The organism is Mesorhizobium sp. STM 4661 (assembly GCF_000359125.1).
Taxonomy (GTDB): Bacteria; Pseudomonadota; Alphaproteobacteria; order Rhizobiales; family Rhizobiaceae; genus Mesorhizobium.
Genome location: NZ_CAAF010000028.1, coordinates 1 through 209,828, shown reverse-complemented (window position 1 = coordinate 209,828; position 209,828 = coordinate 1). Strand labels below are relative to the sequence as shown.

General features: G+C 62.0%; 180 protein-coding genes, 3 tRNA genes and 8 pseudogenes. 86 read left to right on the top strand and 105 right to left on the bottom strand.

The genetic code is table 11. The features are described 5' to 3' along the window. Positions 1-122 precede the first annotated feature (122 nt). From MESS4_RS09875 to MESS4_RS09840, 7 genes and pseudogenes are all read right to left on the bottom strand, one after another. On the bottom strand, positions 123-515 hold the full coding sequence (locus tag MESS4_RS09875; protein WP_006329479.1) for a DUF5615 family PIN-like protein: 393 nt from the start codon (positions 513-515) through the stop codon (positions 123-125). A 4-nt stretch (positions 516-519) separates the two neighbouring features. Beyond that, positions 520-1,170 (bottom strand): DUF433 domain-containing protein, encoded by a 651-nt coding sequence (locus MESS4_RS09870; protein ID WP_006329477.1) that lies wholly within the window; start codon positions 1,168-1,170, stop codon positions 520-522. Between the two features lie 717 nt (positions 1,171-1,887). After that, positions 1,888-3,450 (bottom strand): glutamine-hydrolyzing GMP synthase, encoded by a 1,563-nt coding sequence (gene guaA, locus MESS4_RS09860; protein WP_006329473.1) that lies wholly within the window; start codon positions 3,448-3,450, stop codon positions 1,888-1,890. Positions 3,451-3,505: 55 nt separating this feature from the next. Then, a complete protein-coding gene (locus MESS4_RS09855; RefSeq protein WP_006329467.1) occupies positions 3,506-4,171 on the bottom strand; it encodes a 5'-methylthioadenosine/S-adenosylhomocysteine nucleosidase in 666 nt (221 codons plus the stop codon). Positions 4,172-4,175: 4 nt separating this feature from the next. After that, the gene (locus MESS4_RS09850; protein ID WP_036240997.1) at positions 4,176-4,634 is read right to left on the bottom strand and encodes a PaaI family thioesterase; all 459 of its coding nucleotides are present in this window, start codon (positions 4,632-4,634) and stop codon (positions 4,176-4,178) included. A gap of 130 nt (positions 4,635-4,764) precedes the next feature. Next, the gene (locus MESS4_RS09845; protein WP_006329464.1) at positions 4,765-6,054 is read right to left on the bottom strand and encodes an RsmB/NOP family class I SAM-dependent RNA methyltransferase; all 1,290 of its coding nucleotides are present in this window, start codon (positions 6,052-6,054) and stop codon (positions 4,765-4,767) included. A gap of 149 nt (positions 6,055-6,203) precedes the next feature. Beyond that, positions 6,204-6,982: pseudogene (locus MESS4_RS09840) on the bottom strand (alpha/beta hydrolase). A gap of 242 nt (positions 6,983-7,224) precedes the next feature. Here MESS4_RS09840 and MESS4_RS09835 point away from each other — a divergent pair. Further along, on the top strand, positions 7,225-7,902 hold the full coding sequence (locus tag MESS4_RS09835; RefSeq protein ID WP_006329458.1) for an MIP family channel protein: 678 nt from the start codon (positions 7,225-7,227) through the stop codon (positions 7,900-7,902). Between the two features lie 70 nt (positions 7,903-7,972). Here the strand turns inward: MESS4_RS09835 and katG are convergent, their stop codons facing one another. Continuing rightward, positions 7,973-10,171 carry a catalase/peroxidase HPI gene (katG, locus tag MESS4_RS09830; protein ID WP_006329453.1) on the bottom strand — a complete coding sequence of 733 codons (2,199 nt, stop codon included), beginning with the start codon at positions 10,169-10,171 and terminating at the stop codon, positions 7,973-7,975. A gap of 129 nt (positions 10,172-10,300) precedes the next feature. Here katG and MESS4_RS09825 point away from each other — a divergent pair, with 129 nt between their 5' ends. Then, a complete protein-coding gene (locus MESS4_RS09825; RefSeq protein WP_006329451.1) occupies positions 10,301-11,209 on the top strand; it encodes a hydrogen peroxide-inducible genes activator in 909 nt (302 codons plus the stop codon). Between the two features lie 119 nt (positions 11,210-11,328). On the opposite strand, the gene MESS4_RS09820 is transcribed toward MESS4_RS09825, so the two are convergent. Further along, positions 11,329-12,888 (bottom strand): winged helix-turn-helix domain-containing tetratricopeptide repeat protein, encoded by a 1,560-nt coding sequence (locus tag MESS4_RS09820; RefSeq protein ID WP_006329450.1) that lies wholly within the window; start codon positions 12,886-12,888, stop codon positions 11,329-11,331. Positions 12,889-13,075: 187 nt separating this feature from the next. On the opposite strand from MESS4_RS09820, the gene MESS4_RS09815 reads away from it, so the two are divergent. Continuing rightward, on the top strand, positions 13,076-13,771 hold the full coding sequence (locus tag MESS4_RS09815; RefSeq protein WP_006329448.1) for an alpha/beta hydrolase: 696 nt from the start codon (positions 13,076-13,078) through the stop codon (positions 13,769-13,771). A 136-nt stretch (positions 13,772-13,907) separates the two neighbouring features. Here MESS4_RS09815 and MESS4_RS09810 read toward each other — a convergent pair whose 3' ends face one another. Further along, a complete protein-coding gene (locus MESS4_RS09810; protein WP_036240996.1) occupies positions 13,908-14,879 on the bottom strand; it encodes a LysR family transcriptional regulator in 972 nt (323 codons plus the stop codon). A 114-nt stretch (positions 14,880-14,993) separates the two neighbouring features. Between MESS4_RS09810 and MESS4_RS09805 the strand changes: the two genes are divergently transcribed. Then, a complete protein-coding gene (locus MESS4_RS09805) occupies positions 14,994-15,905 on the top strand; it encodes an NmrA family NAD(P)-binding protein (protein WP_006329446.1) in 912 nt (303 codons plus the stop codon). A 2-nt stretch (positions 15,906-15,907) separates the two neighbouring features. Then, on the top strand, positions 15,908-16,498 hold the full coding sequence (locus MESS4_RS09800; protein WP_244441098.1) for a DUF924 family protein: 591 nt from the start codon (positions 15,908-15,910) through the stop codon (positions 16,496-16,498). A gap of 44 nt (positions 16,499-16,542) precedes the next feature. Here the strand turns inward: MESS4_RS09800 and MESS4_RS09795 are convergent, their stop codons facing one another. Then, a complete protein-coding gene (locus MESS4_RS09795; protein WP_006329443.1) occupies positions 16,543-17,646 on the bottom strand; it encodes a calcium:proton antiporter in 1,104 nt (367 codons plus the stop codon). Positions 17,647-17,794: 148 nt separating this feature from the next. Continuing rightward, entirely contained in the window at positions 17,795-18,016 is a 222-nt protein-coding gene (locus tag MESS4_RS09790; RefSeq protein WP_006329441.1) for a cysteine rich repeat-containing protein, read from the bottom strand. Positions 18,017-18,095: 79 nt separating this feature from the next. Here MESS4_RS09790 and MESS4_RS09785 point away from each other — a divergent pair, with 79 nt between their 5' ends. The 3 genes from MESS4_RS09785 (at position 18,096) to MESS4_RS09775 (ending at position 22,974) form a co-directional block, all read left to right on the top strand. Then, positions 18,096-19,262, top strand: coding sequence for an efflux RND transporter periplasmic adaptor subunit (locus MESS4_RS09785; protein WP_006329439.1), 1,167 nt, complete (start codon positions 18,096-18,098; stop codon positions 19,260-19,262). Next, positions 19,259-22,408 carry a multidrug efflux RND transporter permease subunit gene (locus MESS4_RS09780; RefSeq protein ID WP_006329438.1) on the top strand — a complete coding sequence of 1,050 codons (3,150 nt, stop codon included), beginning with the start codon at positions 19,259-19,261 and terminating at the stop codon, positions 22,406-22,408. The genes MESS4_RS09785 and MESS4_RS09780 overlap by 4 nt, the downstream gene beginning before the upstream one ends. Before the next feature lie 89 nt (positions 22,409-22,497). Continuing rightward, positions 22,498-22,974: a DUF992 domain-containing protein gene (locus MESS4_RS09775; RefSeq protein WP_006329437.1), complete on the top strand. Its 477-nt coding sequence runs from the start codon at positions 22,498-22,500 to the stop codon at positions 22,972-22,974. Positions 22,975-22,993: 19 nt separating this feature from the next. On the opposite strand, the gene MESS4_RS09770 is transcribed toward MESS4_RS09775, so the two are convergent. The 4 genes from MESS4_RS09770 to hisS form a co-directional block, all read right to left on the bottom strand. Continuing rightward, on the bottom strand, positions 22,994-24,766 hold the full coding sequence (locus MESS4_RS09770; RefSeq protein WP_006329436.1) for an AMP-binding protein: 1,773 nt from the start codon (positions 24,764-24,766) through the stop codon (positions 22,994-22,996). A gap of 132 nt (positions 24,767-24,898) precedes the next feature. After that, positions 24,899-25,597, bottom strand: a complete 699-nt coding sequence (hisG, locus tag MESS4_RS09765; protein ID WP_006329435.1) for an ATP phosphoribosyltransferase — start codon at positions 25,595-25,597, stop codon at positions 24,899-24,901. Continuing rightward, entirely contained in the window at positions 25,594-26,715 is a 1,122-nt protein-coding gene (locus tag MESS4_RS09760) for an ATP phosphoribosyltransferase regulatory subunit (protein ID WP_006329433.1), read from the bottom strand. Before MESS4_RS09760 ends, hisG begins: the two co-directional genes overlap by 4 nt. A 178-nt stretch (positions 26,716-26,893) precedes the next feature. Then, complete coding sequence (gene hisS, locus MESS4_RS09755) at positions 26,894-28,453, bottom strand: histidine--tRNA ligase (protein WP_006329431.1); 1,560 nt, start codon at positions 28,451-28,453, stop codon at positions 26,894-26,896. 205 nt (positions 28,454-28,658) lie between these two features. On the opposite strand from hisS, the gene MESS4_RS09750 reads away from it, so the two are divergent. Further along, positions 28,659-28,910 (top strand): hypothetical protein, encoded by a 252-nt coding sequence (locus tag MESS4_RS09750; RefSeq protein ID WP_006329429.1) that lies wholly within the window; start codon positions 28,659-28,661, stop codon positions 28,908-28,910. Positions 28,911-29,046: 136 nt separating this feature from the next. On the opposite strand, the gene MESS4_RS09745 is transcribed toward MESS4_RS09750, so the two are convergent. Further along, positions 29,047-29,685 carry a DNA-3-methyladenine glycosylase I gene (locus MESS4_RS09745; protein ID WP_006329428.1) on the bottom strand — a complete coding sequence of 213 codons (639 nt, stop codon included), beginning with the start codon at positions 29,683-29,685 and terminating at the stop codon, positions 29,047-29,049. 207 nt (positions 29,686-29,892) lie between these two features. On the opposite strand from MESS4_RS09745, the gene MESS4_RS09740 reads away from it, so the two are divergent. Further along, complete coding sequence (locus MESS4_RS09740) at positions 29,893-30,642, top strand: L,D-transpeptidase (protein WP_006329427.1); 750 nt, start codon at positions 29,893-29,895, stop codon at positions 30,640-30,642. A gap of 258 nt (positions 30,643-30,900) precedes the next feature. Then, positions 30,901-31,821 carry a bifunctional 5,10-methylenetetrahydrofolate dehydrogenase/5,10-methenyltetrahydrofolate cyclohydrolase gene (locus tag MESS4_RS09735; protein WP_006329426.1) on the top strand — a complete coding sequence of 307 codons (921 nt, stop codon included), beginning with the start codon at positions 30,901-30,903 and terminating at the stop codon, positions 31,819-31,821. 22 nt (positions 31,822-31,843) lie between these two features. Here the strand turns inward: MESS4_RS09735 and glcF are convergent, their stop codons facing one another. The 6 genes from glcF to MESS4_RS09705 form a co-directional block, all read right to left on the bottom strand. After that, positions 31,844-33,172 (bottom strand): glycolate oxidase subunit GlcF, encoded by a 1,329-nt coding sequence (gene glcF / locus MESS4_RS09730; protein ID WP_006329424.1) that lies wholly within the window; start codon positions 33,170-33,172, stop codon positions 31,844-31,846. Between the two features lie 88 nt (positions 33,173-33,260). Then, positions 33,261-33,656 carry a DUF4870 domain-containing protein gene (locus MESS4_RS09725; protein ID WP_006329421.1) on the bottom strand — a complete coding sequence of 132 codons (396 nt, stop codon included), beginning with the start codon at positions 33,654-33,656 and terminating at the stop codon, positions 33,261-33,263. Further along, positions 33,653-34,912 (bottom strand): FAD-binding protein, encoded by a 1,260-nt coding sequence (locus tag MESS4_RS09720; protein WP_006329419.1) that lies wholly within the window; start codon positions 34,910-34,912, stop codon positions 33,653-33,655. Before MESS4_RS09720 ends, MESS4_RS09725 begins: the two co-directional genes overlap by 4 nt. Before the next feature lie 79 nt (positions 34,913-34,991). After that, on the bottom strand, positions 34,992-35,459 hold the full coding sequence (locus MESS4_RS09715; protein ID WP_006329418.1) for a DUF559 domain-containing protein: 468 nt from the start codon (positions 35,457-35,459) through the stop codon (positions 34,992-34,994). Between the two features lie 50 nt (positions 35,460-35,509). After that, the gene (locus tag MESS4_RS09710) at positions 35,510-37,006 is read right to left on the bottom strand and encodes an FAD-linked oxidase C-terminal domain-containing protein (protein ID WP_006329414.1); all 1,497 of its coding nucleotides are present in this window, start codon (positions 37,004-37,006) and stop codon (positions 35,510-35,512) included. A 267-nt stretch (positions 37,007-37,273) separates the two neighbouring features. Continuing rightward, positions 37,274-38,596 (bottom strand): DUF3422 family protein, encoded by a 1,323-nt coding sequence (locus MESS4_RS09705; protein ID WP_006329409.1) that lies wholly within the window; start codon positions 38,594-38,596, stop codon positions 37,274-37,276. 207 nt (positions 38,597-38,803) lie between these two features. On the opposite strand from MESS4_RS09705, the gene MESS4_RS09700 reads away from it, so the two are divergent. The 3 genes from MESS4_RS09700 (at position 38,804) to MESS4_RS09690 (ending at position 41,687) form a co-directional block, all read left to right on the top strand. Next, complete coding sequence (locus tag MESS4_RS09700) at positions 38,804-39,607, top strand: FCD domain-containing protein (protein WP_006329406.1); 804 nt, start codon at positions 38,804-38,806, stop codon at positions 39,605-39,607. A 24-nt stretch (positions 39,608-39,631) separates the two neighbouring features. Further along, on the top strand, positions 39,632-40,768 hold the full coding sequence (locus MESS4_RS09695; protein WP_006329405.1) for an alpha-hydroxy acid oxidase: 1,137 nt from the start codon (positions 39,632-39,634) through the stop codon (positions 40,766-40,768). A gap of 124 nt (positions 40,769-40,892) precedes the next feature. Continuing rightward, on the top strand, positions 40,893-41,687 hold the full coding sequence (locus MESS4_RS09690) for a metallophosphoesterase (RefSeq protein ID WP_244441096.1): 795 nt from the start codon (positions 40,893-40,895) through the stop codon (positions 41,685-41,687). 75 nt (positions 41,688-41,762) lie between these two features. On the opposite strand, the gene MESS4_RS34970 is transcribed toward MESS4_RS09690, so the two are convergent. Both MESS4_RS34970 and MESS4_RS09685 read right to left on the bottom strand, forming a co-directional pair. Next, entirely contained in the window at positions 41,763-41,894 is a 132-nt protein-coding gene (locus MESS4_RS34970; protein ID WP_006329401.1) for a hypothetical protein, read from the bottom strand. 317 nt (positions 41,895-42,211) lie between these two features. Further along, positions 42,212-42,910 carry a GMP synthase gene (locus MESS4_RS09685; RefSeq protein ID WP_006329398.1) on the bottom strand — a complete coding sequence of 233 codons (699 nt, stop codon included), beginning with the start codon at positions 42,908-42,910 and terminating at the stop codon, positions 42,212-42,214. A gap of 88 nt (positions 42,911-42,998) precedes the next feature. Here MESS4_RS09685 and MESS4_RS09680 point away from each other — a divergent pair, with 88 nt between their 5' ends. From MESS4_RS09680 to MESS4_RS32000, 5 genes are all read left to right on the top strand, one after another. Continuing rightward, positions 42,999-43,640: a hypothetical protein gene (locus MESS4_RS09680; protein ID WP_006329397.1), complete on the top strand. Its 642-nt coding sequence runs from the start codon at positions 42,999-43,001 to the stop codon at positions 43,638-43,640. A 31-nt stretch (positions 43,641-43,671) separates the two neighbouring features. Further along, complete coding sequence (locus MESS4_RS09675; protein ID WP_006329396.1) at positions 43,672-44,406, top strand: 16S rRNA (uracil(1498)-N(3))-methyltransferase; 735 nt, start codon at positions 43,672-43,674, stop codon at positions 44,404-44,406. Between the two features lie 219 nt (positions 44,407-44,625). Beyond that, positions 44,626-45,999: a glutamate--cysteine ligase gene (locus tag MESS4_RS09670; RefSeq protein WP_006329395.1), complete on the top strand. Its 1,374-nt coding sequence runs from the start codon at positions 44,626-44,628 to the stop codon at positions 45,997-45,999. A gap of 102 nt (positions 46,000-46,101) precedes the next feature. Then, the gene (locus MESS4_RS09665; protein ID WP_006329394.1) at positions 46,102-47,187 is read left to right on the top strand and encodes a DUF937 domain-containing protein; all 1,086 of its coding nucleotides are present in this window, start codon (positions 46,102-46,104) and stop codon (positions 47,185-47,187) included. Positions 47,188-47,449: 262 nt separating this feature from the next. Then, complete coding sequence (locus tag MESS4_RS32000) at positions 47,450-47,674, top strand: type II toxin-antitoxin system HicB family antitoxin (RefSeq protein ID WP_006329392.1); 225 nt, start codon at positions 47,450-47,452, stop codon at positions 47,672-47,674. A gap of 143 nt (positions 47,675-47,817) precedes the next feature. Here the strand turns inward: MESS4_RS32000 and MESS4_RS09655 are convergent, their stop codons facing one another. Next, on the bottom strand, positions 47,818-48,105 hold the full coding sequence (locus tag MESS4_RS09655) for a DUF1127 domain-containing protein (protein ID WP_006329391.1): 288 nt from the start codon (positions 48,103-48,105) through the stop codon (positions 47,818-47,820). A 233-nt stretch (positions 48,106-48,338) separates the two neighbouring features. Here MESS4_RS09655 and MESS4_RS09650 point away from each other — a divergent pair, with 233 nt between their 5' ends. Genes MESS4_RS09650 through MESS4_RS09640 form a run of 3 tightly spaced genes read left to right on the top strand, consistent with a single transcriptional unit; the run spans position 48,339 to position 52,120 of the window. Then, entirely contained in the window at positions 48,339-49,295 is a 957-nt protein-coding gene (locus MESS4_RS09650) for a LysR substrate-binding domain-containing protein (protein ID WP_006329390.1), read from the top strand. A gap of 58 nt (positions 49,296-49,353) precedes the next feature. Continuing rightward, positions 49,354-50,949, top strand: coding sequence for an exodeoxyribonuclease VII large subunit (gene xseA / locus MESS4_RS09645; protein ID WP_006329389.1), 1,596 nt, complete (start codon positions 49,354-49,356; stop codon positions 50,947-50,949). A gap of 40 nt (positions 50,950-50,989) precedes the next feature. Continuing rightward, positions 50,990-52,120, top strand: a complete 1,131-nt coding sequence (locus MESS4_RS09640) for a P1 family peptidase (RefSeq protein WP_006329388.1) — start codon at positions 50,990-50,992, stop codon at positions 52,118-52,120. A gap of 70 nt (positions 52,121-52,190) precedes the next feature. On the opposite strand, the gene MESS4_RS09635 is transcribed toward MESS4_RS09640, so the two are convergent. From MESS4_RS09635 to uxuA, 3 genes are all read right to left on the bottom strand, one after another. Beyond that, positions 52,191-52,445 carry a DUF768 domain-containing protein gene (locus MESS4_RS09635; protein WP_006329387.1) on the bottom strand — a complete coding sequence of 85 codons (255 nt, stop codon included), beginning with the start codon at positions 52,443-52,445 and terminating at the stop codon, positions 52,191-52,193. A 415-nt stretch (positions 52,446-52,860) separates the two neighbouring features. Then, positions 52,861-53,040, bottom strand: a complete 180-nt coding sequence (locus MESS4_RS09630; protein ID WP_244441095.1) for a hypothetical protein — start codon at positions 53,038-53,040, stop codon at positions 52,861-52,863. 35 nt (positions 53,041-53,075) lie between these two features. Further along, positions 53,076-54,260 (bottom strand): mannonate dehydratase, encoded by a 1,185-nt coding sequence (gene uxuA, locus MESS4_RS09625; RefSeq protein ID WP_006329384.1) that lies wholly within the window; start codon positions 54,258-54,260, stop codon positions 53,076-53,078. Positions 54,261-54,478: 218 nt separating this feature from the next. On the opposite strand from uxuA, the gene MESS4_RS09620 reads away from it, so the two are divergent. Both MESS4_RS09620 and MESS4_RS09615 read left to right on the top strand, forming a co-directional pair. After that, positions 54,479-55,195: an FCD domain-containing protein gene (locus MESS4_RS09620; RefSeq protein ID WP_006329383.1), complete on the top strand. Its 717-nt coding sequence runs from the start codon at positions 54,479-54,481 to the stop codon at positions 55,193-55,195. Positions 55,196-55,208: 13 nt separating this feature from the next. Further along, positions 55,209-55,994 (top strand): glucose 1-dehydrogenase, encoded by a 786-nt coding sequence (locus MESS4_RS09615; protein WP_006329381.1) that lies wholly within the window; start codon positions 55,209-55,211, stop codon positions 55,992-55,994. Positions 55,995-56,042: 48 nt separating this feature from the next. Here the strand turns inward: MESS4_RS09615 and MESS4_RS09610 are convergent, their stop codons facing one another. Further along, the gene (locus tag MESS4_RS09610; RefSeq protein WP_006329379.1) at positions 56,043-56,780 is read right to left on the bottom strand and encodes an FCD domain-containing protein; all 738 of its coding nucleotides are present in this window, start codon (positions 56,778-56,780) and stop codon (positions 56,043-56,045) included. A gap of 199 nt (positions 56,781-56,979) precedes the next feature. Between MESS4_RS09610 and MESS4_RS09605 the strand changes: the two genes are divergently transcribed. From MESS4_RS09605 to MESS4_RS09560, 10 genes are all read left to right on the top strand, one after another. Continuing rightward, positions 56,980-57,918, top strand: coding sequence for a 2-dehydropantoate 2-reductase (locus MESS4_RS09605; RefSeq protein WP_006329377.1), 939 nt, complete (start codon positions 56,980-56,982; stop codon positions 57,916-57,918). 4 nt (positions 57,919-57,922) lie between these two features. Then, positions 57,923-59,455: a sugar ABC transporter ATP-binding protein gene (locus tag MESS4_RS09600; RefSeq protein ID WP_006329375.1), complete on the top strand. Its 1,533-nt coding sequence runs from the start codon at positions 57,923-57,925 to the stop codon at positions 59,453-59,455. Continuing rightward, on the top strand, positions 59,455-60,471 hold the full coding sequence (locus MESS4_RS09595; RefSeq protein WP_244441094.1) for an ABC transporter permease: 1,017 nt from the start codon (positions 59,455-59,457) through the stop codon (positions 60,469-60,471). The genes MESS4_RS09600 and MESS4_RS09595 overlap by 1 nt, the downstream gene beginning before the upstream one ends. A gap of 85 nt (positions 60,472-60,556) precedes the next feature. After that, entirely contained in the window at positions 60,557-61,576 is a 1,020-nt protein-coding gene (locus MESS4_RS09590; protein ID WP_006329373.1) for a substrate-binding domain-containing protein, read from the top strand. Positions 61,577-61,704: 128 nt separating this feature from the next. Next, positions 61,705-62,523: an MBL fold metallo-hydrolase gene (locus tag MESS4_RS09585; protein WP_006329372.1), complete on the top strand. Its 819-nt coding sequence runs from the start codon at positions 61,705-61,707 to the stop codon at positions 62,521-62,523. Between the two features lie 4 nt (positions 62,524-62,527). After that, the gene (locus MESS4_RS09580) at positions 62,528-63,544 is read left to right on the top strand and encodes an alcohol dehydrogenase catalytic domain-containing protein (RefSeq protein WP_006329371.1); all 1,017 of its coding nucleotides are present in this window, start codon (positions 62,528-62,530) and stop codon (positions 63,542-63,544) included. Further along, on the top strand, positions 63,545-64,399 hold the full coding sequence (locus MESS4_RS09575; protein WP_006329370.1) for a fumarylacetoacetate hydrolase family protein: 855 nt from the start codon (positions 63,545-63,547) through the stop codon (positions 64,397-64,399). Positions 64,400-64,402: 3 nt separating this feature from the next. After that, entirely contained in the window at positions 64,403-65,482 is a 1,080-nt protein-coding gene (locus MESS4_RS09570) for a Gfo/Idh/MocA family oxidoreductase (RefSeq protein WP_006329369.1), read from the top strand. Continuing rightward, positions 65,479-65,853: an antibiotic biosynthesis monooxygenase gene (locus tag MESS4_RS09565; RefSeq protein ID WP_006329368.1), complete on the top strand. Its 375-nt coding sequence runs from the start codon at positions 65,479-65,481 to the stop codon at positions 65,851-65,853. The genes MESS4_RS09570 and MESS4_RS09565 overlap by 4 nt, the downstream gene beginning before the upstream one ends. After that, entirely contained in the window at positions 65,850-67,721 is a 1,872-nt protein-coding gene (locus MESS4_RS09560; protein WP_006329367.1) for a hypothetical protein, read from the top strand. The genes MESS4_RS09565 and MESS4_RS09560 overlap by 4 nt, the downstream gene beginning before the upstream one ends. 40 nt (positions 67,722-67,761) lie before the next feature. Here the strand turns inward: MESS4_RS09560 and MESS4_RS09555 are convergent. Together MESS4_RS09555 and MESS4_RS09550 are read right to left on the bottom strand one after the other, a co-directional pair. After that, positions 67,762-67,838, bottom strand: a tRNA-His gene (locus MESS4_RS09555). 432 nt (positions 67,839-68,270) lie between these two features. Then, positions 68,271-68,729 carry a phasin gene (locus MESS4_RS09550; protein WP_006329365.1) on the bottom strand — a complete coding sequence of 153 codons (459 nt, stop codon included), beginning with the start codon at positions 68,727-68,729 and terminating at the stop codon, positions 68,271-68,273. A 263-nt stretch (positions 68,730-68,992) separates the two neighbouring features. Here MESS4_RS09550 and MESS4_RS09545 point away from each other — a divergent pair, with 263 nt between their 5' ends. After that, complete coding sequence (locus tag MESS4_RS09545) at positions 68,993-72,685, top strand: PAS domain S-box protein (protein WP_006329364.1); 3,693 nt, start codon at positions 68,993-68,995, stop codon at positions 72,683-72,685. Positions 72,686-72,921: 236 nt separating this feature from the next. On the opposite strand, the gene MESS4_RS09540 is transcribed toward MESS4_RS09545, so the two are convergent. After that, positions 72,922-74,904 (bottom strand): acetoacetate--CoA ligase, encoded by a 1,983-nt coding sequence (locus MESS4_RS09540; RefSeq protein ID WP_006329363.1) that lies wholly within the window; start codon positions 74,902-74,904, stop codon positions 72,922-72,924. Between the two features lie 181 nt (positions 74,905-75,085). On the opposite strand from MESS4_RS09540, the gene MESS4_RS09535 reads away from it, so the two are divergent. Then, complete coding sequence (locus MESS4_RS09535) at positions 75,086-76,936, top strand: AsmA family protein (protein ID WP_006329362.1); 1,851 nt, start codon at positions 75,086-75,088, stop codon at positions 76,934-76,936. A 26-nt stretch (positions 76,937-76,962) separates the two neighbouring features. On the opposite strand, the gene MESS4_RS09530 is transcribed toward MESS4_RS09535, so the two are convergent. The 6 genes from MESS4_RS09530 to MESS4_RS09505 all read right to left on the bottom strand — a co-directional run bounded on the left by MESS4_RS09530 (position 76,963) and on the right by MESS4_RS09505 (position 84,018). Then, a complete protein-coding gene (locus MESS4_RS09530) occupies positions 76,963-77,781 on the bottom strand; it encodes an ABC transporter permease subunit (RefSeq protein ID WP_006329361.1) in 819 nt (272 codons plus the stop codon). 4 nt (positions 77,782-77,785) lie between these two features. Next, positions 77,786-78,760, bottom strand: a complete 975-nt coding sequence (locus MESS4_RS09525) for an ABC transporter permease subunit (protein WP_006329359.1) — start codon at positions 78,758-78,760, stop codon at positions 77,786-77,788. Between the two features lie 9 nt (positions 78,761-78,769). After that, positions 78,770-79,909, bottom strand: a complete 1,140-nt coding sequence (locus tag MESS4_RS09520; protein WP_006329358.1) for an ABC transporter ATP-binding protein — start codon at positions 79,907-79,909, stop codon at positions 78,770-78,772. Between the two features lie 74 nt (positions 79,910-79,983). After that, positions 79,984-81,084 carry a polyamine ABC transporter substrate-binding protein gene (locus tag MESS4_RS09515; RefSeq protein WP_006329357.1) on the bottom strand — a complete coding sequence of 367 codons (1,101 nt, stop codon included), beginning with the start codon at positions 81,082-81,084 and terminating at the stop codon, positions 79,984-79,986. 273 nt (positions 81,085-81,357) lie between these two features. Further along, positions 81,358-82,311, bottom strand: coding sequence for a DMT family transporter (locus MESS4_RS09510; protein WP_006329356.1), 954 nt, complete (start codon positions 82,309-82,311; stop codon positions 81,358-81,360). Positions 82,312-82,563: 252 nt separating this feature from the next. Next, entirely contained in the window at positions 82,564-84,018 is a 1,455-nt protein-coding gene (locus MESS4_RS09505; protein ID WP_006329355.1) for an XRE family transcriptional regulator, read from the bottom strand. A gap of 243 nt (positions 84,019-84,261) precedes the next feature. Here MESS4_RS09505 and aceA point away from each other — a divergent pair, with 243 nt between their 5' ends. From aceA to MESS4_RS09490, 3 genes are all read left to right on the top strand, one after another. Next, complete coding sequence (gene aceA, locus MESS4_RS09500; protein ID WP_006329352.1) at positions 84,262-85,551, top strand: isocitrate lyase; 1,290 nt, start codon at positions 84,262-84,264, stop codon at positions 85,549-85,551. 63 nt (positions 85,552-85,614) lie between these two features. Continuing rightward, positions 85,615-85,857, top strand: coding sequence for a hypothetical protein (locus MESS4_RS09495; protein ID WP_006329350.1), 243 nt, complete (start codon positions 85,615-85,617; stop codon positions 85,855-85,857). Positions 85,858-86,088: 231 nt separating this feature from the next. Next, on the top strand, positions 86,089-86,550 hold the full coding sequence (locus tag MESS4_RS09490; RefSeq protein WP_036240986.1) for a response regulator: 462 nt from the start codon (positions 86,089-86,091) through the stop codon (positions 86,548-86,550). Positions 86,551-86,563: 13 nt separating this feature from the next. Here the strand turns inward: MESS4_RS09490 and MESS4_RS09485 are convergent, their stop codons facing one another. After that, the gene (locus MESS4_RS09485; RefSeq protein WP_006329346.1) at positions 86,564-87,280 is read right to left on the bottom strand and encodes an HAD family hydrolase; all 717 of its coding nucleotides are present in this window, start codon (positions 87,278-87,280) and stop codon (positions 86,564-86,566) included. A 153-nt stretch (positions 87,281-87,433) separates the two neighbouring features. On the opposite strand from MESS4_RS09485, the gene MESS4_RS09480 reads away from it, so the two are divergent. The 4 genes from MESS4_RS09480 to MESS4_RS09465 all read left to right on the top strand — a co-directional run bounded on the left by MESS4_RS09480 (position 87,434) and on the right by MESS4_RS09465 (position 91,752). Continuing rightward, positions 87,434-88,870 carry a glutamine synthetase family protein gene (locus MESS4_RS09480; protein WP_036240985.1) on the top strand — a complete coding sequence of 479 codons (1,437 nt, stop codon included), beginning with the start codon at positions 87,434-87,436 and terminating at the stop codon, positions 88,868-88,870. Between the two features lie 44 nt (positions 88,871-88,914). Further along, positions 88,915-89,280, top strand: a complete 366-nt coding sequence (locus MESS4_RS09475; RefSeq protein ID WP_006329342.1) for a four helix bundle protein — start codon at positions 88,915-88,917, stop codon at positions 89,278-89,280. A gap of 134 nt (positions 89,281-89,414) precedes the next feature. Beyond that, entirely contained in the window at positions 89,415-90,701 is a 1,287-nt protein-coding gene (locus MESS4_RS09470; protein ID WP_006329336.1) for an FAD-binding oxidoreductase, read from the top strand. A 223-nt stretch (positions 90,702-90,924) separates the two neighbouring features. Further along, entirely contained in the window at positions 90,925-91,752 is an 828-nt protein-coding gene (locus MESS4_RS09465; protein WP_006329335.1) for an SH3 domain-containing protein, read from the top strand. A 90-nt stretch (positions 91,753-91,842) separates the two neighbouring features. Here the strand turns inward: MESS4_RS09465 and murF are convergent, their stop codons facing one another. Then, positions 91,843-93,138 carry a UDP-N-acetylmuramoyl-tripeptide--D-alanyl-D-alanine ligase gene (gene murF, locus MESS4_RS09460; RefSeq protein ID WP_006329334.1) on the bottom strand — a complete coding sequence of 432 codons (1,296 nt, stop codon included), beginning with the start codon at positions 93,136-93,138 and terminating at the stop codon, positions 91,843-91,845. Positions 93,139-93,227: 89 nt separating this feature from the next. Next, on the bottom strand, positions 93,228-93,974 hold the full coding sequence (locus tag MESS4_RS09455; protein WP_006329333.1) for an SDR family oxidoreductase: 747 nt from the start codon (positions 93,972-93,974) through the stop codon (positions 93,228-93,230). A 222-nt stretch (positions 93,975-94,196) separates the two neighbouring features. Between MESS4_RS09455 and zwf the strand changes: the two genes are divergently transcribed. The 3 genes from zwf to edd all read left to right on the top strand — a co-directional run bounded on the left by zwf (position 94,197) and on the right by edd (position 98,255). Further along, positions 94,197-95,666, top strand: coding sequence for a glucose-6-phosphate dehydrogenase (gene zwf, locus MESS4_RS09450; protein ID WP_006329332.1), 1,470 nt, complete (start codon positions 94,197-94,199; stop codon positions 95,664-95,666). Further along, positions 95,648-96,361 (top strand): 6-phosphogluconolactonase, encoded by a 714-nt coding sequence (gene pgl, locus MESS4_RS09445; RefSeq protein ID WP_036240983.1) that lies wholly within the window; start codon positions 95,648-95,650, stop codon positions 96,359-96,361. The genes zwf and pgl overlap by 19 nt, the downstream gene beginning before the upstream one ends. A gap of 70 nt (positions 96,362-96,431) precedes the next feature. Further along, positions 96,432-98,255 carry a phosphogluconate dehydratase gene (gene edd / locus MESS4_RS09440; protein WP_006329330.1) on the top strand — a complete coding sequence of 608 codons (1,824 nt, stop codon included), beginning with the start codon at positions 96,432-96,434 and terminating at the stop codon, positions 98,253-98,255. A gap of 90 nt (positions 98,256-98,345) precedes the next feature. On the opposite strand, the gene MESS4_RS09435 is transcribed toward edd, so the two are convergent. The 4 genes from MESS4_RS09435 to MESS4_RS09420 form a co-directional block, all read right to left on the bottom strand. Next, a complete protein-coding gene (locus MESS4_RS09435; RefSeq protein WP_006329329.1) occupies positions 98,346-100,010 on the bottom strand; it encodes a VWA domain-containing protein in 1,665 nt (554 codons plus the stop codon). A 143-nt stretch (positions 100,011-100,153) separates the two neighbouring features. Continuing rightward, positions 100,154-101,152, bottom strand: a complete 999-nt coding sequence (locus MESS4_RS09430) for a GlxA family transcriptional regulator (protein WP_006329325.1) — start codon at positions 101,150-101,152, stop codon at positions 100,154-100,156. A 33-nt stretch (positions 101,153-101,185) separates the two neighbouring features. After that, positions 101,186-102,085 carry a bifunctional methylenetetrahydrofolate dehydrogenase/methenyltetrahydrofolate cyclohydrolase FolD gene (gene folD / locus MESS4_RS09425; RefSeq protein ID WP_006329324.1) on the bottom strand — a complete coding sequence of 300 codons (900 nt, stop codon included), beginning with the start codon at positions 102,083-102,085 and terminating at the stop codon, positions 101,186-101,188. Positions 102,086-102,317: 232 nt separating this feature from the next. Continuing rightward, a complete protein-coding gene (locus tag MESS4_RS09420; RefSeq protein ID WP_006329323.1) occupies positions 102,318-104,930 on the bottom strand; it encodes a Wzz/FepE/Etk N-terminal domain-containing protein in 2,613 nt (870 codons plus the stop codon). A gap of 192 nt (positions 104,931-105,122) precedes the next feature. On the opposite strand from MESS4_RS09420, the gene MESS4_RS09415 reads away from it, so the two are divergent. After that, complete coding sequence (locus MESS4_RS09415; protein WP_006329322.1) at positions 105,123-106,418, top strand: hypothetical protein; 1,296 nt, start codon at positions 105,123-105,125, stop codon at positions 106,416-106,418. A gap of 527 nt (positions 106,419-106,945) precedes the next feature. Then, on the top strand, positions 106,946-108,721 hold the full coding sequence (locus MESS4_RS09410; protein ID WP_006329313.1) for a retron Ec67 family RNA-directed DNA polymerase/endonuclease: 1,776 nt from the start codon (positions 106,946-106,948) through the stop codon (positions 108,719-108,721). A 53-nt stretch (positions 108,722-108,774) separates the two neighbouring features. Here MESS4_RS09410 and MESS4_RS09405 read toward each other — a convergent pair whose 3' ends face one another. From MESS4_RS09405 to MESS4_RS09395, 3 genes are read right to left on the bottom strand one after another with little or no spacing between them, the layout of a single operon-like run. Next, positions 108,775-109,698: a DUF6492 family protein gene (locus MESS4_RS09405; RefSeq protein WP_006329312.1), complete on the bottom strand. Its 924-nt coding sequence runs from the start codon at positions 109,696-109,698 to the stop codon at positions 108,775-108,777. Beyond that, positions 109,695-110,501, bottom strand: a complete 807-nt coding sequence (locus MESS4_RS09400; RefSeq protein ID WP_006329311.1) for a WecB/TagA/CpsF family glycosyltransferase — start codon at positions 110,499-110,501, stop codon at positions 109,695-109,697. Before MESS4_RS09400 ends, MESS4_RS09405 begins: the two co-directional genes overlap by 4 nt. Continuing rightward, complete coding sequence (locus tag MESS4_RS09395) at positions 110,498-111,670, bottom strand: glycosyltransferase family 4 protein (RefSeq protein ID WP_006329310.1); 1,173 nt, start codon at positions 111,668-111,670, stop codon at positions 110,498-110,500. Before MESS4_RS09395 ends, MESS4_RS09400 begins: the two co-directional genes overlap by 4 nt. Before the next feature lie 173 nt (positions 111,671-111,843). On the opposite strand from MESS4_RS09395, the gene MESS4_RS09390 reads away from it, so the two are divergent. From MESS4_RS09390 to proC, 3 genes are all read left to right on the top strand, one after another. Next, a complete protein-coding gene (locus MESS4_RS09390; protein WP_006329308.1) occupies positions 111,844-112,842 on the top strand; it encodes a glycosyltransferase in 999 nt (332 codons plus the stop codon). Further along, the gene (locus MESS4_RS09385) at positions 112,811-114,130 is read left to right on the top strand and encodes an O-antigen ligase (RefSeq protein WP_006329306.1); all 1,320 of its coding nucleotides are present in this window, start codon (positions 112,811-112,813) and stop codon (positions 114,128-114,130) included. Before MESS4_RS09390 ends, MESS4_RS09385 begins: the two co-directional genes overlap by 32 nt. 109 nt (positions 114,131-114,239) lie before the next feature. Further along, positions 114,240-115,055 (top strand): pyrroline-5-carboxylate reductase, encoded by an 816-nt coding sequence (gene proC / locus MESS4_RS09380; protein WP_006329304.1) that lies wholly within the window; start codon positions 114,240-114,242, stop codon positions 115,053-115,055. 21 nt (positions 115,056-115,076) lie between these two features. Here the strand turns inward: proC and MESS4_RS31995 are convergent, their stop codons facing one another. The 3 genes from MESS4_RS31995 to MESS4_RS33405 all read right to left on the bottom strand — a co-directional run bounded on the left by MESS4_RS31995 (position 115,077) and on the right by MESS4_RS33405 (position 116,790). Beyond that, complete coding sequence (locus tag MESS4_RS31995; protein ID WP_006329302.1) at positions 115,077-115,250, bottom strand: hypothetical protein; 174 nt, start codon at positions 115,248-115,250, stop codon at positions 115,077-115,079. Further along, a complete protein-coding gene (locus tag MESS4_RS09375) occupies positions 115,219-116,553 on the bottom strand; it encodes an NAD(P)H-dependent oxidoreductase (protein ID WP_006329300.1) in 1,335 nt (444 codons plus the stop codon). The genes MESS4_RS31995 and MESS4_RS09375 overlap by 32 nt, the downstream gene beginning before the upstream one ends. Positions 116,554-116,637: 84 nt before the next feature. Continuing rightward, positions 116,638-116,790 carry a hypothetical protein gene (locus MESS4_RS33405; RefSeq protein ID WP_157385545.1) on the bottom strand — a complete coding sequence of 51 codons (153 nt, stop codon included), beginning with the start codon at positions 116,788-116,790 and terminating at the stop codon, positions 116,638-116,640. A gap of 476 nt (positions 116,791-117,266) precedes the next feature. Here MESS4_RS33405 and MESS4_RS09365 point away from each other — a divergent pair, with 476 nt between their 5' ends. Continuing rightward, the gene (locus MESS4_RS09365; RefSeq protein WP_006329298.1) at positions 117,267-118,040 is read left to right on the top strand and encodes a glucose 1-dehydrogenase; all 774 of its coding nucleotides are present in this window, start codon (positions 117,267-117,269) and stop codon (positions 118,038-118,040) included. 37 nt (positions 118,041-118,077) lie between these two features. On the opposite strand, the gene MESS4_RS09360 is transcribed toward MESS4_RS09365, so the two are convergent. Beyond that, positions 118,078-118,152 (bottom strand) — tRNA-Thr (locus MESS4_RS09360). 160 nt (positions 118,153-118,312) lie between these two features. Here MESS4_RS09360 and MESS4_RS09355 point away from each other — a divergent pair. From MESS4_RS09355 to MESS4_RS09305, 11 genes are all read left to right on the top strand, one after another. After that, positions 118,313-118,507: a hypothetical protein gene (locus MESS4_RS09355; protein WP_006329296.1), complete on the top strand. Its 195-nt coding sequence runs from the start codon at positions 118,313-118,315 to the stop codon at positions 118,505-118,507. Positions 118,508-118,665: 158 nt separating this feature from the next. Then, positions 118,666-119,958: a UDP-N-acetylglucosamine 1-carboxyvinyltransferase gene (gene murA / locus MESS4_RS09350; RefSeq protein ID WP_006329294.1), complete on the top strand. Its 1,293-nt coding sequence runs from the start codon at positions 118,666-118,668 to the stop codon at positions 119,956-119,958. 353 nt (positions 119,959-120,311) lie between these two features. Next, positions 120,312-120,743 carry a DUF2948 family protein gene (locus MESS4_RS09345; RefSeq protein WP_006329292.1) on the top strand — a complete coding sequence of 144 codons (432 nt, stop codon included), beginning with the start codon at positions 120,312-120,314 and terminating at the stop codon, positions 120,741-120,743. A 9-nt stretch (positions 120,744-120,752) separates the two neighbouring features. Continuing rightward, a complete protein-coding gene (gene hisD, locus MESS4_RS09340; RefSeq protein ID WP_006329290.1) occupies positions 120,753-122,045 on the top strand; it encodes a histidinol dehydrogenase in 1,293 nt (430 codons plus the stop codon). 6 nt (positions 122,046-122,051) lie between these two features. Continuing rightward, positions 122,052-122,537: a UPF0262 family protein gene (locus tag MESS4_RS09335; protein ID WP_006329285.1), complete on the top strand. Its 486-nt coding sequence runs from the start codon at positions 122,052-122,054 to the stop codon at positions 122,535-122,537. Positions 122,538-122,585: 48 nt separating this feature from the next. Next, positions 122,586-122,996: a low molecular weight phosphatase family protein gene (locus MESS4_RS09330; protein ID WP_006329284.1), complete on the top strand. Its 411-nt coding sequence runs from the start codon at positions 122,586-122,588 to the stop codon at positions 122,994-122,996. Positions 122,997-123,083: 87 nt separating this feature from the next. After that, complete coding sequence (infA, locus tag MESS4_RS09325) at positions 123,084-123,302, top strand: translation initiation factor IF-1 (protein ID WP_006329283.1); 219 nt, start codon at positions 123,084-123,086, stop codon at positions 123,300-123,302. 90 nt (positions 123,303-123,392) lie between these two features. Continuing rightward, positions 123,393-124,019 (top strand): Maf-like protein, encoded by a 627-nt coding sequence (locus MESS4_RS09320; RefSeq protein ID WP_006329282.1) that lies wholly within the window; start codon positions 123,393-123,395, stop codon positions 124,017-124,019. A gap of 48 nt (positions 124,020-124,067) precedes the next feature. Next, positions 124,068-124,259, top strand: coding sequence for a DNA gyrase inhibitor YacG (gene yacG / locus MESS4_RS09315; protein WP_006329278.1), 192 nt, complete (start codon positions 124,068-124,070; stop codon positions 124,257-124,259). A gap of 227 nt (positions 124,260-124,486) precedes the next feature. Continuing rightward, a tRNA-Phe gene (locus tag MESS4_RS09310) sits at positions 124,487-124,562 on the top strand. Positions 124,563-124,774: 212 nt separating this feature from the next. After that, entirely contained in the window at positions 124,775-126,085 is a 1,311-nt protein-coding gene (locus MESS4_RS09305; protein WP_006329277.1) for an integrase arm-type DNA-binding domain-containing protein, read from the top strand. Between the two features lie 337 nt (positions 126,086-126,422). Here MESS4_RS09305 and MESS4_RS09300 read toward each other — a convergent pair whose 3' ends face one another. Both MESS4_RS09300 and MESS4_RS09295 read right to left on the bottom strand, forming a co-directional pair. Next, positions 126,423-126,899: a PIN domain-containing protein gene (locus MESS4_RS09300; protein ID WP_348259589.1), complete on the bottom strand. Its 477-nt coding sequence runs from the start codon at positions 126,897-126,899 to the stop codon at positions 126,423-126,425. A 12-nt stretch (positions 126,900-126,911) separates the two neighbouring features. Further along, on the bottom strand, positions 126,912-127,973 hold the full coding sequence (locus MESS4_RS09295) for an XRE family transcriptional regulator (protein WP_006329275.1): 1,062 nt from the start codon (positions 127,971-127,973) through the stop codon (positions 126,912-126,914). A gap of 196 nt (positions 127,974-128,169) precedes the next feature. Here MESS4_RS09295 and MESS4_RS09290 point away from each other — a divergent pair, with 196 nt between their 5' ends. The 5 genes from MESS4_RS09290 to MESS4_RS09270 are packed head-to-tail and all read left to right on the top strand — an operon-like array spanning position 128,170 to position 132,227. Next, on the top strand, positions 128,170-129,120 hold the full coding sequence (locus MESS4_RS09290; protein WP_006329274.1) for a CBASS oligonucleotide cyclase: 951 nt from the start codon (positions 128,170-128,172) through the stop codon (positions 129,118-129,120). Then, positions 129,120-129,620, top strand: a complete 501-nt coding sequence (locus tag MESS4_RS09285; RefSeq protein WP_006329273.1) for a hypothetical protein — start codon at positions 129,120-129,122, stop codon at positions 129,618-129,620. Before MESS4_RS09290 ends, MESS4_RS09285 begins: the two co-directional genes overlap by 1 nt. Further along, positions 129,617-130,513, top strand: coding sequence for an ATP-binding protein (locus MESS4_RS09280; RefSeq protein WP_006329272.1), 897 nt, complete (start codon positions 129,617-129,619; stop codon positions 130,511-130,513). The genes MESS4_RS09285 and MESS4_RS09280 overlap by 4 nt, the downstream gene beginning before the upstream one ends. Positions 130,514-130,515: 2 nt before the next feature. Then, complete coding sequence (locus MESS4_RS09275; RefSeq protein ID WP_006329271.1) at positions 130,516-131,682, top strand: hypothetical protein; 1,167 nt, start codon at positions 130,516-130,518, stop codon at positions 131,680-131,682. Next, complete coding sequence (locus MESS4_RS09270; protein ID WP_006329270.1) at positions 131,679-132,227, top strand: 3'-5' exonuclease; 549 nt, start codon at positions 131,679-131,681, stop codon at positions 132,225-132,227. The genes MESS4_RS09275 and MESS4_RS09270 overlap by 4 nt, the downstream gene beginning before the upstream one ends. Positions 132,228-132,232: 5 nt before the next feature. On the opposite strand, the pseudogene MESS4_RS33400 reads toward MESS4_RS09270, so the two are convergent. The 3 genes and pseudogenes from MESS4_RS33400 to MESS4_RS09260 all read right to left on the bottom strand — a co-directional run. Beyond that, positions 132,233-132,346: pseudogene (locus tag MESS4_RS33400) on the bottom strand (IS481 family transposase); the annotation flags it as partial. 91 nt (positions 132,347-132,437) lie between these two features. Further along, the gene (locus MESS4_RS09265; RefSeq protein WP_006329269.1) at positions 132,438-133,859 is read right to left on the bottom strand and encodes a hypothetical protein; all 1,422 of its coding nucleotides are present in this window, start codon (positions 133,857-133,859) and stop codon (positions 132,438-132,440) included. 3 nt (positions 133,860-133,862) lie between these two features. Further along, a complete protein-coding gene (locus MESS4_RS09260) occupies positions 133,863-134,378 on the bottom strand; it encodes a hypothetical protein (RefSeq protein WP_006329262.1) in 516 nt (171 codons plus the stop codon). A gap of 291 nt (positions 134,379-134,669) precedes the next feature. Here MESS4_RS09260 and MESS4_RS09255 point away from each other — a divergent pair, with 291 nt between their 5' ends. From MESS4_RS09255 to MESS4_RS09245, 4 genes and pseudogenes are all read left to right on the top strand, one after another. Beyond that, a complete protein-coding gene (locus tag MESS4_RS09255; RefSeq protein ID WP_244441093.1) occupies positions 134,670-135,944 on the top strand; it encodes a DUF4238 domain-containing protein in 1,275 nt (424 codons plus the stop codon). Between the two features lie 153 nt (positions 135,945-136,097). After that, complete coding sequence (locus MESS4_RS33395) at positions 136,098-136,259, top strand: hypothetical protein (RefSeq protein ID WP_157385544.1); 162 nt, start codon at positions 136,098-136,100, stop codon at positions 136,257-136,259. A gap of 995 nt (positions 136,260-137,254) precedes the next feature. After that, the gene (locus MESS4_RS09250) at positions 137,255-138,442 is read left to right on the top strand and encodes a Fic family protein (protein ID WP_006329252.1); all 1,188 of its coding nucleotides are present in this window, start codon (positions 137,255-137,257) and stop codon (positions 138,440-138,442) included. Beyond that, a pseudogene (locus tag MESS4_RS09245) lies at positions 138,441-138,960 on the top strand (site-specific integrase); the annotation flags it as partial. The gene MESS4_RS09250 and the pseudogene MESS4_RS09245, both read left to right, overlap by 2 nt. A gap of 225 nt (positions 138,961-139,185) precedes the next feature. Here MESS4_RS09245 and ccoS read toward each other — a convergent pair. The 8 genes from ccoS to ccoN all read right to left on the bottom strand — a co-directional run bounded on the left by ccoS (position 139,186) and on the right by ccoN (position 147,256). Beyond that, positions 139,186-139,335 carry a cbb3-type cytochrome oxidase assembly protein CcoS gene (ccoS, locus tag MESS4_RS09240; RefSeq protein ID WP_006329249.1) on the bottom strand — a complete coding sequence of 50 codons (150 nt, stop codon included), beginning with the start codon at positions 139,333-139,335 and terminating at the stop codon, positions 139,186-139,188. Next, on the bottom strand, positions 139,332-141,617 hold the full coding sequence (locus MESS4_RS09235; RefSeq protein ID WP_006329247.1) for a cation-translocating P-type ATPase: 2,286 nt from the start codon (positions 141,615-141,617) through the stop codon (positions 139,332-139,334). Before MESS4_RS09235 ends, ccoS begins: the two co-directional genes overlap by 4 nt. Next, on the bottom strand, positions 141,614-142,111 hold the full coding sequence (locus tag MESS4_RS09230) for a FixH family protein (RefSeq protein WP_006329246.1): 498 nt from the start codon (positions 142,109-142,111) through the stop codon (positions 141,614-141,616). The genes MESS4_RS09235 and MESS4_RS09230 overlap by 4 nt, the downstream gene beginning before the upstream one ends. Next, entirely contained in the window at positions 142,108-143,667 is a 1,560-nt protein-coding gene (gene ccoG, locus MESS4_RS09225) for a cytochrome c oxidase accessory protein CcoG (protein ID WP_006329245.1), read from the bottom strand. Before ccoG ends, MESS4_RS09230 begins: the two co-directional genes overlap by 4 nt. 209 nt (positions 143,668-143,876) lie before the next feature. Next, the gene (gene ccoP, locus MESS4_RS09220; RefSeq protein WP_006329244.1) at positions 143,877-144,740 is read right to left on the bottom strand and encodes a cytochrome-c oxidase, cbb3-type subunit III; all 864 of its coding nucleotides are present in this window, start codon (positions 144,738-144,740) and stop codon (positions 143,877-143,879) included. Positions 144,741-144,742: 2 nt separating this feature from the next. Beyond that, positions 144,743-144,892: a CcoQ/FixQ family Cbb3-type cytochrome c oxidase assembly chaperone gene (locus tag MESS4_RS09215; RefSeq protein WP_006329243.1), complete on the bottom strand. Its 150-nt coding sequence runs from the start codon at positions 144,890-144,892 to the stop codon at positions 144,743-144,745. Positions 144,893-144,902: 10 nt separating this feature from the next. After that, entirely contained in the window at positions 144,903-145,634 is a 732-nt protein-coding gene (ccoO, locus tag MESS4_RS09210; protein WP_006329238.1) for a cytochrome-c oxidase, cbb3-type subunit II, read from the bottom strand. A gap of 11 nt (positions 145,635-145,645) precedes the next feature. Further along, the gene (ccoN, locus tag MESS4_RS09205; RefSeq protein WP_006329235.1) at positions 145,646-147,256 is read right to left on the bottom strand and encodes a cytochrome-c oxidase, cbb3-type subunit I; all 1,611 of its coding nucleotides are present in this window, start codon (positions 147,254-147,256) and stop codon (positions 145,646-145,648) included. Positions 147,257-147,406: 150 nt separating this feature from the next. On the opposite strand from ccoN, the gene MESS4_RS09200 reads away from it, so the two are divergent. Beyond that, entirely contained in the window at positions 147,407-147,925 is a 519-nt protein-coding gene (locus MESS4_RS09200; protein WP_006329234.1) for a hemerythrin domain-containing protein, read from the top strand. Between the two features lie 3 nt (positions 147,926-147,928). Here the strand turns inward: MESS4_RS09200 and MESS4_RS09195 are convergent, their stop codons facing one another. Further along, positions 147,929-148,684 (bottom strand): Crp/Fnr family transcriptional regulator, encoded by a 756-nt coding sequence (locus MESS4_RS09195; protein ID WP_036240979.1) that lies wholly within the window; start codon positions 148,682-148,684, stop codon positions 147,929-147,931. 157 nt (positions 148,685-148,841) lie between these two features. On the opposite strand from MESS4_RS09195, the gene hemN (MESS4_RS09190) reads away from it, so the two are divergent. Beyond that, entirely contained in the window at positions 148,842-150,191 is a 1,350-nt protein-coding gene (hemN, locus tag MESS4_RS09190) for an oxygen-independent coproporphyrinogen III oxidase (protein WP_006329232.1), read from the top strand. A gap of 532 nt (positions 150,192-150,723) precedes the next feature. On the opposite strand, the gene MESS4_RS09185 is transcribed toward hemN (MESS4_RS09190), so the two are convergent. The 14 genes from MESS4_RS09185 to MESS4_RS31985 all read right to left on the bottom strand — a co-directional run bounded on the left by MESS4_RS09185 (position 150,724) and on the right by MESS4_RS31985 (position 164,065). Then, positions 150,724-150,996: a DUF2274 domain-containing protein gene (locus MESS4_RS09185; RefSeq protein ID WP_006329231.1), complete on the bottom strand. Its 273-nt coding sequence runs from the start codon at positions 150,994-150,996 to the stop codon at positions 150,724-150,726. Between the two features lie 12 nt (positions 150,997-151,008). Continuing rightward, positions 151,009-152,223, bottom strand: coding sequence for a TrbI/VirB10 family protein (locus MESS4_RS09180; RefSeq protein WP_036240991.1), 1,215 nt, complete (start codon positions 152,221-152,223; stop codon positions 151,009-151,011). Between the two features lie 11 nt (positions 152,224-152,234). Next, positions 152,235-153,263: a P-type conjugative transfer protein TrbG gene (gene trbG, locus MESS4_RS09175; RefSeq protein ID WP_036240977.1), complete on the bottom strand. Its 1,029-nt coding sequence runs from the start codon at positions 153,261-153,263 to the stop codon at positions 152,235-152,237. Continuing rightward, positions 153,260-153,985: a conjugal transfer protein TrbF gene (gene trbF / locus MESS4_RS09170; RefSeq protein ID WP_006329228.1), complete on the bottom strand. Its 726-nt coding sequence runs from the start codon at positions 153,983-153,985 to the stop codon at positions 153,260-153,262. The genes trbG and trbF overlap by 4 nt, the downstream gene beginning before the upstream one ends. Then, positions 153,986-155,308, bottom strand: coding sequence for a P-type conjugative transfer protein TrbL (gene trbL / locus MESS4_RS09165; RefSeq protein ID WP_006329225.1), 1,323 nt, complete (start codon positions 155,306-155,308; stop codon positions 153,986-153,988). A 31-nt stretch (positions 155,309-155,339) separates the two neighbouring features. Next, a complete protein-coding gene (gene trbJ / locus MESS4_RS09160; protein ID WP_006329222.1) occupies positions 155,340-156,065 on the bottom strand; it encodes a P-type conjugative transfer protein TrbJ in 726 nt (241 codons plus the stop codon). Next, a complete protein-coding gene (gene trbE / locus MESS4_RS09155) occupies positions 156,062-158,512 on the bottom strand; it encodes a conjugal transfer protein TrbE (protein ID WP_006329220.1) in 2,451 nt (816 codons plus the stop codon). Before trbE ends, trbJ begins: the two co-directional genes overlap by 4 nt. Continuing rightward, complete coding sequence (locus tag MESS4_RS09150) at positions 158,506-158,778, bottom strand: VirB3 family type IV secretion system protein (RefSeq protein WP_006329217.1); 273 nt, start codon at positions 158,776-158,778, stop codon at positions 158,506-158,508. The genes trbE and MESS4_RS09150 overlap by 7 nt, the downstream gene beginning before the upstream one ends. Continuing rightward, positions 158,778-159,086 (bottom strand): TrbC/VirB2 family protein, encoded by a 309-nt coding sequence (locus MESS4_RS09145; protein ID WP_006329212.1) that lies wholly within the window; start codon positions 159,084-159,086, stop codon positions 158,778-158,780. The genes MESS4_RS09150 and MESS4_RS09145 overlap by 1 nt, the downstream gene beginning before the upstream one ends. An 11-nt stretch (positions 159,087-159,097) precedes the next feature. Continuing rightward, complete coding sequence (gene trbB / locus MESS4_RS09140) at positions 159,098-160,066, bottom strand: P-type conjugative transfer ATPase TrbB (protein WP_006329211.1); 969 nt, start codon at positions 160,064-160,066, stop codon at positions 159,098-159,100. Beyond that, a complete protein-coding gene (locus MESS4_RS09135) occupies positions 160,063-160,476 on the bottom strand; it encodes a hypothetical protein (protein WP_006329210.1) in 414 nt (137 codons plus the stop codon). Before MESS4_RS09135 ends, trbB begins: the two co-directional genes overlap by 4 nt. Positions 160,477-160,594: 118 nt before the next feature. Beyond that, a complete protein-coding gene (locus MESS4_RS09130; RefSeq protein WP_006329207.1) occupies positions 160,595-162,625 on the bottom strand; it encodes a conjugal transfer protein TraG in 2,031 nt (676 codons plus the stop codon). Between the two features lie 661 nt (positions 162,626-163,286). Further along, positions 163,287-163,676 carry a hypothetical protein gene (locus MESS4_RS09125; RefSeq protein ID WP_027033449.1) on the bottom strand — a complete coding sequence of 130 codons (390 nt, stop codon included), beginning with the start codon at positions 163,674-163,676 and terminating at the stop codon, positions 163,287-163,289. Then, entirely contained in the window at positions 163,667-164,065 is a 399-nt protein-coding gene (locus MESS4_RS31985) for a hypothetical protein (protein WP_006329204.1), read from the bottom strand. The genes MESS4_RS09125 and MESS4_RS31985 overlap by 10 nt, the downstream gene beginning before the upstream one ends. A 302-nt stretch (positions 164,066-164,367) precedes the next feature. Here MESS4_RS31985 and MESS4_RS31980 point away from each other — a divergent pair, with 302 nt between their 5' ends. Then, on the top strand, positions 164,368-164,658 hold the full coding sequence (locus MESS4_RS31980) for a ZinT/AdcA family metal-binding protein (protein ID WP_081609675.1): 291 nt from the start codon (positions 164,368-164,370) through the stop codon (positions 164,656-164,658). 1 nt (position 164,659) lies between these two features. On the opposite strand, the gene hemN (MESS4_RS09110) is transcribed toward MESS4_RS31980, so the two are convergent. Further along, positions 164,660-165,985 (bottom strand): oxygen-independent coproporphyrinogen III oxidase, encoded by a 1,326-nt coding sequence (gene hemN, locus MESS4_RS09110; RefSeq protein ID WP_006329200.1) that lies wholly within the window; start codon positions 165,983-165,985, stop codon positions 164,660-164,662. Between the two features lie 1,346 nt (positions 165,986-167,331). Here hemN (MESS4_RS09110) and MESS4_RS09105 point away from each other — a divergent pair. The 3 genes and pseudogenes from MESS4_RS09105 to MESS4_RS33390 all read left to right on the top strand — a co-directional run bounded on the left by MESS4_RS09105 (position 167,332) and on the right by MESS4_RS33390 (position 169,091). Further along, entirely contained in the window at positions 167,332-168,495 is a 1,164-nt protein-coding gene (locus MESS4_RS09105; RefSeq protein WP_006329196.1) for a porin, read from the top strand. A 35-nt stretch (positions 168,496-168,530) separates the two neighbouring features. Continuing rightward, positions 168,531-168,726: pseudogene (locus MESS4_RS34465) on the top strand (dihydrodipicolinate synthase family protein); the annotation flags it as partial. 101 nt (positions 168,727-168,827) lie between these two features. Continuing rightward, positions 168,828-169,091 carry a hypothetical protein gene (locus tag MESS4_RS33390; RefSeq protein WP_006329192.1) on the top strand — a complete coding sequence of 88 codons (264 nt, stop codon included), beginning with the start codon at positions 168,828-168,830 and terminating at the stop codon, positions 169,089-169,091. Between the two features lie 394 nt (positions 169,092-169,485). On the opposite strand, the gene glmS is transcribed toward MESS4_RS33390, so the two are convergent. Continuing rightward, complete coding sequence (gene glmS, locus MESS4_RS09095) at positions 169,486-171,309, bottom strand: glutamine--fructose-6-phosphate transaminase (isomerizing) (RefSeq protein ID WP_006329189.1); 1,824 nt, start codon at positions 171,307-171,309, stop codon at positions 169,486-169,488. Between the two features lie 453 nt (positions 171,310-171,762). Further along, a complete protein-coding gene (locus MESS4_RS09090; protein ID WP_006329186.1) occupies positions 171,763-172,407 on the bottom strand; it encodes an acyl-homoserine-lactone synthase in 645 nt (214 codons plus the stop codon). A 668-nt stretch (positions 172,408-173,075) separates the two neighbouring features. Between MESS4_RS09090 and MESS4_RS09085 the strand changes: the two genes are divergently transcribed. From MESS4_RS09085 to MESS4_RS09055, 7 genes and pseudogenes are all read left to right on the top strand, one after another. Beyond that, positions 173,076-173,828 carry a carbonic anhydrase gene (locus tag MESS4_RS09085; protein ID WP_006329183.1) on the top strand — a complete coding sequence of 251 codons (753 nt, stop codon included), beginning with the start codon at positions 173,076-173,078 and terminating at the stop codon, positions 173,826-173,828. A gap of 399 nt (positions 173,829-174,227) precedes the next feature. Continuing rightward, on the top strand, positions 174,228-174,917 hold the full coding sequence (locus MESS4_RS09080) for a B3/4 domain-containing protein (RefSeq protein WP_036240975.1): 690 nt from the start codon (positions 174,228-174,230) through the stop codon (positions 174,915-174,917). A gap of 80 nt (positions 174,918-174,997) precedes the next feature. Further along, entirely contained in the window at positions 174,998-175,636 is a 639-nt protein-coding gene (locus MESS4_RS09075) for a LysE family transporter (RefSeq protein ID WP_010914002.1), read from the top strand. 18 nt (positions 175,637-175,654) lie between these two features. Then, on the top strand, positions 175,655-176,542 hold the full coding sequence (locus MESS4_RS09070) for a dihydrodipicolinate synthase family protein (protein ID WP_006329177.1): 888 nt from the start codon (positions 175,655-175,657) through the stop codon (positions 176,540-176,542). Positions 176,543-176,654: 112 nt separating this feature from the next. Further along, a pseudogene (locus tag MESS4_RS33385) lies at positions 176,655-176,782 on the top strand (IS630 family transposase); the annotation flags it as partial. Then, a pseudogene (locus tag MESS4_RS31970) lies at positions 176,782-177,408 on the top strand (ISKra4 family transposase); the annotation flags it as partial. The pseudogenes MESS4_RS33385 and MESS4_RS31970, both read left to right, overlap by 1 nt. A 949-nt stretch (positions 177,409-178,357) precedes the next feature. Further along, positions 178,358-180,898 carry a two-component system VirA-like sensor kinase gene (locus MESS4_RS09055; RefSeq protein ID WP_006329168.1) on the top strand — a complete coding sequence of 847 codons (2,541 nt, stop codon included), beginning with the start codon at positions 178,358-178,360 and terminating at the stop codon, positions 180,896-180,898. Positions 180,899-181,020: 122 nt separating this feature from the next. Here the strand turns inward: MESS4_RS09055 and virB11 are convergent, their stop codons facing one another. The 11 genes from virB11 to MESS4_RS09005 are packed head-to-tail and all read right to left on the bottom strand — an operon-like array spanning position 181,021 to position 190,444. Continuing rightward, positions 181,021-182,061, bottom strand: a complete 1,041-nt coding sequence (virB11, locus tag MESS4_RS09050; protein ID WP_027056317.1) for a P-type DNA transfer ATPase VirB11 — start codon at positions 182,059-182,061, stop codon at positions 181,021-181,023. Then, a complete protein-coding gene (virB10, locus tag MESS4_RS09045; protein WP_006329154.1) occupies positions 182,045-183,184 on the bottom strand; it encodes a type IV secretion system protein VirB10 in 1,140 nt (379 codons plus the stop codon). Before virB10 ends, virB11 begins: the two co-directional genes overlap by 17 nt. After that, positions 183,181-184,062 (bottom strand): TrbG/VirB9 family P-type conjugative transfer protein, encoded by an 882-nt coding sequence (locus MESS4_RS09040; protein ID WP_006329153.1) that lies wholly within the window; start codon positions 184,060-184,062, stop codon positions 183,181-183,183. The genes virB10 and MESS4_RS09040 overlap by 4 nt, the downstream gene beginning before the upstream one ends. Further along, on the bottom strand, positions 184,059-184,772 hold the full coding sequence (locus MESS4_RS09035) for a type IV secretion system protein VirB8 (protein WP_006329145.1): 714 nt from the start codon (positions 184,770-184,772) through the stop codon (positions 184,059-184,061). The genes MESS4_RS09040 and MESS4_RS09035 overlap by 4 nt, the downstream gene beginning before the upstream one ends. Next, positions 184,769-184,927, bottom strand: coding sequence for a type IV secretion system lipoprotein VirB7 (locus tag MESS4_RS31965; RefSeq protein WP_081609673.1), 159 nt, complete (start codon positions 184,925-184,927; stop codon positions 184,769-184,771). Before MESS4_RS31965 ends, MESS4_RS09035 begins: the two co-directional genes overlap by 4 nt. A gap of 26 nt (positions 184,928-184,953) precedes the next feature. After that, the gene (locus tag MESS4_RS09030) at positions 184,954-185,841 is read right to left on the bottom strand and encodes a type IV secretion system protein (RefSeq protein WP_006329144.1); all 888 of its coding nucleotides are present in this window, start codon (positions 185,839-185,841) and stop codon (positions 184,954-184,956) included. A 57-nt stretch (positions 185,842-185,898) separates the two neighbouring features. Further along, positions 185,899-186,573: a hypothetical protein gene (locus MESS4_RS09025; protein WP_006329143.1), complete on the bottom strand. Its 675-nt coding sequence runs from the start codon at positions 186,571-186,573 to the stop codon at positions 185,899-185,901. A gap of 13 nt (positions 186,574-186,586) precedes the next feature. After that, positions 186,587-188,956 (bottom strand): VirB4 family type IV secretion/conjugal transfer ATPase, encoded by a 2,370-nt coding sequence (locus MESS4_RS09020; RefSeq protein WP_006329142.1) that lies wholly within the window; start codon positions 188,954-188,956, stop codon positions 186,587-186,589. Then, positions 188,956-189,282: a type IV secretion system protein VirB3 gene (locus MESS4_RS09015; protein ID WP_006329140.1), complete on the bottom strand. Its 327-nt coding sequence runs from the start codon at positions 189,280-189,282 to the stop codon at positions 188,956-188,958. The genes MESS4_RS09020 and MESS4_RS09015 overlap by 1 nt, the downstream gene beginning before the upstream one ends. Next, the gene (gene virB2 / locus MESS4_RS09010; RefSeq protein WP_032925931.1) at positions 189,282-189,647 is read right to left on the bottom strand and encodes a pilin major subunit VirB2; all 366 of its coding nucleotides are present in this window, start codon (positions 189,645-189,647) and stop codon (positions 189,282-189,284) included. The genes MESS4_RS09015 and virB2 overlap by 1 nt, the downstream gene beginning before the upstream one ends. A gap of 14 nt (positions 189,648-189,661) precedes the next feature. Continuing rightward, entirely contained in the window at positions 189,662-190,444 is a 783-nt protein-coding gene (locus MESS4_RS09005) for a type IV secretion system lytic transglycosylase VirB1 (RefSeq protein WP_006329137.1), read from the bottom strand. A gap of 1,302 nt (positions 190,445-191,746) precedes the next feature. On the opposite strand from MESS4_RS09005, the gene MESS4_RS09000 reads away from it, so the two are divergent. Next, entirely contained in the window at positions 191,747-192,472 is a 726-nt protein-coding gene (locus tag MESS4_RS09000; RefSeq protein ID WP_027033428.1) for a response regulator, read from the top strand. Between the two features lie 89 nt (positions 192,473-192,561). Here MESS4_RS09000 and MESS4_RS31960 read toward each other — a convergent pair. The 10 genes and pseudogenes from MESS4_RS31960 to MESS4_RS08945 all read right to left on the bottom strand — a co-directional run. Continuing rightward, positions 192,562-193,024, bottom strand: a pseudogene (locus tag MESS4_RS31960) (transposase); the annotation flags it as partial. A 121-nt stretch (positions 193,025-193,145) separates the two neighbouring features. Continuing rightward, complete coding sequence (locus tag MESS4_RS31955; protein WP_244441092.1) at positions 193,146-198,632, bottom strand: Ulp1 family isopeptidase; 5,487 nt, start codon at positions 198,630-198,632, stop codon at positions 193,146-193,148. Between the two features lie 88 nt (positions 198,633-198,720). Then, positions 198,721-199,013, bottom strand: a pseudogene (locus MESS4_RS31950) (type IV secretory system conjugative DNA transfer family protein); the annotation flags it as partial. 55 nt (positions 199,014-199,068) lie between these two features. Continuing rightward, on the bottom strand, positions 199,069-200,223 hold the full coding sequence (locus MESS4_RS33925) for a type III secretion protein (RefSeq protein WP_198292739.1): 1,155 nt from the start codon (positions 200,221-200,223) through the stop codon (positions 199,069-199,071). A gap of 238 nt (positions 200,224-200,461) precedes the next feature. Next, complete coding sequence (gene virD4, locus MESS4_RS08980) at positions 200,462-202,153, bottom strand: type IV secretion system ATPase VirD4 (protein WP_036240972.1); 1,692 nt, start codon at positions 202,151-202,153, stop codon at positions 200,462-200,464. A 1,411-nt stretch (positions 202,154-203,564) separates the two neighbouring features. Further along, on the bottom strand, positions 203,565-203,777 hold the full coding sequence (locus tag MESS4_RS08970; protein WP_006329118.1) for a cold-shock protein: 213 nt from the start codon (positions 203,775-203,777) through the stop codon (positions 203,565-203,567). A gap of 355 nt (positions 203,778-204,132) precedes the next feature. Continuing rightward, positions 204,133-205,785 carry an MFS transporter gene (locus tag MESS4_RS08965; RefSeq protein ID WP_006329112.1) on the bottom strand — a complete coding sequence of 551 codons (1,653 nt, stop codon included), beginning with the start codon at positions 205,783-205,785 and terminating at the stop codon, positions 204,133-204,135. A 405-nt stretch (positions 205,786-206,190) separates the two neighbouring features. Continuing rightward, positions 206,191-207,246: a type 2 isopentenyl-diphosphate Delta-isomerase gene (gene fni / locus MESS4_RS08955; RefSeq protein ID WP_006329110.1), complete on the bottom strand. Its 1,056-nt coding sequence runs from the start codon at positions 207,244-207,246 to the stop codon at positions 206,191-206,193. Positions 207,247-207,330: 84 nt separating this feature from the next. Continuing rightward, a complete protein-coding gene (locus MESS4_RS08950; protein WP_006329109.1) occupies positions 207,331-208,233 on the bottom strand; it encodes a hypothetical protein in 903 nt (300 codons plus the stop codon). Continuing rightward, positions 208,230-209,780, bottom strand: coding sequence for a hypothetical protein (locus MESS4_RS08945; protein ID WP_006329103.1), 1,551 nt, complete (start codon positions 209,778-209,780; stop codon positions 208,230-208,232). The genes MESS4_RS08950 and MESS4_RS08945 overlap by 4 nt, the downstream gene beginning before the upstream one ends. Between the last annotated feature and the right edge of the window lie 48 nt (positions 209,781-209,828).

The following is a 209,828-nucleotide window of genomic DNA, read 5'->3' as shown; positions in this document are numbered from 1 at the left end:
CCCTTTAATTGAGACTTGGCACGATAGGAGCGCTCTGGCCGTGACGTCGGGGCGCTCACCCAACGAAGGCGAAAGAACTGACGTCCACCGCGTCGCCTGATGGGCAAGCCGCAGGTTGATCTCTAATCGACCCCAATGCCAGGCGGAGGCAGATCGTATCGCGTGAAGACGGCAACGCCGTTATCGATCTCTATTTCAATGATCTCATTGATGAGAAATTCTTCCGGTCCGAGGTCACCAAGAAGACTATCCAAGAGCTCCCTCTGTTTGTCGGGAGCGACCTGAGGGACGACGATGATGAGGCCGGCGTGAACCGGCTCTTTGGCATAAAGCTTTCTGAAGTCCTTGGCGTTGTTTGTGACAAAGGTGAAATCCCCCTCGATGATGCGGGGCATCAAGCCCCAGTCGGTTTCTCCGCTCAGCCCGAGCCAGTTGACGTGGCTTGCTTCATGTCCACGTTCCCGCACAACCGCAACCAAGGACGTGTGCAAGCACTCATCGATCAGAAATCTCACGACGTCACATGCGTTTCGTACTGGTCAACTGCCGTGGGTCACCCTTCAAGATCACGCGCTTCGACGACTTTATTTTCAGGCCCCGCTCGGAGAGCTTCTTGGGCCGCCCGCGCGCGGGGTGAGCGGCAACCCAAATCCTAGCAAGCTCGATCATCCGCGACGTTAGCTTGGGATATCCCTCGATAACCTCCACTTCATCTACGCCCTGCGCCAGCATCGTCGCGATCATCCGCACAGGGATGCGGCTTCCTTTGAAGACCGGCTCTCCGCCCATAACTCCCTTAACGCGACCAATTGCAGCCTCCGCTTCGTCGAGATCGACGATGCGGGCTTTCAGCTGTTTGCGCGCCTCGGCGATGTCGACTATCAGCAGGTCGTCAGCCCTTACGGTCTTGGCAGTTGGGGCAGCTTTGATTTCCTCGAACAGGCGGCGGCGGCGATCGGCGGGGAGTGTCGCACCCACGCCGTACCAGAGCTTGAGCCGCAGCAAATCCTCACCGGTCAAAGCCCGTCGGACGATCCCGCCGGCGCGTCGGGTGGCGCTTGGCACCGTATCGACAATGCGTTTGTCGATCGCGTTGTGAACGGCTTTGATGCCGATCCCGCTTACGGCGGCCGCCTCCGCGGGGGTGTAGATGCGAATGAGCGTGTTCATAATTGTTCTCCTTGTGAAGAACAATATAGGCTCATAGCCTCCTGTCGTAAAGGCACTCGCGGGCTGCGCCGGCCCGAGGCGATGAGATTTCTAAAACCGATCAGGCACGGCAGACTTCCCATCCGAAGAACTGCGAAAACTCGCTGCGGCTGATCGGCTGGAACGAAGCAATGCGCGCATGTTTATGGACGGAAACTAGTCTAGCGACAGGCTTTCGGGGCTGCGATAGCGGTCACCTGGCGGCATCCTGATCGGTGCAGCGCGAACGACATCGCTGAATGTTCTTTGGTGCGATATTACCGGCTGCCGGCGACTGCGGCGAACAGCTGGCATCGCAATTCTTCGCGAATGTTCTCGATGACCGGTTGAGATTGCAGCTTTTGCCTACGACGCACTCCAGCGCCTCGGGGAAGATCGGCGTATCGATGGAACGCGACCATAGGCGAACAATTGTTCCGAGCTGAGGTTCGACCAAGGATGGTCAAACCGGGAGTGGAAGCTATCGGCGCCGGGTAGTCCCGCCGATTTACACGCCATCGTACGCCAATGCCCTACGCGATGCTAATGGCGCTTTACATCCACCGCCCAGCGCGTTCAAGTCGACCAAGCTGCTTGGAAAGGAGACCGAACCGGATAAGGTTGACGGGAGCGTAGACGCGAACGGAGGTCAATATAGCCAGATAGCCAGCCGAAACCACGTTGCTGCCGCCTACCCCCTCATTCCCACTCGATAGTGCCCGGCGGCTTGCTCGTCACGTCGTAGACGACGCGGTTGATGCCGCGCACTTCGTTGATGATGCGCGTGGCGGCGGCACCCAGGAACGCCATGTCGTAGTGGTAGAAATCCGCCGTCATGCCGTCGACCGAGGTGACGGCGCGCAGCGCGCAGACGAATTCGTAGGTGCGGCCGTCGCCCATGACGCCGACGGTCTGCACCGGCAGCAGCACGACGAAGGCCTGCCAGATGGCGTCGTAGAGGCCGGCCTTGCGGATCTCGTCGAGATAGATGGCGTCGGCCTCGCGCAGGATCTCCAGCTTTTCGCGAGTGATGCCGCCCGGGCAGCGGATGGCGAGGCCGGGGCCGGGAAACGGATGCCGGCCGATGAAGCTGTCGGGCAGGCCGAGCTCCTTGCCGAGCGCCCTGACCTCGTCCTTGAACAATTCGCGCAGCGGCTCGACCAGTTGCATGTTCATGCGCTCGGGCAGGCCGCCGACATTGTGATGCGACTTGATGGTCACCGACGGGCCGCCGGTGAAAGAGACGCTTTCGATGACATCGGGATAGAGCGTGCCCTGCGCCAGGAAATCGGCGCCGCCGAGCCTCTCTGCCTCTTCCTCGAACACCTCGATGAACAGCCTACCGATGGTCTTGCGTTTTTTCTCGGGGTCCGACTCGCCCTCAAGTGCACCGATAAACCGATCCGAAGCATCGACCAGGATCAGCGGCAGATTATAATGCTGGCGGAACATCGCCACCACGCCTGATGCCTCGTCCTTGCGCATCAACCCGTGGTCGACGAGGATGCAGGTGAGCTGATCGCCGACCGCCTCGTGGATCAGCAATGCCGCGACCGAGGAATCGACGCCGCCCGACAGCGCGCAGATCACCTTGCCCTTGCCGACCTGCTTGCGGATCGTCTCGACGGCGTGCTCGCGGTAGGCGCGCATCGTCCAGTCGCCCTCGATGCCGGCGATGTTGTGGACGAAATTCCTGAGCAGTCTTGCCCCGTCCGGCGTGTGCACCACTTCGGGGTGGAACATGATGCCGTACATCTTGCGCTCGACATTGCCGAAGATGGCGAAGGGCGAGCCCTCCGATTTGCCGAGCACCTCGAACCCCTTGGGCAAGGAGATGACGCGGTCGCCATGGCTCATCCACACCTGATGCCGCTGGCCGGGCGCCCACAGGCCCTCGAACAGTGGGCTGTCCTTCTCGATCTCGACGAAGGCGCGGCCGAATTCGCGATGGTCGGAGCTTTCGGCGACACCGCCCATCTGCACGCACATGGCCATCTGGCCATAGCAGATGCCGAGCACCGGCACGCCGGCGTCGAAGACGATCCGCGGTGCGCGCGGGCTGCCAATGTCCGACGTCGAGGCCGGGCCGCCGGACAGGATCACCGCCTTCGGCTCGATGCGCTTGAAGGCCGCTTCGGCCGACTGGAAGGGCACAATCTCGGAAAATACGCCGGCCTCGCGGATGCGACGGGCGATGAGCTGCGTAAACTGGCTGCCGAAATCGACAATCAGGACGGTGTCGGGGTGATTGGCTGTCTTCATGGCGAGCGTTTAGAGAAAGAAATGAGTCGGCGCAATGGGTTGCGAGGCGTCTCTCTCAATCCGATTCCGCGTCTTCGCGCGATGATTGAAATTGCAGCGCGCCGGATCCGATTGCCTGGTCGAGCCGCATGACGGCATCGGCCAGCTTCTCGTCGATGACGTGGAGATATTCCTTCCAGTCGCCGACATGCCTCAGGTCGGCAGCGCCATCGGAAATGCCGCGCAGCCCGACCAGCGGCACGCCGAACAACTGGCAGGCGCGCAAACAGGCAAAGGTCTCCATGTCGACCATGTCCTCGCCAATCGCATCATAGGCGCCCCCGGAAATGATCGCGCCGCCAGTCGACAGCGTCGCCTCCCTGATGCCTGGAATCCGGAACGGCAGCGGCACCGTCACCGGCAGGTCGAGAAACGGCGTCGCACCCTTCTCGAAGCCCAATGGCGAGGCGTCGATGTCGCGGTAGGCGACCGAGACGGCCTGGTGGATTTCCGTCTGTTCAAGCCTGCGGCTGCCCGCCGAACCGAGCGATACGACGAGGTCCGGCAGTGTCTTTTCGGACTTCAGCCAGGACAGTTCGGCGCTGAGCCTGACAGCCGCCTCGACCGGCCCCACCCCTGTCATCACAGGCGTGAACAGACGCTTGAGATGCGGACCGTATTCGGCTTCGGCGGCCATGACAAAGAGGACATCCCTGCCCGCGATCCGGACTGCCTTGTGCATCGGATCAGCCTTCAATGCCATCGCGCCCCACCACCGTCATCATCGTTCCCGTCATGGTGGCGATCAGCTTGGCCTCGCCGTCGGCGGCAAAGGCATAGGCCTGGCCGTCGGCGACGATGATGGTGCGGCCAGGCTTTGTCACCGAGCCGCGGAACAGGAAGCGTTCGCCCCGGCCCGGCGCCAGGAGATTGACCTTGAACTCGATAGTCAGCACGCTGGAATTTTCCGGCATCAGCGAGAACGCCGCGTAGCCACAGGCCGAATCCAGCGCCGTCGAAATGACGCCGGCGTGGAGGAAGCCGTGCTGCTGGGTCAGCGCCGCCGAATAGGGCATCTCGATCTCGATGATGCCGGGCGTCACCAGCGTCAGTTCGGCGCCGATGGTCGTCATGGCCTTCTGGCGCGCGAAGGACGTCCTGACGCGGTCCTCATAGTCGGGGGCGGGTACGATCTTTGCTGCCATGGCCATTGCTTTCACACCTCAGGCACATCTCAGGGAAAGCTTATTGCAGAGGCGTGGGCGACAGGCAATCGCTTTTGCTGCACTGCAGCAATTCCATCCTGGCGCGCCCGGTTTCGTTTGCCGGCGGGGCTCAGCCAGCCTTGCGCAGCGCGCAGAGATAAAATCCGTCAGTGCCGCTGAGCAACGGCGACAGCGAGATGCCGCCCGCGCCGCCAATGCGTGCGGCAGCCGCATGGCCGGGAAACCGGCTGTCCCAGAGTTCTCGGTGGTCGACCGGAACAAAGCCGTCATGGCGCTCCCTGAAGGCCGCGACCTGGTCGCCATTCTCCTCGTCGAAGACCGAGCAGGTGATGTAGACGAGCAGGCCGCCAGGCTTGACGAAGGCTCGGGCATCGTCGAGGATCGCCGATTGCTCGGCCTTGCGGGCATCGAGCTGTCTCTGCGTCAGCCGCCATTTGGCATCGGGCCGGCGGCGCCAGGTGCCGCTGCCGGTGCAAGGCGCATCGACCAGAACGATGTCCATGTGGCCGGACAGCGGCGCGAGTTCAGCCGGCTTGCTGACGATCTGCACGTTGCGGTTTTCCGAGCGGCGAATGCGGTCGAAGATCGGCGCCAGCCGCGCCTTTTCGGCGTCGTGGGCGAAGACCTGGCCGCGATTGTCCATGGCCGCCGACAGCGCCAGCGTCTTGCCGCCGGCGCCGGCGCAAAAATCGAGCACCTGCATGCCGGGCTCGGCGCCGGCAAGTGCCGCCACGATCTGCGAGCCCTCGTCCTGGACCTCGAACCAGCCCTTCTGGAAGGCCGGTTCGGCCTGCACGTTCGGGTGCCTGCCGTCGCCATCGATCGGCGGAATGCGGATGGCGTGCGGCGCGATGTCAGCGGCTTTCGCGCCGGTCTCCGTCAGCTCCGCCAGCACCTTGGCGCGATCGGCCTGCAGCGTGTTGACCCTGATGTCCAGTGGTGGACGGGTGGCGAGCGCCGCACCCTCACCGATCCAGCTCGCGGGGAAGGCCCGTTCGAAGAGCGGTTCGCACCAATCGGGAATATCGGCCCGCACCGCGGCCGGCGCATCGGCAAGCCGGCGGTCGGCAACCGTTTTCAATTCGTCGCCGCTCAGCAAGGGCGGCGCGAACTTGTCGCCGTCGAGTGCCTCGTTCAACGACCGCGCCGTTTGATCCCATTCAAGCAGCAGCGCGCCGAAGCCCACCGCGCGCGGCGTGTCCTCGCCGAGCAGCCAGCCGGCGGAGCGCTTGCGGCGCAGCGCGTCATAGACGATGTTGCCGATCGCCGCGCGATCGCCGCCGCCGGCGAAGCGGTGCGACAGGCCCCAGTCCCTCAGCGCGTCGGCCACCGGCCGGTGGCGCCGGCTAATATCCTCCAGCACTTCGATGGCCGCCGCCAGCCTTCCACCCAGTCGCATTTTTCCATCCCGTCGCTTGGCGAATTGTTTTGCGAGATGCTCTATCGCATCGGCCCGAAAATCGGAATCGATTTTCGGGCCGATGCGACGATGGCGTCGCGTGTTCTGCCATCGATTGAGCCTTCCGTGTAATATCCCGCTGCTTGCTGCTACTTACTCCGGCCAGCGGCGGCCAAGATCAGGTCTGCGATCTCTTGTGGGTGGGAGACCAAGGAAAGGTGACCCGCCTCCAGCTCCACGGTTGTCGCTTTCATGCGTGCTGCCAGAAACCGTTCCAGGTCAGGCGATATTGTCTGATCGAGCTTCGAGACCGCATACCAGCTCGGTTTGGAGTGCCAGGCAGCCACAGTGGTTCGCCCGCCGAACAGAGAGGCGGCGGTGGGCTGTTGTTCGGCATAAAGGACCTCTGCTTTTTCGCGCGCGACACCGTTCGCAAAATATTTGAGAAAAGCTTCCTCGGAAAGGTTGGTGAAGCCATCCCGCTCCTGGACGCCTGCCCGCACCGGCATGGTTGGGAACTTTCCGGACAGCGCGACGAAATCCTCCCCCGCATCGGGTGCCCGCGCCGCAACATAGACAAGCGCCGTAACCTTTGGGTCCAATCCGCTTCGCTGATGACGGTGCCGGCCCAGGAATGGCCGACCAACACGGTCGGTCCATCCTGCAGCGCCAATGCGCGACGAGTCGCGGCGACAGAATCGGCGAGCGATGTCAGTGGATTTTGCACCGCAGTTACATGCAAGCCGGCCGCCTGAAGGCGCGAAATGACCTCAGCCCAGCTTGAGCCGTCCGCCCACGCTCCGTGCACCAGCACCACATTACGCGCTTCCACCGGCTTGGCAGCCTGAGCTGACGCCTCTGTTGCAAAGAGTGTCGTCGAAAGCAGCATACTGATGGCGACCATCGCCAGTTTGCGTAGAACCTTCATATTCCTAACTCCGTTATCGTTCGTCGGAGCATGTCGCTCCACGACGCTATTCGGCCTGGTGCATCGCATCGTTACTCCTTCACGAGCTTGTGAAAGACGCGGGCTGCGCGCAACTGGAGCGCACAAGCGCGCCGGCTGGCGCAATGCTCGTGCTTTCAAACTTTTCAGGTTGCGATACTCTTCCGCTGCGTGATTCGCCAAGAACAGCAAGCGGATCGACGGGAAATTACGAGGAGAGGGCAATGAAGACTTATCTGGCGGAAGTTCTGGGTACATTTCTACTGGTATTCATCGGCACCGCTTCGGTGGTGACGGGCGGCTTCGGCGGCGCGCTGCCGCTTGGCCAGGAAGGCATCGGTCTGGCGTTCGGCATCGGCCTGATCGCGGCGGCCTATGCGATCGGTCCGATCTCGGGCGCGCATCTCAATCCGGCGGTGACGCTCGGCGTGTTCCTTGCCGGCCGGATGCCGGCCAAGGACGTCGTTCCGTACTGGATCGCGCAGATCATCGGCGCCATCATTGCGTCGCTGGCGCTATGGATCATCGTTTCCGGCCAGGTCGGCGGCCACACCGGCGGTTTCGGCGCCAATGGCTGGGATGCGACGAAATGGGGCGTCAGCTCGGCGTTCCTGTGGGAGCTGATCGGGACCTTCACCTTTGTGACGGTAATCCTCGGCGTCACCAGCGCCAAGCATACGACCGCTTTCGCCGGCCTCGTCATCGGCCTGACGCTGGCCGGGCTGCATTTCGCCATCATTCCAGTCACCGGCACGTCGCTCAATCCGGCCCGTTCGATCGGCCCGGCGCTGTTTTCGGGAAGTGCCGCGCTCAGCCAGCTCTGGCTGTTCATCGTCGCACCGCTGATCGGTGGCGCCATTGCCGGCGTCGTCGCCAAGGCGGGCATCTTCGAAAAGGACTGATTTCGAGGTCTGGATACAAAAGAGGCGCGGACCACGGCCCGCGCCTCTTTTGTTGCGTCACGTGCCTGGATCAGGCCGCGAGGTCGAAGCGGTCGGCGTTCATCACCTTGGTCCACGCCGCCACGAAATCGCTGGTGAACTTCTCCTTCGCGTCCGCCGTCGCATAGACCTCGGCAAGCGCGCGCAGCTGCGCGTGCGAACCGAAGATGAGATCGGCGCGGGTGCCGGTCCATTTGACTTCGCCGGTCTTGCGGTCGCGGCCCTCGAACACATCCTTGACGTCCGAGGTTGCTTTCCACTCCGTGCCCATGTCGAGCAGGTTGACGAAGAAGTCGTTGCTCAGCGTTTCCGGCCGCCCGGTGAAGACGCCATGCTTCGACTGCCCGGCATTGGCGCCGAGCACGCGCAGGCCGCCGACCAGAACCGTCAGTTCCGGCGCCGTCAGCGCCAGCAATTGCGCCCGGTCGACCAGCGCCTCCTCGATGGTCAGCCGCTGCTTGCCGCTGACATAGTTGCGGAAGCCGTCAGCGGTCGGTTCCAGCGGCGCAAAGGAGTGGATGTCCGTCTGCTCCTGCGAGGCGTCCATGCGCCCCGGCGTGAAGGGAACCTTCACGTCGTTTCCGGCATCCTTCGCGGCCTTCTCGATGGCAGCACCGCCGCCGAGAACAATCAGGTCGGCAAGCGAAACCTTCTTGTCGCCGGACTGCGAAGCGTTGAATGCCTTCTGGATCGCTTCGAGCTTGTCGAGCACTCTGGCCAGATCGGCCGGCTGGTTGACGGCCCAGTCCTTCTGCGGGGCGAGACGGACGCGCGCGCCGTTGGCGCCGCCGCGCTTGTCGGAACCGCGGAAGGTCGAGGCCGACGCCCACGCCGCCGAGACCAGTTGCGGCACTGAAAGGCCGGACGCCAGGATCCTGGCCTTGAGCGCCGCGGCGTCCTGCTCGTCGATCAGGACATGATCGACCGCCGGAACGACATCCTGCCAGGGCAGTTCTTCCTTGGGAACGAACGGGCCGAGATAGCGCACGCGCGGGCCCATGTCGCGGTGGGTCAGCTTGTACCAGGCGCGCGCGAACGCGTCGGCGAACTGATCCGGGTTCTCGTGGAAGCGCCTCGAGATCGTCTCGTAGGAAGGATCGAACCGCAGAGCGAGGTCGGTGGTCAGCATCGATGGCGCGTGGCGCTTTCCAGCGCTGTGCGCATCCGGCACGGTGCCGGCTCCGGCGCCGCCCTTCGGCGTCCATTGATGGGCGCCGGCCGGGCTCTTGGTCAGCTCCCATTCGAAGCCGAACAGATTGTCGAAGAAGTTGTTGCTCCACTTCGTCGGCGTCGTCGTCCAGGTCACTTCCAGGCCGCTGCCGATCGCATCGCCGCCCTTGCCGGTGCCGAACTTACTCGCCCAGCCGAGGCCCTGCTGCTCGATGTCGGCGCCTTCCGGCTCGACGCCGACCAGGCTCGCATCGCCAGCGCCGTGGGTCTTGCCGAAAGTGTGTCCGCCGGCGATGAGCGCGACGGTCTCCTCGTCGTTCATCGCCATGCGCGCAAAGGTGTCACGAATGTCGCGGGCTGAGGCCAGCGGATCAGGCTTGCCGTTCGGGCCTTCCGGGTTGACGTAGATCAGGCCCATCTGCACGGCAGCGAGCGGGTTCTGCAGGTCGCGGTCGCCGCTGTAGCGCTCGTCGGCCAGCCACTTGCCTTCCGGGCCCCAGTAGATGTCCTGTTCGGGCTCCCATACGTCGGCGCGGCCGCCGGCAAAACCGAATGTCTTGAAACCCATCGATTCCAGCGCAACGTTGCCGGTGAGGATCAAAAGATCGGCCCAGGAGATCTTGCGGCCATATTTCTGCTTGATCGGCCACAACAGCCGGCGAGCCTTGTCGAGATTGACATTGTCCGGCCAGCTGTTCAGCGGCGCGAAACGCTGCTGGCCGGCTCCGGCGCCGCCGCGGCCGTCGGCGATGCGGTAGGTGCCGGCGCTGTGCCAGGCCATGCGGATGAACAGCGGCCCGTAATGGCCGAAGTCGGCCGGCCACCAGTCCTGCGAGTCCGTCATCAGCGCATGCAGGTCCTTGATCACGGCGTTCAGGTCGAGGCTTTTGAACGCCTCGGCGTAGTCGAACGTCTCGCCCATCGGATCGGACAGCGAGGACTGCTGGTGGAGAACCCCAACGTTGAGCTGGTTCGGCCACCAGTCGCGGTTGGCCCTGGCAATGGTCGTGTGCACGACCGGGCATTTGCCCGTGCTGGGATCGTCGGTTTGTGCGTCCATTTTCGTCTCCGATTTGCTGAGTTTTCCGGGCAGGCCCAGCGGCCGCACCATTCTGGAATGATTCCAGACTAGGCCGCGCCGCCGATAAAAACAAATTGCCTTTCCTATTTTTTCCGATAGGTTTTTCTTATGATAGGCCTCACCGTCCGGCAGATGCAGTATTTCGAGGCGCTGGCGCAGACGCTGCATTTCGGCCGTGCGGCAAAGCTTGCCGGCGTCAGCCAACCAGCGCTGTCCTCGCAGATCGTCGAGATGGAGCTGAGGCTCAACTGCCGGCTGTTCGAGCGCGGCGGCAAGGTGGTGCGGATGACCGACGAAGCGCAGGCCTTGCAGCCCCGCATCGAGCGCATTCTCGCCGATATCCGTGACGTCGAGACGACCGCCCGGCGCGGCCGCCCGGCCATGGAAGGGCGCTTCCGGCTGGGCATCATCCCGACAGTCGCGCCCTATCTACTGCCGCATGCGCTGCCGGAGCTGAAGCGGCATTTCCCGGCCTTGCAGCTCGAGTTGCGCGAAACGGTGACCGCATCGCTCGTCGAGGACAGCGCGTCGGGCAGGCTCGACGCCTTCATCGCGGCGCTTCCCCTCAATCAACCAGGGCTGGTCAGCGAAGAACTGTTCTGCGACCGGTTCTTCCTGGCCGTGCCGGCCGGCGATCCGGCCTTCGCCTCGCCGCCGGTGCCGCCGGAAAGCCCGGCGCTGGAAAGGCTGATGCTGTTGGAGGAGGGCCACTGCCTGCGCGAACAGGCACTCGCCGTCTGCGGCAGCGTGCGCCCGGTGGCAATGGCAAGCTACGGCGCCACCAGCCTGACGACGCTCTTGCAGATGGTGGCGCACGGGCTTGGCGTCACGCTGATCCCGGAAATGGCCACAAGGCCGGCCAGTGCCATGCCGAACCTCAAGATCGTGCCGTTCCAGGAGCCGATGCCGCAGCGCACGATTTGCCTGGCATGGCGGCGCAACAAGGCGCGGCACGACGAGTGTGTTGAGCTGGCGAAGATTATTCGCGGGTTGGACGCGGCGGTGCTGGGGATGTGAGGCGGTGGTGCGATAGGCTGGCCTTGTGATCGCTGGTCGGGCGTGGACGATCGCAAAGCCTGAATTCGCAATGCTTGCATAGAGAGCGTTCGCCGCGAGCCGGCATGCGCCTTTATCGGCTATGCCGGCAGGCCTGCCATCCGCATGGCGTCGGTGACGTCATCGATGATATCAGGCGCAATGCCTACCGCGGCGGACCAGCGGCCGATGGTGAAGTGCGGGTCGAGCGACAAAAGCCGCGTCGCCGCCGCTTTTGCCTCGTCGAGTCGCCCGAGCCTGGCAAGCGGTGCCGCCAACCAGCCGTGCAAGATGCTGAAACCGGGGTTCAGTTCCACCGCCCGCCGGCCGGCCGCGATCGCCTGCTCGTGCCGGCCGGACAGGAAATTGCCGAATCCGATGATGCCTTGCGGCACGCAGCTCATGGCGTCGAGCGGGCTCAGCCGCATCGCCCGCTCGCACCAATCGATCGCCCGCGCCGGGTCGCCACCATAGGCCACCGGCACGCAGCCGAAGACATAGACGAAGGCGCAGGATGCACTGAGCGCCAAAGCCTGTGCAAACGCCTCGTCGGCCAGCCTGCGGTCATGCTCCACCAGGCCAATGGTGAACCCGGCCAAGGCAAGCGCCATCGCGTCGCCCGGGCCGTGCTCAATCGCCGCATGGGCATGGCGGATCGACTTCTCGTGGTTTTCGGGGTGCATGCCGCCGCGTACAAAGAGGGTCTGATGCGCCCAGGCGGCAAAGCCGTGCGCAAGAGCATAAGTCGGCTCGATGGCGAGCGCCTGGTTCAGCAGCGGCAGACCCTTGGCAGCACCCTGCGGCATGAAGGTGTAGACATCAGGCAGTGCGCGAAGCAGCAGATCGTAAGCGTCGAGACTATCGGGGCGCTTGTGCCGGACGCGTTCGATCTCGGCCCGGCGCAAATTGGGCTCTATTGCCGCGACCACGCTGATGGTGATCTCGTCCTGAAGTGCGAACACGTCGGTCAGGTCGCGGTCATAGCGTTCGGCCCACAAATGGCTGCCGTCCTCAGCGTCGATGAGCTGGCCGGTGATGCGGACGCGGCTTCCGACCTTGCGCACGCTGCCTTCCAGCACATAGCGCACGCCAAGCTCGTGCCCGACCTGTTTCACGTCCACCGCGCGACCCTTGTAGGTGAAGCTGGAATTTCGCGCGATGACGAACAGCCACCGGATCCGCGACAGGCCGGTGATGATGTCCTCGACCATGCCGTCGGCGAAATAGTCCTGGTCCGGATCGCCGCTGATGTTGACGAAGGGCAGCACGGCGATGGAGGGACGGGCGGGAATGCCCAGCCCAGGCTTCGCTTGCTCCACCGAGGCGATCGCCCCTGTTTCCGTCGTCTGGACCTCCTCACGCACGGTGCCGACGAAGCGCAGACCCCGGCGCCAGATGGTGCGGATGATGCGCTGCTCCTCGCCACTGTCGTGGAGCGCGTTGCGGGCAGCGCTGATGCGGCTGGAGAGCGTGGCGTCGGAAACGATGCGACCCTGCCAGACCGCGCCGACCAGATCGTCCTTGCTGACCACCCGCTCGCGATTGCGGATCAGATATTGCAGGAGGTCGAACACCTGCGGCTCGACGGAGATCAGATCGTTGCCGCGACGCAGTTCGCGCCGGTCGCCGTCCAGAGCAAAATCCTCAAAATAGTACGGCAAATGACTCGCTCCAGACCGCACGGCGGATGATTTCCAACACTGTAGCCGCGTCGTGGACGCAAAATCAAAGCGATCTCAAGGTAAAATCAAGAGATCCTGAAGGCCACCTCAAAGCGCGGCCGGCAGCTCTGTCGCATAGTCCTCCTGCGACAAACGCTCAACCAACGATTTGAAAAGGAGAACTCAAATGTCGAACACTGCAACAAAGTCGGTCGTCCTCGTGCATGGCGGCTTCGTCGATGGCTCCGGCTGGGACGGGGTCTACCAGATCCTCAAGAAGGACGGCTATGACGTGACCATCGTCCAGAACCCGACGACCTCGCTCGCCGACGATGTCGCCGTCACCAGGCGCGCCATCGCCGCCGCTCCGGGCAATGTCATCCTGGTCGGCCACTCCTATGGTGGCGTCGTGGTGTCGGAAGCCGGTACCGATCCGAAGGTGGCAGCTGTCGTCTATATCGCGGCCTTCGCGCCAGATGCCGGCGAATCGGTTTCGAGCCTGATCGCCAACCCGCCGCCCGGAGCGCCGGTACCGCCGATCCTGCCGCCCGTCGACGGCTTCCTGATGCTCGACAAGGCCAAGTTCGCTGCCTCGTTCGCCGCCGATGTCCGTCCCTCGCTCGCTTCCTTCATGGCGGATTCGCAGGTGCCGTGGGGTGTGGCGGCGCTCGAAGGCCAGGTCACCCAACCTGCCTGGAAGGTGAAGCCCAGCTGGTATCTTGTCGCCACCGACGACAAGATGATCCCGCCGCCGGCGCAGCGCCAGATGGCAACCCGCGCCAAGGCGACGACGGTTGAGGTGCCCGGCAGCCACGCCGTCTACGTCTCAGACCCTGCAGCCGTCGCCAGCCTTATCAAGCAGGCGGCCGCCGGCAAGAACTGAACCCGCATCACCTCGATGGACGGCCTGGGCGCCCGGCGGCGCCCAGGCTTTGTGGCGCGGGATCTTGCAGTGGGTGATCTGGCCAAGCCTTGATCTCCTGCTCGATGGCGATCTGGCGCCCACGCTCCGCAGTTGCTCAGCCAGACGGTACAGCACCACCAAGCGCAGCCTGTCCGGTGTCTTTCAGCAAACCGACAAGCCAAGCCAGGCCAGCATCCATCATGGCGACCTTTGGCACGATGCTGTTGATGTTGAAGTGGCCGAGCGTGATGGGCGCATCGATGCCCATCACGCCGAAGCGACCGGCGTGCATGGCGACGAAGCGGCGCGGATAGGCTGAGATCAGGTCGGTATCGGCGAGCACCGCCAGTCCGAACATGAAGTTCGGGACGGTCAGCGCGACCCGGCGCGACAGGCCGTGCTCTTCCAGCACCCTGTCGACAAAACCCTTTGGATCGCCGGCGTTCGACACGACGAGATGCTGCATGGCGCAGTAGTTCTCAAGGCTGGGGTCGCTGGCGAAGGGGTGGCCAACGCGCATGGCGAGGATGAAATCCTCCTCGTAGAGGGTGTCCACCACGAAACGCACGGGGAAGTCGTCGAACGGAATGACGGCGACATCCATGGCGCGCGCTTCAAGCTCGGCGATGGCGTCGAGCCAGGCCAAAGCCGGCGACGGTTCGCCGTATCTGGGCAGCAATTGCCGGATGCTGATAGCGATGTCGGGCGCCTGCCCGCGCACCCTGTCGAGCAGCGGCGTCAGGAACACGGACGAGGTTGCGTCCGGCGCGCCGATGACGAAGCGGCGCGTCGAGCGCGCCGGGTCGAACGGTTCGGCGCTCGAGATCACCGAGCGCACCCGCGCCAGGATCTCGGCCACGGCCGGCGCCAGTTCGTTCGCCCGGTCGGTGGGCACGACGCCGCGTGGCGTTTTCAGGAACAGCGGATCGCCCAGCAGGCCGCGCAGCCGGCCAAGGCCATGGCTGACGGCCGAGGGCGACAGGTTCAGCCGCTCCGCCGAGCGGCCGACATGGCGCTCCTCCATGACGGTCTCGAACAGGACCAGCAAATTGAGGTCGGCGCGGGATAGATCAATCTGATTCAGCATATCCATGAAATCATATCACTGGATTCAGCATAGTAAAGCTGCGAATTGGCTGACCGCAGCGGAGGCGGTTCTGCCGGGTTCCGCGATGACACTATCCACCGAGGAGCAAACGGCATGCCCGACTTTCCCCGTTCAATTCTGGTCACCTGCGCCGGCGGCGCGCAGGGATCGGCCATCGTGCAAGCCTGCCGAGCGGCAGGCGCCACCATGCGCGTGCTTTTGCGCAAGGGCTCGCCCGACCCGTTCGGCGACGGCGTCAACATCGTGCGCGGCGATCTGGCCGATGCCGAGCGCGTCGGCCTCGCCTGCCTCGCCGTCGATGCGGTGGCGCTGACGTTGCCGCTCAACGCCGGCCCGGAGGATATTCTCCGCTACGGCCGCAACATGGTCGATGCTGCGCTTGAGGCGGAGGTCAAGCTCCTGGTGTTCAACACCAGCGGCCATGTTTCCAGACATTCCGGCACCGGGTTGATGGAAGCCAAGGTTGAGCTCATCGACTACATGAAGGCCTCCGGCCTGCCGTCGATCATCCTCAAGCCGACGCTCTACATGAGCAATGTCGCCGCCCCCTGGAGCGCGCCCGCGATCATGCATCAGGGCGTGTTCGCCTATCCGCTGCCGGCCGATTTCCAGACCTCCTGGATCTCATGGGAGGACATGGCGGCCTATGTGGTCGCGGCGATGCGGCGGCCCGAGCTTGCGGGCGCGAGTTTCGACATTGGCGGACCCGAGGCGCTGACCGGACCGGAGATGGCCAATATCCTGTCCGGCATCGTCGACCGCGAGGTCGGCTACTATCCGGTGCCGCTGGCGAACTTTGCCGCCGGCCTGAGCGCAGTGATCGGCAAGGATGCGGCCGATCAGGTCGCCGCCAACTATGCCTGGGTGCACCGGCAGCGCCCGACGCTGCTCGCCGTCGACCCCAGCGACACGCTCAGCATGCTGCCGATCACGCCGACCCCGTTCGCCGACTGGGCCAAGGCTCGGGACTGGCCGGCACTGGCCGGCACCGAGAGGGCGGCATGACCATGGAAGCGATCGCGACACTTGGCCCGAACGGCTCATCCGGATGGGGACATCTGCCGGACGACGCCGCGGAAGTCATCGACTTCTGGTGGCTGGTGGGACCCACCGCATGGTTCGCCAAGGACGCGGAGTTCGACCGCGTCTTTCGCGACCGCTTCCTGCCGCTGCATGAGGCGGCGGCGCGCGGCGACTGCGACGACTGGGCGGCGACGCCCTATGGCGCCCTGGTGCTGCTGGTGCTGCTCGACCAGTTTCCGCGCAATGCCTTTCGCGGCACGCCGCGCATGTATGCGACCGATGAAAAGGCCCGCCGCATCGCGGCTGATGCCGTCGATGCGGGTTTCCAGCACCATGTTCACCCATCGTGGCGGCTGTTCTTCGCACTGCCCTTGGCGCATTCCGAAGGGCTGGCCGACCAGGACCGCTCGGTGGCGCTGGCCGGCGAGAGCGGCGAGCGCGACCTGAAGCGCGCCGAACACCACCGCGACATCGTGCGGCGGTTCGGACGCTTCCCGCACCGCAACCCGATCCTCGGCCGCGTCATGCGGGCGGAGGAGCAGCGCTTTCTCGATGAAGGCGGCTTCGCCGGCTGACAAGGGTTCGCCGGGTTGGTAGCAAGGGAGTTTTGCAAAAACGTTCAGGGCACAAAGATCAGAAATACGTAGGTGAAAAAGACGACGAGGTGGACCAGGCCGGTCAGGAACGTCGTTCTTTCGTTGCTAAAGCTGACACTGCTTATGGAAAGCGCCAGGATCAAAAGTACAGTGTCGGCCGCGGGGATCCCCAGGGTCAGCCCTCTTCCCGTCAGCAGGCTGGCGGCTGCAACTGCCGGGATGGTCAAACCAATCGTGGCGCAAGCCGAACCCATGGCGACATTCAAACCGCGCTGCAGCTCGTTGTTGAGTGCGGCACGAATCGCCGAGACGGACTCAGGCATCAAAACCAAACCCGCGATCATGGCCCCCACAATGGCGTCGGCCTGGGTCACCTGGTAGGTAACGAGCGCATCTTCGATGCTTGCGGCGACCTGCTCTGCGAGCATGACAATGCCAATCAGACCGATTGCCAGCAGCAGAATGCCCGTGAGGATGCTCTCGTGAGGCGACGCTGACGTCGAAACGACGTGTGCTTGTCCTTCGATAAAATCGTCCCGGTGACGGACAGTCTGCGCGAACAGAAAACCCGCATAAAGCAGCACCGAAAGTATGCTCACAAAACCAAGCTGGGCTGCCGAAAATGTGCCGGGGTCCGAAGCTTGCGTGTAGGTCGGCAGAATAAGCGTCATCACGGTCAGCGCGATCAGAACCGCCAGATAGGCGCTGGTCCCTTGTCGCACGATTGCTTGCGTGCGATGCCGCCAGCCGCCAAATGTCAGACACACACCGACAACGCCGGTGGATGTAATCATCACCGTCGAGAAGACGGACTCGCGTGCAAGCGTCGGGTTGTTCTCTCCGTGCAACATCATGGAAACGATGATCGACACTTCGATGGCCGTCACGGCAATGGTCAGCACCAAAGTGCCGTAGGGCTCGCCTACCCGCCGAGCCACCGCCTCGGCGTGGTCGAGCACCACAAAGATGGTGATGAACATGATCGCGCTCGAAAACGCTCCGACAAGGATCCTCATGTTGAGGGAGCCCTGGTCGACCGAGAGCCCGCTGGCCCTGACCGCGATGGCCATAGCGAGAGCGGCCAGCGGCATCGCGTAGGAAACCGCCGATCTTGCGAAACCACTCATTGCAGCCACTTACGCTTGTGCTCTTGGGGAAAGTCTATTTGGAGCACATCTGGCGTGCTGCGACCACTCCCTATCCTGCGCCCGCCGGCGTCCGGTAGTCTCGAAACATGATGTCGCCCGCGGCCCGGAAGATCGCGCCACAGCGGTCCTATCCGGGCGTGTTCGCTTTGACGACCTTTTGGCATTCCGGCGTCAGCTCGCTCATATGGTCGGACAGGCATTTGATGATGCGGCCGCCGCCTTGCTGCACGCCGCTGCAGAACTTCTTGTAATCCGCCTCGCAGGCCTCACGCTCGGACGCCGTCTGCGCCAGCGCCACAGTCGCCGCCATCTGAGTTGCTAGGAAAAGCACGCTTAACGCAATCCGCATGACAACCTCCCCTCAAATATGTAGATTAGCTAGCTTTCATATAATGCGATATATGCCGGGAAGTATACAGAGGGGGAAAATGCTTTTCGTATCGGGCAGAATCGCGCCGGCGGCAGGCCTGTTCGCCGTTACAATACTATTGTCCGCATGCAGCGAGCAAAACGCTTACGTGGCGCCACCTCCGCCCAAGGTCGACGTGGCGCTTCCATTGAAGCAGGGCGTGACTCCCTATCTCGAGGCCACCGGCACCGCCGCGGCAGTGAACACGACACCGCTGGTTGCGCGCGTTTCGGGCTTCATCCAGGAAATCGGCTACAAGGATGGCGACGAGGTCAAGGCCGGCGCCCGGCTGTTCCTTATCGAGCCCGATTCCTACCAGCTGGCGCTCGAGCAAGCCCAGGCCGGGCAGGGTTCAGCCGATGCCGCCGCCAAGCAGTCCGGTGCCGACCTGAAGCGGCAGCAGGAGCTGCTGTCGCAGAAAATCATCTCGCAATCGACCGCCGATCAGTCCGCCGCCGCGGCACAGGTGGACATCGCCAAGCAGAAGCAGAGCGCGGTCGACGTCAAGCAGGCTCAACTCAATCTGAGCTACACCGAGGTCAAGGCGCCGTTCGCGGGGATCGTCACGTCCCGCCAGGTCTCGATCGGGCAGCTGGTCGGCGCCGGCAGCGCCACCACGCTGGCGACCATCGTTCAGCTCGCTCCCATCTATGTCAATTTCAGCATCTCGGAGCAGGATGTGCTGCGCATTCGCGTCGCCATGGCCAAGCGTGGAATAACCGCGCAGGACCTCAAGAAAATACCGGTCGAGGTCGGCCTACAGAGCGAGACGGGCTATCCCCATGCGGGAACGCTGGACTATGCCGCGCCAGAGGTTACGGCCGCGACCGGCACGCTGGCGGCCCGCGCCGTGCTGTCCAATGAAGACCGGGTATTGCTGCCGGGCTATTTCGTGCGCGTGCGCGTGCCGCTGGGCGAAGAACCGGACATGCTGCTGGTCCCCGACCGGGCGATCGGCAGCGACCAGAAGGGTCGCTACGTGCTCGTCGCCGGAAAGGACGATGTGGTCGAGCAACGCCCGGTTGAGATCGGCCAGCTGGTCGGAGCGCTGCGTGTCATCACCAAGGGTATCGCGGCGGACGACCGTGTCCTTGTCTCCGGCCTGCTGACGGCCGTGCCCGGCCAGAAGATCGAGCCGCAAGAGAAGAAGCTGGAAGCAGTCGCCACGGACGGCGCAGCACAATGATCTCCAAATTCTTCATCGAACGGCCGGTCCTGGCCAACGCCATCGCCATCCTCATGGTCGTCATCGGCATCATCTCGCTCTTTGCCCTGCCGGTGGCGCAGTATCCCGATGTTGTGCCGCCGACCGTTTCGGTGACGACGCGCTATCCGGGCGCCAGCGCGCGGGCGGTGATCGATACGGTGGCGCTGCCGATCGAGCAGCAGGTCAATGGTGTCGAGGGCATGATCTACATGCAGTCCTATGCCGCATCGGACGGCACCTACAATCTCACCGTCACCTTCGCGATCGGCACCGATCTCGACCAGGCGCAAGTGCTTGTGCAGAACCGTGTGTCCTCTGCGCTCGCGGGGCTGCCGCAGGCGGTTCAAGTGCAGGGCGTTACCGTTCAGAAGAAGTCGACCTCGATCCTCGAAATCGTCACGCTGACTTCGCCCGACAGGCAATATGACAGCCTTTATCTCGCCAACTACGCGACCATCCGGCTGAAGGATGAGCTCTCCCGGATACCGGGGGTGGGCAATGTCAATGTATTCGGCGCCGGCCAGTATTCCATGCGCGTATGGCTCGATCCCGAGAAGATGCAGGCGCGCGGCCTTACAACACAGGACGTCGTCCAGGCGCTGGGGCAACAGAGCGAGCAGGTCACCGCAGGCCAGGTCGGCGCGCCGCCGGCGCCCGACGGCCAGTCCTTCCAGTACACGATCGAAGTGTCCAGCCGCCTTGACGATCCCGACCAGTTCGGCGCCGTGATCGTCAAGACCGGCGCCAATGGCGACATGACGCGCGTGCGCGACGTCGGCCGGGTCGAGCTTGGCGCCCAGACCTACGGGCAGTTCTTCAATCTCGACGGCCAGCCGGCGGCGGGCATGGCCGTTTTCCTGTCCCCGGGCGCCAATGCGCTTGATGTGGCCGGCAAGGTCGAGACCAGGATGAAGGAACTGTCGCGCGAGTTCCCGAAAGGGCTGGCATACTCGATCCCCTTCAACACCACGATTTTCGTCAGCCAGGCGATCCACGAGGTCTACAAGACGCTGATCGAAGCCGCCGTGCTGGTGCTCATCGTCATCCTGCTTTTCCTGCAGGACTGGCGGGCGATGCTGGTGCCGGCAACGACCGTGCCGGTGACGATCATCGGCGCGTTCGCGGCGATGGCCGCGCTCGGCTTCTCGGTCAATTTGTCGACCCTGTTCGCCATCGTGCTTGCCATCGGCATCGTCGTCGACGACGCCATCGTCGTGGTCGAGGGAGCCGCCCACAATATGGAGCGCGGCATGTCGGGCCACGATGCGGCGATCGCCGCCATGAACGCGCTGTTCGGGCCGATCATCGGCATCACGCTGGTGCTGATGGCGGTGTTCCTGCCGGCTGCGTTCCTGCCCGGCCTCACGGGGCAAATGTATGCGCAATTCGCGCTGGTGATTGCGGCAACCGCCATAATCAGCGCCATCAACGCGGCCACGCTGAAGCCGACGCAGTGCGCGACCTGGCTGAGGCGCCCGGTGCCGCCGGACCAGCGCAATTTCTTCTTTCGCGGCTTCAACGCGGTCTACCAGCGCCTGGAGAACCGCTATGCCGGCCTGATCGGCTCCATGGTGCGTCACAGCACGGTGATGGGCATCATTGCGTTGCTGATCATCGGTGCGGCGGGCTACGGCATATCGCGCGTCGCCACCGGCTTCATTCCGATCGAGGACCAGGGCTACATGCTCGCCTCGGTTCAACTCCCCGATGGCGCCGCACTTGGCCGCACGCAGGAGACGCTGCAACAGGTTTCGAAGCTCGCCAAGGCCACGCCGGGCGTCGATCAGGTCGTGACCATCGCCGGCATCTCGGCCCTAGACAACAACTCGACGCTCGCCAACGCCGGCGTTGCCTACATCATCCTCAAGGACTGGAGCTTGCGCGGCAAGGGCGAGGATCTTGCCTCGCTTTACGCAACGCTCAACAAAAATCTGTCCGACATGGGTGACGGAACCGTGCTGGTGCTGCCGCCGCCGCCGATCCAGGGCATCGGCAACGCCGCCGGCTTCACCATGCAGGTCGAGTTGCGTGACGGCAGTTTCGACCTCGCCAAGCTGCAGGGCGCGGTCGAGGCGGTGACCAGGACCGCTCAGACGCAATCGGGCATCCAGCGCGTGGCGGCGCCGTTCCGGGCCAACGTTCCGCAATACACGGTCGAGCTCGACCGCGAGAAAGTGCAGACGCTGGGGCTGACCACGGACCAGGTCTTCCAGACGCTCGCCGGCTACCTCGGCTCGACTTATGTCAGCCAGTTCAACAAATTCGGGCGGGTGTTCCAGATCTATGTGCAGGGCGATGCGCAATTCCGCGTGACGCCCGAGAACATCGGCCGCCTGAGCGTGCGCAACCAGAACGGCGACATGATTCCGCTCGGCACGTTGCTGACGATCACGCCGAGCGTCGGCCCCTCGCTGATCAGCCTCTACAACCTCTATCCCTCGGCATCGATCATCGGCGTGCAGGCGCAGGGCTTCTCGTCCGGCGACGCGATCAGGCTGATGGAAGGGGTCGCGGCCGACACACTGCCGCCCGGCACCGGCTACGACTGGACGGCGCTGTCCTTCCAGGAAAAGCTCGTCGGCAGCCAGATCTATCTGGTCTTCGGCCTGGCGCTGCTCTTGGTCTATCTGGTGCTGGCAGGCCAATATGAAAGCTGGCTGGCCCCGATCTCGATCTTGCTTGCCGCGCCACTGTCGCTGGTGGGTCCGGTGCTGGTCCTGAACGGCCTCGGCATCGACAACAATCTCTACGTCCAGATCGGCCTGATCCTGCTGATCGCGCTATCGGCCAAGAACGCGATCCTGATCGTCGAGGTGGCGCGCGAATTGCGCGCCGCCGGCAAACCGATCGTCGAAGCGGCGGTCGAGGCGGCCCGTGCGCGTTTCCGCCCGATCCTGATGACGTCCTTCGCCTTTATCCTCGGTGTCGCGCCGCTGGTGGTGGCGACAGGCGCCGGGGCCAGCGCACGCAAGTCGATCGGCATCACGGTCTTTTCCGGCATGATCGCCTCGACCTGCCTCGCCGTGCTCTTCGTGCCTTCCTTCTTCGTCATCCTGCAACGGTTCGAGGAATGGCGCGCCGCGCGCAAGACAAAGCCCGAGGTCACGTCCACGCTTCCTGGCTAGGCACGGCAAGAGTGGAGTCAAACGAAACCAGGGAGATTTGCCTCTTATCGAACGCAGCAGCTTCGCAACTCAACCAAGGAAAATCCGACATGCTTTTCCACATCCGCCTCTTCGCTCTTGCGGGCGCTTCATTTCTGCTTTTCGCGGCAGCACCTGCCTGGGCGGTGAACGCCCAGGTCGGTATCCTGAAATGCGACACCTCGACCGGCATCGGCGAGATCATTACGCGCAAGCAGACAATGACCTGCGTATTCACCAGGAATGACGGCACGACGGAAAATTACACCGGCTCGATCCACGAATTCGGCATCGAACTTGGCGAGGTGAAAGAAGGCCATCTCATATGGGCCGTCGTCAGCGGCTCGACTGCCAAGGACAATGGCCTGCTGAGCGGAAAATACGATGGCGTCGATGCTGAAGCGGCCGCGGGCCTTGGACTTGGCGCCGATGTCCTGCTCGGCGGCACCGAGAAGGCCTTTGCACTTCAACCGCTCGCAGTCGAGGGCGAAACGGGTATCAACATCGCGGCGGGGGTCGAGCAGATCGAACTCACCGCGGCAAGCTAGATTGAGACGCCTCCCCCGCTCAAGCGGTCTTCTGCGCCACCAGCCCCAGTTCCTCGACCATAGCTTGGCGCATCAAAAACTTCTGCGGCTTGCCGGTCACCGTCATCGGCAGTTCGGTGTGGAAGCGGATGTAGCGCGGGATCTTGTAGTGGGCGATCTGGCCGGCGCAGAAGGCCTTGATCTCCTCAGCGGTGGCGATCTGGCCGGGTTTCAGCACGATCCAGGCGCATAGCTCCTCGCCATATTTCGGATCGGGAATGCCGAACACCTGCACCTCCTTCACCTTGGGATGGCGATAAAGGAACTCCTCGACCTCGCGCGGATAGACATTTTCGCCGCCGCGGATGACCATGTCCTTGACCCGGCCGACGATGTTGCAATAGCCCTCGGCGTCGATGGTGGCGAGGTCGCCGGTGTGCATCCAGCCGTCACTGTCGATTGCCTCGCGGGTTTTTTCGGCGTCGTCCCAGTAGCCCTTCATCACGGAATAGCCGCGCGTGCAGAGCTCGCCCGGCGCGCCGACCGCAACGGTGGCGCCCTTGGCGTCGATGGCCTTGACCTCGACATGCGGGTGGATGCGCCCGACCGTCGAGACACGTTTTTCCAGCGGGTCGTCGACGCCGCTCTGGAACGAGACCGGGCTGGTCTCGGTCATGCCATAGGCGATGGTCACCTCTGCCATATGCATCAGCGACACCACCTTCTTCATCACCTCGATCGGACAGGGCGAGCCGGCCATGATGCCGGTTCTGAGGCTGGTAAGGTCGAACGACCCAAAATCCGGATGGTCGAGCAGGCCGACGAACATGGTCGGCACGCCATAGAGGCCGGTGCAGCACTCTGCTGCCACCGCCTTCAGCGTGGCGCCGGCATCGAACCCCTCGCCCGGGAAAACCATGGTCGCGCCCTTGGTGACGCAGCCCATCGTGCCCATCGACATGCCGAAGCAGTGGTAGAGCGGCACCGGAATGCAGAGCCGATCGTCGACGGTGAGCCTGATCGCCGAGGTGACGAAATTGCCGTTGTTGACGATGTTGGTATGGGTCAGCGTCGCGCCCTTCGGCGCGCCTGTGGTGCCTGAGGTGAACTGGATGTTGATGGCCTCGCCGGGCTTCAGTCCCTCGGAAATGCGGTCGAGGCTGTCATGCTCGTCGCGCCCGGCCATCGCCAGCACGTCGGCGAAATTGAACATGCCGGGCGAATGCTCCTCGCCCATGCGGATGACGATCTTCAGCGCCGGCAGTTTTTGCGCCTTGAGCTTGCCGGGTGTCGCCTTGGCGATCTCCGGCGCCAGTGTCTCGATCATGCCGAGATAGTCGGAAGTCTTGAATTTGGCGGCCGTGACCAGCGCTCGGCAAGCGACCTTGTTCAAGGCGTATTCCAGTTCGGTCAGCCGGTAGGCCGGGTTGATGTTGACCAGGATCAGGCCGATGCGCGCGGTGGCGAACTGCGTCACCAGCCATTCCCAGCGGTTCGGCGACCAGATACCGACACGCTCGCCCTTTTCCAGGCCGAGCGCCAGGAAACCGGCGGCCAGCGCGTCCACCGTGTCCGACAGTTCGCTCCAGGTGAAGCGCTTGTCCTGAGCGACGAACACGGCGGCATCGAGCGTGCCGTATTTGCTGACGGTGTCCGAAAACAGCGCCGGGATCGTCTGGTTGAGCAGCGGCACCGTGCGCTCGCCCGAGACATGCGCCCTGCCGTCGACCGGCGCGACGAACGTCCCGCCATTGCGGGGGCCGCGACCGCGCAGGTGGGTGGCATTCTTCAACTCGTCGAGATTGATCGCCATCGCCGTCTCCTCCGCAGACGGCCGAGCCTATCAGCCCTGCCGGGTGGTGGAAATCCCGTCGATGGTAGTGGAGGCAGAGGCCCCCTCTCCGTCTCGGGCGAAGCCGAGACGGAGAGGGGGATTGCGCCACCGCTATCTAACCAGCGCCGTCATCTTCGCGGCAATGTCGCGGAGAACCGCCTCATCGGCGGCCGCACGCTGCTTCCTCGATGCGACAAGGCAGGCCTGCGAGCGCAGCACGACGCCGTCACCCAGCACCTTCAGGTGATTGGCGCGCAGCGTCGAGCCGGTGGTGGTGATATCGACGATGACATCGGCCAATCCCGCCGCCGGCGCGCCCTCGGTGGCGCCGAGGCTCTCGACGATGCGGTAGACCTGGATGCCGTGCTTTTGCGAAAAGAATTGTTGGGCCAGCCGCCAGTATTTGGTGGCGATCCTGAGCCGCCTTCCGTGGCGCTGGCGGAAATCGGCGGCAACGTCGTCGAGATCGGCCATGCTGTCGACATCGAGCCAGATGTCGGGCACCGCCACCACCACATCGGCATTGCCGAAGCCAAGGCGGGCAACAATCTCGGCACGCGTCTCCCAGTCTGCAAGGCTCTCGCGCAGCAGGTCCTCGCCTGTGATGCCGAGATCGACCGCGCCCTGGCCGATTTCGCCGGCGATTTCGGAGGCCGACAGGAACGCCACCTCGATGTTTTTGGCGCCTTCGATGCGGGCGCGGTATTTGCGCTCGTCGCCGGACAGGTTGACGGCAAGCCCGGCCTTGGCCAGCACCTCCAGCGCCTGCTCCTTGAGCCGGCCTTTCGACGGGATCGCCAGCGTGATCATGGCGCCTTCTCCCGCAGCGCCTCGATGCGGTCGAGCCAGACGGAAAAGCCGACGCCGGGGATCGGCGTTTTTGCGCCAAGCAGCGTCAGCAGGCGGTCGTAGCGGCCGCCGCCGGCCAGCGGCCGGTCGCCATTTTCCGCCGCGATCTCGAAGACGAGGCCGGTGTAGTAATCGAGCGGACGGCCGAAGGCGGCGTCGTAGCGGATTTTTTTGACCGGCAGGCCATGCGCTTCGATCGCGCGGGCGCGGGCGGCGAAATTCTCCAGCGCCGCGCCCAGTGAAAGGCCGGAACCCGATGCAAAGGCTTCGAGCGCCTGGGCCGCGCCATCGAGCGGCACGTCGATCGCCAGAAATGTCTTCAGCGCCGAAAACGCCTCGTTCGATAGCCGCACACTGCGCAATTCGGCCTTCTCGATCAGCCGCCGCGCGATGTCGGCAGGCGAGCGCCCGGCCGATGCCGACAGCCCGGCCTCCTCCATGCCGCCGGCGATATGCGCCGAGAGCCCTTCCAGATCACCGTCCAGCACAAGAGACGCGACCGGACCGGAGATCTGGCCGTTGCGCGGCGGATTGGCGAGATCGGCAAGGGCCGCCTCCAGCATCGCCGCCGAGCCGAAGGCCCGCGCCAGTCGCATGCGCCAGCCCCGCGGCAGGCCAAGCGCCGCCAGCACCGCCTCGAATATGGTCTGGTCGCCCAGCGTGATCGTCAGGGCCTGGCCCGGCAGCACAAGTGACAGCAAAGCATGCGCATCGGCCAGCGAACGGGCGTCGGCGGCGGCCGTGTCGCGGTCGCCGAGATCCTCGATGCCGGCCTGGAAGAACTCATTGCCACCTTCGCGGCGCTGGCGGAAGACCTCGCCGAGATAGGAATAGCGGCGCGGCGTGCCGGCCTGCGAGCTGATGTGGTCGAGGCAGACGGGAATGGTGAATTCCGGCCGCAGGCACAGCGTCTTTCCCGTCTCGCTTTCGGTGAGAAAGATACGGCGGCGCAGATCCTCGCCGGCCATGTCGAGGAAGGGGTCTGCGGGTTGCAGCACCGCGACCTCAACAGCATGGGTGTTGCGCGCGGCGAAGAGGCTGGTGATGTCGGCGGCGATGGCGGGATAGCGGGAGGTCATTGGCAAGATGGGCGCGAGGCACCCCCCTCTGGCCAGCCGGCCATCTCCCCCGCAAGGGGGGAGATTAGATGTCGCATGGGCTTTCGCCAATCTCCAGCCTTTGCGAAGAGGCGCCGGGCCTGAAGCTGCCGATCTCCCCCCTTGCGGGGGAGATGGCCGGCAGGCCAGAGGGGGGTGTTCAAGCGCCACCTTTCGCGCGATCAGCCGCCTGCGCCGCCAGGATCTTCTTGACCTCACCGACCAGCCCGCTCTCCGCAACCGTCACCTGCGCCGGCCGGGCCGCGCGCCATTCGGCGTTGTCCGATATCTCGGCCGACATGCGCGCGCCTTCGATCAGGTCCTTGATCTGCACCTCGCCCCTGGCACGCTCGTCGCCGCCCTGGATGATGGCGACGGGGCTGCCGCGGCGGTCGGCATATTTGAGTTGTGCCTTCATGCCGGCGCCGCCGAGATACATTTCGGAGCGGATGCCGGCAGCGCGCAGCTCGCTGACCATCTTCTGGTAACGGCCGAGGCTTTCGGTGTCCTTGTCCATCACCAGCACGACGATGGGGGCGATCACGTCCGACGTGTCGAGCTTGCCGAGGTTCTTCAGCGCCGTCATCAGGCGGGAGACGCCGATGGAAAAGCCGGTCGCCGGCACCGGCTCGCCACGGAAGCGCGAGACCAGTCCGTCATAGCGGCCACCGCCGCCGACGGAACCGAAGCGGACGATCTGGCCGTCCTCATTGGGGATCTCGGCCAACAGTTCGGCCTCGAAGACCGGGCCGGTGTAATATTCGAGGCCGCGCACGACCGAGGTATCGATGACGACACGGCCATCATGATAACCGGCGCTATCGACGATAGAGCCTATGGCGGCGAGCTCCTCAACGCCTTCGCGGCCGGTCTCGGCGAAGTAATCGAGCGTCTTCAGCCAGCGGATTTGGGCGGCGTTGGGCGAAATGTCGGTGGCGGTCTCCAGCTTCCGCCATGAACCGGCTTCCGGACCCGGCTCGTAATTCATGAAATAAAGCACCGTCTCAATGGCCTTGCGCTCAAGACCGGCACCCTTAGTGAAGTCGCCGCTTTCATCCTTGCGCCCGGCGCCGAGCAACTGCCCGATGCCTTCGGGGCCGATCTTGTCCAGTTTGTCGATGCCGCGAAGCACGGTCAGCCGGCGCCCGGCATTCTGATCGCCGCCAAGGCCGATCGCCTCCAGCACGCCGTCGAGAACCTTCCGATTGTTGACCCGGATGACATAGTCGCCGCGCTTGATGCCAAGCGCTTCCATCACGTCGGCCATCATCATCGCCATCTCGGCGTCCGCGGCAACGCCCGGCGTACCCACCGTGTCGGCATCGAACTGCATGAACTGGCGGAAGCGGCCGGGGCCGGGCTTCTCGTTGCGGAACACCCAGCCGGAGCGATAGCTGCGATAGGGTTTCGGCAGCTTGTCATAATTCTCGGCGACGAAACGCGCCGTCGGCGCGGTCAGGTCGTAGCGCAGCGACAGCCACTGGTCGTCATCGTCCTGGAACGAGAACACGCCTTCGTTCGGCCGGTCCTGGTCGGGCAGGAATTTGCCCAGCGCATCGGTGTATTCGATCAGCGGCTGCTCGACCGGCTCGAAGCCGTAAAGCTCGTAGACGCCACGGATCGTCGCCATCATCTTCTCGACGGCGCGGATGTCGTCGGCGCTGCGGTCGGCAAAGCCGCGCGGCAGCCGCGCTTTCGTCTTTTCCGATTTGTCGGCCATGGGGATGGGTCTTTTTGCTAAGTAATCGATGACTTCATTTCGAGTGGGCGTGTCCTAACCGATGCGATCTTGACCGGCAAGGGTTTGCACCTGGCCTTCTCCCTTTGCGCAGAAGGAAATAAGCTGAAACAATTCCGCCATCAACGCGGCACCGTGCCGACACAATCAGGGCCGATAAGCGCGCCGAAACAAGGGGTTCGGGGCAATGACCACGGCACAAGGAACAAACATCAACGGCTCTGCCCACGCCATGCCCGCCAGGCTGCGTTCGGCCGATGACCATGCGCTGAGGGTGGTAAGCCAGATGGCGGGTCCGTTCGAAGCCGCCGCTGAAGAACGCCAAGGCCCGACTATGCGCGATGCGCTGATGACCGGCCTGCTGGTGATCTACCCCGCCCTTGCCACTGTGGCGGCCATCGTTGCCGGGCTCTTTCTCGCGGGCGCCAGCGGCGCTTGAGTTTTGTCCTACCCTCCCCCTTGCGGGGAGGGTCGACGCGCAGCGTCGGGGTGGGGGTCGAAAAAACTTTGTCTTACCCCCACCCGCGCCTTCGGCGCGACCTCCCCACAAGGGCCCACAAGGGGGAGGTAGGGTGCTATTTCGGCCGTTTGAACGCCTTCCGCTCCTTCTCCACCTGCGCCCGGCAGACGCAGCCCTCGAGATGGTCGTTGACCAACCCCATCGCCTGCATGAAGGCGTAGACGGTGGTCGGGCCGACGAAGCTCCAGCCGCGTTTTTTCAGTTCCTTCGAAATGCGCACCGAGACCGCCGTGGTCGGGTTGGCGCGCAGATGGGCGAGGTCGACGGTTGCGGGCCGCTCGTCGGGGCCTGGTTCGAACTTCCAGAACCAGGCGGCCATTGAGCCTGACACATCGACCATTTCGCGCGCGCGTTTGGCGTTGTTGATGGTCGAGACGATCTTGCCACGGTGGCGGATGATGCCGGCATCGCCGAGCAGGCGCTCGACGTCCTTGTCGGTGAAGGCGGCGACCTTGTCGAAATCGAACCCGGCGAAGGCGGCGCGAAAATTCTCGCGCTTGCGCAATATGGTCAGCCAGGACAGGCCCGACTGAAAACCTTCGAGACAGATCTTTTCGAACAGCCTGCGGTCATCGGTGACCGGTCGGCCCCATTCATGGTCGTGGTAGTGCAGATAGTCCGGCAGATTGCCGTGCCAGAAGCAGCGCTTCACACCATCGGGACCGGCGAGCAGGCCTGTGTTTTCACTTTCCATCACTTGAAATCCGTTCGTTAATAGGCTTTGCGCCGCTTTTTACCCCGGCTTTACCAGATTCCTGAACCGGCCGGTAACCACACCAAAAGGTTTACTGACACTTCGGCATTTTACGCATTCCGATTCATGTTTCGGTTGCGGCTTCGCGCCAATGCTCGCGAAATCGGGGGCTTTTCCCCGCGTGTTCGACGATCAAGGTGCGTTCCGATGAAGTCAGTGTTCCTTTCCCTGTTCGGCGCCGCGGCCATGGTTGCCGCCGGCGTCACCGCCTCCAGCGCCAATGACCGCTATGCCGACAGGCCGCCGGTGATGGTGAGCCCCGACCTTTCGGCGCCCTGGGTGCTGCAGCTCGGCGACGCCCCGGGCATCGTCCGGCAAAGCCGGCAAGAGGTGCAGCCGCAGCGGCGTTATCGGCGGCAAGCGCAACCGGAGCAGCCCGACCGGCTGCGCACGGCGGCGGTGCAGGCGCCGGCCAAGCGCATGGTCGCGCGGCCGCAGATGAACCCGGTCTACCTGCCGCAGCAAGTCGCCTATGACGGCCCGCAGAAGCCGGGCACGATCGTCATCGATACGACGCAGAATTTCCTCTATCTGGTCGGGAAGAACGGCAAGGCGCGGCGCTACGGCGTCGGCACCGGCAAGCCGGGCTTCGAATGGTCGGGCGCGCACAAGATCACCAACAAAAGGGTGTGGCCGGACTGGCGTCCACCGGCGGCGATGATCAAACGCGAGGCCGCCAAGGGCCGTTACCTGCCAACCTATCTCGCCGGCGGCATGGAAAACCCGCTCGGCGCGCGCGCGCTCTATCTCGGCTCGACGGAATACCGTATCCACGGCACCAACGAGCCCTGGACGATCGGCGGCGCGGTGTCGTCGGGCTGCATCCGCATGCGCAACGAGGACGTCGTCGATCTCTACGAACGGGTCAATGTTGGCACGACGGTTGTGGTGATGTAATCTCCGGTTGATTTTACTGGTGATTCTGTCCAGAAGATTTCTGGAATAGGGATAACGGGGGACGGGCCGTGTGGGGATACGGTCAGTCACGAAAGGGCAGCATGGGAAACCGTGCTGCCCTTTTCGTTTCCGGCTGATCGAGGCAAGCCTGCGCCGGCAGGTCGCGCGCGAGGCATAGCGGTTCGCTTTTCACGCTGCCCTTTTGCCCGTTCTTTTGCTATGTCGGCGGCAACGCTTCCAGACAAAGGTCAGACGTTCATGTCCCTGCCCGACGACAGCCGCTATCTCCGGGGCGGCCCGGTCGCCCAACGTATCATCGCCGCTGTGCGCGAGGACGCAGCGATCGCGATCGCCGAGGGTTTTCCGCCCAAGCTCGTGTCGATCACCGTCGGCGACACGGCGGCGGTGGATGTTTATGTGCGCAACCAGCGCGCCAAGGCGGCATTGGCCGGCATCGAATTCGAGGAGCGGCGCTTTCCCGCCGACATCACCGCCGGCGAACTGGAAGCGGCGATCCATGGGCTGAACGCCGATCCGCGTGTCACCGGCATCATCATCCAGCGGCCGGTGCCGGCGCATATCCCGATCAAGACGCTGCAGGCGGCGGTGCATCCGCTCAAGGACGTCGAGGGCATGCATCCGGCCTCGATCGGCAACATCGTCTACAACCAGCTCGATCTTGCCCCCTGCACGGCCGCCGCTTCGGTGGAACTGCTCAAGGAGACCGGCCTCGACCTCAAGGGGCTCGAAGTCGTCATCGTCGGCCACTCCGAAATCGTCGGCAAGCCGATCGCCTTCCTGCTGATGAGCGAGGGCGCAACCGTGACGGTCTGCCATCACATGACGCGCTCGGTGGCCGCCCATGCGCGCCGTGCCGATGCGTTGTTCGTGGCCGTCGGCCGGCCGCGATTGATCAAGGCCGACATGGTCAAGCCGGGCGCCGCAGTGATCGACATCGGCATCAATTCGGAGATCGGGCCGGACGGCGAGAGCCGCATCGTCGGCGACGTCGATACCGACAGCGTCAAGGAAGTCGCCTCCTGGATCACGCCGGTGCCGGGCGGTGTCGGCCCGCTCACCGTGGCGATCCTGCTGCGCAACACGATGGTGGCGCTCAGCCGCCAGCGCGCGCTCTACCAGGCGACCTACGGCGTGGTGGACAAGCTCGCGGCGGAATAGGCGCCTGGCCGAGTGGTGGACTTCACTCGGCTGCCAAGATCGCACTGTCTTCCGCAACGCCTTCCGGCTTCGGCCCACCATAGGCCCAGTCGAGCAGTTTTATCGTATGCACGACCGGCAGTTTCGCGGCGGACGCGATCTGGGTGATGCAGCCGATATTGCCGGTGGCGACGACTTCCGCGCCGGTCGCCTCGATGTTTTTCACCTTGCGGTCACGCAGCTTTGCCGAGATCTCGGATTGCAGGATGTTGTAGGTGCCGGCCGAGCCGCAGCATAAATGGCCCTCGCGCGGCTCGCGCACGACGAAGCCGGCCTTGGCCAGCAGCTCTTTCGGCTGGCGGGTGATCTTCTGGCCGTGCTGCATCGAGCAGGCGGAATGATAGGCAACGATGGTGCCGGGCTTGCGCACCGGCTCCGGCAGGTCGAGAACAGCCAGATATTCGGTGATGTCCTTGGCGAGCGCCGAGACGCGCGCCGCCTTGTCGGCATAGGCCGGGTCGAGGCGCAGCATGAAACCGTAATCCTTGATAGTGGTGCCGCAGCCCGACGCCGTGATGACGATGGCATCCAATCCGCCATTCTCGATGGCGCGCGTCCAGGCGTCGACATTGCGCCTCGCTGAGGCAAGGGCAGCCTCCTCCCGCCCCATGTGATGCACCAGCGCGCCGCAGCAGGCCTCGCCCTCAGGCACGACCACCTCGATGCCGAGCCGCGTCAGCAGCGCAATCGTCGTGTCGTTGATGGCCGGATCGAGCACCGATTGGGCGCAGCCGGTGAGGATCGCGACGCGGCCTCTTTTTGCCCCCTGCCCGGCATGGACGCCCGGAGAGGCCATGGGCGATGCTGCGGGTATCGATGCCGGCGCAAGCCTGAGCATCGAGACTAGCGGCTTCAGCGCGGGGATTTTTTCGAACAGACCGATGAATGGCTTGCCCAGCTTAGCCAGTTTCAGCGCGGCGCGGAAGCGCGACGGGTAGGGCAGCACCAAGGCCAGCACGGCGCGCGTCAGCCGATCGAGCAGTGGCCGCCTGTAGGTCTCCTCGATATGAGCGCGGGCATGGTCGACCAGATGCATGTAATTGACGCCCGACGGGCAAGTGGTCATGCAGGCAAGGCAGGACAGGCAGCGGTCGATATGGGTGACGATCTCCCTGTCGGCCGGACGGCCGTTCTCCAGCATGTCCTTGATCAGGTAGATCCGTCCGCGCGGCGAATCCAGCTCGTTGCCGAGCGTCACATAGGTCGGGCAGGTGGCGGTGCAGAAGCCGCAATGCACGCATTTGCGCAGGATCTTCTCCGATTCCGCGACATGCGGATCGGCAAGCTGGGCAAGCGAAAAATTAGTCTGCACTAGAAAATCCTTACTGCCTGACCATGATCTTTTCCGAAAACCGGTCCCCACTTTTCGCTGGCGCGGTCCTTCGGTTCGGGATCATGCTCTATAATCCCAGGAACCAGCTTTCCGGGTTTTTGACAGGCTCGCCGCGCTGCAACGCCTGCAGGCCGAGAATGCAGCGGGCGATGAACCAGACGGCGACGGCGAACATCAGCACGACGCCGACCACCGCCATCATCAGCACCACCGAGATCAGCGCATAGAGCAGGCCGATCCAGAAGGTGCGGATCAGGAAGGTGTAGTGGCTCTCGACAAAGCCGCCTGATTTGCCGCGGTTGATATAGGCCAGAACGATGCCGACAATGCTGGTGATGCCGATGACCAGGCTGGCGAGGTAGAGGATGTAAATGACCAGCGCATTGGTCGGACCTGGTTCCAGCCAGCGGTCGGTCTGGCGCGGCGTGGGCTTGTCGCTCCGGCCGGAATTGATGTCGCTCATTGTGATCCTCCCTCCTCGGTTAGCGGGCCGAGAGTAGCAGAGCCGGCACCCGGCGTCATACGGCCGGGGTTGAGGATCGCCTTGGGGTCGAATTCGGCTTTCAGCCTTGCTGACAGCGCCGCCAACGCCGGCGCCTGTGGTTCGAATACCGGCACGGCGGCGCGATGCGAAGGCGCGGCGCGCACCAGCGTCGCGTGGCCGCCGCCATGTCTCCCGATCAGCCCGCGCAGCAGGTCACCCTCAGGATCGCCATGCTCCATGCGCAACCAGATCAGCCCGCCCTGCCAGTCGTAGAAGGCGTCGACCGCCGCCTGCATGCGCAGCGCCAGCACCATCTGGTGGCCTTGCGACGGCGCCATGGAGACGCGCCATACCGGTTTTTCCGAGCCGTCCGCGAATGGGGCGCAATCCCTGACATTGCGCCAGATGGAATGCGAGGCTTCGCCCGCAATCTCCTCCAGCGGGCCGGCATTGCGGAGCAGATCTTTCAGCGCGGCGACGCGATAGGCGACCGACGGCCCGAAACCCTCGACGCGCAGCAGCGTCGCCGGATTGCCGCCGAGATGGCCGCCGGCAACCCGCGCCGCGACGCGTTCAGGAAGATGTGCAGCGCTCGATACCTCCGCGCTGGAACCCAGCGCCAGCGCCATGGCGGCCGCGGCATGATCGTCGAGCAGGCCGCGTATGGCGAGCGTGACTTCGGTCTCGGCCGCCGGCAGCACCTTGAAGGTGACATCGGTGAACACGGCCAGCGTGCCCCAACTGTTGGCCATCAGCTTGGAGAGATCGTAGCCGGTGACGTTCTTGACGACGCGGCCGCCTGACTTGAAGGCCTCGCCACGGCCGGAAACGGCACTGATGCCGAGGATATGGTCGCGCGCCGCACCTGCCTTCAGCCGGCGCGGACCGGAAAGGTTGGCGGCAAGTGCGCCGCCGATGGTGCCTTTCCCCGGTTTGCCGCCAAGCAGCGGGCCGTAATCCATCGGTTCAAAGGCAAGCTGCTGGCCGTTTTCGGCAAGCAGTGCTTCGATCTCGACGAGCGGCGTTCCGGCCTTGGCCGACAGCACCAGCTCGGCCGGTTCGTAAAGGGTGACGCCGGTGAGTTTGGAAACGTCGAGTGAGTGTTCGCTCTGCTGTGGACGGCCAATGCCGCGCTTGGAGCCATGACCGAGGATTTCGAGCGGCGATTCTTCCGCTGCTGCCCAGGCGACGGTGGAGAGGACCTCGTCTGATGTGGAGGGGGTGAAGGTGGTCATGGCGCCGAACCCAGGTTCCTCGCCCCCGCAAAGCGGGGGAGAGGTGGCTCGGGCGAAGCCCGAGACGGAGAGGGGGCAATCATAGAACGCCACCTCCAACCTTCTTGGCCGCAAAAACGAACCTCAGGTCCGAGGCGATCACGTCTTCGGCCAATCGCCCTTCCAGCGCCGCAAGGACAGTCTCGCAAACGCTCGTCCGGCCCTTGAGTACGTCGACGTTCCAGAACCGCACGACCGAGAACCCTTCGCCACGCATGAATTCATCGCGTCGCCTGTCGTAAGGACTCCCGGCATGCTGACTTCCGTCCAGCTCAACGACCAGCTTTTCGCTTCGGCAGGCGAAGTCGGCGAAATACGGCCCGATCGGCATCTGACGCACGAATTTGTATCCGCCTAGCTTCTTGGCCTTCAGTTCGTTCCAGAGGGTTGCTTCCGCCGGATTGTCGCCATGGCGAAGCGCGCGGGCGCGCGCGATCCTTTCAGGTGAGCGTCGGCTTGGCACGTCGGCCGCAGGCCCCCTCTCCGTCTCGGGCTTCGCCCGAGCCACCTCTCCCCCGCTTCGCGGGGGCGAGGAACCGCCATTGTGAGACGTTGCCATCAAAACCTCGGAATGTCCGGAAACGCCACCTGGCCCCGATGCACATGCATGCGGCCCAGTTCGGCGCAGCGGCGCAGTTGCGGGAAGACCTTGCCGGGATTCAAAAGATGGTTGGGATCGAAGGCGCATTTGACCCGCATCTGCTGGTCGAGGTCGATCTGGTTGAACATTTCCGGCATCAGGTCGCGCTTCTCGACGCCCACCCCGTGCTCGCCGGTCAGGACGCCGCCGACCTTGACGCAGAGCCGCAAGATGTCGGCGCCAAAACTCTCGGCCTTGTCGAGCTCGCCCGGCACATTGGCGTCGTACAGGATCAGCGGGTGCAGATTGCCGTCGCCGGCATGGAAGACATTGGCGACGCCGAGGCCATATTTCTCCGAGAGTTCGCGCATGCCGGCGAGCACGCGCGGCAGTTCCTTGCGTGGGATGGTGCCGTCCATGCAGTAATAGTCGGGCGAGATGCGGCCGACCGCCGGGAAGGCCGCCTTGCGGCCGGCCCAGAAGCTCAGCCGCTCCTGCTCCGACTGCGAGATGCGGCAGGTGGTCGAGCCGTTGCGGTAGGCGATGGCCTCGACAAGGCCGATCAGATGATCGACCTCGACGCCCGGCCCGTCGAGCTCGACGATCAACAGCGCCTCGACATCCAGGGGATAGCCGGCATGGACGAAATCCTCGGCCGCATGGATCGCCGGGCGGTCCATCATCTCCATGCCGCCCGGGATGATGCCGGCGCCGATAATGTCGGCGACGCATTGGCCGCCCTGCTCGCTGGTCGGAAAGCCGATCAGCAGCGCGCGCGCCGTCTCCGGTTTCTTCAGGATGCGCACGGTGACCTCGGTGACGACGCCGAGCAGGCCTTCGGAACCGGTCATCACGCCAAGCAGGTCGTAGCCCTCGCAGTCGAGATGGCTGCCGCCGAGGCGCACCACCTCGCCATTCATCAGCACCATCTCGATGCCGAGGACGTTGTTGGCGGTGAGGCCGTATTTCAGGCAGTGCACGCCACCGGAATTTTCCGCGACATTGCCGCCGATCGAGCAGGCGATCTGGGAGGATGGATCGGGGGCGTAGTAGAAGCCCTCCTGCTCGACGGCGGTGGTGATGCCGAGATTGGTGACGCCCGGCTGGGCGACGACGATGCGATCGGGAAAGTCGATCTCGAGGATACGATTGAACCGGCTCATGACCAGCAGCACCGCGTCTTCGAGCGGCAGCGCGCCGCCGGACAAAGAGGTGCCGGAACCGCGCGGCACGACACGAATGTTGCGATCGTTGCAATATTTCAGCACGCGCGAGACCTGCGCCACCGTTTCCGGCAGCACCACGACCAGCGGCAACTGCCGATAGGCGGTAAGCCCGTCGCTCTCGAAGGCACGCATTGAATTGGCGGCGTCGACGACGCCCTCGCCCGGCACGATGATGCGCATGTCGGCGACGATCTCGTCGCGACGGCGCATCGTGGCATCGTCTGGCTTCGGCATGGCAAGGCCGGACATCAGCAGCCTCCTTCGCTCGACTGGTAAAAATGTTTTACCAGCGACGAGCGTCGGTTGCAAATCCTGCTTTGGGCGAAAACCGGGAACCAATGCCGGGACGGCTTCCGCAGCGGCAATCTGCCGCTGCGGTTTTACCCCTTGTGGGGAGGGTCGCGAACAAAGTGAGCGGGGTGGGGGTCCGCGCGACGAAAGCGCTTTACGAGCACCCCCACCCCGATTCGCTATGCGGATCGACCCTCCCCACAAGGGGGAGGGTAAGGGCGTGGATTACTCGCCCGGCTGCTTGGCCGGCTCGGAGTGCATCCGGCGGACCCGGCGCACGCCCCACCAGACGAGCAGGATGGCCAACGGCACCGAGGCGGCGGTGACGACTTCCGGTGCGATGGCATGGCCGAAGATCGAGGCGCCCTTGGCGACGTAGCTGATGAGGCCGACGACATAGTAGGAGACGGCGGCGACGGACAGGCCTTCCACCGTCTGCTGCAAACGAAGCTGCAAGCGGGCGCGGTTGTTCATCGATGCCAGCAGATCGCGGTTCTGCTTCTCGACCTCGACATCGACCCAGGTGCGCAGCAGCGTGGTGGCGCGGGTGAGCTTGCGCGACAGGTTGGCCTGGCGTTCCTCGACCGAACGACAGGTGCGCATGGCGGGCGCGACGCGCCGCTGCAGGAAACCGCCCCAGGTGTCGTAGCCCGGCACGGCCTCTTCCTCCAGCGCCTCCAGCCGCTCGACGACGATGCCGTCATAGGCGCGGCTGGCGCCGAAGCGGTAGAGGCTGGAGGCGGCGTCGGCCTCGAGTTCGGCGGCAAGCTCGGTCAGGTCGGCAAGCAGCGTCTGGCTGTCGCGGGTCTCTGCCACCTTCATTTCCAGCGTCGTCTGGGCCAGCCTGTCCTCGATGCGGCGGGCGCGGCCCGACAACGTCAGCGCCAACGGCAGGCCGAGCATGGCGAGCGTGCGGTAGGTCTCGATGTCGATCAGCCGCTGCGACAGCGCGCCGGTTCGCGCCGGCGTCAGGCCGCGATCGAGCACCAGCATGCGGGTCAGGCCGTCGCCATCCTGGCGGAAATCGGTGACAATAGCGGCGTTGCCGCGCTCGACCAGCGAGTAGCACAGGCTGGTCGGGTCGAAACCGGCGATCAGCCTCTCGCTCGCCTGCGTCCATTTGCGGATTTCGAGTCTGATGCCTGAAATGACCGTTCCCGGCGGCGAAAATCCGTTGCCGAAGGGAGAGTCCTCCTGCGCCCTGCCGCTTTCGGAAAGCGGCCCTTCCCACAGATAGGTCGAGAATTCCGTGTGCCGCTCCCAGCGCAGCGAGCCCTGGCCCCATTTCATGGCGTGGTGGCGGGCATGACGGTCGGGCGTGGCGATGCCGAGGCGGCGCGACAGTTCGGACAGCACCGCCATGTCGACGCCGGAGCCGCCCTCGGTCATGAAGGAAAGCTGGATCAGAACGCGCGGCTTCTCGACCAGCGGGTGCGGCCGGGCATGAACCTCGCCGAGCGCGCCGGGCCTTCCCTCATGCGCCGGGAAGCCCATGACGGCGCCCTTGGCGCGCGGCTGGAATTCGAGGTTGGACGGATCGTCCGACACGGCTGGTCCCCCTCTTTTTGACCCTGCGTGCAATGGCGTCCTCTAGAGACAATCGCCCGGAGACGCAAACAACAAAGTTTAGCCGAAGGCGATATTGCACCCTGGCGTCGAAACGACCCGATCGGGCGAATTGGATAAATAATTTGACCAGTTGGCGACACTGGCTTTATCCTGCGCGACACCGGTTCAAATTCCCAGGCGCCTCCGTTGAGCGACATTTTCTCCAGGATCGAGCATTCGCGCACCGCCGACGAGGTGGTGCAGCAGATCGAAAACCTGATCCTCGAAGGCGTGCTGCGCACCGGCGACCGGCTGCCCGGCGAGCGCGAGCTGGCGCGCCAGTTCGAAGTGTCGCGGCCGATCCTGCGCGACGCGCTCAAAATGCTCGAAGGCCGCGGGCTTTTGACGACACGGCCGGGTGGCGGCACCCATGTCGCCGACGTCATCGGCCAATTGTTCACCAAGCCGGTGACGGATCTGATCTCCATGCACCGCAAGGCGGTGACCGACTATCTGGAATACCGCCGAGAGATCGAGGCAGTTGCCGCCGAATACGCGGCGCGGCGTGCCACGCCGGATGATCTGGCGCTGCTTGACCGCATCATGGCGCGCATGGACGAAGCGCACCGGACCGGCGACTTCGACGACGAAGCGGAAATCGACGTCGAGTTCCATCATGCGATCTGCGAATGCGCGCACAACATCATCCTTTTGCACACGCTGCGCGCCTGCTACCGGCTGCTGTCCGAAGGCGTGTTCCAGAACCGGCTTCTGGTGTTCAGCGTGCCGGGCGCACGCGAGGCGTTGCTGGCACAGCACCGGGCGATCCATGCCGCCGTGAAGGCCGGCGATCCGGCCGCGGCGCGGCAGGCGGCGATGGACCACATCACCTATGTCGAACGATCAATGGCCGAAGCCGAGCGCAGCGGCGACTGGCAGCGCGTGTCGCGGCTGAGGCTGAGGCAACGCTCCGAAGCCGGCGACATCGAACCCACACGCAAACGCTCCTAGCCATCGAAATAAGCGGGGACCACCATGAGCGACATCCTCACCATCGCCGATCTCAAGAACCTCGCGCGCCGCCGGGTGCCGAAGATGTTCTTCGACTATGCCGATTCCGGCGCCTGGACCGAAAGCACCTACCGCGCCAACGAGGACGATTTCCAGAAAATCAAGTTTCGCCAGCGCGTGCTGGTCGACATGAGCAACCGCTCGCTGGAATCGACCATGATCGGCGAAAAGGTGGCGATGCCGGTGGCGCTGGCGCCGACCGGCCTGACCGGCATGCAGCATGCCGATGGCGAGATGCTGGCGGCGCAGGCGGCGGAGGAATTCGGCGTACCGTTCACGCTCTCGACGATGAGCATCTGTTCGATCGAGGACGTCGCCTCGGTGACGAAGAAGCCGTTCTGGTTCCAGCTTTACGTGCTGCGCGACAAGGACTTCGTGCTCAACCTGATCGACCGGGCGAAGGCGGCGAAATGCTCGGCGCTGGTGCTGACGCTCGACCTGCAGATCCTCGGCCAGCGCCACAAGGATGTCCGCAACGGGCTTACGGCGCCGCCCAAGATGACGCTTGCGAACATTCTCGACATGGCCATCCGCCCGCGCTGGTGCCTGGGAATGGCTGGCACGCCACGCCGGACGTTCCGCAACATTGTCGGCCACGCCAAGGGCGTCGGCGATGTTGCCTCGCTGTCATCATGGACGACGGAGCAGTTCGACCCGCAGCTATCTTGGAAGGATGTCGCCTGGATCAAGGAGCGCTGGGGCGGCAAGCTGATCCTGAAAGGCATCCTCGACAAGGAAGACGCGCTGATGGCGGCCAAGACCGGCGCCGATGCGATCATCGTTTCGAACCATGGCGGACGCCAGCTCGACGGCGCGTCGTCGTCGATCATGGCGCTGGAAGAGATCGCCGATGCGGTCGGCGACACCATCGAAGTGCATATGGATGGCGGCATCCGCTCGGGCCAGGACGTGCTGAAGGCACTGTGCCTCGGCGCCAAGGGCACCTATATCGGCCGGCCCTTCCTTTACGGCCTGGGCGCGCTTGGTAAGGAAGGTGTTACCAAGGCCCTTGATATCATCCGCAAGGAGATGGACATCACACTGGCGCTGTGCGGAAAGCGCCTGGTGACGGACATGGGCAAGGATCAGCTTCGGCGTTAGAGCTTTTCGTAGCCAGACGGAATCATTCAGCGTCCGCATAAATGCGGCAAAACAAATAGTTAGGGCGAGTTGCCGGTTCCAAGAGAACCGGAACCGCTCTAAGAGTCTTTGTGACGGTGACGGTATGATGACGGAGACGACACAAGCATTGACGGAGCCAGGCATCCACTTCCTCGACGCGCGCGGACCTGACGGCGTGCGGCTCTATGCGATCGGCGACGTGCATGGCCGGCTCGATCTGCTGGCCGCCATGCATCGAGGGATCGCGGCGGAGATCAGCAAGGAACGCCCGGCCGACTGGCGTGTCATCCATCTTGGCGACTATGTCGACCGCGGGCCGGCCTCGAAGGGCGTCATCGACTTCCTGATCGAGGTGCGGAAGCGCGATCCGCGTTACCTGATGCTTGCCGGCAACCACGACATCGGCTTTCTCGAATTTCTCGACGCCCCCGAACCGGATGGGCTGTTCATGCGCTACGGTGGCATCCAGACTGCCCAGTCCTATGGCGTGGCGCTGCCCGAGAGCGGCATTTGGTTTAGCAGGGCCGAGGCGGCGCTCCGCCAGAGACACGCCGCACTTGTCGAGGCGGTGCCGAAAAGCCATGTCGACTTCCTGCGGTCGCTGCCGTTTTCACTGACTTTCGGCGACTTCTTCTTCTGTCATGCCGGCATCCGGCCCGGCGTTGCGCTGGAGGAGCAGGACACGCAGGACCTGATGTGGATTCGCGACATCTTCCACAACCATCCCGGCCTCTACCCAAAGATCGTGGTGCACGGCCACACGCCGGTGCCGGAGGCGGAAGTGATGGCCAACCGCGTCAATGTCGACACGCTCGCCTGGCAGTCGGGAAACCTTACCGCGCTCGTCGTTGACGGGGCGGACAAGCGCATTCTGGCGATGTCGGGTGAAAAGGGCTAGAGCAGCGGCTTCTGAGGGGGGCTACGCTCAAGTCGTCGCTTATGGAATGTAGTCCAAGAGCTGGTTTTTGGGCAATCAGCGAAGCGCGGCGGTAACACCGTAACCGTCGACGGCATTGTGGTTGTTGGCAACGTCGCCGGCATAGGTTCCAAGGCCGAAAAGCACGATGGCGGACAGCATGGCAAAGGACAGAAGCGCTGCTTTCACGGACGTCATCTCTTGTTGAGCTTTCTGCATCTGTGCACGAAGACTGTTACGAATCTGTTGAAGAAGCGAGTTACCAAGATCTTTCAAGATTTCGCGCTTCTAGACATTTCCTGTATCGGCCGTGTGTCGCTCAGCGACGAAAAAAGGTTCATCGCGTTGCGCGGAAGATGCAGAGTGCGCGCCTTCTAGGATGGCAGGCGGACACAAGCCAAGGATGAAACAAGCTGTCCACAGCGGATTTTCGCCCGCGTGCTAAATATGCAACGTCCTGTATGGAATCCGAGCGCCGCGCCTTTACGCGCACAAACATCTTCCAGCTAGATAGTCGCCACCCAGGCGCGGGCGATGGCGAGGCCGGCAGCATCGGCCTGCGGTCCGTTGCTGGCCATTTCGTCATCGAGCTTGCCGGCCCAGTCCGGATGCCGGGCGGCGATGAGCGGGGCGAAGGACGTGCTCCAGTCGCGGACCATCGGCCGGTCGGCCTCGAAATGAAACTGGAAGCCGTAGACCGCGCGGCCGATGCGGAACGCCTGGTTCTCGGCGACGTCATTGCCGGCCAGCCGCACGGCGTTTTCAGGCAGCGCAAACGTGTCGTCATGCCATTGGAAGATGGGAAAGTTTTCGGGCAGCGCGCCGAGCACTGGATCGGTCTTGGCATCGGGCGTCAGCGATACGCCACACCAGCCGAATTCATTGGCCGCGCCGATGCGATTCTCGCCGCCAAAGGCGCGGGCGACCAGCTGGCTGCCGAGGCAGATGCCGAGCACGGCGCGGTCCTTGTCGGCGAAATCGCGAGTCAAGTCGAGCAGTGCGGGAAAATAGGGATAGTCGTCGTCGGCCAGCGCATTCTGGCCGCCGCCAAGCACCACCATGGCGTCATGCTGGTCGGCATCCTCCGGCAGGGCTTCGCCTTGATAGGGGCGGCGCAGATCGAGATCGGCGCCCGCTTCAGCGAGTGCGGCGCCGACCTGGCCAAGGCCGGTGTTGTCGTAATTCTGGACCACCAGCACCCGCATCGAAGAAACCTGCTGACATGAAAATGATGTCACGAGCGATATCATGGCGCCGGCGTTCCAGCCAAGATGCGTATTCGGGGAGAAAGCTATGCCACTGCAAAACCGCGTCGATCCGTTCGGCGCCATCCATGCCGTGCCCGAACGCGGCCTGTTTACGGGCAATCGCGGTATCATCCACGATCCTGAGACCAAGACGCTGCTGAAGAAGCGCTGGGCGCTTCAGGCCTGGATCATCTGCGTCTGCAAGTTCCGCGATGTGCGACGCGAGCCGATGGGTAGAAACAGGCCGGGAGGCAAGGCAGGCTGGACCGAGCTGTTTTTCCTCGACGAGGTGACGGCGCTCGCTGCCGGGCATCGGCCCTGCTTCTTCTGCCGGCGCGAACGGGCGACGGATTTCGTCGGGCGCTTTGGCGCGGCCTTCGGCATCGCCGAGCCGCGCGCGCCGATGGTCGACAAGCGGCTGCATCGGGAGCGGCTGGCGTCGGGCGGGCGACCGCCGGCGGCGGATGAGCTTGCCGGGCTGCCGGACGGCGTCATGATTGCCGACGGCGGCATTGCATTTGCCCTGCACAACGGCAAGGCATTGCGCTGGTCGTTTGCCGGCTATAGCGAACCGGTGGGGTTCGATCGCTTTGCCGGCCGGCCGCTCAGCCTGCTTACGCCGGCAACCACTCTTGCCGTGCTGAGGCAAGGCTACGAGCCGGTCTGGCATCCCACCGCCGAGGCTTGACGGCAGCGGCCGGCTCGCCCATTCCTCGACAATGCGCGCCAATTACAAGATGCAGCGGCTGTTCGTGCCGGACGACCTCGGACCCGACATCGAGATCGAAGCGAGCCAGCAGCAAAGCCACTATCTGATGCATGTGCTGCGGCTTGGCGAAGGCGCCGAAATCCTGTTGTTCAACGGCCGCGACGGCGAGTGGTCGGCGACAATCGCCGCCAAGTCGAAAAGGGCGGTACGCTTTAGGGTGCTGACCCTGCAGCGGCCGCAGCCGCCGCTGCCCGATCTCGTCTACTGCTTTGCGCCGCTCAAGCAAGGGCGGCTCGATTATCTCGTGCAGAAGGCGGTCGAAATGGGCGCCGGCATCCTGCAGCCGGTCATCACCCAGCACACGCAAGTGGCAAAGCCCGGCATCGACCGCCTGCGCGCCAATGTCGTCGAGGCGGCCGAACAATGCGGCATATTGGCGGTGCCGGAGTTGCGTGAAGCGGAAAAGTTCGAACGCCTGCTCAACAACTGGGACAGAGAGCGGCGGCTGATCTTCTGCGACGAGGACGCCTCGACCAACAATCCCCTGCCCGCGTTGCAAGGGTTGAGGAAAAGCAAGCTCGGGCTGCTGGTCGGGCCGGAGGGCGGCTTTTCCGACGACGAGCGCAGGATGCTGCGGGCGCTGCCGTTCGTCACCGCCATTCCGCTCGGGCCCCGCATCCTGCGCGCCGACACGGCCGCGGTGGCCGCGCTGGCGGTGATGCAGGCGACGATCGGCGATTGGTGAGAGCCGGCATGAATCAATTCCTCTTGACCTGTGGCTCAGGATTTTTCTCTTGATCGGCTACTGACATTTCGTCCATCTAGCGCCGGCGGTCGTCCGACCGCCTACAGCGCCGTGCGTCCTTTCGGACGCGCAAAGGCCCGCTGTAGCACTTTGATTGGGCATATGATCCCCAGCGAAAATCGAAGCCGATTTTCGGGGTCATGTGCCAAAGGACTTGTCATGGCGCGCGATACAACCGATTTCAGGCCTATTGAAGGCGTCGACGAGCTTGTCGAGTATCTGGCCGAGGGCAACAAGCCGCGCGACAAATGGCGGATCGGCACCGAACACGAAAAATTTCCGTTCTATGTCGACGGCGACGCGCCGGTGCCCTATGGCGGCGAGCGCGGCATACGCGCCATCCTCGAAGGCATGCAGGAGAAACTCGGCTGGGATCCGATCATCGATGACGGCCGCATCATCGGCCTGGTCGAGCCGACCGGCCAAGGGGCGATTTCGCTGGAACCCGGTGGCCAATTCGAGCTGTCCGGCGCGCCGCTGGAAACGATCCACCAGACCTGCCGCGAGGGCAATGCGCATCTGGCGCAGGTGCGCGAGATCGCCGAGCCGATGGGCATCCGTTTTCTCGGCCTCGGCGGCAGCCCGAAATGGTCGCTGGCCGAGACGCCGAAAATGCCGAAGTCGCGCTACGAGATCATGACGCGCTACATGCCCAAGGTCGGCAGCAAGGGCCTCGACATGATGTACCGCACCTGCACCATCCAGGTGAATCTCGACTTCGAGAGCGAGGCGGACATGCGCCGCAAGATGCAGGTGTCGCTGAAGCTGCAGCCGCTGTCGACGGCGCTGTTCGCCAACTCGCCTTTCACCGAAGGCCGGCCCAACGGATTGCAGAGCTGGCGCGGCGACATCTGGCGCGACACCGACAACCAGCGCTCGGGCCTGCTCGAGTTCTGCTTCTCGCCCGATTTCGGCTTTGCCGACTATGTCGAATGGGCGCTCGACGTGCCGATGTATTTCGTCATCCGCGACGGCCACTATCACGACATGACGCATGTCACCTTCCGTCAGTTCATGGCGGGTGCGGCCCGCAACGAGATACCGGACGGGCTGCCGACGATGGGCGACTGGGCGAACCATTTGTCGACTCTGTTCCCCGACGTGCGGCTGAAGCGCTTCCTTGAAATGCGCGGCGCCGATGGCGGGCCGTGGCGGCGCATCTGCGCGCTGCCGGCCTTCTGGGTTGGGTTGCTCTATGACGAGGCAGCGCTCGAGGCAGCCGAAGCGCTGACGTCGAATTGGGCCTATGAAGAGGTGCTGGCGATGCGCAACGCCGTGCCGGAACAAGGCATTTCGGCGCCCTTCCGCAACAGCACCTTGCGCGAGATCGCCCGCGACGTGCTCGTCATCTCGCGCACGGGACTGAAGAACCGCGACCGGAAGAACCGCGACGGCTACGACGAAACCTCATTCCTCAACACATTGGACGAAGTCGTCGCGCGCGGCACGACCAGTGCCGAGGAGATGCTCTCCGCCTATCATACGCGCTGGGGTGGGTCGATCGAGCCGGTGTTCATGGAATATGCGTATTGACGTTTCGCTATCCGCTTGGCCGACTACTCGGCAGAAGTCGCTTCAAACGGTCATGGAAACGAACTAGACTTCTCCAACGAGGATTTTCCCGAGGAGAAATCAATGCCTTCCTTGTTCGACATTCTGGCGCAGTCCCAGAACGGCAATGGCATGCAGGCGCTTGCCCAACAGTTCGGGCTTTCGCAACAGCAGACGCAGTCGGCGGTCGAGGCGCTGCTGCCTGCCTTTTCACAAGGGCTGAAGCGCAACACGTCCGACCCTTATGGGCTCGGCTCCTTCGTGACGGCGATGGCCAGCGGCCAGCACGCCAAATATTTCGAGAACCCGGCAGCGGCCTTTTCGCAACCTGGTGTCGACGAAGGCAACGGCATTCTCGGGCACCTGTTCGGCTCGAAGGATCTGTCCCGCGCCGTTGCCAGTCAGGCCGCGCAGGCGAGCGGCGTCAGCCAGCAGGTCTTGCAGCAGATGCTGCCCTCGGTCGCTTCCATGGTCATGGGCGGACTGTTCAAGCAGACCAACAACCAGATGCAGGCGGCCGGCGGCTTCGGCGGCAGCGGCAATCCGCTCGGCGAACTCATCGAGCAGATGATGCGACAAGCGGGCGGCGGCGCCCAGGCTCCACAGCAACGCCAGGCGCCGCAGCCTGCAAGCCCGGTCGACAATCCGCTTGGCAAGGTGCTGCAGGACATTTTCGGCGGTGGTGGCCAGCAGCCACAAGGCCAGCCACAGCAGACACAGAACCCCATGGGCGACAATCCGCTCGGCAGGGTGCTGCAGGACATGTTCGGCGGTGGTGGCCAGCAGCCGCAAGGCCAACCGCAGCAGACGCAGAACCCCATGGGCGACAATCCGCTCGGCAAGGTGCTGCAGGATATGTTTGGCGGCGGTGCGCAGCAGCCGCAGGGCCGGACGCAGCAGACGCAGAACCCCATGGGCGACAATCCGCTCGGCAAGGTGCTGCAGGACATGTTCGGCGGCGGCCAAGGAGGTGGAATGGCTGGTGGGCAGCCGGCGCCGCAGCAGCGCCAGGCGCCGCAGCCGGCGCCCAATCCGAGCGGCAGGCCGAGCAATCCATTCGACGATCTGTTCGGCAAGATGTTCGAGACGGGTGCGCAGCAGCGCGACGACTACCAGAAGGGCATGGAGTCGATCTTCGACCAGTTCAAGCAAGGAATGGGTCGGCGATAGGATTGCCGGCGTCCTGGTCGGCATGCTGTGAGCAAGAGACTGGAACAGATGCGCCGCAACCCTCGCGGCGATTGGTCGATAACGGATGTAAAAGCAGTTTGTGACGAGGCCGGCGTCCAATGCATGCCGCCGAGGTCAGGTGGATCGCATTACAAGGTCTATCATTCCGCGATGGCTGACATTTTGACCGTGCCTTTCAAACGTCCTATCAAACCCGTATATATTCGGAAACTCGTGGCATTCATCGACGAGGCAAAGAGACATGACGGACAGACTTGAATATCCGGTTGTCATCGCGCCGCTCTCTGCAGAAGACGGGGGCGGATTTTCGGCCCTGGTACCTGATTTACCAGGCTGCATAAGTGACGGCGACACTCCTGAAGAGGCCATCGCGAATGTCCAGGACGCCATCGCGAGCTGGATAGAAGCCGCGCATGAGCTGGGCAGATCGATACCAAGGCCGTCGCGAAAGCTGGCGTTCGCCTGACCTCAAGAAAGAAAATGCCCGGTCCTCGCGGGACCGGGCGGGATGCAGGCGGCCGGGGGGATCCGGCAGGGAGTGGGAGCCTGCGATAGTCTTTGGTGACGTCGAACCTCAAAAGGTTCAACGCGACCGAAACAGCAACGCGATCAGGCCACCTTGCGGGCCAGATCCTCGATCGTGTCCGCGCGGTCGGCGGCGATCGCACGCAACCTGACCGTCGGATCGCGGCCGAACGGCACATTGGCGACGTGTAGGTCGGCGCGCGTCAAGCCGATGTCGGCGAGTTCGGCGTCGGACATCTCGCCAAGGCGATAAAAGGCGCGGCGATTTTTCCAGGCCTGGTAGGCATTGGCGACTGCATTGGCCACGCGCGTCGCAACGGCCGGACGCGTGGTGATGCGCGAGGTCTCGGTAGCGAAATCATACGTGGTCATGTCGATCTCCTTCGGATTCGAACGGACGAAACAGGCCGATCGGCGCTGATAACAGCGGCCGCTCCGGTCCCGATTCACTTAAAGTGATGCATGTCGTTGTCCCAAAACCGGTGCCCACTTTTGGGCGACATGCAGTGGCTTCATGTGGATAGTGCTAATTTGCCATCACTCGATTGATTAATCCAACGAATGTTTCTAATCCTAGGCATCAACACTAGTGATGGATTGGACCGATGAAAGCGCCACTCGATCTCGATCAGTTGCAGACCTTCATCTCGATCGCCGACACCGGCAGCTTCACCCGCGCAGCCGAAGAAGTGCACCGCACCCAGTCGGCGGTGTCCATGCAGATGCGCCGGCTGGAAGAGCGGATCGGCAAGCCGCTGTTCCAAAAGGACGGGCGCACCAACAGGCTGACCGAGGAAGGCGACAGGCTGCTCTCCTACGCAAGACGGATGCTGTTCCTCAACCGGGAAACGCTGGCCGCCTTCGATGACCGGCGGCTCGAAGGCACGATCCGCATCGGCACGCCGGACGACTATGCCGATCGCTTCCTGCCCGAGATCATGGCGCGGTTCGCACGCTCCAATCCGCGTGTCGAGCTGACCGTGATCTGCGAGCCGACACCGGGGCTGGTCGAGCATATCAAGCGCGGCAATCTCGATCTGGCCTTGGTGACGCACAATGATGCGCACGGCCAATCGGAAGTGGTGCGGCGCGAGCCGTTGCTATGGGTCACCTCGGCCAACCATGCGACACACGAGCAGGACGTACTACCAATGGCTTTCGGCCGGCCGAACTGCATCTGGCGACGCGCCGCCGTCGATGTGCTCGACCGGCAGAACCGCGACTATCGCATCCTGTTCACCAGCTTCTCGGCAACCGTCATCACCGCTGCCGTGCTGTCCGGCCTGGCAATCTCGGTGCTGCCGGAATGCGCGCTCAGGCCCGGCATGCGGGTGCTGGGCGATGCCGACGGGTTCGGCGTCCTGCCCGATTGCCGCATCGGCATCATGCGTGGCCAGACATCGCGACCGGAGATCGTCGACGCGCTGGCCCGCCATATCTCGGAAAGCCTGGACAATATTTCGGTGCCGCTTGGCGAAGAGACGGGAACCTTCGACTTCGCCGCGCTCGCCTTTTCGAAGATGAAGCGGAGCAAGCCGAACCAGATCCTGCCGGGCTGGTGAGACAGATGTCGGCATCAGCCGCCTTGACGCGGGCGGACAACCGTCTCTCAATCGGTCCATGAGCGACGCTACATCCGAATCACGCACCAACGCCACCGAATACACGGTGAGCGATATCTCCGGCGCGCTGAAGCGCACGGTCGAGGATGTCTTCGGCAATGTGCGGGTGCGGGGCGAAATATCAGGCTATCGCGGGCCGCATTCTTCCGGCCATGCCTATTTCGCGCTGAAGGACGACCGCGCGCGGCTCGATGCCGTGGTGTGGAAGACCACGATGAGCCGGCTGAAATTCCGTCCCGAAGAAGGCATGGAGGTGATCGCCACCGGCAGGCTCACCACCTATCCGGGAAAGTCCAACTACCAGATCGTCATCGACAATCTCGAACCCGCCGGCGCCGGCGCACTGATGGCCCTGCTGGAGGAGCGCAAGCGCCGGCTGCAGGCCGAAGGCCTGTTCGATGCCGGGCGCAAGCGGCGGCTGCCGTTCATGCCGCGCGTCATCGGCGTCATCACCTCGCCGACAGGTTCGGTCATCCGCGACATCATCCACCGCATCAAGGACCGGTTTCCGCTTCATGTGCTTGTCTGGCCGGTCAGGGTGCAGGGCGAGACGACGGCCAAGGAAGTGACCGCCGCCGTCAACGGCTTCAACGCGCTTGCCAGGGATGGCGCCGTACCGCATCCCGACCTGTTGATCGTGGCGCGCGGCGGCGGCAGCCTCGAGGACCTCTGGGGGTTCAACGACGAAGCGCTCGCCCGCGCCGCGGCTGCCTCACGCATTCCGCTGATTTCCGCCGTCGGCCATGAGACGGACTGGACGCTGATCGACCTGGTGGCGGATGTGCGGGCGCCGACGCCGACGGGTGCAGCCGAAATTGCCGTGCCGGTCAAAGCTGATCTCGAAGCGACGCTTGCGAGTCTCGGCGCGCGGCTCAAGGCTGCCGTCTCGCGCAATTTCGAACGCAAGCGGCAGGTCGTGCGCGCGGCGGCCCGTGCGCTGCCCTCGCCCGACCAGTTGCTGGCGCTGCCGCGCCGACGCTTCGACGAGGCGACGAGCCGACTCGGCCGGGCGCTGTCGGTCAGCATCGAGCGCAAGCGGGCCAGGCTGCAAGGACAAAGGCTGACGCCGGCTACCTTGTCGCGACGCATGAACGAGGCCCGCACGCTGACCGGCCGCGACCTCGCCCGCGCGCAGGCTGCCTTCTTCGCCATCGTGCGCGAGCGGCGGGCGCGGTTTTCGCGCAACGCGGCGCGGCTGTCGCCCGCGCCGATTGCAAGGCGGCAGAAATTGCAGGCGGATGCGCTGACGAGGCTGACGCGGCGACAGGACCAGGCGATTTCGCGGCGGCTGGACCGCCTGCGCGGGAAACTGACCCAAGCCGACCGGCTGCTGGCGACGCTCTCGCACAAGGCCGTGCTGGCGCGGGGCTTCGCCCTGGTGAAGGACGCCGACGGCGCGGTGGTCAAGCACGCGGCGGAGGTGGCGCCGGGGATGGCGCTTTCGCTGGAGTTCGCCGACGGCGCCGCGGATGCCATTGCCACCAGCGGTACGGCAACACCGACCGGCGGTACGGCACAACCGGCAAGACCGAAGGCAATTGCGAGACCGGCCGCCAAATCCAGGGAGCCTGGCAACCAGGGTTCCCTTTTCTGAACAGCCATGGCTTTTGAACACCCATGACTTCTGTGCACCGATGACCGGCAATCCGCACCACCAGACGCCATCCGGCAAATGGCGCGCAAGAGCCTTCGGCATCGATTTTGACGGTACGCCCGGCCGGTTCAACGCCATCACCGACGTGCCTGGCATCGCGGTGGGTTACACGACACTGATTGTGGGCGACGGGCCGCTGTTGGTCGGCAAGGGGCCGGTGCGCACCGGCGTCACCGCTATCCTGCCCAGACCGCGCGCCGATCTCGCCACACCGGTCTTCGCCGGCATGTTCAGCCAGAACGGCAATGGCGAATTGAGCGGCTCGCATATCATCGAGGAAACCGGCGCCTTCAATTTTCCGATCACCATCACCAACACGCATTCCTGCGGCGTCAGCCGCGACGCAACCTTGCGCTGGATGCAGCAGACGCTGCCGCAATCGCTCGAAAGCGCCTGGGCGCTACCGGTGGCGGGCGAAACCTATGATGGCTTCCTCAATGACATCAACGGCCACCATCTTGGTGTCGAGCATGTCTTTTCCGCTCTCGATGCGGCTGAAAGCGGGCCGATCGAGGAAGGCAGTGTCGGTGGTGGCACCGGCATGATCAGCTTCGGCTTCAAGGCGGGCTCCGGCACCGCCTCGCGCATCGTGGAATGGCAAGGCAAGCCATACACGGTCGGCATGTTCGTGCAGGCGAATTTCGGCAAGCGGCACAATTTGACCATTCGCGGCGAGCGCGCCGGGCCCGATCTCAAGGAGCCGGCGATCCGCGAAGGCACGCCGCGCGCCGAAAAGGGCTCGATCATCGCCATCGTCGCCACGGACGCGCCATTCCTGCCACATCAGATGAAGCGGCTGGCGCGGCGGGTGCCGCTCGGCATAGCCATGACCGGCGGGTTCGGCTATCACAGTTCGGGCGATATTTTTCTGGCCTTTTCGACGGCCAACCCGGAGGCGGCGCTGGCGCCGTCAGGCCGCATCGCCAGGGCCGATTTCATCCCCGATACCGATATCGATCCGTTCTTCGATGCGGTGATCCAGGGCGTGGAGGAAGCGATCCTCAATGCGCTCACAACCAATGACGACATGACCGGGCGCGACGGCAATTTCGTGCCGGCGCTGCCGAAGGCATGGCTCAAGGATAGATTTGGCGGAGGTTCAAAGGAATAGAGCCGCGAGGCCCTTCAGACAGGCCGGAAATGGCTGCCCTTCCCGGCCTCGTTCGCCGGGTTCGGCATTATCACTCGGCAGGCTTGCTCGAGTTCTTTTCGTCCTCGTCGGCCTCGGCGGCCTCTTCCAGCCTCGACGCGATAAGCTCCTGGATGTCGCCGACCTCTTCCTGGATATCCTCCAGGGGTATGCCGGCTTCCGCAGCCTTGGCCGCGCACTCCCTGGCGAGGGTCTCGGCCTGCTTCTCGATCCTCTCCGGCGAGGGCTGGCACTGGACCTTTTCGCCGATCCACCCGCGCAAGAACTCGATCGCGTGTTCACTCATACTGCTGTTCCCTGGCGGCTATGCCGGTTGGTATAAACGTCAATTCCCGCAAAAGGATGCATGTTCCCATTCCAACCGAGTCGTCGTCACCCGGCAAGCCGATCTTGTCCAAGCTCCACAGAGCCGAAGGAAACACAGGTTCAAGGAGCACGTTTTGATACTTGAGGAGACTGATACCGTTGACTGGGATCCATAGCGAATCCCGCGCTATTGTTTCTATTCGCTTTTTTCCCGGTTTTTAAGACCGATATGTATCACAAAAGGTATCACAATATGTAGCGCATTTACGGTGGCTCCGCAGACACAACCCAAGCTGAGCCGTCGGGGCCGCCGCTATATAGTGACATCCCCATGCAATGTCGACTCTGCTCGCCATCCTGCTTCCTTCCGCCGCGCCGCAGGGTTTCGACAACGGTCAATTCCCAGGATGCTTGATCGAGCTGAAACACATAAAGGTCGGTGAAGACCCGTGTCTACCGGTGCGATAGCCCATCGGTTGCCCACGGGCTGAACTGACGATCTCGACGTCTCCCACCAGCGACTGGCCGGGAATGTAGAGCAGATAGTCGCGATGCATGTTGGCGACGTCGGCCATGCCGCCCTGCCCGGGCAGCCTGTCCGCCGAGACCCTCAAGCCAGCCCGAACCGCTCCACGGCGCGCATGATGCCGCGCAGTTCGGCGAGGCCTTTCAGCCGGCCGATCAGCGAGTAGCCGGGGTTGATCCTGGTCTTGCCGATATCGTCGGCGAGCAGATGGCCATGGTCCGGCCGCATCGGAATTTGCCAGTCGGCGCGGCCTTCCCTGCTGCGGCGCGCCTCTTCCTGCATCAAGGCGAGGATGACATGCGCCATGTCGGTGCCGCCCTCGAGATGCTCGGCTTCATAGAACGAGCCGTCTTCCTCGATGGTTACATTGCGCAGATGGACGAAATGGATGCGGTCGGCGAATTCCTTGACCATGGCGACAATGTCGTTGTCGGCGCGTGTGCCATAGGAGCCGGTACAAAACGTCAGGCCGTTGGCTGGGCTGTCGAGGACGTTGAGGATGAAGCGCGCATCCTCGGCGGTCGAAACGATGCGTGGCAAGCCATAGAGCGAGAATGGCGGGTCGTCGGGATGGATGCACATGCGCACCCCCTCCTCTTCGGCCACCGGAACGATCTCGCGCAGGAACCAGGCAAGGTTGTCGCGCAGTTCCTTCGGCCCGATCGCATCGTATTCAGCCAATGCCTCGCGAAAACTGTCCCTAACGTAGCTGCGCTCGGTTGCCGGCAGGCCGGCGATGAGGTTGCGTTCGATCCTGTCGATCTTCTCGCTGCTCAGCTCCTTCAGCCGCGATTGCGCCTCGGCGATGCGGGCGGCGCTGTAGCCGGCGTCGGCATTCCCGCGCTTCAGCACGAACAGGTCGTAGGCCGCGAAATCGATCGCATCGAAACGCAAGGCATAACCCGTCGTCGGCAGCCGGTAGGCCAGATCCGTGCGGGTCCAGTCGACCACGGGCATGAAATTGTAGCAGATCGTCGCGATGCCGGCCTTGGCAAGCGCTCGGATCGTATCCTTGTACCAGCCGACATAACGCAGCCTTTCCGCCGAGCCGATCTTGATCGAATTGTGGACGGGAATGCTCTCGACGACCGACCAGGTCAGCCCTGCCGCCTCGATGATCCGCTTGCGCTCCTGAATGCTCTCGAGCGGCCAGGCGCGCCCGTCATAGATATTGTGCAGGGCCGAGACCACGCCTGTCGCACCTGCCTGCTTGACATGATCGAGTGTCACCGGGTCGTCCGGTCCATACCAGCGCCAGCACTGTTCCATTGCCGCTTCCTTCTGTGAGAGAACGGCAAATTATTGTTGGACCATAATGAGAGTCAAACTAAAAATTCGGGTCGATTTTACGAGACACGCTGCGTCAACTTTCTATTGAAACTATTGAAATCCGGAGTTATAGGGCAAAACCGGTTGTTTTCCTCAAAGCCTGCGTTATGTTGGTCCAACAATTCAGGAAAGACTCGACATTGGGAAACTCTCGAGCCGTGCGCGAGAACGCCGCCGCGCGGCGTATCAGCGGCAGGTCCGCGGTCGACACAACGGCCGTGCGGATTCTTGATCTCATCCGCGCGCGGCAGCTGAATGTCGGCGACGTGCTGCCGACCGAGCGCAAGCTCAGCGAACTCACCGGCGCCAGCCGCAATACGGTGCGCGAGGCGTTGCGCACCATCCGCACCTACGGACTTATCGAACCGAAACCCCGCGTCGGTGCTGTCCTTGCCGATGGGCGGAGCATCGCCATCCAGAATTTTTTCGCCGCGCATATGGATGTCTCGCGCTCGTCCTTCGCCGACATACAAGGCTACAGGCGCATCATCGAAGTCGGCATCGGCGACCATATCGTGCTGCATGCCTCGAACGAACAGATCGAGGCTCTCGATGAGATCAACGCCCGGATCGTGACGAGCCGCTCGATCGAGGAGGCCGCCGAGAACGATTTCAATTTCCACATGGCGCTGATCAGGCTGGCGGACAATCGCATGCTGGCGGACATGTATTCCTTCCTTTCCCCCGTGATCCTGCGGATCATGACCATCGGGAAGGAAAGGCGCCCGGTGCTGGCCGATACAAAGGCCGCGCATGGCCAGATCGTCGCCGCGCTTCGGGCGCGCGACAGGCTGGCTTACGCCTACCTGATGAGCCGCCATCTCGATTTCGCCCTGCGATTCCTGCCGGAAGAGCCGGCGTCCGATAGCGAATGAAGGAGTTCCCGCAATGAAGGATTTCGACGGCAAAGTGGCATTGGTGACGGGGACGACCGGGATTGGTCTCGCAACCGCCAGACGCCTTGCGGCAGGGGGTGCTGCGATCATCGCCTGCGGCATCGACCGCGCGGCCAATGCAGCGATGAAAGCGGAACTGGCAAGCTCCGGAGCAGAAGCACTGGTCATGGACGCCGACGTCTCCGTGCCGGATCAGGTTCGCGGCGCGGTCGCGGCCGGTGTCGAGCGGTTCGGCGGGCTCGATATCATCGTCAATTCGGCGGCGGTCCATCCATACGGAACCGCTGTTAGCACCGATTTCGACACCTGGAACAAGGCGATGTCGGTCAATGTCGGTTCGATCTACCTGACGGCGCATTTCGGCATCCCGGAAATGACCCGCCGGGGCGGCGGCGCCATCGTCAACGTGGCGTCGGTGCAAGGCTTCGCCTGCCAGCAGAACGTCGCCGCCTACGCCACGACCAAAGGCGCCATCCACACGCTGACGCGCGCTCTGGCGCTTGACCACGCGCGCTCCGGCATCCGCGTCAATTCCGTCAGCCCAGGCTCGATCCGCACGCCGATTCTGGAGAAGGCCGCGCGTGGCGACCACGGCAGCGACGCCGATGTCGAAGAGGCCTACCGGCGCTTCGGCGAAGCGCACCCCATCGGGCGCATCGGCGAGCCGGAGGAAGTGGCGGAGCTGATCGCCTTCCTGTGCTCGGCGAAAGCCGGGTTCTGCACCGGCGCCGACTACAAGATCGATGGCGGCCTGACCGCCGGCATCGGCGTGAAATAGAATCATCGGCAGATTCTCACTTACTGAAGTTCTGTCCATCTGCGGCCTTCATTCGTCGTGGCCGCCAGCCTCGGGCTCACTTGCCCGCTGGCGCCAGAACATCGTCGTCAGCTGATCCAGATGCTCCCGCATCGCCTGCTCGGCACGATCGGGGTCGCGTGCCGCGATGCCCTCATAGATCGCACGGTGCGCTTCATACGCCGTCTGTTCCTGGCCGTCGGCGGCCAGCGTGACGATGCGCTGCTCCTTGAGCCATTCCGATATCTGGTCGTGCAACGCCACGAAGACGAGATTGCGGGCAATGCGCGCCAACTCGAAGTGGAAAGCGATGTCCGTGCTGGTGAAGCCGTCTCGGTCGCCGATCGCCAGGCGGTTGGCCTCGAGCGCGGTGCGCAGCGATTCCAGGTCGGCAGGCGTTGCCGTGCGGGCCGCCTCGCGGGCGAGGCCGACTTCGAAGAACATACGGGCGCCCTGAAAGGAGCGCTGCCCTTCCTCGGTCGACAGCATCTGCCTGACGGCCGGCGCCATGCCGGTGAAGATATGGCTGGCTGTCGGCATCAGCACCTTGGCGCGGGCGCCATTGGTGAGTTCGACGAGGCCGGCCTTCTGCAAGGAGATCAACGCCTCGCGAATGGCCGGGCGGCCGACGCCGAAGCGCGACTGCAGATCGCGCTCGGGCGGCAATTGGTCCCCGGGCTTCAGTTTGCCGGAGAGGATCTGCCCTTCGAGATGCGTGGCAACATGCTCGAAGAGCTTCTTTCGTTCTATGACTAGTGGGTCGACCATAGACCTTTCATACCATCATGCTTGACAACCATGCAACAGCTTGTAATGCTGAAATCACAAGATTGAAAGCGCGAAGGCTTGAAAGCGGAAAGAGGGGACCGGGCTCAACGAGCATCGGCCGGTGCCGGTTTGGCATAACCCAAAGCCGGCAAATCAACGCTTTGCGACGGCGGTTGCGATCGCCAAGGGAGGAAGATGCATGAAAATCGCCATTCTGGGCGGCGGCGGAGCCATGGGCGGGATATTTGGGGGCTATCTGGCCCGTGCCGGCAACGACGTGACCTTGATCGACGTCTCCAAGGCAGCGGTGACGGCGATCAACGACAACGGACTCACCATCGAGGAGAAGGATGGTTCGCAGCCGGTGATCAGGGTGCCGGCAAGCGACAATCCGGCAAGCGTCGGCCCGGTCGATCTCATCATCAATTTCGTCAAATGCTATCACACCGAGGCTGCCGTCCGGGCCGCCAAACCGATGATCGCCAGTGAGACCGCCGTGCTCAGCCTGCAGAATGGCTGGGGCAACGCGCCGCGTATCGCCTCGATCGTCGGCGAAGATCGCGTGCTGGTCGGGCTCACCTATCATGGCGGCACGCTGCTGGCGCCGGGTCGCGTCAAGCATCCCGGCTCCGGTATGACCTATATCGGCGAGCTGACCGGCCAGCCGACCGAGCGCCTCGGCAAGGTTATCGAGGTGTTTCGCGCGGCGCAGATCGAGACGACCCAGTCTGACAGAATCCTCGACGAGGTCTGGAAGAAACTGTCGCTGAATGCCTGCACACTGCCGGTCGCGGGGCTGTTGCATTTCATGTCGCACGAACTCGTCGCCTTCGATGGCACCAAGAGCTTGATGGCCGCCATCCTCAAGGAGGTTGTGGCAGTCGCGAAGGCGCAAGGCATCGCGCTCGACTATGACGAACGCTGGGCCGCGATCACCGGCCTGCTGGAGAAGGCGGTCGGCGGCAAGGCTTCGATGCTGCAGGATGTCGAGGCCAGGCGCCAGACCGAGATCGAGGTGATCAACGGTGCGATCGTCGAAGCAGGCAAGCGCACCGGCGTGGCCACGCCTGTCAACGACACCATGGTCTGGATGATCCAGGCCAAGCAGGCCCACTACCTCCAGGCTAGGGCACAATAGGGCCATGGCGCCGCGCCTCGAAATCAACGGCCTTTCCAAGTTCTTCCCCGGCGTGCGGGCGCTCGACGACGTGTCGATGAACGTCGAGGGCGGTGAAATCCGCGCCCTGCTCGGTGAAAATGGAGCCGGCAAATCGACACTCGGCAAGATCGTCGCCGGCGTCTATTCGCGCGACCAGGGCACCGTCCTGGTCGACGGCGCCGAGATCGGTACGCTCGATGAAAAGGCCGCCGGCGACCTCGGCATCGGCATCGTGCATCAGGAAGGCTCGCTCGTGCCGCAGCTTTCGGTTGCCGAAAACATTTTCGCCGGTCGGCAGCCGACGCAATGGCTTGGCCAGGTCAATGTCCGCGCCATGCGGGATCAGGCAAAGGCGCTGATCGCGCAGCTTGGTGTTGCCATCGACCCGGCGCTGAAAGTGTCGGGGCTGTCGCCGGCGCAGGCCCAGATCGTCGAGATCGCCAAGGCGTTGTCGCGCGACCTCAGGATCTTGATCCTCGACGAGCCGACGGCGGCACTCACCCTTACCGAAACCGAAAAACTGTTCGATGTGGTGCGCCGGCTGGCCGGCAACGGTGTCTCGGTCATCTACGTTTCGCACCGCCTCGCCGAGATCTTCTCGCTTTGCCATTCGGTGACCGTGCTCAAGGACGGCAGGCTTGCCGGAACACGCAGGGTCGCCGAGACATCGACCGACGAGTTGATCCGCCTGATGGTCGGACGCGACGTGCATTTCTCGCGCTCGGCGGCCGGGCGGAAAATCGGCGAAATCGTGCTCGAGGCGCAAGATTTGGATGCGCCGCCTTTGGTCCGGTCGGCATCGATCACCGTGCGGGCCGGCGAGATCGTCTGCCTTGCCGGTCTCATCGGGTCGGGCCGCAGCGAATTCTGCGAGGCGATCTTCGGTGCCCGCCGCCGGCACGGCGGCTCGATTCGGATCGGTGGCAAAGCGATCGATCCGAAAGGTCCATGGGACGGCAAGCATGCCGGCATCGGCATGGTGCCGGAAGACCGCAAGGCGGCCGGGCTGTTCCTCGGCATGGACATCGTCAACAACGTCGCCGCGACGGTTCTGTCCAGGGTCTCGTCGGGTGCGAACTTTTCCAACCGCAAGGCCGAGGCGCTGGCCAGGAATTTCGTCGACGAGCTGCGCATCGCGACGCCGAGCGTTCGCCAGATCGTCGGCAATCTTTCCGGCGGCAATCAGCAGAAAGTGCTCCTGGCCAAATGGCTGGCGATGGAGCCGCGCCTGTTGATCGTCGATGAGCCGACACGCGGCGTCGATGTCGGCGCGCGTTCCGAAATCTACCGGCTGCTCAGGGCGCTCGCCGACAAGGGCGTCGCCCTGCTCGTCGTGTCCTCGGACCTGCCGGAGGTGCTGGCGCTTGCCGACCGCATCGTCGTGATGGCGGAAGGCAGGACGGTCGGCGAACTGCCGGGCGATGGGGCGAGCGAGGAACAGGTGCTGCGGCTGGCCACCAGATACACGGCTTCCGTGGCCGAGGTCCGCAAGCAACCGGGAATGGCAGAGGCATGATGGCGATGCAGATCACGCAACCGATGGCAGAGACTGCCGAACGCCGGCGCGAGAACCTCTTCGTGCGCATCGTGCGGCGCCTTGCCGATTCCAGGGAACTGACGCTCTTCGTGCTCGTCGTCGCGCTGGCGCTGGCGATGAGCATCGTCTATCCGAACAATTTCCCGACCGCTTCCAACATGCGGGCCGTGCTGCTCAACCTGGCGCCGGTCGGCATCCTTGTCTGCGGCATGATGCTGCTGATGATCGGCGGCACCTTCGACCTGTCCGTAGGTTCGACGCTGGCCTTCTCCGGCGTCTGGGCGGCGGTCGTCGCCGGCTGGTGGGGCTGGCCGGCCGAAATTGCGGTCCTCGTCGGCATCCTGGTCGGCGCGCTGTGCGGCCTCGTCAACGGGCTGATCGTGACGCGCATCGGCATCAACGCGCTGATCGCAACCCTTGGCACGCTCACCATCTATCGCAGCCTGACCTATGTCACCGCCGGCACCGGCGTCACCCCGATCACCGATGCCTTCGCCGCCTATGGTCGCGCCGCCGATCCGCTGTTCAGGATCCAGTCGCCGTTCTGGGCGATGCTCGTGCTGGTGCTCGTCGGCGGCTGGCTGGTGGCACGGACACGCTTCTTCCGGCAGTTCTATTTCATCGGCGGCAATCCTCGCGCGGCCCAGCTTTCGGGCATCCGCGTCGACCGGCTCATCCTGATCGGCTTCGTCATCATGGGAGCGCTGGCGGGTCTCGCCGGCGTGCTGGGCGCGGCTCGCCTCAACAGCGCCGTCGTCAACGCGGGCGTCGGCATCGAGCTCAAGGTCATCACCGCCACGGTGCTCGGAGGAGCGAGCCTGAAAGGCGGTGAGGGCACGATCCTCGGCGGCATTCTCGGCGTGCTGTTCATCGCGCTGATCGAGAACGCCATGATCATCAATGCGATCGGCGTGTTCTGGCAGGGGCTGGTGGTGGGTCTGGTCCTGCTGTTCGCCGTCTCGCTCGATCGTTTCAAGACCAGCGGCCGCGCCTGAGTCCAGGTGCGGACGGGAGGAGGCATTCGGACAACCGGATGACATGCAGGAACTGGAATACAAAAAACATCAGGAGGAAACGGGCATGAAATCGATAGTGAGAACGATACTCTCCGGCGCAGCGCTCGCTGCCACGGCATTGCTCAATAGTTTTCCGGCCAGCGCGCAGGAATCATCCTTCGGGCCGGCCGACGCCAAGGAGACCTACTACTGGATCTCCAACAAGGCCAATCTGCCGCTGTTCGTGCAGTACGACTATGTCGGCATGAAGCGGATTGCCGAGGAACTGGGCGTCAGGGTGATTGTCGCCGGGCCGACCGACTTCGACGTGCCGGGCTTCATCTCCGCCGTCGACCAGGTCTGCGCGCAGAAGCCGAGCGGCGTCTCGGTGGTCGGCGGCTGGGATCCGTCGCTGACCGAATCCGTCAAGAAATGCATGGAGCAAGGCGTCCCGACGGTGGTCGACGACGGCGACCTGCCGGACTCCGGCCGCCTTGCCTATATCGGCACGAACTGGACGCAGGTCGGTGTCGCCCAGGCCAAGAAGCTGATGGAAATGCTGCCGAACGGCGGCAAGCTCGCGTCGATGTCGATCATCAACGCCGGCAACATGCGCGAGGCAGTGGCCGGCTTCAAAGCCTATATCGAGGCCAATGGCGGTGGCAAATACACCATCGTCGCCAATGAGGACGATGGCGGTGACGCGCAGAAGGCAGCGCAGGTGACCGCGGCGATCCTTGCAGCCAATCCCGATATCGCCGGCCTTGCGGGCTTCGATTCCGAATCCGGCGCCGGCATCGTCACCGCGCTGCGGGAAGCCGGCAAAAACCCCGGCGACATCAAGGTGACGGCGATGGAGCAGACGCCCGACTTCTTCAAGTCGGCCAAGGAAGGCTGGGTCGACGGCATCGTCGTGCAGAACCGTGAATTGTTCATCTACTACGCCGTCAAGCTCCTGCACGACTACAACAACAACACGCTGAAGTCGGCGGGTCTCTCGTCGAAGGATGGCGGCCGCCCGATCCCGGACACGCTCGATACGGGCGTGATCCTGATCACCAAGGACAATGTCGACAAGGTGCTGACCGCGCTGAATGTGAAATAGGCTGCACCGATCCATGCCGGAGCCTTGGTTCAAGGTTCAGTCTTGGTTCAAGGTTCAGGCAGCCTCCGGCGGCGCGATCTCCCTCGCCGCCGGATGGCCAATCACACCAAAATGGCCAAGGACATAAAATGGCACGTCACCCCACCACCCGCATGCGCTTCCACGGCGTCGCCGCGTATGAGATCCTGACGCGCGACGGACTGCGTATCCTGTGCGATCCGTTTCTGGACCAGAATCCCGGCGCGGCGACCAAGTCGACCGAATTCGATCACGTCGATCTGGTCATCGTCAGCCACGCGGCCTTCGATCATCTCGGCGACACCGACAAGATCGCGCAGAAATATGGCTGTCCGGTCGTCTGCGGTGGCGAGGTGAAGGCCTGGCTGATGGATCGCGGCATTCCGGCCAATCAGATCCGGGCCACCACCTGGGGCATTCGCGTCAAGGTGGCGGGCATCGAGATCCAGCCGCTCGAATCCCATCACTGGTCGCAGATCAGGCTGAAGGACAATTCCTTCATTTCAGGCGTGCCGATGGCCTTCATCGTCTATGCCGACGACAATCTGCGCTTCTACCACTATGGCGATACCGCCATCTTCTCCGATCTCAAGCTGCAGGCCGAGCTCTACAAGCCGAATGTTGGCTGTATCGGCATCGCCAATCCGCAGGAGATCCTGCATCTCAACCCGATGCCGGGCGAAATGCTGACCGGCGAGATGAGCCCGTATGAAGGGGTGCTTGCCACGCAATGGCTCGGCCTCGAGACGGTGCTGCCCTGCCACTACATCAAACTCGATGGCGACAAGGACGTCGCCGAATATATGGAGCACCATCGGCAAGCCAGGGCGCGCGGCGAGGCGATCGCCGACCCCTATCTGCTGCGTGCCGGCGACTGGATCGAGTTCGACGGCGACGGCAAGGTCGTGCGGCCGGCCAAGGCGGCCTGACCAAATGCGTGCAGCGATCTTCGATGCGCCGTTTTCGATCCGCATGGCAGAGGCGCCGAAGCCCGAGCCACAGGCTGGAGAGGCGCTGGTCCGGGTCAAGGCTGCCGGGCTTTGCGCCGGCGACCTCTACATCTACACCGGCAAGAACCCCTATGTGACCTATCCCAGGATCGGCTGCCACGAGATTGCCGGCGTGGTCGAGGCCTACGGCCCCAGCACCAACGGTCCGGCCATCGGCACGCGCGTCGTCGTCGATCCGTTCATCGGCTGCGGCCACTGTTATCCGTGCCGGGTCGGCAAGCGCAATTGCTGCGCCAATCTCACCATTGTCGGCGTTCATCGCGAGGGCGGTTTCGCTGATTTCGTGACGGCGCCGGTCGGGAATCTCAATGTCGTGCCGGATGGGCTGACCGACTTCGAGGCGGCGTTCGCCGAGCCGGTGGCCATCGGCGTGCAGGGCTGCCGCCGCGGCATGGTCACCACGCAGGACACGATACTGGTGCTCGGCGCCGGGCCGATCGGACTGGCCATCGTCGAAGTGGCGCGCGCGCATGGCGCAAAGGTCTACGCCACCGATCTCTCGGCGGAGCGCCTGTCCACGGCGGCCGAGCTCGGCGCGATACCGATCGCCAGCGGCGCCGGCCTGCTGGAACGTGTGCTGGAACTCAGCAATGGCGAAGGCATGCCGGTGGTCATGGAGGCGACGGGCGCTGCGCCGGCAATGGAGCAGACCATCGATCTGGTCGCCGCCGGCGGACGCATCATCATTCTCGGACTGGTCAAGAAGGGGCAAGGCATCACCTTCCCGGGCCTCGACTTCACCCGCAAGGAAGTGACGATCCTCGGCTCGCGCGCCTCGGTCGACTGTTTTCCCGAGGCGCTTGAGCTGCTCGCCTCCGGCAAGATCCACTATCCCAGAATCGCCAGTTCCTTCGCGCTCGGCGAAGCCCCCGGCGTCTTCCAGAAACTCGCAGACAATCCAATGGCCCTGCACAAGGCCGTATTCGTTTCGGAGGACTAGATGAAGCTCGTTACCTTTTCCCACCGCAAGGGAGGCCATGATCATCACGCCGGCGTGCTGGACGGCGACCACGTCGCCTGCCTGACCGAGGCCGGACTTGCGGAGAGCGTGATGGAGGTCGTGCTCGGCGGCAAAGAGACGTTGAGCCGCATTCGGGCCGGTCTCGCCAAGGCGCCGCGCTACGCGCTCGCCGATGTGAGGCTGGAAGCCCCGATCCGGCCGGGCAAGGTGCTGTGCTCCGGCATCAACTACAAGGGCCATGCCGAGGAGAACCCGAACGCGAAAATGCCGACCGAGCCGTTCTTCTTCACCAAATTGCCGACTTCGGTGGTCGGCCCCGATGTGCCGGTCGAAAAGCCTGTCAGGACCGAGCAGATGGATTACGAGGTGGAGTTCTCGGCCGTCATCGGCGAGGAGTTGCACAAGGCGACGGAGGCCGAGGTGATGCCGGCGATCTTCGGCTACACGCTGCTCAACGACATTTCGGCGCGCGACGTGCAGTTCAAGGACAACCAGATCACCATCGGCAAGAACTTTGCCGGCTTCGCGCCGATCGGCCCATGCATCGTCACCGCCGATGCGATGCCGCATCCGGACAATGTCGCGCTGAAGACGCGGCTCAACGGCAAGACGCTGCAGGACGGCAGCACCTCGGACTGGCTGTTCTCGCTGCCGCAGCTGATTTCCTTCCTGTCGCAATATATCCCGCTCGAACCCGGCGACATCGTGTCGACGGGAACGCCGGCCGGCGTCGGCATCTTCCAGAAGCCGCCGGTCTTCATGAAGGCCGGCGACCTCGTCGAGATCGAGGCCGATGGTATCGGCATCCTCAGAACGCCCATCGTTGCAGGATAGAAAATGGCGGCGGGGGCGATCCGGATCGGAATGATCGGCTGCGGCTTCTACGCGCAGAACCATCTGCATGCGTGGAAAGAGCTTGCGAGCGAAGGCGCGGTGCTCGCCGCCGTCTGCGATGTCGATACCGGCAAGGCCGCAGCCGCCGGCCGCGCCTTCGGCGTTCCGTCCTACACAGACGCCACATCGATGCTCGCAAGCGAGCGGCTGGACGCCGTCGACATCGTCACCCGCCACGACACGCATCGCGCACTCTGCGAACTGGCGATAGCGAGAGGCGTCGCCACCATCGTGCAAAAGCCTCTCGCGCCGAGCTGGGAAGACTGCGTCGCCATTGTCGAGGCGGCAGGCAAAGCCGGCGTGTGGCTTGCGGTGCATGAAAACTTCCGCTTCCAGACGCCGATGCGCCATATCAGGCGCGTCATCGACAGCGCGGCGATCGGGACGCCGAACTGGGCGCGGATGGCGTTTCGAACCGGCTTCGACGTCTATCGCACGCAACCCTATTTCTATGACGAGGAACGGCTGGCGATTGCCGATGTCGGTATCCACATGCTCGACCTTGCGCGCTATTTCCTGGGCGAGGTCGAGCGGATTTCCTGCGAGACCCAGCGCCGCAATCCCAAGGTGAAGGCCGAGGACACGGCGACGATGCTGCTGCGCCACACGAGCGGCGGCGCCAGCGTCGTCGAGTGCACCTATGAGGCGCGGCGCGACCCCGATCCGTTCCCGCAAACGCTGGTGGAGATCGAGGGCGACAAAGGCTCGATCGTCGTTCGTCCGGGATTGCGCATGCGGGTCACCAGCCACGGCAAAGCAACGGACGAAGATATCGGCTCGCCGCTGCACTCGTGGACCAGCCAGCCCTGGCACGTTGCACAGGAAGGCGCGTTCGTTGCCTGCAGCCATTTCCTCGACTGCCTCAAGCGCGGCGTGGCCGCCGAAACGTCGGGCCGGGACAATCTCAGGACTTATGCACTGGTCGACGCCGCCTACCGTGCGGCGGCGGAACATCGGGCAATCGCTCCGGCGCAGTGGGAGGAAAATGTTGGCGCCGCCTCAAAAGGCCGGAGGGCGCAATGACGGCGGGGCGTGAAAAGGCGCAAAGACGAGGCACGGAAAGGCTTGGTGCAGCCGCATTCGCGATCACCGTTGCGTTCGAGCTTCTCGAAGGCGCCTTTCCCGAATTCCACCGGCTGGTTACCGAAAATGCTGCGCTCTCGGTCGAACTCGAGCCGGATTGCCTGCGCTTCGACGTGCTGACACCGGCGGACGCGGCCGCTTCCAGCCATGTCTTCCTCTACGAGATCTACCGGGACCGCGCAGCTTTCGACCTGCATCTTGCCTCGGACCATTTCCGTCAGTTCGACCAACGCTCGCGCGATCTGGTGATCAGCAAGACGGTCGTCGCCTACAGGGTGGAGGAGAACGCCAAGGTCAGGGAAGCGACGTGAGCGGCGAAGCCAGCAGGCTCGACCTGTTCGGCACCGACGAACAGGTCGCCGAGCGCAGAATGCTCTCCGCCGGACCGCTGACCGCGATCCTCGAGGACGGCAATCTTCGTACAATCCGCTTTGCCGGCGTTGAAGTGGTGCGCGCGATAAACTATCTGGCGCGCGACGCGTCCTGGGGAACATACAAGGTCGAGCTTACGAACCTGACGATATCGGAGGACAAGGCCGCGTTCGAGGTCGCCTATGACGGGTTGTGCCTTGGTGCGCAGGGCAGATTTTCCTACCGGATGAAAATAACGGGTAAGGCGTCCGGCGCGCTGACGATGGAAGCGGAAGGCGTCGCGCTCAGCGACTTCCCGACCAACCGCACCGGTTTCGTCGTGCTCCATCCCTCGGAGGCCGCAGGCGGACGGCTGACCATCCGGCACAGCGACGGCCGGATCGAGGAGACAGTCTTTCCCGAGGCGGTCAGCCCCGACCAGCCGGCCTTCGACATCAGCGCGCTGACGCATGAGCCGGCGCCCGGCCTCATCTGCACCGTCGCCGTGGAAGGCGATGCCTTCGAGATGGAAGACCAGCGCAACTGGACCGATGCCTCGTTCAAGACCTATGTCCGTCCGCTGTCGAAGCCGCGGCCCTATGTCATCGCCAAGGGAGCGAAGGACATCCAGCGCGTCACCGTCTCCATCGAGGCCAAGGCCTTGGCAGCCCGACCCGGAACGGCTTTAAAGGCCATGCTCACGCTCGGCGGGCCAATTGGGCGAATGCCATCCATGGCCCTGTTCCTCGATCCCGACGAGTTGCCGTCGGCCCTGGCCGGCGCCGCGCTGCTCGGTCCCGCACAGGATGTCATCATTCGCTTCGACAGCGCTCGCGGCCATGACGGGCGCATGTTGGGGAAGGCGGCGGATCTCGCCGCCACTATTGACGCCCGGTTGGCGATCGAGGCGGTCGTCGATGCCGTCGACCCCAGAGCCGAGGCGAGGACCGTTGCCAACGCGGTCCGCTCATCAGGCATTGAACCCAGCGCTGTCCTCATTTCGCCGCGACGCGAATTCAGGACACGACAGTCGAACCTGGTGCCGGCAGGTGAACGGCCGGTCAGCGATCTGGTGGATGCGCTCAAGGCGACCGGGATACGCGCCGCCATCGGCGCCGGAACGCCGTCCCTGTTCACCGAATTCAACCGCAATCCACCGAGCGGCGACGCCGATTTCGTCTTCTTCGGCAACGCAGCCATCGTTCATGCGGCCGACGATCTCTCGGTTATGGGAACGCTGAGCGTCTATCCTTCCGTCATCGCCACGGCGCGACGCCTGTGCCCGGGAAAGCCGATCTGGCTCGGGCCCTGCACGATCGGCATGCGGCACAATCCCTATGGTCAGGCCGTGGCCGCAAACCCGGCTCTTTCGCGTGTGCCGGGTGCGGGCAACGACCCCCGGCAGGGCGCCCTGTTCGGCGCGGCCTTTGCTGTCGGCGTGGCGGCACGAGCTGCCGCCGCTGAGGTCGATCGTCTCATTCTTGCGGCACCGATCGGAGTTTTTGGGCTTGTGGATGATCTCGGCCGCAGGCGGCCTTTGCAGGCCGTTCATGCCGAACTCTCTGCCGCAGCCGGTGCGAGGCGCTACGACGTGGTGGTCGATCATCCGGGCATTGCAGCCATCGCATACGGTCTTGGCCAAGACATCCGAGTCCTGGTAGCAAATCTTACGCCCGATGCCGTCGAGGTCTCGGTTCCGCGGAGTGCCCAATTGCTCGGCCTCATTGATGAGAATGCGGAGCTTGCGAACCCCCGGCGTAACCAGCCATTGGCGCCATATCGATGCGCGGTTCTTCGCTTGCAGTCCGGCCGCTTGCCGCACCGCTGATCTGCTCGGGCCGTTTAAAATAAATTCAGCAAGAAGCCGATGGTACCGTTGGCTGGGATCGAACCAGCGACCTCCGGATCCACAATCCGGCGCTCTAACCAGCTGAGCTACAACGGCACATTTGCCTGAGCGGGATCGAGGTTCATTCTCCTGTATCCGCTCTGTCGTTCGGCGATGCGTGCATACGGGCTATCGGAGTTTAATTCAAGGCTTTTGGCAGCGCATGACAGCGAAAATCAGAATCGATTTCCGCTGGGGATGATGCGCAAATCCAAAGTTCCACAGCGTCCTTTGCGTGTCGAAGAGGACGCGCGGCGCTATGGCAAAGACCGTTTCGCCACATTTCGCCGGGCAAAGAAAAAGGCCGGCGGGAGGAGGTGCCGGCCTTTTCCTGTTACGAGCCAGCGGGAGGAGGTGCTGGCTGGTCACCCCGGAGAGCAGAGGGAGGAGGTTCCACCCGCCGGGTATTCACTTTCATCATTCCTATCGCATATCTATTTGTCTGACGAAATGCGACGTTTTGATGCATCTTCGAGTTGTGCGTAAATATTAGGCGGCCTTGATATCCTTTACGGCCTTCTCGAAGGCGGTCTTGATCGGCTTGGAGACGTCCTCGGCCGCCTTGGAGGCGACGGTTTGGAAGTCCTTTGCCTGCTCGACGGTCATTTCGACGTGCTTGCGCAGGAATGCGGTCTGCAGTTCGACGACTTCCGACAGCGACTTCGCGCCGATCAGAGCCTCGAGATGCGAGAACCCGGCTTCGGCATTGGCGCGCAGAGCAGCGATGGTCTTGAGCGACAGGTCGCTGGAAACGGTCTTGGCGGTCTCGAAGGTCGACTCCAGAGCCTTCTGGGTCTCCTCGGCGCCGGTCTTCAGCTTGGCATAGGCCTCTTTCGACTGCTCGACGCCCTTTTCGGCGAAAGCGCGGATCTGGTCGGTGGCCTTGGAAGCGTCAAAGCTTGGGAATTCAACGTTTTCGATCGTCTCGGCAGTTTTGGTCCTGGACATTTTCCATCCTTTGTAGTGGCAGCGGCTTTGACGGAAAGCCGTCTCGTTCATGTATGATGGCTATATAAAGGCAAAATTTGTGCAATGCAACATCTTTGTTGCAATGCACCATAAAATCTTAAGCGGCGTTAACCAAGCGCCTAGAGATTTCGAGGGCTGCACGTTATGGCTTGTAGACCTTCGCGCCGCAGGCTTTTATTAACAAAGCGTTAACTCAAAATTGCCCGGTCCGTGAGGGTTCGCCCAGAGGGTTCACCAACCGCATGCCGTCCGAAAACTACTCCTTCCTCGACGTCGCCGTGCTCGACGCGGTCCGCCAGCGCTTTGCCGCCGGCGACGCGATCGCCGTTCTGTCGATCGACCTCGAACAGGTGATCTGGGCCAACGGACCAGGAGCGGCCGTGTTCGGCTACCCGGACATCGAGGCCATCATCGGCGCCTCGGCAGGGCTGCCGCTGATCGCCAGGCGACAGATCATGGCGACAAGCGGTTTTCCGGAGATCGGCCGCGACCGCGCCATCACGGTCCGGCTGGCCACCGGCCTGACCAGCCGCGCGATTGGCTTCCTGGCCAGCGCTGTGACCATGCCGGATGGCGAGGACGCGATCATGCTGGCGGTGCCGGCGGCACAGGCTGGCTCGCGCAGCGTCGCCGAGATCGCCGATCGGGCGATCAGCGGCTTTACCGAGGACGGTCACTTCATCGCCTTTGTCGACGCCAAGGGCGGTATCGAGGCTGCTTCGGATGGTTTTTCGGCGCTTGGCATCCTGCCCGAGACGCTGGCAGCGCTTGTGGCCGACGTGGCGAACGAGAGCGAGCGCATCGTCAAGCGCCTCGTCCCAGGCGGCACCATCTCCTATCCGGCCGGCCTCGCCCGGCTGACGGACGAGCGGCACCTGCTGGTGGTGATCGACGAGGACCAGCTCGACAGCGAGGCTCTTGGCGACGAGGGCATGGCGGAGACGGAAGCTGGCGCCGATATGGCGACGGAAGCCGTACCGCCAACTGTCGAAGAGATCCCGGAACCGGTTGAGCACGACATTGCCGATGCGGCTAACCAAAGCCCGCCAGCCGCCGATAGCGCCGCCCGCCCGTCGGCCGGCGGAACGCCGGCACAGCACGACCATTGGTATTTCAGCGCCAGCGAGGATGAGACGCCAAGGCTGGATACGCCCGCGCATGGCGAAGCACCGGCCGGCCCGGATGTTCTGGCAGAAGGGGGCACGCAAGAAACCGCCGAAGCCGCCTCCCCGGCCGAGCACCCCACGCGGGACATCGACCGCGCCTCGGCGCCGCTGCGCTTTGTCTGGCGCACCGACGCCGAGGGCAAGTTCAGTGCCCTTTCGCCGGAATTCGCCGAGATCGTCGGCAAGCCCGCCGCCGATGTGATCGGCCGGCGTTTCAGGGACGTCGCGGCCGCCTTTGGCCTTGATGCATCCGGCGAAATCGCCGGCCTGCTCGAACGGCGCGACACCTGGTCCGGCCGTTCCGTGCTGTGGCCGGTTGCCGGCACGGATCTCAAGATACCCGTCGATCTGGCGGCTCTGCCCGTCTATGGCCGCAGCCGCGCCTTCGAAGGCTTCCGCGGTTTCGGCGTCGCCCGTACCGGTGATGCGGCGGTCGATCCGGAAGCGATCGGCATGGCGCTTGTCCCCAATGACCAGGCGCCGGCAGCCGTCGAGCCTGAGATCCCGGAGACCGTGCCCGAAGCGCCGAAGGAACCCGATCCGTTCAAGGGCGAGGTGCCGGCGCTGACCATCGTGCCAAAGCCGGAACGTCGCTTTGCCGACAAGGTGATCCGGCTGGCGGAGCACAGGCAGCCCGCCAACGACAAGGGACTGTCGACCCTGGAGCGCAGCGCATTCCGTGAGATCGGCGAGCGGCTCAAGAAGGACAATTTTCCAGCTGAACAGCCCAGTGTCGAAAAGCCGGTGGAACTGGCGGCGGAACCGGTCGAAACCGATGGCGAAGACGAGAAGGACGTCGCACGGCTCGACAGCGAGCGGCAGGACGAGGCCGTGCAGGAACAGCCGGAGGCTGTCCAGGAACAGCCGGCCGGCCAATCAACCGTGACCAGTATCTGGGGCTCGCTGCTTAACTATGCCGGCCGGGAGAATGTCGCCGACAACAGCGATGAGGCACCTCTCTCCGAACCGGACAAGGCGGAAGCGCAGGAAATCGCCCAATCAACGGACACGGACAGCCGATCGATCGCTAGCGAAGCGCCACAGAGTGCCGGGGCCACCGAAGACGACGACAGCATGACGGCCGACGATTTTCGCGATGCGGAAGACAGCGAGGATTGGGCGCGCGCCGATGGCGACGAAACCCGTTCGTCGACCGAAGACATCGCGAATGCCGGCGACGTGGAGCCGGCGCCCGTCGGGAGGCCGCGTCTCCAGGTGCCGCCGCTCAAGCTCGAAGGGTTCGTGCCGTCGGCTTTCTCGCCCGGAGACGACAAGGGTCCGGATATTTCGATCCTCGGCAAGCTGCCGGTGCCTCTGCTCATCCATTCCGGCGACGACCTTCACTATGCGAATGAGGAATTCCTCGGCCTGACCGGCTATGACACGCTCGACGATCTGGCGGAGGCAGGCGGCCTCGGCGCACTGTTTGCCGATCCTTACGACGACAGCGCCTCCGAGGGCACCGATCACGCGCTGCGGTTGAAGACGCGCGACGGCCAGGAGTTTCCCATCGAGGCCATCTTGCGCGCGGTTCCGTGGCGTACGGGCAAGGCGCTGATGCTGGTCGTGCGCCGTTCCGGCGACGACGACGCACCGCCAGCGGCCCTGCACGCTGCCGCCGACGACCAGACGCAGCCGGACATCCCCGAGCTCAAGGCACGCATCGCCGAGATGCGCACCATCATCGACACCGCGACCGACGGCGTCGTGCTGATCGGCCGTGACGGAACGATCCGCTCGATCAGCCGTCCGGCCGAAGCGTTGTTCGGCTTCGACAGCGACGAGGTGACCGGCAAGCCTTTCGTCTCGCTGTTTGCGATCGAAAGTCAGCGCGCGGCGCGGGACTATCTCGACGGGCTGTCCGAACCCGGCGTGGCGAGCGTGCTCAACGACGGTCGCGAGGTGATCGGACGCGAGGCGCAAGGGCGCTTCATCCCGCTGTTCATGACCATCGGCAGGCTGCCCAACGACAGCGGCTTCTGCGCGGTGGTGCGCGACATCACGCAGTGGAAGCGGGCCGAAGAGGATCTGACCCAGGCGCGCGCGGTGGCCGAGCGCGCTTCCTCGCAGAAAACCGACTTCCTCGCCCGCATCAGTCACGAGATCCGCACGCCGCTCAACGCCATCATCGGCTTTTCCGAGCTGATGGTGGACGAGAAATTCGGGCCGGTCGCCAATGACCGCTACCGCGACTATCTGCGCGACATCAACCGGTCGGGCAACCACGTGCTCGACCTGGTCAACGACCTGCTCGACATTTCGAAGATCGAGGCCGGCCAGCAGGAGATGGCCTACGAGGCGGTGTCGCTCAACGATACGCTCGCCGAAACGGTGGCGATGATGCAGCCGCAGGCCAACCGCGAACGTGTCATCATCCGCTCCAGCTTCGCATCGCGGCTGCCGGAGGTGGTGGCCGACCTGCGCAGCGTGCGCCAGATCGCGCTGAACATCCTGTCGAATGCCATCCGCTATACGCAGGCCGGCGGCCAGGTCATCGTTTCGACCGCCTACGAGGCTTCGGGCGATGTCGTCATGCGCGTGCGCGACACCGGTATCGGCATGAGCCAGTCGGAGATCGAACAGGCGCTGAAGCCGTTCAAGCAGATCAACGCGCTGAAGCGCGGACGCGGCGACGGCACCGGTCTCGGGCTGCCGCTGACCAAGGCCATGGTCGAGGCGAACCGGGCCCGCTTCACCATCAACTCGACGCCCGGCGAAGGCACGCTGGTCGAGGTCGCTTTTCCATCGACGCGCGTGCTGGCCGAGTAATAGAAAGAAAAAAGGCGTCCAACAGGACGCCTTGAATGATGAGATTGCTGTCACAACGGGGCTTGAGCGAATTCAGATCCTCCGGGGATTTCGAGGAACGGGATTTCTCCCTCAAGTTACGCACGACTATCGATGCCGGCCCTTAACAAATCCTTACCAGCGCGCCGGAAAATTTACCAATGTGTACCACTCATGAAATCTAGGTAAATTCGAGCGAGATAACTTGTTAACCATGTTCAGTCGACCAGCTCCGGCAGGTTGCGGAACAATTCGAGCGCCTCGGGATTGGCCAGCGCCTCCTTGTTCTTGATGGCGCGGCCGTGCACCATATCGCGCACCGCGAGCTCGGTGATCTTGCCCGACTTGGTGCGTGGAATGTCGGCGACGGCGACGATTTTGGCCGGCACGTGACGGGGGCTGGCCCCGGTGCGGATTTTCGCGCGGATGCTTTTTTCCAGCTCGGCGTCGAGCTGGACGCCCGCGGCCAGCCGCACGAACAGCACGACGCGCACGTCATTGTCGAAATCCTGGCCGATACACAGCGCTTCCAGGATTTCCGGCATCTGCTCCACCTGGTTGTAGATCTCCGCCGTGCCAATCCTCACACCACCCGGATTGAGCGTCGCGTCGGAGCGGCCATGGATGATCAGTCCGCCATGCGCGGTCCATTCGGCGAAGTCGCCATGGCACCAGACATTGTCGAAGCGCTCGAAATAGGCCGCCTGGTACTTCTTGCACTCTGGGTCGTTCCAGAAGCCGATCGGCATCGCCGGGAACGCCTTCGTGCAGACGAGCTCACCCTTCTCCTGGCGGAGCGGGTGACCGTCATCGTCCCAGACGTCGACGGCAAGGCCAAGACCAGGCCCCTGGATCTCACCGGTCCACACCGGCTGCGTCGGCACACCGAGCACGAAACAGGAAACGATGTCAGTGCCGCCCGAGATCGAAGCGAGATGCACGTCCTTTTTGATACCGTCATAGACGAAGCGGAAATCCTCCGGCGATAGCGGCGAGCCGGTGGAGGAGATCGTGCGCACGGTGGAAAGATCGTGCGTGTTGATCGGCTTGAGGCCGGCCTTGCGCACGGAATCGATGAATTTGGCCGAGGTGCCGAAATAGGTCATCTTCTCGGCATCGGCGAAATCGAACAGTGCGTTGCCGTCGGGGTAGAACGGCGAGCCGTCATAGAGCAGCAGCGTCGCTCCGGAGGCGAGGCCCGATACCAGCCAGTTCCACATCATCCAGCCGCAAGTGGTGAAGTAGAAGACGCGGTCGCCGTCGAGCAGGCCGGCATGCAGCCGCTCCTCCTTGACGTGCTGGATCAGCGTGCCGCCGGCGGAATGGACGATGCATTTGGGGATGCCGGTCGTTCCCGATGAAAACAGGATGTAGAGCGGATGCGAGAACGGCAGCCGTTCGAAGGCGACGGGCTTGGCTGCAAAGGGAGAAAGCGCCTCTTCGAGCGCCGCTGCCTTGTCGATGGTCACCGCCACGTCGGCCGAAGTGCCGAGATAGTCGACGATGAGGACCTTGCGGACGGTGGGAAGCTTTGCCGCCACCGCCGCGATCTTGTCGGCGACCTCGATCGCCTTGCCATTGTACCAGTAGCCATCGGGCGCGATGAACACGACGGGCTCGATCTGGCCGAAACGGTCGAGCACACCCTGCTCGCCGAAATCGGGAGAGCAGGACGACCAGACCGCGCCGATCGAGGCGGCCGCCAGCATGGCGGCGACGGTCTCCGGCATGTTGGGCATCATGGCGGCGACGCGGTCGCCCTCTTTCACCCCAAGCGACAGGAAAAGCTGCTGCAGCCGCGAGGTCAGCGCATGGAGCTCATTCCAGGACAACCGTCGCTCGACCTTGTCCTCGCCGCGAAAGACGATGGCCGTGCCAGAGCCGGTTTTCTTCAGGAGGTTCTCGGCGAAGTTCAGCTTCGCATCGGGAAAGAAGGCGGCGCCTGGCATCTTTTCGCCATCGACAAGGACGCGTTCACTCCCACCGGCACCCTCGCCGGTCCCCTTATCGCCCAAGATCCCGCAAAAATCCCAGATCAGGCTCCAGAACGCCTCGCGATCGTCGACCGACCAGCGGTGAAGTTCGGCGTAGGAGGAGAATGTTCCACCGGTTTTCGCCTCGGCGGCCTTCATGAAGGCGGTCATCGGGGCGGAGTCGATCTGGTCTTGCGTCGGTGTCCAGAGTGGTGCGTCGGCAGCCATGATGGTTCCTCCACGGTCATCGTCGCTTATGCATATCGCGGCGCAGCAGAGCAAGATTTTGTTAAGCCGGCCGCGATGGATGTGCGCAAATGCCATAGCCGGGCCATAAAGACTTGAAATGCGTCAGCCGTGGGTTACACCCATCGGGCGATTTTGTCGGAATGGAAGCAACCGGGGCGATATGGCATCACCTTTTATCCGGCGCGGAATATGGGCGATCGGCGTTGCCGTCCTCGTCATCGCGCTGGTCGTCGCGGCCCTGCCGCTCGTCGCCTCGACCCGCATCGTGCGCGACCGCATCGCCTGGGAAATGAGTGCGTGGAGCGGTTTCAGGGTCACCATCGACGGCGCACCGCGGATCGAAGTCTGGCCGAATTTTCGCGCCATCCTGACCGATGTGACGCTTTCGCAGTGGACGGAGACCGACGCGCCGCCGGTGATCGAAGCCGAACGGGTCGAGGTCGATCTCTCCGCCATGGCGGCGCTGCGCGGCGACGTGGTGTTTTCGACGGCGCGGTTGGTGCGGCCGACGATCCGGGTTCAGCGCGCCGCAAACGGCTTTTTCCTGCCCGCCATACCTTCGGGCGGGCGCATTACGCGCTCGATCGACACCGCTCGCGCCGTGGTCAGCGCCGATCCGGCCAAGCCGGATCTGAGCAAGCTGCCGACAGATCCGTTCGGTACGGTGGAGTTCAGGGACGGCCGCATGGTGACCTCGGTCGGCGGCAAGGACACCGAGATCCTGAGCAGCCTGGCCGGCCAGGCGAACTGGGCCGCGATGAACAGCAATGCGACGCTGTCGGCGACCGGGATCTGGCGCGGCGAAAGCATCGCCGTCGATGCCGCATCGCCGAACCCGCTGGTGCTGTTTGCGGGAGGTGCGGCGCCGATCACGCTTTCGTTCAAGGCGGCCCCCGCCAGCTTTTCCTTCGACGGCGTGGCCAGCATGTTCGAAAATGCCTATTTCGACGGCCAGGCGAAATTTGCCGCCCCCTCGCTCAGGCGGGTGCTCGAATGGTCGCAGGCCGGCATCGCGCCGGGCGCGGCAATCGGCTCGATTTCCGTTTCGAGCAAGGTCACGGCGACCGCCGGCCGCGTCAAACTGGAAAACACCGCGCTTTCCCTGGACAACAATCCGGGAATGGGCGCCCTGGATCTCTCCTTCGGCGAGGCGCGGCCGGTGATAGCCGGGACGCTCGCCTTCGACACGCTCGATCTGTGGTCGTTTCTCTCCGCCTTCACGCCCCTGGCGCCCACTGGCGGAACTGGCCCCGCCGAAATCGACACGAGCTTCGCCGACCGGATCAATCTCGATCTCAGGCTGTCGGCGGCCCACGCCACCGCGGGCGCCATCCAGCTTGCCGACGTCGCCGCCACCGCCCAGGTCAAGAACGGTCTCGCCGTCTTCGACATTTCCGATGCATCGGCCTTTGGCGGCAACATCCAGAGCAGTCTTCGCTTCGACCGCAAGCCGGAAGGGACGCAGGTCGAGATCAAACTGCTCGCCTCAGACATCGACGGCGGCGCGTTCGGCACCGCGGCCGGAATGACGCAACTGGTGCCGATCGGTACGGGAACCGTCTCCGTCATCCTCAAGGGGCCGGGTAGAACCTGGGATTCCATTTTCGAAAATGCGGACGGTTCGGTCTCGGCGACATTCGGTCAGGGCGCGCTGAGCAAGCTCAATCTGCCGGCATTTCTCAAACGCACAGAACAAGGCGGGTTCTTCGCGCTCGACGATGTCTCCGACGGAACGCTGCCGATCGACGGAGCCGAACTCAAGGCGAGCATTTCGAACGGCGTGGCGAAGATCGACAAGGCCGAGGCCAATTCGGCGAAATACAAGCTCTGGCTGTCCGGCATCGCCACCTATGCCGGACGCGGGTTGGCCCTGTCCGGCGGCATCATCCAGCCGGACCAGGCGGCGACGCAGACAAACGGCCAAGGCCCCAGCCAATCTTCGTTCTTCGTCGGCGGAACGTGGAGCACGCCGTTCATCTCGCCGATAAGCCGCGGCGTTTCAGGAGAATAAGCCGCTGAAGGTGGCGGCTCCCATTTTCAGCCGCGTTGCGCGGCCTGCTCGTCCAGTTGCCGCTGCACCTCGCGACGCTTGTTGACGACCGACGCGGCGATGACGCCAACCGCGACCACGGCGATCAAAATGGTGCAGGCGGCGTTGATCTCAGGCGTCACGCCGAGGCGGACCTGGCTGTAGATCTTCATCGGCAGCGTGGTGGCGCCAGGCCCGGAGGTGAAGCTGGCGATAACCAGATCGTCGAGCGACAATGTGAACGCCAGCATCCAGCCAGACACGATCGCCGGCATGATGACGGGAAGCGTGATCTGGAAGAATGTCCTTACCGGCGGCGCGCCCAGATCCATCGCAGCCTCTTCCAGAGAGCGGTCGAAGGTGACCAGGCGCGACTGCACGACAACGGCGACGAAGCACATGGTCAATGTGATGTGGGCAAGGGTAACGGTGAGAAAGCCGCGGTCGAGACCGACAGCCACGAAGAGCAGCAGCAGCGACAGGCCGGTGATGACTTCCGGCATGACCAGCGGCGCAAAGACCATGCCGGAAAACAGCATCCGGCCCCTGAAGCGCGTGTAGCGCGTCAAGGTGAGAGCCGCCAGCGTGCCGAGCACGGTCGCCACCGTGGCCGAAATGACGCCGACGCGCGCGGTTACCCAGGCGGCGTCCATCAGGCCCTGGTTGTGGAACAGCGAGACGTACCATTTGGTCGAGAAGCCGCCCCAGACGGTGACCAGTTTCGACTCGTTGAAAGAGAAGACGATGAGCAGGACGATCGGCAGGTAAAGAAAGGCAAAGCCCAGCACGATCGAGGTGATGTTGAAGCGACTCCAGGTGGCGTTCATGGTTTCACCGGTCCTGTTCCTGGGCGCGCGCCTGGGCCCGCTGGAAGAGCATGATCGGCACGATCAACAGCAGCAGCAGGATGACGGCAACGGCCGACGACACTGGCCAGTCGCGATTGGCGAAGAACTCGTTCCATAACGTCTTACCGATCATCAGCGTCTGCGACCCGCCGAGCAGATCGGGGATGACGAACTCGCCGACGGCCGGAATGAACACCAGAAGGCAACCGGCGATGACGCCGGGCAGCGACAGGGGGAAAGTGATCTTCCAGAAGGCGCTGGTCGGCGGGCAGCCAAGATCCTTGGCTGCCTCGATCAGCGAATGATCCATTTTCTCAAGGGCGGAATAGAGCGGCAGCACCATGAATGGCAGATAGGAATAGACGATGCCGATGAAGATCGCGGTGTAAGTGTTGAGGATGATCAGCGGCTGGCTGATGATGCCGGTGGCGAGCAGCAGCTGGTTGAGTAGCCCCTCGGGCTTGAGGATACCGATCCAGGCGTAGACCCGGATGAGGAACGAGGTCCAGAACGGCAGGATCACCAGCATCAGCAGCGTCGGCCGGATCGCCGCCGGCGCACGCGCCATGCCATAGGCGATCGGATAGCCGACGAGCAATGTCAGTACCGTCGAGATGGCGGCGATGATGACGCTCGTCACATAGGCGTTGAAGTAGAGCGCGTCCTGCGTCAGCCATAGGTAATTATCGATGCTGAGCTGTTTCAACTGGGCGAAAAAACCGGAAATGCCGTCGCTGAAATCCAGCACCGGCGTATAGGGCGGTATCGCGATCGCCGTCTGCGACAGCGAAATCTTGAAGACGATGACGAACGGAATGAGGAAGAAGAACAGCAGCCAGACATAGGGGACGATGATAACGAGACGGCCGACGAAGGCAGCGCCCAGCCTTGCCAGGGCAGATTTGTCCGCATCGATGGCCCGAGAGGCTGTTGCGGCGGTGACAGCGGCATTCGACATGACTGTCCCCTATCGCGTCAGCACGACGCCGGCGTCCGGCCGGAAAGACACCCAGGCCCGATCGTTCCAGGTCAGCGGATCCTCGGTGATGCGGGCCGCGTTCATGGTGCTCGCCCGCACCACCTGCCCATCGTCCAGCCTGACGTGATAGACGGTCATATCGCCGAGATAGGCGATGTCGTAGACCTCGCCCTCGATGGCATTGACGGCGCCGGCCGGCTTCGTCGACGACACCTTGATTTTCTCCGGCCTGATGGCGAAGGCGACAGTCGCGCCAGCGGCGGCGTCGCCGGCGTTCTCGGTGCGGATGGTGATGCCGTTGCCGGCATCGATGCTTGCCGTGCCGGCCTCGCCACGCGCGATCTTGCCTTCGAACATGTTCACGTTGCCGACAAAGCCGGCGACGAAACGGGAGCCCGGCGCCTCGTAGACTTCCGCCGGCGTCGCCACCTGCATCACCTCGCCCTTGTCGATGATGGCGATGCGGTCGGCCATGGTCATCGCCTCTTCCTGGTCGTGGGTGACGACGACGAAGGTCAGGCCGAGGTTCTGCTGCAGGTCCATCAGTTCGAACTGCGTTTCCTCGCGCAACTTCTTGTCCAGCGCGCCAAGCGGCTCGTCGAGCAGCAAGACCTTCGGCCGCTTGGCGACCGAGCGGGCGAGCGCGACGCGCTGGCGCTGGCCGCCGGACAATTGGTGCGGCTTGCGCTTGGCGAACTGCTCGAGCTTGACCAGCTTCAGCATCTCGCCAACGCGCGCCGCGATCTCGGGTTTCGCCATGCCGTCCTGCTTGAGGCCGAAGGCGATGTTGTTCTCGACCGTCATGTGCGGGAACAGGGCGTAGGACTGGAACATCATGTTGACCGGTCGCCGGTATGGCGGGATGCCGCGCAAATCCTGACCATCGAGCAGGATGCGGCCGGCGGTCGGCTCCTCGAAGCCGGCAAGCATCCTGAGCAGCGTCGACTTGCCGCAACCCGACGCGCCGAGCAGGGCGAAGAACTCACGCTCGAAGATAGTCAGCGACAGATTGTTGACAGCGGTGAAGTCACCGAACCTCTTGGTGACGTTTTCGAACTGAATGTACGGCTTGGCGTTCGGGTCGTTCCACGGCGCGAAATCCCTGCGGATGCTGCCAAGCGATTTCATGTCCCACTCCGTCCCTGATCTTGCCCCTGAAGAACTCGACCCCGGCAGCCAGCTGCCGGGGTCGCGTCGGATTGCTATTGTCCCGTGATGACCTTGGTCCACGACCTGGTGACGAGACGTTGCGTCTTGGGGTCGTATGGACCCACGGTGAACAGCTTGGCCAGCATCGCATCGTCTGGATAAACGCCCGGGTCATCAAGGATTTCCTTGCTGACGAGTGGCTGCGAGGCCTTGTTGCCATTGGCGTAGAAAACGTAGTTGGTGGATTTGGCAATCACTTCGGGTTTCATCATGTAGTTGATGAATTCGTGCGCCTCGGCGACATGCGGCGCATCGGCCGGGATCGCCATCTGATCGAACCACATTTCCGCGCCTTCCTTTGGAATGGCATAGGCGATTTCGACCCCCTTGTTCGCTTCCGCCGCACGGTCGCGGGCCTGGAAAAGGTCGCCGGAAAACCCGACCGCCACACAGATGTCGCCATTGGCGAGCGCATTGATGTATTCCGACGAGTGGAATTTCCGGATCGACGGCCGAATGCTCAGCAACAGGTCCGTGGCCTTGGCGATGTCATCGGGAGAGGTCGAGTCGGGCTTGAGGCCAAGATAATTCAGCACGGTTGGAATGATGTCCGTCGGCGAATCCAGGAAGTACACACCACAATTGGCGAGCTTGGCGATATTTTCCGGCTTCAGGACCGTATCCCAGCTGTCGATCACATCGACACCAAGGGCTTCCTTCACTTTCTTGGTATTGTAGCCGATGCCGGTCGTGCCCCACATATAGTTGACCGAATATTCGTTGCCGGGATCGAACTTCGCAACCCGGTCCGCCACTTCACTCCACATATTGGTAAGGTTGGGCAGCTTCGACTTGTCCAGCTTCTGGTAAACGCCGGCCTGGATCTGACGGGCCAGGAACGGGCTTGCCGTCGGCACCACGACATCATAGCCGCTGCCGCCGGCAAGCAGCTTGGTTTCGAGAATTTCGTTGGAATCATAGGTGTCGTAGACGACCTTGATGCCGGTTTCCTTGGTGAAGTCGTCAATGATCGAACTGTCGATATAGTCCGACCAGTTGAAGACGTTGACGACGCGATCCTGGGCTTGAGCGCCGGGCGCGAACAGAGTCAACAATGCCGAAGTCGCCGAAAGCCAGAGCGCTTTGCGGATCATGCCATTCTCCTTTGGTGATTGTTCCGTCGCGGGCCCGTCGCAGCGTCCGCGCTGCCGGCATTTGCTTCAGATTTTGTGGTCGGGAAGGCGCTCCGTCGCCGTCAGAAGCTTTCGCCGCTGCGCGGGCAGAAATACAACGATGCGCTCCGGTCTCGATCGGGCCGGCGGAGAGACTTGGCAAGATACGCCTGTCTTGTTGTTGCCGTATTGGCAACCTGCCCGCGCGGCCGCCGCGTTGTCAATGGCTCATCTCGCTTTGGCCTGCGCGCTGCATCAATTAGGCGACGGCATGCCGGTAACACCCGGCCGCACGGGCCGTGCCTGACGCTTGAATTCGAGCCCAATATGGACGAGCAGCGCCGTGACCACGACCGCGCCACCGACAATGGTGCGCGCCGATGGCACTTCGGAGTGGATGAGCCAGACCCAAATCGGGCCGAGGATCGGCTCGAATGTGCCGAGCAGGGCAGCGATTGCCGCCGGAACGAGCCGGGCGCCGGTGGCGAAGAAGGCAAGGCCGAGGCCCAGATTGACCACACCGAAGGCAAAGAGGAAGCCCATGTCGCGGCTGGAAACGGCGAATTCCGATGCCTGTGATGCCGCGAATGCGGCGGCGAGCATCGTGCCGAGGCAGGTCGCCGGCGTCATGCGCACATGGGCAAAGCGCCGCGTGATGACGGTGGCGATCGAAAACATGACGGCGATAAGCAGCGCCAGCCCGTCGCCGATGGGCGAGACGGCGCCATCGAAAGATTCCGACACCATGATGGCGACACCGGCGATGACGGCGCCAATCGCCACCCAGGTCGCCATGGCCACCCTTTCGCGAAACAGCGCCCAGGCGAACAGCGCCGCCAGGAGCGGCACGCCGGCCTGCATCAAGAGGATGTTGGCGACAGTGGTGTAGGCAAGCGCCACGACGAAACAGGTCGATGCGGTGGCGAAGCAGAAGGCCACGGCAAGGCCAGGCAGGCCCATGTCGCGAAACAATCTCAGCGTGCCGCGCCAGCCGTCGCGCCAGGCCATGAAGCAGACCAGGAAGGCCGCTGCCCAGACCGAGCGCCAGAATACCACGGTCCAACTGTCGCCGGCGTCGATGAAGCGGGCGATGGCGCCGCCGAAACTCCACATCAGGGCCGACAGGAACACCAGGAGGAAGCCGATGCGCTCGCCGTGCGGCGAGACAACAGGCGAAACGGCAATCGGTGCTGATGCGGTATCGGTCATGGGCGCGACTGTCGGCGATTTCTAAAGCGCGTCGCGTTTGAACGGATTCATGCGACGCACTTTAGGTTCTTGTTTTGTGCATGTCGTTGTCGCAAAACCGCCACGCACTTTTGCGCGACATGCACGAGGGCGGCGCGATGCGCAACGGACGACGAAAACGTGCCGCATTCGCGTAGCGCAAAGGCGATGGCGGGGCGTGATCCACCAAACAGCGACGGTTGTGGCAAGACAACAGGTCGCCCCGCCACGATCCTACTGAAAATCGAAGGCGCTCAGCCCGGTCACCATCTCGTCAAGGCCGAGCGGACGCGTGACCGGCGGCTCGGCGCGGGCGAGACAGCCGATGCGCTCGCAAAGCCGGCAGGCGGGGCCTATCGGTGTGGCCGGATTGGCGCCCTGTCCAGGTTTTCCGGCAGTGGCGGCAACCGCGCCCGGAAGTGCACCGCCGTAGACGATCTCGTCGCGAAAACCGATGTCGCAGCCCAGCAGAAGTGCCGTGCGGCGCGGGCGTTCCGCAAACGCGCCTTGCGGGCCTTCGAGCGTGCGGGCGACGCACAGGAACTCGGCGCCATCGGGCATTTCCACTGCCTCGACGAAGACATGGCCGGGCTGGGCAAAGGCGGCATGGACAGGCAGCTTCGGACAGCCGCCGCCGAAGCGGCTCTGCGGAAAACCCTGGCTGCCTGCCTTGCGGAAGCGGTTACCGGCATTGTCGACCTCCAGCATGAAGAACGGCACGCCCGACGCGCCCGGCCGTTGCAGCATGGTCAGGCGGTTTGCCGCCTGCTCGAAGGAGACGCCGAAGCGCGAGCGCAACACGTCTATATCGTAGCGCGCGCGGTGGGCGGCCGCCTGAAAGGCCTGATAAGGCATCATCAGCGCGTGGGCGGCATAGCGGCCAAGTTCGAAGCGCGCCAGCCGGCGGGCCTCGTCCGTGGTCAGCTTCAGCGCCTGGATCTCGCCCGCCACCGCGACCGTCATGCGGATCAGGCAGGCCTCCATCGCCACTTCGCGCAACTGGTCGAATGGCGACAGGCGCTCGGACAGAAACAGGCGCTGCGAATGGCGGTCGTAGCGGCGGCGCCAGTTCGGCATGGTGGCGACCGGCAGCACCTTGACGACAATGCCGTATTCGCGCTTCAGCCAGGCCTTCAGCGCACCGAACAGATCGTCGCCGGGATCGAGCACCGAGGTGAACGCCTCGGCCTCCGCCTCGAGTGCCGTAAAATGGTTCGGCCGGCGCTCGAAAATCTCGTGCATCTCGTCGATCGGCAAGCGGGCGCCGGAAAGCGCGGTAGCCCTGCCCTCCCGCGCCAGAAGCTCATTGAGATCGGAAAGCCGCTCTGCCTGCTCGCGATAGGCGCGGAACAATTTCACCACCGCTGCCGACGCATTGGGCGCCGCCTCGGCAAGCTCGATCAGTTCCTGATCACCCGGCAATTCGCCGACCAGCAACGGATCCGAGAAGACTTCCCGCAAGGCGGCGACCTGCCCTTTCGCCTCGCCTTGCAATTCGTGCGGGTCGACCTTGTAGACGGAGGCCAGCTTCAGGATCAACTGGACCGTCAGCGGCCGCTGGTTGCGCTCGATGAGGTTGAGATAGGACGGCGAAATGCCGAGCCCTTCAGCCATCGCCGTCTGCGTCAGGCCCTTGGCATTGCGGATGCGGCGGATGCGCGGTCCAGCGAAGATTTTCTGGTCGGCCATGGTCTCTTTACGTGAATTTACACGAGGAGTGCATTTCGATTTGCGGTTTAGCCTTTACAATATTTACAAATTTACAGCCGCACGCAGTCAAACGCAACACAGGTTTTCCTTTATTTTTCGATCTTCTCCTTGGTTTTTCTGGCCTATTTTGCAATGCAATGTAAATGATGTCACATCCGACGACGCGACGTTTCCATGACTTGGCGTTTTCAAAACCCGACGCAGACCCATTCGGAGTGACCAATGACTGATTTTTACAACCTCGTTCCCTCGGCGCCGGAAGGCCGGTTTGACGGTATCGAACGGCCCTATTCGCCCGAGGATGCGAAGCGGTTGCGCGGTTCGGTCCAGATCCGGCAGAGCCTCGCCGAAATGGGCGCCAACCGGTTGTGGAAGCTCATCCACGAGGAGGATTTCGTCAACGCGCTCGGCGCCATGTCGGGCAACCAGGCGATGCAGCAGGTGCGGGCTGGCCTGAAGGCAATCTATCTGTCGGGGTGGCAGGTCGCCGCCGATGCCAACACCGCATCAGCCATGTATCCGGACCAGTCGCTCTATCCCGCCAATGCGGCGCCCGAGCTGGTCAAGCGCATCAACCGCACGCTGCAGCGCGCCGACCAGATCGAGACCTCCGAAGGCAAGGGGCTTTCGGTCGACACCTGGTTCGCGCCGATCGTGGCCGATGCGGAGGCTGGCTTCGGCGGTCCGCTCAACGCCTTCGAGATCATGAAGGCCTTCATCGAGGCCGGTGCTGCCGGCGTCCACTATGAGGACCAACTGGCGTCGGAGAAGAAATGCGGCCATCTCGGCGGCAAGGTGCTGATCCCGACGGCGGCGCATATCCGCAACCTCAATGCCGCGCGGCTTGCCGCCGACGTGATGGGCACGCCGACGCTGGTTGTCGCCCGCACCGACGCAGAGGCTGCAAAGCTGCTCACTTCCGATATCGACGAGCGCGACCGGCCCTTCGTCGACTATGGCGCGGGCCGCACGGTGGAGGGCTTCTATCAGGTCAGGAACGGCATCGAGCCTTGCATTGCGCGAGCTATCGCCTACGCGCTTCACGCGGACCTGATCTGGTGCGAGACCTCGAAGCCCGATCTGGCGCAGGCCAAAAAATTCGCCGAGGGCGTGCGCAAGCACCATCCGGGCAAGCTGCTCGCCTATAATTGCTCGCCGTCGTTCAACTGGAAGAAGAACCTCGACGAGGCCACCATCGCCAAGTTCCAAAGGGAACTCGGCGCCATGGGCTACAAATTCCAGTTCATCACGCTGGCCGGTTTCCACCAGCTCAATTTCGGCATGTTCGAGCTCGCCCGCGGCTACAAGGCGCGGCAGATGGCTGCCTATTCCGAGCTGCAGGAAGCGGAGTTCGCGGCCGAAGCCCATGGCTACACGGCGACCAAGCACCAGCGCGAGGTCGGCACCGGCTATTTCGACGCCGTGTCGATGGCGATCACCGGCGGCCAGTCCTCGACCACGGCCATGCATGAATCGACCGAGCACGCCCAGTTCAAGCCGGCCGCGGAATAGCAGTAACGCAACAAACAGAGGAAGCGCCCCACAAGGGTATAAATACGCTCAAGGAGAAGACCAATGGCATCGATCAGTCGCGTCAAGGAACGGGCCGAAGAACAGGCCACCACAATGAATGTCGATCAGCAGGCGACCATCCGCATGCTGGCGAACGATCTGCACAGGCTCAACCAGTCGGTCATGAAGGCCGTCGAGGCGGGCGTGTCGGTGGAGCTCGTGCGTTCGGCAAGACACCATGGCGGCGACGGCAATTGGGGCGACCTGCTGATCCCGGTGATCGTCACGCAGCGAAGCCAAGGCTGATCGAAATCCGGCCGAAAACGACCTCACCCGCGCGGTTTTCCGCGCAGGTGATTTTCGTTTTGTACAATCCTTTACCACTGAGCCACAATTAAAGATTTAACTTATATTTTATCGCTTGCGGCGACCTCTTCGAAACCCACCGTTTCAACTTGACATGGGCGCGATCTCACGCCAATTGTCGTTTCAGTTTCAACTCTGCATTGAAACAGAGACGAGCGGCTTGTCCTGCCCATGCGCCCCGTGAATCGCGAAATCAAGACTGCAAGCCACCTGACTTTGGTGAGCCGGAACGGGGAGTCCGAGATGCTTACGGACTTCACACGCGTGCTCGTCGTCGGAAAGTCGCCCGTCAACCGGGTGGTGGTTTCGAAAATCGTTGAACGATCGGGGCTGAAACCGATCTCGGAATCGCCCGAAACGGCGGCAGCGGCGTTGCGATCGCTCATTCCTGGAGCTATCGTCCTCGATGGCGGAGCCGACAACAAGGACTGCGACGCGCTGTTGTCCGGTATCGGCGCGCTGCGGCGGATGTCTGGCAAGTCGCTCCCTTCGGTGATCCTGCTTTCAACCAAGAATGGCACCCCGGAGAGCTTGGGCTTGTCGAGCGTCGTCGACGTGGTGGTGGTCAAACCGATCACACCTGAACGGCTGCAACCGGTGATCGACCACCTGATCGGGCTCGGACGCAGCTAGGCGGGTTTCACCGTCAACCGGCCTTCCCGATGCTTTCGATCAGCCCAGGCAGTTCTCCGAGATCGGCTATCTGGCGGAAGCGAGGCGCCGCGACCGGCGGCTCGACATGTTCCAGCACCCAGGTCAGCTCATGCGGCACGTGGATGCCCCAACCGCCGGCCTCGATGGCCGGCACCACGTCCGACTTCAGCGAGTTGCCGACCATCATGCTTTTTTCCGGGCCATCGCCGTGGCGGCTGAAGATCCTGGCATAGGTGGCCGCGCTCTTGTCGCTGACTATCTCGACCGCATCGAACAGATCTCCGAGGCCCGATTGCGCCAACTTCCGCTCCTGGTCGAAAAGGTCGCCCTTGGTGATCAGCACCAGGCGGTACGCGCCTGCCAGCTCTTCCACGGTTTCGCGCGCATGAGGCAGCGCCTCGATCGGATGGCCAAGCATGTCGCGGCCCGCCGCAAGAATTTCGGCGATGACCGAGGCCGGCGCGCGACCTTCGGTGATCTCGATCGCCGTCTCGATCATCGACAGGGTAAATCCCTTGATGCCAAAACCATAGATTGCGAGATTGCGCTTCTCCGCCTCCAACAATCGTGCCGAGATGTGCTTCTCCTCGGCGTGGTCGGCGAGCAGCGCGGCAAAGCGCTTCTCGGTCATGCGGAAGAACTGCTCGTTCTGCCAGAGCGTGTCGTCGGCATCGAAGCCGATCGTGGTCAATTCATGGTTGTTCTGCATTCGACATCAACCGAGGCAACAGAATTTGAGGGATGTCGAGCCTAATAAGCTGCCCGGCGCGATTTTCAACTGCGCAGACGATACGGGCCGGCTCCCCTTCCCTTCCATCACCGGCCCCGGCTATACTCCAAAACCCGCAACTCAATCTGGTGCATGATGCCGCCTGCAAAAAAGGAAGTCCGTCCGTCGAGCCGCGGAGGACGTGCCCGCACGCCTGCGTTCGTGAAAAACCAACGTGGCGTGAAGAACTGGAAGGAAGCCAGCGCCTGGCTGGAATGGCGCGGCATCGAGGACATCGAATGCATCACGCCCGACCAAGCCGGCGTTGCGCGCGGCAAGATGATGCCGTCGAAGAAATTCACCTCGAACACCTCGCTGGCGCTGCCTTCGGCGGTATTCATGACGACGATTTCCGGCGGCTATCCGGAGGATGGCAATGGCTTCCACTATCCGGAGGACGATGGCGACCTCAAGCTGATGCCGGATCTTTCGACCTTGACCGTGGTGCCATGGGAAGAGGATCCGACGGCAGCGGTCATTTGCGACCTCGTCCACCAGGACGGCCGCTTGGTGGAGTTCACGCCGCGCAACGTGCTGCGGCGCGTGCTTGCGGCTTACGACAAGCGCGGCCTGAAGCCTGTGGTGGCGCCCGAGATCGAATTCTACCTGGTGCGCAAGAATCCCGACCCGGACTACCCGCTGACCCCGCCCGTCGGGCGCTCCGGACGACCGATCGGCGGCGGCGCCGGCTATTCGATCGCCGGCGTCAACGAGTTCGACGAACTGATCGACGACATCTATCATTTCTCCGAAGGCCAGGGCCTGGAGATCGACACGCTGATCCATGAGGAGGGCGCGGGCCAGCTCGAGATCAATCTGCGCCATGGCGATCCGATCGAGCTCGCCGACCAGGTGTTCATGTTCAAGCGCACCATTCGCGAGGCGGCGCTGAAGCACGAAATCTATGCCACCTTCATGGCCAAGCCGATCCAGGGCCAGCCCGGTTCGGCCATGCATATCCATCAGTCGATCATCGACAAGAAGACCGGGAAGAACGTCTTTTCGGCCGAGGATGGCTCGGAGACCGACGATTTCTTCCATTTCATCGGCGGCATGCAGAAACATGTGCCGAACGCGCTGGTGATGTTTGCGCCCTATGTCAATTCCTACCGCCGGCTGACGCAGGCGGCTTCGGCGCCGGTCAACAACAAATGGGGTTACGACAACCGCACCACCGCCTTCCGCGTTCCACGCTCCGACCCGGCGGCCAGGCGTGTCGAAAACCGCATCCCGTCTTCCGACGCCAATCCCTATCTGGCGCTGGCCGCATCGCTCGCCTGCGGGCTGATCGGCATGACCAACAAGATCAAGGCCGAGCCGCCGGTGCTGACGACCGCCAACGCGGACCAGATCGACCTGCCACGCGGCCTGCTCGAAGCCGTCGACCTGTTCGAGGCCGACGAGGAACTCTGCACGTTGCTTGGAAAATCCTTCGCAGCGACCTATGCGGCGATCAAGCGGGCGGAATTCGAGACCTTCATGGAAGTGATCAGCCCGTGGGAGCGGGAGTATCTGCTGCTGAACGTTTAGGGGAGTAGGGCAGTAAGGCAATAGGGCAGTAGGGACTACAGACGATGGCGAAGATCGAGTCGTACAGGGATCTAATCGTCTGGCAGCAGGCAATGGACTTGGCGGTCTCAATCTACAAGGCAACAAAAGCCTGGCCGAAAGAAGAGCTCTACGGAACGACAACTCAGGTGCGTCGAGCAGCTACCTCCGTGCCCGCCAACATCGCAGAGGGTTATGGTCGAGAGAGCCGAGCTTCCTACCAGCAATTTCTCAGGATCGCTCAAGGGTCACTCAAGGAGTTGGAGACGCACCTTCTGGTCGCATTGCATGTTGGAATTGTTTCAGCTGAAGCAGTCGAGCCTTTGATGACTCTCAGCGAGAGCGTCGGAAAACTGCTCCGACTTCTGATCCGCAAGCTGTCGAACGAATAGATACCTACTGCCCTACTGCCCTACTGCCCTACTGCCCTACTGCCCTACTGCCCTACTGCCCTACTGCCCTACTGCCCTACTGCCCTACTCCCCTACTGCCCTACTCCCCTACTGCCCTACTCCCCTCGGTCATCATGCCCTACCAATCCCCCATCTCCCCCGGCCGCTCCTGGTATGAGGACACGGCCGGACCACGGCCCGAGTACAAGGCGCTCGACGGCGACCGGACATGCGACGTGGTCATCGTCGGCGGCGGCTTCACCGGCCTGTCGGCGGTAGCCCATCTCGCCAAGGCCGGCGCCAATGTCGTGCTGATCGAGGCGCATCGTTTCGGCGATGGCGCATCCGGCCGCAATGGCGGTCAGCTTGGGACGGGCCAACGTGCCTGGGCCGAGGAACTGGAGGCCGAATACGGCTTTTCCCGCGCCAAGGCGCTGTTCGACCTGGCGGAGGAGGCCAAGGCGCACCTCATCGAATTCGCCGCCGTCAACCGGATCGAGATCGACTATATGCCGGGCCAGATGTCGGTGGCGCACAAGAAGCGCTATGTCGACGACTACAAGGCGCATGCCGAGATCATGGCGAGCCGCTTCGGCTATCGGCATATCTCCTTCATGGATGCCAGGGAGACGGCGGAGCGGCTGGGATCGACCGCTTATTTCGGCGGCACCCGCGATACCGGCACCGGCCACATCCATCCGCTGAAGCTGGTGATCGGCACGGCGAAGGTAGCGGCCGAGGCGGGCGCGCAGCTGTTCGAGCAAACGCCGGCGACCGGCATCACCTCCGTTGGCGGCAAGGTCAAGGTCACGACGCCGAAAGGCACGGTATCAGCCGAAAAATGCCTGGTCGGCGTCAATGCCTATGGCGGCGCGCTCGAGCCGGTGAGCGCCGCTCACATCATGCCGATCGGCTCTTTCATCGGCGCGACCGTGCCGCTGGGAGAGGCTTCGAAGGTGCTGCCGGGCGGCGAGGCTGTCGACGATTCGCGCTTCGTCGTGCGCTATTTCCGCAAATCCAGGGATGGCCGGCTGCTGTTCGGCGGGCGCGAGATCTATGCGGTCAACGATCCAAAGGACATCCACATCCACATCCGCCGGCAGATAGCAGAGCTTTATCCCGATCTCAGGGATGTCGAGATCACGCATGGCTGGGGTGGCTATGTCGGCATCACGGTGCCGAGGAAGCCTTTCGTGCGCGAAGTGATGCCCAATGTGATCTCGGTCGGCGGCTATTCCGGCCACGGCGTGATGCTGTCGAACTTCTTCGGCAAGCTCTATGCCGAGACCGTTGCAGGCAACCGGAATCGGCTGAAACTGATCGAGGACCTGAAAATCCCGCCCTTTCCCGGTGGCCGGCGCTTGCGCACGCCACTGCTCTTCCTTGCGCTCAACTGGTTTGCCTTGAGAGACAGGATCTAACCACAGATTGCAGAAACCCTTGGCAGAACCCGTTACAAGGGTGCAGAATCGCTCGCAAAAGGCGCAGTGATGCCACAATCGCGGTTAAAAGATGCAGGCCGTGGGCAGTTAAGCGGGGCTTTTGCGGGCTTGCCCGCGCTTGTTTTTTGGGACCGATGCCGATCGAATGCCGGCTTTCCGGCATAGATCGAAAGAACATCGGCCCACAAATGGAGGTGGTAGAGTGAGAGAGCCCTTCAGTTTCGGCGTGCCGGAACGACGGCGCTTTGCGATGCAGTTCGGCTACGACATGCGGCCAACCTTCTGGCAAGGCGTCCGCTCGAACTCGCATCTGGTGATCGCCGCGCTTGGCACCGCAGCGCTGCTTGGCGTGGCCGCGGTGGCGCTGTGGCTGGCATTGCCGGCCAGTGAAAGACAAGCGGCCGCGAGCCCCGAGCAGACCGTCCCAACGATTCCGGTGAAAACAACGAAGATCATCCCGGCAGCAGCCGCAACGGCTGCTGCGCTGCCGCGGGCCGCTGGCAAGGCCGACGCGGTTTCGCCGGCGGTGGCCGCGGCGGAGGCCGAAATACCGGCGCTGGCGCCGAATGACCCCCGCTGGACAGGATCAAAGACCGCATCCGCTGCCGCCGCCCCGTCCGGCCAGACGGCAGGCCAGAGCGAGCAAGCGGCCGAAAAACCGGCCGTTGCGGCGGCATTCGCCGACCCGGCGGCAAGGAACGATGCGGCAACGATGCTTGCCAAGGTCGCGGCTCCGGGCAAGACGGCGACGGACGGCGCGCAAACCGCCGCCATTCCAACTGCGGAACCACAAGCGCAGGACGACAGCGATCAAGCCAAAGCCAAGTCGCGGAAAGTCGCCGCGGCCGGCACCGGACGCATCCTAAGGGCCGTCACCATGCGAACCGGCCCGAAGAAGAACGCAGCCGCCATGGTCACCGTTCCCGCCAAGACTTCCGTGCAGGTGATGGGCTGCAAGCAATGGTGCCAGATCGTCTATAACGGCAAGCGCGGCTGGATCTACAAGAGCTACATCAAGACCGGCGCCTGATGCTCGCGCCGGCCTGGACCGGATCAAGGCACCATTTGCGGTTAGGACCGTCGGCCCCTAACGATCGCCCGGTTCCCGTGCGGGCTCCTGTCAGCCGCCGAGCAGACGGCGAAAGCGCCGCCACCGTCTGGCATGCCTGCGTTGCCTGACATGGTCGCGCTGCTCTTCGAACGGCACCTCGAACAGGCCGCACGTGTCGCAGCCTTCCCGCTTGCCGCAGACCGGAACCCAGCATTTGACATCATGCGTCCAGGCAAGCGCGATCCTCTCCAGGTGAAGCCTGGATGAACTTTTGAGCAGGACAAGTTCGCCGGCGACGGCCGTTTTCTTGATGTGCTCGGAGACCTCCCTCGGCGTGCGCAATTCCTGAAACCGGCCGGTATCACGATCCTCTTGTCCGGCTCCCGAGCGGTGCGCATTGTCGCCGACATAAATGACCTGATCGGCGATTTCACGCGCGGTCCTGTAGGCGTAGTGGTATTTTCTGGTCGAGCCCGCATAGTCCGAGATCTGCCCCAGAACGATGCGCTTTGGTTTCGCCGTGGCCTTGGCCATCATGTCGAAGGCCAGATCGACCGAATGCCAGGGCGACTTGGCGGCGTCGACGATGAATTGCGGGCCGCCCTCGGCGACGAGCACCTGGCAGCGGTTGGCCAGCGGCCGGAATGTCGCCACCCTGGCCGCCACTTTTTCGGGAGGCACGCCAAGTTCAAGCGCCGCACTAACCGCCGCTGCCGTCGGCAGCCAGAAATGTTCGGCCGGAAACGGCGTCTTCAATTCCAGCACGCCGTCCCGCCAATGGATGGCCAGCGTCAGCCTGTCCGGATAGGCGGCGTGGACGTTGGTCACGCGATAGTCGGCCTGTTCCGACACACCGAAGGTGACGACACGATGCGTGGTGGCGGAAGCCATGCCGATTACATGGGGATCATCCGCATTGAGGATGGCGAAGCCGCCCGGCTGCAGCGCATCGACCAGGGCGCGTTTTTCCCGAGCGACGTTCTCCAGGGTCCTGAAAGCCGTAAAATGTTCGAGGCGAACCATGGTGACAACGGCCACATGCGGCTTCAGCATATCCGCCATCGGCTTGAGCGTATCCGGCCCGCTTGCTCCGGCTTCGAAAATGACGTAGTCGAGTTCGGCCGGATTCTTGATGCGCTTGTAGAGCATCCTGACCAGCGAGTTCATCGTATTGGCGAGGACCTGGGTATGCACCGAGCCATGACTGGCCAGAATGTGCCCAAGCAGTTCGGTCACGGTCGACTTACCCGAACTGCCGGTTATGCCGATAACGGTCGCGTTGATTTTTGAGCGGGCGCGCTTTGCCCGGTAGGCGTCGAAACGACGCCGCAGGTCTTCGCGAATTTTCCGCAATCTTGCGTTCATCGCACCACCAGCCCCGAGCCCCGCAACGGCTTTATGCCTTTCACCAGATGGTCAGTCAAATTCGATGTCCAATGGCGGGAACCAACCCCTCAAATGCAACGTCCGCCATCGACTTCGAGCGCCACGCCAGTGATGAAAGCCGCCTCGTCCGACGCCAGCCAGAGCGCCGCGTTGGCTATGTCGAGCGGCGTCGAAAGCCGGCCGAGCGGGATCGATGCGCGGAATTTCTGGCGCATTTCCGGCGTGTCGGCGCCCATGAATTTTTCCAGCATGGCGGTCTCGCCGGCGACCGGGCAGAGGCAGTTGACGCGGATGTTCTTCGGCGCGAGTTCCACCGCCATCGACTTGGTCGCGGTGATCGCCCAGCCCTTCGACGCGTTGTACCAGGTAAGGCCGGGCCGCGGCCTGATGCCGGCCGAGGAAGCCGTGGTCAGGATGACGCCGCCGCCTTGCCGGTCCATGATCGGCACCACGGCAAGTGCTGCATGGTAGATCGCCTTCATGTTGACGGCCGTGATCAGGTCGAAGGTCGTCTCGTCAACCTCGAGCATGTCGCCGTTGCGATGGGTGTAGCCGGCATTGTTGACCATGATGTCGATGCGGCCAAAGGCGCTCTTTGCGGCATAGACCATCTCGTCGAATTCGGAACGCAGCGAGACGTCCGTCTGGGTCCAGATCGCGCTGGGGCCGATCTCGCCGGCAACGCGCTCGGCGCCCTTGGCATTGAGGTCGGCGACGACGACGCTGGCGCCCTCCTCGGCAAAGCGCCGCGCCATGCCCTCGCCGAAACCGGACGCAGCGCCGGTGATGATGGCGACCTTGTTTTCCAGGCGCATGCTTTTCTCACTCATTGAACCGCTCTATGCTGCATCTGCGAAGGCCTCCCGGAGCCATCGCTCGCGACAAGCCTCCGGGTCGCGCCAGTGTCAAGGGCACATGTTAGGACCAATCGGTGAAGGCCGGTTGGCCTTGGGATGTGACACCATGGCACTGGAAAATTTAAATCGATTAGAATATATCAGCCGCGTACTTGCGACCGGCGTCAGAGCGGACGGACCATGACCAGCCAGATCATCCCTGTCGACCCTTTCGACTTCATCATTTTCGGCGGCACCGGCGATCTGTCTGAACGCAAGCTGCTGCCTTCGCTCTATCATCGCCAGCGCGACCATCAGTTCTCCGAACCGACCCGGATCATCGGTACCTCGCGTTCGAAGATGACCGACGCGGAGTTCCAGGCTTTCGCCAAACAGGCGATTTCGGACCATGTGAAGCCGGCCGACATCGACGCAAAGGAGTTGAAGACGTTCCTTGCCCGCCTTTCCTACATCTCGGCCGACGCCACCACCGGCGCCGGTTTCGACAAATTGAAGAAGGCGATCGGTGACAGCGACTGCATCCGCGCCTTCTATCTGGCGGTGGCGCCGGCGCTGTTCGGCGATATCTCGCACAAGCTGAAGGAACACAATCTGATCACGCCGAATTCGCGCATCGTGCTGGAGAAGCCGATCGGGCGCGATCTCGCCTCGGCGCGCAAGCTCAACGATCTGGTCGGCGATGATTTCCACGAGAGCCAGATCTTCCGCATCGACCACTATCTCGGCAAGGAGACGGTGCAGAACCTGATGGCGCTGCGCTTTGCCAACGCGCTCTACGAGCCGTTGTGGAATTCGGCCAATGTCGACCATGTGCAGATCACCGTGGCCGAGACGGTCGGCCTGGAGGATCGCGTCACCTATTACGACAAGGCCGGCGCGCTGCGCGACATGGTGCAGAACCATATGCTGCAGCTTCTCTGCCTCGTCGCCATGGAGGCGCCGTCGTCGATGGACGCCGACGCCGTGCGCGACGAAAAGCTGAAAGTGCTGAGAGCCCTGAAGCGCGTCAACGGCAACGAGGCGCCGAAGCATACGGTGCGCGGCCAGTATCGCGCCGGAGCCTCGGCCGGAGGGCCGGTGAAGGGCTATGTCGAGGAACTCGGCAAGGACAGCAACACCGAGACCTTCGTCGCCGTCAAGGCCGAGATCGGAACCTGGCGCTGGGCGGGCGTGCCGTTCTACCTCCGGACGGGCAAGCGGCTGGCGACCCGCGTTTCGGAAATCGTCATCGAATTCAAGCCGATTCCGCATTCGATCTTCGGCGACAGCGCCGGACCGATCTTCGCCAACCAGCTGGTGATCAGGCTGCAGCCGGACGAAGGCGTCAGGCAGTTCATCATGATCAAGGATCCGGGTCCGGGCGGCATGCGCCTGCGCCAGATTTCGCTTGACATGAGTTTCGCGCAATCCTTCGACGGCCGCGCACCCGATGCCTATGAGCGGCTGATCATGGATGTCATCCGCGGCAACCAGACGCTGTTCATGCGCCGCGACGAGGTCGAGGCGGCGTGGCAATGGATCGACCCGATCCAGAACGCCTGGGAAAGCGCAAGGCAGGACGCGCAGGGCTATACCGCGGGCACATGGGGCCCTTCGGCCTCGATTGCGCTGATCGAACGCGACGGGCGGACATGGCACGAGAGCAATTGAACGCCGCCTACAACTGGAACGGCTTCGCCGACCGCCCCCAACTGGCGGCCGCACTTGCCGGTCATGTTGCGGGCCGCCTCACCAGGGCGATCGCCGAGCGCGGCACGGGGCTGCTTGCCGTTTCAGGCGGCACGACGCCGGCTAAATTTTTCGCAGCGCTTTCGAAAATACCGATTGCCTGGGACAAAGTGACGGTGACGCTGGTCGACGAACGCTTCGTGCCGGCCTCCTCGCCACGCTCCAACGCCGGCCTGGTTGCCGCCAACCTCTTGCAGAACGCGGCGGCAGCCGCAAATTTCGTGCCGCTCTACCACGAGGCCGCGGGCATCGAGACCGCCGCGGCGTCCGACGATGCGGCATTGCGGTCGCTGCCCTGGCCGCTCGATGTCGTCGTGCTCGGCATGGGAACCGACGGCCACACCGCCTCGTTTTTTCCCGATGCCGACGACCTGGCAAAATTGCTCGATCCGTCCTCGACAAGGATCGTGCTGCCGGTCCACGCGGCAAGCGCCGGCGAGCCGCGACTGACGCTGTCTCTGGCGCGGATTGTCGCTGCCGGTTTCGTCGCGCTGCACATCGAAGGCGAGGACAAGCGCAGCGCGTTTGACGGCGCCATGGGACCGGGCGCGAGAAAGCCCATTCGTGCCGTGATCGACGCAGCGCCCAACGCCGTAGAGGTTTTCTGGGCACCCTGATTTTCAACTCGCCAATGGTCCCGGCAGATGGTGGGAGGATGTTTTCCGGGACCCGAAAGGACCGACCGCCATGGCCGCAAGACGCGATATCGAAGCCATCACCGAGCGCATCCGCCAACGCTCCAGACCAGGCCGCGAGGCCTATCTCGGCCGCATCGCCGAAGCGTCGAACCGCACCGCCAACCGGGCCGTGCTTTCCTGCGGCAATCTCGCGCATGGCTTTGCGGTCTGCAGCCCTTCCGAAAAGGTGGCGCTGGGCGGCGACCGGGTGCCGAACCTCGGCATCATCACCTCCTACAACGACATGCTGTCGGCACATCAGCCGTTCGAGACCTATCCCGCGCTGATCAAGGATGCGGCGCGCGAGGCCGGGGGCATCGCCCAGGTGGCCGGCGGCGTGCCGGCGATGTGCGATGGCGTCACGCAGGGCCAGCCCGGCATGGAACTGTCGCTGTTCTCGCGCGACGTGATCGCCATGGCCGCCGCCATCGGCCTGTCGCACAACATGTTCGACGCCGCCGTCTATCTCGGCGTCTGCGACAAGATCGTGCCGGGGCTGGTGATCGCGGCGCTGACGTTTGGCCACCTACCGGCGGTGTTCATCCCGGCCGGGCCGATGACGACAGGGCTGCCCAACGACGAAAAGGCCAAAGTCCGCCAGCTCTATGCCGAAGGCAAGGCGGGCCGCGCCGAGCTGCTCGAGGCCGAGTCCAAATCCTATCACGGGCCGGGAACCTGCACCTTCTACGGCACGGCCAACTCCAACCAGATGCTGATGGAGATCATGGGCCTGCACATGCCGGGCGCCTCCTTCGTTAACCCCGGCACACCGCTGAGGGACGCGCTGACCCGCGAAGCGACGAAGCGGACGCTGGCGATCACCGCACTCGGCAATGCCTATACGCCGGCCGGGCGGATGATCGACGAACGCTCGATCGTCAACGGCATTGTCGGCCTGCATGCCACCGGCGGCTCGACCAATCACACCATCCATCTGGTCGCCATGGCGGCGGCGGCGGGCATCGCCATTAACTGGCAGGATATTTCGGACCTGTCGGAAGCCGTGCCGCTGCTGGCCCGGGTCTATCCGAACGGCCTTGCCGACGTGAACCATTTCCATGCCGCCGGCGGGCTCGGCTTCCTGATCCGCGAACTGCTCGACGAAGGCATCCTGCATGAGGACGTGCAGACGGTTTGGGGCGAAGGCTTGAGGCCTTATGCGGTCGAGGCCAGGCTCGGCGCCGACGGCAGCGTGGTGCGCGAGGCCGCTCCCCGCGAAAGCGGCGACGAGAAGGTGCTGGCGCCGTTCAAGAAGGCGTTCCAGCCGACAGGCGGGCTGAAAATGCTTTCCGGCAATCTCGGCCACGCCGTCATCAAGACTTCCGCCGTGAAGCCGGAGCGGCGCATCGTCGAGGCGCCGGCCAAGGTGTTCGACAGCCAGCAAGGGCTGAACGACGCATTCAAGGCCGGTACGCTGACCGGCGACTTCATCGCCGTCATCCGCTTCCAGGGGCCGAAAGCCAACGGCATGCCGGAACTGCACAAGCTGACCACAGTGCTCGGCATCCTGCAGGATCGCGGCCAGCATGTGGCGCTCGTGACCGACGGGCGCATGTCGGGCGCATCCGGCAAGGTGCCGGCGGCCATCCATGTGACGCCGGAAGCGGTCGAGGACGGACCGATCGCCCGGATCCATGATGGCGACATCATCAGGCTGGATGCCGAGGCCGGAACGCTGGAGGTGATGGTGCCGGCGGCTGATTTCGCGCTGCGCCGGACGGCGGATGCCGACCTCATCGGCAATGAGTTCGGCTTCGGCCGCGAGCTTTTCGCCGGGTTCCGGCAATTGGTGGGCCGGGCCGACCATGGCGCCAGCGCGTTCGGAACGGCGTGACGGCATCCATCCTGCCAATGAAAAGGGCGGCTCGTGGCCGCCCTTCCGTTCTTGTGCGGCGCCAAGCGATTCAACTTGGCTGCAAAATAGCTATTGCACCGTGATCTCGGCCCGCTCACCTGCCTTGACCGTCACGGTGCCTTCCTTCCGGCTATTGTCCGACTTCTCCGAGACGACGACGTAGTCGCCGGCCGATATCGCCGACTGATACTTCTGGTCATAGGCATAACCGAGCGATTTGCGGTTGCCGTCGATGTCCTTTTTTGCCTCGAAAATCTCGACCTTCGAGGTTCCGGGCGCGGTGATCGCGAGAACGCCGGCGTTCATGGCGATTTTCAGATCCTGATACTCGCCGACCTTGACGCTGAACGGCTGCTCGACGACGGCGAGATCGACCGTCGCGGCCATCACATAGTCGTCCGGCGGCAGATCGAATTTGCTGTCGGGACCATAGGCATAGGTCACCTCTTCCCGCGTTCCGTCGATCTTCTTTTTCGCCTTGAGCACCTTGAAGCCGACGCCGGTACCGTCGGCCTTGTCGCCACCGGCAGTATAATAGGCGTTGGCAACGACATGTCCGACGCCAACGACGATGTCCTTGTCGATAACCCTGCCGGCAGCGAGCGGGACCGTTTCGGTAATTACGCCCTGCCCGATCGTGACGGTCACTTTCTCGTCGCCGGCCGGCAGCACGACTTTCGTGTCCCCATAATAAGTCGCGGGCATATCAGCGCCCGGATAGGCGATCACGACAGCCGCGCCATCGGCCACATCGGCTCCTTCGCTTGGACGCGGATGAATGATCAACGTGCCGGCATTCAGCGTGAAGAGGGGCTTGTAGACCTGGCCCGCCTCGATCCTGATATTCTGTTCGGCCCTGGCCTCGCCGATGCGCGCGACGACGATGTAGTCGCCCGGTTCGAGATTGCCCTTATAAGGCCCGTATTCGGTGGCGACTGAATCGCCGCGCGTGCCATCGAACATCGCCTTGTAGATTTCCCAGGCATTGCCATCGGTGACAGGATCGCCGCCCTCGGCCAGCACCACGGTCGGAGTGAAATTGAATTCCGGCTTTGCCGGCTCGGGCGTCGGCGTCGGTTCAGGTGCAGGCGCGGGTTCGGGCGGCGGCGCCGGTGCCGCGACGGTTTGGGCCAGCGCGTCCTGCAGCGCCTTCTCGTCCGAGGCCTGGATGTATTTGCCGCCGGTGTTTTCGGCGAGGCAGGCGACCTGCTTGCCCTCCTCGGCGGTCAGGCCGAAGCCGACGACATCCGCGGTGAAATCAACGCCGGCGGCCTTCAGTTCCTTGCCAAGCGCGCAAGGATCGCCGCCGCAGGTTTCGAGCCCGTCGGTGATGAGAACGACCGTGGCCTTGTCCTCGGTATATTTCAAGGCTTCGGCCGCTTGCCTGACGGCCGCGGTCAGCGGCGTCTTGCCGAGAAATTTCAGGCTGTCGGCAGCGGTGGAAATGGCGCCGGCGGAACCCGCTTGCGGCGGCACGATCAACTCGATGTCCTCGCAACTGGCCTTCTCGCGATGGCCATAGGCCATGAAGCCGATCTCCCTGTCGGTCGGGATGGACTGCAATGCGGCTCTGAGGGACTCGCGGGCTATTTCGAGCTTGGGCTTGCCGTCGATCTGCGCCCACATCGAGCCTGAGGCGTCGAGAATGACGATGACCCGATCGGCGGCAAGACCGAGCGTCGTCATCCACAGCAGGAAGGCCGCCGCAGCGACGCTCCGCGCAAGTCCCACCATGAAAATCTCCAGAGCAAGTCCCCAAGGGGAAGGCTATTTGACGTGGCGGCAGCACACAAGCCACGCCGGACGTTAAGCACAACTGAACGCCATTTCGCGCGACGACAGCGCTATACGCTGGAGAGGCGCGCAGCCTTGAAAAGTCAGTATGTCGTGCGCCGCTCCTCGGAAGGCGGCCGGCCAAACTGCAGCCGGTAGCTCTGGGCAAAATAGGAGTGCGAGGTGAAGCCAGTGGCGATTGCCACGTCGAGGATCGGCATGTTGGTCTGGCGCAGCAATTCGCGCGCCCGCTCGAGCCTGAGGCGCATGTAGTAGCGGCCGGGCGTCACGCTGAGATGGCGCAGGAACAGGCGCTCGACCTGGCGCACCGACAGGCCCGCCGATTTGGCGAGCTGCACCGCCGACAGCGGCTCGTCGAGATGGTCGGCCATCAGTTCGACGATGCGCCTGAGCTTCTCCGATTTGCCGGTCAGGTCGCGTTCGGGGCCGACGCGCTGGCGATCGCCGGCGGAGCGGATGCGCTCGTGCTGGAACTGGTTGGCGACGCCATTGGCGAGGTTCGAGCCGAAATCGCCACGCACGATCTCCAGCATCAGGTCGATCGAGGTGGTGCCGCCGGCGCAGGTGTAGCGCTTGCGGTCGATCTCGAAGACATTGCCGGTGCAGTTGATGTCGGGAAAGCGCTCGACGAAACCGGCGCGGTTTTCCCAATGGATGGTGCAGCGGTAACCATCGAGCTGGCCCGCCTCGGCAAGCAGATAGGAGCCGACCGACAGCGCGCCGAGCGCGTTGCCGCGCCGGCCCCAGCTGCGCAGCGCCGCCAGCACCTTGCTCTTGCCCGGAAATTCCGTCGTCAGCCCGACCGAGACGAAAAGGATATCGACCGGCGGCAGATCGGCGACGGCGTAGTCGATCTTGAGCGGCAGGCCATTGGAGGCCATGACGGCGTCGCCGTCGGCCGACACCGTCGTCCAGCCATAGAAGTCGCGGCCGAGCAGCCGGTTGGCCGAGCGGAAGGTGTCGATCGCCGCGGCCAGCGAGAACATGGAAAACTTGTCGACCAGCAGGAACGCGAATTGCCGCCCGCCTTGAACGGGATCATTCGTGACCGGCCGTTCAACAGGAGCGGTGAGGTTCGGCAAAGCTGCGACTTTCCAGGATTCGGACCCGATGGTTCAGAAGGACGGCCGTTTCAATCCGGCCGCGAGATAGGCGGAAGCTAGCGTGTTGGCCATCAGCATGGCAATGGTCATCGGTCCGACGCCGCCAGGCACCGGCGTGATGGCGCCGGCCGTCTTCGCCGCCTCGGCATAGGCGACGTCGCCGACGAGACGGGTCTTGCCTTCACCTCTTTCGGGCGCCGCGATGCGGTTGATGCCGACATCGATGACGGTGGCGCCCGGCTTGACCCAGTCGCCCTTGACCATTTCCGGGCGCCCAACAGCGGCCACCAGGATATCGGCGGTGCGGGCAAGCGCCGGCAGATCCTTCGTACGGCTGTGCGCGATGGTGACGGTGCAGTTGGCGGCAAGCAGAAGGTTGGCCATCGGCTTGCCGACGATGTTGGAGCGGCCGACGACGACGGCGTTGAGCCCGGACAAATCCTTGCCGCGCACCCGCTCGATCAGCAGCATCGAGCCGGCCGGCGTGCAGGGAACAAAGGCCGTCTCGAGTTCGCCGGTGCAGAGCTTGCCGACATTGATGAAGTGGAAGCCGTCGACGTCCTTTTCGGGTGCGATGGTCTGAATGATCTTGCCGGCATCGACATGGCCGGGAAGCGGCAGCTGCACCAGGATGCCGTTGATGGACGGATCGGCGTTGAGTTCACCAATGATATCAAGCAATTCCTGCTCGGAGGTTTCGGCCGGCAGCGTGTGCTGGAGCGAATGAAAGCCGCATTCCTTGGCGGTGCGGGATTTGGAGGCGACGTAGACCTGGCTCGCCGGATCCTCGCCGACGATGACGACGGCAAGACCGGGCTTGCGCGCGCCCTTTGCCGCCAGTTCGCCGGTCAAGTCCTTGACCCGCCGCACGACATCCGCGGCAACGCTTTTCCCGTCAATCACTTCGGCCATGAACCACCTTCAACACCGTTCCGCCCAAAGCACGTCGCGTCTGAAGGGATTCATGCGGCACGCTTCGGATCTTTGTCCCATGCAGGTCGTTGCCCCTGCTTGCTCTCGGGGTCCCGAGGGCAAACTTTTGGGTAACATGCAGCGCGGCATTTTCACGAAAAATCGACCGGGCAATCCCGCCAAAGCGCCGTCTGATGCCGCTAACGCGAAACCGGCGGTGTTTATTCGGGGTTCAGAAATAGCGGCGGCGCGAGCGGCTCTCGGTGAGTTCGCGAACCGCTTCGCGGAATTCACGCAGGCTGGCGCGGATTTCGTCGACCGAGCTTTGCTGCTCATCCGCGCCCGAAGCGTGATCTGTCTCAACCGACGCGGCTTGAGGATAGACCGGCGGTGGCGGATAGGGCGCTTGTCCGGGATAGGGCATCATGGCTGGCGGATAGGGATAATAGCCGGCCGGCGGCGGCTGCATCTGCCAGGGATAGCCCATCGGCGGTTGCGCATAGGGGTATGGCTGCATGTGCGGGGCCGGATGGACGGCCTGCTGCTGCGGCATCATCCGGTGAGGTAACGGCGGCTGTTGCGGATACGGAGCATAGACGCCTTGCTGGGGCTGCTGGTGACCCGAAGACGCCGTCTGCTCGGGCGGGTAGTAGGGAGACGGATAGGCGGGATGTTCCTCCATTGGCTTCTCGCTCTCAGCGACAGCCGGTGGGATGGGATCACTGGAACGCGCCGTTTTTTCGTTTGCCGCCTTACCTGGCACTATCTTGCGCACCGCCGACAGCAACGCGCCGACCGGACCCGAACGTTCCGCGCCAGCGGCCTCGACCGGCGGAACGGGCGGTGGCGCGGCCTGGTATGCCTTGTCTTCAAAGGGTGTCAGGCGCTCGTCGGTCCTGTGGCGCGAGCGTGAATTGGCGGTTTCGCGCAGGCTCTCATAAGCACCACGCATGGCGCCGAGACCGATGCCGGAGGCAAGCCCCCCCAGCAGCCCGGCCAGCACCATCACGGCGCGCGACGGCCCGTTCGGTTCGAGCGGGGCGAAGGCCTTGGAGATCACGTTGATGTTGGCGGTGTTGATGTCCTTCTGCTCGCCGGTTTCCTTGGCGCGCAGAAGATATTGTTCATAGACGGAGCGCTTGGCGGCGGCTTCGCGCTCCAGTTCGCGCAAGCTGACCAGGTCGCTGTTGACGTCGCCGCTGCGGACCTTCAGTTGCGCCAGGCGGGAGGCGAGATCCTGCTCGAGCTGAACGGCGCGTTTCAGGTCGACCTGCAGCGACGAGGCGATGCGGCGCAGTTCGGCGGCGATGCGGTCGCGCGCGCCGGCAAGCTGGGCACCAAGCGCCTGGAGTTCGGGATGGCGCGGTCCGAGCCGGATCGCGGCGCGATCGGCCTCCTGCTTGAGCGTTGCATATTGCGAGCGCAATTCGCTCATCGTGTTGGAGTTGATCTCCTCGGGCAACGTGCCGCTCAGAACCGAATTCACGTCGATCGAACGCGCCGACGCCGCGCGGGCATTGAGTTCCAGCGTGCGGGCGCGGGCGATGGTAAGCTGCTCGTTGAGCTTGAGCATCTCGTCGTCGCTGATCAAACGGCCTTGCGCGTCGACAAGGTCGCGCGTCGCCCTGAAATCCTCGACCTTGCGCTCGGCCACTTCCACGCCCTTGCGCAGTTCGTCGAGCCTGGCCGTCAGTTCGTCGGTCGCGCGGCCCGCGGTGTCGGACTGGATCTGACCGAAGGTCTGCAGGAAGACATCCGTCATCGTGTTGGCAATGAGAGCCGACTTCTCGCCATTTTGCGTGGTGGCGCTGACGGAGATGACAAAGGTCTTGCCGCCGCGCTCGACCGAAAGGCTTTCGGCCAGATTGCCGACCGCCAGCGCCCGGCGGCGGCTTTCATCGGCGCCGCCCGGCCCGTCACTGCGCGACAGGATAGACCGGACGAGCGACATGACGCCGAGGCCGCCCGAACCCTGTCCGTTGAACTCCGGATCGTTGACGAGATTGAGCTTGTCGACGACCTTGTTGAGGACGGTGCCGGAGGTGAGCACGCGGACCTGGTTTTCGACGATGGCCAGCGTTGCGTCGGACGCGACCACCGATTGGGTGAGATCGCGGTCGGTGAGCTTCAGGTCGCGAGGGTCGACGATCAGCTCGGTGGTGGCTTCGTATTTCTTCGGTGTCGAGAGCGCGATCGCGACGCCAAGCGCGGTGCCCAGTATCGTCGTGGCGACGATCAGCATCTTCGATCTGGCAATACCGCGCACGACCTGCATCGGATCGATCAGCGGCTTCCATTCCTGTGCGTAGGCATCGTCGCGCGAAGGCCGTTGCTGCTCACGCGCATATCGAGGCTCGGATGCGGCAGAGGGATGGCGAGCCTCGGAAACGCCCGTGGTGGCCGGCCTTTCGGGCTGCCAGGTTTGCGTGTAGCCGCCTCTGACGGCTTCGTCGCGTGAAGGTGGTTGCTCTTCACCCACATATCGAGGCTCGGATGCGGCAGGCGGGCGGCGGGCCTCGGAAACACCTGCGGTGGCCGGCCCTTCCGGCTGCCGGGCTTGCGTGTAGCCATCTCCAGCAGCCTCGTCGGCGTCACGCTGCGTATCGGCGGCCGAAACGGAACCCGCCTGGAATTGTGTCGTGTCGGTGGTCAGCAAAGGGTTCAGTCGCGCCTCGCGGCGCGAACGGGCGAGTTGATGGCGTGTTGCGGCATCCTCGCGCCATGACGGATCCGCCCGATCCCCGATCGAAACCAGCGAAGCGTCTTCCTCGCCGCGCACGGCCCGGCCGAGCGCCAGCAGGGAGCGCTCGCGCCTCCAGTCTTCACGGTTTTCCCTGTCGACCATTGTCTTGGAGCTTGCCCTTGGCGCCTGGGAGCGGCTGCAAATCGTTAAGCCACGCTAAACAGGCATAGGAAACAAAAGGTTAATTTTGGTGGGCCGAGGATGAAGTTTCCCGCATGGGTTGCGCATCCTGTTGATGCACTAAAAAGCTGCCGAACGGCACGTTAAGCTTTCCGATCTATGCTTTTTCAACGCATGACCGAGACCAGTGACATACCGCAAAGGCGGCCCCTCGCCCGGATCGGCGCTTTCGTGGCCGAGCGACGGGGGCTGGTTCGCGACTACCTCTCCGCGATCAGCGGCGCGGGCGGGCGGCTGGTGTTTTCGCTGGCCTATTTCATCGCGCTGGCCAACACGCTGTCCATCGCCGAGTTCGGCATGTTCGCCACCGCATCGGCCGCCGGCGTGATGCTGTCGCGCATCCTGGCCTTCGGCTTCATCTCGGCGCTCTATCGCACCGCCACCATTCGCCCCAATCTGATCGGCACCTTCACCGCCGGCTTCCTGCTGCTTGGCGTCTTGTCGCTGCCGCTGCTGGCTATAGCCTCCTACGGCGTCTACCTGATCTTCTTTGCCGGCACCGTGCCACTATCGGTGTTTGCGGCGATCGTGTTTGCCGAGGCGCTTTTGTGGCGGCCAGTCGAGGTGGCGCTGATCGTCAACAACGGCCTCGGCAAATTCGGCCGCGCCGCCTTGCTGGCGATCCTGGCGACAGCCTTGCGGGCGGGCGGCGCCATGCTGTTCATGCTCGCGGCGCAGCGGACCCTAGGTGTCTGGTCCTGCTATTATATCGGCGCCAATGCCGCCTCGCTGCTCATCGCTTTCGCATTCTTCTATCCGCGCCAGAGGCTGCGTCTCAGGCTGGAGCTCTATCTCAGGCGGCTCGCCGATTCCATCTACGTCGCCGGCGCCGAGGTGCTGTTCTACCTGCAGATGGAATTCGACAAGCTCCTGGTGCTGGCGATCGGTGGGCCGCATCTCGCCGGCATCTATGCCATCATCATGCGGCTGGTCGACCTGACCGCGATCCCGATCCGCACCTTCTCGATGATGCTGGTGCAACGCATGATGCGGGCGCCGGAACTGCTGTCGCGCCTCGCGGTCAAGAGCGGCATCGAAGGCGGCGTTTTCCTGGTCTCGACGCTGGCGCTGGCGGCGCTCGGCATCGTGCTGCATTTCTTCCCCAACGCGATGGGCAGGAATGTCGCGGAGGCAGCCCCTCTGGTGGCGCTGGCGATCTGCGTGCCGGGACTGCGCAATCTGGTCGAATACCAGGCCGAGCTTCTGTTCGCGCGCGGCCAGACGGCGGTCAGGGCGCTCAACCTCGGCCTGCTTGCCGGGCTGAAGGCGGTGCTTTTGACCTATGTGCTGACCACGATTGCCGACACGCCCAATCTGGTGCTGTCGCTCAACATCGTCTTCCTGCTGCTCTATCTCGCCTCGACGCTGCTGACCTATTCGGCAATGCGCAGACCGGCGAAGGCGGTCTAGGGGCAAGCCCGATCGGCTGGCTGTCGTCAATGGCCGAGATGGAGTGTTGTCGCACCTACTGTCCATCGGAATGAGCAAGGAGCGCCACGAGCCGTCATCGAAACTTTCGCGGCGGAATGACCGAGTTGGGCCGGAAGCGGACTGGCGGGTTTCAGGTGCGAATCTCAAAGAAGGGACGTCCGGATCCTCGGGAGCATCGTCGTGACCATTGCCCGCACCGTTCCAATACGCTGAGCGGTCTCACATATCTTTACTCTCTCCGAACGGTTGTGAAACACCGCTGCCCGCCTCCGGGTTGGGCGGACAAGTTTCCACGATGGTCCCCTTGTGGATTAGACCTTGCCTCCCCTTGCGTCACCACTGCCATTCTGTTTTCTGGCGGGTGGCTTGCGGATAGATTTTTCTGTGGGGGTTCTCCACAGGTGAAAGCAATACGGCCTCAACGCTACCTGCAGAGAGCCGACGAGAGCATGACGATTTGGGCGATAATACGCTGGATCGCGTAGGAGTATCCGCAAGCCACCTCCATGACAGTCGTATCTCTAAAATTGGAGCAGTACAGGAAGGCGGAAGATATCACCGACCTTGCCAAGATTTTCGACTCGAAGCCGGCGCACATCTCTTACGCGCTCTACAAGCTCGATCAGGCTCCTGCGCCGTCCAAGTACACAGAATTCACCGTCCCTAAGAAGTCTGGGGGTGTCCGCACCATCAAGGCACCCCACCCCGCGCTGAAGGCGATTCAGAAGAATCTCGCCAAGGATTTGCTGGAAATCGAGCAGGTGCTGGAAGAAACACGGGTGAAGAAGCCCGACTGCATCCTAGCACACGGCTTCAAAAAGAAGCTCTCTATCATGACCAATGGGGAGAACCACCGGAAGCGGCGCTATGTGTTCAACGTCGACCTGAAGGACTTTTTCCCAACCATAAACTTCGGGCGGGTCCGGGGCTTCTTCATGAAGCACAAGGATTTTGAATTGAAACCCGCTGTCGCGACCGTCCTTGCGCAGATCGCCTGCCATGACAACCAGTTGCCTCAGGGTAGCCCCTGCTCGCCCGTCATCTCCAATCTGATTGCCAGCGTTCTCGATATCCGCCTCAACGAACTCGCGCATCAGTACAACTGCACCTACACACGGTATGCGGACGACATCACGTTCTCCACCAGCGAGAAAAATTTTCCCACGGCAATCGGACGGCGCTACGTCGGGAGTATAAACCTTTGGGAAGCTGGACCAAAGCTCCTGAAAGCAATTTCGCGGGCCGGGTTCGAGCTAAATCCAGCCAAGACCCGCATGCAACTCGACTATTCACGACAGGAAGTGACCGGCGTCGTGGTCAACCAGAAGGTGAACATTCCGGCCGACTACTGCGCAACTGTCGCCGCAATGTGCCACCATCTCTTCATGGACGGTGAGTGCTTCATACAAGTTGCGGGCGCAAAGCAGCCATTCCCTCTCAAAAAGCTGAGGGGGCGCCTCGCCTACATCTACCAGGTCCGTGGGAAGGGGCCGAAGGTCAGAATTACGCCTGAAGATGCCGAAGAGAAGCCCAAGACTCCGAAACCGTGGGCCAGCACTAAACTGTTCGAAAAGTTCGCGGATTATGCCGACCTCTACGGTATCGAGCGCCCCGTACTCCTATGCGAGGGGGTAACGGATAACATTTACATCAAGGCTGCGATCCAGGCGCTCGCACTAAAGTTTCCTTCCCTCACCAACGCGGCTGGAGATTTGAAGATCAAGCTCTTCAAGTACACCAAAACGTCGGCGGCGCTGCAGCAATTAAGCGGCGGGGCCGGTGAGCTTGGGAAGCTGGCGTTCACGTATGCAAGCCGCATAAGGAAATTCAAAAGCGGCGCAAAGCACCCCCTGATCCTGATAGGGGATTCCGACAGCGGATCACAAAAGCTTTTCGATGCGGTTGAGAAAAAGACCGGTAAGAAGGTGGATGGCTCGCAAGCTTGGTATCATCTCGGCTCGAACCTGTATGTGGTACCGATACCGAAGGTCGGCAACAAGGACACTCCTATCGAACGACTGTTTGATCAAGCGCTTCTCGACACCCCTTATGAGAGCAAGAAATTCGACAAGACAAATGCTGAAAAGGACGGAAACAAGTTCTACGGAAAGAAAGTATTTGCCACCAAGGTAGTCGCGGCGAACAAGGGGACCGTAAATTTTGGTGGATTTGAGCCATTGCTGACAGCTATCGCAGAGGTCATTGAGTTTCATAAGACCAAAGTTGCGCCGCCTGCTAACTCAGTTCAAGCTATTGCACCGGTTGCGGCAGCCGGACCATAGTCAATCCACACAGCACATAGTCTTTCAGGGTGATCAGGTTTTTGACCCCGGGACTAACCGACCCCGATCAGCCGGCGGATGCGGCTGACATCGGTGCCGATGAAGGACTGCATGCCGATGGCCACCTGTTCCGGCGCCATGGCAGCAACGAAGCGGCGGAACTCGTCATCCGACAGCGCCTCGCCCGTCCAGTGGACGCGGCAGAACTCCTCCGAACCGTGGAAATGGCCGGCGCCGTCCAGCACGTCGTCGACATAGCGGCCGTAGATCATGCATTCGGAGAATTTCCGCGCCGCGCCGACGACCTCGACCCAGTTACGGCCGTGGACCTCCTCGATCCGGGCGCACATGGCCGTCAGGGTTTCGCGGCGCCAGGCAATCAGCGTCGAAATGTAGTCGTGCGTCGAAACCAAAGATGCGTCGATGCCGAGCGCCAGGCCGGCATTGCGCGACCAGATCCGGTGCTCCTCATGGCCTTCGCTGGATAGCACCTCGTCGCGGCAAAACAGGCGCACCTTGCCATAGCGCCAGAAGGCGTTTGTGTCGAAAGGCTTGAGGAAGGCCACGTCGGAGTCGCAGAAGATCAGCACGTCCTCGCGCGCATGCGCCGCTATCGCGATGCGGCGAAGCTGCTGCACATGCCAGCCACGCAGCGGCATCGTCCTTGGGCTGAGCCAGATGCGCCGGCGAAACAGGCTGAGCGGATCATCGAACGCGCGCAGCCAGCGCGGCAGGAGGTCCCGCTCATCGACAATGGTGCGGCGGCTGTTCTCCAACTGGCGAAACAGCGCCACGTCGCGATGCTCTACAAGGATGTAATGATGCGCCACGCCGGAGACGTGGCGGTCGAGGGTTTCGCACAACAGGCGGCAGCGTTCGAAGTCCGGCGCGTAGCTGGCCGTCACGACCGCGGCCGCCGGCGCCTGGCGAAGGAAATCGGGCCCGATGTCGGCGCTGGGCACGAACCGGCTGTTCAATGGCTTGCCCCGGGGTTTGCTCCGGCAGCTTCAGGCTTGCCAAACAGTTTCTGACGCAGGACGCGCAACAGGAACACAGGGTTGCCGACCACGTAGCGGCGCCAGAGGCGACCCGGTTCGATCCACAGCCGAAACAGCCATTCGAGCCTGAGCTGGCGCATCCACAGCGGCGCCCGCGGCACCGTGCCGCTGAGGAAATCGAGCAGCGCGCCGACGGCGATCGGCAATGTACAGTGACGCGCATCGATGTGGCGGGCGATCCACAATTCCTGGCGTGGCACGCCCATGGCGACGAGCAGCACGTCCGGATGCAGTTTGGCGATCCGATCGATGATTGCCGGCTCTTCGGCTGGCGGGAAATAGCCGTCGTGAATGACGACGAATCTGTGCTGCACCGCAAGTGCGGCCAGTCTGGTCGATGCAGCCTCGGCATTGACGCGCGTTGCGCCGAGCAGCCCCACGGTGAGCGGCCTGGTGGATGCCTGCAGGAAAGCCGGGATGAAATCGGTGCCGTTGAGATTGTCGGGAAACGGCGCGCCGTAGAGCAATTTCGCCGCCATGTCGACGCCGACGCCATCGGGCAGGATCAAAAAATCGTCGAGCGCTTCGGCGAACACCGGATCCACACTGGCGATGTTGGCGTTGTGGGCGTTGAGAAAGCTTATCTTGGTGAAGCGCCGCTCCGCGATCAACCGGGTCAGCAGGGCGATCGCGTCGTCCCAACGGATGGCGAGGACCGAGATGCCGAGGATCGTCTTCAAACTGTCGACCCCAAAGGCGGCGTGGGCAGTATGCATGTTCATGCAAACGCCTCCTGCCTGACGGGGTTGAGCTTCGCCAGGCCGAGCCTGATCGCGGCATCGAGCGCTTTCACCTGGCGGCGATGGAAGGCGCTGCCATCGACATCCCTGACATCGGCGGCCGCGGCTGCGAGCGCGGCGGCAAAGGCAAGCGGATCATCGGTGACGACGCAATTGGCCGGGCGATGATCGATGCCGCGCAGCGAATGGCTGGTGGCGACGGATGGCAGGCCGAGCTCGAAGGTCTCGATGGTCTTGAGCTGGACGCCGCTGCCGGCCGTGCTGATCAGCGGAATGACGGCGGCGCCGCGCACGAAAGCCTGCGCGTCCGGCACACGCCCGACAAATTCGACGCCCGGATGCGTCGAGGTGACGCCCGATGGCACACTGCCGGCGATCCTGATCCGGAAATCAGCCTTTAGATGCGGCACCACCTTTTCCAGGAACCAGTCGAGGCCGATTCGGTTCGGCTGCCAGGTCCAGGTGCCGATCAGCGCCGCGTCGCAGTCGATGCGGCGCTGGGTCCGTTGCTTCGGCGCCTCACTGCGCGTCACCAGCGGCAGTACCGCCGAGCGGTCATCGGAAGCGACGCCGAGTGCCGAGCGATCCTCGTCGGCCAAGGTGAAGACGAAGCGCGCCCGGCTGCAGAGCCGCTCTTCCACCGCCTCGAGCAGCTTCGCCTCGCGTCGAAACAACAGGCGCTGGAGAATACTGCCCGCGGCCGCGGCGTTCTCCCGAGCCGAGCGATGTTCGACATTGTGGGCGACGAAGATCGATGGCCGGTCGTCGAAGAGCCTTTCGAAGGCGCCGGCGAACTGCACTGAATTCAGGACATAACCGTCGAAGGGGCCGGCGCGCTCTATGGCGGCGCGGACCTCGCTGTCGGAAACGACGCGCAACTTGACCGACGCGAAAGTGAGGCCGGAAAGCATCGCCCTTGCAACCCAGGCGAGCTTCTGCAGCGATGATGCACTTTCGGTGCGGACATCGACGGCGCCGAGCACGATGGTGTTTTGCGGATCGCTCGCCGGCTTGCCCGGCCAGGTGAAGCCGATCACGGTGACGCGCGCGCCGGCGCGCCGCAAAGCAGCGATGATCGCGGCGTTGGCAATCTCATAGCCCGAGGCAAGAGCACCGTCGGGCACGATCGATGTGGCGAACAGCAGATGCATCTCACCTATCCTGTCCGATGCAGCTAGCAAAGCGGGGTGAAGCGTTGATTAAACGGCAACAATCGAAGGTTGATGGCCACGAGTTTTGCCTGCCCGTCCACGAAAGGTGATTAACGAAACGTTATCATCGCGGTGCTATCGAGAGCCAAACTCACCTTCTGGGCTGGACACGGATGATCCCTTCGCCATCGGACGGTTCGGTATCGATCGCGGGGCGGTCTCCAAAACTTGCCGCGGAGGCCGTCGAGGCCGTCGTCACGCTGCCGACCTTCAAACGGCCGCAGCAGCTGTTGGCGACGCTGGCATCGCTCAAGGCCCAGGAAACCGGCAGACGCTTCGCCGTCATCGTCATGGAGAATGAAACGGAGGCGCGCGCCGGCGCCAAGGCGGCGCTGCCGCTGTTCGAGCGCGGCGAGATATCAGGCATGGTGATCGTCGCGCATGAGCGCGGCAATTGCAGCGCCTACAATGCCGGCTGGCAGACGGCGATCCTGCATTTCCCTGCTTTTAGGCACCTCCTGGTCATCGACGACGACGAGATCGCCGATCCGCAATGGCTGGAGCGCATGTGCAAGGCGGCCGAGGCGCTCGGCGCCGACATCGTCGGCGGCCCGCAAATACCCGTGTTTGCCGAGGCGGCCCATGCGAGATGGGCTGCGCATCCGGTCTTTGCACCACCCTACCGGGAAACCGGGCGTGTGCCCGCGCTCTATTCGTCGGGCAATCTCCTGGTCGGCCGCAACGTGCTCACCGCCATGGGCCCACCCTTCCTCGACCTGAAATTCAACTTCATGGGCGGCGGCGATTCCGATTTCCTGAGCCGTGCAGCGCAAAGGGGTTTCGTGCTTGGCTGGTGCGCCGAGGCGAAAGTCAGGGAAAGCGTGCCGGCCCGGCGCGTCGAGGCCGACTGGATCCGCGCCCGCAGCCTGCGCAACGGCGTCATCTCGACACTGGTCGAGAAGAAGAAGCGGGCCGGCACGCCATTCGCCGGCGCCAAGGTGTTTCTGAAGAGCCTGGCGCTGCTTGCCGCCTCGCCGTTTCGCGGCGCGATCAGGCTGGCGCAGACGGGATCGCTGGCGATTGCGTTGTATCCCATCCATGTAGCGCTCGGCCGCGTGCTTGCCGAATTCGGATATGCCAATGAGCAGTACCGCCAGCCTGAGAAGAACTGAGCGGGCGCCGCTCAGCGCTGCCTTCACGCGCGACGGCGTCGCGACGGCTATCGCCGCGCTGCTGTTCACCGTCATCCTGGTATCGTTCCGGCCTTTCCAGCCGGCCGGCGCCGAATTGACCGGCGATGGTGGCGACATCGTCAACCAGCTCGGCTTCGGCTCGCTTGGCGCGATCTCGATCTTCTCGCTGATGGCGTTCGCCGACCCACGCGTGGTGCGTTCGCTGCTCAGCCCGTCCTGGCTGTTGATGCTGGGTTTCTTCATGCTGTCGGTGGTGATGGCGACCGACCCGCCGTCGGCGATGCGCGCTGCTTTCTTTACGCTGATCGGCATTATGACGATGGCGACGATCCTGGCGCTTCCGCGCGACGCGGAGGCGTTCTCGAAAGTCATCATCTTCACCATCGTCGTCGTCATGGGGCTCTCCTATGTCGGGCTCATCGTCTTTCCAAACGAGGCACTGCACACCGCCGATTCGCAGGAGCCTGAACATGCCGGCCTGTGGCGCGGCGTCTTCACCCACAAGAACGTCGCCGGGCCGATCATGGCCTGCTTCAGCTTCGCCGGCCTGTACCTCTACCGGCGCGGGCAGCGGCTATGGGGCGCTGCAATCTTCTGCGCGGCCATGGTCTTCGTGTTCCACACGGGATCCAAGACGACCGCCGGACTGGTGCCGCTCTCGATCCTGATCGTCGTGCTGCCGAGCCTCATCGGCATGAGGCTCGGCACACCGGTCCTGTTTGCGCTGGCAATCATCGCCACGGCGGTGGGCACGCTCGGCATCGTCTTCCTGCCGCCGGTAAAATATCTGGCGTCGATCTATTTCCCGGACATGACCTTCACCGGTCGCACGACGCTATGGGAGTTCGCCGGCGACATGCTGGCGAAGCGGCCGTGGACCGGCTATGGCTATGAGAGCTTCTGGGGCACGCCGCTGCTCCTGAACCAGGACCAGCCCTTCGACCGGCCCTGGGATATCAGAACCATCGTGCACGGCCATGACGGCTATCTCGACATCGCCGTGCTGATGGGCATTCCGGCGCTGTGCGTGGCGGTGTACACCTTCCTGATCGCGCCGCTGCGCGACTACATGCGCATTCCCTTGCGCAAGGAGAATATCTATCTCGGCGACTTCTTCATGATGGTGGTGCTGTTCACCGCGTTGAATGCCTTCCTCGAAAGCTTCTTCTTCCGCCGCGCCGATCCGGTCTGGATGTTTTTCGTCTTTGGCGTGCTTGGCCTCAGGCAAGTGTCGCTGCGGCCGCTCGCGGTTCGCCGTCAGTCCTGATTAGCCCCATCCCAAGGGGCTTTCCCGCTACGCCGCGAGCGTCTATGGAGAGCCGCTCCTTCCGGAACCGTATCCGGCTTCCGGGGTCATGCTCTAGCGGAGGATTTCCATGGCGATCAGGCTTGTTCTCGCCGGTTGCGGCAATATGGGCTACGCCATGCTGTCGGGTTGGCTGAAGTCCGGCAAGCTCGCACCTGCGGCGGTTTTCGTGGTCGAACCCAATGCCGAATTGCGCAAGCGCGCCGAAGCGGTCGGTTGCGGCGCGGCGGCGGACGCCGGCGGCATTCCGGCGGATGCGGTGCCGGCGCTTGTCGTCATTGCCGTGAAACCGCAGGTGATCCGCGACGTGACCGCCGCCTACAAGCGCCTCGGTGACGGCCGCACCACCTTCGTCAGCATCGCCGCCGGAACCCCGGTCGCCACTTTCGAGGACATATTGGGCAATCGCGCGCCGATCATCCGCTGCATGCCCAACACGCCGGCGGCGATCGGCAAGGGCATGATGGTGGTGTTTTCCAACAGGCTTGTCTCCGACGATACCAAGCGTTTCGTCGCCGATCTGCTTTCGGCGAGCGGCGCGGTGGCCGACATCGACGACGAGGGCCTGATGGATGCCGTGACGGCCGTGTCCGGATCCGGCCCGGCCTACGTCTTCCATTTCATCGAAGCGCTGACCGTGGCCGCGGAGAAAGCCGGGCTGCCGACGGCGACCGCCAAGCTCTTGGCCATGCAGACGGTCTACGGCGCCGCCTCGCTTGCCGCCGAAAGCGGCGAGGAGCCGGGCGTGCTGCGCCAGCAGGTCACCAGCCCCAACGGCACGACAGCCGCCGCGCTTGCGGTGCTGATGGGCGAGGAGCGGCTGACAAATCTGCTGACCGAAGCGGTGGAGGCAGCGCGGCTAAGGTCGATCGAACTGGGGAAGTAGGCTAACCGAGGTCGCAAGACATCAGGAATGTCCCCACATGTCGTCGATCTCATCCTTGGCCACAGGCCGTCCGTCCTTGCCCGCTCTGGATTTGAGATCGTGGGCAATAGCTGCGAGTCGTTCGGCCAGAGGAATGCGTCCACTTTCCCGCTTCAATTCGGATTCACGCGCCTCGTTCACTTCCCAAATCTCCATGCAGCATCTCGTCCTGCAGCCGGCGCAAGGCGAACAGCCTGGTCGTCCGGTCGGGTGCGGCATTGTCCGCCGTCAGCAATTCGCCCTTCCTGACCGGCTTCAGCACCTTGCCGCCTTCGAGCAGACCAACCGGCACCGCGCGGTAGGCGCGGGCTTCTTCGACGGTCATGGTCCAGGAGCGGTAGCAGGTCTCGCCGATGGCGTCGAAATTCTCTCCGGCGGCAAGGTCGCGCTTGGCCACTGCGCAGACTTCCGCAACCGGCTTCGGCAGCGGCACCATGTCCGGCTTGCCGTAGAGCGCGATGCGCGCGGCGGTCAGCGGCACTTCCAGCGAGGTCAGATGATAGGGCCGGAAGAAGCTGTAATAGGGACCATGGCCGATATGGAGATCGTCCATGCGCTCGATGATGCGCGGATGCGTCGCCTCGACGATGACGAAGACGCCAGGCGCCACGCCCTTGCCGATCGTGTAGTCGACGACGCCTTTCCTGGACAGGATACCGCCGTCGGCACGCGGGATGAGCACCTTGGCCAGTTCATCGCGGTCGGCCCTGGGGCCGTGCATGCCGGCAATATCAGGCACCAGCCCGGTGGCGTTGGCGATGGCGCACATCTCGACCATGGTTTTCGAGCCGTCGACGAACTCGACCAGCATGCGCGGGTTCATGTTGCGGCGCAGCGCTTCCTCGCGATAGTCGTCGGGCACGGCATCGTGGTTGAGCGGGTTGTTCTTGCCCTTGCCGGCCGAGACGATGGTGTAGCCGAGTGAGGCGGCGAACTCGATCAGTTCCATGCAGCTCGACGGCTCATCGCCGGCGCCGACCGAATAGACGACACCGAGCCGGTCGGCCTGCTGCTTGAGATAGCAGCCGATGGTGACGTCGGCCTCGACATTCATCATCACCAGATGCTTGCCGTGCTCCATCGCCTTCAGGTCGAAATCGGCGGCGACGCCAGGTTTTCCCGTAGCGTCGATGACCACGTCGATCAGCGGATTGGTGACCAGCATCTCGTTCGAGGTGATGGCGATCTTGCCGTTCTCGATCGCCTCGCTGACTTTCGATGCGGCGTCCGCTTCGACGGCCATCGCCTCGTCGCCATAGGCGATGCGGATTGCCTCGCGCGCGGTATGCGGGCGCCGAGTCGAAATGGCCGAGATCGAAATGCCCGGCATCAGCATGCCTTGCGTCACCAGATCGGTACCCATTTCGCCCGAGCCGATGACGCCGATGCGCACCGGGCGGCCTTCGCTGGCACGCTTGGCGAGATCGCGGGCAAGCCCGGTCAGGGCGACATTGGTCATTCAGGAACGTCCACTGCTTTTAAGTCTTTGGTTTTTATGCATGTCGCCTCCCCAAAACCGCTATGCAATTCTGGACGACATCCATCAGGTGGCGGGAATAGCAGGGAACGGTCCCAGTTTGCCAACAAAACCGGCTGGCGGCGGCAATTTCTTGCTGCTGGTTCCCGGAAAAGATTGCAATTCAGCCAGCAAGGCCCGCGCCTCGTTACCGTCCTGCTTGGCGTCGAGGCGCTGCAAGGCGTTGTCGAGCCGAACTGGCCGTTGGCCCGACGCGCAGGCGCCTCCCGCGCGCCACGGTATCGGGCAGGACTCGCTGTTTTCGGCGAAGCGCCGGGAACCTCATCGCAACGCGTTCCTGCCCTTGCGGACGTTGTCGAGGTTCTCGGCCAAGGCGGGGACGAGCGTACAGCAGAACAGCACGAGCGCCGCGGCAAACGCCACGCGCATGCGCTTTCCTGCTACCCACCCAAACTGCATCGCCCCCCGGAACCCGCAATTGGCGATCTTCCGCAAGGACATGGCATCATGATGGCCGGCTGGTGGGCAAGTCCCAGGACAAGAGATGTTCTTTGCGGGCCGGCGAGCCATGAGATCGGCCGCCGGCTGGCTTTCAAACGGTGACCGGATAAAGTTCAGCCAGATACTATTCGGCGGAGAGGTACCATCCTTGCCGCGGCATTTCGTGCCCGACAAGGCATTCAGGGGAGGTTGCGATGACGAACGCGTTCACGCCGAGATTCGATCTGGCCGGCAAGGTGGTGCTGGTCACCGGAGCCTCGCGCGGCATCGGGCGGGCCTGCGCGCTCGCCTGCGCAGGTTCCGGCGCCGACATGATCGTCGGCGTGCGCAGTGCCGCCGACGGGGCGGACCTTCTCACCGAGATCGAGCGCATGGGCCGCCGAGCGCTGGCGGTGCAAATGGATTTGACCGATCTCGCCACGGTGCGAAAGGCTGTCGCCGAGGCGCACGCCGCCTTCGGGCGCATCGACGTTCTGGTCAACAATGTCGGGCTCGGGCCGGAAAACCTGGCGGAAAACGTGACCGAAGAGGATTTCGACCTCACCGTGAACGTCAACCTCAAGGGCACGTTCTTCACTACACAGGCGGTGGCCAAACTGATGATCGCGCAGAAATCCGGGCGCATCATCAACATCAGTTCGCAGGCCGGCACCGTGACGCTCAAGGGCGAAGCCATCTACTGCATGACCAAGGCGGCGATAAACCACCTCACCCGCTGCCTCGCCGCCGAATGGGCGCAGCACAAGATCGCCGTCAACAGCGTGGCGCCGACCTTCATCTGGACCGACGGCACAAGGCCCTCGCTCGCCGATCCGGATTTTCACGCGCATGTGCTGGGGCATATCCCGCTCGGCCGCATCGGCGACCCGATCGACGTCGCGGGGACGGTGGTGTTCCTTGCCTCGCCGGCGGCGTCGATGATCACTGGGGCGAATGTGCTGGTGGATGGGGGGTGGTCGGTGGCGTAGGGGGTGGGTGTTGCCGTTCTAGTGATCTAGCGGAGGCTGGTGCTGCGAGAGAGGATTGAACTCTCGACCTCTCCCTTACCAAGGGAGTGCTCTACCACTGAGCTACCGCAGCCGCCGATGGCGGGGCTTCTGCCATATCGAACCGGCAAGCGCAAGGCCAAGAGCGAGTATGTGTGGAAGCCGGCTTCGGACGGCTTTCCAGGACATGGCGGCGCCACAATGTTGGCTATGCCTGACTCTCGGGCTGGCTAGTCGCCAGCCGGGACGGGACGATGAACGACACGACAATTCCACCAAAAGCCGACGGTTTGCCGAAAAAGCCTGGCACGGACCGCAAGAGCCGGCTCGCCGAGCAGTTGCGCGCCAATCTGCAGAAGCGCAAGGCGCAGACGCGCTCGCGGCGCACAGGCGAGCCCGACCAGCGGCCGGACGGGCTCGGCCCATTAAGGGAAATGCAAAAGGATTGACTTAATATCAACAGACTTGGCCCGCGTGCCAAGAAATCCTATTTCTTGAACCAAGCCGGCCAATGGTCTAGACGGGCCGGCGGGGCGGACCAAATGGTCTAGACAGGACAGACTCAACCGATAGAAAACCGGCCTTTGGCCGAGGGGACATCTCTTCCATGGATCGCATCAGAATCGTCGGCGGCAACAAGCTTGCCGGAAGCATCCCGATCTCGGGCGCCAAGAACGCGGCCCTGCCGCTGATGATCGCCTCGCTGCTCACCGACGACACGCTGACGCTGGAAAACGTGCCGCATCTGGCCGATGTCGAGCAGCTTATCCGCATCCTCGGCAACCATGGCGTCGACTATTCGGTCAATGGCCGCCGCGAAAAGCAGCATGAGGGCTATTCGCGCACCATCAATTTCTCCGCCCGCAACATCGTCGATACGACAGCGCCTTACGAGCTGGTGTCGAAGATGCGCGCCTCGTTCTGGGTGATCGGCCCGCTGCTTGCCCGCATGGGCGAAGCCAAGGTGTCGCTGCCCGGCGGCTGCGCCATCGGCACGCGCCCTGTCGATCTGTTCCTGGAAGGCCTGCAGGTGCTGGGCGCCGATATCGATGTCGATACCGGCTATGTCATCGCCAAGACCAAGAACGGCCGTCTGGTCGGCAACCGCTACGTATTCCCGAAAGTGTCGGTGGGCGCCACCCATGTGCTGATGATGGCGGCCTCGCTGGCCAAGGGCGAGACGGTGCTGGAAAACGCTGCTTGCGAGCCCGAGATCGTCAACCTCGCCGAATGCCTCAACGCCATGGGCGCCAGGATTTCCGGCGCTGGTACGCCAACCATCACCATCGATGGCGTCGAAGCGCTGTCCGGCGCGCGCGTGCGCGTCATTCCCGACCGCATCGAGACCGGCACCTATGCGATGGCGGTGGCGATGACCGGCGGCGACGTCGTGCTGGAAGGCGCGAGGCCCGAGCTGTTGCAGACCGCGCTCGACATCATTGCCCAGACCGGCGCCGAGATCACGCAAACCAATTCCGGCATCCGTGTGCGGCGCAATGGCGCCGGCATTTCGCCGGTCGATGTGACGACGGCGCCCTTCCCGGCCTTCCCGACCGATCTGCAGGCGCAGTTCATGGGCCTGATGACCATGGCCAAGGGCAAGTCGCGCATCACCGAGACGATCTTCGAAAACCGCTTCATGCACGTTCAGGAGCTAGCTCGGCTCGGCGCCCACATCACGCTGTCCGGCCAGACGGCGATCGTCGACGGCGTTTCCAGGCTGAAGGGCGCGCCCGTCATGGCGACCGACCTGCGCGCCTCCGTTTCGCTGGTCATTGCGGGTCTGGCGGCCGAAGGCGAGACCACGGTCAACCGCGTCTACCATCTCGACCGCGGCTTCGAGCGGCTGGAAGAGAAGCTGTCCGGCTGCGGCGCGGTGATCGAGCGGATTTCGGCATAGGCAATCGGCGAAGCTGCCGATCTCCCCCCTTGCGGGGGAGATGCCCGGCAGGGCAGAGGGGGGTGCTGTCCCTCCGACTTGCCCGCCAATTACAGCCACGTCCTCAGGCTGTTCCCGCTTCGGAACGGGTTAAGTCGAAGTTGGCATTCCTTCACACCCCCCTCTGTCCTGCCGGACATCTCCCCCGCAAGGGGGGAGATCGGATGTCGCGTCGGCTTTCGCCAACCACCAACGCCGGAAAAGCAGGGGGGCAGCGCGAACCTGAAGCGATCCCCTTGGGCTGCGGTTGCACGGATCACCAAGACCGCCTAACAGAAAGCCGATTGTAAACCTTCGCAGGGTGTGAAATCCGCATGGCTCTCAAGCTTGTCGCGCTCGACGATCAGGATCTGAGCATCGTCTCGGCCCATGTCCAGGACGCCGTGCTGAAGGTCGGCGACCTCGAATACCTGCCGGCGGCCAAGCGCTTCGTGCTGACCATGAACCGCTTCGTCTGGGAGGCGAAATCGGGCGTGTTGCGCCAGCACAATGAGCGGCGGCAGGCCGTGCTGCATTTCGACCGGGTGCTGGGCGCCAAGACCAGCGGCATTGCCCGCGACAGGCCGGAAGAGGTTCTGTCGCTGCTGGCGATCAGCTTCGTCGGGATCGACAAGCCCGCCGGCATCGTCGAGCTGATCTTTGCGGGCGGCGGCGCGATCATGCTCGATGTCGAATGCATCGAGGCGCGGCTGGCCGACATCGGCGGCGCCTGGGAAGCGACGTCGCGTCCCGTCCACAGAGCCTGAGCGCTAGAGATGGCCATCACGCTTCGCCAATCCGACGCCGATTTCGAGCCGCGTTTCGCCGCATTCCTGTTGACCAAGCGGGAGGTTTCCGCCGATGTCGAGGCCGTGGTGCGCCAGATCATCGCGCGGGTGCGCGCCGAGGGCGACGCGGCGTTGATCGACTACACCAGGAAGTTCGACCAGGCCGACCTGAAAAGCCTCGGCATCGCCGTGGCGAAGGACGAGATCGCCCGCGCTTATGAGGGCGCCGACGCGCAGACGATCGGGGCGCTCGAATTCGCCCGCGACCGCATCCGCGCCTATCACGAGCGGCAGCGGCCGAAGGACGACCGCTATACCGACGCCGCCGGCGTCGAACTCGGCGCGCGCTGGACGGCGATCGAGGCGGTCGGGCTCTATGTGCCGGGCGGCACGGCGAGCTATCCAAGCTCGGTGCTGATGAATGCCATTCCAGCCAAGGTCGCCGGCGTCGAGCGCATTGCGATTGCCGTGCCCGCCTCCGGCGGCGCCGTGCCGCCGCTGGTGCTGGTCGCGGCCGATCTCGCCGGGGTTTCCGAGATCTACCGCGTCGGCGGCGCGCAGGCGATCGCGGCACTCGCCTATGGAACCGAGACCATAAAGCCCGTCGCCAAGATCGTCGGACCGGGCAATGCCTATGTCGCGGCGGCCAAGCGCCAGGTGTTCGGCACCGTCGGCATCGACATGATCGCCGGGCCTTCGGAAGTGCTGGTGGTGGCCGACGGCAGCAATAATCCGGACTGGATCGCCGCCGACCTGCTCGCCCAGGCCGAGCATGACGTGTCGGCGCAGTCGATCCTGGTCACCGACGATCCGGCCTTCGGCATAGCGGTCGAACAGGCGGTCGAACGCCAGTTGCAAAGCCTGTCGCGCGGGGAGACGGCGGCGGCGAGCTGGCGCGACTTCGGCGCCGTGATCCTGGTGCCTTCGATCGACGCGGCGCTGCCGCTGGTCGACCGCATCGCGGCCGAACATGTCGAGTTGGCAATCGACGATGCCGAGGGCTTCCTTTCGCGGATGCGCAACGCCGGCGCCGTCTTTCTCGGCCGCCACACGCCTGAAGCCATCGGCGACTATGTCGGCGGCTCCAACCACGTGCTGCCGACGGCGCGCTCGGCGCGCTTCTCGTCGGGCTTGTCAGTGCTCGATTTCGTCAAGCGCACCTCGATCCTGAAGCTCGGGCCGGAGCAGTTGCGGCTGCTGGCGCCCGCGGCCATCGCGCTGGCAAAGGCGGAAGGCCTCGACGCGCATGGCCGCTCCGTCGCCATACGGCTGAACATGTAGGCTGACATGTCGGACTACGATCGAACCAGTGCCAGGCTGATCGATGTCGAACTCGACGAATCGATCGGCCGCTCGACGCCCGATGTCGAGCATGAGCGGGCGGTGGCGATCTTCGACCTGATCGAGGAGAACAGCTTCCGGCCGATCAATGACGACGGCGCCGGGCCCTACCGGCTGAAGCTGTCGCTGGCCGAGTCCCGCCTGGTCTTCGCGGTGACGCGCGAGGACGGCGCCGAGGTGGTCACCCACATCCTGTCGCTGACGCCGCTCAGGCGCATCGTCAAGGATTACTACCTGATCTGCGAAAGCTATTACGACGCCATCCGCTCCTCGACGCCCAGTCATATCGAGGCGATCGACATGGGCCGGCGCGGCCTGCACAATGAAGGCTCGCAGACGCTGATGGACCGGCTTGCCGGCAAGATCGACATCGACTTCGACACGGCGCGCCGGCTGTTCACGCTGGTCTGCGTGCTGCACTGGCGGGGTTAGACCCTGGCCGCCGGCTCCCCGCCCCGCTCGATCCTGTTCGTGTGCGGGATGAACGCCGTGCGCTCGCCGATGGCCGAGTTGCTGGCGCGCCAGGCGCTTCCGGCCACGATTTTCGTCGCCTCGGCCGGTGTGCGCGCCGGTGAGCGCGATCCGTTCGTCGACGCCGTGCTTGCCGAGGACGGCCTGTCGCTGGGCGAGCGTCACCCCAGAACCCTGGACGATCTCGAGGACGACTATTTCGACCTGATCGTCACGCTGGCGCCGGAAGCGCATCACACCGCGCTCGAACTCACCCGCTCGCTCGCCGTCGACGTCGAATACTGGCCGACGCCGGACCCGACAAATATAGGCGGCACGCGCGAGCAGGTCATGGCCGCCTATCGCGACGTGCGCGAGCGGCTGAAGGCGCGGATTACCGGCCGTTTTCTCAACGCCGAGGCCAAAAACGCCACGGATTAAGCATGTTCACAAGCGCACGATTATCATATAGGTTCCGCCCAAATTCCGGCCGGGGCGCTGGAACCGCCATCCAAGCAAAGGTATCGAATGCCGAAGGAAGAAGTCCTCGAGTTTCCGGGTATCGTCACGGAATTGTTGCCCAACGCGATGTTCAGGGTGAAGCTTGAAAACGAACACGAAATCATCGCCCACACGGCCGGCCGCATGCGCAAGAACCGCATCCGCGTGCTGACCGGCGACAAGGTCCTGGTCGAGATGACGCCCTACGACCTGACCAAGGGCCGCATCACCTACCGTTTCAAGTAAGATCGTCGGAGCATTGGACCGAAAAGTGCGCAGCGGTTTTCGGACAAATCCAATGCTCAAACGAAGAGATAGAGCCCGGCCGGAATCACGATGAGCATTTTGCACAAGCTGGTGCTTGCTTCGGGTTCGCCGCGCCGGATCGAACTCTTGCAGCAGGCCGGCATCGAGCCGGACCGCGTGCTGCCGGCCGATGTCGACGAGACGCCGTTGCGCGCCGAGCATCCACGTTCGCTGGTCAAGCGCCTGTCGAAGGAAAAGGCCGAGAAGGCGCTGGCGTCGCTCAGCACCGAAGACGATTATGCGCCCGGCTTCGTGCTGGCCGCCGACACGGTGGTCGCCGTCGGCCGGCGCATCCTGCCCAAGGCCGAAACGCTCGACGACGCCTCCAACTGCCTCGGGCTGTTGTCGGGCCGTTCGCACCGGGTCTATTCCGGCATCTGCCTGATCACGCCGGGCGGCAAATTGCGCCAGCGGCTGGTCGAGACCAGGGTGCGCTTCAAGCGGCTGCCGCGCGAGGAGATCGCCGCCTATGTCGCCTCGGGCGAATGGCGCGGCAAGGCCGGCGGCTATGCCGTCCAGGGGCTGGCCGGTTCCTTCGTCGTCAAGCTCGTCGGCTCCTATACCAACGTCGTCGGCCTGCCTCTCTACGAGACAGTGGCGCTGCTCAACGGCGAGGGGTTCAAGGTGCACGCCAACTGGATGTCGGCCCGGCCATGAGTTTGGGGGCGGCAACAAGTTCGAGGCGGCCATGAATTCGAGGTGACCATGAGCCCGGACGACAAGGTGACGCCGCTGCGCCCCAGGCGCCCCTGCCCCGAATGCGGCAAGCCGTCGGCGCGCGAGACCTATCCGTTCTGCTCGACGCGCTGCAAGGACATCGACCTCAACCGCTGGCTGAAGGGCGCCTACGTCATTTCGGCCCGCGACGACGAGGAAGACACCGACGGCGAGAAATGAGGCTGTTCGGCGTGCTTGCGGGTGCTCCTGCTTGACCATGATCTCGTTCGAAAACCGGATTCCACTTTTTCCGGATCACAGTCGGGTGGGTCACTGATCTTTCCCGCTTGAAATCAACGCCTAAGCGCTGGACAGGCCGGATTCCCATGCTATAACCCACGCGCTTTCAAGGGGCGCCACGGCGCCTTCAAGAAATCCGGAGCGCGATTTTTCGTTAGCCGGAACAGGCCCAGATAGCTCAGTTGGTAGAGCAGCGGACTGAAAATCCGCGTGTCGGTGGTTCGAATCCGCCTCTGGGCACCATCCCCTCTTCTCCCGACAGTCCCTTTCGCCGAAGCTTCTACTCTCCTGTCTCGGCAACTAGCTGAAATACTTACTGATTTCGCTGCCCAAAGCGCGGATGGTCGGGTTTCGTGGAATTTCGGCGCAGTTGGTCCAACGAGGCGGGGGGCTGGTATTTTCGCTGGTATTGGAGATCCTGATGGTATCGATGCAGCCAAATGGAGGTCCCGAAAATGGCTCTTTCCGACGTAAAATGCCGTAATGCCCGACCCGCTTCCAAGCTCGTGAAATTGTCTGACGGTGGCGGGCTCCAGCTTTGGGTGCAGCCTACCGGATCTCGCCTATGGCGCCTCGCCTATCGTTTTGGCGGCAAGCAGAAGCTTCTGGCGTTGGGGAGCTATCCCCTCATCTCCCTCGCTGAGGCACGCGAGGCGCGCGATACCGCCAAACGTCTCCTCCTACGTGGCATCGACCCCGCACAGGAGCGTAAGTCGCAAAAGGCTTCGGCGGAGGACACCTTTCGCTCAATCGCGGAGGACTATGTCGACAAGCTGAAGAAGGAGGGACGTGCCGACCGGACCATCACCAAGGTCAAATGGCTGCTCGACTTTGCCTATCCAACGTTTGGGGACAAAAGCGTTCGGGAGATCGACCCGGCCACAATTCTTGCCGCTCTCCGCAGCGTGGAGGTTCGTGGTCGATACGAGTCGGCCAGGCGAATGCGCTCCACCATCGGCAGCGTGTTTCGATATGCAATCGCAACCGCACGCGCCGATGTAGATCCGACGATCGCCCTGAGGGGCGCACTCGTCGGTCCGACGGTCACGCCCCGTGCCGCGGTTACCGATCCTAAGGCCTTGGGAGGCTTGCTGAGGGCGATTAATGCATTTGACGGACAGCCTACAACCCGAGCCGCTCTGAAGCTGATGGCCCTGCTGTTTCCCCGCCCCGGCGAGCTGCGCGCGGCCGGATGGGACGAGTTCGATTTCGAAAGCTCGGTGTGGAGCATCCCTGAAGGACGCATGAAGATGCGACGGCCGCACCGCGTACCTCTTTCCACGCAGGCCGTCAGCGTCCTGACCTCACTTAGAGAAATCTCTGGTGGTGGATCGCTGTTGTTTCCTAGTGTTCGATCGGGTTCGCGTCCGATTTCCGACAACACGCTTAACGCCGCCCTTCGCCGCATGGGCTATGGCAAAGAAGAAGCTACCGCGCACGGCTTTCGAGCAACGGCATCAACTCTGCTAAACGAATGCGGCAAGTGGCACCCGGACGCCGTAGAGCGGCAGCTGGCCCACATTGAGAACAACGACGTTCGGCGCGCCTATGCCCGGGCAGAGCACTGGGAAGAGCGCGTCAGGATGATGCAATGGTGGGCCGATTATCTGGATGAACTCGAGAGCAAAAACTCGCGGGTGGTCTCAATCGGGGGACGCGAGGCAAGCCTGCTGTCCATACATCCTCGCGAGGGTCTAGTTTGGAAGCCAACAGCGACGGTTCGCCAAACGACGAGACGAACCTCCAACCTCCGAAAATCACACTGAACCCCGTCGAAAACACCGAAACTGGGCGACCAATGTTGCAGGCCCGGAGGGTCATCGTTTTCCACAGGAAATCAATACGTTATGTTGGCCACACATTTCCTTCGTATTCTCTCGTATGGTCTGGCGAACCTAAGGACCAGGAGCAGGACTAGTATTCCCTCCGCGGTGTCTCGTCGTGCAGGGTCGATTAACCCGTGACGAACGTGGCTGGTTTGGGGCCGGGTGCGGTCGGTCGGCTTTCGGGATGATGGGGTCCGAAAGCATACCTTCGCGCCCAGCGTGGCTTGGAGCGCATTTCCGAAGTCCGGCATCGGTAGCTCCTGACGGCGGACGGCGATCAGTGGTCTAATTTGCTTATTCGCCGGCGAGTATCTGCATCGGATAGCCCGCAGTTTCCCTTACCAACGAGCAACTTGAGGGCAGGCAACATCCTTTGCAGCGGCACAGTCTCTTCGAGAGCGTCGAAAATCCAGGCCATGCTGACTACTGTTCGGCACCCAACGCGCTCGATTTTAGCAATTCTCTCGTTCACACTAAGTATCGACGCGCCACGGCTTTCCGCGAGGACGATCGCCATCGCATCTCGAACCGCTAGTTCGCGATGCTCTCTGACGATGCGCACCGCCTCTGAGACCTTTGCCCCATCAAGTTCCTCTATCCGCAGGCCTAATCCAGAGAAAAGGGCCGCCTCAGAAGGAAGCCAAATCCCATCGACGCACAAGTCTAAAGCACAAAACTCATGTTCCAGCCGAAAGAGGTCAGCTGCCAAGCCAACCTTCATGAGTTCGAGCACTGGCTCGATATCGGCAACCACGATTAGCAAGGTTCATGCTTCCGAACTGCTTAGTCGGCTGTCAAGTTCGACGAGAGAAATGCCCAGAAGTTCGGCAGCACGTGATTGTCCGACCACGCCTTCAGTCAAAGCTCTCAGGCAAAGCCGTTCCAAGCGATGCGGCTCTTCGTAGTCAAATGGAATTCTTTCCGGCTCCTCGAAAGGAGCCGAGCGCCAGCCTCGCTCGGTAAAGACCGTATAGAGCGACGAAAGCGTCGCTGCATTGATTATGGCCAAATCCCTACACCGATAGGCTATTGCCTGGATGCTCACACCATATCTCCGCTTTAAGGCAGCCAGTTCGCCAATGCTTATAGACGAACGCTGACTGCCCATTTCGGCACGCAATGCGTCGGCTGGAATGAGGAATGCTCCCGCAAACCGATGTGCTGCTTTTTCCGGATCGACGCCCGCAGTCGGGCTCATGACCATATGGCCGAGCTCATGTGCGAGGCTGAACCGCTTCCGCTCGGACCAAGTGTCCCGCCTGATGACGATCACACGCGCCGCTTCGCGGTCCTTGCGCATGACCTTCGCTGCCAGGCCGTCTAAGTCGGTGAGTGGTAGCGACAGGACTTTTATACCACGCTCCTCCAGCAGTTCGGCGAGCCTTGGGATGGGGTCGATGCCCAGTCCCCAATCCTCCCGTACCGATCGGGCCGCATCCTCGGCATCTCTGACGTCCGCTGTCGGGAATGGTGCGCCACGCGGCTTCTCCCAATCTAGACTGCGCAGTTTCAGCAATTCCTCAACAGCCAAGTATCGCTCGAGGAGGTGGATGGTGCGCGCCTCGATGGAATTCTCCTCCTTGGACGATTTCGTCCGTCTACGAAACTCGACTCCCTCCAGCGACATCATTTCGCCGCTCAGCAAATAGTCGACGCTGGTCTGGAGGGCCCGGGCCAGCGCTCCCAAGACCCGCGAACTCGGCATGTCCTCGTCGCGTTCGTACTTACCGATCGCCTGAGGGCTCACCATCGCCCCCATGACGGCTGACAGATCCCTTAGCGATAGCGAAAGTGCTGCGCGGGCGGTCTTCAATCTTCTGCCAATCATGCCTGCCTCCTGATGCTCCGGTTTACAAAACTGGCTCTGTTCGCAAAAATTGTAAACCGAACACTTGCATTAAATACAAGGGAGTCCGATCTTTCTTCGTAACGTGGCCGATTCGGTCACCAAATTGGAAACCGCTCGGAAACGGCATCGCATTCGCCACCCTCCAAGCACCGGCGTCAGGTCATGGAGGTCAGTCATGCCGCTCACGAACACCGCACTGCTCAACTACGATCACAACGTGCTGCGCCTGCCTGCTGATAAGCGCACTCAGTATCATGCGCAGGTAGACCGCCTTGTCATCGAACTGAACAAGACGCTCAAGGGTCGCACTGACATTAAGATCACCCGCGTGCTCAAAGCCGGTTCGTTTGCCAAGTACACCATCCTCCGCCGCACCAACGAGGATCCGGTCGACGTCGATCTTGTGATCTACGTGTCGGCCGGCAATGCCGACGGTAACACGCTGGAGCAGCTTGTCGACGCGATCCACAAGGCATTGATCGACATTTACCCGACCAAGTCGGTCGAAGATTTCGAGATCCAGCGCAAGGCGGCGACGGTCACCTTTGCAGGAACCGGGCTTTCGGTCGATGTGGTTCCCATTATCGAGGACCCTGATCGGCCAGGCTACGGCTGGCAGTTCGACATTCGTGACGGGACAAAGGTGGAAACCAATCCGCCGGGCCAACTGAAATTTGTCCGCGACCGTAAGGATGCCGACAAGAATTTCCGCACCCTTGTTCGTATCGGCAAGCGCTGGCGCCGACACGCGGAGCTTGAGGCGTTGAAGGGTTTCCATATCGAGCTCATCATGGCCCACGTACTTGAGGTGAACGGCAACGCCGGCAGCATCGAGAAGCGTTTCCGGGACTTCCTGCTTTATATCGCTCAGTCCGGCCTGAAGGAGGAAATCCGTTTTCCGGAAAACACCGGACCTTACGACACGTTTTCTGATCCCGTCGTCATCCTCGATCCAGTCAACAGCCAGAATAACGTGACCTCGCGGATCACCAAGGCAGAGCGCGAGGAGATCGTCGCCGCAGCCAATTCGGCATGGGAGGTGGCCCATTATGCCTCTGCCGAAAACGACAACGACATCTGGAAAGAGGTCTTCGGACCGCGCTTCTCTACCGAGGAGGCCGCCTGATGAGCGCGACCCAGACCGCTTCCAACACCTCCAGCTATACCGTCGCCGATGTCCACGATGTCGTCCGCCAACTGACGACCGACCTCAAGATGATGGCCAACAGCAGCGGCACTCTCTCCGAGCAGACTGCCGCCGAATATGGCCACGACATCGAAATGCTCGCTACGGAGGGATATCTGACCGCTGTCGACGTCACCCTTCTCAACTCGCTCGGCGGTGAAGTCCGGGCCGTGCGCTATGATGTTGATGAAGACACCGGCAAGATCACTTCCAGCCGGCCTGGCGGGGTCCTGTGGCCGAAAACATTGGGAGGGAGCATCCGTATCGTGCTTTCTCACACCAAGGCGCTTACCGACGAAGCGATGGCTGCCATGCAAAAAAAGCTCAAGCGCAACTGGGTCGATTCCAGTGTCGACACCAGCCACGCCAACCTCAAGTCCAGCGGCAGCCGTGACTATGCAAGCAATGGCTTTGGGCTTCATCGGAAGGACTGGTCATGACCCAACCCTCCATTTTCGACCAGCAGCTGCCGCTCCCTAATGCCGAGCTGACAGCCAAGGCAAAGACGCTGCTCGGCTTCGAGCAGCGCTACGCTGCGGTGCACGATCAGCTGCGCCTGATGCTCAAGGCCCAGGACCTGCCTACCTGGAACAAAAAGTTTCACCACGGCCGTCTCGACCTCGTCGCGCTCGTCCAGGAACAATACCCGTTCGTCATCTTCTATGGCGACGTCGGCACCGGCAAGACCGCTACCGCGGAATGCATTGCCAACCGTCTTGTTGGCGAGGCCAAGGCTGAAGACTCGATCCTCTTCAAACTCAGCAACCGCGTTCGCGGCGCAGGCATGGTTGGCGAGATGGGTACGCTCATCTCGAAAGCGTTCCAAGACGTAATCAAGACGGTCGGCAAGCAGCGTCGCGCTATCCTCATCATCGATGAAGGCGACTCTATCGCCGCAAGCCGAAGTCAGGATCACAGCCACCATGAAGACAAGGTCGCGGTGAACACGCTGATTCAGCACATCGATGATCTACGCCAGTACCAGGGCCGCATCATCGCGATCCTCTGCACCAATCGGTTGTCGGTTCTTGATGCAGCGCTTCAGCGGCGCGCCGCCATTATAGAAGAGTTCAAACGGCCCGACCCGACAGCACGTCACCAGCTGTTCAGCATGGATCTGGCTGGGCTCGATCCCAGGCCGGCCCAGCTCGACCGCCTTGTCGAGATAACGGGCGAACGTCCGGGAATGCCGGGCTGGACCTATTCCGACATCCGGACACGCCTTTATCCGTCGGCCTTGGCCAAGGTCTTCCCGCATCGAGCCCTGACGATCGACGTGCTTCTCGATGTGGCCGCCAGCATGGCGCCGTCACCCGTAATGGCGGACAAGTGACGATGGCCCGGTCTAATCTCTTCGGTCGGCGTATCCATATCTCGGGCAGCATCGCAAAGGAGCTCGAGGTCGCCTCGGGCGCAGATGTCGAGCATGCACAGGCCTTCGTTGCGGGCCTCGTCAAGGAACTAATCAAGCGGGGCGCCAACTTCGTCGTTCCGGTCGATGCACAACCAGTGCGGGACGTTGACGGCCAGCCGATCTGTTTTGACTGGCTGATCTGGGAGACAATCCAGGCCAACATCCTCTCACGGCCTGCTGGCGTGTCGGGGCACATGGTCGTCGCCGTCCAGCATCACAAGACTGAAAACCAGATACCGGAAAAGTACCGACCTCTCTGGGAGAGGCTGCGTAGCTCGGATCTTGTCAAGGTAGACAACGCGTCGTTCTGGAACATGGCGAGCAAGCGCATGGAAGCCCAGGCGCACTGGGGCGATATCCTTATTCCCGTCGGCGGAACTGAGGGAGTTTTGTTCCTTACCAACCTCTACCATGACGTCGGCAAGCATATCGTCCCGGTGAACCTGCCCATTTCAGCAGAATCCACTGGAGCTCGGAAAGTGTTTTCGTTCGGCCTGGGCCGTCACAACACCAAGCATCTCTTCCGCACGACCGGGATCATGGATCCCCACGGATGGATTAACCGTATTAACTTCACCCCTTCAAAAGACGTTGCCAGCATGGTGGCTGACTTCGTGGACCTGCTTGAGGCCCTCGAGCGTCCGCGTGCCTTTGCGGTGCGGCTGCTGAATCCTGAGCACGTTGATTACGCTGCCGTGCAGGATTTCTTCGACGTTGTCGTAAAGCCCGTGTTCGAGGACGAACTTGGCTTCAGGCTTGTCGTCGTCGACGGCAGGCAGGCGGTAGAGCACTCGCGGGTCGATGCTGACATTTTCGGCAAGCTCCATCGCAGCCAAGTCGTAATCGCCGACATCACGGGGTCTCGCCCCAATTGCTTCCTCGAACTCGGCTACGCGCTCGGGCGAACTCTGCCCACCATCGTTACCGCCATGGCGGGGAGTCAGCTTCCTTTCGACATCACAACCTTCTCCGGGTATCATTGGAAGACGTCAGGGAGCGCCGACGAGCGCCGACGCGCATTGCTAGAGCACTGGCGGTCGGTGGAATCGCGCCCGCCCATCGTCGATACGGAGCCTCTGATCTCATGACCGAAAAGCAAGAGATCTTCATATCGGTCGATATCGAGGCCGCAGGTCCGATACCCCCCGATTTCAGCATGCTCTCGATCGGCGCGTGCCGGGCGGACGACGTCGAGGGGGTTGGGTTCTACCGAGAGCTGAAGCCTATCAATGATCGTTTCGACCCGGATGCCTTGAAGGTAACCGGCTTCGACCTGGAAATATTGCGACGGGACGGCGTTGAGCCGGAGCAGGCGATGGCGCAATTCTCGACTTGGATATCCGAGATCACAGGTTCCGAAGGACGTCCCGTGTTCGTTGGTTTCAACGCTCCCTTTGATTGGTCTTTCGTGAACTACTATTTCCATCATTTCCTCGGCGCCAACCCGTTCGGTATCGGAGCACTGGATGTGAAGGCGCTCTACATGGGAGCGACCGGTTGCGCCTGGCGCGAAACTAGGTCGAGCATGTTTCCAGTTGCAAAGCAGGCGCCCGAACAAAGACACAATGCGCTTGGCGACGCTCGGCATCAGGCACGACTATTTCGGCATGTGCTCAGCCTTACGCAGCCTTGATTCCGGAAATCCTTCGCGAGCGCCCTCAGGCTCTCTTGACTATGCTGCATCGCTCGACGTACTGCCTCTGTCGTCGTGGCGCTCCCATGAAAAACGTGGCCCGTAGTGCCTCCTTTGATTCGTGCGATATTGACGCACCATCAAAGTCTTGGGATCAAAGACCTAGCCAAGGTCTGAATTGAAACCCAAGCGACATTGGGTCGACCACATCTATTTCCGCTTGGTCGTACCCTGTTTTTTCTTTGTCGAGGCTGGCATTGAGGTCCTGCGAAGACGCCCTCTCAGTCCCGGCAACACGGAATAGATCGCATCGGGTTTCTCAGCCTCATCGACATAGGTGGTATGATAGGGCAGCACCCGGTCCCCACCCCTATTGACTGCAACCAGGCCGAACTGCACCAGAAGGTCTGTCAGAAGTGTCGCGTCGCGCGCCCAAGGTTGGTCCTTCGCGGCAAGGACCTCGGGGCTGCCGGCGATCATTTGGTCCAGGCGTTCGGCAATCGCTGCTCGCCGAATATCGGGAGCCTTGCCCTCGAACAGAATGAGCGAGATTCGAGCCAGCCCGGGATACTGGCGCTCATAGGCGCCGAAGATCTGGTCGAAGCACGCGCCACTGTAGCGCTCGATCGTCAGCTCTAGGTTTTCCGGCGTCACCGAAAGATTGGGGTATGCGTCGAGTTGAATGCTCAATCGGCGTAGGACGTCGCGAGGGCCGGACCGGCTGTCCTGCAGCAATTGCTTTAGCGCCGGCTCGGGCGCGGCGCCGAATACTTGGGCCAAGTCGACCTTAGCAGCCTCGGCGCGCCGGAGGATAACGTTTCGCAGTTCTTCGTCGCTCCAGCTAAGCCTCACCAGTGAGTCCAGCTCCAAGTTCACGAACTCATCCACTCGGCGCAGAGCGCGCATGATGTTGGGTTTGACCAACACCACGCATTTGAAGTTCTTCTTTATGTGGGCCTGCAACTCTTGGGCTGCGATGATGAGCGCAGCAATCAGGTTTTCGTTGAGGCGGTCGTCGGTCGCGAAAATGGCTTCAGGATCGTCGACCACTATCCTGATCGAAACTAGTGCGCAGATCTCTTTAAGCAGCTTGAGCGCCTCGTCTGCCTTTTCGCGACCTAGCAGCTTGAAGTCGGAAGCGGTTTTGTTCTTGTTGCGGAAGCTGATTCCGAAGCCAAGAACGGAGAACCCGCCAAGGTTGGCGAATGCTTCCTTCGCCTTGCCTTGCAGGTCGGCAAGTAGGACATGAAGTCGCTGCTGTAGGTCCTGCGGAACCTTTTTGCTGAGAGCGGGCGTCTTATCGATCTCTGAGGCGAGCGCAATTAAAGCCTGCAAGGCTAATTCGGACCGGATCTCCGGCAGGTACTGCAGCGTTGGCCGGGATGCAGTCAGGTCTTGTGGTTCCTGGGTTTCGGCGTTGATGGCCTGGATGACGTCCGCCCCTGGCATTGCCTGTAAAGTGAGGAAGCTGGCCGTCTTGCCGACCCCCTTGAGCCCGATGCCCACGAAGGGTTTGGCCTCGGAAGAGGCGAGGGTCGCAAGCGGTCTAGTTTGAACCGTATAGCGTGCAAGGTCCGTATCGGAACGGGCGTCGGTGCGCTTCAGGTATTCGACAAATAGTTCACGTGTCATTTTCTATACCTGGCTCGGTAGCATGACACGGCGCGTTACGAGAGCGAACCCGAAATGATTTCGCACGCCTCCTAGGGCGCACAATTGGATGAACTGTGCCTCGCTGACCTTCAACGGAAGCCCTTGGTAGATCTCACGCAGAGTGGGCAGAACGACGTTGGCCTGCCGCAGTAGGCGCCTGACCACCTTGACATAGGCATCGCGCGTGAAGCCGGCCACGGTTAGAACATCAATTGATTTGCGGTCCACTACCGCTACGAACCCCTCCTGTGTCGGATCCTCGTCGAGGATGCACTCGATCATGTCGCCGGCTGCAGTCTTAAGGATGCCCAAGAGGTGAAGTAGTGAGACATAGGGCACGATCGAAGCGGGCTGCATGACATGCCGCTCTTCGAGCCTATTGTAGGAGAATTCTGCAGGGCCGGCATCGTGCACCTTTTGTGCTAATTCCGAGAAGCTGGTGAATTGCCCGCCGATAGCCTCAAGCGTTATCGCAAATAGACGGTCCTCTAGTGACATTGTCTTCCCCCGCGACCGTTGGTCTTGTACAATTAAATATGCGCACAGTTATTCACGCGCTGCTAGAGGCGAGCCACGCGATGCTCTAACGATATCTGGCGGAGGCATGGTGACAGGCCCACTGACGTGACGGCTGTGCCCATCAGTTCCTCGCACGCGCAGGCTGTCTGCCCCGGCGCAAATGCGACCGCTGGCAGGTAGCCTGGGATGTCGGCTAACAGGAAATGTCAGGGCCGATCCTAACGTCCGACTTCAGGCGCAAAGCCGACGCTCCAGATAGGCTGCGCCGCCGTGCTGCAGGCCTGCAATTTGCTCGATACTTCAGTCAGATATGAGCAATGCCAAGAAGATTCTGTGGTCGCGTTCATAAGAATCAGATCAGATATTGTCTGGTGCGTAAGAATTAAGGACAAAAGGAGCACGCAAGCGCAAATGGCGAGGGCTCCCAGATACTTCGGCGCATGGGGCAACGTGCCCGTAGATGATGATGTGCGGCCGTTCAGCATGATCAATCCCGTGGGGAGCAATGCCAACCGGACCAACCGCCGACATCACTTTATCTCGGCCGTCTATATGAACGGCTTCGCGGATGACCGGGGCCGAGTGCTGGCCTATCTTTGCGAGGCGCCCGAAGACCCGCTGCCGCCAATGAATCCACGGGCCATTGGTTTCGAGCGAGACTACTATTCCCAGAAGCTGCCCGGGGGTGGTCAGGAAAACCATTGTTTCGAGGATCTGTGGAACACCATCGAGACCGGATGGCCGGAAACGGTGCGGGCGCTCGCGGCACGCCGCCTGTCGGCCGCCATCTCCTTCAACGTGCTCGGCATGCAAACGATCTTGCGCGCGCGTGTTCCGGCGACGCGCGATCGGCACGCGCTGATGATCGAGGCCAAAATTCGCTGCGAGCACAAGATCGGCGAAGAACTCGGCGTCCTTCCTCCGCCGCTCGAGCGCTATGCGGGCCAGTTCGACACCGTGCCGATAGGCGTCAACCCACATGAAACGCTGCTGGCAATGAAAGGTGAGTTCAAGGATTTCGGCGACCTCTGTTTCCGCCTCGGCTTCGAGGTGCTCCACAACAGGACAAGCACGCCTTTCCTCACATCGGACAATCCGGTCTGCAGCTACGATCCGCGTCAGGCGTTCCATGCGCGTACGCCTTACGAGCATTCCGGCGAGGTCGAGCTGATCTTCCCGGTTTCGGCGCACATGCTTGTGCGCGGTTCCAGCAAGCGCGGGCCGGTGAACATGATCTCACGCCATCGCGATATCTCCGACAGCCACAAGGTGCGGCAACTCAATCGCACGATCGCGCAGTTTTCCTATCGCATGACCATCGGCCAGGATCGCTCTAGTGACGACCTGGTCCGCGCCCATGGCGCGCTCGTGCCGACCATCACCACTAGAGTGCAGCGACTTGGGAAAGAGGTGCATATCATCTGCCGGAATGTTTTCGGTCTCCGGCCGAGGTTATCTCAATACATCGACACGCCTGAAAAGGCAGCGCGCCGTGAGGCCAGGATGGCTGCTACATCGAGCCACGCGGACCCGATCCTCGAATGACCCGATTGATGGAAGAGCCTTCCGTTTGCGCGGTGTTTTGGACTGCCGGAGGCTTGCGACCATTCGCGGCATCACCGAAAGGCGACAGATGTTTTTCCACCCAACCATGCCCGTAACAATCACGCGGTTTTGTCTCTCACGCGAGAACCCCTGATGGAGAAAGCGAAGCTCTCCGAGTTGAAAAAGCTGCGACATTTCAACATCGAAACCTTGAATGGTCGGGTCATCAACATAATGCCGCTTTTGGGAGAACCGATCCTGGCACCTCTGGATTCCGAACCTCGATGGCACGCTGATGGAGATGCGTCCGGTTGACGCCGCCCATTCGGCCTATTGGGGAGAGAGTGCCGCCCGCGACGAAGACGTGTGCTTCGGCCTGCTCGAGATATTGTGGCAACGCGCCCCGATTGCCTGCGGAGATTGCCGAAGGCTATCGCGTGTTTCTGCGATCCCGGCAATCGCGCTTTGCTCAGGTGCTGGAGGCAGAGACCGGAGATCAAGCCTGGTGGTCCGACGCAACGGAGCTACAACTGCCGGCATCCAACGTCCGGTGAATATATTGCCGGCGAGCCGCCGCATGTCTGACGCCTCGCAGAATTGTTGACTGAACTGCCCACGCTGCCTACCTGCATCACGTGAGCAGAAGACAGAGGTTATATAGCGTGAATCTGCCGAACATTATTTGCGAAAACGCGCTTGCCCAGAGCCTGTTCGAGCGCTGCGCGGAGTCGCTACCGAAATTCCACAATCCGTTCATCGGCGCGCTCTATGACTGGCAGACGTTGCTTACAGGTGTATTGTCGGCACGTATCTATTGTGGATTCAAATCCAGCGTCAAAGACGCCAGTCGCGATTTGAGAGCGAATGGATCGCACTCGAACGCAAACGTGAGAACCTGGCCCCCGCATCGGGCTTCCACACGCTCTCGCAGAGCTCAGCAGATATTGGGCTGCCTCGTTCGAGTCCTCGCGCAGCCTGGTCGCAGCGTCGCGTGCTTCCGCAGTCTCTGGAGAATCATTTGGAGTCGCCTGTATTTTCCTGGTCGTATATCCCTAGTCAGCGCGACCGGCGAAGTTCGGCCAAGCGATCGGCCAAATCGACCTACCGATCGCAAATTTGTACATACTATCAATGCGCTAAGCATAGCGAATATCGGCCATCATCGGCATCGGCATTGGCGTCGTCGATCAACCGTCTCGGCGAAGCTGAGGTAGCGGCTAACATCGGCCAAATGATCGGCCAGTTATGGGCGCTCAGCTAAAATTTCTGTTGACATATACGTACTTAGCGCGATCTAACATCGGCCAATCATGGAAGAGACCGTACAGCGCATCGAGCCGGCGCGCCTGGAAGACGTTGCGGAGCCAATCTCCGACGCGCTGGCTGAGCTGTCAGCAAGCTCGGCGGTTCTCGGCGCCAAGCTGCATCCGCGCACGGCCGCGAACCTGGCGGATCTCGTGCGCATCATGAACACCTATTACAGCAACCTGATCGAGGGCCACAACACGCGCCCCCGCGACATCGAACGCGCCCTCGCCGGCGAATTCGACAAAGACCAGGAACGACGCAACCTGCAGGTGGAAGCCGCGGCCCATGTTCGACTGCAGGGGGAAATCGATCGCCTGGCAGCGGAGGGTCAGCTCCCAGAACCGGCTTCGCTTGATTTTTTGCGCTGGCTGCATGCGGAATTCTACCGTGACGCCGATGAGGCGATGTTGCGCATTCGCGGCGCAGACAGAGAATTCTTGATGGTTCCGGGTCGGTGGCGATCACAGCCCGAACATGATGTCACTGTCGGCCGCCACCAGCCGCCGTCAAGCGATCGCGTCGAAGCGTTCATGGAGCATTTCGCTAGCCGGTACCGCTTCCAACGTACGGGCAAAGCGGCTAGGATATTGGCGATTCCGGCCGCGCATCATCGGTTCAATTACATTCATCCCTTCCCAGACGGCAATGGACGCGTCAGCCGCTTGATGAGTCACGCCATGGCCCATGAGGCAGGAATCGCCGCGCACGGGCTGTGGTCGATTTCCCGAGGCCTGGCGCGGGGTCTGGAAAGCCGCGGCGACTATAAACGCATGATGGATCACGCCGACATGCCACGCCAAGGCGATCGCGACGGCCGCGGTAATCTTTCTATGCGGGCGCTGGCGGATTTTACCTTATGGTTTCTACGCGTATGTATCGACCAGGTCAGTTTCATGTCGAGCCTGTTCGATTTGAACCAACTAGCCCGGCGCCTGCAGCGGTTCGTTCAACGCTACGACCTGAAGCCCGAAGCTTTCCGGCTGCTCGAGGAGGCGCTTCTGCGCGGCGAGTTCGATCGCGGTGAGGCCTCACGTATCGCTGGCTTGCCGGAACGTACGGCCCGCCGCGTGTTTACCGAGGTGCTCGAGCTTGGCCTGCTTGCGTCCGATACCCCGAAAGGACCGGTATCGCTACGCTTCCCGGTCGACACGTTGGACGAACTGTTTCCTAAGCTATTTCCGGAAACTTAGCGTCGCATAACTGCGCCTACTGTTTCCCCGCCCCGGCGAGTTGCGAGCCGCCGGATAGGAAGAGTTCGACTTCAAAGGTTCGGTGTGGACCATCCCGGAAGCACGCATGAAAATGCGGCGGCCGCACCGCGTTGCACTTTCGAGGCAGGTCATCAAAATCCTGACCGATCTCAGAGACATTTCCGGCAGCGAGGCGCTGCTGTTTCCAAGTGTGCGATCGGGTTCTCGTCCGATTTCCGACAATACACTTAACGCCGCCCTGCGTCGCATGGGTTACAGCAAGAAAGAAGCAACGGCTCACGGTTTCCGAGCAACGGCATCAACTCTGTTGAATGAATGCGGCAGGTGGCATCCAGACGCAAGAGAGACAGCTGACCCATATTGAAAAGAACGACGTTCGGCGCGCTTACGCCAGGGCAGAGCACTGGGAAAAGCGCGTCAGTATGATGCAGTGGTGGGCCGATTACCTGGACGAAATTGGGTGCACGAAACCTGCAGTTGAACCCAAACAAGTGTAACTGCAACCCCGTGTCCGCACCTATCGTGAACATGAACATCAGCTTTGCGTACGTTATGACATTGGCCGCGTCTATGTTGGGGCGGAACCCGCGACGCAGTCCTTCGAGGGACAGGGGCTTTTCACAAATCTACGTCAAGCGGCTTAACTGGTTGTGGAGCTTCAATCGTTATTCCGAGTCGGCTGACGGCCGGCGTCAGCACAGCGTCAGGAACAGCGGTCTGGCTCAGCGTTCCGGCTTGTCGTCCCGGAGGATGCGCTCAGCGGCTCCGTCAAGATCCTCATATTGGCCACTCTTCAACGCCCACAGAAAGCCAGTCAGCCCCAGTGCGCCAAGAAATAGGGCGACTGGCATGAGGTAGACGAGTATCGTCATGATGACCGCGCTGATGGGTGAATGCCGGAATGCGTTGCCGAAGAAGCCCTCGTCAGCTCGGCGAGCCTAAAGCCCTGCAGCCGCAGCCCGTTTCCGATCACCAGCAGCGATGAGGCGGACATCGCGACCGCCGCGATCAACGGCGTGACGTTGCCGAAGATGGCGATCGGCACGGCAACGGCGTTGTAGATGATCGCGATGGCTATGTTCTGGCGGATCAGCCGCCCTGCCTTCCGCGAGACGTCCAGCGCAAGGGGTACGGCCGAAAGGCTTTCACGCAGGAACACGAAATCGGCAGCGTTGCGGCCAATATCGGCGGCGGTCGCGGGAGCGATCGAGACGTGCGCCGCGCCCAGCGCTGGCGTGTCGTTGAGCCCGTCGCCCACCATCAGGACCTTGTGGCCGGCCTTGGTCAGCACTTCGATCCGCTCAACCTTCCCGGACGGCAGCAGCGCCGGAACAAAACGGTCGATGGCCAATATTCTTGCGACATCGCCACAGACGTCCGCGGTATCGCCCGACAGCATTTCGACCGAGACCCCTGCATCGTTCAATTGCGCCATGACGCTCCCGGCATCGGCCCGCAACGCATCCTCGAAAGCGAAGGAAGCGACAATCATCCCGTTCTTCGTGAGAACCGTTCCGCCGTAGCCATGTTTGCCTTCGCCGCCGGTTCGAGCCTTCCATCCAGCCCTTCCGCGTCGACCCAGCCGCCAGGTATTTCCAGCGTCAGTTGCTTCGATTCCAAATCCCGGATGCTCGGTGACGGCACGGAATTTGTGTTGCCCGCCACGCGTGGCAAAACCGGCTATGGCCTTTGAAAACGGATGCCGCGAGTGCGCTGCCAGGTCGGCTGCAACTGCCAGCATGGCGGGATCGATCGATGACGCGTTGACGAGCCGGGGCTGGCCAAGCGTCAGAGTTCCGGTCTTGTCGAACACCGCTATGTCCACTGTTGCCAGGCGTTCCATGGCCGAACCGTCCTTGACCATGATGCCGTTCTCGAACAGGCGCCGTGCGGCGACCACCTGTACGATCGGCACCGCGAGGCCAAGCGCGCACGGGCATGTGATGATGAGAACGGCGATGGCGATGGTGATGGCCCGGTGCCAGTCGCCGGTCGCTGCCATCCAGCCAAGGAATGTCGCAAGGGCGGTGAGATGGACCACGGGGGCGTAGAGAGCCGAGACGCGATCGGCGATCCGGCGGTAATGCGCTTGGCCGCCCTCCGCGGCTTCCATCAGCCGCACCATTTCCGCCAGGAAGGAATCCTTTGCGGCGGCTGTCGCCTCGATCGTCAGCGGGCCGGTAAGATTGAGCACGCCGGCCTGTACTGCTTCGCCCGGGGCCACGTTTTTTGGCGTGCTTTCGCCTGAGGCCAGTGAGCAGTCGAGATCCGACGCTCCCCGAATGATCCGGCCGTCGACAGGGATTCTTTCGCCGGCTGCGATCAGCAACTGCATCCCAGGTTGGATCTCGCCAACCGGTAGGTAGTCTCGCGAGCCGTCGCCGCGCAGCACCATGGCCCCACGCGCGGCCAACTGTGACAGGCCCTTCACGGCGGTCCGGGCACGCTCCCGCATCACATGATCCAGCGTCCGGCCGATCAACAGGAAAAACAGCAGGGATACGGACGCGTCGAAATAGGCGTGATCGCCATTATTGATCGTCTCGTAGAGGCTCATGGCATAAGCGAGCGACACCCCAACCGCGATCGGCACGTCCATGTTCATGCGGCCGTGGCGCAGTGCATTCCAGGCCGAGCGGAAGAAGATGCCGCCGGCAAAGGTGAGCGCCGGGATGGCGATCAATGCCGAGACCCAGTGAAACAGGTCGCGGGTCGCGCCTTCGGCGCCGGACCAGACCGAGACCGAGAGCAGCATGATGTTGCCAGCCGCAAACCCGGAGACAGCGACCGCGCGGATCAACGCCGAAAGCGTCTTGTCCTTGTCACCGACCTCGAGGTCGAACAGATGCGCCTCGTACCCCAGCCGTCCCAGCACGGCGACGAATGGTGGTACTTCGTTCCCACGCCAGCGGACCGCGACACGTTTCGTCGACAGGTTGACACGAGCGCCCTCGACTTGATCGAGCTTTCCCAGCGCTGTCTCGATCGCTTGGATACAGGCCGCGCAATGAACCGTCGGCACTGAAAGGTCGGTCTGGCGCAGATCATCGCCGAGCGATCGGCTCGCCAACCTGATCTCCTGGCTAGACGGCAGGACCGATGTGGTACTGGTCAGATCCAGCGCCAGTTCCGCGCTGGGTACACAACAGCTCATTGCAGCGCTCCTTGCGAAATCATGATCCGGCGAACGTCGCGATAGGGCTCTGTCAGACCGGCATCGGCGTCGACTTCGACGATCCAGACGCCATCCCTTGGCAAGTGCTGCGCGGCAAATTCCTGGTCCGAGACGAGGGCGAGAGTGACGGCCTTGTCCCCAGCCTCGTAGGCGGGATGACGAAACAGTATCTTGACGCCATGCAAGGGGACCGGCTTGCCGGTGGTATCGCTCAAGCTGTAGCGGACCTCACCCCGAGCGATCGTCAGTTTGCCGGTCCAGCCGAGTGCCGCCTGCGCGCGCCCTTCCTCGGCCTTTCGGTTGAATTGCTGGCTCGCCACATAGGTGTTCTCGACGACAAGGCCGGTCCAGCTGGTGCTGGCGAGTGTCGCCATCGTGAGATTGACCGCGATGATCACGCCGAAAAAGCCGAGAATGGTGAGCAGCATGTGCCTGCCGGTGAACTCACGCGTCTTTTGCGTATTGGTGCTCATCTGGCGATCTCCGGGGCGTTGAAGGTGGCGGTGTATTCGTCCGATTCGAAGCTCGCTCTGTCCTCGACGCGGAACTTGAAGGTTTGTGCAGCGTGCCGAACCTCACCCGCTGGCTGGCGCACGAAGACCTTCAGCATGTTCAGCCGGTCGGGTTCGACCGCGATGGCGAAGAAGCGAGCTGCCGGCAGATCACTGCCGACGACGCTCATTTCGGCTCCCTGCAAGCCCTGCATCGTGACGACGATCGTCCTTGGCTCGGGGATCATGTTAAGCAGCTTGACGGTGTAACCGTTGCGGATCGAGCCGTCGGACAGGGTCACGAATTGCGGATTGCGGTCGTGCAGGACGTTGATCTCGAGTCGGTCGCGCGTCAGCAGCGAATAGATCAAGGCAAGCCCGACCGCCGTCCACGCGCCCATGTAGAAGAAGGTCCTCGGCCGGAAGATCTTGCGAATATGGAAATGCGCCAACCTGGCGGAGAATGTGCTGTCGGCCGTTCTGACGAGTGAAGGGTTCACGGGACCGGAGCCGCCTGCGGTCGCCACCGCCATGTTGGCGTTGTAGTCGGACAGCGTCGCATAGGAGATCAGCCCGCGCTCCTTGCCGAGCTTGTTCATGACGCCGTCGCAGGCATCAAGGCACAGCGCGCAAGTGATGCATTCGAGTTGCTGGCCGTCGCGAATGTCGATCCCCATCGGGCAGACTGCGACACAGGCATTGCAGTCGACGCAGTCACCGACCGGCTGCCCCGCAGCCTGGACCTTCTTGGCGTGCCGCGAACGAGGTTCGCCACGCCAGTCATTGTAGGTCACAGTGAGCGAATTCTCGTCGAGCATGGCAGCCTGGATGCGCGGCCACGGGCACATGTAGGTGCAGACTTGCTCGCGCATCAGCCCGCCGAACGTGTAGGTGGTCGCCGTCAGCACCGCGATGGTGACGTAGGCGACCGAAGCGGCGGTGCCGTTGAATACGTCGCCGATCAGCGTCGGCGCATCGGCGAAATAGAGGATCCAGGCGCCGCCGGTAGCTGCCGCTATGACCAGCCAGATGGCGTGTTTCGACACACGCAGCACCAGTTTGCGCGCGGTCCAGCGGCCGGCGTCGAGCTTCATGCGAGCGTTGCGATCGCCTTCGATCGCCCGCTCCACGACTAGGAAAAGATCGACCCATACCGTCTGCGGGCAGGTATAGCCGCACCAGGCGCGGCCGACGGTGGACGTGATCAGGAAGAGGCCGATGCCGGCCATCATCAGAAGGCCGGCGACATAGTAGAATTCCTGCGGCCATATCTCGATGAAGAAGACGTAGAAACGGCGGTTGGCAAGATCGATCAGCACGGCCTGATCAGGAGCAAACGGACCTCGATCCCAGCGCAACCAGGGCATCAGATAATAGATGCCCAGCGTGATCGCCATCACCAGCCATTTGAAGCGGCGAAAGCTGCCCGAGGCGCGTTTAGGGAAGATTTTCTTGCGCGGAGCATAGAGCGGCTGTCGTGTCTTGGCGGAGTTGACCGCTTTTGCCTCGAGCCGCTCCATCTGCGTTTTATCCAGCACGTGCATCTCCACTCGCGCGCGGCCTATGACATCGTTGTGCGACGGACTTGTCTGCTTCGACAGACGTCCGGTCTGCAGTGAGCCCGCTTCGCCGTGTGGGCCGCGCCGCCTTGCTGCAGGTCAATCGCCGCATGCCGGAATGGTGTCGGGGCCCGACTCGTGCCGGGCCCCGTCGCTTGGCGGGGAGGGCCGAGAATAGGCTTCCGTTCCTATTCTCCGCCGCCAAGCGAATGGACATAAACCGCAAGTTCCTTAACCTTGGTCTCGCCGAGACGCCTGATCCAGGCCGGCATGACACCGTGCTTCGGCGCGCGGACTTGGACGGCGATGGCTGTCTCGCCGGGTGCGTAGAGCCAGATCGCATCGGTCAGATTGGGCGCGCCAAGCTCTTTGTTGCCTTTCGCATTATCGCCGTGACAGGCGACGCAGTTTTCCGCGAATACCTTGGCGCCGGGCTCGATAAGACTTGCATCCTGGACCTTGCCCGAGAGGCTGGCGACATAGGCGCCGACCTGTGCGATCTGTTCGGGCGTGATGATGTCACCGAAGGGGGGCATTTCCGACTGCCGAGTATCCGGGTCGGATGCGAAACGGATGCCGTGCGCGATCGTTTGCTGGATCTGCTCGGTCGTGCCGCCCCACAGCCAGTCATCGTCGTTCAGGTTTGGAAAGCCCTTCGACCCTTGGGCGCCCGAGCCGTGGCATTGCACGCAATTGACCTTGAAGGTAGCTCCGCCGGCCGCTACCGCGAATTCACGCAGCGCGTCGTCGGCTGCAATCTCGGATACGGTCTTCTGCTGGATGGCCGCGACATATTTGCCCTTGGCGGCTTCGGCAGCCGCCAGCTCAATCTTGACAGCGTTGCGGCTGGAATAGCCAAGCACACCCTTGGTCGCGGAAGACAGCATCGGCCAAGCCGGATACGCAATTGTATAAGCCACCGCCCAAGCGACGGTGATGTAGAAGGTTATCACCCACCATCGGGGCAATGGGTTGTTGAGCTCCCTTATCCCGTCCCATTCATGACCGGTCGTTGAGATGCCCGAGACTTCATCGATATGCTCGCTGCTCATGATCAGTCGTCCTTGAGTGGAATCTGGGCGGCTTGATCGGCCAGTGTTTTGCCGCCGGGACGCAAGGCAAAAGCAATGCAGCCGACGAAGAAGAGCGCCATGGCAAGCAGACCCCAGCTGTCCGCGAATTCCCGCATCAAATTATAGCTCATTGCGTCCCCCTCAGCGGTAGCCGGCTGCATCGTCATAGGTCTTGAAATCGACCAGTGTTCCCAGCATTTGCAGATAGGCGACGAGGGCATCCATCTCGGTCACCTGCTGCGGATTGCCGTCCAGATCACCGACTTTGGCTTTCGGATAGCGTTTCTCGACGCCGGAGGCATCGGCATTCGGGTCGGCCTGGGCCATCAGATCGGCATTGGCGTGCGCGATCATGTCATCGGAGTACGGGACGCCAACACGCGCGTTCGCAACCAGATGCGTCGAGAAGTCCTTCACCTCGATCGGAGCGTCCTTCAGGAAGGCATAGCGAGGCATGATAGATTCCGGCACCACCGAACGTGGATCCATAAGGTGCTGAACGTGCCATTCGTTGGAATAGCGGTTGCCGACTCGTGCAAGGTCAGGGCCGGTGCGCTTCGAGCCCCACTGGAAGGGGTGGTCGTACATGGACTCGGCGGCCAGGCTGTAGTGGCCGTAGCGCTCGACCTCGTCCCGGAAAGGCCTGATCATCTGGCTGTGGCAGAGGTAGCAGCCCTCGCGCACATAGATGTTGCGTCCGGCGAGTTCCAGTGGCGAGTAGGGCCGCATGCCTTCGACTTTCTCGATCGTGTTGTCGAGATAGAAAAGCGGCGCAATCTCGACGATGCCGCCGACGGTCACGACAAGAAGAGAGCCAACGAGAAGAAGCGTGGCGTTCTTCTCGATGATCGCGTGTTTGTCCATCAAGCCCATTGTCTGGCTCCCTATTCGGCAGGCCGGAGGGCGGGCTCGGAACCTGGCATTGGTTGCTCTTCGCGCTGGTGGCCAAGAATGGTCATGGTCACGTTCCAGGCCATGAGCAGGGCGCCGGTGAGGTACATCGCACCGCCGATGGCGCGCATGACGTAGAAGGGATGCATGGCGGCGACGGTTTCGGCGAAGGAGTAGACGAGGAAACCCTGCTCGTCGTATTCGCGCCACATCAAGCCCTGCATGATGCCGGAAACCCACATCACCGCGGCGTAGACGACGATTCCGAGCGTCGCCAGCCAGAAGTGCCAGGTGACGAGCCGCAGCGAATAGAGACGTTCACGGTTCCACAGTTTCGGCACCATATAGTAGATTGCGCCGAACGAGATCATGCCAACCCAGCCGAGCGCGCCGGAATGGACATGGCCGATGGTCCAGTCCGTGTAGTGCGACAGCGAATTGACCGTCTTGATCGACATAATCGGACCTTCGAAGGTCGACATGCCGTAGAAGGCGACTGCCATCACCATCATGCGGATGATCGGATCGGTGCGCAGCTTGTCCCAGGCGCCAGACAGCGTCATCAGGCCATTGATCATACCGCCCCATGACGGCATCCACAGCATGATCGAGAACGCCATGCCGAGCGTCTGCGCCCAGTCGGGTAAGGCGGTGTAATGCAGGTGGTGCGGGCCGGCCCAGATGTAGAGAAAGATGATCGCCCAGAAGTGGACGATCGACAGGCGGTAGGAATAGACCGGCCGGTTCGCCTGCTTGGGCACGAAATAATACATCATGCCGAGGAACCCGGCGGTGAGGAAGAAACCGACGGCGTTGTGGCCATACCACCATTGCGTCAAGGCGTCCTGGACGCCTGAGAAGGCGGAGTAGCTCTTCGAGCCCAGGAACGACGCCGGCATCGACAGATTGTTGACCACATGCAGCATCGCGATTGTCACGATGAAGGACAGGTAGAACCAGTTGGCGACGTAGATATGCGGTTCCTTGCGCTTCAGGATCGTGCCGAGGAACAGGATGAGATAGGCGACCCAGACGATGGTCAGCCAGAGATCCACATACCATTCGGGTTCGGCGTATTCGCGGGCTTCGGTGATGCCGAGCAGGTAGCCGGTCGCGGCCATGACGATGAACAGCTGGTAACCCCAGAACACAAACCAGGCCAGTTTGCCGCCAAACAGCCGGGCGCGGCACGTGCGCTGCACGACATAGAGAGACGTGCAAAGCAAAGCGTTGCCGCCGAAGGCGAAGACCACACCCGACGTATGCAGCGGCCGCAAACGGCCGAAGTTGAACCAGGGCTGGATGTTGAGATCGGGGTACGCGAGCTGCAGCGCGATGATCACACCGACGAGCATGCCGACGACGCCCCAGAATACCGTTGCAATGGCTCCGTAGCGGATCGGGCCATCCATGTAGGCGGAGGTGTCGATCGGAGCCGCCGGCTTGAAATCTGTGTTGCGCAGCAGGATCGCGGTAAAGCCAGCCACGGCGAAGAACAAAACCCCCATATGCTGGCGAAAAGGTCCTTCTACGCCGAAGCCGGCAGCCACCAGGGCCGCAAAAGCAACCAGGCTTAGAACGACGATCTCCGTGCCGAATTTCATGACATATCCCCGACCAGGATTCCAATGCGCGGACGCCAAATCCGCGGTGCATTAATTCCGTAGTTGCCGCCTGCTCGCCCTGATCCATGTCAGAGCCGCACGATTTTGCTTCGGGCAGCATCGAGTTCGGTGCAATCAGAAGGTGGCGATTTGAACAAGGAAACGCAGCACGGACCAACTCGCTCATGGACAAGTGCGGCTTTCTCGCGCCAGGCCGGCACAGAGGCGATTCCGGGCGAGGTCATGAAGCTTGCCCATCGGGAAAAGCTGGAGCTCTGCTTCTCGCTGGAAAGCATTGCCGATGCACTGCCGAACGTCGACCGCCTCAAATGTCTTGGAACGGCCAAGAAGATCGTTCCGCTGCTCCGTGACATTCATGGGTTTGAGGAGAGGGTGATTTTCCCTGCGTATGAGGCGCACTTGACTCCGGCCGAGGCCAAACTTGCCTCTACCAGCCGGTTGCGCATCGAGCACCTTGAGGATCAATGCTTCGCTGGCGAGGTGGCCGAAACGCTCCTAGCGATCGGTCATGGTGATCCGATAGAGAGCGCGGAAGCTGTCGGATTCATGCTACGCGGCTTCTTCGAAGGCTTGCGGCGACACATCGCTTTCGAACGCGAGCATGTCCTGCCGCGGATCGTAATAAGCGACGAAGGCCCCGACGCTTAGATCTCATTCAAAGGCCGGTTGCCGCGCGCCTCGGCCGCCGCAGCGCTGCTCCAGCCGGCTCATGCTGTCGACCGTTACATGGCGTTTGTTCTCGATCCGGATCACGCCGTCAGCCCGCAATCGCGTAAGCTGGCGGCTCACGGTCTCGTTCGTCAGTCCAAGGAAATCAGAGATGTCGGCACGTGTCAGCGGCAGATCGAAGCATGCCGACCCAGCCGCCGGGTCGATCCTGGAATCCATATTCCGGGCGATCATGAGGAGAAAGCTCGCCACCTTCTCCGGTGCGGTCTTGCGCCCGAGAGTCACCATCCATTCAAGTGCCTCGTCGAGTTCGTCGAGCGTCTGCTTGAGCAGGCGATGCTCGAGTCCCGGTGATTCCTTCATTATCCGTTCAACGGCCGCCTTCGGAAACGAGCACAGCGAGACGGAGGTTGCCGCTTCCACATTGATCGTGCTTTTCACTTTGAAGGGCCGTCCCAGAAAATCCGGTGCGAACCGAAGACCGACAATCTGCTGGCGGCCGTCCGAAAGGCACTTCGTCAGCTTCACAACGCCTGAAAGCAAGTTTGAATAGCTGTCGACGGCCTCGGCGTCGGCGATCAGTTCGACCCCCGGCTCGAGCTTGTGCCGCGACGAAGTTTTGGCGAGCCCAACCAAATGGTTTGGATCGAGCGCACCGCAGACGCCGCGATTTCGTGCTGCGCAAGACAGGCAAAGAACGGGAATGCCGGAACTGTGAATGTCTTGCCGTACTGTCATTACGCTCGCGCTACCGATCCCAAGTTTCGGCAGGATAGCAAGGGATGGCAGAGAAATCCTTGCGGCAGTTTGTCCGTGCTGGCGGCTGACCGAAATCAGGGCTTTGGCTCTTCGACGCGTCCAGACTTCCGGCGAGGCAAAAACGGCGGACCACCAAATGAGACCGGAATTAGCTGCCAGGCTTGGCGAGAACGTCCCGCGTTATACCAGTTACCCGACCGCGCCGCATTTCCATCCTGGCGTCGACGCTGATGTCTATCGAAGCTGGTTGAAGGCGCTCGAAAGCGGTGACGAGGTCTCGCTCTACCTGCACATCCCTTATTGCGACCGGCTGTGCTGGTTCTGTGCGTGCCATACAAAGCAGACCCGCCGCTACGAGCCGGTGGCTTCGTATCTCCGCTCGCTTCACGCGGAGATCGCGACTGTCGCCGGTCTTGTCGGCGGCAAGGCCCATGTCCGCGCCGTGCATTTCGGCGGCGGCTCGCCGACCATGCTGAAGCCCGAGGATATGATAGCCTTGGGAACTGTCCTGCGGGATAGCTTCGATTTTCTTGCCGATGCGAAGATCAGCGTCGAAATCGAACCCAACGACATGGACGAAGCCCGCCTTGATACACTTGCCGAGATCGGCATGGCGCGGGCGAGCCTCGGCGTTCAGGATTTCGATCCGAAGGTGCAGAAGGCGATCAACCGCGAGCAGAGCTTTTTGCAGACCAAGGCGGTTGTCGACGGCATTCGCTCTCGCGGCGTAGGGTCCGTGAACCTCGATTTGCTTTACGGCCTGCCGCATCAGACCAGGGAGAGCGTCTGTTCCACCGTGGCGCAGGCGCTGACTCTGGAGCCGGACCGGATGGCGCTGTTCGGCTACGCGCATGTGCCCTGGTTCAAGAAGCATCAGACTATGATCGACGAGGCATGGTTGCCGGGTCCGGCCGAACGGTTCGCTCAGTGGCAAATTGCCGCCCGTCTGATCATGGGCGCCGGATACGAGGCGATTGGAATAGACCATTTCGCCAGGCCGGATGATGCGCTTGCAGTCTCGGCTCGCACGGGAACAATCCGCCGCAATTTCCAGGGCTACACCGAGGATCGCTGCGAAACACTGATCGGGCTCGGGCCGTCATCGATCAGCCGGTTTCGACAGGGCTATTCGCAGAACATGCCGTCGACAGCCGAATATGGACGCATGGTCGAGGGGGGACATCTGGCCACGGTCCGCGGCATCGCGTTTTCCGAAGATGACCGTGTTCGCGGCTGGATCATCGAGCGCTTGATGTGCGATTTCGGCTTTTCAGCAGCCGATCTGGTGGAACGCTTCGGGGAAGCCGGACAAAAGCTTCTTTTCCAAGCAAGCTCCATCGCCATTGGCGACCCTGCTCGACCGCTTGAACTCCAAGGTGACAGTTACGTCGTATCGGCGGAAAGTCGTCCCTTTGTAAGGAGCATTGCAGCGAAGTTCGACAAATATTTCGAAAGTGGAACGGCCAGGCACTCAGTGGCAGTCTGAGTGCCACAGACGAACGTCACCGTCTTCAGTCGATCGCGAACCTCCTCAAAATCGCCGAAACCAGCAGCTAACAATTCGATAGTGCATATGGCGCCACTTTACGATGCTGTGACGACGCGGGTATTTCCCAAAGGGGGTCGCATGGCAGAGGGCTGGGACCCGCCGGAACCCTGCAGGCAGGGCTCCACTTCGTATCCGCCCAAGCAGGTTGGATTGTTCGGCCCAGTCTTTCACTGAATGTCAGCGACGCACCCCATTGCGGCTACCGCTACTCAGCGCTGCGGCTCTTGAATGCCCCTTTGAGATGAGCTCATTCTGAGTAACAACCGCACGGCGTTCCCACGTGTCTGAAACCATGCATCAGTGCGGCTAGCACGCCCTGCGCCTGTTCGCGGTTTCCGGGCCGCCCAGGCACTTACTTGACCTCCAGCTGCTCGAAGTTCGCGCATAGGCCTTACGGATCGGTAGGCCGCGACCGCCGGGAAATTAGGCACCCGGGCGGCTGCGCCAATTGACCAACTTTATGCTTCGATTACTCGGAATCTGAACCTGACACGCGTCGCGATTTCTCTGACATGCCGGCGGCAGGCAAGCTTTCCTTTCTGGCCTTGGCAAACGCTCTGTCACCTTCCAGAAACCCTGCCAGCATGAAAGGTATGAGTTCCGCTACCGTTTCAGACTCGCCATAGGTCTGGCGGTAAAGCGCCGCATAGTCCTTGAGTGTTTGGTTCAGGTCCGCGCTAACGGTGATGGTCATCTTCGAAGGTGTCCGGTCTGGAAGCTTTCCAAGTTTCAGATCTGCCATGATTACTCCTGTTCAAGTCGGGTATGGGCGCAGCACAAGATCCTTGTGTACAATCACGCGTAGGGGCCAACCGGGGCGGACGATAATGGTGGGTTGAATATTCAGGTTCTTTTCGGTGATGCGCTGGCCGGCTTGACTGATGTTTTGCTGAGTGGATTCCCGGATCGCCTTAACTAGGTCGCTTTCGTTTTCCCCAAAGCTCAACTCGGTACCAACGCCCAGTAGCGTCGCTAGAGCAACTCCCTTGATCAGCTGCCAGGTGTGAAAATCGACCTTGTCCTCAAGCCCGGCATAGCCGGCAGTATCCGTCGCTGGCAGATTGTCGATTTCGATCGAGGAACCGTCGGGCAGGATTATTCGCTGCCAGACCAGCAATGCGCGCCTCTGCCCAAAAGCCACGACGCTGTCATAAGTGCCGATGAGGCGTGAGCCTTGCGGAATGAGCACAATGCTGCCGGTGACTGTGTCGTGCACATTCTCGGTGACCTGCGCGACGACAAGGCCAGGCAAGTCGGAATTTATGCCGGTGACGAGACTGGCCGCAATCACGCTGCCGGCCATCAGTTGGTAGGGTGAGGCCGGCGTCTGCAGCGCGTGCTGATTGTAGATCCCGCTTGTGTTCCGCTGACTGATAAAATCGAGCTTGCGCTGTTGGTTGTTCTGGTCACCCTCGGCTGGGGCAACGGAAGCTGACGTGCGCGTCGCTCCGGATTGCGGAAGCGCCCCAGACGGCTGCTGCGCACTCGGCCCGCCGCCGGCGACATCTGTCTGTCTGGGTCGATTGTCGAGCCGGAATAAGACTTGCGACTCGCGCGCCTCAATTGCTTGCTGGGCAAGGCGCTGCTCCTCGGCGGAGATATCCTGCCCTGGCGCGATGCCGAGCTGACGTTGGCGTTCAAGGATGGGGCGACCGAGGTCGCCGGGCAGTGGCGGTCCGAGCACAGGGGCCTTCGGCATGATCCCGGAATAGTCCTTGGGAAGCGCTTCTAGTCCCTCGGCGGGTGGCTTGCGCTCGGTGTTATAGCGGTCCTCTGCCTGGTGCTTGATACGCCATGCCGGTCCTTGAAGCGCCATCATCGTGACGCCCAGAATGGCACCGGATCCGACTGCAGCGATGGCGATGATCACACCGCGCCTGAATCGGACAGCGCGGCGGGGCGAGGCTCGCAATTGCAGCTGCTCGGGATCGAGTTTCGGCGGCGCATCGGATCGGGAAGTATCGGTCATGAGCGCTCCCCTCACCTGCTGGGCCGCGCAAAGAGCGGAATCCGCCGCGGCGGTTGCCGGCCGTCAGTCCTGGTGATGCGCACCACTTGCTGCTGTTTGGCGCCGAGGCGCAGTTCGGCGGCAGCAAAGAGGCGATCGACGATGTAATAGTTGCCGCGCATACGGAAGTTGACGAGCTGGTCATTGCCATCGGCGCCGACGATGAAGAGAGGAGGCGCTTCACCCTGATCAATGCGACGGGGGAATTCGATATAGACCTTGCTGCCATCGTCGAAAGCGCGCATCGGCCTCCAGGGTGGTGTGTCGCCGGTGATTGAATAACGGAAGCGGATATTCTCGAGCGCCACATTCGAAGCTACCGGCATGGCACCCTCGGCTTGAGCGTTGCGCTGGCGTAGCGCGATGATCTGGTCCTCGCTATAGGTCCAAGAGATCGCCGCCATTGAGGTTTTCTCCGTGCTTTGAAGCTGCAAATGGTAGGTGCGTCGTTCTGTGGTGATCACCAGATTGGTGGTAAGCCCCGGCGCGAAGGGTTTTACCAGCACATGGGTGCGCTGATTGTCACCGGTGCCGCTGACGGTATCGCCGATCACCCAACGCACCGTGTCGCCGGCCGACACGGCTGTTAGTTTCTCGCCCGGCTGGAGTGCGATATCGGTGACGCGCTCCGGTGCGGCGTAGAGCTGATAGAGCGCGCCATCGGCGAATGGATAAACCTGAACCGCATTCATGTACCCATACCTGGTAGGTTGCTGCGTCGCTGCTTTATTGGCATCGGAGACCCGTTCTTCAGGAGAGCGCTTGTCTTCGGCCACCCTGCCCGGATTGGGCTGTAGCTGACCGGGTAGCGGCAGCGGCTTTGGCACCTCGACTATCTTGACCGGCTTCTCCGGCGGCTTCTCGATTGCGGCTGGTTTGAAATCGGCAGCATCATAGGAAATCTCAGGCGGCGGTACCGACTTCGACGCGCAGGCGGAGAGGACCGCTGTAGAGGCCGACAGGATCAGCACGGCACGGACCGACGACATTCTATTCTTCATTGGTGGACTCCTTTTGGGGAAACGGACGTCGGCGCAGCACTGTCGAGCTCGCGCGACCAATCGATGGCGTTGATGAAGACGCCGAGCGGGTTGTTGCGCAGTTGGTCAGTATTGCTTGGCGGGCGGATCACGATGGTGAGGATCGCGATCCAGCGCGTCGTGCTGGCAAGGCTGCCGCGCTCAAAAACCTGCTCGGCCCATTTGACCTGGAACGAGCTGTCGGAAGCCCTGACCACGCTGGTCACTTGCACCGACACGCTGCGTGTGCCGATCTGACCGAAAGGATCGTTCGCCTTGGCGTACTCGTTGAGAAAGAGCGCCGCGCGGTCGGTGGCGAAGTCATAGGCCGAAAGCCAGTTCTGCCGCACCAGCACCGGATCGGTGGAAACGGAACGGACATTCTGAATGAAGCGGCCGAGATGCCACGCGATCTGGGCATCGGAGGGCTCGTAGTCCCGGATTGCCGGCGCAACGGCGCGTGCCTCGCCGAAGCCGTCGACCTCGACGACGTAAGGCACGACGCGGCTCTGCATCGACTGCCACACGAGTCCGCCGGAAAGTCCGGCCGCCAAGGTCAGACAGCCAAGAGCCATGAACCGCCAGTTGCGGGCCTGCACTCGAGATGAGCCTATGCGCTCGTCCCAGAGCTGCGCGGCCTTCTGATACGGCGTGACCGGCTCGGGCGTCTTGCCGTAACGTTGAATGGGTCGCTTGAATAGCATTTAGTCGTCCTTGTCGTTGAGAGAGGGATTGGCGCTGCCTCCCGGCCTGTCGCCTTCACGGACTGCCTGCATGGCGGCGTGACGGTGGGCACGGGCTGTCTGTTCGGAACGCAGGCGCCTGGCCCAGCCGGGCGCGGCATCAGCGACCGGACCAGTAGGGCTTCCGGTCATGGATGCGGTCGGCGCACCACCGGTCGCGGTCCAGGCAGCTTCGCGCCCGGCATCAACGCTGCGCCCGAAGCCTCCTGCGGCAGATCGTGCCGCCCGCATTGCGGCGCCGCCGGCGGCGCTGGTCACACCATGCATTCCAGCAGCTACACCGGGCAGGCCGGACTCGGGCGATGTTGCGCGCCCCATCTGCCAGGCCGTAGAAGCCGCTGACCCCATGGTCGTGCCGGCACGGAGTGCGGTGAGACCGCTGCCGGTTGCCATGCGCGCGCCGGCAAATGCTGCGCCTGCGGCAACGAGCGATGCACCGGCTGCGGCTGCCGTGGTTCCAAGTGCGGCGCCCGCGCCAAGCTGCGGCGCGCCCGAGACAAGACCGGAGGCTATCCCAGGTCCGAAAATGCCGAGACCAAGGAGCGCCAAGGCGCCCAGGACCTGTGACATGGCGGCGGCCAGATCCGGCTCCTTGCCTTGCAGCGCGGAAGCGAACTCGCCAAAGAGCGTGGAGCCGATGCCGATGATGACGGCCAACACCATCACCTTGATGCCCGACGAGATGACATTGCCGAGCACGCGCTCGGCGAGAAACGCTGACCGGTTCCAAAGCGCGAAGGGCACAAGAATGAATCCGGCCAGAGTGGTGAGTTTGAATTCGAGGATGGTGATGAAGAGTTGGATGGAGAGGATGAAGAAGGCGATGATGACCAGGAACCAGGCCACGAGCAGCACGAAGATGGTGAGCGCGTTGCCGAAGATTTCTGGGAAGCCGAGAAGCTGGCTTGCCTGATCGAGAAGCGGCCAGGCGCCCTCGAAACCGGTTGCGGCAATGCGGCCCGGATGCAGGAGATTGTCGGCGGAGAGATTGCCTGAGGACGCATTGATGCCGAGGCCAGCGAAGGACCGATAGATGATGTCGGCGAGGTTCTTGAAATTGTTCAGGATGAAGGCAAAGACGCCGACATAGAGCACTTTGCGGATGAGCCGGCCGAATATGTTGGGTTCGCCGCCGAATGCCCAGGCGAGGCCGGCAAGTGTGACGTCGATGCCGATCAGGGTCGTGGTAAGGAAGGCGACATCGCCCGAGAGCAGACCGAACCCGCTATCGATGTAGCGGATGAAGGTCTCCATGAAGCGATCAATGACCCCAAGGTCGTTCATGCCGCCTTCCTCGTCGTCAAGAGATTGGTGATCAGTTGCCGGGATAGGCCCTGCCTGTGCCGAGGAAGCGCTTTGTCGTCTCGCGCGCGGCCTCCTCGGACTGCGCCTTGCGCGCCGCATCCTCGGCCTCAGCGCGGAACTGCGTTGCGAGCAGCGTCTGGATCTGCATCTGCTGCTTGGTCGAAAGCGCAAGGAGCTGGTTGGTGGCCTGACTTGCCTGAAGCGCACCGGCCGCGCCTTGGCTGCGGTTGACGAGATCGGCAAGCAGGTCACCATCACCGCGAACATTCTCGACGATCTGCGACTGAACACCCATGGTCTGACGGAATGCCTGCATTGCGCTTTGCCAGCGGTCACGTGCGGCGCTCGCCACATCGCTGACCTTGATCGTGGCGTCGTAGCTTTCCGGATATTGATTACGCCACTGGTCCTGAAGCTTGTTGAGATCAAAGCTCAGGCCACTCGCCTGGTCCATCAGACCGTCGATCCGTTGGAGCGAGCCGGTAAGCTGACCCACGGAAGAAAAATCCAGACCCTGAAGATTGCGTGCCATGTTCTGCAGCACGGTCGCCTGGTTCTGGAGCGACTGGATCTGGTTGTTGATCTGCTCCAGCGAGCGCGCCGCCGTGAGCACGTTCTGTGCGTAGTTCGACGGATCGAACACGATGAGCGCGTAGGCCGGCTGCACGTAGTCGGCCATCGGCTTGGCGATCAACGAAAGGGTGATCAGGCCCGAGAGAAAGCGGCGCCGCATCATGACGATTGCTCCTTGGTTGGTTGAGGGAATTGCTGGAGAAGCTCGGCCGCCCAATCCAGGCCGCGGGCGCCGAGGAAGCGAAAGACAAAGCTGTCCTGCCCGTGCTTGGACAGGACCCTGTCGATCAGGCTTTGCGCGGCTGGACCCGAGGCGCCGCAAAGTGCAAGCGCGATGGGGCCGAGCCCGAGCTCGAAGAGACGGTTGCCGCAGCGCGACTGCAAATAGTAGTGCCGCTTCGGCGTGGCCCGGGCGATCAGTTCAATCTGCCGGTCGTTGAGACCGAAGCGCTCATAGGCAGTCCGTGCCTGCGGTTCCACGGCACGATCATTGGGGAGAAAAATGCGCTGTGGGCAGCTCTCGATGATCGCCGGCGCTATTGCAGAGCCGGCGATGTCGGCAAGCGACTGCGTGGCGAAGATCACCGATACGTTCTTCTTTCGCAGCACCTTCAGCCATTCGCGGATGCGGGCAGCAAAAAGCGGATTGTCGAGATAGACCCAGGCCTCATCGAGCATGAGCAGCGTCGGTCGCCCGTCGAACCGCTCCTCAAGGCGATGGAAGAGATAGGTGAGCACAGGCAGCACAGCGCTTTGGCTATGCATCAGCTCCTCGGTCTCGAAGCACTGCACATCCGACAAGGCCAGCCGATCGTCATCGGCATCGAGCAATCGGCCGAAGGGACCGTCGAGCGTGTAGGGCATTAAGGCGGACTTCAGTGCATTGGACTGAAGCAGGACCGACAGACCGGTCAGCGTGCGCTCCTGCGCCGGCGCGGTGGCGAGGCTGTTGAGCGCCGACCAGATCGCCTCCTTCACCTCCGGCGTGAGGGTGACGTTCTCATGGGCAATCAGGCCGGCGATCCATTCAGCTGCCCAGCTGCGCTTACCCTGATCACCGATATTGCGCAGTGGCTGGAAGGCAAGCGCACCGTCCGAACCCAAGACATGATGCTCTCCACCCATGGCGAGCGTTGCCGCGCGCGCCGAATTGCCTTTGTCGAAGACATAGACCTGCGCGCCGGCATAGCGACGAAACTGCAGGGCGATCAGGGCAAGCAGCACCGATTTTCCGGCGCCGGTCGGTCCAACGATCAGCATGTGGCCGACATCTTCGACATGAGAAGAAAGCCGGAACGGAGTCGACCCGCTGGTTTCGGCGATGAGGAGCGGCGGGGCCTCTCGTCCAGTGACTTCAGCCAGATGCTCGTTCGCCGCAGGACCGGCCCACACCGAGGAAAGCGGCATGAGATGGGCAAGGTTCAGCGTGTGAACGAGCGGCTGACGAACGTTGGCATAGACATGACCCGGCAGCGAGCCGAGCCAGGCTTCGACCGCATTGACGCTTTCGCGGATGGTGGTGAACCCGAGCCCATTGATGATGCGCTCGACCGCGCGAAGTTTCTCAGCGGCGGCTTGGCGATCCTCGTCCCATACCGTCACCGTTGCAGTGAGATACCCGAAGCCGACATGATCGCCGCCCAACGCCTGAAGTGCTTCATCGGCGTCGAGCGCCTTATTGTCGGCGTCGCTGTCGACGAGCGGAACGGGTTCGTTGCTTACAACCTCGCGCAGGATTGCGACGATCGATTTGCGCTTGGCAAACCACTGCCGGCGCAAGCGGGTCAGCGTCTTGGTGGCCTCGGTCTTGCCGAGCGGAATGAAGCGCGTCATCCAGCGATAGGCGAAATCCTGATGATTGAGGGCATCGAGGATTCCGGGCCGGGTGAGGTTCGGAAAGCCGAGGATGGTAAGTGTGCGAAGATGTTGCTCACCCAGCATCGGCTCCAAGCCGCCGGTAAGCGGCACATCGACCAGGATGCCGTCCAGATACATCGGCGTTTCCGGCACGGCGACCGGATGGCGGCGGGTCGAGATCGTGTCGTGCAGGTATGTCAGCGTCTCGGCGTCATCGAGCAGACGCACTTCGGGCATGAAGCCCGACAGAAGATCCAGCACACGGTCGGTCTCGTCACGGAACCGCGCCATCTCCTGGCGCCAGTCTCTTTCGCCTTCTGAATGATGCGAGTCGACGAGCGCGCTTTCCGCCCGCGCCTGGGCGTCCGGTGGCGGCATGGACAGCAAGGTCAGGTGATAGCGGCTCTCGAAATGCGCGACCTTGCCTTCGAAGGCAGCACGCCGTTCTTCATCAACCAGCCATGACGCCGCGTCCGGGAAACGCGAGGACGGATAGCCCAGCGCTTCGATGCGCTCGGCCTCGAAAAACAATGTCCAGCCGGAGCCAAGGCGTCTAAGCGCATTGTTGGCCCGGGCGCAGATGCCGATGAGTTCGGCTTCGGTCGAGCTTTCCAGATCGGGCCCGCGAAACCGAAGAGTCCGCTGAACGCTGCCGTCCTTGTTGAGCACGATGCCGGGCGCCACCAGTGCTGCCCAGGGCAGATGGTCGGCAAGCCGGTCGGCCTTGCCGCGATATTCCGAAAGGTTCAGCATGCGAGCCATCCCCTCAGGCGAAGGTGACGGACAAGCACGCTGGCAAAGTCGGGATCGCGCCTTGCGGCAAAGACCGCGAGCGTGTGGCCGCCAAGCCAGAGCACTAGCCCGGCAATCCATTGCTGCAAGCCTAGTCCGATGGCCGCAGCCACCGTGCCGTTGAGGATCGCCACCGCCCGCGGCGCGCCGCCAAGCAGGATCGGTTCAGTCAATGCCCGGTGAACGGGAACCTCGAAGCCCTCGATATGTTGCACTCCGGCGGCCATCAGACGAGCGCCCCGCCGCCGAAGGAGAAGAACGAGAGGAAGAAGCTCGATGCGGCGAAGGCGATCGACAGGCCGAAGACGATCTGAATCAGCCGGCGGAAACCGCCTGCAGTATCGCCGAAGGCAAGGGTCAGGCCGGTGGTGATGATGATGATCACCGCGACGATTTTGGCGACCGGTCCCTGCACCGATTCCAGGATCTGCTGCAGCGGCTGTTCCCAAGGCATGCCGGAGCCGGCAGCGTGCGCCGGAACTGTGAGAAGAAACGCGAGCGCGGCAAACGAAAGAAAGCGGAGCTTCTTGCTCATAAGGGGGCCTTTCAGAGTTGCTGGAGTTGCGGAGGCGTGAGTGGGGTGACGGCGTAGTCGCCGCTGCCGTCGAGACCTGTGACCTCAGCGATTGCATCGATGCGGCGCGACAAGCCGCGCCCCGCGATGAAGACGATGAGATCGATGGCATCGGCGATGAGGCGGCGCGGCACGGTGACGACAGCTTCCTGTGCAAGCTGCTCGATGCGATAGAGGGCAGAGCGCGCCGAATTGGCATGAACCGTGGCGATGCCGCCGGGGTGCCCGGTGTTCCATGCCTTGAGCATGTCCAGCGCTTCCGCGCCCCTGACTTCACCGACGATGATGCGGTCGGGGCGGAGCCGGAGCGTCGAGCGCACGAGATCGGCGAGTGTGACCGAGCCCCGCCTGGTTCTCAGGGCAACGCAGTCCTTTGCTGCGCATTGCAGTTCGCGGGTGTCCTCGATGAGGATCACTCGCTCGTCGCATTCGGCGACTTCGGCCAGCAGCGCATTGGCAAGCGTCGTCTTACCCGACGACGTGCCTCCAGCGACAAGGATGTTGCGCCGTTCTCGGACTGCCTTTATCAACGCATCGGCCTGCAGCGGCAACATGATGCGATCCGCAACATAGTTGGCCAGCGTGTAGAGCTTTGCGGCTGGTTTGCGGATGGCAAAGCAAGGCGCCAGCACGACAGGCGGCAGCAGTCCCTCGAAGCGTTCGCCCGATGGCAATTCGGCGCTGACAATCGGATTGTCCGCATGCGCCTCGGCACGCACGTGGGAAGCGACCAGGCGGATGATGCGTTCCGCCTCGGAAGGATGCATATGCACGGCCGTATCGATTCGGCCTTCTCCCAGCCGGTCGAGCCGCAGCGCACCATCGGGATTGACCATCACCTCGATGACCAATGGATCGGCCAGCGCCTCAGTGATCGTCGGACCCATGGCGGTGCGCAGCATGGCGCGGCGTCGGTGGTCGGCCTCTGGATGAGCGCTCATCCTTCCCCTCCTCCGCCATTGTCTTTGCCAAACGAGCGTTTCCCCGATGCGATCTGGCGACCGACCTGCTCGACGAATTTGTCGAAACGCTCCTGAGCAATCGCCTGCGTCGCCTTGTCCGGAACAGGCGTGTGGGCATGAAGCGTGATCGAAAAGCGGATGAAGAGCGCCAAGCTTTCTAATGTCATGTCGACATCGCGCCTGACGTGACTGAGGTCGCGGGAAAGACGGTCCAGCCTCATGCCATAGCGCCGATCGAGTTCATTCTCGCCACGCCGCTCAATGAAAGCTTCTACGGCCTTCGCGACGACCGCGGATTTTGTGGTCGAGGGATCGCGGCTGAGGTTGTCCAGCTTCTCGCTCAATTCCGGTTCGAGCAGAAACTGGTGACGAATGCGGTGGGGCTTCATGCGCTTGTTCCAACTGGCCGGCGCTGGCGGGCCGGCGGCGGAACAAGCATTATCGAGATGCCCAAAATTGCTTACGGCCGTTATCTACGCTGAGATACGCCCGAGCTGCGGAAAGCGTTCAGAAGCCGGGGACGATATCCTTATCATCGCCCCTTCCCTCGTTGATGCCATAGGCACCTGCGACGGTGGAGATCCGGTCCATGACGCGCTTGTCCGCCATCGCCTCGCTATCATCGTCTGCGGGTCTGGACAGATCGTCCTGGTCCGGTTCCTGGGTGACGGCGGTATGTTCTTCGGGTAGGCCAGGATGGCGCTGCTGCTGAACACCTCCCTCGTCCGCAAGCGCCGCGCCAGCGCTTTCATCGTCAGACGCAAGACGACGGTCGACGCCGCGTACTTGCCCAGTCCAATCGTCCGGCCGCGACATCGGGCAGTCCGCGTAGGGTCCGTCGCGCAACACCGGCGAAGGCAGCACCCGCTCGGTGAAATTGTGATCCTCATAGTATCGCAGCTTTTTGGCCCGGATGGGGGGCAATCCCGAAACCAGCACCAGTTCGTCCGCGGGCGGCAATTGCATCACCTCGCCCGGTGTCAGCAGCGGGCGGGCGGTTTCCTGGCGGCTCACCATGACATGCGAGAGCCAAGGTGCCAGCCGGTGGCCCGCATAGTTGCGCATGGATCTGAGTTCCGTGGCCGTGCCAAGCGCGTCCGAGATTCGCTTGGCCGTGCGCTCATCATTGGAGGAAAAGGCAATTCGCAAATGGCAGTTGTCCAGAATGGCGTTGTTGTCGCCATACGCTTTGGAGATCTGGTTCAACGATTGCGCGATCAAGTAGGCACGAATTCCGTAACCGGCCATAAACGCGAGCGCGGTCTCAAAGAAGTCGAGGCGACCGAGCGCCGGAAACTCATCCAGCATCATCAGCAGTTGATGCTTGCGGCTCTTCTTTGGGTCACCCTCGAGGCGCTCCGTCAGCCGCCTGCCGATCTGGTTCAGGATCAGTCGCACCAAGGGCTTGGTGCGCGAGATGTCCGATGGCGGCACGACCAGATAGAGCGACATCGGCCACTCCGCATCCATCAGATCGGCAATGCGCCAGTCGCAGTCCGATGTTACCGCGGCCACGGTCGGATCACGGTAGAGGCCGAGAAAAGACATGGCGGTCGAGAGGACGCCTGAACGTTCGTTCTCCGATTTGTTCAACACCTCTCGTGCCGCCGAGGCCACGACGGGATGGACCTGAGGCTTATTGGCCGCGCCGAGATGGTTGGTCGTCATCATTCGCCGCAAAGTCGCGGCAAACGAGCGTTGCGGGTCCGAGAGAAAGGTGGCGACGCGGGCAAGAGTCTTTTCCTCTTCGGCGTAGAGCACGTGCAAGATAGCGCCGACCAGGAGTGAATGACTGGTCTTCTCCCAATGATTCCGCCGCTCCAGCGCGCCTTCCGGATCGACTAGAATGTCGGCGATGTTTTGGACATCGCGAATCTCGTCCGAACCTTTGCGTACCTCCAGCAGCGGGTTGTAGCGGGCCGATCGCGGATCAGTCGGATTGAACAAAAGGCAATGCGAGAACCTCGACCGCCAGCCGGAGCTCAGCTGCCAGTTCTCGCCTTTGATGTCGTGAATGACGGCCGAGCCGGACCAGGAGAGAAGGGTTGGGACAACCAGTCCGACGCCCTTGCCGGAACGTGTCGGCGCAAAGGCCATGACGTGCTCAGGCCCGTCATGACGCAGATACCGGTCCTTCAGTTTGCCGAGGAAGACGCCTGCCGGCTGAAACAGCCCTGCTTTCTCGATCTCCCGCGTCGCCGCCCATCGAGAGGAGCCATAGGTGGTGACCAAGCCGCGCTGGCGCGCGCGCCAGAGGGAACCAGCGATCGCAGCGGCACAGCCCATGAATCCACTGGTGCCCGCAAGCATGCCCGCCTTGTCGAATACCTCGGGCGCATAGGCATCGAATTGGAACCACCATTCCAACAGTTTCCACGGCTCGTAGATCGGCCAGCCAGCCGCGACAAACCATGGCGCGCCGAGTTGTTCCTGAAAGGCTAGCATATGAGCGCACCATTGCGTGGCAGCCCACACGCCGAGGAGAACGATGGCGAACACAATGGCGATCTGCCCAATCAGAAGCTTCGTGGGCGTCACTGGCTTGCTCCGCTGTTCTGGAGAGATGGATCGAGCATCGCCCGGGACGGCCGGAACAGGAATGCGCCCTATGTACGACTTGGTGCGATGAGAGGCTGTTTGGCGCGCCGTTGCTCTCCTTCGAGGTGTATCAATATTCGCGCATTCCCGAGGACTGCTATGTCGAAGGGGACTCATATCGGTCGTGCCTATCGTGAGCACGTGGTCGGGGAGCTGGCGGTGGCGTGCGGGCAAGCCGCTGAGGAAATTCTGAACATCGAGTCCGGTCTGAGGTACAACAAGCCTATCGAGATCGGATCGCGAGGTAGCCCTGCCCGCCATGGGAATTCCTCAGGCGAGTACCGACATATTGGGCGCTGCCTTATAAGTGGAAGGCGCCTTCCCGTTGCCTCTATCGCAGATAAGTTACCTTCCGGCCTTCGCGCTGGGTTTCCCAGCTGGACTGCGTTTCAGTCTCAATTCGCTGTGCTTCTTGTGAGCCAGACACCATTTCTCGGACGGTGAATTGACGACATTCATTGTCCGACAAGCCCTCGCCGGCGATCTGTTGGGCAGAGGCGGCTATCACCCCGGCCGTGGCACATCCGCGCGCTGCAGAACCTCGATGAGCCGCCTGCTCAAACGCCCAGGCGGGTGCAAAGATCCACAGACGCGTTCCGCCCTAGTTGCGAAGCATATGACCGGCATTTCGCAACGCGCCTAGGAAGAGGCCGGCATGGTGAGTGACATCGATTTTGGCCTGCATTGACACCGGCATGTTGGTCCAATTCTCCAACGGTGCAATGAAGCGGGAGAAGGTACCGTCGACGACGCAGTAGCGGCTAATAAGGCCTTGTCTGTCCAACGTCACCACACCAATCTGCCCACCTCGATATCGGATGGCTGCGAGCCGTTGGACCTCGGCGTCATCATCGATCCGCACATCGAAAAGCAGGTTTCCGCGGCTCCTCGCGGCTATCTCCGCCGCTTTGTCATTGAAGCTCAAGCAGAGTGAGCGGACGCTTTCCACTGCCATCTGGAAAACCAACAAATCCAGTTCATTCACGGCCATGTGGGCAGTTGAGCCAATAAATGGATGATTGCAATGTCGCACACGGCTTGTTCACAGGTGTCGGCGACTGATCGTTCGTGGCTTTCTGTCCGCTGCCGGCGATGGAATATTTGAAGGACGGCGGGTCCCGTATTTCCTGTCGCGTTGGCAACCGCGGCGGCCACCTGCCGGGCGGCAGCGGCAGAGATAATGTCATAGACAGGTGGAAGCGTGGGCTTTCTGCCCTTCAATAGTTCCCTGACCCTACAGATTTGCACGCGCGGCCGCAGCTTGCCGCCCGCCTCAACGGATTCGGCTTCTCTGGCAGCACGTTCCATTGCTGCGGTCGCCTTGTTGAGCGTCACCAGAACGCCAAGCTTCGTGGCTGGCAAGATCGCCAACTCGCTCAAGCTCACGACCTCTATTCGATGGACGGGCACGGCCGTGCATCGCCGCGGCAGGGGACAACATCGTCGTGACCGACCCTCAAGCCCTATATCGTGTCGGCGGGATCGTTCACCAGGAACGGCGAGATCGCCGTGGAGGGCAAGCCCTTCCACATCGTGGCCGTCGGCGGGAGCGGCAAGATCCACGATCAAGCAGCTGAGAAAGATCACGCATATAGCCACGATCCCGCGGTCCAGCCGATCTACATTTGAGGACGACCAGATCAAGCAGCGCGCCCTGTCGAATTTGGGTCCGGGATTGGCAGTTGGTCTATCCCTTCCTGACGATGGAACGCTCGATCCAGTCATGGCTTATAAGGCGGAGAGCGGCGACCAGAGCGCAGATGAGTACGCGCCTACTACGAGATCGGCTATCGCACCAATTCGAGCGGATCACGATCGATGGCGACACCGTGGCTTTCTTCGAGGGCGGGAAGCCGCTTGAGGCCTGCTACGCCGGCGACGGCTGTGAAATCCTGACCTCGAAGAAAGGAAACCGCATGGGCGTCAAATTTCGCTTCGGCGTCGCCTTGGCCTCCTCACACTTGTTTGGCTGACTCAGCGGGCAACCCGGTCGAGAAAAGCGTCGAATGCGGCAGCGACAACGCGCATCGCAAAACGATGCTGCCGCCGTACGCGGACAAAACCCTTTTCGATGTCCACAATCCCGTCCTTGGCAAGCATCGCCAAGCGTTCAGCGGAATCGAGAAAATGGATTGGATCAGATCCGTGGGCGGCACAGATTGCCGGCACATCGGCCTCGAGATCGCACATTAGTCGCTCGATGATTGCGGCTCGCGCGCGGTCTTCGTCGGTGAGACGGTAGCCCTTTGACGTCGCCAGACGGCCAGCTGCGATGTGCCGGCAGTAGGAATCCCGTGTAACCTCGTTCTGGACGTAGCCCACGCCAACACGCCCGATAGCCGACGCGCCGAAACCGATCAGGGTTTTGCAGGTGTCGGCCGAGTAGCCCAGCGAGTTGCGCCGCAGGCGACCGGTTTTCTGTGCCAGCGCGAGATCGTCGTCCGGCAAGGCGAAATGGTCGAGCCCGATCTCTCGGTAGCCGGCGGCAATCAGCGTCACGGCAATGGCCGCATCCTGTTCGGCGCGGGCAGCGCTGCCCGGAAGCGATGCCTCCTCGATGAGGCGCTGATTCTTAATAAAGGACGGAATGTGCGAGTAGCCGAACACCGCAAGCCGGTTGGGGCGCATGGCGACCGCCGCCCTCGTGGTCTCGACGCAAGACTGCACCGTTTGATGCGGGAGACCAAAGATGAGGTCGAAGTTGATGCTTGTCACTCCATGCCGACGCAGCATTTCGACGGCAGCCGCCGTCTGCGCCTCACTCTGGACCCGGTTGATCGCTTTTTGAACAATGGGATCGAAGCTCTGCACGCCGAGGCTCGCGCGGTTCACGCCGGCTGCTTGCAAGGCTTCGGCCATATCGGCCGTGAACGTGCGTGGATCGATCTCGACGGCGATCGTAGCTGTTTCCGCAAGCGCAAAGTGGCGGCGCAGGAATTCCGTCAGGGCGAGGAACTCAACTGGCCCCATGAGAGTTGGCGTTCCGCCGCCGAAATGCACATCGCTCACGGGCAGCGCCTGCGGCGCGTGCTCCGAGACCAAACGTATCTCGTCACGCAGCGCCGCCAGATAATTAACGATCGGCGCATCATGGCGGGTGATGGTGGTGGGGAAGCCGCAATACCAGCACTTTGATCGGCAGAACGGAACGTGCAAGTAGAGTGACGCCGGATCGTTAGCCGGTAGGTTCCTGAGCCATTCCTCATAAGCGTCGGCGCCGACCGCCCCAGAGAACTCCGCGACAGTCGGATAGATGGTGTACCAAGGCAGGCGGGCTTCGCGATGTTTTGTGGTCTGCAACAGTTACCGTCCCATGTTGTTGCCTTCCATCCTTACCACTGCGCTCTCCTGTGTCTTTGCGCTATATCAGTCCGTTCCGCTTTGGGCCCGATTATTTCGCAGCGATAGCCCCATTCAGCCTTGGCTGGACAGCGATGGTATGAGCACGCGCTGGTCAGCGACAAGCGCCATGGGTTTCCCGTCGAGACTTTCCCGTACACCGTTTGGTGCTACTATCCTATCCTATCCCCTCCCTTCAGCGTCCGATGGAACGCAGCATGCCGCATCCGACCAGTCGATTCGGCGTTGGGACCAGACTTTTGCTCGCCGGCTGGTGCGTAAGACGGCGTCACGTAGCGATACCTGGCATCTCGATGAGTTCGTCGTATTAATTGCCGGCACGAGGCTTTGGCCGTGGCGCACCGTCTGTCAGAGCGGGAATTGTGCTCGAGGAGACCGTCCAGGTCCGCCCCTGCCAAGGCTGCAAGCCTGATGAACCAATTTAGAAAGTAGCGCTACGCCAGGCGCATGATCACCGACAAATCGCGCTCCTGAGGCCCGGCAAAGCGCCGGAGTGAAGCGCAACTCAAGCATCGCTCGCAACTGACAATCGAGCGAATTCGCATGTGCTTCCGTAAAAACAAAAATGGCCCATGCACGGCTTCCGATTCAGAGAGGGGCTTACAACGGCTCGTCTCGACCTTCCCGCCTTTCGGAACCACTTTGTCCGGACTAGCTGGAAAGCTGGTGCACCTCGCCACCGCCGAGGTGTGGCCCCTCGCCCTAACGAGGACGCTTACGCCTAGGCATGTCGGCATCAGTGGGGCATCTCGGCTGACGTACCGAGCGGTGCACTCGCATGATGTCAACAATGTCGAGGCTCAAAACAAACAAAAGCTATCGCCATTGAACGATACTGTCGCGAAGCGAACAGACGAACCATGTCCGAAACATTTGCTTTTCATGCTCAGCTTGACCCTCAGAGCAAAAAAGGAAACGCAAACCAAGGTCCGACGGCAAACTTGAGTGTCAATCGTAGCTTGGTCGTGAGGTTGGCACGTCATTTGCGGGGTGATTTTCGAAGCCGTTGTGACGGTACGCCCGCAGCTATCGGAGATAATCATGGCGATCGACTCGGAAGTGTTTGATTCCTCCCCGGGCATTTCAAGCAAGTGATGTGAGAACAACAACTTATCGTGTTGAAGTATGATTCGGCTTCATCGCCCCTGTTGTTGAATAATTATTATGATCCGTGTGTCACACTACAATAGGCGCAGCGCGATGTGCATCGTTTTCGATTGTGGGGACAGGAAGGGCTGGCTCGTTCGTTGACGTCCCCTTCTTCAATATTTGAACGGAGATCAAGAATGAACATCAGGAGCCTCCTGCTCGGCTCAGCTGCGGCCCTGATCGCCGTTTCCTGTGCCCGAGCCGCCGACGCCATCGTCCTGGCCGAGCCTGAGCCCGTTGAATACGTCAAGATCTGCGACGTTTACGGCGCTGGTTACTACTACATCCCCGGCACCGAGACCTGCCTGCGCATCGGCGGCTATGTCCGTTACGACATCGGCCTCGGCGATGTCGTATCGTATGACAAAGCTAGAACCACGGATGTGAAGACTGGCGAGGCCCAGGGCATATGGCAAAACCACACGCGCTTCACATTCAAAACTTGGACCGGGCAAGAGACCGAACTCGGTACATTGCAGACCTACATCGAGACCCGCATGAACTACGGCAAGCACACCGCCTATTCCGGTTCGGACAGTCCTCGATACTATGCCTTCAGCCAAGGCATCACGTTGACTTTCGCCTGGGTTCAGCTTGGTGGCCTCCGAGTTGGCAAGGACTGGTCCGCCTTCGACATGTTTATTGGCTACGCGGGCGACGTGCTCAATCAGATGCTTATCCCGTACGGCGCCTTCGATACTAATGTGGTTCAGTACTACTTTGACGCCGGTAACGGCTTTTCGGCTGTGGTTTCACTCGAAGAAGGCTCGGGTCTGGTCGACACTATCGACAGCTACGTTCCGCACCTAGTCGGCGGAGTGAAATACACACAACACTGGGGCGCGATCACCGGCGTTGTCGCTTATGATAGCAACTACGAATCGGCCGCCGGCAAGGTCCGCATCGACGTCGATGTTACCGACCAACTCTCGCTATTCGGAATGTTCGGCTACGGCTCCAGCGGCAAGCTCAACGATGACGTCACTAACGCAATCGACGCTCATGGTCGCGGGTTCTACAAAAGCTGGGGCGGTAACTGGGCTTTCTGGGCCGGCGCCACTTACAAGCTCAATGAGACAACTTCGTTGAATCTTCAGCTCTCGGGTGATCAGCTCAGGAACTATGGTGTCGCTGCAAACGTTGCCTATGCGTTTCTTGCAGATTTCACAATTACAGCCGAACTCGACTATGACCGCTACGGCGACTTCGCCGTCGGCAAGGTCGACCCTTCCATTAGCTGGGCTAATGCCAACAAAAAGAGCAGTGTCGGCGGCATCCTCCGTTTCGAACGTTCATTCTAACGGGAGGAAGAGCTTCATCTCGGTGGCCTCAGGCGGCGAATGACGATTATGCGGGGGACCTGCCACGCCTGCGGCAGATAAGCCCTGACACGTTTGCAATCGGATACAGCTGCGATTAGGGCGCGGCCGATGCCCCGCTTGCCGGGATGTGACAGCTGGTAAAGCGTTGCGGCAGGTTTGCTGGCGGTCCCGGCGCTTGCGCTGACGCGTGCGGCGCAGTCCGGCGACACGGTGGAGGCCGCCGGCAGATGGGTGGGCGCGTGATCGCCGAAGCAATCGCCGAACTCGCCCAGTATCCCAGCTTCGATAACGACTGAATCGGCGGCGACTCAATGCAACCTTGGCTTCCGGAGACCGCGCTGACCGCCGCCGGCCTGACCGCGCTCGCCGCGCAGGATGCTTCGGACAAGCAAATCACCTGCGTCAAAGCGCCCTTCAAGTCGCTGATCGACCATGTCTTTATCTCGCCCAATCTCGTGCCGTGCGGCCACGATTTCATGATCCTCGCGCTCGACCGAACCATCGAGCGGTTCCTGGAAGTCTCCGATCATCGCCCGGTCCTCTTGCGACTGGCCGGGCCTATCGGTGAGCGTTAGATCCAGAACGAGGTTACACGGGATTCCTACAGCCCGCACATCGCAGCTGGCGCCTGGCAAAGTCAAAGGGCAACCGTCTCACCGACGAAGACCGCGGCGAGCCGCAATCATCGAGCGAGGACGAAATAGTGGACAGCGAAGGGTTTTATCCGCATGCGGCAGGAGGATCGCTTTGTGGTTAGCGCTATTGCTGCGTATTCGATGCTTTTCTCGACCGGGTTTGCCCGTAGGCACAGCCAAGCAGCATGAGGGGAGGCCAAAGGGATAACCAATCGTCGCTAAACGGCATGCTCCAGCAAATAACGGCAAGGCGGTAGCGGCGCGCTTGAGCGCCGGTTGAAGTGCTTGGAGTTTTTCCGAATGGGCGAGCGTTGCGACTAATGAAGGCGTCACATCATTCGACGGTGACTGATTTTGCCAGGTTGCGTGGCTGGTCGAGATCTGTGCCCATGAAGAGCGCCGTGTGGTACGCAAGAAGCTGTATCGGCAGCGAGAAGATCATCGGCGCGATAATCTCGTCGGTGGCCGGCAGCACGATCGTGCGCATCGTATCGAGTTTCGATGCGGCTGCCCCTTTTCCATCGGTGATGAGGATAATGCGCCCTCCGCGGGCGGCCACTTCCTGCATGTTGGAGAGGGTCTTGTCGAAAAAGCGATCATGTGGCGCGATGACGATCACTGGCATGTTCTCGTCTATCAATGCGATAGGACCGTGCTTCAATTCACCCGCCGCATAGCCTTCGGCGTGGATGTAGGAAATCTCCTTGAGCTTCAGCGCACCCTCCATCGCCAGTGGGAAATTTGTGCCACGGCCGAGATAAAGGACATGATGACACTTTGACAGTTCGCGCGACAGAAGCTCAATCTCCGGCTGGATGCTGTCCAGTACCTGCCTCATGAGGCCCGGCATTTCGGCGAGGCTCTCGACGAGCGCCTGCACCTCATCTTCGGTCACGGTTCCGCGGGCCTTGGCTGCGTGGATGGCGAGTGCGGCAAGAGCGGCTAGCTGGCAGGTGAAGGCCTTGGTGGAGGCGACGCCGATCTCTGGGCCGGCAAGGATCGGGAAGACCACATCGGCCTCCCGAGCGATGGTCGATTCGCGCGCATTGACGACAGCGCCAATTTTCAGCCCAAGCTGCTTGCAGTACCTCAGCGATGCCAGCGTATCGGCGGTTTCGCCCGACTGTGAAATGAACAGAGCCGCAGACTGCGGCGACAACGGAATCTCGCGATAGCGGAATTCGGATGCAACATCTATTTCGACCGGCAGGCGCGCATAGCGCTCGAACCAGTATTTTCCGATCAGCCCGGCGAGATATGCGGTGCCGCAGGCAGAGATCGCCAAGCTCGGGATCTTGGCGAAGTCGATGCCAAAAACCGCATCGGCACCATTTTCGATGAAATTGATATAATGACCGAGCGTATCGGCGATGACCTCGGGCTGCTCGAGGATTTCCTTCTCCATGAAGTGGCGATGGTTGCCCTTGTTGGCCAGAGTGGCCACGGCCACGGAGGTCTGGCGCGGACGCGCGACGGGGTGGCCGTCGTAATCAAAGATATCAGCGCCCGTCCTGCCGACAACGGCCCAGTCACCGTCGATGAGATAGGTGATTTCATTCGTGAATGGAGCAAGCGCGATCGCGTCGGAGCCCAGGAACATCTCGCCGTCGCCGTGACCGATCGCCAGCGGTGGTCCATTGCGCGCCGCAATGATGGTCGACGGATCATCCTCAAAGAGGATGGCAAGCGCGTAGGCACCCCTGACGCTTTTCAGCATGGCATGCACCGCCTCACCACGCCTCATGCCCTCCCGGCGGTGCCTTGCCAAGAGATGCGCAAGGACCTCAGTGTCGGTGTCGGTCTGGAACTCGGCTCCCGTCGCCGCCAATTCGTCCTTCAGTTCGGCGAAATTCTCGATGATGCCGTTATGGACGACGGCCACACCATCCGTGAAGTGCGGGTGTGCATTGCGTTCCGTCGGTGGCCCATGGGTTGCCCAGCGGGTGTGGGCGATGCCGATGGTACCACCCAGCGGCTCTTCCTTGAGTCTCCTCTCGAGATTGACGAGCTTGCCCTCCGCGCGCCGGCGGTGCAAGGTGCCCTCGGTGATCGTCGCAATGCCGGCCGAATCATAGCCGCGGTATTCCAGACGCTTCAATGCGTCGACCAGGCGTTCCGACACCGGCTGTTGCCCAACGATGCCAACAATTCCGCACATGTTCTTCTCCGAATTCTTCCCGGCAGCCTTAGCCGACGCAGACGAGGGACGCCGCCCGGCATGCGCTCAGTTAGAGTCTTCTAATGGAATCCGGTAAGTTCGGTAAAATTGATTGTTGGGATAGCCATCATCCACGCCATGGATGAACTAAACCTCAGTCCAATGCGGGTGATGTGAACCGGGGCGTACGCTTCCGCCTTCAACGGGCTGCGCATATCATGGCCGGCGCCCTCACCTGCGTTAATAGCATGCAAGCCGGCCGGAGGAGACGGGGAATACTTGGGCCGAGTGCGAATGGGTAGCCCCGCACTCTTTGATCTCGCCCTTCAATTGTGCGGACGCTGCTTCATGCATCATTCCTCGGTTTGCTTCTCCAGGCCGGACGCAATGACTCCTTTCGGCGAAGAGAAGCAAACCCTCTTCCGATCCCTGGGGCCACGCACCACGTCTTAGCTATCCGCACGGGCCGTGCGGCAGGCCGAGAATCGGTCGCCACAGTACCGGCCCATTCAGACGTCCCCTCCAGCGGATGCGCAACAGGCTGGCGTGAGAGATCTCGAGAAACCCGGCCACCGCCTCCGTTTTGCCGACGGGCTGCGGCTTTCCGATGCGCGACAATGGCCACGTTGCGAGGCGAAGGATCCGTTCCATACGCGTATCGGTCACCGTCACGATCCGGGTGAGATTGTTGGCCAAGCCGAATTCGATCATGCCGGCGAAGAGCTCGTAGGTTGCTTGGGCAAGGCCGCCTGCCGCCTTGGGCGTTGATGGGGGCAAATCGAGCGCGAAACGGCTGCTTTCCCATATGTCGGGACTCGCGGGCGCCACAGCCTCACCCAGCAGCGCCGGGAATGTGTCGCGCAACATGGTCGGCCCAGTGGTTGGCAAGAGGCGCACGCAGCCACGAATTCGCCAATCGGATCCCTTGAGCAGCAGATAGACAGGCTTCAAGTCGTCAAAGGTGTCTGTTTCCATTTCGCCTCCGGTCTGAACTTCCCAATCGAGCCTCTCCTTGAAAACCCGATATCTGAGCCCGTGCATCTCTTTGAGCTCGCCTGCGAATTCGCTGTAGAGGCCAGGTGTGATCAGCTGAATCATTCGTCGCCTCCGTGCGGGTTGTGTTCCCGCCATCGAAGGGCAAAGCGCACAGCGATGCAGCCTGTAGACGTTTACAGCTATCCTCGCGGAAGGATCCGGATCTCGCCTGACCGGAGGCAGCCAGCCTGGCAACCGCATGGATCGTCCGAACGCGAGCTTTGCTTGGCATTTTCCAGATGGAAGGTCCCCTTGGCCTTTGAGACCTGCTTTCCAAGGCGTATTCGCGAATTTTATCCATGCCTTTATGGTCTTGAAGAGCGTGGCGGGCAGGCTACACAGTGGGTGGCCGAGAGGTCGGAATGGAGGAATTCGTCTCGCCAAAGAGGGGATCCTTTGCAATGCACTGCCTGCCCGACACTCCCGCTTCAACGTTACGCGCCACATACCGCCGAGTAACAGCCGGACCGGCGACGCCGGCTGTGCTGGTTGTTGGCCTGATCAGCGGCGGCACGGTGATCTGAGCCACGTCGCCAGCCATTTCCACGGACCGGCGAGCGTAGCCTCCAACGATCGCCGGCGGCGACGCTTCTTCCAGTTACCAGTTCGACGAGGACTGGCTGGCGTGTACGCTGGTGGCGCGGCTCAACCTACGCCCGCCCTTGCGGCTGTGCCTTGACTGCACCAATTGGAAGCAAGGACATAAGGTTCGCATCAAGGAGCGAGGCAATATGCATCGTCGTAACCTGATTAGAGCATTCATCGCGCTGGGCGTGTGCCCGATCTGCGCCCAGACCGCGCGTGCGGCCAGCGCCCATTGGGGATATGGCGGCTCGGTCGGGCCGGAGCATTGGGCCGATCTGGACACGAGAAATTTCGCCTGTTCGGCGGGCAGGCAGCAGTCACCCATCGACATCGCCGGCACGGTAAAGGCGGATATTCCGCGCATCGACATCAGTTGGCTCAAGGGCGGCGGCAGGATGGTGAACAACGGCCACACCATTCAAATCAACATGCCGGAAGGCAGCACCTTGACCCGCGGGGATCGCGTCTACCAACTGGCACAGTTGCATTTCCACGCGCCGAGCGAGCATCACGTGGCGGGCATGAGCTTCCCGATGGAAGCGCATTTTGTCCATAAAGACACAAAGAGCGATACTCTGGGTGTGCTGAGCGCCCTTCTTACGCCTGGCGCGACAAATAAAAGCTTTGCCGGTCTCGCCAAGGTCTTTCCGGCCCGGCCCGGCGAGGAGATGGCAGTTGACGAGTTCGATCCCAACGGGCTTTTGCCGGCCTCGCTCGGCTACTGGACCTATGAGGGATCATTAACGACTCCGCCCTGCACCGAAAACGTGGAGTGGATGGTTGCAATGGAACCGGTCGAGGTCGACACCGCAGACATCAAGCGGTTTACGACGCTTTACGCATCTAACGCGCGGTCGATCCGTCCCTCCAATCGGCGCTTCATCCTAGGCCTCAGCTAAGGTCATCGCGCGCGTCAAGCAAAACCGCGGTAACAATCGGGGGGTTTCGAACAGTACGACGCCACCCTGGTGGCGCTGGCATCGACCATAATGCCCTAGGGTTCACAACAGCATGACCGGATCATGGGGAACTTGTGGGCCGCTTGCTTGCGGAGAACTGGGTGGCGTCACCGACACCCGTACACTCCGGCCTGGATCTGCTTGATCAGGGATTGATAAATTCGACGCGTCGCTCCCGTGCTGCGAGAACCCTCCTTATACTGGACCAATTAAAATCTCCAAAAGTGGCAGTTTAGTTTGGACCAGTGAACTGCAATATTGGCTTGCAGTCAGGGAAGCGATCGTGACTGGTCGCGCCGGTCATGGATTGCTTGCGCTCGAACTCATGGATTTGCCTGGATGTTTGAGGGTCCCATCATCGACGGTCGAATTAAGAATATTGGATCGGGATTTAGAGCCGTGAGCGTCTACGTCGATGCCACTTCAGCTGGAGAAGGACGTTTCGATCCCCGATTGCTTGGTGAAGCCTGCGATTGTGCGTTGGCGGATGGCCCGGCTTGGGCAGAAGCTCATCTGGCGAGTTGGTCCGACGCCTACGTCGTCTTTGGCGCGAAGCCTAACCGTACGCCGTGCTCAGCCCAGGCCCTCAGAAAGCGGGTTCTGAAAGACGGCACTCTTTCGACGATCAACCCGATCGTCGATCTCTACAACGCCATCAGCCTGAAATACGCAGTCCCGGTGGGTGGAGAGAATTTTGACGCCTATGTCGGAAGACCCCACCTGACGATCGCTGACGGGAGTGAGACGTTCGACACCATGATGAATGGAGAGGCGGTCAACGATCCTCCCTTGCCCGGTGAGGTCATCTGGCGCGACGACATTGGCGTCACCTGCCGACGCTGGAACTGGCGACAGGGCACTCGAACCCGCCTGAAGACCCTAACAGGCCGGATGTGGTTCGTACTGGAGGCGTTGGAGACCATGCCGGACGATGCGTTGGCAGAGGCGACGGATGCCATGGTCGGAGGGCTGAATGCCTTGATGCCTGGCTGCAAAATCGCGAACCAAGAAATTGCCATCGCCGGATGAGGTTTCCGGTCGAGCGAGTGGATCCATGGCCGCCCGGGGCATCCGGCGCGATCGATCCGATCGAGATCAGGGCTGAGAGAATGAATGTCGATCTCCATCAGTTGCTCATCGTCTTTGCTGCATATGTCATTGCCGCGGGGAGCCCCGGCCCGAGCAACATGCGCATTATGGGGGTTGCGATGGCGCGCGGCAGAGGTGCTGCGCTCATGCTTGCCTCCGGCGTCGTCAGCGGCTCGATCTTTTGGGGTTTTATGGCCTCCACCGGCATCTCCGCCCTGTTGGCCAGGTACGCCCAGGCACTGCTCGTTCTGCAGGTTTTCGGGGGGCTTTACCTGCTATTCCTCGCCTTCAGGGCGGGACGGTCGGCGCTTACGTCGAACGAGAAGCTGGCGGTGCGCGCATCGACCGACCAAGTCGCTCTTTCGCGGGGTGAGCTCTATAGGAAGGGCCTCTTGATGCATTTGGCGAACCCAAAATCCGTGCTGGCATGGATCGCGCTCGTCACGCTGGGGATCGGCCCGAATTCATCGTGGCAAAGCATCGCGGCGATATTGGGTGGCTGCGCCATCCTAAGTGTCACGATATTCTGCGGCTACGCCATTGTCTTCTCCACACCGCCTATGGTGGCTCTATATCGCCGCTGCCGCCGCTGGATCGAAAGTCTGTTGGCGATGTTCTTCGCGTTCGCCGGGCTGCGTATGCTGCTTTCCCGTATGTAGTTTCGAAAGGAATGGATGATGACTTTGTTTCACGGCCTGTCGGCGTTCCCCCTTACGCCAACCGATGCGGGAGGGCATGTCGACACCGAGGGTCTGGCTCGTTTTCTCGAGCGTATTCAACGCGCCGGAGCGGACTCCATCGGCCTTCTGGGGAGCACGGGCGGTTATGCTTACCTCACCAGGGAAGAACGCAAGCGTGCCGTTCAGGCTGCCGTGGAATGCATCGGCGGCAAAACGCCTCTTGTCGTGGGTGTGGGTGCATTGCGTACCGATGAAGCTCAGGCTCTGGCGCGCGATGCCAAATCCGCTGGCGCTGACGGCCTGCTCCTGGCACCGATGTCCTACGTTCCCCTGAACGAGGACGAAGTCTTCCAGCACTTCGTCGCGGTGGCCGAGGCGGGGGAATTGCCTTTGTGCATATATAACAATCCAAGCACCACGCGCTTCACATTCAGCGACGCATTGATCGCCCGGCTGTCAGAGGTGTCCAACATCGTCGCGGTGAAAATGCCTCTGGCGCCGAATGACGATTACGCGGGGGAACTGGCACGTTTGCGGTCGATGACGCCTGACACGTTCACAATCGGATACAGCGGCGATTGGGGCGCGGCGGATGCCCTGCTTGCCGGATGTGACACCTGGTACAGCGTTGCGGCAGGTCTGCTGCCGGTCCCGGCGCTGGCGCTGACGCGTGCAGCGCAGTCCGGCGACGCGGTGGAGTCCACTCGGTTGAACCGCGCTTTCGGGCCGCTCTGGACCTTGTTCAAACACTACGGCAGCTTCCGCGTTATGTTCGTCATCGCCGACTACCTCGGTCTGGCGCACGTCCAGCCACCGCGCCCTATTTTGCCGTTGCCGAAGGACGCCGGAGATGACATTAGGCAGGCATTGGAGAAGCTCGAATAGCCGAGCACAGGGCATGCCCAGTGCCACTGCTAGTTAGGCACCCGGCGCGCGGGCGTTCCGCGCACCGTTCGAGATGGAAGTTGGGCGGCGCAGAATTGGATCGGGTTGGTCGCGCTTTGGCTTTGCGGTCTCTTCGGTGGTGAAATGGTCGCAACGTTATCGTGCTCCGGTAGCGCCGGGAAGATGGGCGGCCATCGCAAACGCGTTCTGCAGCCGCATCGAACTTTCATCCGCGACCAAACGACCGGAAGTAGAATTTCGAGCTGATCGTAGGCCGCTCGCTGCCTGAAGAGGGTGCTCCGCGCTACATCGGTTTCGTCTATGGCTATGATCGCGAGCCGCAACGGCGCATTCTCGACCATCTCAAGAAGCAGCCCGTCCAAGCCAATCAGGATATCACCTTCATCACCGACGGTGGGGAAGAATCGCCGACTGGTTCCATATCACCGTGCGCATCAGGGTCCTTCGGCAGTTCGTGCAAGGGCTCGAAAACCAGGACGAGCAGACCGGACAGGACCTGCTCGAAACTCTGCGCAGGATCAAATGGCATCTCTGGCATGTTGACGTCTATCGGACCCGTCACGAAATCGCCGACCTGCAATTCGACGCGGAAGGTCTCGAAACAGGTTAGCCGAACATGCGCAAGTTCCTGACCGCCATCGGCGAGTTCACCAGGCCTACATCGCCTCCAACAGTGCCAGCCTGATTAATTACGGCGAGCGTTAGCGGTCCGGAGATCGCATCTCTTCGGCCCTCGTCAAGGCCACCGTCAACGCCGTTCCAAGCGGGTCGCCAACAAGCGGCAGATGCAGTGGAGCAGGATCGGCGCACATCTTCTGCTGCAAACCCGCACGCAGATCCTCGATGACCGTCCCGACGCGCTTGGCGTGCAGCCCCTCACCTCGCCCGCGCCCCGCGGTGGTTCTTGCCAAGAGACGCTCGCTCGCATCTAACGAAAACCGCCGCTGCATTTAGCTGCATCCATTGTTCGGATGCGTGCGATCCAAACAATCAATTTGTTCAATCAGCTTCTTGAAAGCTAACCCTTGTTTGGTGGAACATGGGCTCTGGTCGTCGACGCTGGCTTAATGCAGGGGCTGCACGCAGGAGATACAATGCACAGAGATCGCAAGCGGGTTAGCGGCATAATGGCTGGCCGACCGGTGTCATCCCCAGGCTGCTGCAGCGTGCGGCTTGTCTGTCCCTCCATGATCTCTCGGAAGACAGTTCCGAATACTGCGACCGGTTGCCCGCCTTGTGTGTCGCCTCGATCTCATAACCGATGGTGAGCTGCTCAATGGGCTATCCTTCACCGGATAAGAGATGAAGTGCGAACGCTCCTCGGGGATCATGCCGATCGTACGTACGTCCTGCTTACTCTGGTCAGGCATAGAGCGCAATTTGTTGGAAGTTAGCTCTGCCGCGTGCGTGATGGCTTGAGCGGACTGACGCAACGAAGGCTCACGAGTATTCGGTTCCTGCCGTCATTATGACGAGACTCAACGGTACCTTCAACATCGGCGTGGTTCGACTCGCCGCGCGAAAACAGGCAAATCTCGATTGAATCCGTCACGCGGTGTCAGCCTGGCATTGGTGCCTTCCCTTCTCAACAACTATCAAATCAGCATTCACGGATAGCCCAGTTTCTCACGTGCCGTAACGCCGTGCCTTCAGTTTCCACGTTCGCGTCGAGCTCGCGAGTGGCCAGAGTTCGGAACAGAACGGTCGAAGTCTAATCGCCGCGAAATTCAACGGAGGGCCACGGGGGCAAAGTGCGACGGTGTCTAAGCCGTCTTTATGAGGGGAGAGGTACACATGGTTTTCCTGTTCCAGCAGCATCCGGCCGCACACCGAAGCAATGAGGAGCTAGAATTCAGATCAGACTTTCGCAAGGCGCGCACCGCGCATCAAACGCCGTTTCGTTGTGAAAAAAGGCTCAGTACCGACAACGTTTTTGTAATCGCCCTGGCGGCCTCGTTTGCGCTCTTGTTCGGGATACAGAGGCAGGACCCACAGGTCGACGAGGCGGTCCTAAGTGAACTGCGAACGATTCAGATCAACTACGCATTGCTCCAGCGCGATGTCGCCCGCGCTCGAACCAACATGGTATTGGACTTCCGCCCCGTTGATTCTACCCTCCAAGCATTGCAAAGGAACGTTACAAACTTGCAACGCCTTGCCGAGATTTCGCCCGATGAGAGCTCCGGAGCGCACTCCAGGTTGCTTGCACAGCTCAAAAAGTCCGTCGAGAACAAAGAGGCTGCCATCTCGGCAGCGGCTGCGCAAAATGAGCTTCTGCAAAGCTCTCTCGTGCGGTTTGCTCGCTCGGTTAATCGCCTTGAGGGGGCGCCGTCCAACAGGCTTGAACTCTCCAATTTGATCCTTCAGTTTTCGGCCAGACCGGGATTCAGCCTCGCATCACAGATCGATCAGTCTCTCAGCCGACTTCCTCCGAGCCAGGACCAAGCCACCCACGATGTTGTCCGCAACGGCCGCGCTATCCTGTCCGCGTTGTCGAGAGTGGACCGCGCAGCCGATCGGATCGCATCCTTTAACACGTTCGCCAAGGCCGCCGAACTGGAGCGCGAATATCTGAAAGACTACAGCTTGGCCAGCGCGCAAGCGCAGCGCACACGACTTTTCTTTGGCTCGGTGTCCATATGCCTCTGCTTGTTTGCGATCATTCGGGCCTTCAGGCTGCATGTGCGGACGAACCGGTTGGAAAGGCGGCTGGAGCTTGAAGAGGCAATGCGTGAGATCGAAGCTCGCTTCAACGAAAGTAAAGCAAAGAACGCGTCGCCGCGCTTTTCAACCGAAGCAGCGCTTAGACTTGTTCAACGCGCTTTCGACGCGGATCAATGCGCGCTTGCTCAGGTGGATCCGAGTCTCAGCAGGCATACCGAGTGCTTTGTGACGAACACGTGCATGCGTGTCTGGAACGTCGCGCTTCTTGATGAAGTCGTTTCACTTGTCCGCGCCGGACGGCCAGTGTTTCGCGTCGTTCCGGCGGCGGAAATGGTTCGCACCGCCCTAGACACTTCCGGTGTTTGTCAAATTGTTGCTTGCAGGGCCTCCGATCAGCAGGCTGTGGTTTGCATCCTTGTTTTTGAACGAGATCGCTCACTCCCCTCAGCAGGCGACCTGTGGGTTCTTGCCAGTGCCATTGGGCGTTTGAGCAACCATCTTGAAATGCAACGTGTAAATGCCGAACGCGACCTTCTGGTGAGTCGATGGGAGCAGGTGGAAAGGCTGAGGACCGTCGGCACGATCGCAAGCGGCGCCACACATGAGTTCAACAATATTTTAGGCGCAATAATCGGATATTCAGAAATTGCCCAAGGTCTGGTGCGTCGCCCCTCCAGAATACGGAACCACATCGACCAAATCATCTTAGCTGGACACCGCGCCAAGCTGATCGTTGACCAGATCTTGTCACTCAGCCGAAACCGCAAGCGCGTTGCATTGCCGTTCAACGTCTCCGAAATTGTCATGGATCTTGCGCCATTGCTGCGGGTTACAGTTCGTGCGGGTGTTCAGTTGAACTTCAAGATCAACGAGTGGCAAACGGTGGTCGAGGGCAGCCCAACCGAGATGCAGCAGATCCTCATGAATCTGTGCAAGAACGCGTCGGAGGCTGTCTTGAACGAGGGCCGCGTCGAGGTTAGCGTTTCTCGCGCCCAGGTGTGCCAAACCAAGCCGCTGGCTCAGGGCACCTTGAGACCTGGAGATTACGTCCTCCTCTCCATCAGCGACGATGGCCCAGGAATCGCAAATTCGATACTTCCGCATGTCTTTGAGCCCTTTTTTACCACGCGCTCTCTCGTCGGCGGGACCGGGCTGGGTCTTGCTGCGGTTGACAGGCACGTGAGCGCGCTCGCAGGATGCCTAGACGTCACCTCGGTTGTTGGCCGAGGTACGCGCTTTGATATCTACTTGCCAGCCTCCGAGGAGGAGCCAGTCAGCGCTGACGTCACTTTCGGCCCATACAACGGATCACCGGCCAACGGCGGAATCATTGCAGTCGTGGAGCCCGATCCAGCAGAGTTGGAGATTCACAAGGACAATATCGCCGCGCTGGGTTATGAGCCGATCGGCTTCGCGACCTTCGAAAGTCTTTGCGGCTGGATCGAGAGCGGGAAGGCAGCTGACCTGCTGATTTTGGCGAAGACGGCTTTCCTCGAGCGAGGACGGGCAGAGTCCGTATGCCCGGCCATCATGACGGTGCCTTTCATAGTCATCGGTGACATCGACCCCATTCCGGTCACATCTGACAATCAGGCCTTCGTCCTTCGGCTAGCGAGACCGGTCTCGTCCAGGACAATAGAGCATGCGATACGTATAATGATGATGGCGTGATGCCGCCGACTCGCTCATTCTATGCAAGTAATGTGAGAAGGCCTGGCAAAAGACATCGAAGCAGAACAAAACGACGCGTCGCATCACAATGGACTTATCGATCCCGAGACGTTGTTCTAGCCTTAGTGCTTGTTAAGGAGGTCGGCTACTGTCTCTCCCCGTCGCCGGGCATCGGCGGCGAGCCATACCTCTCCCACCTCGTACAGGTCACCTTGGGTGTGGAACGGCACAATGACGTCAACGGCAGCCGACAGCATGTCAAGAAGCGTTCGATCTTCCACAGCGGCTCCTTGCGGGCTGCTCTTGACGAGGGAAAAGAGCTTTTTGAAGCCCTGGACCGGATCAGCCCCATGGATCGTTGATATTGATCCCGCATGGCCGGAGACGACTTCGCTAAGGTAGGCCCATGCAGCATCATCGCGCATCTCGCCGAGCAATATTCGGTCAGGGCGCATGCGCAAGCTCGCTTGCAGCAGTTGCTCGGCTGTCACCGCACCTACGCCGGCTCGGTCCTTCGGATAGAGTAACCGGACATGGTTCTCGTGCGGGATTACAAGCTCCAGCGTGTCCTCGATACTTATCAGTCTCTCTTGCGGGGGTATAGCGTTGATCAAAGTCTTGCTCATTGTCGTTTTGCCGCTTCCAGTAGGTCCGCAAAGCAGCATCGTGAGCCGTCCCGAAACACACGCTTGCAAAAACTTCTCCAAGTCACCATCGTCGTATTGCTGAAGAATAGTTTGGTCCTGCCGCTCTTGGCGCTGTTTTCGTGACCGCCATTGATTCCAGCGTGAGTATTCGTAGCGAGAAGAAACTTCCTTCAGTTCGGTCACACGACTTGAAGGACGCCGTATCGTCAGGCTTACTGTTCCTGAGGGAACAGCGGGCGGCAAACAGATCTGCAGCCGCTCCCCGTTCGGCAGCTCAGTCGCACAGAGGGGGCTTTGCGGTCCGACATCTTGCTTGCGCAGCGCTCCAGCGAGAATCGCGATGTCCTCCAGATCGTTATAACCTAGTGGTAGCGGATGTTTCGTGAAGACGCCGGCTTGTCGCACAAACGCTTCCCCAGGCCGGTTGATAGCGACCTCTTCGGTCCTCGGCTCCTCAAGCCATTTCAGAACGGGGTCGAGAAGCAAACGCAATTGAGGGTCAGCCTCCGATCGCATTGTTGTCTCTCCGGCGTTGGCGATGTTGGGGGGCTGGCGCCACGACGGTTGCCGTGAGACCGTATACATCCGAGAAATCGAGGTCGCGAGCCACAAAGATGGATACAGCATCTCCCTGGTTTTTCTTCAGGGTTGGCGGGATGTTGACCGTCGCTCTCAGTGTCGTCTCGACGGCTTGTCCGCCATTGCTCTGGAAGCTGTTGATGCCGCTTCCTCCGCCAGAGCTCGCCGCGTATTGACCGGCCGCCTGGAACGCGCCTTGAAGGACGCTCATCAGCATTGCTCCGCCAAAGCGTTCCCGGAAGTGATTATCCACCGTGCCAGGCACTCCGGAGCGGCCGAGCTCGTCAGCGCCCGGCGATGCTATCGAAACGAGGGCATGGTCAGGTGTTTCGATGCGCGTCCACAGCACGAAGACACGCGCATCCCCCTGTTCGAGACCATGCTGGATCTCGCCAATCACGGTCGTCCCACGATCCAAGAGCACGACATTGTTGGTGGCGCCGCGGACGTCTTTAGGTAAGACGCACTTCACATAACCGGGTAAATTTGTGTCGACTGCCGTTTGCAAAAGGCAAGGAATGATCGTTCCCTGAGTAATCACGAGATCAGGGTGCGGCAAAAGTGTGGCCCGGCTCGGCTCCTGTATGTCTGGCTTCAATCGGCCCGACAGGTCGCCACCGATCGAAATCTCATCCGCGGTCGCGGGAGCATCCTTGTGGTCGTCTTCGCTCCGCTGAGCCACGACGGGCTTTTGACTGCTGCTGCTGTAGGCGAAAATTGGTGACTCCTCGGGCGGCGGTTCAGCTGCCGCGGGTTGCGGCGTGGATGGCGCAGGATCTGCCGCCTGCGCCGCCTTTGCAGGTGCTGGAGGTTCGGGAGCAAGCTCAATAGGCACGGGGCGGAACGGCTCGGCGTTCGGGGAAATTGGCGGGTTTGGCTGAGATGGTTCGTCTTGTGTGCTGGGACGACTTCCGAGCCAGATGAGCGACAGAGATGAGATGAGAACAAGACCGGCGACGGCCAATTTCTGTGATCCCGAAACATGCCGGCGGGCCGGCTCCGAGACCAACGATGCGGATGCATTTACATCGTGTCCCGACTGTGGGCCGGTTTCATTCATCGGCCCGAGCCTTTCAAAACGCGCCACACGTCGGGTCTCACTGTACCGGTCCCCGGCGCTCGTCCAACAGGATCATATGCCCTGTTGAAAATCGACAATACCGTATTGCCATCTCTCAGACGCCATTCCCGGGCGACTGCGGATACTTCAACATAGTCGCCTTTGACTGTGAAGTTGGCAGCGGCTTCCTTGCCGTCGGGATTGATAATGTAGAGGGAGGGTATACGGGAATTGCTTGCGAAGCCAAATACGGTGGTAAAGCCATTGTCGAAAACCTGCAGCGGGGCCAGCGATCGATCGCCCTTTGCGACGTAGTGAAAATTGCTTTCGTCGGAACTGGCAGTTGTACCGGGCCGATTCAACAAATCCTGAACCCTCTGTTCCTGCAGCACCTTTGCCCGGGCCTGACCAAGAATCGAGCGCTTTTCTGCTGCCTGTCTCAAAGCAGCGGCCTCATCACCGGGATAGGTGAACTGCACACTGTAGTATAAGTCAGGTTGCTGCTCATCTAATTTTGGCATCGCTCTCGTTGAAATGCTGAAGACATATCTGCGGGTACCGGACTCACTGTCGGCCAGAACGACGACCGGCTGCGGCGGCAGGATCCGGCTGGCCTTGAAGAACAGGTAGTTGGCGCGTGGGAGCGCAGCCAGGTCTTTGCTATTGGAAACGGCCACGGCTGCAACGGTCTCGTTGGCCGCGAATGTGACGACCAGCGTTGCCCCCACCGCGGTCGACAGGCGCACCACTTCGTCGGGACGGTAAGCCAAGTAGCGCATCCGCGCATCATGCTTGCCGGCAAGCGGGGTGTCTTCCGCGGAAGCCTCCAGCGTTAAGAGTAGTGAACAGGCCAGTGCGAGAAACGCTCTTTTTGTCATGGCTGCACGTCACCCAGGTTCGACACGCTATCTTCCGAGGTTTGATAGGAAGTGACGAGTAGACCTCCCGGATTGGTGAGCCTTGATTGGGCAGGCAGATCTGTCAGGCGCTCGTAGCGGATGGTTGCTGTCCAGGTGGTCACCAACGGCATCTGCCCATCGATGGAAAGGGTGCGTTTGTATCGGATCTGTTGAACGTCCGGACTGATGTCGTTTGAGGAAATATGCCCGACTTCGAGCTTGCCGAGCTTGCCGACTGTGACTTGCGGCGAGGTGGGATTCGGATAATTGAAGAACTCTTGATATTGCTGCCGCACAGCCGGTGCGCTGAAACTGGATACGAGGTCATAGCCGTATTGGGCGGAATCGGCTGTGTAGCTCTCGCGCAGGCGTACATATTCCCACAGCGAAGCATTTATGACGGCTCGCTCTTGGGTTGCCGGCAGTCGAGAGACTGACACTTCGCTGTCAACTGTTCCATCCGGGCGTACCCAGAGGAACACAGGTACGAGCTTGGCCAACGGGACCATGGCAGCGATGGTAAATGCCTGCGCAACATTTCCTAGGACCGCCGCTGCCGCAAAGGCTATGAGGGCCTTTGACAGGCGCCGCGCAGACTTCGCTCGTGAAGTTTGAAACGCTTCCACCTTCTTATAGTGGGCGGCTAGCGTTTCTCTCTCCACCAGAAGGGCATGTTCAGGAAATTTCACTTGGGCTCTTTCGCACATTCGACTTCAAGATCTTCAGGGGAGGTTTCCCATTGTCCCACGTTCAGTTGGAAAGGCGAACCCGTGCAGGTGGCAAGCTTATCGGTTGTCTTGCAGGCCGCCAAAGCCAGTATTGACAAAAGTAGATAGTATTTCATGTTGAGGTACCGCGCTTGTCGATTGATTAACCACCTGCCGTTTTGGCAATGCGGCGATTGAGGCTGCTAAGAGATTGGTTCGCACCTGCCCAAGAACCGCCGGCTATGCTGCTGGCGATCGTCGGAAGCGCGACGATCAGGGCGTCTCCAGCTAGGAAAAGCATATCGAGCTCGTAAAGCCCGATGATCTTGGCTGCTGTCGTACCCTTGTATTTGATCACCGCAAGCATGACTCCCAGCGCGACTGATTCGGCCGCGATAACTATCGTTGCAACGATGTTGAGGAGGACAAGCAGCAGCCCGTATGAGAGCAGTTGGCCGATCCATCTGGTAGCCATGTCTCGAGTGTGATCAAAAAGATAGCCTACAAGAACGAGGGGGCCGATCGCCAGGAGCACCTTCGTCAGAATTCCAACGGCATCATAGATCTCGAACGCTGTCCAGAGCGAGCCGTACAAAATCCATTGCGCTCCCTGGAAGGCAAGTATGTCCTGCTGATTCATTGGCCCAATTTCGGAAGCAATCCGCTGAAAGGCACTCTGACTTGCAGCGAACATTACGTCGAGCTTCTGGGGGATACCGATGAAGGGCAAGGTGCTTCCGCTGATCTGGTGGGCAAGCTTTGGAATCGTTTCGTCGAAGACCGATTCAATGTACAGCTGATAGTTGGCCTGCCCTAGGATGAGGGCGACGACAATCGATACCGTGACTACGCGCGAGATACCTCCGCGCGCGTCGACTTGACCGCGCATGACCAGAAAGCCTTGGATTATGATCCAGAGCGTGACGCACGCAACCAGAGGCGCACTGACCGCCTCTTGGACGTTTCCAATCACTTTGTGCAGCCCCACCGTAAAGGCCCCATGAAAGATCGCGTGTATGGCCGTGAATGGCGCAGGAATTCTGAAAACCATTGCGTGAACCTTATTTGCCCCTGATCAGCGCAGATGAGCCGGATGAACTAAGCGTCGCTACTCAAACATTCTGGCGGTGTCCTGGCGTTCGCGACGCTGCATCGCGGCCTCCTCTGCGGCGTGAAGGCTCGCTTGTGCAGTGGCCATCGTCAGCAGACTCGTGGCCTGGACATTTTGGATAATCGCATCATGAATCTGCTTGAGGACCAGACCGTTGGTGACGGTGGCCTGCACAATATTTCCCGAGCGGGAAAGCTGACCAAGCGTGTTGTCGTTGGCCTTAAGGCGCTTGTCCATTACGCCCAGAGTGTCGGCCGCAAGAGCTGCGGCATTGATGGCACCAGCGATTTGTCCCTGTAACAGTTTCGCTTCTGAATCCGTGCCGTCGACTTTCCGGTTTGGGTTGTCCGCAATTGCACGCGCTTTAATCGAAGTTGGCGCCTGACCCTCAAACATCTGCCTCTCAAGCTGATTGCCCGACGGGTAGTGATTTCCTTGGTTCAGTGAACTTAGCAGCCCCGTGACACCGAATGACGACCTTAGTATCTCCACCATTTCCATCGTCGTAGCGACCGTCTGGGCTGACTTTATCAGGATCTGCGCAGTGGAAACCGCTGTTAAGCCCGCTTGTGTTACTACCGCCGGGTCGATGACGACAAATTGCGCCCGGGCCTGTCCGCTAAGCAGAAAGGAAGCGGCAAGCGTCGTTGCTGCAAGCGTGGGAAATCTCATGAATATTCCTCCGTCAGTCTTGAATTTCGTGGTAACGAGTCATGAACTTGTCGAGCCACCCGCTTGGGGCATCTCCGTGCTGGTCACGAAGCTGGTCGACAAAGCGCACGGTGTTGGCCCGCCCCGAGAGTACGGCTACATACTCGCGCATCTGGCCAAGATCGAATTCGCAAACAACACTCCCGCTCTCGCGCTTGAGCAAAAACTTGCGGCTGCCAATTGCCATTCCCTGGCGGATTGCCTCGAACTCCTGCGTGGTGCACTTCAAGCCATCGACATACGCGGCCCGGTCGGCCGTCGGTGATGGGTAGAAGATCTTGGTCATGCATTGTGCAACGAGACTGGCTCCAAGGGGCGATTCAAGCACGTGTTCAGGCTGCTGCGTTGCGAGTATCAACATGCCGTTGTTCTTGCGGACGGTGAGCAGGAACTTGTCGATAACAGCCGAGAACTGCGGGTTGAGCAGATAGAAGCGAAATTCGTCGCAGCTCATGACGAACCGACGGCCATCGACAACAGCGCCCACGCGGTGCAGAAGATATGCGGCGGCCGGCGCACAGACCTCCTCAAATTCCAGGAGCTGCGTCATGTCGAAGCCGGTAATGGAGGCATCCAGCCTGACTTCGTCCTCATCGCCGTCAAAGGCCCATCCAAGCGCATTCCCTCTACACCACCGCTGCAGCCGTGCTCCCGCGCCCTCCGAGGGGCTGTGCAGCAGGAATTCGCGCAGGCCCGCAAGTGAGCGCATGGCGGGTTCGAACGAAAGTTGACGAAGAATGCCACGTTCCAGTCGACGGCTTTCCTCCGGCGAGATCGGACCACGGCCGTCACTCTCGATGAGGGCCATCAGCCATTCGCGCAGAAAATCCAACGAGGCGGAGGTGTTGTCCAGTCCGCGCAGAGGGGCCAAGCCGCTCGGAGCGCCTCTGCGCAACGCAAGGTATGTCCCTCCCGTGGCTCGCACCAGCAGTTCACCACCCCGGTCTTTATCGAAAAAGACGATGGCGCCATTGCGATCGACCACGCTTTGCTCAAGCATCGCGAGGATAAAGGTCATCAGCGTCGTCTTGCCTTTGCCGACGGGTCCGAATATCGCCGTCATGCCGACGTCATTCTCATGGGGGATGTAGTCGAAAGACGTTCCACCGTTTGTGCGAAAGCGCGCAACAGCTTTGCCCCAGTGGCCGGAGCTGGAACCGCTGGGGAAGTTCTCAAATGAGACAAGCCCGGCAAAATTGTACGAGGTGATCGCCCCGGGGCGCGTGCGCCACCTGTTGTTCCCCGGGAGTTGGGACCAGTACGCGGCCTCCATGCCGATACCCTCTTGGACGATAACGGCGCCTGTGTCGGCCAGCCTTGCGCGCGCATTTGCTGCGCGATCGGCAAGGCTATTGAGGCTGTCGCCATAGACGCACAGGCTCAGATGATGCGAACCCATGACGAACTCGTTGCTTGCCAGTGCGTCCTCTGCCTCGGCAAGTTCATTGATCTGGGTGAGAGCCTTGTCGCCGGCGCTCGTCATCTGGCTGGATTTAAGGCTAAGCTTCGCATGAGCTTGTGGCCGAGTGAGGAAGGAAAAGCTCTGGCTCAGGACAAGCGGGAAGTTGGCGGACAGTAAGGGATTTAGCATGCCTGGCCGCGTCGTCGCCGGATATTCACGGAACGAAAACAATGATCCCACGGAGCTATCCCCGGGTCTTCGAATCTCAAGCGCCCGCTTCCCGCAGATGACCCGATCAGTGTAGATCGAGGCGCCAAGCGAGCCGGTAACCATCGGAACCGGAAGAAACCGGCAAGTCATTATCAGCCGAAGCGCCTCACCAATTTCCGTGAAGAGCACGTTGCCTTTCTCGCGAATACCCAACCGGCGCAGACCGTAACCGCCGAGTGAGCCAGCAATGATCTGCCAGAGGTCCTCCAGGCTTCGCAGTTGTGTGGCCAGATCGTTGTCATTCCGTCTGGGGGATTTGGCAATGCGCCAGCCGATCTTACCGATTGCGGTGCGGGGGGACACGACGATAGTGAGGAAGTGATCGTTGCGAAAGAGCTTGCCCGACAGCACATGGCGCTCATAGGCCTCGCTCAGACTGCCAGCAAATGCACTTTGAAACTGGCGCGATGCCGGCTCCGGCACATCGTTGTTTCGTACAAGATGAGCGTATAGCGTGACATTGTCATCCGCGATGTTGCGCAAGAGAGTGTTGAACGCGCGGCAGCGCGAATTGCGCATCTCTGCGTCTTCCAAATCAAAGGGCAGGCCGTTCACGTGTGCCATGGCCATGATCGATCCGTCTTCCAGCAGGACAACCTGATCGCTGAGATGACCGACATACGGAAGATAGATCTCGCCAGATCTCTCGGTCCGGCCACTGGCGCCAAACATTACACCATTCCTCTTCCGCGTTTCGGCACTCTGATCGGATTGACGCTGACGCTCGCGCCACCCCAGACCGGCCCGTCCACGCTTCTGCCGGCCGTCTGCAAATAGAGGAGCGCGACGCTTGCGGCGTTATAGTCACGCTCAACCACCAGCCGTGCCCCGAACCAGAGTGGCACGAGCACGATTTCATAAAGTGGGTTTTGAAGGACAATGATGACGAGACCAGCCAACATCATCAGCAATCCGGCCAGCGTCAGCGGCACCCCCAGAAACAGTGCGGGACGTGTCGCCGCCACATAGAGGGTGCTCACTTCCAACCGGTCGCTCATCAGCCACCGCCTATGAGCGCCTTGCCCAGGAAGCTTGCGCCGAACATGATGACGATCCCTCCAACGACACCCGCAACCAAGCCAAGTGAAGCACGACCGAACATCCAAGAGATGCCGATGGCCACGAGTCCGAGCACGGCCAGTGATTGTCCGAAGGGGCCAAGTATGAAGGTGCAGATATTCTGGACCATCTTGGCGGGATCCGTCCCTCCGGTCACCTGAGCCGAGGCTGGCCCGATGGAGAAGACCGTCCACGCGGCGCCTGCAGCAGCCGCCGGTACATATTCAGCCGTCGTGCGCAGCATGGAAAAAGGCGAAGGAACACGCGTTTTAAGCGCACGAAGTATTTTGAATGGCTTCATCATTGTATCTCCATGGTTCAATCGAATACGAGTTTGTTCGGGTTCGAGGGTTCCCGCTCTTCCGCAGCCTGGCTGCCTGTCGGACCGGAGGGATCGGCCCCGGAGCGGTTTGACTCATACGAGCCCCAGATGTCCCAAGAATTTTGTTTGGGCTGCTTTCCATTGGCCTGTTGGCTCTGTTGGAGCAGAGCCGGCACGGCTTTCCGACCGGATGCCTCAAGGTGTGGCGCATCTGGAGCGGTCGGCTCCAGCGTTCGCTCGAGATGACTCGCGATGTCCTTTGCGGCCGACTCGACCTTGCGTACATAACCGTTGGTGAAGCCACGCGTGACGTCGCCCGTGTTGTAGGCCGAGATGGCACGGCGAAGCGCCAGTTGCTGCGCCGGAGCAGTCGTGCCGCCGGCATACCGGCTTTCAAGCAAGTGGGCGGCGGCCGATAGCGAGGCGCAGGGCTCGAAAGCCTTTTCCGGCGTGAGATTGAGGAAGGAAAAGTTCTTGCTGTTTATCTGCATCAATCCGACATCGACAGAATGTTGTGCTTCGAGGCGGTTCTTGATGCCCCGCGTCGCTTCCAGGCGGTCTATCCAGCGAAGCTGCTCACCTGTGGTGTTGTCATGAGCCACCAGCGTTTCAAAGCCACTTTCAATTTTGGCAATCGCGGCGAGCGTGGACGGCGCAACCCAGGGAGCGCATTTGCGCGACAGGCCGTGGAATTCACGGGGCGAAAGTGGCGCGGGCTCGGCTGGGAATGACATGGATGTCAACAGGGCGATGGCCAGCGGCCAAGCTGCAATAAACATTCCTATCCCCTACCTTTCGAAGCGTCCGGACCGGTTCTGGCCCTGTCCGGCACGCGCTTATCGGGCAGGTTTGTTACTGCGTGATGTTCAAGTTCAGCTTTTTCGGTTTCAACTGAAGCAAAGAGCTTGTTCGTGTCCGGGTGCATGGGCACCTTGCGCATGCGCGGGTTGCGCGGGCGCGATCAGCCGGCACATCTCGACCATCGCGGCGGATCATTCCAGCGCGGGATTGCCCGTCCCGGCTGTCCGTTGCTCTTGCAGCGTCAACCGCGACTTGGCATGGGCGGTGATGGAATCTTGTGTCAGCGCCTGGCCGAAGGACAAAATGGGGAGCTTGGCGGGTTCATCTCAGGCTGCGGAAGCTTGGGTCGATCGAACGCGAGAACCGACTAGGGCGCCGAGCTGCCCAATGTTGCGACATGCTGCCGTTGTTGCAAGAGACAGCCATGCGCCCTGCATATTCAGGCATTGGTTGAAACCGCGAGTTCGTCCGCGAAGCTCGTCGGAGGCGCAAATACGCGGGACGAGGGTCAACTGGGAAGACGTGGCGGCGCAGCCGGCCTGGTGCGAGACCTGGTTCAGCTGTTCGGCCGCGCCGCGAACTGGTGGGTCACGCACAGTCCCATCGGCAGAAACCGCAGGCGGATTGACGCAGTCCGACAGCGCTCTCGACAAGTACAGTGACAGGCTCAAAAGGAAAGGTATTGCATTCAACCGAGAAATGTTAGCTCGCAAGGTAACCGCAACCGGACCTGCCGATCGCTCGGAACAGGATTGGCGCCGCCGGCCACCTCCCAATGACCTGCCTTGGGCAGGAGACATACCGTTGGCACAAGGTCACTATAGCGACTCACGGCCGTTCTTCGGCCAACCGCCTCTGCGATCAGTCAAACGCCGCGCTGCTCCACCGCGTCCGAGCCGCACGCACGAGCGGGAGGATTTCGAGGTGATCCAGGTCCGCAAGCGCCAGAAACGCGAAGAAGATGCAAGGACATGGCAAGCGACCGAGCGTCCGTGCCGTCGCAATCAAGTGGTGTTGGCAGGCCTGCACCAACGGCGGAGCTCGCGAATAAGCGAAGGACCACACGGCAGGGTCACACCGGCGCTTGCAGATGTGTGGTGGCCACCGGCTGCCTGGATGCGGTCAATTCGCTGTGGATGAAAAGACCAGGCCGAGCAACGGCCTCACATTGGCCGCACGCACCCGCGAGTGGTAGCAAGGGGCAGCTGTTCTGCGTCGGTGCCCCAAGGGTTGCTCGGCAACAGCTTTAGACAAGGGGATTCAAGATTGAAGGTGAGCCGTTGAAACATGTTCTTGTCATTGACGATGATGCCGCAATGCGACGCCTCATCTCCCAGTATCTCATGATGCATGCCTTGAAGGTGACCGCAGTCAACGATAGCAAGCAGTTTAACTACGTTCTATCGCATGAGCCAGTCGATCTCGTGGTTGTTGACCTCAACCTAGGCCGGGAGGATGGGCTTGCCATCGTCCGCAACCTGGCGACAAAATCGGATTTACCCATCATAGTGATCAGCGGCGACCGGCTTGATGAGGCGGAAAAAGTCGTTGCGCTGGAGCTCGGCGCAACCGATTTCATCCCCAAGCCTTTCGGGCTGCGCGAGTTCTTGGCCCGCATTCGAGTAGGGCTACGCCAGCGCATTTCCAGTCCGCGAACGAAAGATCATCGCTCATTTCGGTTCGGAGCCTGGAAGCTCAGCGTCAAGCAGCGGCGACTGATCTGTGCGGAGCGTGGCGAAGTCAAGCTTACCGCATGTGAGTTCAACCTGCTGATCGCGTTCCTGGAGAACCCCCGCAATGTCCTATCCAGAGAACGGCTTTTGCTCGCGAGCCGTGTGCGTGGAGAAGAGGTCTACGATCGAAGTATCGATGTCCTAATCTTGCGCTTGCGCCGAAAGCTGGAGGCTGATGCGGCCAATCCAAGGCTAGTCAAGACATGCCGTGGTGCAGGGTATTTCTTCAACGCTGACGTAGACGTTAGCTACGGAGGCACCTTGGCCGCGTGACAGGAGCTATTCTGGAGATTGGCTGACGAGGCTGATGAAGCGTGGCGGTGTTTTCTGGCGGCCTTTAGCTCGGCGCCTGGATGTCGGACCCAAGGCAGCATCTCGTCGATCTGGCTGGGATGGCTGTTGACGATCCTGGTGGTGAGGACGTCGGCGAGATAACCGAGTGACTCGACACCATTGAGCCTGCAGCTTTCGATCAGCGACGCAATGACTGCCCAGTGTTCGGCACCGCGGTTCGAGCCGGCGAAGAGCGCGTTCTTGCGGACGGATTGAGCGCTCGACGGTGTTGTTGTCGATCTCGGTGCGACCGTCGTCAACGAAGCGCGAGAGGCCTTCGCAGCGTGAGAGCGTGTAGCGGATTGCCTCGGCAACCTTGGTCTTCTGACCGATCAGGCCGAGCTTTCACGCAGCCAAGGTTCAAGATGGCGACAATAGCGCGGCTATTTTCCCGACGCGTCGCACGGCCTTCATCGGCCGATCGGCCGCGGATATCGTCCTCGATCTTATTGAGGTGGGCGATCGTCTCAGCGCCTCGCTGGCGATCGGCGAGTTCCAGGCCTACATCGCCTTCCAACAGTGCCAGTCTGATCAATTTCGGCGAGAGCTACCGGTCCGGAGATCGCATCAGCCTCTCCGTCGCCAAAAGAGCTGTTCTGCTTAGCCGTCGAGCTCAACGCCCAGCGTCGGAGCGCCCTCTGCTTCTGAAGGAAGCCATGAGGTCCGCTCGGGCTTGATCGGAGGCTTGGCCGATGGACGTTGTGTTTGCCTCGCTCGGCTGCCGCCCGATGGCGAGGCTTTGCGAATTGTCAGTCCTTTGCCTTTTCGCTGGTCTCAACGGCGCTGTGTAACGTTCAGTGTTGATGATGACGCCCTCGCTGTTCACGCGGTTGCTCCTGTGCAGTGTACTCGTCAGCTTGTCCTCGGCCTCGCGCGTCTGGCCCAAGTGCCGTTCCAACGGCGCTGGCGCGACCTGTCTGGCTTGCTGCTCTTGCAAGGCGGCGTGTTGCACCTGCGACCCGGCTGCTGCCAAAGCTTCGGCAGGGCTTGCGGCAAGCTCGTGCGGCAAGCGCCCCTCTCTCAGTCGGTTTTGCAGCGCCTGCCGATCGGCGACGAGGTAGTTGAGGTGCAGCGGCAGCTGCTGGTCTGGCCGCTCTTCGTTCGCCAATCGACGAACCAGCTCGCGCGTGCCGTCCACCACGAAGACGCCGCAGTCAACAGCGTTTTTCTGCTGCGCCATGTCGGGTGTTACCAGGGTCGCGTCCAGTCTTGTAGCGAGCTTTCGTGCAGGCGCGTCGTTGTATCGCTGTTCATTTTGCTGGATGGAGTCGTAGTGATAGGCGACCGCTCTTTCCGGATCGCGGCGATCTACGAGGAGCAGCGACCAATGGGTGCCGCGGTCAATACCCACCCCATCGTTCACTGGCACGAACAGGAAGTCGGATGGGCCGGCGTTTCGATCATAAATCGACTGCAATGTGCCTCGCGCGTCTTGCTGCTCCATGTGGCGCAGCAGATGGGAGACCGACGGATCGACCAGCCGCGTCCGGGCGGCGAGCGCTGGATCGGCCTGCTGCAGTTGCTGCTCGAGGAATTCGTAATCCCTCTGGATATGTTCGTCGCCCAGCAGTTGGGTGGCCCCGAGCACCGCCCCCCGGGGGAGATTGGACGAGCCTGACGGAAGGGCTTCGATGTGTGCATCGGAGGAGGTGGTCAGATCGACCAACGGAACACCGAGATGGGTGTCTGAGAGCCTGGCGGTCGCTGGCAAGGCGGGTCCCGGAGCCCTTGCCGGTACTGCTGCCGCTCCAGCTTCCCTTATCGCTCCGCGATGGAGGAGCCAAACGTCATTACCCTCCTCTGGCCTCCGGGCGGTGTAGCCGTGGCCTTTAATCTCGTAGTTCCATTCCGGCTTGTCCGCGTCCGGCAAGAGGCCATAATGGTACAAGGAAGAGAGCATCGCCTCTGGGACGAGTTGAGTCCCATGGGAGAAGCCTTTGGGCACGGCGAATGAGACGTTTATGGAGTTCTCGATGGCAGCGGGGGGTGCCTCAGACCTTGCAAAGGGCGCGGCCTCCGCATGCAGGCTTCCAATGTGTTCGGACCCTGGGCCTTGAACGGGTACCCCTGCCAATGGCAATCCACCCAACTGCTGCATGGGGGGCTGCATCGGCAGGCGGCCGCCTTCGCTCGGCGGCTGCTGAATGGCGATGCTTTGCGGATTATCAGTCCCCTGCCTCTCCGCCGGCCGCAACGGCGCCGTCGAATGTTCATTGTTGATGATGAACCGCTCGGGTGGCAGGAGGTTGCCCTGGTCAAGCGCATCCGGCCAGGGCCGGTGTTGGCTGACAGCTAACGCTGGCGGGGCGGCGGCCTCAACTCCGGCGTGCCCAGAGCCGGCCGCTGCCAAAGCGTCCGCCACGATCCTGTCTGACGCAGGCTTCGCATAGCGAACCCGTTCAAGCGCCAAGCGGAGATAATCGTTGCCTGGAAACAACACCTCGGCGAATTCGATCCGCGAATCATGATCCAGCCCAGAGATCGTCCGGCCCCGCCTCTCAAGCGCCTCAGAAAATCTGCGAAGACTATGACCATAGACAACACGGGTGCTTGGGGCCAAGCTGCTGTCACTGGTCACTTGTTCCAAGACATGCGCATCTGCCTTTGAAGGCACCGTCACTGGCCACCGGCCAGTCGCTGAATAGCCCGGCTCATGATACGCACGCAGGACGTTCAACGCCGGCCTTATATCCCTTATGTCAGTGTCTTTCGGAAAGAAGGTATCGAGGTGATCGACCAGGGATTGGTGATTTTTTAGATCAGTCGCTTGGCCACGAGCGCCGAGATCATTCGCCAATCGGCGAAGCGCATACGAGTATATTCGGAGCGTCGGCGCGCTATGGTGTTGCTGAGCCTCAGCATGGGCGATCGCCTTATCAATCACGTCCCGGTGTTCGTCGGACAAGTGGGGATAGCGGTTAGCCGGGGCACCAACAGTCGCTGAATAGCCCGGCTCATGATACGCACGCAGGACGTTCAACGCCCTCTTCATATCATCGTTTTTCGGAAAGAAAGCATCGAGGTGATCGACCAGGGATTGGTGATTTTTTAGATCAGTCGCTTGGCCACGAGCGCCGAGATCATTTGCCAATCGGCGAAGTGCATACCTGTATTTTAGGACCGTGCTCTCGCTATATTTTTGCTGAGCCGCAGCGTGGGCGATCGCCTTATCGATAAGGTCCCGGTGTTCGTCGGACAAATGGGGATAGCCGGTGGCACGGGCGCCACTCGCGACAGGTTCGGCTCGGCGCGGCTCGGCCACGTGCTGCTCAAAACCCGCTTGCCGCGCTTGGCCAGCATCCGGCAAGGGGCCAGGGCGGTCCAAGAAAGAGAGCATCGCGTCTGGGACGCGTTGAGTCCCATGGGAGAAGCCTTTGGGGACGGCGAATGAGACGTTTATGGAGTTCTCGATGGCAGCGGGGGGTGCCTCAGCCCTTGCGGAGGGCGCAGCCTCCGCATGCAGCCTTCCGATGTGTTCGGACCCCGTCCCTTGAACCGGTACCCCTTCCAATGGCAATTCACCCAATTGCTGCATGGGGGGCTGCATCGGCATGCGGCCGCCTGAATTGCCGATTTCGCTCGGCTGCTGCTGAATGGCGACGGCTTGCGGCCTATCCACGGCCCTCTGCCTCTTCGCTGGCCGGAACAGCGCTGTGGAATGTTCGTTGTTGATGATGCCCCCCTGGGGTGGCAGGTGGTTGCCCTGGTCAAGCGCATCCGGCGAGGGCCGGATCTGCTGTTGGCTGGCAGCCAAGACTGGCGGGGCGGCGGCCTGAACTCCGGCGTGCCCAGAGCTTGCGAAAGCGTCCGACACGCTTCTGTTGGGGTCCTCCGGTCCAGCACGCATCCCTGGATTGCTAAACAAAGATGAGGCGGCTTGATCACCCTGCCGCTGCTGAAGCACTTCGCGGAACCCCTGTTCCAGTCGCAGAAGCTCCTCTGCATTGGTTGGCGGCTGGTGAGCTCGATCATCGAACAGCGGCCGGAGCGCCTCGGGAACCTCCGCGCTGAAAGAAGGCGAGGTGGCTTGCTCATCCTGCCGCTGCTCAAGCACTTCGCGGAGCCCCTGTTCCAGTCGCAGAAGCTCCTCTGCATTGGTTGGCGGCTGGTGAGCTCGATCATCGACCAGCGGCCGGAGCGCCTCGGGAGCCTTCGCGCTGAAAGAAGACGAGGTGGCTTGATCATCCTGCCGCTGCTGAAGCACTTCGCGGAACCCCTGTTCCAGTCGCAGAAGCTCCTCTGGATTGGTTGGCGGCTTGTGAGCTCGATTATCGAACAGCGGCCGCAAGGCCTCGGGAACCTCCGCATTGTGAACCCGCTGCAGCGCCAAGCGGAGTTTCTTGTTGCCTGGAAACAACGCCTCGGCGAGTTCGGTCCGCGAATTGTGATCCAGCCCAGAGATCGTCTGGCCCCGACTCTCAAGCTCCTCAGAAAATCTGCGAAGAAGTCGACCATAGACGACACGGGTGCTTAAGGCCAACTCGCTGTCACTGCTTAATTTTTCCAAGATACGCGCATCTGGCTTTGAAGGCACCGCCGCTGGCCACCAGCCAGTCGCTGCATAGCCCGGATCATGATACGCACGTAGGACGTTCAACGCCGTTTTAATGCTCTGGTCATTCGGAAAGAAAGTATCGAGGTGATCGACCAGGGATTGGTGATTTTTTAGATCAGTCGCTTGGCCACGAGCGCCGAGATCATTCGCCAATCGGCGAAGCGCATTCGAGTATATTCGCAGCGTGTCCGCGCTCTGGTTTTGCTGAGCCGCAGCGCGGTCGATCGCCTTATCAATAACGTCCCGGTGTTCGGCGGACAGATGGGGATAGCTGGCAGCAGGGCCGCCAGCAGTCGCTGAATAGCCCGGCTCATGATACGCACGCAGGGCCTTCAACGCGCTCTTCATATCAACGTCTTTCGGAAAGAAAGCACCGACGTGATCGACCAGGGATTTGTGATTTCTTAGATCGGTCGCTTGGCCACGAGCGCTGAGATCATTCGCCAACCGGCGAAGTGCAAACGTGTATTTTCGGGCCGTGGTCTCGCTATATTTTTCCTGGGAGTGGGCGATCGCTCTATCAATAAGGTCCCGGTGTTCGCCGGACAGATGGTGATAGCGGGAAGCACGGGCGCCACTCGCAACGGGGTCGGCTCGGCGCGGCTCGGCCACGTGCTGCTCAAAGCCCGCTTGCCGCGCTTGGCCAGCATCCGGCAAGGGGCCAGGGCGGTCCAAGAAAGGGAGCATCGCGTCTGGGACGCGTTGAGTCCCATGGGAGAAGTCTTTGGGGACGGCGAACGAAACATTTATGGAGTCCTCGATCGCAGCCGGGGGCGCCTCGGACCTTGCTGAGGGCGCGGCCCCCGCATGCAGCCTTCCGATGTGTTCGGACCCTGTCCCTTGAACCGGTACCCCTTGCAATGGCAATTCACCCAATTGCTGCATGGGGGGCTGCATCGGCATGCGGCCGCCTGAATTGCCAATTTCGCTCGGCTGCTGCTGAATGGCGACGGCTTGCGGCCTATCCACGGCCCTCTGCCTCTCCGCTGGCCGCAACAGCGGTGTGGAATGTTCATTGTTGATGATGCCCCCCTGGGGTGGCAGGTGGTTGCCCTGGTCGAGCGCATCCGGCGAGGGCCGGATCTGCTGTTGGCTGGCAGCCAAGACTGGCGGGGCGGCGGCCTGAACTCCGGCGTGCCCAGATGTTGCGAAAGCCTCCGACACGCTTCTATTGGGGTCCTCCGGTCCAGCACGCATCCCTGGGTTGCTGAGCGAAGACGAGGCGGCTTGATCATCCTGCCGCTGCTGAAGCACTTCGCGGAACCCCTGTTCCAGTCGCAGAAGCTCCTCTGCATTGGTTGGCGGCTGGTGAGCTCGATCATCGAACAGCGGCCGGAGCGCCTCGGGAACCTCAGCGCTGAAAGAAGGCGAGGCTGCTTGCTCATCCTGCCATTGCTGAAGCACTTCGCGGAGCCCCTGGTCCAGTCGCTGAAGCTCCTCTGGATTGGTTGGCGACTCGTCAGCTTGATCGAACAGCCTCCGGGCCTCGGCAAGGTGCTGCTCAACGCCCACTTGCCTGGCCTGGACCGCTTGATCCTCTTCCAAGCCGGCGTCCTGCACCTGCGGCAAAGCTGTTACACGGGATGGATTACTATTTCGCGGGTCCACACTAGCCTCACATCAAACTGTATCGTCAAAAATCCTGCGCCAATTCACGCAGCGGGTCATCGAGTTGAGATTCTGCCGAGAGCCCCTCGTCCGCTATCGTCAAGGGTACCGGCTCCGGGAGGGCGCCTGTCTGGCTTTCGAAGATGCGTTTAAGGATGCGGTCCGAAAATATCGCACCTTCCTCAATTGCAATGGTGGCAGGCCTTTGATGAGAACAATCTCGTAGTCTTCATCGAGCAGCCGAACCTGTTCGGGACGCAGCAGCGGTGCACCTTGATGCGAATTCTGAATGTTCCAATCGAACGTTCGCGCCTGGCTGGCAAGGCCGTGAACGGGATTCGAGGAGAAACCGTCACTTACCATGGCCGAGACCTCAACGGCCGGAGCGATCTCTGCTTCTGGAGGCAGCCATTAGATCCTCGCGGGCGTGATTATAGGGGTGACTTAGGGACTGCCCGATTTCACCACCCCGCCGCAGCTGTTGACGGGAGGTTTGCGGGCCTACTGTATCACGGACTGAAGCCGCAATACCTGCTATGTGCTCGTCCAAATTCGCATTCCGTTCCTCTACTGCATGCCGCGGCGGAGGCATGTGCGGCAAGATATCTTGCATGCCGGGAACTGCGTGAGCTTGGGCCTGTTGATTTGCGTCGAACTGGTGATACACCGCCAATTCCGGCGGCGCGACAGGAGGCCGGGGCAGCGAGTCCAGTTGGTTGGCGGCCACCAGAACTGATTCCACTGCGTCTTGGTGCGTGCGCGAGGAAGGATCCATTCCGTAGGCTCCCTGAATCATCAGTGATGCGATTTCCTTTTGTTGGTCTTCAGGAATACGGGACAATGCGTTGCGTACACTATCAGCGAACTCGGGTGAGATCACTTGTACTTCTGCATATTTTTTCCACGATACGGGTGCGTTTTGCTTCCGGCGCAAATCGTTGGCAGTCTGTTCATTTGTGTCCGGATGCACGAACGAAATCAACCCCTCAACACGGTTTTTCAGGAATTCGGCGGTGCTTTTGTCCATCGACCAATGACCTTCCTTGACCGGCACTCCGCTCCATGCGCTGTCTTTCAACCGAACAGCGGGACCGTTGGCCCAGGCATCCATAACCACGGTCGACCTCGGGTCGCGGCTTCCGCGCCGCAGTTCGTTCCAAATGTGACCCGCCTTGACTGAGATCTCATCACCTTCGTCGGTTATCTCTTTCATTGACACGGAAGCACTAGAGGTCATACTCCGCTCGTCGGCCGCCATGTGTGGGGCGTGGACGATAGCGGAAAGGGGAGCGGTCTGATTGCAGCACGCCGCTCCCATGACTACGGCCACTGCAACCTTAATGTTGTCGTCTGCTCCCATCATTGCAACCGACGATCCGATGCTGTTGTGGCCGTGAGAGGGAATGTCGTCCACCTTAACGTTTCCCCGGCCATGCTTGAGCAGCAGGCGAACGTCGTGAACTGTTTGCCCCGCTGTCGCGAGTCTTATCGGGCTGGTGACGTCGTCACCGACGACACACGCTCCCATATGATAGGCGGCCTGCTGGATCTGATGTGGCTCCAGAGGCGCATCTCCGCCCCGCCGCAACCTGTCGGCAGGCGTGCCCACGGAGACCTTCAGCGCTGCCGTGGATTCTCGCGGCGACTCTTCCGTGTCATATGTGGCATGTCGAGTCGATCCGGAGGATTTGGAGATGCAAATTCCCATAGCCGTTCACCTGTAGTGGAGTTTCTGATCCGAGGGACGGGATACGCGAGACGGGCGCTTAACCGTCAGTGTCATCTGGATGAGCTTCCATCAAGGGTGCCGGCTCCGGGAGGGCGCCTGTCTGGCTTTCAAAGATGCGTTTAAGGATGCGGTCCGAAAAATATCGCACCTTCCTCAATTGCAATGGTGGCAGACCTTTGATGAGAACAATCTCGTACTCGTCATTGAGCAGCCGAACCTGTTCGGGACGCAGCAGCGGCGCACCTTGAAACGAATTCTGAATGTTCCGGTCGAACGCTCGCGACTGGCTGTAGGAAATCGATTTGGCTTCAAACGTGTATTCACCGATGGCTTTGGAAATGTAGGTTGGAGTCTCGTCATCGGCCGTGGCCATGAACACTTGCAGTCCGGTATTGCTGAGAAAATTCTGCTTACCAGCCTCTCCATAAGCCCCCGTTAGTGCCGAAAGGCTTTGGATGATGAGCATGAAACGCCCCTTGTAGCCCGCGATAGTCGTAATTGCGGTCTCGATCGCCTCCAGCTTCCCCAAGTGCTTGAACTCATCGAGCAGAAAGAGAACCTCGTGCTTTTCGTCCTGGCGGGGCAGCGACCGCTGTAGAATTGAAACGGTTTGCTGAAAAAATAAGCGTATCAAAGGCGCGATCACCTCAAGGTCGTTCGGACCAACGCAAAGATAGATGCACGTTCTGCGACGGCGAAGATCATAGACCGAAAAGTCCGAGCGACTTGTAGCCGCCTTGACAGCCGGATCCGCCCACAAGTTGAGCCCGCCATCGCCGAGCACGGACGTGTAGGAGGTTAGGATTTTTGTATCGTTCCCCGCCATGTCGTCGAAGATGCGTTGTGCCTCTTTGTTCCGGGTCTCCATGGCGAGCTGCGCGAAGAGCTTAAACTTCTCCCCCGGCTGAGCGAACAGATCATAGACGGCGCCGATTGTTGGCGTGCCCCGCTCGATGCAGGCAAGGATCCCCGCGACAAAGATATCTCGCGCGCCGCTGACGAAACCTTCCGCCCCCTCCCCCTTGGCCGTAATCAGGTTCGCGGCCAAGCGGCGGGCTTCGGTGAATTGCTGCTGTGGATGCAGTGCTATGAGATCCAACAGTGGATTGTAGCAGTTTGTGCGCCGCTCTGAATCCAGTGGCGCGAATTTGAACACTTCGTGGCCTGCGGCTTTACGCGCCCTCGATGTGAGCTCAAAGAGCTCCCCCTTGACGTCCAGAGCTATCACAGAGCCTTTAAATGTAAGTAGCGTTGGAATGACTATGCCGACACCCTTGCCAGCGCGGGTCGGCGCAACGATGAGGCTGTGAGGCTGCTCGCCATTGGTCAGGTAATAGCCAGGCCAGAAAGGACCACTCGTCTTCCCGAAGACCGGCCCTGTCACGCCACGGTATCGTCGCAGATATCCCGTGCGTCGCATTTCATCCACTCGAGCCCAACGAGCGGTCCCGTGGTGTTCGAGCTTGCGGCGCAATACGAACTGCTGAATCAGCAAGACAACCGCGGATGTCGAGAGCACGATAGCCGCGCCCTGATAGAAAACGGGGGTTGCGAAACCCAAATAGAAGGGCGTCTCAAACCAAAAGGCACGGACATCAAACGCCATCAGAGCCTCGCCGCTACCCCCGTGGCGGAAGGTTGCGTACAGACTTGCCGCACAGAACCCCAAGGCGAGTGAGCACGCGATGCTAATGGCTATGTTGGGGGACGTCGTTTTTGTAGAAGACATTGTTCCATGGCCGAATTAGCCGTGCTGATGCTGCGCTTGCTTCAGACACCGAACCGAGGTCGCGATGCCGACGCTCGACAGATCGATGCCGCAGCGGGTGGTGCGATGCTTGCATCGCGCCACCCGGCAGACGTGGATTTTGAAAGTTTCACTAAGCAGCTACGTCGACGGCCAGGGAATTGGAAACAGCAAGGCCGTGAACGGAATTCGGGAGAGGAAGCGTTACTGCCATGGCCGAGACCTCAACGGCCGGTGCGATCTCTGCTTCTCCTAGCCTCCATTAGATCCTCTCGGGCGTGATTGTAGGAGTGGCTTATGTCCCGGCCGACTTGACCACCCCGCTGCAGCTGTTCGTGGGAGGTTTGCGGGCCAACTGTATCACGGACTGCAGCCCCAATACCTGCTATGTGGGCGTCCAGATCCGCACTGCGTTCCTCTGCTGCATGCCGCGGAGGAGGCATCTGCGGCAAGATGTCTTGCATGCCGGGAATTGAGTGAGCTTGGGCCTGTTGATTTGGATCTAACTGGTGATACATCGCGTACATAGCATTGGATGCTGTCGACCTGACGTGGCCATCCGGATCGGTAGCCAATTCAGCGGCCTGATCAAAAATGCGAGCTTTATTTTCAGCGTTAAACTTGCTGAAGTTTTGCGCAGCGTAAAGCGCTCCGATAGCTTGCGAAGGTGGGTCCATGTTGCCAATGCGATTAACAATACTATCTTGTGTCTCTGGCCGAAGGTAATGAGACACATTACTGACTGCTCTGAATTGCTCCAATGCTACTTCATCCGAGGTGTGTCCCAACCCGGCAGTCAATTTATCCCCCAGATCGACGGCTGATCGTCCAAGCTGATTGGTCCGCGTTTCAAACTTCGCGAGGTCAGTTTCTGGCTCGGTTCGAGTGCCCCGAACGGCTATGCGCTCTCGCCTCCCGAGTTCTTTGAAGGTCCCAAGATTTCGCGCTGTATCGCGCGGGTTAGCGCTTACCAGCCGTTCTGCAACATCGGTCAATGGTCCGTATGGAAGGTCACGGAGGGTACTGCGATTCCCCACGTCTTGGGATGAACTTGCAGCTGCGCGTGCCCGTTTGTTATCGCGATCCATTGCTCGGCCTCCAAAGTCGTTAAGTTACCCAATCAGGGTACCACCGACGCTTGACCTGCTAAACCGATATGAGGTTACAGTTGTAGTCTGGCAGAAAGCTTCTCCCAACTCTGGGATACGCCGAGAGCCGTAACCGGGGCAGATTTCCGGGCGGAAGGGGTTTGCGGCGAGAGCGTTCGTGATTCACCGTTTGCGTGACGCATCAGGATCGTCGTAAAAGAGAGTCCGTCGCGATACGCCCCGCGAATGACGATGGTACCTTCGGCTTGACTTATCCTTCGCGCTCTGCGGGTCCGACGAGAAAATCAGCCTACCTTGCTGAGACTACCTGCGGAGGACTTGCCGCTACGGCGGTCCTGCTCGATCTCGTACTTGATCTTCTGCCCATCAACGAGGTTTGAAAGTCCAGCCCGTTCTACAGCTGAAATATGGACGAAAACGTCCTGACCGCCGTCATCGGGCTGGATTAAGCCAAAACCTTTGGTGCTGTTGAACCACTTCACTGTTCCGGTCGCCATATCGTGTATTCCTCTGTGGCCAGTGCGAACCAGACGGGCCGTGAAGCCGATCCTGTTCATATTTCGTAGAGTTAAACCCAGCAAAAACCAGAATTACCCACCTCGGGGTTGCGGCGCGAAAAGCCATTGCTCTGTTTGGGAACGCACCGAACAGGTGCCGGTGAGCTTGAGCGCAACGCGCTGCAAGACGCTCGAGTGCCGAGGAATCTCTCCGACAAGGATACGTCTGAGCCGCCCAGTATGCCGGCTCGGCAACCACCCGAATGGATCGAAGCCGATCTGCAAAACGGATGGTGAGAGCGTTGGCTCGTTTCCAACCCATCCTGTCTCACCAGCGCGGACGCCTGGACGGATGTCAACGCCGGAAAAAGAACCGCATCGATTGGTCCCGCTTGCGGCCAGCTCCAGTCGGCCGCTCGATCGCAAGCGTGGTTCGAGGAGGAAGCTCTCCCAGGTGCAATGCGAGGAGACGCTGGTCCAACTCCTTGTCGGCTGCCGTAAGGCGGTGGTTCAGGCGAAGGTAGTCCATCCAGGTCGGGGTGCGGAAGGTTTCTGTCCAACGCGAAGGCTGCTGGAGGTCGCGCTGGAGATTCCAGTGTCGCGCACCAACGCCGCTTTGTACTCGCCGCCGTTCCCGCATCTGCTCCAGGAACGCTTCGACATTTGCTTCGGGTATTGAATATTCGATCTTGGCGACGATCGGCCCGCTTCGGGGCTTCAAATCCAGGGCAACCTGAGGCGTTTCGAAGCCAAGAGGAGCCTGATCGGAATCTTTCCATTGACGGATGGGCAGCAGGAAGCCGGTGCCAGCGACCAGCAGCAGCGCGCCACCTGAAAGCTCCAGAGCCGAGCTCAGCGAATAGCTCTCGGCCACCGTACCCCACAGCCAGCTGCCAGCCGCGATGCCGCCGGATGAAAGGGCGTAATAGATCGAGAGCGTGCGACCAACGACCCACCTTGGACTCGCCAACTGGACGCTTACGTCCAGCCCGGTCCAGGTCACGACCCAGCCCGCGCCGCCGAGCGCCAGCGCGATAGCCGCCACCGCCACCGAGGGGGTGAAAGCAAGCGATAGACAACAAGCCGCACAGGCGATGCACGACAGTGTCGTCAAACGTTCCTGGGACAGCCTCCGTCTCAGAATGTTGTTGCAGATGCCGGCGAACAAGGCGCCGGTCCCGAAGCCGGCCATCAGGATGCCGTAAACGACTGGCCCTCCCCCCAGCTGATCGCGGGCGACGAGAGGCAAGAGCGCTAGTATAGAGATGCTCGTCAGCCCAAAGAGGGCACCGCGGGCAATTGCTGCCTTGATTTCGGATGACAGGGCAGTGAAGCGCGCTCCGTCATGGATCGCCGTGGTCAATGGTTCACTCGGCAGCGGTGACGGGCGAACATGCCATTTGCAGCGCCCTATGGTCCACAGCAGCATCAGATATGTAAGCGTCGCCACTGCGAAAGCCGTCAAAGGGCCAAAGGAAGCAACGACGACGCCACCGAGAGCGGGACCGATGCTTCGGACGGCGTTATATCCGACCGAGATAAGCGTGACGGCGGCCGGAACATCGCGCTTTCGCAGGATATCGCCAACCGACGCGTGCCAGGCGGGGTCGGTGAAAGCGGCGCCTACTCCGGCCAAACAGCTGAATGCAAGAACCATCCATGGATTGAAAATTCCGAGACCTGCAAGAACAGTCAGCATCGTCGAGGACAATGCTATCACGCACCAGCCAGCGAACATGAGATTGCGGCGGCTGTAATTGTCCGCTAGGGCGCCGGCGATAATTGACAGGAGGAATGTGGGCAAGGTTGTCGAAGCCTGCACCAAGGCGACCATCACATCCGATGTCGAAATGGTCGCCATCAGCCAACTGATGGCAACCATTTGAATCAGCCACCCTAGACTGGATACCTGTGTGGCAATCCAGATCGGACGGAAAGTTGAATTCTCGAGCGGCGCGAACGTTGCCGATGACACCGGATTAACTTCTTCACGCGCCACCCCGCTCATTGGGCCGAGCCTCCCTTCGCTGCCAGTTGTATGAGATTTCTCCCCGCCCACGTGCCCATGGAGGAATGGCAGGATCAGGGCATTTTATCTGCGCAACGCAAGTTATTTTTGCCTGGCCGGTGCTGTGGCAGAACCGAATGCTTCCGGTGGAGCTATCGTTCCGCTATGCGGGACGAGACCGGTTCGATCCTGTCGCTCTCGATCCCCGACCACGTTACAAGAATCGTCAGTTTGACGTTCCTTAGCGTCTCCAACCAAGCCACGTCCTGGGCATCGACTTCCCTTCTGGTGATCACGAGCTCCCGCGCATTGAACCGCCTCGCCAAGGTGGATCAGTAGTCATCTTTGGCGTAGGTATTCAGCAGCCTGCTAGGCGCCCGCCGCCACGTGCGGGCGACGCCGGCATCAACCGGCGGGCAGATGCGCCGAGGGCAACAACCGCGCCTGACGCAACGCCGCCAGATCAGCCGAGCCGGTGCAGAAGCAGGCAACGGCCAACTGGCGGATGACGATCTCGAAATGCGCGACAACCGCCTCGGTGGACACCGTCGCCGCGCGCAGCACGCCGGCCGCCTGCCCGGCGATGTCCGCGCCCAGGCGGATGGCCTTGGCCACGTCGACGCCGTCGCGGATCCCGCCCGACGCGATCAGCTTCACAGTTGGCAGCGCCCGACGTACCGCCTGCACGCTGGCCGGGGTCGGAATCCCCCAGTCGGCGAACGCCATCGCAACTGCACGGTCGGCGGCATCGCGGGCGCGCTCGCCCTCCACCGCGGCCCAACTGGTGCCGCCGGCGCCGGCGACATCGATGACCGCCACGCCCGCCTTGACGAGCGCGCAGGCCACCGAGGCGGACAGGCCCGACCCCACTTCCTTGGCCACAATCGGCACGTCCACGCTGCGCGCGGCGCGAGCGATCTGCGCCAGGACGCCGCGCCAGTCGCGGTCGCCCTCCGGCTGTACTGCTTCCTGCAGCGCATTGAGATGGACGATGAGTCCATCGGCCTCCAGCGCATCCACCGCCCGGCGCGCCAGGTCCAGGCCGTCGGCCTCGCGCAGTTGCGCGGCGCCGATATTAGCCAGCAAGGGAATGTCTGGGGCCATGCGGCGCAGCGCGCGCGTCAGCCCCTGGGAGTTGCGGGATTGCAGGCTCACGCGCTGCGAACCGACGCACATGGCGATCCCCAAGGCTTGTGCTGCCTCGCTCAGATGCCGGTTGATGGCCTCGGCGCGTGGCACGCCGCCGGTCATGGAGCTGATCAGCAGCGGCGCGCGCATGGTCTTGCCCAGCAGCGAGGCGCGCAGGTCGATCTGCGTCAGGTCCAACTCGGGCAATGCGCAGTGTTCGAAACGGATGTACTCCCAGCCGGCGGCGACCGTGGCCGGCGCCGTTCGCCGATCCAGCACGATGTCCAGATGGTCGTCCTTGCGCCGGCTCGGGATGTTGTCGCTATCGCTCATGCTCGCTCCATCCGTCGCATCGGGGGACGGCGTTGCATCGGATCGGACCGACGGCAGCGCGCGCACGCAGCCGCATCCCGCCGTTCAGGCGGGCGCACGCTGGCCTCCCCCCGCAGCGTCGCTGCGGTAGCGGCTGGTCGAGGTCTGGTAGTACTGCGCGCGGATGGCCGCCATGGCCTCGATCAACGCTCCCCACGGCGCGGGAAAGCGTTCTTCCGCCATCACCCGGTGCAGCATGCGCGTATGGCCGGCCAGCTCGTCGTTGAGGAACTCCACCACAGGCATAGCCGGATAGCGCTGCCGCAGCAGGATCGCCGCGTTGTCGGCCTCGCCGGCCGACCTGTCCTTGTCGCGCCCATGCAGATCGTTCTGCAGGCGCCCTATCGCGGAGATGAGCCGCAGGGCCTGGCGAAACGCCGGACGCGCACGCAAGGTCGCCATGTCCAACCCCCACAGCAACGAAAGGCAACAGAACACGTTCGTGTAGGCGATCGAATCGATGCCATTGTGCAGGTATTCGGCGTAGGACCAGCGTTCTGCCCCTGCCGCCTGCGCGTGTCCGGCGCGCAGCGCCCCGCAGTAGCACCGGGTATCGTCGAGAAGCTGAGCATAGTCGCGACGATCGTAGGCGAGCGCGGCCAGCGAAGCGCGCAGCACAGCGCAGCCCTCGAATCCGGGGAGCGCGCACGGCACGCCCTGCCCCAGCTCCTGCTCCACCGCGGCGAGCTCCTCCGGCGCGATCAGGCCAAGGTCGTTGCAATCGTCGAGCCAGAACAGCAGCGCCAGTTCGCGATAGAACGCCACGATCAGCGTTTCGTCCTGCGGATCGCGGCCAGTGCGGGCGCTGGTGTCGCGCAGGCCCGGGTGGATGCGCTGCAGGATGTACTGGCCGCCCCTGACCGCTTCCACGGCATGCTCGTCGGCGAACCCTGTCAGGGAACGCCCCCACTCCAGCACCTGCTGCAGCGCGCGTTCGGTCGGGATCATGGCGCCGCTCCTGCTCCCTCGGCCAGGACGCGCCGCCCCCAACGAAGCGCCAGCCACAACCCGGCGAGTTCGGCCACGCGCACGACCCGGGTGGGGCAATACAGTTCCTTGCCGATCCACAGCGACGTCTGCGGCAATGCATGCGACACATGGCGGGCGAGCATCCACTCCAGCGCATGCGCCACCGCCTGCGCGATGCGCCGGCGCCCTGTCGGCTCTTCGCTCCCGTCCATCACGTGCAACGCGAACAGCGCATAGCTGGTTTCCTCAAATGAGGATGCGCGACCGGCGCCCCAGCCGCCGTCATCGCGCTGCGCCTGCAGCAGCGCCGCCAGCGCGCGCTCGTCGCGCCACTGGGGCTTGCCTTGCGCCAGCGCAGCGACCGCATGCGCGGTGGGATACAGCCACGAAACGTGCCATTTTTCGTTGTCCCATAGACCGTGCGGGTTGCGATTGGCCTCGACGTAGTAGCTGGTGCCGGCGGCGGGCTTTCCCAACAGTCGCAACGCATGCAGGGCATGGATGTTGGTCGACACCGAGGCATTGCGCTCGCCGGGGAAGGTGACGAATAGCTCGCCGATTTCGAAATCGCGCAACGCATCGACCGGCGGGTCGCGACCTGCAAGGCGCAGGACGCACAACGCAACGGAGGTGTCGTCGGCATCGGCTGCGAAGTGCAAGGCCGGGCCCAGACCGCGCACGCCCATGCGGGCGTCGAGCTGCGCGACGATCACGCGCACGGCATCGGCGAACGCGGGATGCGCGAACAGCCCGGCCAGATGCAGGGTGTACAGCGACCAGCATGGCTCGAACACATTGATCGGCCAGACGTTGGGAACGACACCTTCGATGCCGCTGCGCGTCGCCCGCGATGCCGCCTGCAGATACGCGTCGGTGCGCCCGACCTGCGGCGTGCTCCCATGTGTTACGGCGTGCGCACGCCACGCGGCGGTGGCCGCCGGACTGATGCCAATGCTGCCGTCGTCGTCCGGGCATGCGGTGGTCGGCGACGTTCCCCAGGCTTCCCAGGAGTGCAGCAACGGATGGCCGCTCGGCAACGTCGCCACCGCCCCCAACTTGACAAGGCACGCCTGCCGCAACGGCAACAGCGCCGGGTGGCGCGGAAACCCCACGCCGCCCAGCAAGGAGGCGGCCTCGCCGCACAACTGCGGCAGGATCAGCTCCGCGCCGATCGGCGCGTCTTCCGGCACCGAATGCGCGTAGGGATCGGGCTGGCGCTCGAGGAACCGGGTTGCAGCCTGGACTGCGTCGGCAGCGCCGGGAAGAGGATCGGCACGCTGCAATGTCAGCAAAGCCGCCCAGGTGGGCGCATGGCGGAACAGCGGGAAGTCCGCGCTTCCCCATCCGCCATCGGCCTGTTGTTGCGCGATGAGCCACGCGTATGCGTCCTGCCGACCGGTGACGTTGCCGTGGAACTGCAGAGCTCGCGCCGTGTCGTAGACGGACGGACCGACGCTGCCGCCGTCGCTCATCTCGATCAGCAGGTGGCGCAATTCGGAAAGGATCTGTTCGGACAGCGCGTTCACGCGGTATGTTCCTTCTGCAGACAGTTGACGGGAATCTGGATCGGGCAG

Coding starts and splice junctions, on each gene's coding strand:
- MESS4_RS09265 (WP_006329269.1), bottom strand. CDS start 133,859: ATGACACGTGAACTATTTGTCGAATACCTGAAGCGCACCGACGCCCGT.
- hisG (WP_006329435.1), bottom strand. CDS start 25,597: ATGATCACGCTGGCGATCCCGTCGAAAGGCCGGCTCAAGGAGCAGGCG.
- MESS4_RS09675 (WP_006329396.1), top strand. CDS start 43,672: ATGCGCGCCAATTACAAGATGCAGCGGCTGTTCGTGCCGGACGACCTC.
- MESS4_RS09605 (WP_006329377.1), top strand. CDS start 56,980: ATGAAAATCGCCATTCTGGGCGGCGGCGGAGCCATGGGCGGGATATTT.
- MESS4_RS09085 (WP_006329183.1), top strand. CDS start 173,076: ATGCATCGTCGTAACCTGATTAGAGCATTCATCGCGCTGGGCGTGTGC.
- MESS4_RS09475 (WP_006329342.1), top strand. CDS start 88,915: ATGGCGAAGATCGAGTCGTACAGGGATCTAATCGTCTGGCAGCAGGCA.
- MESS4_RS09570 (WP_006329369.1), top strand. CDS start 64,403: ATGGCGGCGGGGGCGATCCGGATCGGAATGATCGGCTGCGGCTTCTAC.
- MESS4_RS09595 (WP_244441094.1), top strand. CDS start 59,455: ATGGCGATGCAGATCACGCAACCGATGGCAGAGACTGCCGAACGCCGG.
- MESS4_RS09015 (WP_006329140.1), bottom strand. CDS start 189,282: ATGAGCGACCGGTTGGAAGTGAGCACCCTCTATGTGGCGGCGACACGT.
- MESS4_RS09365 (WP_006329298.1), top strand. CDS start 117,267: ATGACGAACGCGTTCACGCCGAGATTCGATCTGGCCGGCAAGGTGGTG.
- MESS4_RS09615 (WP_006329381.1), top strand. CDS start 55,209: ATGAAGGATTTCGACGGCAAAGTGGCATTGGTGACGGGGACGACCGGG.
- MESS4_RS09145 (WP_006329212.1), bottom strand. CDS start 159,086: ATGAGCAAGAAGCTCCGCTTTCTTTCGTTTGCCGCGCTCGCGTTTCTT.
- hisS (WP_006329431.1), bottom strand. CDS start 28,453: ATGGCCGACAAATCGGAAAAGACGAAAGCGCGGCTGCCGCGCGGCTTT.
- MESS4_RS08970 (WP_006329118.1), bottom strand. CDS start 203,777: ATGGCGACCGGAACAGTGAAGTGGTTCAACAGCACCAAAGGTTTTGGC.
- MESS4_RS09495 (WP_006329350.1), top strand. CDS start 85,615: ATGGCATCGATCAGTCGCGTCAAGGAACGGGCCGAAGAACAGGCCACC.
- pgl (WP_036240983.1), top strand. CDS start 95,648: ATGGCACGAGAGCAATTGAACGCCGCCTACAACTGGAACGGCTTCGCC.
- murF (WP_006329334.1), bottom strand. CDS start 93,138: ATGAACGCAAGATTGCGGAAAATTCGCGAAGACCTGCGGCGTCGTTTC.
- MESS4_RS09070 (WP_006329177.1), top strand. CDS start 175,655: ATGACTTTGTTTCACGGCCTGTCGGCGTTCCCCCTTACGCCAACCGAT.
- MESS4_RS09480 (WP_036240985.1), top strand. CDS start 87,434: ATGATGCCGCCTGCAAAAAAGGAAGTCCGTCCGTCGAGCCGCGGAGGA.
- MESS4_RS09580 (WP_006329371.1), top strand. CDS start 62,528: ATGCGTGCAGCGATCTTCGATGCGCCGTTTTCGATCCGCATGGCAGAG.
- MESS4_RS09080 (WP_036240975.1), top strand. CDS start 174,228: ATGTTTGAGGGTCCCATCATCGACGGTCGAATTAAGAATATTGGATCG.
- MESS4_RS09665 (WP_006329394.1), top strand. CDS start 46,102: ATGCCTTCCTTGTTCGACATTCTGGCGCAGTCCCAGAACGGCAATGGC.
- ccoN (WP_006329235.1), bottom strand. CDS start 147,256: ATGAAATTCGGCACGGAGATCGTCGTTCTAAGCCTGGTTGCTTTTGCG.
- MESS4_RS09785 (WP_006329439.1), top strand. CDS start 18,096: ATGCTTTTCGTATCGGGCAGAATCGCGCCGGCGGCAGGCCTGTTCGCC.
- MESS4_RS31995 (WP_006329302.1), bottom strand. CDS start 115,250: ATGGAGATTTGGGAAGTGAACGAGGCGCGTGAATCCGAATTGAAGCGG.
- MESS4_RS09395 (WP_006329310.1), bottom strand. CDS start 111,670: ATGCATCTGCTGTTCGCCACATCGATCGTGCCCGACGGTGCTCTTGCC.
- MESS4_RS09485 (WP_006329346.1), bottom strand. CDS start 87,280: ATGCAGAACAACCATGAATTGACCACGATCGGCTTCGATGCCGACGAC.
- MESS4_RS09695 (WP_006329405.1), top strand. CDS start 39,632: ATGAGCGACATCCTCACCATCGCCGATCTCAAGAACCTCGCGCGCCGC.
- MESS4_RS09030 (WP_006329144.1), bottom strand. CDS start 185,841: ATGGTTTTCAGAATTCCTGCGCCATTCACGGCCATACACGCGATCTTT.
- MESS4_RS09330 (WP_006329284.1), top strand. CDS start 122,586: ATGAACGCCGTGCGCTCGCCGATGGCCGAGTTGCTGGCGCGCCAGGCG.
- MESS4_RS09775 (WP_006329437.1), top strand. CDS start 22,498: ATGCTTTTCCACATCCGCCTCTTCGCTCTTGCGGGCGCTTCATTTCTG.
- MESS4_RS09630 (WP_244441095.1), bottom strand. CDS start 53,040: ATGGCCGACGTCGCCAACATGCATCGCGACTATCTGCTCTACATTCCC.
- MESS4_RS09780 (WP_006329438.1), top strand. CDS start 19,259: ATGATCTCCAAATTCTTCATCGAACGGCCGGTCCTGGCCAACGCCATC.
- MESS4_RS09690 (WP_244441096.1), top strand. CDS start 40,893: ATGATGACGGAGACGACACAAGCATTGACGGAGCCAGGCATCCACTTC.
- glmS (WP_006329189.1), bottom strand. CDS start 171,309: ATGTGCGGAATTGTTGGCATCGTTGGGCAACAGCCGGTGTCGGAACGC.
- MESS4_RS09575 (WP_006329370.1), top strand. CDS start 63,545: ATGAAGCTCGTTACCTTTTCCCACCGCAAGGGAGGCCATGATCATCAC.
- MESS4_RS09335 (WP_006329285.1), top strand. CDS start 122,052: ATGTCGGACTACGATCGAACCAGTGCCAGGCTGATCGATGTCGAACTC.
- aceA (WP_006329352.1), top strand. CDS start 84,262: ATGACTGATTTTTACAACCTCGTTCCCTCGGCGCCGGAAGGCCGGTTT.
- MESS4_RS09740 (WP_006329427.1), top strand. CDS start 29,893: ATGAAGTCAGTGTTCCTTTCCCTGTTCGGCGCCGCGGCCATGGTTGCC.
- MESS4_RS09520 (WP_006329358.1), bottom strand. CDS start 79,909: ATGAAATCGCTTGGCAGCATCCGCAGGGATTTCGCGCCGTGGAACGAC.
- MESS4_RS09290 (WP_006329274.1), top strand. CDS start 128,170: ATGCCGCTCACGAACACCGCACTGCTCAACTACGATCACAACGTGCTG.
- zwf (WP_006329332.1), top strand. CDS start 94,197: ATGACCAGCCAGATCATCCCTGTCGACCCTTTCGACTTCATCATTTTC.
- MESS4_RS09825 (WP_006329451.1), top strand. CDS start 10,301: ATGATAGGCCTCACCGTCCGGCAGATGCAGTATTTCGAGGCGCTGGCG.
- MESS4_RS09600 (WP_006329375.1), top strand. CDS start 57,923: ATGGCGCCGCGCCTCGAAATCAACGGCCTTTCCAAGTTCTTCCCCGGC.
- hisD (WP_006329290.1), top strand. CDS start 120,753: ATGGCCATCACGCTTCGCCAATCCGACGCCGATTTCGAGCCGCGTTTC.
- virB10 (WP_006329154.1), bottom strand. CDS start 183,184: ATGAATGAAACCGGCCCACAGTCGGGACACGATGTAAATGCATCCGCA.
- MESS4_RS33390 (WP_006329192.1), top strand. CDS start 168,828: ATGCAACCTTGGCTTCCGGAGACCGCGCTGACCGCCGCCGGCCTGACC.
- MESS4_RS09260 (WP_006329262.1), bottom strand. CDS start 134,378: ATGTCACTAGAGGACCGTCTATTTGCGATAACGCTTGAGGCTATCGGC.
- yacG (WP_006329278.1), top strand. CDS start 124,068: ATGAGCCCGGACGACAAGGTGACGCCGCTGCGCCCCAGGCGCCCCTGC.
- trbF (WP_006329228.1), bottom strand. CDS start 153,985: ATGCTATTCAAGCGACCCATTCAACGTTACGGCAAGACGCCCGAGCCG.
- virB11 (WP_027056317.1), bottom strand. CDS start 182,061: ATGCGATCGGAGGCTGACCCTCAATTGCGTTTGCTTCTCGACCCCGTT.
- MESS4_RS09505 (WP_006329355.1), bottom strand. CDS start 84,018: ATGGCCGACCAGAAAATCTTCGCTGGACCGCGCATCCGCCGCATCCGC.
- MESS4_RS09420 (WP_006329323.1), bottom strand. CDS start 104,930: ATGGTCGACAGGGAAAACCGTGAAGACTGGAGGCGCGAGCGCTCCCTG.
- MESS4_RS09590 (WP_006329373.1), top strand. CDS start 60,557: ATGAAATCGATAGTGAGAACGATACTCTCCGGCGCAGCGCTCGCTGCC.
- MESS4_RS09415 (WP_006329322.1), top strand. CDS start 105,123: ATGACCGAGACCAGTGACATACCGCAAAGGCGGCCCCTCGCCCGGATC.
- MESS4_RS09105 (WP_006329196.1), top strand. CDS start 167,332: ATGAACATCAGGAGCCTCCTGCTCGGCTCAGCTGCGGCCCTGATCGCC.
- MESS4_RS09710 (WP_006329414.1), bottom strand. CDS start 37,006: ATGTCCGGCCTTGCCATGCCGAAGCCAGACGATGCCACGATGCGCCGT.
- ccoP (WP_006329244.1), bottom strand. CDS start 144,740: ATGAGCAGCGAGCATATCGATGAAGTCTCGGGCATCTCAACGACCGGT.
- trbJ (WP_006329222.1), bottom strand. CDS start 156,065: ATGATGCGGCGCCGCTTTCTCTCGGGCCTGATCACCCTTTCGTTGATC.
- ccoO (WP_006329238.1), bottom strand. CDS start 145,634: ATGGGCTTGATGGACAAACACGCGATCATCGAGAAGAACGCCACGCTT.
- MESS4_RS09685 (WP_006329398.1), bottom strand. CDS start 42,910: ATGCGGGTGCTGGTGGTCCAGAATTACGACAACACCGGCCTTGGCCAG.
- MESS4_RS09845 (WP_006329464.1), bottom strand. CDS start 6,054: ATGCGACTGGGTGGAAGGCTGGCGGCGGCCATCGAAGTGCTGGAGGAT.
- proC (WP_006329304.1), top strand. CDS start 114,240: ATGGCGATCAGGCTTGTTCTCGCCGGTTGCGGCAATATGGGCTACGCC.
- trbB (WP_006329211.1), bottom strand. CDS start 160,066: ATGAGCGCTCATCCAGAGGCCGACCACCGACGCCGCGCCATGCTGCGC.
- MESS4_RS09295 (WP_006329275.1), bottom strand. CDS start 127,973: ATGATTGGCAGAAGATTGAAGACCGCCCGCGCAGCACTTTCGCTATCG.
- MESS4_RS09280 (WP_006329272.1), top strand. CDS start 129,617: ATGACCCAACCCTCCATTTTCGACCAGCAGCTGCCGCTCCCTAATGCC.
- MESS4_RS09005 (WP_006329137.1), bottom strand. CDS start 190,444: ATGTTTATTGCAGCTTGGCCGCTGGCCATCGCCCTGTTGACATCCATG.
- MESS4_RS09090 (WP_006329186.1), bottom strand. CDS start 172,407: ATGATTCAGCTGATCACACCTGGCCTCTACAGCGAATTCGCAGGCGAG.
- MESS4_RS09650 (WP_006329390.1), top strand. CDS start 48,339: ATGAAAGCGCCACTCGATCTCGATCAGTTGCAGACCTTCATCTCGATC.
- MESS4_RS09760 (WP_006329433.1), bottom strand. CDS start 26,715: ATGACCTCCCGCTATCCCGCCATCGCCGCCGACATCACCAGCCTCTTC.
- MESS4_RS09455 (WP_006329333.1), bottom strand. CDS start 93,974: ATGCGCCTGGAAAACAAGGTCGCCATCATCACCGGCGCTGCGTCCGGT.
- MESS4_RS09055 (WP_006329168.1), top strand. CDS start 178,358: ATGGTTTTCCTGTTCCAGCAGCATCCGGCCGCACACCGAAGCAATGAG.
- MESS4_RS09515 (WP_006329357.1), bottom strand. CDS start 81,084: ATGATCCGCAAAGCGCTCTGGCTTTCGGCGACTTCGGCATTGTTGACT.
- MESS4_RS09640 (WP_006329388.1), top strand. CDS start 50,990: ATGACCGGCAATCCGCACCACCAGACGCCATCCGGCAAATGGCGCGCA.
- MESS4_RS09725 (WP_006329421.1), bottom strand. CDS start 33,656: ATGAGCGACATCAATTCCGGCCGGAGCGACAAGCCCACGCCGCGCCAG.
- katG (WP_006329453.1), bottom strand. CDS start 10,171: ATGGACGCACAAACCGACGATCCCAGCACGGGCAAATGCCCGGTCGTG.
- MESS4_RS09375 (WP_006329300.1), bottom strand. CDS start 116,553: ATGACCAATGTCGCCCTGACCGGGCTTGCCCGCGATCTCGCCAAGCGT.
- MESS4_RS09635 (WP_006329387.1), bottom strand. CDS start 52,445: ATGAGTGAACACGCGATCGAGTTCTTGCGCGGGTGGATCGGCGAAAAG.
- MESS4_RS09535 (WP_006329362.1), top strand. CDS start 75,086: ATGGCATCACCTTTTATCCGGCGCGGAATATGGGCGATCGGCGTTGCC.
- MESS4_RS09305 (WP_006329277.1), top strand. CDS start 124,775: ATGGCTCTTTCCGACGTAAAATGCCGTAATGCCCGACCCGCTTCCAAG.
- uxuA (WP_006329384.1), bottom strand. CDS start 54,260: ATGGAACAGTGCTGGCGCTGGTATGGACCGGACGACCCGGTGACACTC.
- fni (WP_006329110.1), bottom strand. CDS start 207,246: ATGAGCGATAGCGACAACATCCCGAGCCGGCGCAAGGACGACCATCTG.
- virD4 (WP_036240972.1), bottom strand. CDS start 202,153: ATGTCTTCTACAAAAACGACGTCCCCCAACATAGCCATTAGCATCGCG.
- MESS4_RS09470 (WP_006329336.1), top strand. CDS start 89,415: ATGCCCTACCAATCCCCCATCTCCCCCGGCCGCTCCTGGTATGAGGAC.
- MESS4_RS09490 (WP_036240986.1), top strand. CDS start 86,089: ATGCGCCCCGTGAATCGCGAAATCAAGACTGCAAGCCACCTGACTTTG.
- MESS4_RS09790 (WP_006329441.1), bottom strand. CDS start 18,016: ATGCGGATTGCGTTAAGCGTGCTTTTCCTAGCAACTCAGATGGCGGCG.
- MESS4_RS09770 (WP_006329436.1), bottom strand. CDS start 24,766: ATGGCGATCAATCTCGACGAGTTGAAGAATGCCACCCACCTGCGCGGT.
- MESS4_RS32000 (WP_006329392.1), top strand. CDS start 47,450: ATGACGGACAGACTTGAATATCCGGTTGTCATCGCGCCGCTCTCTGCA.
- MESS4_RS09345 (WP_006329292.1), top strand. CDS start 120,312: ATGGCTCTCAAGCTTGTCGCGCTCGACGATCAGGATCTGAGCATCGTC.
- trbG (WP_036240977.1), bottom strand. CDS start 153,263: ATGAAGAATAGAATGTCGTCGGTCCGTGCCGTGCTGATCCTGTCGGCC.
- guaA (WP_006329473.1), bottom strand. CDS start 3,450: ATGAAGACAGCCAATCACCCCGACACCGTCCTGATTGTCGATTTCGGC.
- MESS4_RS09850 (WP_036240997.1), bottom strand. CDS start 4,634: ATGGCAGCAAAGATCGTACCCGCCCCCGACTATGAGGACCGCGTCAGG.
- MESS4_RS09805 (WP_006329446.1), top strand. CDS start 14,994: ATGCCCGACTTTCCCCGTTCAATTCTGGTCACCTGCGCCGGCGGCGCG.
- MESS4_RS09835 (WP_006329458.1), top strand. CDS start 7,225: ATGAAGACTTATCTGGCGGAAGTTCTGGGTACATTTCTACTGGTATTC.
- MESS4_RS09530 (WP_006329361.1), bottom strand. CDS start 77,781: ATGAACGCCACCTGGAGTCGCTTCAACATCACCTCGATCGTGCTGGGC.
- trbL (WP_006329225.1), bottom strand. CDS start 155,308: ATGAACGACCTTGGGGTCATTGATCGCTTCATGGAGACCTTCATCCGC.
- trbE (WP_006329220.1), bottom strand. CDS start 158,512: ATGCTGAACCTTTCGGAATATCGCGGCAAGGCCGACCGGCTTGCCGAC.
- MESS4_RS09275 (WP_006329271.1), top strand. CDS start 130,516: ATGGCCCGGTCTAATCTCTTCGGTCGGCGTATCCATATCTCGGGCAGC.
- MESS4_RS09750 (WP_006329429.1), top strand. CDS start 28,659: ATGACCACGGCACAAGGAACAAACATCAACGGCTCTGCCCACGCCATG.
- MESS4_RS09020 (WP_006329142.1), bottom strand. CDS start 188,956: ATGTTTGGCGCCAGTGGCCGGACCGAGAGATCTGGCGAGATCTATCTT.
- MESS4_RS33925 (WP_198292739.1), bottom strand. CDS start 200,223: ATGGGAGCGTGTGTCGTCGGTGACGACGTCACCAGCCCGATAAGACTC.
- MESS4_RS09745 (WP_006329428.1), bottom strand. CDS start 29,685: ATGGAAAGTGAAAACACAGGCCTGCTCGCCGGTCCCGATGGTGTGAAG.
- MESS4_RS09435 (WP_006329329.1), bottom strand. CDS start 100,010: ATGGTGGGACTTGCGCGGAGCGTCGCTGCGGCGGCCTTCCTGCTGTGG.
- MESS4_RS09735 (WP_006329426.1), top strand. CDS start 30,901: ATGTCCCTGCCCGACGACAGCCGCTATCTCCGGGGCGGCCCGGTCGCC.
- MESS4_RS09545 (WP_006329364.1), top strand. CDS start 68,993: ATGCCGTCCGAAAACTACTCCTTCCTCGACGTCGCCGTGCTCGACGCG.
- MESS4_RS09040 (WP_006329153.1), bottom strand. CDS start 184,062: ATGACAAAAAGAGCGTTTCTCGCACTGGCCTGTTCACTACTCTTAACG.
- MESS4_RS33395 (WP_157385544.1), top strand. CDS start 136,098: ATGGAGAAAGCGAAGCTCTCCGAGTTGAAAAAGCTGCGACATTTCAAC.
- MESS4_RS09855 (WP_006329467.1), bottom strand. CDS start 4,171: ATGCACAAGGCAGTCCGGATCGCGGGCAGGGATGTCCTCTTTGTCATG.
- MESS4_RS08965 (WP_006329112.1), bottom strand. CDS start 205,785: ATGAGCGGGGTGGCGCGTGAAGAAGTTAATCCGGTGTCATCGGCAACG.
- MESS4_RS09680 (WP_006329397.1), top strand. CDS start 42,999: ATGCCACTGCAAAACCGCGTCGATCCGTTCGGCGCCATCCATGCCGTG.
- MESS4_RS08950 (WP_006329109.1), bottom strand. CDS start 208,233: ATGATCCCGACCGAACGCGCGCTGCAGCAGGTGCTGGAGTGGGGGCGT.
- MESS4_RS09125 (WP_027033449.1), bottom strand. CDS start 163,676: ATGGCCGTGAATGAACTGGATTTGTTGGTTTTCCAGATGGCAGTGGAA.
- MESS4_RS09525 (WP_006329359.1), bottom strand. CDS start 78,760: ATGTCGAATGCCGCTGTCACCGCCGCAACAGCCTCTCGGGCCATCGAT.
- MESS4_RS09285 (WP_006329273.1), top strand. CDS start 129,120: ATGAGCGCGACCCAGACCGCTTCCAACACCTCCAGCTATACCGTCGCC.
- folD (WP_006329324.1), bottom strand. CDS start 102,085: ATGGCCGAAGTGATTGACGGGAAAAGCGTTGCCGCGGATGTCGTGCGG.
- MESS4_RS09185 (WP_006329231.1), bottom strand. CDS start 150,996: ATGGCAGATCTGAAACTTGGAAAGCTTCCAGACCGGACACCTTCGAAG.
- MESS4_RS09215 (WP_006329243.1), bottom strand. CDS start 144,892: ATGAGCTATAATTTGATGCGGGAATTCGCGGACAGCTGGGGTCTGCTT.
- ccoS (WP_006329249.1), bottom strand. CDS start 139,335: ATGACGATACTCGTCTACCTCATGCCAGTCGCCCTATTTCTTGGCGCA.
- MESS4_RS09025 (WP_006329143.1), bottom strand. CDS start 186,573: ATGAGATTTCCCACGCTTGCAGCAACGACGCTTGCCGCTTCCTTTCTG.
- infA (WP_006329283.1), top strand. CDS start 123,084: ATGCCGAAGGAAGAAGTCCTCGAGTTTCCGGGTATCGTCACGGAATTG.
- MESS4_RS09075 (WP_010914002.1), top strand. CDS start 174,998: ATGAATGTCGATCTCCATCAGTTGCTCATCGTCTTTGCTGCATATGTC.
- murA (WP_006329294.1), top strand. CDS start 118,666: ATGGATCGCATCAGAATCGTCGGCGGCAACAAGCTTGCCGGAAGCATC.
- MESS4_RS09810 (WP_036240996.1), bottom strand. CDS start 14,879: ATGCTGAATCAGATTGATCTATCCCGCGCCGACCTCAATTTGCTGGTC.
- MESS4_RS09670 (WP_006329395.1), top strand. CDS start 44,626: ATGGCGCGCGATACAACCGATTTCAGGCCTATTGAAGGCGTCGACGAG.
- MESS4_RS09135 (WP_006329210.1), bottom strand. CDS start 160,476: ATGAAGCCCCACCGCATTCGTCACCAGTTTCTGCTCGAACCGGAATTG.
- hemN (WP_006329232.1), top strand. CDS start 148,842: ATGAGACCGGAATTAGCTGCCAGGCTTGGCGAGAACGTCCCGCGTTAT.
- MESS4_RS09400 (WP_006329311.1), bottom strand. CDS start 110,501: ATGAACATGCATACTGCCCACGCCGCCTTTGGGGTCGACAGTTTGAAG.
- MESS4_RS09150 (WP_006329217.1), bottom strand. CDS start 158,778: ATGGCCGCCGGAGTGCAACATATCGAGGGCTTCGAGGTTCCCGTTCAC.
- MESS4_RS09250 (WP_006329252.1), top strand. CDS start 137,255: ATGGAAGAGACCGTACAGCGCATCGAGCCGGCGCGCCTGGAAGACGTT.
- MESS4_RS31965 (WP_081609673.1), bottom strand. CDS start 184,927: ATGAAATACTATCTACTTTTGTCAATACTGGCTTTGGCGGCCTGCAAG.
- MESS4_RS09800 (WP_244441098.1), top strand. CDS start 15,908: ATGGAAGCGATCGCGACACTTGGCCCGAACGGCTCATCCGGATGGGGA.
- MESS4_RS09610 (WP_006329379.1), bottom strand. CDS start 56,780: ATGGTCGACCCACTAGTCATAGAACGAAAGAAGCTCTTCGAGCATGTT.
- MESS4_RS09720 (WP_006329419.1), bottom strand. CDS start 34,912: ATGACCACCTTCACCCCCTCCACATCAGACGAGGTCCTCTCCACCGTC.
- MESS4_RS09270 (WP_006329270.1), top strand. CDS start 131,679: ATGACCGAAAAGCAAGAGATCTTCATATCGGTCGATATCGAGGCCGCA.
- MESS4_RS09320 (WP_006329282.1), top strand. CDS start 123,393: ATGAGCATTTTGCACAAGCTGGTGCTTGCTTCGGGTTCGCCGCGCCGG.
- MESS4_RS09550 (WP_006329365.1), bottom strand. CDS start 68,729: ATGTCCAGGACCAAAACTGCCGAGACGATCGAAAACGTTGAATTCCCA.
- virB2 (WP_032925931.1), bottom strand. CDS start 189,647: ATGATGAAGCCATTCAAAATACTTCGTGCGCTTAAAACGCGTGTTCCT.
- MESS4_RS09565 (WP_006329368.1), top strand. CDS start 65,479: ATGACGGCGGGGCGTGAAAAGGCGCAAAGACGAGGCACGGAAAGGCTT.
- MESS4_RS09195 (WP_036240979.1), bottom strand. CDS start 148,684: ATGACAGTACGGCAAGACATTCACAGTTCCGGCATTCCCGTTCTTTGC.
- MESS4_RS09180 (WP_036240991.1), bottom strand. CDS start 152,223: ATGACCGATACTTCCCGATCCGATGCGCCGCCGAAACTCGATCCCGAG.
- MESS4_RS09355 (WP_006329296.1), top strand. CDS start 118,313: ATGAACGACACGACAATTCCACCAAAAGCCGACGGTTTGCCGAAAAAG.
- MESS4_RS09795 (WP_006329443.1), bottom strand. CDS start 17,646: ATGAGTGGTTTCGCAAGATCGGCGGTTTCCTACGCGATGCCGCTGGCC.
- MESS4_RS09410 (WP_006329313.1), top strand. CDS start 106,946: ATGACAGTCGTATCTCTAAAATTGGAGCAGTACAGGAAGGCGGAAGAT.
- MESS4_RS09385 (WP_006329306.1), top strand. CDS start 112,811: ATGAGCAGTACCGCCAGCCTGAGAAGAACTGAGCGGGCGCCGCTCAGC.
- MESS4_RS09390 (WP_006329308.1), top strand. CDS start 111,844: ATGATCCCTTCGCCATCGGACGGTTCGGTATCGATCGCGGGGCGGTCT.
- MESS4_RS09655 (WP_006329391.1), bottom strand. CDS start 48,105: ATGACCACGTATGATTTCGCTACCGAGACCTCGCGCATCACCACGCGT.
- MESS4_RS09235 (WP_006329247.1), bottom strand. CDS start 141,617: ATGAGCTGTTGTGTACCCAGCGCGGAACTGGCGCTGGATCTGACCAGT.
- xseA (WP_006329389.1), top strand. CDS start 49,354: ATGAGCGACGCTACATCCGAATCACGCACCAACGCCACCGAATACACG.
- MESS4_RS09510 (WP_006329356.1), bottom strand. CDS start 82,311: ATGACCGATACCGCATCAGCACCGATTGCCGTTTCGCCTGTTGTCTCG.
- MESS4_RS09540 (WP_006329363.1), bottom strand. CDS start 74,904: ATGGCTGCCGACGCACCACTCTGGACACCGACGCAAGACCAGATCGAC.
- edd (WP_006329330.1), top strand. CDS start 96,432: ATGGCCGCAAGACGCGATATCGAAGCCATCACCGAGCGCATCCGCCAA.
- MESS4_RS09230 (WP_006329246.1), bottom strand. CDS start 142,111: ATGAGCACCAATACGCAAAAGACGCGTGAGTTCACCGGCAGGCACATG.
- MESS4_RS09585 (WP_006329372.1), top strand. CDS start 61,705: ATGGCACGTCACCCCACCACCCGCATGCGCTTCCACGGCGTCGCCGCG.
- MESS4_RS09870 (WP_006329477.1), bottom strand. CDS start 1,170: ATGAACACGCTCATTCGCATCTACACCCCCGCGGAGGCGGCCGCCGTA.
- MESS4_RS09815 (WP_006329448.1), top strand. CDS start 13,076: ATGTCGAACACTGCAACAAAGTCGGTCGTCCTCGTGCATGGCGGCTTC.